Below are 230,686 nucleotides of genomic sequence, written 5' to 3'. Positions count from 1 at the left end.
TCTTTACCCAATCAAAATACAAAATTTCTTTTTCTTCTTCTGATAATTGCCATTGTATTGAAGAATTCCTGAGTTTTGTAGTCACATCTTGTAAAATAATTGCGGCAGCTACAGAAATATTTAGACTCTCTGTAAAACCTACCATTGGTATTTTCAAAAATCCATCTGCTTGTTGAATAACAGTTTCAGAAACGCCCTCTGCTTCTACCCCAAATACAAATGCAGATTTCTTACTGATGTCAAAATCTTGCAATAAACAAGAATCATTATGTGGAGTTGTTGCAATAATTTGATATCCCTTGTTTCTCAAATTATCTAAACAAATTTGGGTATTATTTCCATCTGATTTATAACGTGTAGAAGTAATCCATTTTTGTGAACCTTTGGCAACGTGCCTAGAAACTTTATTTATGTATTTATTTTCAATTGCATGAATATCTTGCACTCCAAATATATCGCAAGTTCTAACCACAGCACTTGCATTATGAGGCTGAAAAATATCTTCTAAAACCACACTAAAATGCCTTGTTCTTTGGTCTAACACCTTTTTAAAAGTATCTTTTCTTTTTTGGGTAAGATACCCTTCAAAATAGGCTAAAAGTTTTTTATCAATCATAAATACAAACTTATGATTTAATTCTTATTTTTAACATTCTTGATCTCTTTTTACAAGAATACTAAACTTTAATTTATGAAAAAACTCGTTATATTAACTGGTGCAGGAATTTCAGCAGAAAGTGGGATTAAAACCTTTAGAGATGCTGATGGTTTGTGGGAAGGACATGATGTGATGGAGGTTGCTTCTCCTCAAGGTTTTTCTGCAAACCCAGAATTGGTTTTTGATTTTTACAATCAACGTAGAAAACAATTGTTAGAAGTTTCTCCCAACAAAGCACATTATAATTTGGTAGAATTAGAAAAGTATTTTGATGTAGAAATCATCACTCAAAATGTGGATGATTTACATGAACGTGCTGCAAGTACAAATGTTACTCATTTACACGGAGAATTATTAAAAGTAAGAAGTACTGTTGATGAAAATTTGGTTTTAGACTGGAAAAAAGATTTAAACTTAGGTGATCTTTGTTCTAAAGGAAATCAATTAAGACCACATATTGTTTGGTTTGGAGAAATGGTTCCTATGCTTGATAAAGCTATCGAAATTACTGCTAAAGCAGATATTTTAGTAATTATAGGAACTTCTATGCAAGTCTATCCTGCTGCAAGTTTGGTAAACTTTATCAAACCAAATACACCTATTTATTTTATAGATCCAAAGCCTTCTGTTTCTAAAAATGATTTTAATAACTTAACCATTATTAATGATGTTGCCAGTTCTGGAACAAATACTTTATTGGAATTATTGAGTCATTCAGAAGAATAATGACGAAGTAATCCGCTTTTTTTTAAGATTGCTTCATTTCATTCTCAATGACCAGAAGTGAATAGCAATGATTATTCAGAAATTAACTGATTGAAATATTCGTAGATTTCTCCTTTAGAAATAGTACTTCCTTTTTCAATCAAATCAAAAATTTCTGTATTTCGTTCTGAATTGTATGACTTAGAACCTCTAAAGATCTCCACAGAATTGTCCATAGGATTTTTCATTAACCATTCAAAACCTTCCTGCTCTAATAAATTGATATCCCAATCTACTTTTACCACAATTCTATGTATTTCAGTTTCATCGCATTTAAAAAAATTTGCAGAAGTCTTAGAGAAATGCTCTACATAATTTGTTCTATTAAGAACATCATCCCAAACTACATCAGAAAAAACGTTCATTTCTTCTTCAGCTACATGTGGTTTCTCTTTTTTTAATTGATTCCATTCATTTACATCAATACTTTGACTTGCTAAAAAACGAGCAAATTCATGATGCAAACTTTCAAATTGTTCTTTGGTGAGTTGTCTGTATTTCATTTATTGATTGTTAGCTGATAGTCTATATTTATAAAAAACTGAAACAAGTTCAGTTTAAAAAAAAAGCTCGTTATTTCTAACGAGCTTTATATATGTTTTTAAGTAAAATTTACTCAGCAACTACATCAAAGGTAATATCTACTACTACAGCTCTGTGTAATCTTATAGATGCTTCATAAGTACCTAATCTTTTTACAGAACCTCCAACAACTTTAATAAATTTCTTGTCGATTTCTGTACCTGCTTTTGCTAATGCAGCAGCTAAATCTATATTGTTTACAGAACCAAATAATTTGTCTCCTGAACCAGTTTTAGCTGAAATTTTGATTTCATATCCTTTAATTGATTCAGCTATTTTGTTAGCGTCTTCAATTAATTTAGCTTCTTTATAAGCTCTTTGCTTTAAGTTCTCTTCTAATACTTTTTTAGCAGAAGAAGTAGCTAAAATTGCTTGTCCTGTAGGGATTAAAAAGTTTCTACCATATCCGTTTTTCACAGATACAACATCGTCTTTAAAACCTAAATTTTCTACGTCTTGTTTTAATATCAATTCCATGGTCTACCTCTTTATTATTTTAACATATCTCCAACGTAAGGCATTAACGCTAAATGACGCGCTCTTTTAATTGCTTGCGCAACTTTACGTTGATATTTTAATGATGTCCCTGTTAAACGTCTTGGTAAAATTTTACCTTGTTCGTTTACTAAATACATTAAGAAGTCTGCATCTTTATAATCGATATACTTGATACCTTTCTTCTTAAATCTACAGTATTTCGCTTCTTTTTTAGTTTCTATATCTAATGGCGTTAAGTATCTAACGTCAGCAGATTTACCACCTTTTGCTTGTTGTTCTATAGATGCCATTTCTTAGTTTTTTGCAGTTTTACGTTCTCTTCTTTTTTCAGCCCAAGCTGCAGCATGTTTGTCTAATTTAACAGTTAAATAACGCATAACGCTATCATCTCTCCTAAATTCTAACTCGAAAGAAGAAATCTCTTCTCCAGCTACTTTGTACTCAAGTAAGTGATAAAAACCACTTTTTTTCTTTTGAATTGGATACGCTAATTTTTTTAAGCCCCAATCCTCTTTAGAAATCATTTCGGCACCTTTAGAAACCAAATAGTCATTAAACTTTTGTACTGTTTCCTTTATCTGAGTATCAGATAAAACGGGATTCAAAATGAAAACAGTTTCGTAATGATTCATAATTAAATATTTATAATTTATTTTTAAGGCTGCAAATATACAAACTTTTAAATTATCTTATTTAAATTTACAAAACTATTTTTCAGCAATTTAATCTTGTTAAAATTACAAATCGAAAGCTTCGTTAATTTCTTCATAAACAACATCTCCTTTCACAATATTTAAGCCTTTGTGTAAAGTTTCATCAGAAGCACAAGCTTTTTCCCAACCTAGTTTTGCTAATTTTAAAATATAAGGCAAAGTTACATTAGTTAACGCCATCGTAGATGTGTATGGAACAGCACCTGGCATGTTGGCAACGCAATAATGTACAACATCATCTATGATATAGGTTGGATCTTCGTGTGTTGTTGCTTTTGTGGTTTCAAAACAACCACCTTGATCTACAGCAACATCAACAATTACTGTACCTGGATGCATCTCTTTTAACATGTCTCTAGTGATTAATTTTGGAGCTTTTCCTCCTTTAACCAATACTCCTCCAACAATTAAATCATGAGTTTTGATGTGTTTTCTAATACTATATTCACTCGAAAACTCTGTAACTACATGATTTGGTAAAACATCGTTTACATAACGCAAACGCTTCATATTGATATCCATAATGGTAACATGAGCACCTAAACCTGCAGCCATTTTTGCTGCTTGTACACCAACAACTCCAGCACCTAATATTAATACTTTTCCTGGTTTAACTCCTGGAACACCTCCTAATAAAATTCCTTTTCCTTTAATTGGCTTTTCTAAGTATTTTGCTCCTTGTTGTATAGACATTCTTCCTGCCACTTCAGACATTGGAGTTAATAAAGGTAAAGTACCATCAGCATCTTCTACAGTTTCGTAGGCAATACAAATGGCTTTGCTTTTTATCATTGCCTTTGTTAATGCTTCACTAGACGCAAAATGAAAATAGGTAAATACAATCTGGTTTTCTTGTATTAAAGGATATTCTTCTGCTATAGGTTCTTTTACTTTTACAATCATATCACTTTGATTGTAAACATCTTTAATTGTAGGTAAAATAGTTGCCCCTACTTCTAAATAATCATTGTCAAAAAAACCACTTCCTTCACCAGCAGTGGATTGTACATAAACAGTGTGTTTGTTTTTTGTGAGTTCAAAAACACCAGCAGGAGTCATACCTACTCTACTTTCATTGTTTTTAATTTCTTTGGGAATTCCAATTTTCATATTGCCTAAATTGAGTATTTAAGCACGTAAATGTAAAACCTTTTTGTTTAAAATTCAACAAAAAGGTTTTTACTTGTTATTTTTATTAATTATGTAAATTATTAACTATTTTGCTATAGTATTCTTCTTTTAAATATGATTCTGTATTAACTTCTAAAATTTGTTAATCTAAATCTAATCTAAGTCCCATAGAAATGTTTCTAATTTGTGTGTTTTTAAATAGTGGGTTCAAATCATATTTTACATAAAAGCTTGTAGATCTATATCCCAAATACGCACTAAGTCCATAATTAACAGTATTCATATTGAAATTATCAAACTGTACTTCTTCTACACTAGTTCCACTTCCATTTTCATATTCAAGGTATTGTCTTGTACCTAGTTTTACACCAACAAATCCTCCTATTCCAAAACGAACTGATTCATTGGTTCTATCTCTTACAAAACCACTATTAGAAGTTTTATTTTTTGAGAAATCCCATTCTAAATGTATAGGAAAATTCATTTGAACATGACGTAATCTACTTTCTGACAATTGATTTGCAAAAGGTTGAATTTCTGTCATATTACCATTTTTAATATGGGTTCTGTTGCCTTCTAAACGTAAGTTATTCCAAAGGAAAGAAACTCCGTATTTAAAATAGAAATTTGATGGTTTTCTGCTAAACCTAGTTTTCCAGGTCCATCCTAATTCGTAAAAACGAGATCGCCATAATTGATACTTAGAATCGTTTAATGAATTTAAATCGTCATTATTTAAAACATTATTAATACCCATTGCAAAGACAAATTGAGTTGTTGTACTTCTTTGTCTTTTATTTTTCACACTCCATCTTTTCTTTCTTCTTTCTTCATTGTAATTTCTATTATCATCAGAAATATTTAATCGAAAAGTTTTATTACCAATGGTAAATGTATTATCGTCTTCAAAAACCTCCTTTTCTTCTGAACTTGCTATTTTTCCATTGGTTTTATCTTGTACCAATAATTGTAGCATACGCTCTTGTTCTCCTACCAATTTTTCGATTCTTCTTGCATGATATGCAGCCACTTCTTTTTTTAATGTATCTGCTGTTGACTTTGTGATTTCACCTTTTTCTAGACGTTTATCAATAGTCAATACTTTGATTTTTAGAGAATCTTTTTGAGTTTTTGTTATTTTCTCAATTCTTTTTGAAATTTTAAGAACCTCTTTTTCAAATGTTCTTTCTTGTGACAAGGCAACAGTTGTGCTGAACAACACTAATATTAGTATTATTTTTTTCATTTTTTTATAAATTTAAATGTTATTTAATCGTTTCTACTTGCTATAACAGTAGCTATATTTGAAATTTTGTTTTTTAAGGTTTTCATAAAATTGTTTTGAAAATCTTCTTCGCCAATATTTCTTTCTACTTCTGCAAGAATTGTATTTGGGTTGATTTTTATATTCGATTTTTGGAGCTCACTTTTAATCGTATTTAAAACATCATCCCTAGTAAGATTGTGTTTTGCATAATATTCTTTCACCTCTGTTGATGAATGAGTTACAGCATACAATAAATCATCACTATTAATTTTAATTCTACTATTTGGATCTCTTTTTAGTATTGATATTTTAGATTCCTTTATTTCAGCAGGAATCGCACTTTTAATATTTTCTTTTTCAACTTTTGCAACTACTTGTTCTTCTTTAAAAGATGGAGTAATTTTGTTTTTTTTAGGGGTTGCTATTTTTTTTGTTATAACATCACTCTTTTTTGTTGTTGTCTTCTCTTCTATCTTATCAGTTTTTACAATGGCTTCTTCTACAGGAATTTCATTCACCAACTTATCAATATTACGATCAATTTCTATTTTATCTATTGGTGATTTTACTACTTTCTGATTTGGTTTAATTTCTTCTTGATTATTAGAAAGTAATTGAATTCCTATAGAAACCAATAACAAAATACTTGCTGCTATACTGATATAAAAAAACCAGCCTTTTCTTTTCTGAGCAGGTTGTTCATCTAATTGAACAGACAAACGTTCCCAAGCTGAATTAGAAGGCATAAAAGTTCTCTCTTGTAACTTTTCTCTAATATTTTTATCCATTTTATTTGTCTCCATGAATTGTTTTATTCATTTTGTTATAATTCTCTTGCAATAATTTACGAGCTTTAAATAATTGCGATTTTGACGTACTTTCAGAAATTTCGAGTTTTGCTGCTATTTCTGAATGTTTGTAACCTTCTATGGCGAATAAATTAAAAACCATTTTGTAACCTTCTGGTAATTGATCTATCAGTTTTTGAATGTCTTCCACAGAAGTATTTTCTAAACTTTCTGTAGCTGCATCATTAAAAACATAATCTTCATCAGATAAATCAACCACATTCTTTTTACGTAGGTAAGAGATACAAGTATTCACCATAATTCTGCGAATCCAACCTTCAAAACTACCTTCGTGTTTGAATTTATGTAAGTTTGTAAAAACCTTTAAAAAGCCTTGCAACATTAAATCTTCTGCATGATGCAAATCTTTTACATATTGCCTACAAACCCCCATCATTTTAGGAGAATGTTGCTCAAACAACTGCTGTTGTGCATCTCTGTTGTTATCTATCGCTCTTTTTATGAGTGATTTTTGATTATGCAAAGTGATAATTTTCAAGCCTCTTTATTTGGTTTTTATTGCCTTACAAATATATAGACTACATGAGTTTAAAAAAGGTTGCTTTTGTATTAAAAAAAATAAAAAACTTAATAAACATAAAATTTTATATTATTACATTTGAAAAGAATTATCTATCAAATTATGAAAAAGACGCCATTATTTACATTTTTACTAGTCTGTACTTTAAACCTTTTTTCTCAAACTTCTTTTGAAAAAGGATATTTTATAAACAATTCTGGAGAAAAAATAGAGTGTTTAATAAAAAACTTAGATTTACTTAATAATCCAAAAAGCTTTGTCTATAAACTAACTAAAGATAGTTCAGAAAATATTGCAACAATAAGCAATGTTAAAGAATTTGAAATTTATAAAATTTCTAAATACGAGAGACATACTGTTAAAATTGATAGATCTAGTGAAAATTCTAATGAGCTTAGTTTAACAAGAAAAGTTAAATTTACTGATGAACAATTATTTTTAAAAGTATTGCTAAAAGGGAAAGCAAGTCTTTATAAATATTCTGAACCAGGTCTACTTCGTTTTTTTTATGAAATAGACGATATAAAACAACTTGTTTTTAAAAGTTTTTTATCTTCAGATAGATTTACCATCAAAAAAAACGAAAGATACAAGCAACAAATACTTGACAATTTAAAATGTAGCGATATTAAAGAAAATCGCATAAAAAAATTAGAGTATAAAAGTAGCAAACTAGTTAAATTATTTGAAGATTATAATAATTGTGAAAATGCCAATTTTGTGAACTACATTAAGGAAAATACTAAAAAGTACAAGGCACAATTTAATTTAAGTTTAAATGCAAATGTTAATTTGTTAGGTTTTTCAATTTCAGAACTTGGGTTTAGTGCAAGTTTTAATAACAAATTAGCGCTTAGTTTAGGAGTTGAAGCAGAGTATGTATTGGGTTTTAATAACAATAAGTGGGCTATTGTAATAAATCCAAACTACCTTTCCTACTCATCTATGTATGATGATTTAACTGATAGGATAACCAAGGCTGATAACTCTGCCACAATTAATTACAGTACTATAGATGTACCAATTGGTATTAGACACTACATATATTTAAACGATAAATCTAAATTTTTTGTAAATACTTTTTTAGTTTCAAATTTTACAATGAAATCAGAAATTAGATCAATTGGCACTAACGTAAATAAACCATTAAATTATGATATAGAAACTGATATGAATTATGCTTTTGGAGTAGGTTACAAATATAACAACAAGTTTAGTATTGAATTAAGAACATACACTGCTAGAGATCTTTTAAATCAGTTTGCTTCTAAAGAAAGTAGTTTTAATTCTACTTCGGTAATTTTAGGTTATACTATTTTTTAAAATTTCATTTCTTAAAGTATTTTTTTATCAAAAATTAAAGTAATATTAATTAACATTTTTAGCCTAAATTTTTATTTTGATATAATTTGTATGTATTAATAAGCATCCACATCAATAATAAAACGAATTGGTCTAAAATCTTTAACAGTCTCAAACGTATTTTTAATTTTAGAAACTGTGTTTTTAGTATTTGCTAAACTTTGTTTTGGCCGAATTTTTATCAAAAGATTTTTAATTATATTAGCTTAATTGCATCAAAATCAGCCAAAAACATGTCTAATTCTAGAAGAAATTTTATTAAAAAAAGTTTATTATTTAGCGCAACTCTGCCAGTTTTGGGAAGTAGTTTTATAGCATGTAAAAACAAACCCGAAAAGAAAAACTTATCTATTTTAATTTTAGGAGGAACAAGTTTTCTAGGACCACATCAAATAAAATATGCTTTAGAAAGAGGACATAAAGTGTCAATTTTTACAAGAGGAAAAACAAAACCCAATGTAAACAGAGCTGTTTTTGATAAGGTTGAACATTTAGTTGGTGACAGAGAAAATAACTTATCTGCTTTAGAAAACAGAAAATGGGATATTGTTATTGACAACTCTGGACAAAAAGCAAGTTGGACAAAAGCAACCGCAAACTTACTGAAAGAGAATTGTGATTTATATGTGTACACTTCTTCTACTGGAGTTTATTTTCCTTATAAAACAGGAAATATTAAGGAAGATCAAGAACTATTATACAAAGAACCAGAGAACATTACTGATGAAAACCTAAAATTAGAATATTGGTATGGTGTAATGAAGGCGAACTCTGAACAAGAAACTATAAATGCTTTTGGTAAAGAGCGTTCAATTATTGTTAGACCTACATATATGTTTGGCCCTGGAGATAAAACAGATCGATTTATTCATTGGCCAATTCGTTTGGCTAAAGGTGGAGAAATATTAGTTCCAGTAAAGGCTGATGATCCTGTACAATATATTGATGTTAGAGATGTAGCTGAATTTATGATTCGTTTAGCAGAACAAAAAGCTACTGGAACTTACAATGCGGTAGGTCCTTTAAAAAAAGAAACTATATTCGATTTTGTAACCAATGCAAAAAAAGCTTTTAGTACAGATGCTAGCATTGTACAAATAGATGATTATGATTTTTTAAAAGAACATAAAATTTATTATTTAGTTCCTTGGATTCCTATTGATGAATATACATATGGATCCGCAAGGGTTAATAATGATTTTTCAATTAAAAAAGGACTAACTTTTAGAGATTTAAAGGCATCAATAAAAGAAACACATGATTGGTGGTATTCTGATAATTTAACTGATGAAAGACGCGATAAGTTTGAGAAAAAAAAGGATTCTATTTTGATGCAAGAAAAAGAGATCATTAACGCTTGGAAAAGTGTAAAAAAGAAAGTGTAATCGCATAAAAAAAGGAACTCAAATTTGAGTTCCTTTTTTAAATAATGATAATTAATTATTTATTAGTTGTCTTTTTTCTTATCATCTTTAGAAACTTTGTTCCATATTTTTATTTCATCTTCTTCTGTAACTCCTTCTATAACTTGTACATTAATTCCGTCTGAAGTTCCTAACTTTAAGGTTTGCTTTTTAAAAGTACCATCTTCTTGTTTTACCTCTACATAAGGTTCTTCTGTTTTTTTGTCGAATTTTAATAATGCTTCTTTAATAGAAAGTACGCTATCTTTTTTCTCTAAAACAATATCTGCATTTGCACTGTACCCTGCTCTAATAAAGAATTTATCATCTAAAGTAACATCTGCTTTGATAGTAAATTGAACCGCTCCATTTTCTTCTGTTCCTTTTGGTGCTATAAAATTTAATTTTGCAGGAAATTTTACTCCTTCAATAGCTCCTATAGAAACATCAATATCAGAACCTTTAACTAATTTACCTACTTCAGATTCATCAACTTTACCCTCAAAAATCATTTTGTTCATGTCTGCAATAGAGGCTATAGTTGTACCTGCATTAAAGTTGTTAGATTGTATTACTTGATCTCCTTCTTTTACAGGAATTTCTAAAATAGTTCCTGAAATTTGCGCCATAATGTTGGTGTTTGCAGATCCACCTGAACCAGCAGAACCTTTTTTGATGATTAAATAATCATTCTCAGCATTCTTTAAGTCTTGTTTGGTTTGATTGTACGTCAACTCAATTTGCTCAAATTCTTGTCTAGAAATTACACCTTTATCGTATAATTTTTTATTTCTATCATACTGAACTTTAGCGTTATTTAATCTAATTTTTGTGTTGTCTACTCTACCTTTAGCGCTAATTAATGACTGCTCATTAGGTACAACTCTAACAGTTGCTATTAAGTCACCTTTTTTTACTTTAGAACCTTCTAAAAGCATTATTTTATCAATAATACCAGTAATTTGAGGCTTGATTTCAATCTCTTCTAAAGGAGTAACTTTACCAGTTGCTACTGTTTTTTTTATGATTGTTGTTTTAAATGGAGTTTCTGTATCATATTCTACAATACTTTTTTGATTTTTCTTTCCGAACCAAATTAATGCAGCTACAAATAAAACTGCGATAATAATTAAAATAATTTTTGCTTTTTTGCTCATGATTTGTTGATTGGTTTATTCTTCTCTTAATGCTTCTATTGGTTTTACAACTGTTGCCATATGTGCAGGAATTAATCCTATTAGCGTACCTAGTACAATTAGTGTTGTAAATGCGATAAATATTATAGGTATGTTTACTGTTGGGTTTACTAATGGTATATCTTCATTAGAACTTGTTGCTAAGTCAATAAAAAATAGAATTGTACCACCAAAAATAATTCCCAGCATTCCTGCAACAGTAGTTAAAAAAACAGATTCTAAAATAATTTGTTGGCGAATACTTTTAGGAGTTGCTCCCAAGGCTCTTCTAATTCCTATTTCTTTTGTTCTTTCTTTTACTGTAATTAATAGGATGTTACCAATTGCAAAAACTCCCGCAATTAAAGTAGCTATACCTACAAACCAAGTTAAAAACTGCATTCCTATTAAGAAATCTGTAAATTTTGCAAATTCAACACCTAAATTAAAAGAACCAAATGCTCTATTATCCTCTGGATGAACTTTATGCAGACTTTTTAAGGTTAATTTCACATCACTCTCTAGCTGTTTGATATTGGTGTTTTCATCTGCTGTAATCACCATCCAGTCAATATTATTAGCAGTATTATATACTCTTTTAAAAGTTGAGAACGGAATGTAAGCTGTGTCTCCGTCTAAATCAATTCCTTGAGATGGCCCATAAACCCCAATTACTTTGTAATTTATGCTATTGATTTTTATGTATTCCCCTATAGGTATTACACCTTTGTCAAATAACTGTTTGTACATATCCTCAGAAATAACAGTTACTTTGGCATAAGATAATATGTCGTTTTGGTTGATAAATCTTCCGTAGATTAATTTCTTTTTTTGAATTTTATCTAACACAGGGTAATCTCCACTTACTTTAAAATCACCTGATTTAAAATTATGGACTAATAAGTTATTTGTTTGATTTCTGGGCGCTAAAAACTTTATTTTATCTCCATACTCAGATTTTAAAGCTTTGATATCATTCATATTCAGCTTAAACCTTCTACCTTCCTGAAAACCTTTAAATGGTGTATCTGTTCTTTGCGTCCATACAAACACACTGTTGGTAGCAAAGTTTCCAAATAGTTTTTTAAAGCCATTTTCCATACCTCTAGCAGCACCTAAAAGTACTACCAATAAGAAAATACCCCATAAAACTCCAATAATGGTAATTACGGTTCTTGCTTTATTTTTACGAATACTTCCGTAAATTTCTTGCCATGTATCTGAATCGAATAAAAACTTCATAATTAATCTGCTCTTAGGGCTTCTATTGGTTTAATATTTGCTGCTCTTTTAGCAGGAACATAACCTGCAATTAAACCTGAAATAATTAATGTTAAGGTTGCTCCAATAATAATTCCAGGACTAACACTTGGATCTTTGATAAAGTAATCTTCTAAAGAATCCCCTATTTGAGCTAAAACAAAAGTTCCTAAACTTAACCCTAAATATCCAGCAATTGTAGTTATTAAAACAGATTCTTGAACAACCATACCAACTATTGAAGCTGGTTTAGCTCCTAGAGCTTTTCTAATTCCGAATTCTTTGGTTCTTTCTTTAATTACAAAAATCATAATATTACTGATACCTATAATTCCAGCCACTAATGTACCAGAGCCTACAAAGAGTACTATAAGATACAATACAAACATAAATTGCCCAACACCTTTGTTTGCTTCTGCCATATTTCTAACTGAAAGTGCACTTTGATCATCTGGGTGAATATTCATTTTACTACGTAAATCCCTTTCCATTTTATTACCAAAGGCAATAGCAGCATCAAGGCTTAAATTTGGATTGTAGCCTAAAGCAATCTGACTTATATAATCGTTATTACCATACATCATTTGGGCAGTAGTTAACGGAATAAAAGCTTTTCTTTCTTCGTTATCTCCTCCTTCATCAGAAAAAATACCAATTACTAAATAAGAACTCCCATTTACGTTTACTCTTTTTGTTAAAGCAGGTCTCTCACCAAATAAATCTTCTTTAAGTAATCTACCAATTACAATTACTTTAGATTTTTCTCTTAAATCTCTTTCGTTTAGATACCTACCTTCATCTATAATTGTTTTTTCTAAAAACTGATGATCTGGGTTTACAGCCATTACACTGTAATTGCTTGCTTCATTTTTATACTTAATGGTAAAGTTTTTATAAATTCTAGCAGATTTATACTGTATTTTATTACCGTATTCATCTTGAATATATTCGTAATCTTTATTTTTTAATTGAACTCTTCTGCCAGTTTGTAATCCTTTGTATGGTTTAGAAGTTTTCCAAACTCTTACAAACATTGCATTTTGAGCATCATCTGCAAAAGCATCTTTAAAAGAGTTGCTTAAACCACTAACAATACCAAAAAGTAATGTAAATAATAGTATAGCAAAAGCCACCGTAAAACCTGAAAGTACTGAACGCAACCGGTTTTTGTTAATGCTTTGAAATATTTCTCTCCAACGATCTAAATCAAACATAATTAAACTGCTTTTGCTGCTTTTGTGTATTCGTCACTTATGATAACTCCATCTTTTAGACGAACTATTCTTTTGGTTTGTTCTGCAACTTCTTCTTCGTGTGTAATTACAAAAACAGTCATACCTTCATCATTAATGTCTTTCAACAAATCCATTACAGAGTCTGTTGTAGTAGAATCTAATGCTCCTGTAGGTTCATCAGCTAAAACTACTTTTGGTTTGGTAACTAGAGCTCTAGCAATGGCTACACGTTGTTTTTGTCCTCCAGAGAGTTCGTTAGGTAAATGATTTGCCCAATCTTTAAGTCCTACTTTTTCTAAATAATCTAATGCAATTTTTAACCTTTCTTTTCTATTCATACCTTTATAATACAAAGGAAGTGCAACATTTTCTAAAGCTGTCTTGTAAGAAATAAGGTTAAAAGACTGAAAAACAAAACCTAAGAACTTATTTCTTAGAATAGCTGCTTTTTTTTCGTTTAATTCTTTGATTAATTGTCCGTTTAAAAAGTAGTTTCCTTCATCATGAACATCTAATAAGCCAACAATATTTAATAAAGTTGATTTACCAGAACCAGAAGACCCCATAATTGAAACAAATTCGCCTTCTTTAATATGTAAATCTATTCCTTTTAAAACATGTAGAGAATCTTTACCTATTGGGTAAGATTTGTGAAGTTTTTCAATTTTAATCATCAGTTGGTTAATTTTAAACGAAAATACCTAAAGCAATTAGTTGGACTTATTAATTTTATGTTAAATCAAAAAACACCATTTACTCTAGTACAACCATAAGACGTGTGAATAAAAAAAATGTTACAAGAATTTTAAAAAAAAGTTGAAGTATCTTTGTATTAAACGCATATCTTTTTGTCTGTATGAATGAAATTCCAAAAAATAAAAAAATCATCTTGTTTGACGGGGTTTGCAACCTGTGCAATGATTCAGTATTAAAAGTGATTAAAAACGACACAAAAAATACTTTTTTATTTACAGCATTGCAATCTGATTCTGGACAAAAAATTATTAATCATTTAAAAATTGATATTTCTAAAATAGATTCTATTATTTTATATGAACCTGGAGTTTCTTATGAGATAAAATCTACTGCTGCTCTTAAAATAATGAATGATTTTGGTGGTTTTTGGAAAATCACTCAAATTTTTTGGGTACTTCCTGAGACTTTTAGAAATGTAATTTATGATTTTATCGCAAAAAACAGGTATAAATGGTTTGGAAAAAAAGAAAGTTGTATGATTCCAACACCAGAATTAAAAGCTAAATTTTTAGAGTAATATGAATTTTCCAAACAAAGTAAAATGTGTCATTTTTGACATGGATGGTGTGATTATAGATTCTGAAGAAATTCATAAAAAAGCCTATTACGAAACCTTTAACGCTATTGGTGTTAATGTTTCTGATAATTTATACAAAACACTTACAGGTTCATCTACCATAAATGCTTTTCAAAAATTAGTAAATCATTTTAATTTAGATCTAAATCCTGAAGATTTGGTTTTAGACAAAAGAAGACGTTATGTAAATTTCTTTGAAAATGACCCTACTTTACATTTGGTTAATGGAGTTGAAGAAATCATAAAATATTTTTACAATAAAGGATTAATTTTAATATTGGCATCTTCTTCTGCAATGGTTAATATAAACCGTGTTTTTAATCGATTTGATTTAAATCAATATTTTAAAGCAAAAATTAGTGGCGCAGATTTAACTGAATCTAAACCTCATCCAGAAATTTTTGAAAAAGCAGCACTTTTAGGAAATACTCCTAAAGAAAATTGTATAGTTATCGAAGATTCTGATAATGGTGTAAAAGCGGCAAATGATGCAAGTATTTTTGTTGTAGGATATCAAAACCCAATGGCAGAAGATCAAACATTAGAAAATGCTAATATGATAATTGATGATTTTTCTATGTTAAAAGAGTTAATATAGATTTAATCTCACCATAAATTCCCTAAAAAGTACTTTTGTTAAATTAGAATTATACATGTAATTAAAAAAATGTATATTTATTAAATTATTTTTATAAAACTCTGATTATGAGTATAAAAAATATTTTAAGACTACTATTCTAACCAAAACAAACTATCTATGGAATTACAAATTAGTAATTTGAATAAAACCTATTCAAATGGCGTTCAAGCTTTAAAAGATGTTTCTTTAACTATTCCGCAAGGAATGTTTGGTCTTTTAGGACCTAATGGAGCAGGTAAATCATCCTTAATGAGAACTTTGGCAACCTTACAAGAAGCAGATTCAGGTTCTATAACTTTAGGTGATATTGATATTTTAAAAAACAAGTCTAAAGTAAGAGAAATATTAGGCTATCTACCTCAAGAGTTTGGAGTCTATCCAAAAATTACTTCATACGATATGCTAAATCATATTGCTAAATTAAAAGGAATTTCCAATAAAGGAGAACGTAAAGATTTAGTAGAATCTTTGTTAAATAAAACGAATCTTTGGCATGTTCGTAATAAGAGTTTAGGCACATATTCTGGAGGAATGAAGCAACGTTTTGGTATTGCACAAGCCTTAATTGGTGATCCACGTCTAATTATTGTTGATGAACCAACAGCTGGTTTGGATCCTGCAGAACGTGTTCGTTTTCACAACCTATTGAGTGAAATTGGTGAGAACACCATTGTAATTCTTTCCACTCATATTGTAGAAGATATTTCAAATTTATGTCAAAATATGGCTATCATTTGCTTAGGTGAAGTGGTAGCACAAGGAAATCCAAACGATTTAACCAAAAATGTTGTAGGTAAGATTTGGACAAAAGCCATAGAAAAATCGGAATTAGATACTTATCAAAATGAAATGCAAGTTATTTCTACACATTTAAAAGCAGGACAAACTATTATTCATGTTTTAAGTGATGAAAAACCTCACAGTTCCTTTAAAAAAGGAGCTGCGAATTTAGAAGATGTATATTTTGCTGAAATAACAACTCGTATGGAGACTGTTTCTGCATAGTTGAATTATTAACTTAAAAAAATCAATTATGTTTAAAGAAATTTTTCTATTTGAAATTAAATATCGTTTTAAAAGACCCGCAACTTGGGCATACTTTGGAATTTTATTAGTGTTTGGTTTGTTTTTTTCTATTGGAGGAAATGGACCCGCTTCTGAAAAAGTATTTGTGAATTCACCTACTGCAATTGCAACTATGTTATCCGTCATTAGTATTTTCGGAATTATGCTTTCGAGCGCTATTATGGGAGTTCCTGTTTACAGAGATATAGAACACAAAACAGAGAATTATTACTTCTCTTATCCTATTACTGAAAAAGGATATTTAATGGGACGTTTTTTCGGTTCTATGTTTGTACTGTTATTAGTCAGTTTAGGCTTACATGCTGGGTTAATTATTGGTTTTCAAATTGGACCTTATGCAGGTTTTGTAGAACCAGAACGCTTTACTGATTTTAACTTATGGTGGTATTTACAGCCAACTTTGGCTTTATACTGGACAAACTTCTTCTTTGCTGGATGTATCTTTTTTACCCTTGTAAGTATGACAAAAAAAGTGATGTTAGCCTATGCAGGTGGTGCTATTTTATTTATTACCTACTTAGTAACTAACACATTAACCCAAGATATTGAAGCTAAAGATTTGGTAAGTTTATTAGATCCATTTGGATTAGGAACTTTCAACAATGTAACTAGATACTGGACACCAGAAGAACAAAACACCTTAACTGTTCCTTTTGATGGAATGATTATTTGGAATCGTCTTTTATGGGTTGGTTTAGGGGTTATTTTATTTCTTTATACTTTATTTCGTTTTGATTTTCAGCGCTTCTTAAACAAGAACTTTGGTAAAATAAAGAAGAAAAAAGAAGCGAAACAATCTCACTCTAATGCAGCTTTAATTAAAATTCCTTCTGTTACAAAGCATTTTTCTAGTGCCTTAAACATAAAGTTACTGTTTAGTCTAGCATTTCTAGAATTTAAGAATATTATCAGAGACAACTTCTTCAAAGCTATTTTAGCAGCTGGTGTAGCTTTCTTGTTTTTTGATGCTTGGTTTGGTTTTCCAAATTATGGAACTCCGTCTTTACCACTCACTTATTATATGCTAGAAGTAAAAGATTTTACCTATGTAATACTCATTTTTATTCTCATCGTTTTTATGACTGGAGAAGTATTACATAGAGAACGTGGTGTAAGATATGATCAAATATTTGGATCCATGCCATTACCAAACAGAATTGTTTATGGGTCTAAATTTTTAGCACTAGCACTAGTTGCTTTTGTTTTAGTAAATCTTGTTTTGGTAAGTGGTGTTTTTAATCAAATCATAAAAGGATATTACAATTTTGAATTTGGCAAATATTTCACAGACTTATATTTAATAGAATATCCAAGATATATCATTTTTATAATGATGGCATTTTTTGTGCATTCTATTGTGTCTAAAAAATTTATGGGGCATGTAATTGCTATTGCTATTTGGATTTTCTTATTCGGATTAAATAATTTTGCTGAAATTAACAACAACCTATACCTCTATGGATATTCAGCTGGATATACATTATCTGACATGAATGGTTTTGGTCATTTTGGTAAATCACTTTTTTGGTTTAGATTTTATTGGTTGACATGTGGTGCTTTTTTAACTTTTATTGGTTATCTATTTTGGAAAAGAGGAACAGACTCTGGAAGAAAAGCAAGATTTCAAATTGCAAAAAGAAGATTTAGAGGAGCAACATTGGTTAGTATTATAACTGCTTTAATTTTATGGATTGGTTCTGGTTTTTATATTAATTACAATACCAAAACCTTAAACTACTATGCCAATTCTGATGCTGGAACAATGAATGCAGTTGAATATGAAAAAACCTTGAGTAAATATGCAAAAATTCATCAACCTAAAATAATTGATGTAAAAGTCAACGCAGATTTATTACCTAAAGAAAGAAGTGCAACCATAACCACTAACTTTATAATGGTAAATAAATCTGATCAACCAATAGATTCTTTGCATTTAAATTGGGGAGGTAAGTCTAGTTTTAAGAAAAAAATGGACAAGTTCTTAATTGATAATCAAAAACCTGTCTTAGAAAAAGAATTTGAAAAATTTGGCTATCAGATTTACAAATTACCCAAAACGATGCAACCAAATGATACTGTTTCCATGGTATTAACAGTTTCACGTTATTTTGAGGGATTTCCTAATGAAGGTTCTGGTTCTCAAATTGTTTATAATGGTACTTTTTTGAATAATGGATATTTTCCTTCATTTGGTTATGATTCAGCAGGGGAAGTCTCAAGTGATCAAGATCGAAAAAAACACAATTTACCCATCAAAGATTATTCACTTCCAGAACAAAATGATGAATGGGGCACTAGCAACTTATTATTTAATAATGATGCAGATTATATAACTTTTGAAGGAACTGTAAGCACTGATTTAGATCAAATTGCGATTATGCCAGGAATTTTACAGAAAGAATGGGAAGAAAATGGACGTAAATATTATCATTATAAAATGACTGGTGAACTGGACTTCTTTTATAATATTTCTTCTGCGAGATATGATGTGTTAAGAGAAGTTTGGACAGGTGAGAATGGAGAAAAAGTAAATATCGAAATTTTTCATCACCCAACACATAAATACAACTTAGATAAATTTGTAAAAGGTGTAAAACATTCTTTGGATTATTTTTCTAAAAACTACAGTCCTTATCAATACAAGCAAATGCGAATTATCGAATTTCCAAGATACTCAACTTTTGCTCAGTCTTTTCCAAATACAGTTCCTTATGCAGAAAGCTTTGGTTGGGTTGGAGATTTTAGTGATCCTGAAGATTTAGATTATGTGTACATGGTTACTTCTCATGAGGTTGCACATCAATGGTGGGGACATCAAATTACACCTTCAGCTACTAGAGGTTCTAATCAAATTTCTGAATCTATGGCAGAATATTCTTCTTTAATGGTAATGAAAAAAGAATATGGAATAGATGCAATGCAAGATTTCTTAAAAAGAGAATTGGATAGTTATTTAAGAGGAAGAGCTAATGAAGGAAAGTTTGAAAAAACATTATTAGACAATGACAGCCAACAATATGTTTGGTACAGAAAAGGAGGATTAATTTTATATGGCTTGCAAGATTTAATTGGAGAAGACACTTTAAACAGTGGATTCAAAAAATTTATGGAGGATGCTAAATTTAGACAAAAAGCTCCATTTGCGACTTCAACTGAATGGTATAGTTATATGAAATCTGTAACTCCAGATTCTTTACAATACTATCTAGAAGATAGTTTTGAGAAAATTACTATTTATAACAATAAAGTGAAAAACGCAACTTACAAGAAAATTTCAGACACAGAGTATGAGGTTACCTTAGAAGTAGAAAGTGCAAAAAATTACTTTGGTGGAAATGGAAAACTTTTAGAAACAGGAGAAAAACCCAATGTGATTGAAATTGCTGTATTTGATCGTGATACTAAGAATGAAATGGGAATGACAACTAAAGTTCCTTTATTTTTAGAAAAACGTTGGATAAAGCCAGGAATTAGTACATTTACCTTTACTACTGATAAGATTCCTGTAAAAGCCGGAATTGATCCTTACAATAAATTAATAGATCGAATTCCGGATGATAACTTAAAAATTGTTGAACTCGAAGAATAATTAGATTTATAACCAAAAAAGCTCAAGAAGAAATTCTTGAGCTTTTATAATTGTTATAAAATTTAAACTATGGTCTAAAAGAAATTTTACGCATACGTAAACTCGCAGGTGTAACTTCTAAATATTCATCAGTTTTAATATACTCCATACATTCTTCTAAAGAGAAATCAATTTTTGGTGCAATCTTAACACTATCATCTGTTCCTGAAGAACGAACGTTTGTTAGTTTTTTACCTTTAATTAAATTTACCCCCATATCAGTATCTTTACTGTTTTCTCCAACAACTTGACCAATATAAATATCTTCATTTGGTTCTATAAAAAACCTTCCTCTATCTTGTAATCTATCAATTGCATATGCAGTTGCTTTACCTGCTGCAGAAGACACTATTGCACCTTTAATATCTTCAGAAAATTCTCCTTTAAAAGGGCCATATTCAGAAAAACGGTGATTTATAATTGCTGTTCCAGCTGTAGCTGTTAAAATTTTATTACGTAAACCAATTAAACCTCTAGAAGGAATGGTAAATTCTAGGTGTTGTAAATCTCCTTTTGGCTCCATTACTAGTAAATCTCCCTTTCTTAGAGAAACTAAGTTAATTGCTTTAGAAGCAACATCTTCAGGAACATCAATAGATAAGGTTTCATAAGGTTCTGATTTTACGCCATCAATCTCCTTAAGGATTACTTGTGGACGACCAACTTGTAACTCATAACCTTCTCTACGCATGGTCTCAATCAAAACAGATAAGTGTAAAACTCCACGTCCGAAAACATTAAATTTATCCTCAGAATCAGTAGTGTCAACTCTTAACGCTAAGTTTTTTTCCATTTCTTTAAACAATCTGTCACGTAAATGACGAGAAGTTACAAATTTACCCTCTTTACCAAAGAAAGGAGAATTGTTAATGGTAAACAACATACTCATTGTAGGTTGATCAACTTCTATTCTTGGTAAGGCCTCTGGATTTTCTAAATCTGCAATTGTATCACCAATTTCAAAACCTTCTATCCCAGTTATAGCACAAATATCTCCAGAACGAACTTTTTCTACTGAAGCTTTACCCATCCCCTCAAAAACATGTAATTCTTTGATTCTCACTTTTTTAGTAGAGCCATCAGCTTTCATTAACATATAATCTTTGGCAATTTCTAAATCTCCTCTAAAAACACGTCCAATTGCAATTCTACCTGTAAAAGCAGAAAAGTCTAAAGATGTAATTTGCATTTGAGGAGAACCTTCTCTATATGGTGCTTCTGGAATAGATTCTAAAACAGCGTCTAATAAATCTAATATATTTTCTTTTGGTTCTTGCCAATCTGTAGACATCCATCCATTTTTTGCAGAACCATAAATTGTAGTAAAGTCTAATTGCTCTTCTGATGCTTCTAAAGCAAACATTAAATCAAAAACTTTTTCATGTACTAAATCTGGTGTACAGTTTTCTTTGTCAACTTTATTTACAACTACAATTGGAGTTAAACCCAATTCAATAGCTTTACCTAATACAAAACGAGTTTGTGGCATAGGCCCTTCAAAAGCATCAACTAATAATAAAACACCATCAGCCATTTTTAAAACACGCTCTACTTCTCCTCCAAAATCGGCGTGACCAGGTGTGTCAATTACATTAATTTTTACACCTTTATAATTTACAGAAACGTTTTTAGATAGAATTGTAATTCCTCTTTCTCTTTCTAAATCGTTATTATCTAACAATAAATCTGTACGTTCTTTACGATCATCTAAGATTTTTGCTTGATCTATTATTTTGTCTACTAAGGTTGTTTTTCCGTGGTCAACGTGCGCAATAATTGCGATGTTTCTTATTGATTGCATATGTGCCTTCTTAAATTTCGTGCAAAAGTAGCCTTTTCTTAGTTATTAATAACAAATAATGAAAAATGAATTTTAAAAAGTTTAAAATAAACATGTTGAAAACAAAAAATTGTAGTTAATAAAACAAGTCTTACTCAACTTTTAATTATAATGAAGTACCATCATCTGAGTCTGGATCGTCTTGAAAAGCTGATGGCAAAATATCTGGAATTAATTTGATTAATAGCGGCAATAATAATGCGCCTCCAGGAAGTAGAAATACCGCTAAAGCTGGAATTGATTTACAGATATCTAATAACTGTATTTTAATTTTTTCTTTTTCTTCTGGCAATAAATGAGTGTGCATAGATTTACGGATAAGATGCATTGCTTCCTTACTTTGAGATAACTCTTGAATCAACCTCAATTTATTTTTGTGTAACAATACTTTAATTTCTTCTACGCTGTTCATTATAATTTTCTACGTTTACGTTCTGTTTTTAATAAATTTAACTCTCTACTTGTTTGTCCTGCTACAGACGTATTTTCTTCTGCTCTTCGAATTAAGTATGGCATTACATCTCTAACTGGTCCAAAAGGCAGGTACTTGGCTACATTATATCCTTGATTTGCTAAATTGTAACTAATATGGTCACTCATACCAAATAATTGACCAAACCAAAGTCTTTTGTCATCTTCTTTAATTTTGTGTTTTTTAGCTAAATCCATCAACAAATAAGAACTTTCTTCATTATGAGTACCTGCAAATAAAGCCATTTTTTTATGATCCATCATATACTTTATAGCTGCATCAAAATTAACATCTGTTGCTTCTTTGTTTTCACATATTGGAGATGGATACCCCATTTCTTCTGCTCTCTCGCGTTCTTTTTCCATATAGGCTCCTCTAACTACTTTTAACCCAATGTAAAAACCCTTTTGGTGGGCTTTAGCATGTAAATGTTTTAAATATTCTAACCGATCATGTCTGTACATTTGAAGCGTATTAAAAACAATCGCTTTTTTGGTGTTGTAGATTTCCATTAATTCTTCAATCAACTCATCTGCAGCTTTTTGCATCCAACTTTCTTCGGCATCTATCAACAACGGAACATCTTTTTTAATAGCTGCCTCACAAACTTTATGATAACGCGCCACTACTCTATTCCACTCCTCTTTTTCTTCTGTTGATAATTCTTTGCCCTCTGATTTTTTTTGATACAAAGCAAAACGTCCAAATCCAGAAGGTTTAAAAACCGCATAAGGAATTGCTTTTTTTTCTTCGCAAAAATTAATGATTTTTAAAATCTTTTCTAAAGCACCATCAAAACTAACTTCTTGATCTTTCCCCTCTACAGAATAATCTAATACACTATGCACATTACCATTTTTGTACATATTATCTATAATAGGCAAACAGTCTTCTTCAGTAACGCCGCCACAAAAATGATCGAAAACTGTAGAGCGAATTAAGCCCTCTACAGGCAAATGAACTTTTAAAGCAAAATTGGTTACAGCAGAACCAATTCGAACCATAGGTTCATTTTGTATCATTTTAAATAAAAAATAGGCACGCTCTAACTGTGAATCCGATTTTAAAGCAAATGCAACTTCTGTATTATCAAAAAGGTTCATAACTATATCGATTTAGTAAAACAAATATAGCTATTGAATGGTAATATTTGAATAATTTCTATTTAATTTGCAAGCATAATTATTTAATTGATGAAAACCATACAAGCAGTTACGTATCCTGTTCATTTTCAAGAAAAAGGCTACAAAGCACTTTCTAATTTAGTTAAAAAAAATAACTATTCTACCATTTTTATTTTGGTTGATGAGAATACTTTTGAGCATTGTTATCCTAAATTTATAAGAAATTTTAGTGCAGAAAACAGGATTGAAGTAATAGAAATTGAATCTGGAGAAATTAATAAAAACCTAGAAACTTGTATTGGTGTTTGGAACGCTATTACAGAATTAGGTGGTGATAGAAAAAGCCTTTTAATTACTTTAGGTGGTGGCGTAATTACTGATTTAGGTGGCTTTGTGGCTTCTTGTTTTAAACGTGGAATCGATTTTGTGAATGTACCAACCACTTTATTATCAATGGTGGATGCTTCTGTAGGTGGAAAAACTGGTGTAGATTTAGGGGTTTTGAAAAACCAAATTGGTTTGTTTGCAAATCCAGAAATGGTTATTGTTGATGATTTATATTTATCTACTGTTAAAGAAAGAGAAATAAAATCTGGAATGGCTGAAATTATTAAATATGGTGTTACTTACGATATTAACCTATTTAATGAAATTAAACAAAATAAAGGACTACATATTAAAGACTTAATATTTAGATCTATTGAAATTAAAAACGAAGTTGTTCTAGAAGACCCCAAAGAACAAAGTTTACGTAAGATTTTAAATTTTGGTCATACTTTAGGGCATGCAATAGAGTCTTTTTACTTAGAATCTGAAAACAAAGAAAACTTAACTCATGGTGAAGCTATTGCAATTGGTATGGTTTGCGAAAGTTATATGTCTTCTAAATTATTAGGTTTTCCCGCAGAAAAAGTTGCAGAAGTAAAAGATGTAGTTTTATCTATCTACGATAAAATAAATCTTTTAAAAGAAGATTTTGTTGCTATTATGGAATTACTGAAACATGATAAGAAAAACGTAAACGGACAAGTAAACTTTGTGCTTTTAAACGATTACGAAAATTTTAAATTAGACTGTAAAGTTTCTGAAGAATTGATTGTTGAAAGTATGGAGTTTTATAATTTGTAAAAATTAATACAAACTAAAATAATCTTCATGCATTTTTTCACCTACTAAAGATAAATCTTCTACTAATTTTTCGATATAATCTTTTAGATTTTCTTGTACATCTTCTATTGTTGTATACTGATGCTTACATTTTAATTTACCAATAAAGAATGCAGCTGTATCTTTAGGTGGTATTTCATCTTTTGATAAAAAACCAATATAGTGCTGAATATTATTTAGAGAATTCATAATTGAACGCGGACAATATGGATTTAAAATTAAGAAATCTAGCACATTATTGCTTGATGGTATTTTTCTATAGTACCTGCGCATCATATCATAAGTTTGCACGCATTTTAACAAGGTAGTCCACTCGTAACTTGTTGTAACAGATGCTCCAGAATTTACTTTTTCTACCAATGCATCATTGTATTTAGAGTTAACAATTCTAATAACTTGATTGGCTCTTTCAATATAAATACCCAACATTATAATTGCATAGACTTCATCATGTAAAAGTGTTCCTCTAATTTTTGTTCTTAAAGATGGAATGTTTGCAGTAATCATTGTTGTAAATTCAAACAATCCATTTTTTACAAATCGATCTTTATCGTAGTTTTTTACGGTTCTGTTTAAGGTGTTTATAGACTCATATAATTCCGTAGAAATTAAATCTCTTGCTCCGTTTGCGTTTTGTTGTGCATTTTGTATCGATGTTAAGATAGAAAACTGTTTGTCAGGGTTTAACCCAATATCAAACAGTACTTTTCTCTCATCCAACTCTTTACCTTCTTTTAACTCTTCTTCATCTGCTACAAATAACATAGAACGCAGCACAAACTGTCTAGATTGAGACAATTCTGTAGGTGCATCTAAAGATGAAAAGTAATTGACATTCATATATCTTGCGATATGTTCTGAGCGCTCTAAATAACGCCCCATCCAAAATAAATTATTGGCTACTCTTGCTAACATAAAACTGTTTTATTTTTTTAATACCCAAGTATCTTTAGATCCTCCTCCTTGTGATGAATTAACTACCAAATTCCCTCTTTTTAAAGCAACTCTTGTCAAACCTCCTTTTAATACAAAATCTTTATCTTTTCCTAATAAAGTAAAGGTTCTTAAATCTACATGTCTTGGTTCAAAAGATTGCTCTTCTTCAATATAAGTAGCATGTGTAGATAAAGACATTATAGGTTGTGCAATATATTTTCTTGGATCTTCTTTAACTGTGACTTTTACTTTTTCTATTTCTTCTTTGGTCAATTTGTTTCCTATAGAAATACCATAACCACCAGATTCATCCACAGGTTTAATTACCAATTTATCTACATTTTCTAAAACATATTTGAGCTCATCAGGTCTACTACAATGATACGTATACACATTGTTTAAAATAGGTTCTTCATCTAAATAATATTTGATAATTTGTGGCATGTAGGTATAAATGGCTTTGTCATCTGCAACTCCAGTTCCTGGTGCATTTACCAAACAAACTTTCCCTTTCATGTAGCTTTTAAACAATCCTGGTACACCTAACAAAGAATCCTTTTTAAACTCTAAAGGATCTATAAATAAATCGTCTACACGTCTGTAAATTACATCTACTCTTTCTAAACCCTTAATGGTTTTCATGTATACAAAATCATTTTCTATAAACAAATCTCGTCCTTCAACCAATTCTACTCCCATTTGCTTTGCTAAAAACGAATGTTCATAATAAGCTGAATTATAAACACCTGGCGTTAACACAACACATTTTGGAACATCTACTCCTTTTGGCTTAACAGATTCTATAATTTCTAATAAATTCTGTCCATAATCTGATACGTTATACGATTGATAATGGTTAAAAACTCCAAATAATGTTCTCTTTAAAGCATCTCTATTTCCAACCACATAACTTACACCAGAAGGACATCTAATATTGTCTTCTAATACATAATACTCGCCATCTGAATGTTTAATTAAATCTGTACCAGAAACATGGTTGTAAATTCCTCCAGGAGGATTAAAACCCTTCATTTGTTTCAAGTAATTTACAGATGAGTTTATTAATTCTATAGGAACAATACCGTCTTTAATTATTTTTTGATCATGATATAAATCCCATAAAAACTCATTTAAAGCCTTACTACGTTGCAAAGCTCCTGCTTCTATTTTACACCATTCTTTGTTTCCTATAATTCTTGGAAACAAATCAAAAGGAAATATTTTTTCTTTCGTTTCTTGATCTCCATACACTTGAAAAGTAATTCCCTGATTAAAAAAAGCATCTTTGGCTTTGTCATTTAAATTCACAAAATCATCAATAGAGTAACCATTAAATAAGTTAAATAAAGTTTCATACACTTTTCTTACTTCATTGTTATCCGTAAAAATTTCATCGTAAAACCTTGAATCAAATTCGTAAGAAGAAAAGATGGGTAAATTAGTAGGTGCTTTCAAATTGAATACTTTTTTGCGTAAATTTAATAAAATTATATTTAATAAACACGTCAATAATGGCAATATTGTTAAATTATTTTTACTAAATTTAACAAAACGATGATTTTTATTTTAAAAAAAATGATTTTCATTAAAAATACAATAATCATCGAAAATTGAAATTTATTTCGTAATATTTGTATTGCATTTAGTAATTTCACATTTACACACAACAACATAATTATAAAGAGGCATTTTATGGCATTAAAAATTGTAATTTCTCATAAAACAAAATACAAATACGATCGTTCAGTTAAACTTTCTCCACATATCTTTAGATTAAGGCCTGCACCACATTCTAGAACACCTATAGAGTCTTACTCTTTAAAAATAAAACCTGAAAATCACTTTTTTAATTGGCAGCAAGATCCTTTTGGAAATTATTTGGCAAGAGTAGTTTTTCCTGATAAAACCGAAGAACTTTCTATAGATGTTGAGATTATTGCAGATTTAAAAACCATAAATCCATTTGATTTTTTCGTTGAAGAATCTGCAGAGGAATTTCCTTTTGAATATAATGATACCATAAAAAAAGAGCTTTTACCCTACTTAGAAGTTACAGAAAAAGGCCCCTTATTAAAAGATTTTTTAGCGTCTATAGACATGACGCCTCGTAAAACCATTTATTTTTTAATTGATATCAACAGAAAAATATACGAATACTTGAATTATAACATTCGTATGGAACCTGGGGTACAAACTTGTGAAGAAACCTTAGGGCAGAAAAATGGTTCTTGTAGGGATTATGCATGGTTATTTGTACAGGCTTTGCGTCATTTAGGGTTTGGAGCGCGTTTTGTTTCTGGATATTTAGTACAATTAAAGTCTGATGAACAGTCTTTAGATGGACCTTCTGGACCTGCAGAAGATTTTACAGATTTACATGCTTGGGCAGAAGTGTATCTCCCAGGTGCTGGTTGGATTGGTTTTGATGCAACTTCTGGTTTATTGGCTGGTGAAGGACATATTCCTTTAGCTTGTACACCTTCTTTTGAAAGTGCTGCGCCTGTTTTTGGTTTGTCTGATGTTTGTGAAACTACTTTTGAATTTGAAAATTCTGTAAAGCGTATTTTAGAATCGCCTAGAGTTACAAAACCTTATACTGAAGATCAATGGAAAGCCATTGATAGATTAGGTAAAAAGGTAGAAAAAGAATTGCAAAAAAATGACGTTCGTTTAACCATGGGTGGTGAACCTACGTTTGTTTCTATTGATGATATGGAAAGCGAACAGTGGAATACTGCTGCTGATGGAGAACATAAACGTGCATTGGCCAAAGATTTATCAAAACGATTTTTAGATAAGTTTACCCAAGGTGGTTTTTTACATCATGCACAAGGAAAATGGTACCCAGGAGAACCTTTACCTAGATGGTCTATTGAATTATGTTGGAGAAAAGACGGAAGAAAAATCTGGTTCAATCCTGATTTGTTAGCTGCAATTGCACCTAAAACTGAACTGCCTGAAAATGCAGATATTTTATTTTTAGAAAAGTTAACTCAATATTTAGGTGTAACTCCAAATCACATTAAACCAACATTTGAAGATGCTTTTTTATTGATGTATGAACAAGGTAATTTGCCTGTTGATTATAATCCTAAGGATGATGAAGACGCTTCTTTAGCCACTCAAAAAATTACAGAAATTTTAGAAAATGGTACGTCAAAACCTGTGGGCTATGTGTTACCCTTAAATAAAACTGAAGGCAAATGGTTTAGTAGCGAATGGACATTTAGAAGAAATCACATTTATTTAACGCCAGGAAATTCTCCTTTAGGATTGCGTTTGCCATTAAACTCTTTACAACAAAAACCAGAACACGAACTTTTTCCTATTTATGAACCAGATTTGTTTTCTAAAAAGAAACGTTTGCCAAGTTTTAGACAAATAGTTTCTAAACGTCATAAAAACTTTTTAGAAAACGGAGTTCCGCAAAATATGCCAAATTATTTTGTAAGAACTGCATTATGTTCAGAAATTAGAGAGGGTAAATTACATTTATTTTTACCACCCTTAGAAGAAGCAGCCTTTTATTTAGATTTATTGGCATCCATAGAAGCCACAGCAAGAGAATTAGAAATCCCTGTGGTTTTAGAAGGATATGGACCACCACATGACAATCGTTTAGAGTCTATGAAAATTACGCCAGATCCAGGAGTAATTGAAGTAAATGTACATCCTTCTCATAGTTGGTCAGATTTAAAAGATACTACTTTTACCATTTATGAAGAAGCCAAAAAATCGAGATTAGGAACTGAAAAGTTTATGTTAGATGGCAAACATACAGGAACTGGTGGTGGAAATCATGTAACTTTAGGTGGTGTTTCTCCAAAAGATAGCCCTTTATTGCGCAAACCTAGTTTGTTACGTAGTTTATTAACGTTTTGGCAACATCATCCAGGATTGTCTTATTTATTTTCTGGTTCTTTTATTGGGCCTACAAGTCAAGCACCAAGAGTAGATGAAGCAAGACATGATAGTTTATACGAATTAGAAATTGCATTTAGTCAAATTCCTAAAGATGGTGAAGTTCCTTTTTGGTTAACAGACAGATTATTCCGTCATTTATTAACCGATTTAACAGGAAATACCCACAGAGCAGAATTTTGTATTGATAAATTATACTCACCAGATTCGTCATCAGGAAGATTGGGTATTTTAGAGTTAAGAGGTTTTGATATGCCACCTCATGCACAAATGAGTTTACTGCAAAACTTATTAGTTAGAACCTTAGTTTCTTGGTTTTGGAAAAAACCATATGAACACGATTTAGTAAGATGGGGCACAGAATTACACGATAAATTTCTGATAGAACATTTTGTAAGAGAAGACATTAAAGACATTGTAAATCAACTAAATAAAGCTGGTTATAAATTTAAAGAAGACTGGTTTGATCCATTTTTCGAATTTCGTTTTCCTTTATATGGTATGGTTGATATCAACAATATTCATTTAGAATTAAGAGCAGGAATTGAACCTTGGAATGTTTTAGGTGAAGAAATGAATGGTGGAGGAACTTCAAGATATGTAGATTCATCCTTAGAAAGATTACAAGTAAAGGTTTCTAATTTTACAGATGAAAGGTATATACTTACTTGTAATGGGGTTAAAGTTCAATTAAAAAGCGCTGGAGTTAATGGAGAGTTTGTAGCAGGAATACGCTACAAAGCTTGGAACCCCTACTCTGCTTTACACCCAACAATTGGTGTAGATACACCTTTGGTTTTTGATATTGTAGATACTTGGAACAAACGTTCTATAGGAGGCTGCACCTACTTTGTAGCACATCCTGGAGGTAGATCTTACGAAACGTACCCTGTAAATAGTTTCGAGGCAGAATCGCGAAGAATTAACAGATTCTGGGACTTTGGTCATTCACAAGGAGAAATATCAACCAAAAAAGAAAAGAAGAAAGAACGCGCTTTAAATAACAAAAATGATATTGGAAGATCTGTTGCAAAACAAGGAAGTTCAAAAAAATTCAGTTTTAAAGAGATTCCTGTGAACCCAGAATATCCAAATACCTTAGATTTGCGTCTCAAAAAATAAATTCAATTGACAAAAATACCGATAACCTCTTTTTTTAGTGATTATTTTAAAGATTTTGAAAATTATGATGAAGTTTTAAAATCTGATATGACCATTAACCCTAATTGGGAAAAATTATTAACTAATTTTTCTAAGTTAGGTATGGATGAGTTGAATAAAAAACAGGATGATTTAGATTGGCTATTGGCAGAAAATGGAGTTACCTACAACGTTTATAATGATCCAAATGGATTGAATAGACCTTGGAATTTAAATATAATTCCGTTTGTTATCGACCAAAAAGAATGGAAAACCATAGAGAAAGGTCTGCAACAAAGAGCACATCTTTTAGACTTGGTTTTAAAGGATATTTATGGAGATAAAAAATTGATTAAAGATGGAATTGTGCCATCAGAAATTATCTATGCACATCGTGGTTTTTTAAGACCTTGTCATCAAATTCAATACAACACAGCACAACAGTTAGTAATGCATTCTGCAGATTTGGCTAGAGGTCCAGATGGAAGAATGTGGGTGGTTAATGATAGAACTGAAGCACCGTCAGGAATGGGTTATGCTTTAGAAAACAGGTTTTCTGTTAGAGAAGTTGTGCCAGATTTTTTTAAAGAAATTAATGTAAAACAACCTTTTGGCTTTTTTAAAGATTTTAATGATTTACTAATTAATTCTGCTGCTACAAATAAGGAAAATCCAACCATTGTTATTTTAACTCCTGGGCCACATAATGAAACCTATTTTGAACATGCTTACTTATCATCATTTTTAGGATATCCTTTAGTAAAAGGAAATGATTTAGTGGTAAGAGACAACAAAGTTTGGATTAAGACCTTAAAAGGTTTAATTCAGGTTGATGTAATTTACAGACGTGTAGATGATGCCTACTCTGATCCTTTAGAATTAAAAGGAGATTCGTATTTGGGTGTTGCTGGTTTGTTAAATGTGGTAAGAGCAAAAAATGTATCAATCATCAATCCTATTGGAAGTGGTGTTTTAGAAAATCCAGGATTAATTCCTTTTATGAATTCCATTTGTAAATACTTTTTAAAAGAAGATTTACTATTACCTCAAATTGCTTCTTGGTGGTGTGGACAAGAAAAAGAACGCAAATATGTATTAGAAAATATTAGAAAATTGGTTGTAAAACCAATCGACAATACAAAAAGAGAACATATTTATTTTTGCGAATTTTTAAGTGATAAAGAGATTGAAGCTTTAAAAAAAGAAATTTTAGCAAAGCCTTATCGTTATGTAGCACAAGAAAAAATTTCATTTTCTACTGCTCCAAACCTTACAAAAGACAGTTTAGAACCCAGAAAAGTAATGTGTAGAACTTTTGCTGTTGCTAAAGAGAACTCCTACAGCATTATGCCTGGAGGCTTAGTAAGAGTGGCTGCAGAAAGAAAAAAATTGAGTGTTTCAAATCAAAAAGGAGGTACAAGTAAAGATTTTTGGGTAACAAATAATGCAAATAAATCTTTTAAAAAGCGTCAGCGTTTTCATTGGCATCACTCGAGTTCTAATATTTTTTCTGGCATCGAAAACTTACCAAGTAATACTGCTGAAAATTTATTTTGGTCTGGTAGATATTTAGCTAGAACTTTAGTTACTGCTAGATATATTAGAATGGTTTTAAATCAAATGACCAATTCTGAATTTAACAAACGAGAATCTGATACAGAGAGCTTACACATTTTATATCAATCTATAACTCATTTAACTTCAATTTTTCCAGGATTTACAGGTAAAAACAAAGAAAAAGCAATAGAAAATCCATTAGAAGAAATTGCCATTGTTTTGTTTGATAAAACTCAAATGGGAAGTTTAGCGCATGCACTTTCATCATTCAATAACTCCTATTATACCTTAAGAAATCTTTGGTCTAAAGATATATGGAGGGTATTTGATACGCTAAAAAAAGATTGGAATGGTTTTGATAAAAAAGATCATCATAATGTTCAAAAACTATCAAAATTATTAGACACTATAATTACCAAACTAATTGCTTTTATTGGTTTAATTGAAGAGAGTATTTTGGTAGATCAAGGTTTGCTACTCTATTTTATAGGTTTGCAAATGGAACAAGCTATTATGACAATTGATAAATCTAGAGCTTTATTAACCATTTCTTATAATGAGGATGTGGAATATGAAATTTTAGAATCATTGTTGAATAGTCATGAAAGTTTAAATATTTACAGATACAGTTTTAAATCTTATTTAGATATCGAAAATGTAATTAAACTAATTCTGCTAGATGATGCATATTCTAGATCTTTAAAATATCAACTCAATAGAATTCGTAGAGATGTTTTTAGACTGCCTAAAAGAACCAATGATGCTGAACTAACAACTTTAGAAACAACAATTCTAAAAGCTTGTGACATGATTGAAAATGCAAAATCGAGTACTTTAATTCAGGTTGATGAAAATGGCTTTACAAGAACTGAATTAGAGGAATTGTTAGCTTCTTTAAGTGATTTGATTCACAATACTTCAATGTCTTTAACGGATATGTATTTTAATCATTCTGATGAACAAATACAGTTAATTAATCAAAATTATACCAATTAATATGATTTTTTCTGTTATTCATAAAACAACTTACAATTACGCTAACAATGTTACCTATTGCCATAATTTAGCGAATCTAAAACCAAAAACGTTTGTTGGACAAGAACTACTTGAATATGAATTAGAAATAGAACCAAAACCAACTATTCTTAAAGAAAATATTGATTTTTTCGGAAATTCGGTTACTCATTTTTCTATAGAAAAACAGCATAAAAAACTTGTAGTAACTGCCAAAAGCAAAGTAAAACGTTCTTATGAAGCACAAAAAAATGCATCGATTTCAGATGAGTGTAAAAGCGTTACTTTAGAACAAGCTTTAGCCAAATTAAAAGTTCTATCACCAGAAATTATTGAAGCAAAACAATATGTTTTAGACTCGGCATTTATCAATAATATTTCTAAAACTATCCATAATTATGCAAAAAAATCGTTTCAAAAAGAGCGTTCTGTTTTTGAGGCTACAAACGAATTAATGCAACGTATTTTTAAGGAATTTAAATTTGATGCCAGTTTTAGTACGGTTGCCACACCAATTGATGAAGTAATAGAAGCTAAAAAAGGAGTTTGTCAAGATTTTGCGCAAGTTGCTATTGCTTGTATTCGTTCTATGGGTTTACCTGCAAGATATGTAAGTGGTTATATAGAAACTTTTCCTCCTCCAGGAAAAGAAAAGTTATTTGGTACAGATGCTTCTCATGCTTGGTTTTCTGTTTATATTCCAGGTTTTGGTTGGATAGATTTTGATCCGACCAATAATCAAATTCCTAAAAATCAACATATTATTGTTGCTTATGGAAGAGATTATTATGATGTACCACCATTAAAAGGCGTTATTTACGGTTCTGGAGAAAGTACTTTAGAGGTTGCTGTAGATATTAGACCTTTTAAAAGTGAAAATCAGCAACAGCAGCAACAACAGCAACAACAATAATTTGTTTTCTTAAATTATAATTTAAAATTCTCTTTTACCAAATTCACTATCAATAAACTTCGATTTATTTTTAGCAGCGTTAAACGTGTAAGATAAGTTTAGGGTAATCATGTCAACTTCATACACATAGTTTGTGGTGGTAAAAAACTGATTTGGTCTTGATGTAGTTATGCGTTGTTCATTAGTTTTAAATAACCCCATATCTATATTCTGCCATTGCAAAGTAGCTGTCAATCGATCTTCCATAAACTTTTTTCGAAACGTTAGGTTTGGTGAGTAAAATCGAGAATCTTCACCCATTGCTGTAACTCTATCAGACAAATAATTAAATGTGAATTGTACAGAAGCATTTTGCCCAAAATTATAGGTAGAATTTAGATTGATAGAATAAATTGTAGCATTGGTATCAATATCATAATTACGTTCAACACCATCTCTATGTCTAAAATTTAAAACGCCATCAATATCATAATTATAGACATTTACACCAATAAAGTTTGTCCAATTTTTTGAAGGTTTAATGGTAGCTCCTACTTCTAAACCTATTGAATTACTGTTCCCAACATTAGAATACACTCTATTAATAATGCTATCTATTACTGCTCCATTAGATTGATATGCTAAAGTATTTACCCTATTAATAACGTTCTTTACATGTCTAAAATATCCTGTTGCATAAATTGAATTTCCACCTTTTAATTTTTTAGTGATGCCTAGTTCAACCAAATCAATAAATTCTGGTTTTAAAGTATTATCACCTTGTTCAAAAACCTCTGAATGCTCACGTTCTGCAAAACTATTCATTTTAAAGGTTGTGGTTCTTTCTACTCTTTTGCTATATGCAGTTTTGATGTTTGTTTTATCATCAATTTTATATTGTAAAGATGCTGAAGGAAATAACTTTACAAAATCTAAATTGTAAACATTTTCTATTCCATCACTTCTTAAGGTTTCTTTATATTCTCTATCCATTGATTCTAAACGTACACCAGCATTATAGTCCCAATTATTTTTTGCTCCAGAAAGTTGTGCATATCCAGAATGAATTACTCTTTTTAGGCTTACATCACTAGAAAACTCAGGTACTAAATTTCCATCTCTTTCATACACAAATTTACCTGTATGATCTAAATTTCTAAATTGATATCCTGTTTCTAAAATACCGAATGAAAAGGGTTTCCATTGATAATCTAAGTTAAAACGAGTTCCATGTAAAGGATTATCATTAGTATTGAATTCTCTTTGATAGACAATTGAATTATCAGGAAAACCTAAGTTATCATTCTCTGTTGGCCCACCTAAAAAAGTATATTCATATAAAATAGAGGTTGATAATTTTGAGTCGTTATTAAATTTGTGACTGTAATCAAAACTACCCAAAGCAAAATCTCCTTTTCTAGTTCTTAAATTATGGTTGAAGTATGTAAAATTATACAATTGATTGTTGCTGCCTATTGGAGAAACTGCAGAATTTGTATATACAATATCCGCTAAACGATCTTTGGTTCTTTTTCCTGCAAAGAACCCTATTGAAAGGTTATTCTTATCATCTGGAGTATAATCGACATTAAAACGACCATTGTAGGTAATCTCATCAAAACTACGCTCTCCATCAGATGGCAAAAAAGTTGTTTTATTCTCTGGAGTATTAATGATAAACATATCTCCTTCTCTTCTACCCGTTTTGTCATTTCTTTGGTAACTCGCACCAAAAGACAGATTCCATTTACCTGTTCTTTTATTAATTGTTGCATCAATACCAAAACGCTTTGCAGCAACTTGCGTATCGTAATCTTCTATCGATGGAAATCCACCTCGTAAATTTATTTGAGCAAAAGTTCCATCTATAGCTCCTTTCTTTGTAATAATGTTTAAAATCCCTCCTTTTCCTTCTGGATCGTATTTTGCAGATGGTGCAGTGATTAACTCTACTGTTTCTAGAGCATTTGCTGGCAATTGTGCTAAAATAGTACTTGCATCACCTTGTGTAGGTTTTCCGTTTATTAACACTGTAAAACCTTTACTTCCTCTTACGCTAATTTCTCCTAAACCATCAATTGTTACTGATGGTAAATTGCGAACTACATCAACTGCATTTCCACCAACTGTGGTTTGGTATTTTTTGGCATCAAAAATTTGCCTATCAATTTTATGTAAAACTGTGTTTTTTTCACTTTTAATGACCACTTCATTCAATTGATTATTTGTACCTAAAGTCAATTTAACAATTCCAATATCTTTTTTTTCTCCTTTATTCTGAACAACGATTCCGTCTATTCTTTGGGCTTTATAACCTATAAAAGAAACTTCTATATAATACCTATCTGGTTTTATATTCGAAATTGAAAACTGTCCATTACTATCAGTAACTACTCCTGTAACTAAAACTTTGTTATTTGCTGTATACAATGCTACAGTAGCATATTCTAAAGGATTATTTTCGACAGCTTCAATAATTTTACCAGTAATTTGAGCTGAAATAAACTGACTTGAAATTAAAAAAAGAGTTATAATGAAATGTTTTAAAAACTTCATAATTATTATAGTTAATTGCTAATTTTATTTTGCAAAAATAGTGTAATAATTAGATTTTAACTTCAAATTTTTAGTCGAAGTTTTTACCAAAAAAAATCCCTCTTAAAAGAAGGATTTTACAAATTATGTAAATGGAACTTTAAATCTTTTTTACTTTCACAGCGTTCATTCCACGCATACCTTTTTCAAGTTCAAAAGAGACTTTATCGTTTTCAGAAATTTCATCAATCAAACCACTTACGTGAGTAAAATATTTTTCCCCATTATCAGCATCAATGATAAATCCAAATCCTTTAGAAGAATCAAAAAAGTTTACTTTTCCTTTTCTTACAGGATCTTCTTCTGGTAAGTCTTCTTTCTTAGTAGTAGAAATTTGAATATCTTCTAACTCATACTCAACCTTTAATTCTGGATCTGGAGGAGTATCTGTCAAGTTTCCATTATGATCTACATATGCAAACTGAATTCCTGAAGCACCACCAGCCTCTTTGGCTGCCTTTCTTGCTTCCATTTTCTTGCGTTTATCTTCACGCTTTTTTAAACGTTTCTTTTCTTTTTCACTTTTACTAAATGTCTGTTGAGATTTTGCCATTAAAAATATTAGAATATTAAATTATAATTGTATTTAAGACTATATAGCAGTATAAACAATTAAATTAGATAAGAAAAAAATTATAAAACGCTAAGTATATACTGTCTTAAATTGCAAATATACTATTTCTTTAAGAAAAATACTCGTTTTTAAAACAGCTATGTTAAAAAAACATTAAAAGTTTAAGAATATTTTTATTTAGTGATAGTAATACTATTATATTTGCAGACAAATGATAAAAGATGAAAGATTTATTATCTGTACTAAAAATATCAGTACCAAGTAAAATATATATTAAAGACCCAGAAACTTCAGATTTGGGTAAACGTATTGTTGAAAATAGTATTTTACTGATTAACGAAATAGGTTTTGAAAGTTTTACTTTTAAAAAATTAGGTACTAAAATAGGTTCTAATGAAAGTTCTATATACCGCTATTTTGAGAGTAAACATAAATTACTACAATATTTATCTTCTTGGTATTGGGCTTGGTTAGAGTACCAACTAGTGCTAGAAACGTTCAGCATATCTAACACTCAAGAAAAATTAGAAAAAGCTGTAAAAGTTATTACAAGAACAGTTGAAGAAGACTCTAATTTCTCTCATATCAATGAAACAATACTTTACAAAATTATTGTAAATGAAAGTTCTAAATCTTTTTTAACAAAAGAAGTTGATTCTGAAAACAAGGAAGGCTACTTCGAAATTTACAAAAGAGTAATTACAAGAATTAGCGAAATGATTCTTGCTGTAAATAAAAATTACCCTTTTGCCTTAAGTCTTGCAAGTACAATATTAGAGGGAGGCTTACATCAGCATTATTTAAAAGAACATTTTCCATCAATCACAAATTGTAAAAAAGGAAAAACGCCTACAGATTTCTTCATCCATTTGATAAACAACCTACTATAAAACTATGGAAAACAAAAATTTAACACCCTGGCAACGATTTATCAGTTTGGTGAAACTAGAAAAAAAAGATATTTTTCAAATATTCTACTACGCTATTTTTGGTGGAGTTGTAGCACTTACATTACCCCTTGGTATCCAAGCCATTATTAACCTTATTCAAGGAGCACAAGTTTCTACTTCTTGGATTGTTTTGGTAATTATGGTAACAATTGGAGTTATTTTCTCTGGAGGCTTACAATTAATGCAACTTAGGATTATAGAAACGATACAACAACGAATTTTCTTGCGTTCTGCTTTTGAGTTGAGTTATCGTTTTCCTAAGATAAAAATGACAGAATTAAGAAATTATTATCCACCAGAGCTAGCCAATCGTTTTTTTGATACATTGACCATTCAAAAAGGATTATCTAAAATATTGATTGATGTTCCTACAGCTCTTTTACAGATTGTATTTGCGTTAATTTTACTATCCTTCTATCATCCATTTTTTATCATTTTTGGTATACTTCTATTATTATTAATTTATATCGTTTTTAAATTTACAGCTCAAAAAGGATTAGAAACCAGTTTAATAGAATCAAAAAACAAATATAAAGTTGCTCACTGGATTCAAGAAGTTGCCAGAACAGTTGTTAGCTTTAAACTTTCTGGTAATACAAACTTGGCACTAAATAAAAATGATGCTTTAGTAAGCAAGTATCTTGAAGCAAGAGAAAATCATTTTAAAATACTACTACTCCAATTCACTCAAATGGTTGGTTTTAAGGTAGTTGTTACTGCTAGTTTATTGTTAATTGGTGGTGCTTTAGTTTTGAATCAAGAAATGAATATCGGACAGTTTGTTGCTGCAGAAATTATTATTCTATTAGTAATTGCATCTGTAGAAAAACTAATTGTTGGTCTTGAATCTTTTTATGATGTATTAACATCTATAGAAAAAATTGGTCAAGTTGTAGACAAAGATTTAGAGTCTCAAGAAGGAGAAAAACCAATCTTTAAAAATGGTTTAACAGTTGAGTTAGATGATGTTTCTTATGGTGTCGAAAATAGAGAAAAACATATTTTAAAAAACATCTCATTAACACTAAAACCTAATAGCAGAATATTAGTAATGGGTGAAAGTGGTGCTGGAAAATCTACTCTTCTACGTTTACTCTCTGGTGTAATTCAACCAACTGCTGGTAATGTGTATGTAAATAACTTATCATTAAATAGCTTACATTTAAATCATTATCGTTCTCAGTTAGGATTATCCTTATCAGATGAAACTCCGTTTGAAGGGACATTAAGAGACAATCTTGTTTTTGATAATAAAGAAGTTTCTGATGATGTTATTTATGAAACTTTAAATATTGTTGGATTAAATCAATTTATAAAAGAACAACCTAACGGATTAGAAACTATTCTACATCCAGAAGGAAAACAAATGTCTTATACAATTTCAAAAAAAATAATTCTAGCAAGAGCTATTGTTAAACAGCCTAAAATGATGATACTAGAAGATCCTTTAGACCAGTTTAACTTAGAAGAAACAGTCAGGATTATTCGTTACTTAACGAATCCTGATAGACCTTGGGCTTTAATTGTTGTTAGTAGCAAGAAAAGTTGGAGAACAGATTGTAGCCAAACTATTGTTTTGGAAAAAGGAAAAATTAAATCTATAAAATAATTCGCTATGTTAAATATTACAAAAAACCAAGTGAATAAAAAAGTGGATCTATCAACGTATAAAGCTGGTAAGAAAATCTTTAATAAAGAGTATTACAAATCATTTAATAAATTTTTGGCAGCTGCTGCAATTATAGGTTTTATAACCCTATTTCTACCATGGACTCAAAATATTTCTGGTAACGGATTGGTAACTACATTGTACCCAAACCAAAGACCTCAAACTATTCAATCTCAAATTCCAGGAAGAATTGAGCAATGGTTTGTTCAAGAAGGTGACTATGTAAAAAAAGGAGACACAATTCTTAGAATTTCTGAAGTAAAGAGTGATTATTTTGATGATAGGCTTATTGAAAGAACCAATCAACAAATTAACGCAAAATCCTTATCTGTAGGGGCATATAAGCAAAAAGTAAGTTGGATAAAAGGACAAATTTTATCTTTAAAAAAAGAGTTAAATCTAAAATTAAAGATGGCCGAAAACAAGTTACTACAATCTAAGTTAAAAGTAGAAAGTGACAGCATTGAATTTGAGGCAGCTAAAACAAATATCAAAATTGCAGAAAGGCAATATAACCGTGCTGTTACCTTGCAAAGTGAAGGAATCGCTGCCGTAAAAGATGTAGAAGAGAAAAACTTAAAACTCCAAAAAACTCAAGCAGAATTAATTGGTAAAGAAAACAAGTTACTCGAAAGCAAAAACAATGTCTTAAATGCAAAAATTGAATTTAATAGAATTAATGCAGAATATAGTAACAAAATTTCTAAAGCAGAAAGCGATATGTCAACAGCATTGTCTAGTGGATTTGATGCTGAAGTTCAAGTTTCTAAATTAGAAAACAGCAATAGCAATTATAGAGTTAGAAGAAATTTACTTTTTATTACAGCACCACAAAATGGAATTATTAATAAAGTCATAAAAGGTGGTATTGGAGGTACATTTAAAGAAGGCGAAGATATTGTGGGTATTATGCCAGCAAACTATGATTTGGCTGTTGAAACTTTTGTAAGACCAATAGATTTGCCTTTGCTTCATATTGGTGAAAAAGTAAGGGTTCAGTTTGATGGTTGGCCTGCTATTGTATTTAGTGGCTGGCCCAATGTATCTTATGGTACTTATGGTGCTAAAGTTGTAGCTATAGAAAACTTTACGAGTGATAGTGGTAAATATAGAGTTTTGTTAGCTCCAGATGAAACTGATCATGAATGGCCAGAAGCCATTAGAATTGGTTCTGGTGCAAGAACAATAGCATTATTAGAAGATGTTCCTATCTGGTTTGAATTGTGGAGACAGTTAAATAGTTTCCCTCCTAACTATTATCAACCAGAAGGTGACAAAAAAGGTAAAGCAGACAAAAAAAAGAAATAATATCAATTAGTTGATTAGAAATCTAATATGAAAAAATATATTTTAATAACATTTTTACTTTTTTCTACAGGGTATTTTTCTCAAGATAAAGTCGAATCTATTATGACCTTATCAGAATATCTTAGCTATGTCAAAAAATTTCACCCTATTGTAAAACAAGCAAATTTGGTGATTAATGAAGGAGAAGCTAAACTGCTAAAAGCAAGAGGTGCATTTGACCCAAAGATTGAAGTTGATTTTGATAAGAAAGAATTTAAAGACAAAGAATATTATAATAAATTAAATGCTGCTTTTAAAATTCCAACATATTATGGTATAGAATTTAAAGCTAATTTTGAGAATAATTCAGGTGATTTTTTAAGTCCTGAAGCCAATGTTCCTGATGATGGGTTGTATAGTGCAGGTATTTCTGCCTCTTTACTAAAAGATCTGTTAATTAACAAAAGAATGGCGTCATTAAAACAAGCTAAGTTGTTTTTAAATCAAAGAAGAGAAGATCAACAGATACTCGTAAATGAAATTTTGTACAATGCCTCAATTTCGTACTTTAAATGGTTAAAAACATACAACCAAAAAAAAGTTCACCAACAGTTTTTAAAAAATGCTGAAATACGTTTTAAAGCAACAAAAAGAGCTTTTTTTGAAGGTGAAAAACCTGCAATAGATACAACAGAAGCTGGCATAACACTTAACAATAGGCTACTAAATTTAGAAAAAGCTAGAATTAAATTGGTAAAATCATCCTTAGAATTATCTAATTTTTTATGGTTGAATGACAATACGCCTGTAGAATTGCAAGACAATATTATACCAGATATTAAAACATTTAACAATGTTGATACTACATTTAATATCGCGTTGTTTAATAATGAGAATTTTGACATCAATAATCACCCAAAAATTAAATCTTTAGAATATAAAATTAAAGGATTGAATATTGAGCGTAAATTAAAAATGAACAATCTTTTACCAAAACTAGATGTTCAATATAATTTTTTAACTGATAACAGAAATAGAATAAATACGCTAACCAATAGAAATTATAAGGCTGGTATTAACTTTAAATTGCCATTATTTTTAAGAAAAGAAAGAGGAGATTTAAAATTAGCAAAAATTAAACTGAATGACAAAAAATTTGAAAATCAAGTTGCTAAAGTTACCATTACTAATAAGATTGATGCAATTCAACAAGAACTAAAATCTTATATTAAACAAAGTGATTATCTTTCTAAAATTGTGGTTGATTATGGTACTTTATTAAAAGCTGAAGATCGTAAATTCTTTTTAGGTGAAAGCTCTTTGTTTTTAGTGAATTACCGTGAAGTAAAATTAATTGACTCAAAATTAAAAGCAATTGACTTAGAGAATATGTTTCTAAAAAAGAAAGCAGGATTATTTAAAGCTGCTGTGTTTACGATAAATGAATAACAAGTTCAATTATTAATTTGAAAAAGTAAGCAACAATAAAAATAAGTTTAATCATCATCTTCTAAAGTAAAAAAATCGTTTACAGAGATTTGAAAAACATCAGATAACTTTAAAGCTAAAACTGTTGAAGGCACATATCTATTTTTTTCAATAGAATTGATCGTTTGACGAGAAACCCCAATTTTTTTTGCCAAATCGTCTTGAGTTAAGTCTAAAATAGCACGTTGAACTTTTATAGTGTTTTTCATACTTATTGATTAAATCGTTTTAATTGCCAAAAAAATAGTAATTGTACAATAAGCATAAAAAATAATACTTGAAAATAGTTGAAACCTTTTAAAACTTCATTTTCATCAAACAAAATACCTACTCCATAATTCACTAGAGGTTGCAATAAAGAATACACAATAGCCAATAAAAAAGCCAATCGATAAGATTGTGAGCGTAATGTATCTATAAATTCATCTTCCTCATTATCTTTTGCTAAAGAAACCAGTAGCAAGCCAACCAATAGAATTGCCTGCAAAATAGGTCTAATCCACTCTGAATTATCTATGTATTTTCTCCCAATCATTAAAATAAAAGCCCCAATGGCAACTATGTAGCCAATTCTTTTAAATTGATGTGCCAATTGAAATTTATTCATCTTTTCTAATTTCCTTCTTTCTTTATCACAAAATGATTCTTTATTCATAATATATTTATTTTACAATTTGACAAGTTTATTTATAATAATGACAAATATATTTTACATTTTAATATTGAACAAATATTTTTGTATCTTTATTTTATAATCAACTTTTCAAAACTTTATTTTTATGACGAATTCTACAAAACCTTCATCATCATTTTGGGTAATAAGTATTATTGCCTTATTATGGAACTTAATGGGAGTAGTTGCATATCTAGGTCAGGCATTTTTAACTGATGACATGAAAGCAATGATACCTGAAGATCAACTCGCAATCATAGAAAACACTCCTGCTTGGGCAACTGCGGCTTTTGCTTTAGCTGTTTGGTTTGGTCTATTGGGAGCTATTTTATTATTGACAAAGAAAAAGATTGCAAAAACAGTTTTTCTCATATCGCTTATAGGTATTCTAGTACAATTAGTTTACAATTTTACAATGACAAACGCCCTAGAAGTTTATGGAACTAGCGGTTTAATTCAACCTATCCTTACTGTAGGAATTGGTATTTTCTTAGTTTGGTACTCTAAAAAGTGTGCAGATGATGGAATTTTATCCTAATAAGTCAACAAGATAAAAAAAGCTGCAAAATGCAGCTTTTTTTATTCATATAATACAGCAATAAATTCTGCCACACAAGCAGGTTTATCTTTTCCTTTAATCTCAATCAAACAATTAAAAGTTACTTTAATTCCGTTATTATCAATTTCTTCAATTTCTTCAATTTCATTAACTGATGAAATTAATCTTAAGTTACTATTCACTGGTACTGGGTTTGGAAAACGAACCTTATTCAACCCATAATTCAAGCCCATTTTTAAACTTTTAATGGCAAAAACTTCTTCTAACAATTTAGAAATCATAGCAACAGACATAAACCCATGAGCAATTGTAGATTGAAAAGGACTCTCCTTTTCAGCTCTTTTTTCATCAATATGAATCCATTGTTTGTCTAAAGTTGCATTTGCAAAATCATTTATCATTTCTTGAGTAATAGTATACCACTCTCCTACTGGTAAAGGTTTATTTACCATAGATTTAAATTCGTCAATATTTTCAAATTTTTTTTTATTCATTTTATGTTCGTTTTAACAGTTTACCAAATAACAAATAAGTTTAAAATAGTAAATTAGTCAAAATTTTAATTCAAATGAAAAAACTAACCTTATTCTTAACTTTATTGTCCGTTTCAATTTTCGGACAAAACAATCCTCAATGGATGAGACATTCCTCAATCTCACCAGATGGAACACAAATTGTATTTACCTACAAAGGCGATTTATACAAAGTAAATTCAAACGGTGGAAATGCACAACAATTAACATATCATAGTGCTTTTGACTACAAAGCAGTTTGGAACAAAGATGGCTCTAAAATTGCATTTGCATCGAATAGGTATGGTAATTTTGATGTATACGTAATGAATGCCAATGGTGGAAAAGCAACAAGATTAACATTTCATTCTAATGATGAAATTCCGTATTCTTTTTCAGCCAATGATAAAGATGTTGTATTTGGAGCATTAAGACAAGATGCTGTAAATCATCGTCAATACCCTCATCGTTCGCAATCAGAATTGTATAGTGTTCCTGTAAAAACAGGAAAAGTAAGTCAACTTTTAACGATACCAGCAGAAGATGTAAAGTTTACTAGTAATGGTAAAATCATGGTATATCAAGATAAAAAAGGTGGTGAAAATGAATTTAGAAAGCACCACACTTCTTCAATTACAAGAGATATTTGGTTATATGACACAAAAGCAAATACGCATAAAATGATTACCACTAATATCGCTGAAGACAGACAACCTGTTTTTACCAGTGATGAAAAAGGAATTTATTTTCTTAGTGAACGAAGTGGAACCTTTAATGTGCATAAATTATCTTTAGACAACCCTAGTCAATCTCAACAATTAACATCATTTAAATTACACCCAGTACGCTTTTTAAGTTACGGAAACGGAACTCTTTCTTTTGGTTACGATGGTGAATTGTACACCATGAGAGAAGGTCAAAAACCTAAAAAAGTAAACGTAAATATCATCACTCAAGATATAGATAACTCAGACAAGTTTATCTCTGTAAATGGTGGTATTAATGAGATGTCTGTTTCACCAAATGGTAAAGAAATTGCCTTTATTGCCAGAGGTGAAGTTTTTGTAACTTCTGTAGATAAATCTTTTACTAAAAGATTAACCAACACTCCAGAAAGAGAACGTTTTGTTTCTTGGGGACCAGATGGGAAATCTGTAATTTACAGTAGCGAAAGAAATGGAAAGTGGTCTGTATACAAAACAGAAAAAGTAAGAAGTGAAGAACCATTTTTCTATGCAGCTACTTTAGTAAAAGAAGAAACGCTTATCGATAATAAAAAAGATAACTATTTAGCAAGTTATTCACCTGATGGTAAAAAAGTTGCATTTATAGAAGGCAGAAGAACCTTGAAAATTAAAGATGTAAAAAGTAAAAAAGAAGTAACCCTATTAACTCCAAAAGACTTATATCACATGAGAGATGGTGATAAATACTTTACTTGGAGTCCAGATAGCAAATGGTTATTGGTAGATTGGAGCAAAACCTTAAGTAATAGCGAAGTCTTATTAATGGCTGCAGATGGATCTAAGAGAATGAACTTAAATCAAAGTGGTTATTATGATTCTAGTCCAAAATGGGTAAATGGTGGTAAACAAATGATTTGGTTTAGCAACAGAAATGGATTAAAATCATATGCTACAAGTGGTCGTTCTCAAAGTGATGTGTATAGCATGTATTTTACACAAGATGCTTGGGATGAAGCTAACTTAAGCGATGAAGACTACAAGCTAATGAAAGCCATTAAAGAAGAAGAAAAAAAGAACAAAGAGAAAAATAAAAAAGAAAACAAGAAGAAAGACACTAATAAAAAGAAAGACAAAAAAGAGGTAAAAGCCTTAACTTTTGATTGGGATAATATGAGAGATCGCAGCAAAAGATTAACAATCCATTCATCTAGATTAGGTGATGCTGTTTTATCAAAAAAAGGTGATTACTTATATTATCTAGCAAGTTTTGAAGGACGTTCTAACCTCTGGAGCACTAACTTAAGAACCAGAGAAACAAAAATGTTAATGAAGTTAAATGTTGGTTACGGAAGTTTAGAGTGGGATAAAGAAATGAAAAATCTTTACTTATTAAGTGGTGGAAGTATTTCAAAAATTAACCCTTCTTCAAAAAAGAGAACTTCAGTTAAAATTAAAGGAGAAATACAATTTGACGAGATTGCAGAAAGACAAGCAATGTTTGACCATGTTTGGATTAGAACCAATGCTATTTTTTACGAACCAAGTTTTCATGGAATTGATTGGAAAAAGATGAAAAAAGAATATCAAAAATATTTACCTCATATTGGTCATGAATTTGAATTTACAGAAATGTTATCTGAAATGTTAGGAGAATTAAATGTTTCTCACTCAGGAGCACGTTATACTGGCGGAAATATGTCTAATGTTGATGCTACTGCTTCTCTGGGTATTTTCATGAATTATGATCACAATGGTGATGGAATTCTAATTGATGAAATTATTAAAGGAGGACCTTTAGACAAGGCAAGTTTTAATATTTCATCAGGAATGATTATTACTAAAATTGATGGAGTAACTGTAGATAAAGATGTTGATTTTGCTAAATATTTAAATAGAAAATCAGGGAAGTTTACTCTTCTAGAGATTAGAGATCCAAAAACAAAGAAAAAGCAAACTATTACTGTTAAGCCAATTTCTTTGAGAGCAGAATTTGGTTTGTTGTACAAAAGATGGGTAGAAATTAATGAAAAAGAGGTTGACAAATTAAGTAATGGTCAATTAGGTTATGTTCACATTCCAGGTATGAGTGATGGTCCTTATAGAAGTATTTACCAAGATATAATGGGCAAATATGCTGAAAAGAAAGGAATAGTAGTTGACACTCGTTTTAATGGTGGTGGAGATTTAGTGGCAGATTTAGCAATGTTCTTTACTGGAGTTCCTTTTATTACGTATGCAACTGCTGCAAAAGTTGTTGGTGGTGAACCAACATCACGTTGGACAAAACCTACATTATCAATTTTTAACGAAAGTATGTATTCTGATGGTCATTGTTATGCACAAGGTTATACCGATTTAAAAATTGGAAAAACAGTTGGAATGCCAGTTCCTGGAACTTGTAGTTTTGCAGGCTGGGAACGTTTACCAAGTGGCTCTAGATGGGGTGTTGTACCTGTAAGTGCTAAAAATAAATCTGGTGAATGGATGGAAAACAACCAAACAGAACCAATGATTAAAGTAAAAAATATGCCTGGTCAAATAGACAATGGCATTGACCAACAACTAATTCGTTCTGTAAAAGAATTGATGAAAGATGTAAAGTAAAAAGAACTTTAAATAGATAAAAAAAGAGAAGCAATTTTGCTTCTCTTTTTTATTTACTAAATAAATCGTCTTTAATTTTTGGCAACTGTAAGTTAAAACGAACAGCCACAACTCTAATTACCACAATGACTGATGCAGAAATAATAAAAATAATGTTGTTATCTAAACCAAAGTAATTTAAACCTAAATAGGTTATTCCTCCCGCTAAACAAGCAGATGCATAAATTTCTTTTTCAAAAATTAAAGGAACTTTATTTGTTAACACATCACGTAAAACTCCTCCAAAAACAGCAGAAATCATTCCCATAATTAATGCCACAATTGGATGTAAATCAAACAATAACCCTTTTTGTAATCCTAATAACGTAAATACACCTAAACCAATAGTATCAAACAAAAAAAGGGTTTTACTAAGTGGTAAAATTTTACTCTTAAAGAGAAATGTAAGTACTACCGCTGCAAAAATGGTATATAAATAATTTAAATCTCCAATCCAATTAATAGGATGAGCGTCAATTAGAACATCACGTAACATCCCTCCTCCAACTGCAGTTACAAAGGCAATAATAAGTACACCAAACAAATCAAACTTTTTATCAGCAGCAACCAAAGCACCACTAATGGCAAAGGCAAAAGTTCCTAATATGTCTAATACGTAAATAAGTTCCATGTTACACAGTAACTTCTGTAAACTTAATATTTAATTCTTTTTGAATTTGATGTATTTTCTCAATTTCCGAAGGTAAAATAAATGCCAATGAAGTTCCTGTTTCTCCAGCTCTTGCAGTTCTTCCACTTCTATGCGTATAATATTCTAATTGTTCTGGTAATTGATGATGAATCACAAACTCTAAACCTTTAACATCAATTCCACGCGCAGAAACATCAGTAGAAATTAAGTATTGTAACGATTCATTTTTAAACGCACGCATTACTTTGTCACGTTCTTTTTGTTGCATATCACCTTCTAAAGCAGCAGTAGAAAATCCTTCTTCAATCAATTGTTTGGCTAAATTTTGTGCTCCAGCTTTGGTTCTACAAAAAATAATACCTCTATGAGCTTGTCTTTTTTCTAAGAAAGTAACAATATCATCCGTCTTTTCTTTTAAAGTAGTTCTAGCGTATTGATGTCTGATATTGGCATTTACCAAAGCATTTCTATCAATTTCAACTCTTGGTGCATTGGCATCCATATAGGTTTTTACAATACGTTTAATTTCATCTGGCATTGTTGCAGAAAACAACCATGTTTTACGATCAGACTTTGTGGTAAACTTTAAAATTCTATTTAAATCTTGTTTAAAACCCATGCTTAGCATTTCATCAGCTTCATCTAAAACAACTGTTTTTACATGACTGATATCCACTGAACCTCTTTCTATCAAATCGATTAATCTACCAGGAGTAGCTACAACAACATGAGTAGTTCTTTTAAGGTTATTTATTTGTCGATCAATCTTTTCACCACCAAAAACAGCTTCCACAAAAATTTTATTTTCACTATATTTTGTAAACTTAAATAGTTGCTTTTTAATTTGTTGCACCAATTCTCTTGTAGGCGATAAAATTAACGCTTGAATATTCTCGTTTTCAGCATCAATTTGGTGTAACACAGGCAAACCAAAAGCAGCAGTTTTTCCAGTACCAGTCTGAGCTAAACCAATAAAATCAGTTTTAGACTTTAATAAAATTGGTATTGTCTTTTCTTGAATTTCTGTAGGTGTAGAAATTCCTATTTCTTTAATTGATTTTATATATTCTTTTTGAATTCCTAATGCAGCAAATGTTGACATGGTATTTTAATTTTTTGCAAAGATACTTTTATTAAAGTTCTAGCAAACGAAATATGCAAATTGTAAATAAAAAAAGAAAATATAATTGTTATAATAAAAAAAGCTGTATGTTTGTGTCATAGTTTAATAGTACACTAATACAATAAACGTGATTTGTGCAAAAGAAATAACATTCAATTATAAAAACAAACCTTTATTTAAAGGTCTTAATCTTAATTTAGAATGTGGTAATATAATTGGTTTGTTTGGTAAAAATGGAGCTGGAAAAACTTCTTTACTAAAATTAATAACAGGTTTATTAAAACCAAATGCTGGAGATTTTCAGGTAGAAAACTATACGCCTTTTGATCGTTATCCGGATTTTTTAAGAGAAATATACTTTGTTTCGGAAGAAATGTATCAACCTAATTTAACCTTAAAAAAGTATATAAACTTATACGCTTCTTTTTACGCTAATTTTGACAAATCTAAAATGCAAAACATTTTAGAGGAATTTGAACTTAAAGATTCTTATAAACTTCAACAAATTTCTTTTGGGCAGAAGAAAAAATTTATGATTGCTTTTGCGCTTTCTACAAATTGCAAGTACTTATTTTTAGACGAACCAACCAATGGTTTAGATATTCCTTCAAAAAGTGTTTTTAGAAAAGTGTTGGTTAATTCTGTAGATGACGATCAATTGGTCATCATCTCTACACATCAAGTTAAGGACATTGAAAACTTAATTGATGATATTGTAATACTTAATGATGGCAAAATTGCACTTCATAAAGACATCAATAGTATTTCTGAAAAAATACAATTTAAAAGTGTTGCAAACACTACAAATTTCGATGATATTATTTATCAAGAAAAAAGTGTAGAAGGGTATAAAATAATGTTGCCTGCAAAAAATAATACAGAAACAAAAATAGATTTAGAACTCCTTTTTAATGCAGTAGTTAGCCATACAGAACTTAATTTTTAAATATGAATCTTCAACAATATTTTGATTTTAATCGGTTTTACAAACTTTTAAAATTTGACCTCTCTTTTAATAGTAAAAAATACCTCACATTTTTAGGAGTATTAATTATTGTTTTATTCATTTTAGATCTTATCCTCCTTGATTCTACGAGTAATTATAGAATATTAGAAAACAATAATAGAGCCTATTTTTATAGAAAGTCAGACTATCAAGTTTCATTATTCATCACTTTTTTAATTGCTTTGTTTTTAGTTGTTAGCTCTAGTTTTCCTGCATTTAGAAAAAAAGAAAGTACCAGTAATTTTTTATTGCTACCTGCTTCTACTTTCGAAAAATTTTTAATCCAATTTTTTATTAGAATTCTTATTTTCAGTCCTTTATTTATTCTTATTTTTTGGGTAGATTTTAAGTTGGCTTCAATTATTTACAACCTATTAGATTTTAAAAAAGATATTTTAATACCTGACTTTACTGTATGGGATGTATTCTCTTACAAAATGAAGCTTTCAGACAAAGTAGTAATACTACTTTCTATACTGTCTTTTGCCTCCTATTTATTGGTAAATGCAGTTCATTTTAAGAAAAACGCTGTACTTAAGACCATTGTTGTCTTTGGCATTTTTGCTTTTACCGTTTTTTTATTAAATGTTATTTTATCTCATCTTTTTTTACCAAATGAAGTAAATGGTTTTGATGTAAAAATATTTCATAGATATTTAGAAAACGGATTACGTTCAGACCAATTTTGTGTATATGTCATTGGTCTTTTTTCAAGCCTATTTTTACTTCCGCTTACCTATTTTAAATTAAAAGAAAAACAAGTATAAGATGGAGTTTGAATCTCATAAAAGCATTTATCTCCAAATTGCAGAAAACATCTGTAATCTAATTTTAAAAGGAGAATTAGAACAAGGAAAAAGAGCTCCTTCTGTAAGAAACTTGGCTGTAGAATTAGAAGTGAATAGAAATACAGTAATGAGAACTTTTACGTATTTACAAAACGAAAATATATTAATAAATAAAAGAGGTGTTGGCTTTTTTGTTGCTAATGATGCTATAAAAAGAATTTTAGAGAATGAAAAAAATGCTTTTTTCAGCAAAGAATTGCCTTACTTATTAGAAAGAATTGAATTGTTAAAATTGAATTCTTCAGATTTACAAAAACTAATTACTTCAATTAAAAACAACGATTAAAATGAAAAAGAGCACATATTTATTCATAGGTTTTTTAGTTTTTTTCTTTGGAGCCATTTTAACACTGCATATTGATTCTAAAAACTATGAAACTGAATATTTAGTGATAAGAGAAAAAAATAGGAAAATATCAGCAAATAGAACAGCATATTTTGCTGCTAGAAAACTGTATTACGAGAATAAATCTGCAGAAAATTGGGACAATCTTCTTAAAGAAGCCAAAAGCTATTTTTCAGGCATCGTAACAAATCCATCAGATTACAATACGATTGGTTGGGATGTTTTTATGTATTACAAAAAACATAATGATGTTTCTGCTTTAAAATTAGCGGAACAATGGACGCAAGTTGGTGTTAAAATACAACCTAAAAACGGACATATCAATGACACTTATGCTGCAATTGTTTTTGAATTGGGCTACACTAAAAAAGCCATAAAACACCAAACCATAGCAGTAGATTTCACAAAAACCGAAAACAACAATGACTGGAACAACCTTTATACCCAAAGGTTAGAAAGGTATAAAGAATATCTAGTTTTTGACAAAGTTGAAATTGGTGATAGCTATGTAGATGCTTTGCTAACTTCAACAAATGATAAACCAATTCAATTATCTCAACTTGTACAAAATAAAACAACATTATTGGTTTTTTGGAATCCAACAATCGGTACAAGTAAAGAAATTACAAGAAAACTAATTCCTATACATCAAAAATTTAAAGAAAAAGGATTGCAAATTATAGGTATTGCAAAATCCAACAGTCCTCGTAAATTATCACGAATAAAAGAAAATATTCAATTAGAAAATTTAGAATGGCTAACCCTTATAGATGTGAATTCTGATGAAAAAATTTGGGATAAATATGGTGTTATCAACTCAAATAACGCAAACGTTTTAATTGATAAAAACGGAAGGATTAGCTCGCTTAATATTAATGCTAATGAGTTAAAAACAAAATTAAAAACTCTTTTAGATAAATAAATAAGAATTGAATTATAAAAACAGTAGCTATCAAAAACAAAAACTAATGAAAAAATTGACTTTAATTTTAACTTTAATAATCGGAATAATACTAACCTCTTGTACTAACTCTGAATTTCAAGGAGAATGGAAAGGTACCTATACTGGAAAGGCTGATAAAGGATATTGGAGCGCTACTATTGATGAAAATGGTGTGATATCTGGAAAAGCAGAATCACCTTTTTCTAAATTAACATTTGAACTAACAGGAAAAGTAAATGATAATGGTATTTTTACAGCTGTTTATGGAAACCCAGCTCATAAAGGATATTATAATGGTAAATTTACTAAAGATACTGTAATTGGAACTTGGTCAAACCCGAAAATGAATTTTAGTGGAAAAATAAACGGAGCTAAAAAATAACTTTTGTAAAAACTGCTTATGATTGCTCTAATTTAGACTACCTATGAAAAAAATGATTTTTAAAACTAAGGGAATATATTTAATTCTAATAGGAATTATTTTCGTCATTATTTTTGGCCCTTTCAATAATTTTAAAACTAAAACTAAAATTGATATTCAAAATAAAATTAACGGTAAGAATATTAATGGTTCAAAAATAAAAATTGATTCTAATGTTAATGGAATTTCTTGGAATCAAAAGGAAATAAATTTAAAAAATGACAATAGAATAATTATTAACAATTTCTCACTATTGCATTTAGGAATTTATTCAAAAATAACTTTAAAGCTATCATTTGAAAGATTAGTTAATAATGAAATAATTAAGACTGATGTAAAAGTTGAAAGTGTGATTAATGGTATAGGGAATTTAAAGAATAAAAAAAATCATTTCAATAGTATAATCATTAAAAGAATAGATGAAATATATTCCAAACATAAACAAACTCAAAAAAATAATTTGTTAAATTAAAAACTATGAAAAATAAAATTATAACACTTTTACTATGCTTCTTTGCAACAACATATTTTGCTCAAAAAACAATAGAAAAACCTGCTTACGAAGTAAAAAGATCTAGCATTTATGATGTAGATAAAATAGAACTTACTGAAAAAGAAACTAGACTTCATGTTAGAGGTACAATTGTTCCTGGTTGGCATATGCGATTTAGAAAAAATGATTTCTTAAAAGACTGCAAAACAGGAAAAGAATACCCAATTATTAAAATTGAAGATCATAAGTTTAATGAAAGAATAATCATTCCAAAATCTGGTACAAGAACAGTTGTACTTGTTTTTCCTCCTTTAGATAAAGGTGTTAAAAAAATAGATTTTAAACATGCAATCTATGGAATATCCTTAAAAAAACAAAGAAATAACAAGCCAAAAGAAGTACCAAAATATGTAAATAAATGGATAGAAAAAGAACTCAATAAAGTTACAGAAAGCCCTATAAAAGATTTTAATTCAAAAGAATTTTTCAACCCCAAAAAAGCAAAACTAGTTGGTTACATAAAAGAGTATGATAAAAGGTTAAAATTTAATACAGGTATAGTATATCAAGGAAATAGTATTACAAGAGAAGATTATCCTATTGTTGTTCAAGTATATGAAGATGGACGTTTTGAAGCAGAAATACCTTTAATTCACCCTGAAACAAATTATATAAGTATCAATAAAGCTACAATTACTTATTATCTAGAACCTGGACAAACGCTTGCATTAATATTAGATACTGAAGATTTTAGAAATAATGCTATATCTAGATTTACTCGTTCTTATCGTTATAAATTTAAAAATACAATTTTTAAAGGTCCTTTAGCTGAAATCAATACCCATTTAATGAATTTTAAGGTTGAAGATTTTGATTATAGAGGTTTTAGAGAAAAAGTAAAAACTCTAACGCCAAACGAATTTAAAGCAGAACAAGATTCAACCTTAAAATCTCACAAAAAGTTACTAGGTAACTACACTAAAAACAATAATGTAAATTATAAAACAAAACAAGTATTAGAAAATATTTTAGTTACAGAATATGCAACACACTTATTCGATTTTGTAAGTAACCAAGAACGTGAGGCTAAAAAAAATGAATTATTTGCAAATTTACAAACACCTGTAACCAATGAGTATTATAGTTTTTTAAAAGATATTGACTTTAACAATAAGGCTTTACTAATACCTAATGGGTTTTCAATATTTGTAAATAGATTTGAATTTAGCAAACCCATAAAAATTTATGCTAAGCCTAAATCTATAAAAATTGATCCTGAAATAAGTTTACAACAATACTTAGAAAAAAATAAAATTGAACTCACTGAAAACGATAAAAAACTAAAAGAAGAATCCAAGAAAGTAAGATTCAAATCGTATAACGAATATAAAAAATTCCAAAAAAAATTTAGCAAACCATATACCAATGCACTTAAAGCCTATAATCTAAAATATATTCAACCTTTAGCAGATAAGCAAAACTTTGATATTACAGCATCAAAAATGGAAAAATGGCGTTTACGAGATTCAGTTTTAAAAAACATATATCATTTAGACAAAAACATTGTCCATGATATGACTAAAATTAGAGCTTTAAAGTTTGATATTGATAGAACTGATAGTGAAAATGCAAGAAAATATTGGAACGAATTAAAAAAAACCATCAAAGATCCTTTTTTGATAACACAAGGGGAAAGAATTGTAAATAAAAAATTTCCTGTAGTTGCAAAAATCACTAAAAATGATGCAGAAAAATTAAATTCTAAAAATATATCATTAAGAGCTAACACTACAAAGCTTCCAAAAGGAAAACCAACAGCTATTTTTAATAATATTATAAAATCGCATAAAGGCAAAATATTGTTTGTAGATTTCTGGGCAACAACTTGTGGCCCTTGTATAGGATCTATTAAAAAGATGAAAGAAATTAGAGCTGATTATAAAAACAACCCTGATATTGATTTTGTATTTATTACCCCTACTAATCAATCACCAGAAAGATCCTATTTAAGATTTATTAAAAGTCAAGAACTCGTTAATACCTACAGAATACCTGTTGATGATTTTAATTATTTGCGTCAGTTATTTAAATTTAATGGAATACCAAAATATGTAGTTATTGCAAAAAATGGAGAACTAATTGATGACGATTATAAAATGTATCGCTTTAATAACACTGTAGATGATATAATTAAAAATTATAAATAAAAAGTAATTAAATGCAATAAAGTTGAGAAACCTAATCATAAAAAGGGATTTCTCAACTTTTAGCTTAATGGCTTAAAAACAAAAATTATCAAACAAAAATTAGGTGAATGACGGATATTAACCACGGATTTAAAATAACTGTAAATAACAAAACAATTTGTAGAGCTGGTTTTGAAAACGAAAACTCAGTACTAACCTGTATTCTTACCAGTAGTTTATTAAAAAACCAGCAAAGAAATGATCTTGATTTTTATGTTAATGGATTAAATTCTGATACAAAACAACATGCACAATGGTTTAAAAGCAATTTAAAAAAGGGTGATAAAATTGAATTGGAAATAATTACTGATGATTTTGAACCTCCTAAAACTTATAAAAAACAACTTACAAAAGAAGACGTTATTCAAAAAAAATTAAAAACCTATCATAAATTAAAAGAAGAATTGCAAGAATACTTGTAGGTCAACTAATTAGTAACTAATAACTTAAAAATAAAAGTTTGTAATCAGATTTAATTCTAATTTGTATATCCAAACTAACACACGATTTAACCTTGAGTATAAATTTCATAAGGAGAAAGGTTTCTTTTAAAATTCAATATTCATTGCAATTTTATATTATTTTTCAGGTAATAATACTTTTAAAACATTTTCTCTAATTCTTGTAGGCTTATGAGTTTTGGCATCTAACATCACCCAAGTAGTTTTGGCTTTTACCAATAAAGTTTTATTTTTATAAAACTCCATAAAACGGACTGAAGTAATGCCTTTGGTCTCTCCTACCCAAGTTTTCACTGTAATCTCATCACCTAATGTAGCTTGTTTTAAATAATCGATTTCATGCCTCATTACTACCCAAACATATTGTGGTAAAGGGTTTTCTTTGGTTAAATAGGCCCAATGTGTGGTTGCAATTTTGTCCATCCACTTTACATAAACCAAATTATTTACATGGTCTAAAGTGTCAATATCTTCTGATGAAACTTTAATTTTTAGTTCAAAAATAGCACTCATTAAATTATACTTTCTCCATTTAAGTTGGTGGTTAAAATATCGCTAAACAAATTAAAAAACGGACGTAAAGCTTTATAACTCTCATCTACTTTATCAACAAAATTGGTAGCTAACACCTCTTCATCAGTAAAGTTTTTAACAGCTATAAATCCTTTTTTACGCAGTAAATCAACATCTGGATGTTCCTTATCAAAACCTCTTGGAGCTGTTTTTAACTCACCAAAACTTTCAAATTTTCCACCAAAATGTTTCTTGTAGTTTTGTTCTTCTAGAATTTCACGAATTTCAGTAGCATCCATTTCAATTTCTTTACGAATTCGAAACAAATCATCTTTATTTGGTTCCCAAAAACCACCTGCTAAAAAAGATTCTCCTGGTCTAATTCTTAAAAAATAGCCACCTCTAAGTTCTTTTCCTAATCTTGAATAGGAATTTGCAAAATGAGGCTTATAAGGTGTTTTATCTTTAGAGAAACGAACGTCTCTGTAGATGCGCATCATTTTAGATTTCTCTATTTCGTCATGCACTTGTAAATTATTGTGAATTTCAGCAAAAACTTCTTTGGCATTTTTAAGTGCTTTTTGATAGCGAGGTTTTTGGTCTGCAAACCAATCGCGATTATTATTCTTGTGTAAATCTTTTAAAAATTGAAAAGTACTTTCTGAAATCTGCATCATTCTAAATTTTGAATGTGAAATTACAAAATAGATTTGTAACTTCGATTTTATTATGCCTCAAAAAACAAAGCTACTTCAAAAAAGATACGAAGGCTTTTTACAAACTCCTTGTTTGTGGAAAGACCATACCGTATTTGATTTAGAGCAATTTAAAATTGATAAAAAGTCTACACAAATTAATATTGAAATTGATGAAAAGATTCGTTTAGGAAAATATATAGAACGATTGGTATCTTTTCAGTTAGCGCAAGAAAACGCAATTGATATTTTATGTGAGAACGTTCAAATTCAAAAAGAGAAAAGAACTTTAGGTGAATTGGATTGCATCTTAAAACAAGAAAATACTGTAATTCATTTAGAAATAATTTATAAGTTTTACCTCTATGATGCAGCTGTTGGGAATTCTGAAATTGAACATTTTATCGGTCCAAACAGAAAAGATTCTCTGCTCGAAAAATTAACAAAGCTCAAAGAAAAACAATTGCCTCTCCTCTATTCTGATGAATGCAAAACCTATTTGAGTTCCATCAATTTAGAATCGTCATCAATACAACAACAAGTCTATTTTAAAGCGCAGTTGTTTGTTCCGTTTTCGGATAGAAAAATTCAACTTAGACAATTAAATACTGATTGTATTTGCGGGTTTTATATCCATCAAAAAGAAATCCATCAATTTGTAGATAACAAATTTTACATACCCAATAAAAAAGATTGGATTGTTATTCCGCATGAAAATGTATATTGGATAAGTCACACTAATTTCCTGCCAATAGCAGAAGAATATGCACAAAAAAAATTCTCACCATTGTGCTGGATGAAACAGCAAAATGGTGAGATTTTAAAAATGTTTTTGGTTTGGTGGTAATATTAGTTTCTATCAATAATATCACCAGAACCTACAGACTTACTGTCTATATGAGTTGGTTTTCCTTTGTAATACACACTACCAGAACCAACTATTTTGGCTTTAATTTTATTCTTTACTGTGGTTTTAACACTTCCAGAACCTGCAATATTAGCTGATAATTCTTTGGTTTCTAAATCATAAGCCCTAATTCCTCCAGAACCTGCAATAGAACAAGTAAATTCCTCAGATTTTCCTGTCAAATTGATATTTCCAGAACCTCCAATTGAAGCTTTTACTTTGTCTGCATCAACTTTTAAAGTAATGTCTCCTGAGCCACCTAAATTTGCACTAAAATTACGAGTTTTAATGAGTGATTTACTAGAGATTTTTCCTGAACCTCCTAAACTTACACTTTCAATATCTTGAAATGGAACAGTAATAGTTAATCTTTTTGTAGTTCTGATATTGGTGTTTTTCTGATATTTAATTTTTAGGGTATTTCCAGAAACTTCAGTTTCGATATAAGGAATGATATTTTCTTCTCCTTCTATAGTAATTTTACCTTCTTTTCCTTTGACTAAAACTACATCAAAAGAACCTCCAACTGAAACTCCATCGTAATCTGATGTGGTTCTGTTTACAGTTACTACATTTCCATTTCCACGTATTTTCTTGCTATTTCCCCACCAGTTTTGAGCGTTTATAACAAAAGTTAAGGTTAATAATACACTTGTAAATAGTATTTTTTTATTCATGATGATTGTTTTTTGGTTGATGATTTTAGTTCTTTCTGATGCTTACGCCACCATATTGAGATCTTATTTTAATTTTAGAATTGGTATTTCCTTTGCCATATTTTCCTTCATAGTATTTTTTTGTTGTTTTAGAAATACTTTTAAAGAATTCAATATTATCATTATCTCTACTAAAACCTGCGTATTGTAAGTCAATTTCAAAATTAAAAACTGCACCTGGAGCAACACCTATTTTAATACCTGCATATTGCCCATTAATATCTACAGATTCAAAACCTTTGGCCAAGTTTTTCACAGAAATTGAGCCATAATCTGTATCTATTGTCAAGTTTTTTCTAATTTCTCCAAATCGCATACTTGCATAATCTGAGTTTCCGTTAACGTCATCAGCTTCATTAATAGTTATTGCCCCATAATCAGAATTAAAATCAACATTTCTAGTTTTTCCTAATTTAACTGTAGAATAATCTGCATTTACATTGACTTTTTCAGTTGCATCAACTGTAATTTTAGAATAATCGACATTTACATTGCCACTTTTCATGTAAGTAATTGAAGAAGATGAGCAATAATCTAAATTGATACTGTTTTCTCTTGCAGATAAATCTCCAACAGAAATTTTACCATAATCGCAATTGATGTCTGCTTTTCCATCCAAATCTGTTAAGTAAATACTTCCGTAGTCATTATCTAAATCCACTGAATTTGACTTTGGCATTTTAACCACATAATTAATTTGATAGTTCATGTTCTTACTCTTTTTCCACCAAGACCAACTACTTGTTCTCTTTTCGAAAATGGTTTCTGCTTCCACCAAAGATTTACTTGTATTAAATACTACATCAATGGTAGACAAACGTTCTACTACATCATCCATGTCATTTCCTTTTACAGTAATAGTAACTTCAATTTCTACCCTATTTTTACTCCAAGTAGTAATATTTAGGTTTCCATATCTGTTATTCAATGCAACTTTTGCATCAGAATTCACAGAGAATTCTTTTTTAATCACTCTACTTTTTTCGTATTTCTTTTTAATCGTATTTCCGCTTACCATAAAAGGCAATAAGAGTAATACCAAAATAATTTTATATAAATATTTCATCTTCTAAAAGGTTAGGGTTTTTAATTTGTTCTATTTGTTTTAGGGTATTTTCTAGAATATTTAAACGCTGTTGATAATTTTTAATCATGGCGTTGATTAATTTTCGTTGTTTCCCATTTTTGGTCAATTCTTTTACAAAATAATTGTAGTTATCTTCTAGTTCTTCTAATCGATCCAAGGCATTTTCAATGATTGATTCTGTGTCTAAACTTCTGTTTTTCTCTAACGTTTTTATTTCTTGATTAATGGTTGACACAAAATACGTTTGTACTTCTTTCATTTTTGGCGATAAATCTGCCAATTGAATTTGTTGTTTTTGATGGTTGCTGCCCAACCAAAATCCGAAGATTAACACTACAGATGCTGCAACAGACAACCATTTCCAAGAGGTTTTTACGTTTTTTTTTGGCTGATTTAATTTGCGCTCAAAGCGTTCTAAATGACCAGAATGTGGTTCTTGAAAGTCGAATTCTTTTTCAGAGAAAAATTGATGTAATTTATCTTCCATATGCTTGTGTTTGTATACTATCTGCAAGTAGTACTTGCTTTAATTTCTTTTTTGCTCTAGATACTGTTGTTCTCACATTTTCGTTAGTATAATCTAAAATCTGTGCAATTTCTTCGTAATCATACCCTTCTACCAAATGCAGGTTCAATACCATTCTATAATTGTCTTTTAAACTTTGTAAACAATCTAATACTTTACTGGCTTGTAAACCTGTGTAATCAATGCTTTCTTCAACTTCATCATCATTAGGAATCACTTCCATTTTTACTTCATTGTATCTATTATTTTTCTTTAACTGAGTTAAACTTTTATTGATTACTATGCGTTTTAACCACGCTCCAAATGTAACTTCACCTTTATAGGTATTCATTTTTGTAAATACCGTTAAGAACGCCTCTTGCATAATATCTTCGGCTTCAAAACCATCTTTTAAAATACGATAAGCAGTGTTATACATTGCCTTGTAATAAGCTTTGTATAAATCTAACTGCGCGTTTTTATCCGATTTTTTGCAGCGTTCTATAAGGTTGGTTATATGTGGTTGATTAGTTTCCAATAAAACGTTTCTATGCTAATGACAAATTAGGTTTTAATTTGTGACACTTTCTAGAAATAAAAGTAAACTTTTTTATTGGGAAGTTAGGTTGGGTTGTGTTTTTTTTGGGATTTCGCTAAAGTTATTGTCTATGATTTGATGCGTGTTTTTTAGTATTAAACTTAACAAATAAAATACAAGTAAAAAGTCCTCGTGTATTTTTATAAGTTGGCGTGAACTAGCAATTAATTATACACGTTCTTACCCAATTTAATTATTTTTTTTGTTGTTGTAGTTCCATTCACATATTTAATTTTAAGTAAATAAAGTCCATTATTATATTTAGAAATATTGATGGTCTTAGAATTAGTAAATATCTCTTTCAATTGACCTAGAGAATTATAAATTTCTATTTTTTCTATAGTTTCATAATTTCTTAAATATATTTTTTCAAAAGTTGGGTTAGGATAAATTACTTGTTCTGTTATATGATTTTTATAAATTCCAAGCGAGCTACCAAAACAGCCAAACTTAATTAAAAAATGCCAACTTCTAACATACCCATTGAAAAACTTACCATTTCCTAATTGACCATAATTATTTTTTCCAGCTGTCCAAACCTCTCCATAATTATCTATTAATACAGAGTTTGAATGTGATGCATTTATTTTTTTCCATAAGCTAAATAGCCCTATTTTTTTAGGTGTTTTAGTTGAAGAATTTGAACCATTTCCTAGTCTGCCTGATGCATCATCTCCCCAACTATAAACCTCTCCATTACTTTTTAATGCTAATGAATGATATAAACCAACTTTAATATCAATCCAATCTTTGTCGTTGCCTATTTTAATAGGCACAAAAGAGTCTGATGTTGTGCCGTTGCCAAATTGTCCATAAGTGTTTTTACCCCAAGCCCATAAACTATTATCTTCTTTTATGGCTAATACAAATTGTTGACCTGCTGATATTTTTTTCCAATCATTTGAAGTGCCTATTTGAATAGGTTCAGAACTTCCATAATCTTGAGTTGAATCTGAATGTGATGATTGATTCCCATTACCAAAAATACCATTATAATTCTTGCCCCAGGCCCAAAGTGTTCCATTAGAAGCGATAGCCAAAGAACTGTGACTACCTGATGATATATCTTGCCAAAAATTAAATTTTCCAACTTGTATAAGATTTTCTGAAGGGTCAAAAATATCATACCAAGACCAAATTGTCCCATCAACTTTTAATCCAATATATCCATCTGCATCAATTTTCTTCCATCCAACTTCACTTGAGTCAACAAATTTTATAGGCGTGTTACCTCTATATGCACCCCACAACCAAAGGCTGTTATCTTCTTTAGTAGCTACTGTATAAAATTCACGTGCATCTATATCAGTCCAGTCACTTTCATCATTCATTAGTTTTGGAGTGCTTGTGTCTCCATTTTCCCCATTACCTAATTGTCCATTAGCATTCCTTCCCCAAGACCAAATTGTCCCGTTATTTTTAAGAGCTATAGTATGTAAATCTGTTTGAACGACTTTTTTCCAACAATTTTGCGCATGATTTTTGAAAGAAATTAGTATAAGTAAAATTATTAAATTAAAAAGTTGGTTAAATTTCATTTTTTATTTTGGCAACTCATTTCGGATATGCCGAGTTTTAATTCGGTATATCTAGAGTTAGCGAAGTTAGTTTTTTTAACGCTAAAAGTCAACAAGTAAAAACACCTACATTCTCCTTTGGCACAAGAATTGTCTTATTAATATATGTACATCAATAATCAAAATTTAATTACTTGATTTACAATAAACTAAACATTTACCACTGATTTTGATTTTTTAAGATTTAAAAATCAATGTCAGTATGACAGATATATAAAACATGAGCAAACCAAAAGTGATGCATATAGACAATTTGTCGCTTCATAGTATGTTAAATGAAGATTCAGAATTGATTCCGTTAATGACGCCAGAAGATGAAGAAATTATCAACAAAGAAAGCGTACCAGAAGTATTACCAATTTTACCGCTAAGAAATACGGTGTTATTTCCTGGAGTGGTGATTCCGATAACTGCAGGTAGAGATAAATCTATCCAGTTAATTAAAGATGCCAACAAAGGCGATAAAATTTTAGGTGTTGTTGCACAGAAAAACGAAGAAGTTGAAGTACCAACGTTAAAAGATATTCACTCTACAGGAGTTGTCGCTCAAATTTTACGTGTGCTAAAAATGCCTGATGGTAATACAACAGTTATTATTCAAGGAAAAAAACGTTTTGAAATTGATACTATTGTACAAGACAAACCGTATTTAAAAGCGACTGTTAATGAGGCTTTTGAGGACAAACATGTTGATGATGTTAAGGAGTTTGACGCAATCATAGATTCGATTAAAGAGCAAGCGTTAGAAGTAATTAAGGAAAACCCAATGTTGCCTTCAGAAGCTTCTTTTGCGATTAAAAACATACAGTCTAACTCGTTTTTGGTAAACTTTATTTCCTCTAATATGGATTTAAGTGTTGATTTAAAACAAGAAGTTTTAGAAACAAACAATTTAAAAGAACGTGCATTATTAACGCTAAAAAACCTGAACAAAGAATTACAAAAATTAAAATTGCGTAATGATATTCAGTCAAAAACTCGTGAAGATTTAGACCAACAACAACGTGAATATTATTTACATCAACAGTTAAAAACCATTCAAGAAGAATTGGGTGGCGCTTCTAACGACCAAGAGTTGGAAGAAATGCGCAAAAAAGCCAAGACTAAAAAATGGACGAAAGAAGTTGCAGAAACCTTTGAGAAAGAGTTGGCGCGTTTAAAACGTATGAATCCTCAAATGGCAGAATATGGTGTACAAAGAAGCTATTTAGAATTGTTATTGCCTTGGGGAATTTATTCTGAAGATAAATTTGACTTAAAAAATGCACAAAAAGTATTAGATAGAGATCACTTTGGATTAGAAAAAGTAAAAGAACGCATCATAGAACATTTGGCAGTATTAAAGTTGAGAAACGATATGAAATCGCCAATTATCTGTTTATATGGACCTCCTGGAGTTGGGAAAACTTCGTTAGGAAAGTCTGTTGCAGAATCTTTAGGACGTAAATATGTACGTATGTCTTTGGGTGGTTTGCGTGATGAAGCTGAGATTCGTGGACATCGTAAAACGTATATTGGTGCAATGCCTGGGCGTTTGATTCAGAATTTGAAAAAAGCAGAAACATCAAACCCTGTTTTTGTATTGGATGAAATTGACAAGTTAGGTCAGAGTCATCAAGGAGATCCTTCTTCTGCAATGTTAGAAGTGTTAGATCCAGAACAAAATACTGCATTCTACGACAATTATTTAGAAGTTGGTTACGATTTATCAAAAGTATTATTCATTGCCACAGCAAACAACTTAGGGCAAATTCCTTGGGCGTTACGTGACAGAATGGAAATTATAAATGTTACTGGGTATACTATTGAAGAAAAGATAGAAATCGCTAAAAGACACTTGTTGCCAAAACAATTGAAAGAACATGGTTTAACCAACAAGCATTTAAAGTTAGGTAAAAAACAAATCGAAAAAATTGTTGAAGGGTATACTCGTGAATCAGGAGTTCGTGGATTGGAAAAACAGATTGCTAAAGTGGTTCGTTTTGCTGCAAAATCAATTGCTTTAGAAGAGGAATATGACATTACATTATCATCAGAAAAAGTAGAAGATATTCTAGGAACTCCAAGAAATAGAGACAAGTACGAAAATAACGGAGTTGCTGGTGTAGTTACGGGTTTAGCTTGGACTAGAGTTGGTGGTGATATTTTATTTATTGAATCTATTTTATCTAAAGGAAAAGGAAACCTTTCTATAACAGGTAATTTAGGAAATGTGATGAAAGAATCTGCTACAATTGCAATGAAATTCATCAAATCTAATGCAGAAGAATTTGGCATTAAACCAGAAATTTTAGAAAAATATGATGTACACATTCACGTTCCTGAAGGTGCTACTCCAAAAGATGGTCCAAGTGCAGGAATTACCATGTTAACTTCTTTAGTTTCATCATTTACTCAACGCAAAGTGAAGAATAAAATAGCCATGACAGGTGAAATTACCTTACGCGGAAAGGTATTACCAGTTGGCGGAATTAAAGAAAAAATATTAGCTGCTAAAAGAGCCAATATTAAAGAAATCATGTTGTGTGAAGACAATAGAAAAGACATTTTAGAAATCAAAGAAAGTTATCTAAAAGGGTTGACCTTTCATTATGTGACAGACATGAAAGAAGTTATTGAAATAGCGCTCACAAAACAAAAAGTAAAGAAAGCTAAGAAATTAGATTAAATAAAAAGCTTCTCAATATTGAGAGGCTTTTTTATTTCTAGTATCAGTGATAACTGTTTTTTATAAATGTTTTAAATTGGGTAAGGGTTCCATTAAAAATATCAGCATCATCTGTTCCGTTCACAATTTTGTAATCATCAGTTTTTTGCCAAATGAAATAATTTTTAGTTAACCAAATTTTTGGTAAGTCTGGTTGCTCTTTTCCATTGTAATCCGCAATCCAAAGTGGGTATTTATTAAAAACTGGATTCTTTAAGTATCTGTTTCCACAATTTAAACTGGTGTAAATTATTGGAGTTACATTCCCCTTATTTTCAATAATTTTTATAAAAGTTAAAAGGTTTGCTTCAAGTGTTTCTGTAGATTGTAACTTATCAATTCCTCCTTCTTCAAAATCAACAATTGGAGGAATATCATTTTTTTCTATGTTAACTATTGCTTTTAAAAAGTGATTAGCTTGTGTTATAGGATCATCTTGAGTTCTGTAAAAATGATAGGCTCCTCTAATAAAACCTCTTTCTTTTATTGCATTCCAATTCGATTTAAATTTGGGATCTATATATGATATTCCTTCTGTTGCTTTGCAAATTATAAACTGAATACTATCCTTACTCTTGCTCAATAAATCAACTTCATTGTTATTATAATGAGAAATATCAATTCCAAATACAAAAGGTTTTTCTGGTTTATCAATACTTACAGGATTTACTTTTTTTACTTCTTTATGAACTTCTTTGTGAACTTCTTTATGAACTTCTTTATGAACTTCTTTGTGAACTTCTTTATTTTTAGTTTGTTTACAACCAAAAATTAATATTGAACTTAAAAAAAGTAATAGTAGATGATGTTTTCTCATTTTTTTATTAATTTCATATTAAGTATTCATGTTTTTTTACGATAATACACAAAATTAGAACAGTTTTAATTTTGAAACAAGGGTGTAAATACCCAATTTCCAATAAATATTAACTACATGTTTACTCAATATTTATAAAGATAATAGAAATTTAGAACTTTGCTTTTTTGTGAAATTTGTAAGTATTTTTATGTAGTTTTGATTGTAATCTAAAAACAAAAATCAATTTATTTTATAGACGTCATATTGCCAATTCCACTTCAGAAAACGTTCACTTATATCGTTACTGAGGAAGAAGCCAATTTCTTACAAAAAGGAATGCGAGTTGCAGTTCCGTTTGGAAAAAGCAAAATTTATACAGCATTGGTTTTTGATATTCACACTACTGCTCCAACGTTGTATGAAGCCAAAGAAATTTTTCAGATTTTAGATGAGAAACCTTTGGTAAATAAAATTCAATTACAACACTGGCAATGGATTGCAAATTATTATATGTGTGCTCTAGGTGATGTTTACAGAGCATCTTTACCTTCTGCTTTTTTGTTAGAAAGCGAAACTATTATTTATAAAAACGAAACATTTATAGACGAATCTATTTTAGATAATGATGAGTTTTTAATTTTCGAAGCTTTACAACATCAATCGCAATTGACAATACATCAAGTTGCAGATATTTTAGGCAAGAAAAAAGTAATGCCAATTGTAAATGAATTGATCCATAAATCTGCCATTTACATTAAAGAAGAAATTTACGAACAGTACAAACCAAAACTGGTAAAATACGTTCGTTTGCATACAGATTATAATTCTGATGATGGATTGAATACGCTCTTAGAACAACTTTCTAGAGCAAAAAAACAACGAGAAGCTGTATTGACATTTTTTCAATTATCAACTTCAAAAAAACCAATAAAAGCAAAAGATTTAGAAGAAAAAGCCAATGTCTCATCAGCAATTTTAAAATCTTTAGTTGATAAAGAAATTTTTGAGTTTTATCACATTCAAACCGATAGAATAAATTTTAACGGAGAAACTAATTCGCTCAAAGAATTAAATGAATTTCAAGAAAAAGCTTTATCAGAAATAAAAAAATCTTTTCAAGAAAAAGACATCACTTTATTACATGGAATAACTAGTTCTGGAAAAACAGAAGTCTATACCAAGTTGATTCTTGAAGTCTTAAATATAGGCAAACAAGTCTTGTTTTTGTTGCCCGAAATTGCATTAACCACACAAATTATAACACGTTTACAGGCTTACTTTGGCGATCAAATTTCGGTATTTCATTCTAAATACTCAATGAACGAACGAGTTGAAGTTTGGAATAATGTCTTAGAAAATAAATCGAAAGCTCAAATTATTTTAGGCGCACGTTCCTCACTTTTTTTACCTTTTTCTAATTTAGGTTTGATTGTGGTTGATGAAGAACATGAAACCTCTTACAAACAATTTGAACCTTCACCAAGATACAATGCTAGAGATTCTGCTATTGTTTTGGCAAAAATGCACCAAGCAAAAATTTTGTTAGGTTCTGCTACTCCTTCTTTAGAAAGCTATTTTAACGCACAACAAAATAAATATGGTTTTGTTGAGTTGAACAGACGTTTTGGAAATGTGCAACTGCCAAAAATTGAATTAATAGACATAAAAGAAAAGCATAGAAAAAAGGAAATGACAGGTCATTTTTCTGATAGCATGTTGCGTTTAATTACTGATGCTTTAGAGGAAAAAGAGCAAGTTATTTTATTTCAAAATAGAAGAGGTTTTTCGCCTGTTGTAGAATGTAAAACTTGTGGTATTTCACCTCAATGTCCAAATTGCGATGTGAGTTTGACATATCATAAATTTAGACACGAATTGCGTTGTCATTATTGTAATTATCAACGTGCTATGCCCAATTCTTGTTCTGCTTGTGGAAGCAACACTTTAGACAGCAAGGGTTTTGGAACAGAGCAAATTGAGTTAGAACTGAAAGAGTTGTATCCAGATCATAAAATTGGACGAATGGACCTTGACACGACTCGTGGTAAATTTGGATATCAAAAAATAATTGGTGCTTTTGAAGCCAGAGAAATTGATGTATTAGTGGGAACACAAATGCTTTCTAAAGGATTGGATTTTGATAATGTTTCTTTGGTTGGGGTTTTAAATGCAGATACCATGCTAAACTTTCCTGATTTTAGAGCACATGAAAGAGCCTATCAATTAATGGTTCAAGTTTCTGGTAGAGCAGGAAGAAGTAAAAAACAAGGTAAAGTTGCCATACAAACTTACAATCCTTATCATCAAATTTTACAACAAGTATCTACTACAAATTATACAGAAATGTATAAAGAGCAATTACAAGATCGTTGGCAATACAAGTATCCTCCTTATTACAGGTTGATTAAAATCACTTTAAAACATAGAGATTATAATAAAGTTGACAGCGGAGTTAATTGGCTATTTAAAGCGCTTTATAATTCTTTTGGAGAACATGTACTAGGACCAACTGCACCTGCAGTTTCTCGTATTCGAAATCAGTATATTAAAAATGTAGTGATTAAAATTCCACCAAAACAATCTTTAGCCAACACAAAAAAACAGCTCCAAAAGATTAGAAATACTTTTGAAGCTGTAAAAGATTTTAGACCAATACGTTTTATTATTGATGTAGATGCGTATTAAAACGGTTGAATAAAACTAGTAATTTCTAAACTGCTTACTTTCTTCAAATACGTGTTCTAATATGCGTTGTTCTTTTTCATCAAAAAGAATATTTCTACGTTTCATGACTACATCAGCTACTTCAAATACTTTATTTAGTTTGTATTCTGAAAAACCAGATGCTCCTCCCCAACTAAAAGACGGTACAAAATTTCTTGGAAATCCACTACCAAAAATATTTGCAGAAACCCCCACAACTGTTCCTGTATTGAACATAGTGTTAATTCCACATTTAGAGTGGTCTCCCATCATTAAACCACAAAATTGTAACCCAGTTTTTGCAAAACGACCAGTTTGATAATCCCAAAGTCTAACTTCTGCATAATTATTTTTTAAATTCGAATTGTTAGTATCTGCACCTAAATTACACCATTCTCCCAATACAGAATTTCCTAAAAATCCATCATGACCTTTGTTAGAATATCCCATTAAAACTGAATTATTTACTTCTCCTCCAACTTTACAATAAGGTCCTAAAGTAGTTGCTCCATAAATTTTAGCACTCAATTTTAAAACAGAATGTTCACACATGGCTAAAGGCCCTCTAACAACACAACCTTCCATAATTTCTGCATCTTTACCAATGTAAATTGGTCCAGAAGATGCGTTTAAAGTAGCAAAAGTTAATTTTGCCCCTTCTTCTATAAAAATATTTTCTTTATTGACACATTGCACTCCATCAGGAATTGCTTGAGATTTCCTACCTTCTGTTAACAAATCAAAATCTTGTTGAATGGCTTTTCCGTTTAATGAAAATATATCCCATGTATTTTTTACTTGAATCAACTCTTCTTCAAACTCAATTTGCGTGTATTCATCAAAATTTACTTCTTCTTGAGTATCTGTAGTAAAGAAAGCTATTACATCATCACCTTTAAAAATTGCTTGTTTATTTGATAATTCTTTTACTCTTTCTACCAATGATTTCGTAGGACAAAAAGAAGCATTAATCATAATGTTTTCAGCCATTTCTACCATAGGATATTTTTCTTCTAAATATTCTTCGGTAATGGTAGTTGTGGTTAAACTTAGATATTTTTCCCATTTTTCTCTAATGGTTAAAATTCCAATTCTAATATCTGCTACTGGTCTTGTATAGGTAAATGGCAATAAAGCGTTTCTTACATCGCCATCGAATAAAATGTAGTTCATTTTCTTTTTTTTTGAAGAAGTACAAATTTACTTTAAAAAGAGCACAAAAAAAACCGATTGAGGTTTTATCAATCGGTTTATGAAATTATTTAAATTAATTTTTTAATTTTTTATAAATTTTTGACTTCCAATTTTATCATTTGACAAAACTTTTAAAATATAAACTCCAGAATTTAAGCTATTCACATTAATTTTATCATTAGAAGTAGAAATTGTTTTGGTTAAAGCTAGTCTGCCTATGTAGTCATAAAACTGAACTGTTGCTTTTTCTGAACCTGATGGTAACTGAATGGTAATATTATCTGAAGCAGGATTAGGGTACATTTCAAAATTCAACTTTCTTGACTCTGAAATGCCCAATACATTTACAGAAGTATTAGTGGTAACCACTTGATCTCCTCCTGTATTTCCATTACCGTTTGTAGCATTTACAGCTGCATAAAAGGTAACAACACCTTGATTAGTTGATGGAGACTTCCATGTAAAAGACCAATTTCCTGTATTTGATGGGGTACTTTGTGTAATTCTATTACTACCCACTCTTGTTCCTGATCCCGCAACTAGAGTTCCAATTTTAGCATTTGATGTATTTTCTGCAACCAATTGAAAACCTAATTTAGATGATGAGGAAGAAGAATTTACTGTTATGGTATAATCAGTATTTAATGCGTATCCTGATGCAGGAATGTTGGTTGTAATAGAAGGAGTTAAACCAAAATTACCTCCTGCATGACATGATGCACAAGTTACACCTCCATCTCCTGGAGAACCAGATCTAGCTTCTGTTCTTCCTCCAGAACTAGACATTAATAAAAATGCTGAAACTGGAATTAACAATAATAATGTTTTAAAAATGTAGTTTTTTTTCATGAAATAAATATTTAAAATAGTTGAATAAAAAAGTATAGTCGTTATATATTTGCTAAAATTACATTAAGATAGTTTATTATGTTTAACATTTATTGTTAAATGTTTAACAATTTAATTTTCTAAATTAATCTATGGTGTAAATAAAGAGGTAAATTTGTTATTTGTAATAAGCAAATTACTTAAAAAGGAAAAAACACACTTGAAAAGGAAAATATTAAGTTCAAATTATTTAATACAATTAAAATTATGAAAAAAATAATTGGAGTTCTCATTACAACTTTGTTAGTTTTATTTTTAATATACTATGCATTTATTTATTATGTTACTTACAGCACAGGTTTTAGATCTGGAGAATTAATTAAAATAAGTAAGAAAGGAGTTATTTCAAAAACATGGGAAGGAGAAATTAGTCAAGGAATTTCTGGTGCTCAAATTTTTGCTTTTTCTATTGAAGATAAACATAAAAAAGTAATCAATGATCTTAACAAACTAGAAGGCCGTTATGTAAAATTAACTTATATAGAACGATATACTACTTTTTTTTGGTTGGGTGATACCAAATACTTTATTACAAAAGTAGAAGAAGAGCAATCTCCACATATCAGAAAATAAGGCATTATGGTAAAAAAATTTAAAAACGTAAAGGAATCACAAATTACAATTACAGAATTAATGTTACCCTCAAACTCAAATTTTAGTGGTAAAATTCATGGGGGGTATATTTTAAATTTAATGGATCAAATTGCATTTGCATGTGCTTCTAAACACTCAGGCTACTATTGTGTAACTGCTTCTGTTAATAAAGTTGATTTTTTAAATCCTATTGAAGTTGGAGAGTTGGTTACTATGAAAGCCTCTATAAATTACACAGGAAGAACTTCTATGGTAGTTGGTTTACGCGTAATTTCAGAAAATATTAGAACTGGAGAAACCAAACACTGTAATTCTTCTTATTTTACGATGGTTGCAAAAGATGAAAACGGAAAAGGTGTAGCAGTTCCTGGACTTATTTTAACCTCTGAGAATGAAGTTAGAAGATATGCAAGAAGTATTGTAAGACAAAAACAAGGTAGAAACAGAAGTTCGCGCTTTAGAAGTGACACCTTTAATATTAATGAATATATTCATCTTCTAGAAGAAAGTAATTCTAAAATAGAGCTAAAAAAATAATAGAAAATAGGTGCTATTAGTTTTGAAAACTTAATAAGTTATTTTACTATACTGCATTTCCGTAACTAGACTTTTTGGTAAAGTACTTCCCTATTACTTTAGGTGGTGCTATTGTCTTCCATTTTGTGTAATCAAACCAAAAAAGTTCTCTTTTTACTACTGCACATAATTCATTTTTTTGATTATAAAAACAAATTTCAATATTCATTTTTTGCTCACACATCCCTAATGCTATAAAATTAAGCTTTACTGTAAAAACTTCTGTAAAAATAAGGTGTTTATATTGTTTAATGGTATCATTCTTTTTTTGTAAGCCTACTTTTAATGAATTCATTTTAAGTTTTGTAAAACCATTAACAAATAAGAAAGTCTCCACAAGTATAGAGGTGTATTTTAAATAAGCTGAATTTTCAATTAACATGAAATCATTTACATCCTCTCCTTTAACCGTATATTTTCTCTGAAACATTTTTATTTTTTTAATTATTAAAAGTAGGCTGTTATCATATTATTTATAACAACCTACTTATCCCCCATTATTAAAATGTTCTTGAAATATTGAATCCAAAATGAATATCGCCTCCAAAAAAGTTTCCTGTTGTTTCTGTAATAAAACTTTTCTCTATCATAGTAATGGCATTTGATAAAATTAACTGAAATACATGTCCGCCAGTTTCTATATCTACTCCAAAAGCTAGAGAGTTTCTAGCATTTATAGATGTAGATTCATTAAATGCTAAAAAATATTCACCATTTAAAGAAACCCTTTTACTTAATTTAAATCTAGTGCCTACTCCTAAAGCAAAAATACCATTAGGATCATCTGTTTGTCTTACAGTATTTCTGTGTACATAAGTTGGTGTTAATTGATAAGAAAATTCTGAACTCACTTTTCTTGCTATTAATACTTGCCCTACATAAGATAAATTTTCTACAAAACTTCTTTCTTTTATACCAAATGGTTCATCTTTAGTTTTAGCTGCAACACTACCAAAAAGAGAAATAGCAAAAGGAAAAGGTTTATCACCTCTCTTTTGTTTCACTAAACTATATTTTAAAAAAGAATCGAATGTTTTTTCAAAACTACTTCTACCAATACCAATAGTTAAATTATCATTTAAACCATATTCTAGAGAAAAACGTACATTGGTTTCATCTAAACCAAATAATTCTTTAAACCCTGAATTTATTCGGCCAAACCTATGAGAAATAATAAATTCTAATTCTTTATCCTTTCTGTTTTCTATAGAATGTCCATTTAAAATTCTTGTTCCTTTAAAGGTCGAAGTTACAATATCTTCTTTTCCATCTTTTGGAGTTTCTTCATCTAAAACATCTAATAAATCATCTTGAGAATAGGTAAAAATGGTTAAGAAAGACAATAATAATGTGAAAGTTAACTTTTTCATGAGTGATTATTTCTTATAAGGTTTATGATTAAATTTAAAACTTACTTTGATATTTTCTTGTATGTTTTTTGAAACAACAGCAGGTATTTTAATATTAAAATCAGCTAGGTTTACAATAAACTCTCCATCTACATTAATTGCTTCTTTTGATTTTGCAAAATTGGCTTCTATAGTAATTTCTTTAGAAATTCCATGAATTGTTAAAGTTCCTGTTACTTTTGCTTTACTTTTTGTTAATTCTATGGTATCAAAATCTAAAATACGTCCTTTAAAAGTAGCTTTTGGATACTTGTCTGACTCTACATAATTTTCATTAAAGTGCTCTTGCATTAATGCTTTTTTAAACATAAACGATTTCATTAAAATAGAAATTGCCATTTTGCCAGAAGAAGCATCAATAATACTTAATACTTGATTGTTATCTGCTTTAATATCTTCTATTGGCGTAGATGAGAAAAAAGTAATTGACCCGTTTTTTGTTAAATACCTTTCTTGAGCACAGATTAGACTCGTAAATAGAAAGTATATCAATACTGTGTAAATTGTTTTCATTTTATAGTTTTAGTTGATTATTTCGCACTTTACAAGTATCACATCCATTAAATATCCTGTACAGATTCCTTTTAATCTAACAGGTTTCCCCACTTTTAAAGTATTCATTTTTTGAGTTGAATTATCAGATAAATGACACAAAACGCTTCCAAAATCATCGTTGGTTTTTAGCGTTATAATTCCTTTTTTATTTTCAAGAGTCAATTCAGATATTTCTCCAGAAACTTCAATGATTTTTTCTAAATAATTTGAGTTCGCTAAATTTTCATTTGTAGAGAAATCGCTTTGGATTTTATCTGCAGAAATAACAATATCAGATTTAGAATCTGCAACATCTACGTGAGGTTTATTGTACATTTTATAAGCTACAAAAGCGCCAATGATTCCCAGAATTAAAATTACAAGTGTGATTCTTTTTTTTGTCATAATCAAGATTTTAATTATTTAAGGATCCTGCATCTACCCAAATACTAATTGCTTGAATTTCTTCATCAGTTAACGTGCCTCCAATTGGCATTCTTTTACTTTCTACTTCTGCTTTTATTCTTGCTGCATTAGCACTAACACCTGCATAAGTTTCAAGATTTGGTGATGTTCCTCCTGCTGTACTATGACATTGTGTACAATTATTATCTATAATTGGCTTTACATGCACATTAAAAGTTATTTCACTAACAGGCTCTTCGATAATAACCTCTTCATCTACATTACTTAAACAAGATGTAAAAAAGATTGCTGTTAGAACCAAAAAGAGTTGTTGTTTAAATAGGATGTTATTTTTCATAATTGTTGTTTTTATTGCTTTGTAAATTAACCATAATTATATGATTTACAAAGTATCAACTTATATGAAAGGGAAAAATTTAAAATAAATGAGGAAAAAAACTCCTTAAAATTCTAACTAAAAAACAAATGCTACTACATGTTTAGCCACTGCTTAAACTCAGCTGCTTTGTTTTTACTTATAATTATTTCTTCTGAAGTTTTAGATCTTAATAAAATCTTTAATTGACTTTTACCATATTTAATAATCTTATCAATTGCTGCAATACTGATGATAAATTGTCTATTTGCTCTAAAAAATAATGAAGCATCTAAATTGGTATACATATCATCTAAACTTGCATTAGTTGTAGATCTTTTTCCGTCAAAACAAACAACATATGTAATGGTATTTTCTGTATAGATATAGGCAATATCTTTTATTGGTGTGGGTACCAATTCATTTCTTAAATAGGTTAAAATTCTTTTTCTTTCTTTATCCGAAGTTTCTTCAATAGGCTTACTTTCTTTATTTTCCTCAACCTTTTTTTCTCTATAAGATACCAAATCTGTATTTAATTTTGATAAACTAATTACTTCTGTAGCTAAAGAATTGTTCTTTAATTCAAGTTGTTTTTCATACGCACTTCCAATAACTCTAACCGCTAAAAAAGAAAGTACAATTACTAAAACTCCCATAATTAGAAAAATGAGATAGAAGTTATTTTTCAATGCATTCATTTGATTTCGAATACTTTTAACATTCACATTTGCAGCAATTATTAGATCAGAATTTTTAATAGGTGATATATATATAACCTCAGAGGTTTTTTTAGTATTATTAGTTGAATTGCTTACTAAAACGTCGTACAAATCATCAGAAGAATTTTTCTCTTTTAGAGATGTTAGCAAAGATTCATTTGAGTTTATTTCTAAACCTAACTCAACAATATTAGGATGACAGACAATTTTACCTCCCCAATTAAACACACTTATAAACCAACTGTCTGTATTGGTTTTTGAAATAGTATTTTGTAAATTATTAATAACTTTTTCTTTCGAAATTCCTTGGGTTAATTGGTAATTTATAAAGTTTGCAACTTCATTAGCTTCTCTTTTAGTAGATTCTACCTGTACTTCTATTAGCTGATTTGCACTTACTTTGATAAAATATTCAGAAGCAATAGATGCTACAAATAGAAAAACCACTGTTATAGAAAGGAAGGTTAAAAAATATAATTTGTCTTTTTTCATAATTTTAAATACGCTCGAAATATAAGACTATTTTATTTTTTCAGTAATATCTTTTTTCGCTTTCAACTGCTATTTTTCGCTTTTAAGAAGTATTTTTTCTAAATACACGTCAAATTTGTTTACTTTGAAGTAGAATTCATGTTATGAATAAAAAGTCTACTTTCTTTTATGCTATTGCACTTTTACTAATTTTAGTAAATATCTACACTTATGTTATACCCTATTTTCAAAAAAGTGATATCAACCTTGAAAATGTGAATTTTGAAGCTCAAATTAATTCTGATGATTTAATTGCTTCTTATCTTTCTAATGAGAACAAAACAAACACAAATTTTAATGGAAAAATAATTGAAGTTACTGGTAATGTTAAAGAAGTTACTTTTTTAAACAATAGAAATACAGTAATATTGTATGGAGAAAATAAAGATTCTGGGATTATTTGTGATGTTCATCCAAGTCAAATCGAAAAGCTTAAATTACTAACAATACATCAAAAAATAGCTGTAAAAGGTATTTGTAAAGGATTTTTAAAAGACGTAATTCTATTAAATTGCATTATAGACAACCAACCTAATGAATAAATTTTTATTTTTTTTAATCATATGTATTATAAATATATATGATTTCACTGCACAAAACCAATTTATTGCACGTCAAGGTCAAATAACTTTTTTCTCATATGCATCTGTAGAAAATATTGAAGCCCAAAACAATCAAGTACTAAGTATACTTGATGTAAAAACCAAAAAAGTAGCTGTAAGCATGTTAATGAGAGCTTTTGTATTTAAAAAAGATTTGATGTACGAACATTTTAATGAAAGTTATATTGAGTCTGATATTTATCCAAAAGCAACTTTTGAAGGTGATATTCTCAACTTTGATAAAAATGCAACCCGTCAAACTAAATTAATTAATGGAGTTTTAAACATTCATGGAATTTCGAAAGAAACTAAGATTAAGTCAACAATAGAAAATAATAACGGAACCTACTCTATTTATGGAGAATGTAAAGTTTTAGTTAAAGATTTTGATATTAAAATTCCGCCAATATTATCTAGTAACATAGCAAAATCAATTACTATTAAGTTTAAATTTCAATACCAACCTTATGATGAATAGTAAACACTTTTTTCTGATATTGACCTGTATATTTTTTGTTGATTTTAACGCTAATGCTCAAGATTTATTAAAAAAACTAGACAAAGAATTCACAAACATACCTCTATATGAAATTGCAACTTTTAAAACTACTAGAATTGGTCTAGGACAATCTATAGAAACCAGAAAAAAAGGAGCTCTAGAAATCTCGCTATACAATAGATATTGGGATAAACCAAACACTCAAAGTCAAAGTTTTTTAGCAGATGAAGTAAATACAAGGTATGGTTTAGCTTTTTCTTTTTCAGACAACTTTACAATAGGTTTTGGATATTCTAATTTTGATAAAATCTCTGATGGATACCTAAAATACAGAATTATAAGACAACGTATTAACTCTAAAAAAATGCCAATTAGTATTACATTGGTTCAAAATTTCTCACATCGAAAATTTAAAAATACTAATGCAAATTTATATTCGCCAAATTCATCTGAAAACAGATATGCTTTTTCTACGCAAGCATTAATTGCAAGAAAATTTAGCCCTGAATTATCTTTACAGGTTGCTCCTACTTTTATTCATAGAGCCACACCTAATTCTAGTAATGATTCTAAAAGTCAGTTTGCTATTGGTTTTGGAGGAAGACAAAAAATAGGAGCACATACTTCTATTGTTTCAGAATATTTTTATGTTGCCAATACTATAAAATCTATGGGTACTTTCAATTCTTTTTTAGTGGGTATTAATTGGGAAGTTAGTGACTTAATGTTACAGTTTCATTTAACTAATGCGCGTAATTTTGCAGAAGACACTTTTATATCACAAACCACTAATAACTTTAATTTTAAAGATCCAAACTTACACTTTGGTTTTAATGCTACTTTTATATTACATACTAAAAAGAAGAAAATAAATAAAGATTAATATAAAATTTAAAAAAAATAATCTTCACACTAATGAAAAACCTCTAATTCAAAACAAGAATTAGAGGTTTTATATATCATAAATTTAAGAAAATTACTTACTCAAATACATTTTTCTACGAGAATATAAGTCATAAAAATCATCATCTTTTAAACTATCAATAAACAAGATACTTTCTCCTGTAGATTTCATTTCTGGTCCTAAACGTTTATCAACATTAGGAAATTTATTAAATGAGAATACAGGTTGCTTGATTGCATAACCATCTAATTGAGGCTTAAAATTAAAATCAGTTACTTTTTTCTCACCTAACATTACCTTTGTTGCATAATTTACATACGGTTCTTTGTATGCCTTAGCAATAAAAGGAACTGTTCTTGATGCTCTTGGATTGGCTTCTATAATGTAAACAGTGTCATCTTTAATAGCAAACTGAATGTTTATTAAACCAACTGTTTTTAATTCTGTGGCAATAACATTTGTATGATCTATAATTTGTTGCATTACTAAGTCACCTAAATTAAAGGCTGGTAATGTTGCATTTGAATCTCCAGAGTGAATTCCACAAGGTTCAATGTGCTCCATAATTCCAATAATGTAAACATTTCCATCAGCATCACAAATAGCATCTGCTTCTGCTTCTATCGCTCCATCTAAATAATGGTCTAATAACAATTTATTATTTGGAATCTTACGCAATAAATCAACAACATGTTCTACCAATTCTTCTTTATTGATGACAATTTTCATTCCTTGACCACCTAAAACATAAGAAGGTCTCACCAAAATTGGGAAGTTCAATTCGTCAGCTAAAGCCAGTGCTTCATCTGCAGTTTCTGCAACACCAAATTCTGGATAAGGAATATTATTGTCTTTTAATAATGTAGAGAATCTTCCTCTATCTTCTGCTATATCAAGAGCTTCAAAAGAAGTTCCAATAATTTTAATTCCATATTTAGTTAACTTTTCTGCTAGTTTTAAAGCAGTTTGCCCACCTAATTGCACAATAACACCTTCTGGTTTTTCATGTCTGATGATATCGTAAATATGTTCCCAGAAAACAGGCTCAAAATATAATTTATCAGCAGTATCAAAATCCGTAGAAACTGTTTCTGGGTTACAGTTGATCATTATCGTTTCATAACCACATTCTGCAGCTGCTAAAACACCATGAACACAACAGTAATCAAACTCAATTCCTTGTCCTATTCTATTAGGTCCAGAACCTAAAACCACTATTTTTTTCTTATCTGTAACTATACTTTCGTTTGCTACTACTCTTTCTCCTTGGGCAGTTTCTATCTCGCTTTCGAAAGTTGAGTAATAATAAGGAGTTTTCGCTTTAAATTCAGCTGCACAAGTATCAACTAACTTATAAACTCTCTGAATTTTTAATTCATCTCTTTTATTGTATACCTCACTTTCTAAACAATCTAACATATGGGCAATTTGTCTATCACCATATCCTTTTTGTTTCGCTTCTAATAATAAGTCTCTGTCTATATTATTAATGGTAAACGTTGAAATCTCTTTTTCTAATTGAAATAATTCTTCATATTGCTTTAAATACCACATGTCTATTTTTGTGATATCATAAATTTTGCTCAACGGAATCCCCATTGCAATAGCATCGTAAATAGCAAAAACTCTGTCCCAACTTGCGTTAGTTAGTTTATCTATGATTTCATTATAATTGGTATATCCTTTTCCGTCTGCACCTAAACCATTTCTTTTGATTTCTAAAGATTGAGTGGCTTTGTGTAATGCTTCTTGGAAAGAACGTCCAATTCCCATTACTTCTCCTACTGCTTTCATTTGCAAACCTAAAGTTCTGTCTGATCCTTCAAATTTATCAAAGTTCCAACGTGGAATTTTTACAATTACATAATCTAAAGTTGGCTCAAATAAAGCTGATGTAGATTTTGTAATTCCGTTTTCTAATTCATCTAAAGAATAACCAATAGCTAATTTTGTTGCCACTTTTGCAATAGGATAACCAGTTGCTTTAGAAGCTAATGCTGATGAACGAGAAACACGTGGATTGATTTCAATAGCGATAATGTCTTCCTTTTCATCTGGAGAAACTGCAAACTGAACATTACATCCACCTTCAAAATCACCAATAGAACGCATCATATGAATTGCCATATCACGCATTTTTTGATAGGTTTTGTCAGATAATGTCATTGCTGGTGCAACTGTAATAGAATCTCCAGTATGAATACCCATTGGGTCCATATTTTCAATAGAACAGATAATCACAACATTATCATTCTTATCACGCAACAATTCTAATTCATACTCTTTCCATCCCATCATTGCTTTATCAATCATCACCTCATGAATTGGTGATGCTTCTAAACCAACTCTTAACAAATCATCAAAATCTTCTGCTTTGTAAACAATTGATGCTCCTGCTCCACCTAAGGTATATGAAGAACGAATTACTAATGGAAAACCAAATTCTTGCGCAATTTCTTTACCTTTTAAGAAAGAAGTGGCTGTAGCTTGAGGTGCCATTGGCACACCAATTTCCCCCATCAATTCTCTAAACTGCTCTCTATCTTCTGTAACATTAATGGCATTAATATCAACACCTATCATTTTTACACCAAAATCACTCCAAATTCCTTTATCATCTGCTTCTATACATAAATTTAAAGCAGTTTGTCCTCCCATAGTTGGCAAAACAGCGTCTATTTGTGGATGCTCTTTTAAGATTTGTATGATAGATTTAGTTGTTAATGGCAATAGATATACATGATCTGCCATGGATGGATCTGTCATAATAGTTGCAGGATTGGAGTTGATTAAAATAGTTTCAATTCCATCCTCTCTTAAAGAACGTAAAGATTGTGATCCAGAATAATCAAATTCGCAGGCTTGTCCAATAACGATTGGTCCAGATCCGATAATTAAAATTGAATTAAGGTCTTGTCTTTTTGGCATTGTAAGTTGTTGTATTATTAAGTTTTACAAAAATAGTTAGTGCTTGGATATAAAAAAAGGTGTTACTTAAAAAAAGTAACACCTTATATTAACAATTGTTAATCATTTATCTTTTATGTCTTGTTTCAGATGAAACAGATAATTTCTTTCTTCCTTTTGCTCTTCTACGAGCTAATACCTTTCTACCGTTAGCAGAAGCCATTCTCTCTCTGAAACCGTGTTTGTTTCTTCTCTTTCTCTTTGATGGTTGATACGTTCTTTTTGGCATTACTCTATATTTTAAAAGTCTTCTTAATTTTTTATTGTGTTAACGATAAATATTACCTCGTTAAAAGCGTGGGCAAATATACAACTGTTTTTATATATCACAAAAACAAAATGTAAAAAAATTAAATTTATTTTATCCTTCTAAAAATTCTTTTAAAACACTTTTTTATCAATTGATTTTCACTTTTGTAAGTAGCTATTTTAAGGTTATCTTCATACTGATTTGTTTCAAAATTAAAGTTTGGATTATCGTAAACAGAACTTTTACAATTCAGTTCTAAAGCAATTGTGTTGTTTTTTACATCAAAAATCTTAAAAAAGACAACAGAACCAGCCAAAACGTTACTCTTATATCGTAAAGATTTATATTGCGGGTAATATTGATTGTTTATTTGGCTAGCTGTTAATGTTTTAGTGAGTACTATGTAATCTAAGTCTGTGGTTTTTTGTAAATTTTCTTTGTATTCTTTTGACAAATTATAATCAAGTGTAAAAGGAATAATTATTTTGCCATTAACATCCTTGTAATTTTCTTTAAAATAAATATTTCCTTTCAATTCTTCTTTAAAAAAAACTGCTAATTGCTCATTATAATCATCCGTACTTTTTGCAATGAAATGCAATTGTGTGGGATTTATTAAATATTTAACCTTTTTATTCTTATCTAATTTTGATGTAAACCAAAGATTTTGAACTGAAAAATTAGCTGGTTTACGTTCAAAATGCTTGGGAAATAAAAAAGAGCAACTACTAAATAAGCCAATACTGAGTAAAATAAATATTTTTTTCATGACTACAGTTTTATCAACAAGTATTCCAATTATGTCTCGAATTAATTATTTGTTTAGAATTATTCATCTTTTTATTTGCAATAAAACCTAGAGTTAGTACTTTTGCGCAAACCTAAAAGAACCATGAGTAATACTAAATACGTTTTTGTAACAGGAGGCGTAACATCATCACTTGGAAAAGGAATTATAGCAGCTTCTTTAGCGAAATTGCTTCAACAGAGAGGATTCTCTGTAACCATCCAAAAGTTAGACCCATATATAAATATTGATCCAGGAACATTAAACCCATATGAACATGGTGAATGCTATGTTACAGATGATGGCGCAGAAACCGACCTAGATTTAGGTCATTATGAGCGTTATTTAAACATTCCTACTTCGCAAGCTAATAATGTTACTACAGGTAGAATTTATCAATCTGTAATAGACAAAGAAAGAAGAGGAGATTTTTTAGGAAAAACGGTGCAAGTAATTCCCCATATTACAGATGAAATTAAACACAGAATTCAACTTTTAGGTGATACTGGTGAGTATGATATTGTAATCACTGAAATTGGAGGAACAGTTGGTGATATAGAATCACTACCTTATGTAGAATCTGTAAGACAAATGCTTTGGGAAAAAGGTGAAGATAACGCAATTGTTATTCATTTAACTTTAATCCCTTTTTTAGCAGCTGCAGGTGAGTTAAAAACAAAACCAACACAACACTCTGTAAAAAGTTTAATGCAAAGTGGTGTAAGTCCCGATATTTTGGTGTGTAGAACAGAGCATCAAATTTCTGATGATATTAAACGTAAATTAGCTTTGTTTTGTAATGTTAAAAAAGAAGATGTTATTCAATCTATCGATGCAGAAACCATTTATGATGTGCCTAACTTAATGTTAGAAGAAGGTTTAGATGAAGTGGTTTTGAAAAAATTAAAGCTAACATCAGAAAAAAAACCTGAACTTAAAGTTTGGAACGAATTTTTAAGAAAACATAAAAACCCTACCTCTGAAGTAGAAATTGCTTTAATTGGTAAATATATTGAGTTACAAGATTCTTATAAATCAATCACAGAAGCATTTATTCATGCTGGTTCTTCTAATGAAACCAAAGTAAAAGTTCGTTGGGTACATTCTGAAAGTTTAACTCCAAAGAATTATGAGAATAAATTAAAAGGAGTTGATGGTATTTTAGTTGCTCCTGGTTTTGGTGATCGAGGAATTGATGGTAAAATTAAAGCAGTACAATATGCCAGAGAAAATAAAATTCCGTTTTTCGGAATTTGTTTAGGAATGCAAATGGCTGTCATTGAATTCTCTAAAAATGTTTTAGGTTTGGTGGATGCATTTTCTACCGAGATGAAAAAGGATTGTAAAAATCCTGTCATCAATTTAATGGAAAGTCAAGAAGATGTTACTGATAAAGGCGGAACAATGCGTTTAGGTGCTTGGGATTGTAAATTAGAAAAAGATTCTAAAATTCATGGAGCTTATCAAAAAGAACTAATCAGCGAACGTCACAGACACAGATATGAATTCAATAGCGATTATAAAGATCAAATTGAGTTAAAAGGGATGAAAGCTACAGGTATTAACCCTAGAACAGGTTTGGTAGAAGTAGTAGAAATACCTTCTCATCCTTGGTTTGTTGGGGTACAATACCATCCAGAATATAAAAGTACCGTGTTAAACCCACATCCTTTATTTGTAGATTTTATCAAGGCTGCATTAAAATACTCAAAAAAATAAATTTTAAAACGGAACACATTTTGAACTATAAAGGTTCATAAAATATAAAGCCTTAAAATCATATTAAAAAGGGCTTTTTCACTACATTTGTCGCGTTTTTATCAGATAAAAATCTGATTTAATGACAAATTGACAACATAAAAAAATGGAACAAAAAAAATTTGATCTGAATTCCTTCATAGGAATGGTATTACTAGGTGGTATTTTGATTTGGTGGATGAATACCAGTCAAACAGAAGAACCTAAAGACACTTCTACTAAAACAGAACAAGTTGTAGATTCAACAAAAAATACAACCAATACTGTAACTGAAAAGAAACCAGTTTTCGAAAACGATTCACTCAAAAAAGTTGCTTTTACCAATCAATTAGGAGCATTTGCAAAAAGTGCTATTAGTGGTACTGACGGAACTTCTGTCTTAGAAAATGAAGTTGTTCGTTTGGTGATCAATAATAAAGGTGGACAAATCATAGAAGCACAAGTAAAGAATTACAAAACTTATGATTCTTTGCCTTTGTATTTAGTTAAAGACAAAAATGCCTCTTTTAATATCAATTTTGGTACAACTGACAATAGAATCTTAAATACCAAAGATTTATTTTTTGAACCTTCAATTACTAAAAACGGAGAGAATCAAATAGTTTCTATGAAACTAAAAGTTTCTGACAGCCAGTATTTGGAGTATAGATACGAAATGAAACCTAACGAATATATGGTGGATTTTGCAGTACGTTCTCAAGGTTTGTCTAATGTGATAAATTCTTCTAACCCTATCAACTTAGACTGGGCTTTAAATGGATATAGAAATGAAAAAAGTATGCGTACAGAAAATACCATGTACACAAACTACTACTATAAAGCAGAAGATGATGTTGATTACATTAATGCTGGTAAATCTGAAGTTTTAAATGATTTAGATTGGGTTGCTTATAAACAACACTTCTTTACTTCTAATTTATTATCTGATACACCATTTAACAATGCAACTATCACTTCTACAGATTTAGTTAAAAACGAAGAAATTGATACCGTTTTCACCAAACGTTTTGAGTTAAAAACTCCTTTAGCATTAACCAATGGTGAGTTGAATTATAATATGAAATGGTTTTACGGACCTAGTGATTACAACTTATTAAAAACATACGAAGGAACAGACTTAGGAGATAGTGCAGATTTAGGTTGGGGAATTTTCGGGTTCTTAAACAGAACTATATTCTATCCTGTATTTAATATGCTAAAAGGATTATTATCAAATTACGGGTTAATCATCATTTTAATGACGATTGTTGTACGTATTTTAATGTCTCCTTTGGTATATAAATCTTATGTATCAAGTGCAAAAATGAAGGTAATCCGTCCTGAATTGACTGCTTTGAACGAGAAATACCCTGGAAAAGAAAACGCAATGAAGCGTCAGCAAGAAACCATGGCAATTCAGCGAAAAGCTGGTGTAAGCATGATGTCTGGTTGTATTCCTGCATTATTACAAATGCCAATATTCTTTGCCTTATTTAAGTTTTTTCCAACAAATTTAGATTTACGTCAAGAAAGCTTTTTATGGGCTGGAGATTTATCTTCTTATGATACCATTTTTACATTACCGTTTAAGATTCCATTTTATGGAGATCACGTGAGTTTGTTTCCAATATTGGCTTCAATTGCTATTTTCTTTTACATGAAAATGAATCAGAGTCAGCAAGCTAATATGCAAGCGCCAACGCAAGAAGGAATGCCAGATATGAGTAAAATGATGAAGTACATGATTTACTTCTCTCCTATTATGATGTTGTTCTTCTTTAACAATTATGCAAGTTCTTTAAGTTTGTATTACTTTATTTCTAACTTACTAACTATTGCAATTATGTTAGTTATTAAGAATTATGTAATTGATGAAGATAAAATTCATGCTCAAATAGAAGAAAACAAAAAGAAACCTAAAAAAACAAGCAAGTTTAGACAACGTATTGATGCTGCTATGAAACAAGCACAAGAACAACAAGCTAAACAACAAAAGCGTAAGTAAGAAATATCTTTCTGATTAGTTTCAGAATCTAATGATAAAAAAACCGAAGCTTAATTGTTTCGGTTTTTTTTTATTGATGATGATTATCACAACTTAAACCAATAACAAATATTATTTTTGTAAAGTAAAATTGAATCCAAATGAAATCAAATCCTACGTTAACACTTTCTGAAGAAGAAATGAAAGCTTATGGTTATAAAGTTGTAGATACTATTGTAGAACACTTTAAAAATCAGCATAAAAAAGATCCTGTTTTTAATGCTAGTAGACAAGAAATGGATTCTATATTTTTAGAACAAGCCCCAGAGCAAGGTAAAGATAGCTCTGAAGTTTTGGATTTTGTTGTGGAAAATGTTTTAGAAGCCACTGATATTTTATCTCACCCAAAATCCTATTCTTTTGTTCCAGGCCCAAGCAATTACATTAGTGCTATGGCAGATACATTAGCCACAGGATTTAATATTTTTTCTGGAGGATGGGTCAATGCTCCTGCGGCTGCAGAACTAGAAATTGTAACGATTAATTGGTTGCTAAAGCTTTTTAAATTTCCAACAAAAAAAGGTGGAGGAATTTTTACCAGTGGTGGTTCTATGGCAAACTTAACAGCATTAGTAACTGCAAGAAGGCAAAAATGTGGTGATGATTTTTCGAAAGCTGTTATTTATCTATCAGATCAAACACATTCTTCAAATATCAAAGCCATTAGAACTATTGGTTTTAGAAAAGAACAGATAAGAATTATTCCAACAGATATTGAGTTTAAACTGTCTATTAATAAATTAAAGAATGTAATCGCTAAAGATAGATTAGAAGGCTTACAACCTTTTTGTTTGATAGGAACTGCTGGCGCTACAAATACTGGAACTGTAGATCCGTTAGTAGCAATGAGTAAAATTTGTAAAGAAGAAGATATTTGGTTTCATGTTGATGCTGCTTATGGTGGAGCTTCTATTTTGGCAAAAAACGGACATCAATTACTAAAAGGAATTCAAAAAGCAGATTCAATTACGGTAGATCCACATAAATGGTTTTTTCAACCTTATGAAATGGGGTGTTTGTTGGTAAGAAATCACAAATGGCTGAGTAAAACTTTTACTGAAAAACCAGAATATTTAAGAGATATCGAAGGTAATACTTCAGAAATTAACTTCTATGATCATGGAATTCAATTGACAAGACGTTTTAGAGCTTTAAAGTTTTACATGTCTATCAAAACTTTTGGATTACAATCGTTTAGAGAAGCCATTGATTACTCTATAAACCTTGCAGAAAAAACAGAAAGTTATTTAAGAAAAAGTTCGAATTGGGAAATTGTTTCTCCTGCAACTTTGGGGATTATTAACTTTAGATTTAATCCAATAACAAAGCAATTACCAGAAAAAGAATTGGATGAGTTGAATCAAAAAATATCTCAAGAAATCATCAATTCTAAAGAAGCCATGTTGGTTACAACTGTATTACAAAAACAAATTGTTTTGCGAATGTGTTTGATAAATCCAAGAACTACTTTTAAAGATGTAAAACAAACTTTAGAAAAATGTGTAGCATTTGGAAAAGAATTGACTAAATAATTTAGTTTTTTACTTCTACCTTTTTTAGCGTTTAATTTTTAAGTTGATAAAATACTGTTATGTGACTTTTGTCACATTTGCCTTGAAATGCTTATCGTAAGTTTGTGATAGGTAAGATAATAGAAGTATTCAACTAATAAAATATTATGACTAAAGTAATTAAAATTCTAGGAACAGGATGTTCAAAATGTCAAAGTATGACCAGTATTGTTCAAGATGTAATCAAAGAAAATAACATCAATGCTACCGTTGAAAAAGTAGAAGATATTATGGAGATTATGGAATACAATGTAATGAGTACTCCTGCTTTGGTAGTAGATGGTATCATTACAGTTAAAGGAAGAGTACCCAATAAAACTGAAGTTCTCGATATTTTAAAATCTAATAATTCTATAAAAGAAGACAATTCAAAAACTAGTTGTTGTTCTAAAAATTGTAATTGCTAATTTTTTTAAATGTTTGATTGGATACAAAATATAGCAGATTGGTTGGTCTATGATATTTTTAATCTAGAAAAAGGGCAACATTTAGCTGAAGCTTTAAACTTCTTTATTTACGACACAACAAAGATTTTAATACTGCTCTTCTTTGTTATTTTTTTAATGGGAATTGTAAATAGTTATTTCCCAATAGATAAAGTTAAAAACTACCTTTCAAGAAAAAAACTTTATGGACTAGAATACCTTATGGCTAGTCTTTTTGGAGTGGTAACTCCATTTTGTTCTTGCTCTTCAGTCCCTTTGTTCATTGGTTTTGTAAGAGGTGGTATTCCTTTAGGAGTAACCTTTGCTTTTTTAATTACTTCACCTTTGGTGAATGAAGTTGCAATCGGACTTTTTATTGGCTTGTTTGGAGTAAAAACAACAATCATTTATATAATTAGTGGAATTTTATTGGGTACAATTTCTGGAATTATCCTTCAAAAATTAAAATTGGAAAAATATCTAACTCCTTGGGTAAAGAAAGTATTGAAAAATGCTCAAAAAGAACAAGATATATTTCAAGCAGAAAAACAAACGTTTAACCAACGATTACCTATTATTTGGGCTGAAGTTCAAAAAATTCTAAAAGGTATCTTTCCCTATGTTATATTGGGTATAGCAATTGGCGGATTAATGCATGGTTATATTCCAGAGGGATTTTTTGAAAAATACATGGACAAAGACAATCTTTTTGCGGTTCCAGTTGCTACTATTTTAGCAATACCAATGTATTCAAATGCATCAGGTATTCTACCTGTTGTTCAGGTTTTAGTTGCTAAAGGAATTCCTTTAGGAACAGCTATTGCTTTTATGATGGGTGTAGTTGGACTTTCTCTTCCTGAAGCAATGCTTCTCAAAAAAGTGATGACCTTAAAACTGATCGCTATCTTTTTTGGAGTGGTAACACTTTGTATTATAATATCTGGATATCTTTTTAATCTGATATTATAAGAACCAAAAGAACAACTGAGATAAAGTAATAAAACTGAAATTTTACTTTAGATTACGTAAAATAAAATCAACAGTTTTGTTGGTGTTTTTATTTTCTGAGTATGAATCTGTAATATGTTTTGAACTTATTGCATACTTACTGCCTATCATGTATTGAATATCATCAACAAACTCTAAAGATACTTTACCAGTCAACAGTAAGCTTAAATCTTTACCTTGTTGATGATAATCATAAATCTTTTTTAATCCTGTTAAGTACAAATAATCTTTTGTAAAACCTCCTCCTCTATAAGCTCTAACTGCAATATAAAATGCTTCTTCTCGATCTAAATCATAGCCATTGTGCAACATTCTAAATGTTCTTGAAAAAGAATATCCTTTCGCCAAACCATCTACTGCCAAAACTCTATAGGCTAGTTCTTTTAAGCGTTTTATGGTAAGATTTCCAGACATATATTCACTAAAAACCGCTAAACCTTCTTGGGTTTCTTCATTATTAGGAAAACCATGAGAAAATATTTTTAACGGATGTAACATTCCATTCATAGTGGTTACCATATGAACGCCAATTTCATGATTTGTTAAAATATTAATCTGATTTTCTGAAAACATATGATTTTCATTCAACACCAAAGCCTGAATGCTATTAGAAACCATTGCTATGGCCCCCATTGCTGATGAGTTTTTTATGCTATAAGAAAAGTCATAGTTTTTAGAGTACTCTCTAAAAAAATGATGTGATTCTGTAACCGTATATTTTGGCTTGAACATTTCAGAATTTTCGTCTTCACTTTCAAAATGGAGAATAAATTTTGCATTTTCTACATCTTGTTCTGTAGGTGTTCCAAAAGAGCGTAAACTATTGTAATAAAAACGTTTACCCTTACCAATAGTTTCAATACATTGAATTAATCCTGAATAAAAGTAAATGATATCTTCATAAAAATCACGCAAACGTTCATCTTCAATATCATCAATTTTTAAAGCAAAAAATTCTTTATGTAATGAGAATTTATCAAAATCTCTTTTAGGATATTGAAACTGAGGTTCTGCTAAATATTTAGATTTGTAAAACTCTTTTTTTTGTTCCTCTATATTTATCGGATTGACATAATTGAGCATCTCAATCTTTTTGACTAAGGCATCAATTTTATGATCAATCTCAAAAAGTTTTTGGTTTTTTACAGAAACAGCATCCTTCATAATTCAATATCTAAAAGCAAACCGCAAAATTACAATTTATGTGCTTTATAAAAAGCGTCTGCATGTTTTTTTAATTCGGTTTTTAAATATTTTTCAACACTATCCACCACTTCTGGATACATAATTTGAGCCAATTCATCACAATATACTTTGGCTATTTCTGTAGCTAAAACTAACGTATTACTGAAGTTTTGTGTTATGTATTTTAAAAAATATCCATTACCTTTAAAGGTATCATTAATCAATGAAGTAGATTTGATGTTGTTAGGCAAACGCATTTTTTCTAGTGTAGCTCTCCAAGATTCAACTTCGTTTCCAAAACGTTCGTTATCAATATTTGATGTTCCTAAGTTCCATGTGGGCACTTCTCTTGTCCAACGTTTCCAGTTGTAAGAATGCATGTCATAAACAATACAAACACCAAATTTTTCTTCTAATTTAGAAATCAATGCATGTACTACTTTATAGAAATCACTATGTTTTCCTAGACTTTTATCATGCATTTCTTTTGGTAGTGGATTTTTCCAAAGTTGCTTTCCCCATGCATCATCATAAATAGCAGTTGCTGGTGCTCTATTTAAATCATACTCAAAACGCGAATCACAACCTGCAATTACAATAGGATGCGTTTTTACCATTTCTTTGGTCTCTGGGTCTTCTTCAAACCAACGTTCGTATTCTGTATGCAAACAATTGTCCCAAAGTTCTTTTCTAAATTGATGTCCATCATGTACAGCACCACAAGCATAATGCACATATTCATCAATTTTTATAGTAAATGAATAATCTTTTGAAACGGCTTCAAAAGTTTCTTCATTTTGTATTTTATCAATGATTTGATCTACAGAAAGACGTTGCATTTATCCGATAATTTTTTGTAAAATTTTAAAAACTTTTTTCTCCATAACATCTACATATCCATCTGCAAAAAAGACATTTTTAATTTCTCTAATTAAGTTTTCTTTATCTTCTTGACTCAATTTGTGTTCAGATACGTATTCTTGAATTTTATCTAAATTATTTTCATCAGAATCTATTACAACCTCTGTATGTATTTTGTTATACGTTTCTTTATCAACTACAGATAATATATAATTTTCTTCTTCTTTTGTTTCGAAATAATTACAATGAGCTGCATATAATAACACATATGCTAAGAACTCTTTTTTGGTCCAATTACTATTCATTTTTATTATTTTTAGATTTCGATTGGTAAACTTTCTGTACTTCCCCACTCTGTCCAAGAACCGTCATAAACTGCGTAATTTTTATTACCAGACACTTCTGCTGCTAATGCTAAAACTGATGCAGTTATACCTGAACCACAAGAGAAAATAAAATTTTTATTCTTTGGATTTATTGTATTGAAAACCAATTTTAATTCTTCTTTAGACTTAAACAAATCATCATCAATAATCGAACTGTAAGGTAAACTCACAGAATTTGGAATACGACCACTTTTCACCTCTTTTCTTGGTTCTGGTGATGTACCATAAAAACGACCTTTAGAACGCGCATCTGCAATTAAAATGTCTTTGTTTTCTATGGCAATAAGTACATCTTTGGTGTATTTTAGTTTATCAGGTTGATAATTCACTTTAAAATTCCCTTTTGATGATTGAGTTTTTTGAGGAAATTCTGTAGGTAAATCATACTCTTTCCATTTTGGTAAACCTCCATTTAAAACAGCAATATTATCAAAACCCATCAACTTGAAATTCCACCAAACTCTGGGACTCGAATACATCCCTAAATCATCATAACAGACAATTGCACTATCTGATTTGATTCCTAATTCTTGTGCTTTCTTTTCAAATTCTTCTGGAGTTAACACTGTGTTTGGAAATTTCGCAGTTTTATCAGAAAAAGTATTTTTAATATCAAAAAAAATAGCTCCTTTAATTTGGACTTTTATTTCTTCAATTTTATTACATGATTTTGCAGTGACTTTAGGTATCGTGCAATCTAACACAATTAAATTATCATTATTTAGATGGCCTTTTAACCAATCTACAGAAACCAAAGGATTATCTATTTTTAAAGACATTATTAACTTTATTCAAAATTAAAACTATGCTTCATCTACCAATTTCTTTAACGTCGATTTTCTTCTAAAAGCGGCATCACGTTCTAAAACTTTACTTTCAATAAAATTGATAACTTTTTCTTGAATTCGTGTTTTATAGACTTTATTCATATAAGTAATTCCTCCTGGAGACATTACATTTACCTCTACCAATTTTCCACCAATCACATCAATTCCAACAAAATACAAACCATCTTTTACTAATTTTGGTCCTATTTTTGCGCACAATTTCTTTTCTTCTGCAGTTAATTTGTGTTTTTGAACGCTACCACCAGCAGAAACATTAGAACGATGATCTTTTTCTCCAGGAACTCTTTTCATTGCACCAATAGGAACTCCGTTTAAAATTAAAATTCTAACATCACCTTTGTCTGCTCCTTCTATATATTCTTGTAGAATTACATAATCAGAACCTCCATCACTTTTACTAATGTAAAAATCTAACAATGAGTTGATATTCCCCATTGCCGATTTTTCTATTAAAATAACACCAGAACCTCCAAAACCATTTAGAGGTTTTAAAATCATTTTATCAGATGAGGATTCTTCAATCATCTGAATTAAATAATCCTTATTTTTTGATACATGCGTAACAGGAATTATTTCGTTGTTTGGATCTTCAAAAACAGCTGTATATAATTTATTATTCGCTTCTCGTAAACCCTGAACAGAATTTACAATAAAAACATCATCTTTTACCGAATCTAAAAAATTTAGCATTAACGGATCTAAAGGTGGTTCAGCTCTCATAAAAATAACATCAAATCCAGCCAAAGGGAGCATTTCTCCTCTAGTTGTTGTTTTGTTATAAAACGTTTTGATGTTGCTTGGTATCTTTTCGGATTTGTTTAAAATAGTACAAAAAGCATTAGTTACACTGTTTCTAATGGTTAAATTAGAAGGTGAACAAATGGCAACTCCATGACCACGTTTTACACATTCGTGAATTAAGGTTAAAGAAGTGTCATTCTCTGGTGATTTTATACTATCCCAAGGATACATTAAAAAACAAATATTCATATTCTTATTTTTTTTTAGTTGATACTTAAATTTAAGTATCAATATTATTTTACTTTATCGTAATTATCATCCCAATTTTTGGGTTTTGGTTCATGTAACTTGTCTAAAGATTTTGCAACAATCATAGAAACAGTTGCATCTCCAGTAACATTTACAGTAGTTCTGCACATGTCTAATGGCCTATCTACAGCAAAGATTAAAGCCAACCCAATAGGTAATAATTCTGATGGAAACCCTATAGATTCTAGAACAATTACCAACATTACCATACCAGCACTTGGTACAGCTGCAGAACCTATTGAGGCCAATAAAGCTGTTAAGATAATTACCAATTGATTGGAAAACGTTAACCCTTCTGGCCAAATTACTTGCATAATAAATACTGCTGCAATGGCTTGATATAAACTTGTTCCGTCCATATTAATGGTTGCTCCTACAGGTAAAACAAAACCTGAAACTTCTTTATCTACACCTATATGTTCTTCTACTCTTTCCATAGTTACAGGCAGTGTTGCTGCACTTGAACTTGTAGAAAAAGCTAATAATTGTGCTGGACTAATTTGCTTTAAAAACCAAATAGGCGATTTTTTTGTGTACACACTTACTAACATTAAATAGAAACAGATCATTAAAATTAAACCTCCAACTACACACAACGCATAGACTAAAAGCTTTAAGAGAATTTCTGTATCATCAAAAGCAATAATTACATTGGCCAACAATGCAAAAACAGCATAAGGAGCAAAAAGCATAATTAAATCTACCATTTTCATGACGACTTCGTTTAAAGAATCAAAAAAGTTCATTAAAGGAGCTGCTTTTTTCTCTGGTATTAACAGCAAAGAAATCCCTACAAATAAAGCAAAAAAGATAATTTGTAACATTTTTGCTTCTCCAAAAGCGTTAAAAATGTTACTAGGAAAAATATCTACTAAAGCTTGTAAAGGACCAGCATCTTTGGTGTTTTTTGCCTTATCCATTTTGTCTTTTACTCCATCTGATTTTTCATATTTCATTTTTATTTTTTCAATGGTTTCCTTAGACATTCCTGCCCCTGGTTTTACCACATTTACAATACCTAACCCTATGATAATGGCTACAACAGTGGTCATTACATAAATAGAAACGGTACGTAATCCCATTTTTTTTATTTTAGAAATATCTTTTAAATCTGATATTCCTTTTATTAATGAAGCCAATATTAATGGTACTGCAATTAATTTTAATAGGTTGATAAATATGGTTCCAAATGGTTTTATCCAATCTGTTACAAATCCTCTACCTCCATCAACAGAATTCATTATAAAACCAAAAACAATTCCAAGAACCATTCCTATTAAAATTTTCCAGTGTAGTGCTAATTTTTTCATTAAGAGTTAAAATTTATTAAGAATTTGAAAGATAAAAAAAATCTCAAAAAGTGGTGTGACTTTATTCGTATATTGTGTCATATTTTTAGAAAAAACAATTATTAATTATTAAAAATACAATATGGCAGGAATTTTAGACTTATTAAACAGCGACTTAGGACAACAAGTTATATCTGGTGTGTCTGGCGCTACAGGTAACGATTCTAACAAAACAAGTAGCGTTTTAACAATGGCTTTACCCGTTTTAATGAAAGCAATGGAAAGAAATGCATCAACTCCTCAAGGAGCAGAAGGATTAATGGGAGCTTTAGATAAAAAACATGATGGAAGTATCTTGAACAATCTTGGTGATTTATTTGGTGGCGGAGTAAATGATGATGTTGTTAATGATGGAAGTAAAATTTTAAGCCACGTTTTAGGAAATAAACAAAGAGGTGTTGAGCAAGTTATTGGTCAAAAATCTGGTTTAGATGCAGGTGCTGTTGGAAATATTTTAAAAGTTGCTGCTCCAATTTTAATGGGTATTTTAGGAAAACAAAAACGTGAGCAAAATGTTAGTAGCTCAAGTGATATTTCAGGTTTACTTGGTGGATTATTAGGAGGAAACGATGCAAAAAACGAACAAAGTTTTTTAGAGCAAATTTTAGATGCTGATGGTGATGGAAGTGTTGTTGATGATGTAGCAGGAATGTTGTTAGGAGGAAATAAGAAAGAATCAGGTGGTATTGGTGGTTTATTAGGTGGCCTTTTTGGTAAATAATAACTACTCTAATTAGAATAATAAAAAAAGCTCAAACAATTGTTTGAGCTTTTTTTATTATACCTTGGTTTTATAACACGATTTATAAATATCTTCATAAACAGGCAAAATATTTTCTAAAGAAAATCGTTTTGTATGCTCTCTAGCGTTTTCTTTAAATTTGGCTAAAATGGTATCGTCTTTTAAAATGGATATTGCATTTTTTGCCATGTCATCTACATCACCCAAATTACTCAAATATCCAGTTACTCCATTGATATTTACTTCAGGTAAACCTCCTGTATTCGTAGAGACTACAGCAGCTTTTGCAGCCATTGCTTCTAATGCAGCCAAACCAAAGCTCTCAGTTTGTGATGGCAACAAAAAGACATCTGTATAACATAAAATTTTAGAAACTTCTGAGGTGTTTCCCAAAAACAATACTCTTTCTGTTATCTTATATTTTTCGACTAATTTTTCAGCTTTTAATCTATCTGGACCTTCTCCTATCAATAATAATTTAGAAGGAATCTTTTTTTGAACTCTATAAAAAACCTCAATGACATCTTCTACTCTTTTTACAGGTCTAAAGTTACTAATATGAGTTAAAATCCTTTCTTCTGGTTCTGCAATAGCAATTCTATTACATTTTTGATTGTGTATTTTATCATACTTCGTAGAATCAATAAAGTTATAAATAACTTGTATATCATTCTTAATGTTGAAGAGTTTATTGGTTGTGTCTTTCAAATCGTTAGAAACAGCAGTAACTACATCAGAATTATTTATACTAAATTCTACAGCAGTTTTATAGGTTGGGTGGCTTCCTACTAAAGTAATGTCTGTACCATGCAAAGTGGTTACTACTTTTACAGAAATTCCCTTTTCTTTTAGCATTTGTTTTGCCATGTAAGCTGCATATGCATGTGGAATTGCATAATGTACATGTAAAACTTCTAATTGATGTTTTTGTACAACCTCTACCATTTTACTTGATAAAGCCAATTCATAAGGTTGATATTCAAAAAGCGGGTATTCTTCTATATCTACTTGATGAAAGTGCAAATGATGTGATAAAAAATCTAAACGAACAGGTAAATTATATGTAATAAAATGCACTTCGTGACCTTTATCTGCCAATGCCATTCCTAATTCTGTAGCGACTACTCCACTTCCTCCAAAAGTTGGATAACATACAATTCCGATTTTCATATTTGAATAGGTTGATTTTTGTATTTAGTGGTAAAGATAAAGGTATTCTTACAGTATAAATCAAAATAAAAACATAAAAAAAGCTTTTCAAATAAATAGAAAAGCTTTTTAATTTTTATAAATTCTGAAATAAATTTAGAATTAGTTCAACTTACGTTTTTAAATACGTTCTACGAACTTTTTAAATTTATTTTTATATGCTTTAAAATATCCCGATATAAAATCGGGATTAGTTCAACTTACGTTTTTAAATACGTTCTACGAACTTTTTAAAAACGAGTTTCACTAATAATCTCCTAAGGTTTCAGGGTTTTGCGCTAAAGCACTTTCTAATTGCTCATCATTTGGTGCTTTTCCATGCCATGCATGCGTGTGCATCATATAATCTACACCATTACCCATTTCTGTATACAACAAAATACACACTGGTTTTTGGTTTCCTTTTAATGCTTTTGCTTCAGCTAAACCTGCTAAAATAGCTTCGATATCATTTCCTTGTTTTACTTCTAAAACATCCCAACCAAACGCTTCAAATTTAGCTTTAATGCTTCCCATTGGTAAAACATCATCAGTAGCACCGTCAATTTGTTTTCCATTTAAATCGATAGTTGCAATTAAATTATCAACTTTTTTTGCTGATGCATACATAATTGCTTCCCAGTTTTGACCTTCTTGTAATTCACCATCACCATGTAAGGTATAGATTAACTTGTCATCACCATTTAGCTTTTTTGCTTCTGCAGCTCCTAAAGCTACTGATAACCCTTGACCTAAAGAACCTGATGCAATTCTTACTCCAGGTAAACCTTCGTGGGTAGTTGGATGACCTTGCAAACGTGAATCTATTAAACGAAACGTTGCCAATTCTTCTACAGGAAAAAAACCACTATGTGCCAAAACACTATAAAAAACAGGAGAAATATGTCCGTTAGAAAGAAAAAATAAATCTTCATTTTCACCATTCATGGTAAAATCTGTAGAATACTCCATAACTTCTTGGTACAGGCATGCAATAAATTCTGCACAACCTAAAGAACCTCCAGGATGTCCTGAATTTACTTTGTGTACCATTCTTAAAATATCTCTACGAACTTGTTGCGTAAAATCTTGTAATTGTTGTGTTGTTGGCATTTTTATATTTAATTTATGCTGACAAAAATACAAAAGTGAATGAATTATAAATCTAATAAATAATAAATTATTTATTAGATTTATGAACACTGGTATTTACATAAATACTATTCTTGTAATGATAATGTTTTGTAATTATATTCTGCAGGTTTCCCATTAAACGTAGTTACAAAATGATTTTTAGCAATTTGTAATTTCATTCTCATATTTAGAACATCATACATTGATAGCTCAGTTCCTCCTGTAGGGTCTAAAGCGCTTTGTGATATGATGCTTCCTTGAGCGATTTGTTGAAAACCATCTTTATTTGCTTTTTCATGATGTATATCTTTAATTGCTGGACCAACTTGGTAATCTGTTGCATTAAATGAATATCCTGGAAATATTCCGTTACTTCTTCCAGTAATATTTGTATCTGTTCCGTTGTTTTCGAGGTTAGATCCAATAACATCGTTTCCATAAGGTAATGTTCCATATGCATTATAATTATCAATTTGTTCTTGAGTTGGATTTCCGAAGTGTGTTGTTGTAAATGTTGTTGCATTCTCAAAACCTAGCGTAGTATTCATATCTTTTATTGTTTGAATAATAAAATCTCTGTTTGCAACGTCTGGAACATAAATATTTTCTCGTCCATGTAATAGTTCTGTATTTACTGCTAATAACTTGTATTGTTTAGCTTGTTCTGCAGTTACTTGATCTCCATTTGAATAAAATTGGATTGGAATTGTTGTGGTGTTGTAAAAATCAACCATTTCGCTAACTAAGTCTATTTTTGGAGTAATAAATACTCCAACAGTTTTTGTATAATGTCCATTTTTAGAAGTTCGTGTTAAATATTCTCCTTCTCCAGGAACATCTTCAAAAATAACCTCTCCTTGGGTATCACTTACTTGAGTGTTAATAACATTCCCAGTTGCTTTATCGATTAATTCGATGTTTACTCCAGGCTCAATTACTAAACTTTTGTAATCTCTTATTGTAAAAGTGATGTCTTGTTCATTTGGAATTTCATTTAAATTGATAATCTTAGTTTTATTAATTTCTCTTGCATTATCGTGATAAATGTCAACAGTTTGTTTTGTTTCTAAAAAAGTGGCATCTGCTCTGTTATCGACAATGGTTATTTCGTATTGGTCGGGGTTTGTTGCGTCTCGCACATAAATGTTTTTGAATAATTTTCCTGATTCTCCCAAATTTACAATTTTTGTATATGTGCTATCTGTAACTGATAAATTTGTGAGAGTAATTTTAACATTTTGGCGAAGTGATCCTCTTAACTCTGGAACTACTGCAACATCTCCAGTAAAATAAGAAATTGTTGTAACTGGGATGGTAATTTCGTTGTTAGTTCTATCTTCTAAGGTTATTGCTTTGTTTCCTGCTTGAGTTATAATAATTTGACCAGCAACATCTTGAGTTTGTTCGTTCCAAGAAATGTTATAATTAGCAGTGGTTGTTTTTGTTTTAGAAAACTGTTTTTTATTAATGCTATTTTTTGAGATTACTTGTCGGTTGGTTTTTAGTATTTTAAATGCGTTTACTCCTGTATTATTTTGCACTTTTACAATATAAACTCCGTTGTTTAAATCTGTTAAAGATGCCTTAATTTGAGTGTTGTTTTCTAAAAATGGTTGGGTCTCAAGCCTTTTTATTTGTTGTCCTTTGGTATTGTACAAAATTGCTTTGGCATTATTGCCTTTAACAATAGCGTGTAAAAGATTACTTCCATTGTTTAGAATCAAATGGTTTTTATGATTGTTAAAAAACGTTTCTAGACTTGCAGTTGCCTCTAATGAATAGTTTTCGAACGAAATGGCTTCATTTGTATTTCCAGAAATCTCGTATGTATGAGTTCCATTTGCAAAGAGACTTGTTGCTTTAGCTTGTATGGTGGTTTGTGGTGTGTTGGTTTCAAAGGTGATGTTACCTGATGCTTTTTGTGCAACAGCAACATTGCAAATCAAACAAAAAAGTAATAGATATTGATATTTAGAAAAAAGCAGTTTCATAATAAAGTCTTTTTCAATACCTAAAAATATAGAAAATGTTTTAGTTTTGGTTAGTAGGGTATTAAAAATATTTATAAAACTTCTTAATTACGTAGAAAGATTGACTGAGAAAATTTGTGTATGTCTGAAAATAAAGATTGCTTCGAAAACTCTCAATAACAAATAATTAAGTTTTCTGCTTTTTCTTTTTAGCAGCAGGAAACAATACATTGTTTAAAATTAAGCGATAACCAGGTGAAGTTGGATGCAAATCTAGTTCTGTTTTTGGGTCTCCTACTCTATGTGTATAATCTTCTGGATCATGACCTCCATAAAACGTAAACATTCCTTTCCCTTTTGTACCATGTATATAACGTGCTTCTCTATTGGTTTTATTTTCTCCTAAAACCAGCACATTGCTTTTTACAGTATTTCTATCAAAAGAAGTCGTTTGCCCCATAAAACCTTTTACCAAAATGGTATGATTTTGAGTTAACATAGTAGGTACAGGATCCCATTTTGCTGAAAATTCTATTAATGAAAAGTAATCTGAAGTTTTTGGAATTCTTCGTTTTCTTGTCATATCTATAGATGAAAACTCGTATGTTGTTGGGTTACGAATCAATTGAAAATTTGTAAACGCAAAAGTTTTGTTATAATTAATTTTAGATTGATAATTAGGTTCTGAGGCATCACCATCAAACATGGCTTCAGCAATATCTACTCCTTCTGCAGATAATGCAATATCAAAACTATCTGTAGCAGAACACATGGCAAACATAAATCCTCCACCAATTACGTAATCTCTAATTTTTTTGGCAACTGCTAATTTTTCTTGAGATACTTTAGAAAACCCCAATGCTGCAGCTTGTTTTTCTGCTCTTTGTTTGCCTTCTATATACCAAGGTGCCGTTCTAAATGCACCATAAAATCGTCCATATTGCCCAGTAAAATCTTCATGATGTAAATGCAACCATTCATATAACAATAATTTATCTTCTAAAACTTCTTTGTCATAGATTACATCAAAAGGAATTTCTGCATACGTTAACACCATAGTAACAGCATCATCCCAAGGCATTTTATCTTTAGGAGAATACACTGCAATTTTGGGTGCTTTTTCTAAAGTTACCGCTTCTTGATTGGAAGATGGCGAAGCTATTTCTTGTAATATTAATTGTGATTTCGCATCAGAAATTACTTGATAAGAAACACCTCTAATTTTACATTCGTTTTCTACAATTTTATTGTTTTCTATTAAAAAAGCGCCTCCATCATAGTTCAATAACCATTTGGATTTTAAACCAGCTTCTAATGAGAAATAAATAATTCCGTAAGCTTTTAAATGATTTTTCTGATTATCATGATTCATAGGAACATAAATAAATGATGCCCAAGTTGAAGTCGAGATCAAAACAAAAATCAAAGAAAACAGTATTTTTTTCATATTAAAAACTAAAATACACAATTACTTTTTAAGCAATTGTGTATTTCTATAATTTTATAAAATGTTTAGTATTTAAAAAGGTACATCTTCATTATCATCACCAAAAGCATCTTTAGGTTCTATTCTTTGGTCTGGAAAAACATCATCAGGGAAATTCGCATTCATAGAAGATTGAAACTCTGAACTAAAGCCTTCTTCTAAGTCTGAAAACTTAGCCAAATGTCCTGTAAATTTCAAACGAATGTTATCTAAACCACCATTTCTGTGTTTTGCCACGATAAATTCTCCTTGACCTTCACAAGGGGTATGTTCATCATCATCCCATTCTGTCATTCCGTAATATTCTGGACGGAAAATAAAACTTACAATATCTGCATCTTGCTCAATAGCTCCAGATTCACGTAAATCTGATAATAATGGCCTCTTACTTCCTCCACGTGTTTCTACAGCACGAGATAACTGAGAAAGTGCAATTACAGGTACAGATAATTCCTTGGCTAAAGCTTTTAAGTTTCTAGAAATGGTAGATATTTCTTGCTCACGATTTCCACCGCCTTTTCCATTTCCTCCAGCAGTCATCAACTGTAAATAGTCAATGACTATAATTCTTACATTATGTTGAGAAACCAAACGTCTTGCTTTTGCACGTAAATCGAAAATAGAAAGCGATGGTGTATCATCAATAAAAATAGGTGCATCAGACAAACGTTTTACTTTTACGTTTAGTTGCTCCCATTCATGAGGTTCTAAGTTTCCTTTTCTTAATTTTTCTGATGTTAATCCGGTTTCTGAAGAAATCATCCTTGTTATTAACTGAACAGAGGACATCTCTAAAGAAAAAACGGCTACTGCATGATTAAAATCAATGGCCATGTTTTTTGCCATCGATATCACAAATGCTGTTTTTCCCATACCAGGACGTGCTGCAATAATAATTAAATCTGAAGGTTGCCAACCAGAAGTCAAAGCATCTAACTTGGTAAAACCTGTAGCTAAACCAGACATCCCTTCTTGGTTCCCAATTTCTTGAATTTTCTTTAAGGCTTGTTTTACAAGTGACCCTGCATCCTCAGAACTCTTTTTTAAATTTCCTTGAGTAACTTCAAACAACTTCCCTTCTGCATCATCTAATAAATCAAAAACATCTGTACTTTCATCATAAGCATTTTCAATAATCTCTGATGAAATTGAAATTAATTTTCGTTGAATATATTTTTGAAGTATGATTCTAGCATGAAATTCGATATGTGCTGATGAGGCTACTTTTTGTGTCAAACGAATCAAATAGAAATCTCCACCAACCATTTCTAACTTTCCGTTCTTTTTCAACAAGTTAGAAACTGTTAATAAGTCAATTGGTTGTGAATTTTGGAATAGTTCATAGATAACTGCATAGATTTCTTGATGTTTTACATCATAAAAAGCATCTGAATGTAAAATATCAATTACATCATCAATTCCTTTTTTATCAATCATCATAGCACCTAGTACAGCTTCTTCTAATTCTACTGCCTGTGGGGGTATTTTGCCTTTTTCAAGACTAATAATTCTTGATTTATCTATTTTCTTTCCAGCTATCGTATTCGGTTTTTCCATGACCACAAATGTAATTTTTTAGGTTGATGTTTGCCTCAAAAATTAAACTTTAATTTGTACACAAATATTGTAAACAAAATTGTTATTATCTTGTTAATAACCAGTAAACTTCTAATTTGATTTGCTATTTTTACCAAAATGAAATGGAATAAATCACATATTTATTTAGCTATTTTTCTACCTATTCAAATGCTTTTAATGCAATTGGTAGAGAATAACCCTACTTTTATTGAGCGGTATTATTCCAATGGAGTTTATCCATACATTTCATCCTTTTTTAGAATACTTTTAGGTTGGGTTCCATTTTCTGTTGGTGATGTTTTACTAAGTATTGGATTATTGGTTTTTCTTCGTTTTATATATCTTTTAATAAAGAATAAATTCAGATATTTTCTACCAAAAATAGTTCGATTAATCGCTGTTTTTTCTGTAATATATTTCTGCTTTTATGTATTCTGGGGTTTAAATTATTATAGACAACCATTAGCTAAAAACCTAAACTATCCGCAACAAAAATACTCAACTGAGCAACTTCAAAAGGTTACAACAAAAATCATTAGTCAATTAAACAATTATCATATTAGTATCACAAAAAATGATACATTAAAAGTTGAGAATCCTTACACACAAGAAGAAATGTATGCAATTGCTGTTTCAGGATATAACAATTTAAGTAAAGATTTTCCTCAATTAAAATATCAATTTTCATCAGTAAAAAGCTCTTTAATGAGTTTGGTGCAAAGTTATAATGGAACATCAGGCTATTTGAATCCGTTAACAGGAGAGGCACAAGTAAATGATAGAATTCCTAAAACTAGCTACCCAACTACAACATGCCATGAAATGGCACATCAAATAGGTTTTGCTGCCGAAAACGAAGCTAATTTTGTTGGTTTTTTAGCAGCTAATTACAATAAGAACATCTATTTTAAATACGCTAGCTATAGAATGGCTTTTGGATATTGTATTTCAGAAGTAAGAAAAAGAGATAGAAAGCTCTCAAAAAAACTTTGGCAAAGCGTAAATAAAGGAATTATCAAAGATTTTAATGCCAGTTATGATTTTTGGCAGCAATATAAAAACCCTTTTGAGCCACTTGTAAAAAAAGGCTATAACGCCTATTTAAAAGCCAATAAACAAGAAAAAGGTGTTGAATCTTACAATTATGTGGTTGACTTATTTATTTCACACTTTGAAAAAAAACACAAATTTTAAAAACTTATTTTTTGTTAAAATATGTTAAATTCATAATGTTTTAACAAATTTCAAAAACCTTATCAATAAATTTAGGCACAATTCAAATTAATTTAACCTTACTTTATGAAAAAACTATTTCTATTGCTTTTCTTCTTGTCGCTTACTACGCTTCAGGCTCAAGAGTATTTCCCAACTAACACTGGTGTTAAGACCACCAAAAATACGCTTGTTGCATTTAAGAATGCTACAATTTACGTAACACCTACAAAAATTATTAAAAAAGGATCTTTAGTAGTTAAAGAAGGTAAAATAATTTCTGTAGGAAAAAGAGTTGATATACCTAAAGGTGCTAAAATTGTAGATTTATCAGGAAAAACAATTTATCCTTCGTTTATTGACATTTATTCTGATTTTGGAATAAAAAAACCTTCTCGATCTAGAGGTGATAGACGCCCGCAATACGATGCCAATAGAAAAGGCTATTACTGGAACGATCATATTAGACCAGAAACAAATCCTTTAAGTATGTTTAATTTTGATTCTAAAAAGGCTACCCAATTGGTTAATGCTGGTTTTGGAACCGTAAATACACATATGAGTGATGGTATTATTCGTGGAAATGGAATACTTGTTTCTTTGAATAAAAACTCTAGTAATGCTAAAAGAGTTATAAATGACAAATCTGCACAATATTTATCTTTTAGCAAAAGCTTACAATCCAGACAAAGCTATCCAACATCAAGAATGGGAGCTATGGCTTTATTAAGACAAGTATATTTAGATGCAGATTGGTATGCATCTGGAAATGCTAAAAATAAAGATATGTCTTTAGAGGCACTAAATAAAAACAAGAATTTAGTACAAATTTTTGATGCAGGAAGTCATCTAGATGTTGTAAGAGCTGATAAACTTGGAGATGAATTCGGAATTCAATACACAATTGTTGGTAATGGTCATGAATACGAGAGAATTAATGATATAAAGGCAACTAATGCAAATTTAATTATTCCAATAAACTTTAGAAAAGCTTATGATGTTAGTAATCCTTTATTAGCTAATCAAGTATCAATTAATGATATGAGAAGATGGAATCAAGAGCCTTCTAATCTTAAGGTATTGTCTGATAACGGAATAAACTTTGCTTTAACTACTCACGATTTAAAATCAGTAACATCTTTTCATAAGAATTTACAAAAAGCTATCAAATATGGTTTTGATAAAACCAAAGCATTAGAAGCTTTAACAACAGTTCCTGCAGGTATATTAGGTGAAACTACTATTGGAAATTTAAATATTGGTAGTCACGCCAACTTTTTAATAACTAATGGTGACATTTTTGATAAAAAAACAACACTTTATGAAAACTGGGTTCAGGGCACACAACACGTAATTTCTGATATGACTATAGCTGATATTACTGGTAAGTATACTTTTTCTGAAAATGGAAAATCTTACCAACTTACTGTTACCGGTAAAGGAGCAAAACAAAGTGGTAGTTTGAATGTTGATGGTAAAAAAATAAAATCTAAATTTTCTTTCAAAAATGATTGGGTACAACTGATTATTAACAATTCTGGTAACTTTACTCGAATTGTTGCTCAGGCAGATAATAATGGAATGTCTGGGATGTTATATGCCAATGACGGAAGTTCTTCTAAATGGTCTGCATCCAAAAGCGACACGAAGAAAACAAAGTCTAAAAAGAAAAAAAGTCCTAAGAATACTCCTCCAAAAGTTATGCCTGTTAGTTTTCCTAACTTAGGTTTAGGAAATTTTAATTTACCAAAACAAGAGACAATTTTAATAAAAAACACCACAGTTTGGACAAGTGAAAGTGATGGTATTTTAAAAAATACTGATGTCTTATTAAAAAATGGTAAAATTGCTAAAATTGGAAATAACTTATCTACAAGAGGTGCTAGAGTAATAGATGGCACAGGAAAACACCTTACTGCTGGTATTGTAGATGAGCACTCACATATAGCAACTTCTGCTGTTAATGAATCTGGTCATAACTCTACAGCAGAAGTAACAATCGAAGATGTTGTAAACCCTGATGATATTAATATTTACAGAAATTTAGCTGGTGGTGTTACATCAATTCAAATTTTACATGGTTCTGCAAATCCAATTGGGGGGCGTTCTGCAATCATCAAACTAAAGTGGGGAGAAAATGCAGACGAGTTGATTTATAAAAACTCACCAAAGTTTATCAAATTTGCTTTAGGAGAAAATGTAAAACAATCTAATTGGGGAGATACTCAAACTATTCGTTTTCCACAAACTAGAATGGGAGTTGAACAAGTTTTTAAAGATTATTTTCAGAGAGCAAAAGAATATGAAGCTTTAAAGAAAAGTGGATTACCTTACAGAAAAGATATCGAATTAGAAACCTTGTCAGAAATCATCAATAAAAAACGTTTTATTTCCTGTCACTCTTATGTACAAAGCGAAATAAATATGCTAATGAAAGTTGCAGAAAGTTTTAATTTTAACATCAATACATTTACTCATATTTTAGAAGGTTACAAAGTAGCAGACAAAATGGCGGCACATGGTGTTGGTGGTTCTACGTTCTCAGATTGGTGGGCTTACAAATACGAAGTAAATGATGCCATACCTTTTAATGCTGCAATTATGCACAATGCTGGTGTTACGGTTGCTATTAATTCTGATGATGCAGAAATGTCTCGTCGTTTAAATCAAGAAGCTGCTAAGACTATAAAGTATGGTGGAATGTCTGAGCTAGAAGCTTGGAAAATGGTAACTTTAAATCCTGCAAAATTATTGCATATTGATGATAGAGTTGGAAGTATAAAAGTAGGTAAAGATGCAGATGTTGTTCTTTGGAGTGATCATCCAATGTCTATATATAGTAAGGCTTTGTATACTATAATAGAAGGAAAAGTCTATTTTGATGTAAAATCTGATAAGAAAAAACGTGAAGCCATTAAGCAAGAAAAAGCTATACTAATTCAAATGATGTTAAATGAAAAAATGAATGGTGGTAAAGTTCAGGCTCCTAAGAAAAAGGTCTTGAAAAGATTTACTTGTGAAACCGAAGGAACACTTATAAATTAAAAAATCATGAAAAGAAACTTTATATATAATATACTATTTTTCTTCTTAGTAGGAAATAGTTTTGCACAACAAACTCCAGCAGATACTCAAAAAACTGCAATTTCTATAGAAGGTGCAACTGCGCATTTAGGAAATGGAAAAGTGATTGAAAATTCACTAATTATGTTCGACAATGGTAAAATTACTTTTGTAGGAAGTGCAATGATGAAAATTGCAAGACAAGGAACCGTAATTAATGCTAAAGGGAAACATATTTACCCCGGTTTTATTGCATTAAACGCCTCTTTAGGTTTATCTGAAATTGATGCGGTAAGAGCTACAAGAGATTTTGATGAAGTTGGTACAATGATTCCCCATATCCGCAGTTTAATTGCTTACAATGCAGAAAGCAAAGTTGTTGAATCTATGAGACCTAATGGTGTTTTACAATCAGAAATTGTTCCCAGAGGAGGTACTATTTCTGGTACAGCAACTGTAGTGCAACATGATGCTTGGAATTGGGAAGATGCTGCAGTAAAAGTAGATCATGCAATACACATGAATTGGCCTGGGGCTTTCAGCAACAGATGGTGGTTAGGAGAATCTTTAATGCCAAATAAAAATTATCCAAAAAGTTTAGCGTCGATAAAAGATTTCTTTACAAAAGCAAAACTTTACTTATCTGGTAATAAAACTTCTAAAAACATTCCATATGAAGCTACTAAAGGTTTATTTGACGGTTCTCAAAAACTATTTATTCATGTTAGTGGAGAAAAAGAAATAACAGATGCTGTAAATATTATTAAAGATTTAGGGATAAATAAAATTGTTATTGTACATGGAAGTGGCGCAGAAAACGTTGCTGATATGTTAGTTGAAAATAATATCCCTGTTGTAATTGATAGGTCACACAGAATACCAGACAATATAGATGATGATTACGATTTACCTTTTAGACAAGCTAAAATATTAATGGACAAAGGAATTATGGTTTCTATTGGTATGGAAGGTCAAATGGAACGTATGAACACAAGAAATTTACCTTTCTATGCTGGTACTTATGCAGCGTATGGAGTTGCTAAAGAAGATGCTGTAGCAATGATTACTGGGAATGCAGCAAAAATTTTAGGAATTAATTCTTTCACAGGAACCTTAGAAGTAGGTAAAGATGCTACTTTATTTATTTCTGAAGGTGATGCTTTAGATATGAGAAGCAATATTGTTTCTAAAGCTTTTATACAAGGTAGAGGTATTAGTTTAGAATCACATCAAACTAAACTTTGGAAAAGATATTCTAACAAATATAAATCTAAATAATATTGATTTTTTTAACTCAAAAAAGGCTCGCAAATTGCGAGCCTTTTTCATTTCATAACAATATGCAATAATCATTTACAAACAAAGTTTTTCTCTTTCATATCAACTTTTTCTTTTTCAAATAATTAATAAATAGTTGAAGAATTATTGCATTACAAATATTGATGAAATGGTTCTATTCTACAATACCTATATTTAGGTATATTTGTCTTGATGAAAGAAATTACTAGTTTTCAAAACCCATACATTAAGAACTTATTAAAGTTACAAGAAAAATCGCGTGAACGTCGAAAACAAGGTTTGTTTCTTATCGAAGGAAAACGTGAAGTTTCTTTAGCTTTAAAAGCTAATTATGAATTTGATACAGTTTTGTTTTTTCCTGAATTGATATCAGAAAATGAAGTTTTAGAACTTTTTCAAATAGAAGTTAGTAGAATACAAATTTCTAAAGAAGTCTATCAAAAAATAGCATACAGAGCATCAACTGAAGGAATTATTGCAGTTGTAAAATCAAAAAATACTGCTATCGAAAACATTGAATTTGAAACTGATAATCCTATAATTCTAGTTGCAGAAGGAATAGAAAAACCAGGAAATATTGGTGCTTTACTAAGAACTGCAGATGCTGCAAATATAGATGCTGTTTTTATCGCAAACCCCAAAAGCGATGTATACAATCCAAACATCATTCGTTCTAGTGTAGGTTGTGTATTTACGAATAAAGTAGCTGTAGGAACATCAGAAGAAATCATAAAATTCCTTCAAAAAAATAATATCAATATTTTTGCAGCAACACTTCAGAATTCAAACGAATATCATAAAGAAAATTACACTAACAGTGCTGCTATTGTTGTTGGTACAGAGGCTACAGGTTTAACAGAAGTTTGGAGACAAATTGCAACTCAAAACATAAACATACCTATGCAAGGACAAATAGACTCTATGAATGTTTCTGTTGCTGCAGCAATTGTTATCTTTGAAGCGAAAAGACAACGAAATTTTAAATAGATGGATGTATTAGGAATAGATATAGGAGGATCAGGTATTAAGGCAGCTATAGTAAATACTAAAACCGGACAATTAATTACAGAAAGGCACAGAATAGCAACTCCAAAACCTGCAACACCAGAAGCTATTGCAAAAACGGTTAAAGAAATTGTTCATCATTTTGATTGGAAAAGAGCTGTGGGTTGTAGTTTCCCTACAACTATAGTAGATGGTAAATGCATTCATTCTGGAAATTTAAGTTCAAAATGGCTTAATGTTCAAGTTGATAAACTTTTTAAGAAAGAATGTAATGTTCCTTTTTATGTGAGTAATGATGCTGATTTAGCTGGTCTTGCTGAAGTTAGTTTAGGTGCAGGTAAAGATGAAAAAGGAGTAACTATTGTTATTACTATTGGTACAGGAATTGGCTCTGGATTATTTTTCAATCAACAATTAATTCCGAATTTAGAGATCGGTAAAATGTTACATTCAGATGGAAAAATTATTGAACTCTTTACCGCTGATTCAGTAAGAAAAAGAGAAGATTTAACTTTAAAACAATGGGCTATTCGTTTTGATGCTTTGTTAGAATATACACGTATAGTTTTTTCTCCAAGTTTAATTATTTTAGGTGGTGGCATAAGCAAAAAATATGATAAATTCAAAGAACACCTTACCACTGAGGTAACTGTTAAAGTTGCTCAATTTAAAAATAACGCAGGTATTATTGGTGCTGCAATGTATGCTAAAAAACAAGACTAAATTCAAATGCAACCAACCACATTATTTTACATTATTATTGGTATTTTAATATTTAACTATATTTCTGAAAAGATTTTAGATTCATTAAACGAAAAGCATTTTGATGATGAAATCCCAAAGAAATTAGTGGATGTTTATGAAGAAGAAGAATACAAAAAATCACAACAATACAAAAAAACTAATGCAAGGTTTTCTAATTTCACGTCGTTCATTACAACAGCATTTACATTAGCTTTTTTCTTTTTAGACGGTTTTAAATATGTTGATGATTTTGCTAGAAGTTATACAGAACATCCTATTTTGGTTGCTTTGATTTTCTTTGGAATTATTATGTTAGCATCAGAAATTATTTCTACTCCTCTCTCCTACTATAGTACTTTTGTCATTGAAGAAAAATTTGGTTTTAACAAATCAACAAAAAAAACATTTTGGCTAGATAAGTTAAAAGGATTGTTTCTAAGCGTAATTTTAGGTGGTGGAATTTTATCTTTAATCATTTGTTTTTTCCAACTAACAGGACAGAATTTTTGGATTTATGCATGGGGTTTAGTGGCATTATTTTCATTGTTTATGAATATGTTTCATGCAAAATTAATAGTTCCTTTGTTTAACAAACAAAGTCCGTTAGAAAACGGAGAATTAAAAACTGCCATAGAAACTTATGCTAAAAAAGTAGGTTTTACCTTAAACAATATTTTTGTGATAGATGGCTCTAAACGCTCTACAAAAGCAAATGCGTATTTTTCTGGGTTTGGTTCTCAAAAAAGAATTACACTATATGATACTTTAATTAATGATTTAGATACTGATGAAATAGTTGCGGTTTTGGCACATGAAGTTGGGCACTATAAAAAACGTCATATCATTTTCAATTTAATTTCTTCTATTTTATTAACAGGATTTACACTTTATATCTTATCATTATTTGTGAATTCACCTATTCTATCAGAAGCTTTAGGTGTTTCTAAGCAGAGTTTTCATATTGGTTTAATCGCATTCGGAATTTTATATTCTCCCATATCAGAAATTACAGGATTATTTATGAATTACATGTCTAGAAAGTTTGAATATCAAGCTGATAACTATGCTAAAAAAACGTTTAATCCTAACGCTTTAATTTCTTCACTTAAAAAACTATCAAAGAATAGTTTAAGTAATTTAACACCTCACCCAGCTTATGTTTTTGTAAATTATTCTCATCCAACTTTATTAGAAAGAATCAAAAATTTAGAATCTTAAATACTTGCCGCTTCAAATACTTATTCTTATTTTCACTTATAATTTAAGATGATTTTTGTAAGTGTTATATGGAATATACTGCAACAATAGAAGAAGAAAATAAAGAGATAGCAAATCGATACAAAGACTTGCTAAAAGGAACTTATGAGGTTTTATCTAAAGAAGACAAAGACCTGATAAGAAAAGCTTTTGATATTGCTGTAGATGCACATTCAAAGCAACGAAGAAAAACTGGCGAACCTTATATTTTTCATCCAATTGCTGTAGCTAAAATTGTAGCTTATGAAATTGGTTTAGACGCAATTTCTATAGCTTCTGCGTTATTACATGATGTTGTTGAAGATACTGAATATACAATAGAAGACATGGAACACCTTTTTGGTGAAACCATTGCAAAAATTGTAAACGGATTAACTAAAATATCTCGCTTAAACAAAGAGCAAGACGCTTCTATACAAGCAGAGAATTTTAGAAAAATGCTACTTACATTAAATGACGATGTAAGAGTTATTTTAATAAAAATTGCAGATAGATTGCACAATATGCAAACTATGGATGCTATGCCTGCACACAAGCAACTTAAAATAGCATCTGAAACGCTTTATATTTATGCTCCTTTAGCACATAGATTAGGTTTATATAACATTAAGACTGAGTTAGAAGATTTAGGATTAAAATATACAGAACCAGAAGCTTATAATGGTATTTTAAGTAAGATAAAAGAAAGCAAAGAAGAGCAACAAGGATATTTAAATCAATTTACAAAAACACTTAAAGAAGGTTTAGATAAAGAGAATTTTGATTATGAAATAAAGGGGCGTTTTAAATCTATTTATTCGATTAGAAAAAAGATGCTCAATCAAAATGTAACTTTTGATGAAGTTTACGATAAATATGCCATCAGAATTATCTACAAACCAAACTCTAAAGATGATAAGTTTGATGCTTGGAAAATTTACACAATTGTTACAGACTACTTTAAGCCAAATCCATCAAGATTAAGAGATTGGATTTCACAACCAAAATCTACAGGTTATGAGGCCTTACACATTACGGTTGTGGGTCCTGATGCAAAATGGGTAGAAGTTCAAATTCGTTCTAGCAGAATGAATGAAATTGCAGAGAAAGGATATGCAGCACATTTTAAATACAAACAAGGGGCTGATGGTGATACTGGCTTAGAAAATTGGTTAAACAAATTAAAAGAAACACTAGAAACACAAACTTTAAATGCAGTAGATTTTGTTGAAAACTTCAAACTAAACCTTTATAGTAAAGAGATTTATGTTTTTACTCCAAAAGGAGATTTAAAATCATTACCAAAAGACGCTTCTGCATTAGACTTTGCTTTTACAATTCATACAGATGTGGGTTTAAAATGTAGAGGTGCAAAAGTTAACGGAAAATTAGTGCCTTTAAGTCATAAACTAAAAAGTGGAGATCAAATAGAAGTTATAACAAGTGCTTCTAATAAGCCAAATTCTAGATGGTTAGATTTTGTAATTACAGCAAGGGCTAAAGCTAAAATTAGAGCAGCCTTAAAAGAAGAAGAAAAATTAATTGCAGAAGAAGGAAAAGCAATATTGATGAGAAAAATGCGTCATTTAAAAATTCCTTTTAATGAAAAAACAGTTAATGAACTGGTTAATTATTTTAAGTTAAGAACCAGTTTTGATCTTTTTTATAGAATAGGAAATGGAGCCTTAGACAATACCCAACTTAAAGCTTTTGTATCTCAAAGAAATAGTAAGATTATAAACTTCTTTAAAACAAAACTTAGAAGAAATTCATCAGAAAAAATACATCATGAGCAAGATGATGAAGTTACAAGTAAATACGATGCGTTAGTTTTTGGTAAAGAAGAAGAAAAACTCGATTATAAGTTGTCTAAATGTTGTAACCCTATTCCTGGTGATAAAGTTTTTGGTTTTTTAACCATTAATGACGGAATTAAAGTACACAAAAACTCCTGCCCTAACGCTATTTCATTACAATCTAATTATGCTTACAGAATTATGTTGGCAAAATGGATTGATTCTACCAAACAAGATTTTAAAGTCATTTTAAAAATAAATGGTGTTGATAACCAAGGTCTAGCCAATGAAGTAACCAGAATTATTTCTAGTAATATGGGAGTTTTTATTCACAGTATAAATATTAAAGGTGATGAAGGTGTTTTTGAAGGAAAACTTTCTATAAGTGTTAAAAACAGTGCACAGTTAAATAAATTGATTGCAAAGCTAGATAAAATTGAAGGAGTCAAAAAAGTAGAGCGTGTTAATACTTTGTAAATATCAATTCAATAAAAGTGTAATTTAATTCAGAAATAACTGTAAATTTGCTTTTTTGTAAAAATAATCATAAATGAGTAACTCTCTTGAAAATCAAGAAATAGTAAAAAAAGTATTTACTACATATCTAGAAGAGAATAAGCATAGAAAAACTCCTGAACGCTATGCTATTCTGCAAGAAATTTATGATGCTGATGAACATTTTGATATAGAATCGCTCTATATTAAAATGAAAAACAAAAATTATAGGGTTAGTAGAGCTACTTTATACAATACCATCGATTTACTTTTAGATTGTGGTTTGGTTAGAAAACATCAGTTTGATGGACAATCTATGGCTCGCTATGAAAAGAGTTATTTTGATAAAAACCACGATCATGTAATCTTTACAGATTCTGGTGATGTTAAAGAATTTTGCGATCCTCGAATTCAAATCATCAAAAAAACTATTGAAGATATTTTTGAAATTGATATTCATAGTCACTCGCTTTATTTTTACGGAACACAAAAGAAAAAATCTTAATACAAAACAAACACAACAAACAACTAATTACACACTAATGGCTGTAGATTTATTACTGGGATTGCAATGGGGAGATGAAGGAAAAGGTAAAATCGTAGATGTTTTAACAAAAAACTACGACATCATTGCAAGGTTTCAAGGAGGTCCTAATGCTGGACATACTTTAATTTTTGATGGAAAAAAACACGTTTTACACACTATCCCTTCTGGGATATTTCACAAAACAGCTTTAAATGTAGTTGGTAATGGTGTTGTTATAGACCCTGTTATCTTTAAAAAAGAATTAGAAAATTTAGATAAACATAATATCGATTATACGTCTAAATTATTAATTTCTAGAAAAGCACATTTAATTTTACCTACTCATAGATTATTAGACGCAGCTTCAGAAACTTCTAAAGGAAAAGCCAAAATTGGTTCTACTTTAAAAGGTATTGGTCCAACTTATATGGACAAAACTGGTAGAAATGGAATGCGTGTTGGTGATTTAGAACTAGAAAACTGGAAAGAAAAGTATGATGCTTTAACAGAAAAGCATATTAAAATGTTAGAGTTTTTCGATGTTCAAATTGAGTACAACCTAAAAGAACTTGAAGCTGAATTCTGTAAAGGAATTGATAAATTAAAAACATTAGGTTTTATTGATAGTGAAGAGTTTTTAAATCAAGCTATCAAAGACAAAAAAACCATTTTAGCAGAAGGCGCTCAAGGTTCTTTATTAGATATTGATTTTGGTACCTATCCGTTTGTAACATCATCTAACACAACTGCAGCAGGAGCTTGTACTGGTTTAGGTGTGGCTCCAAATAGGATTGGTGAAGTTTTTGGTATTTTCAAAGCGTACACTACTAGAGTTGGTTCAGGACCTTTCCCTACAGAATTATTTGATGAAGATGGCGCAACAATGGCTAAAGTTGGTCATGAATTTGGTGCAACTACAGGACGTCCAAGGCGTTGCGGTTGGTTAGATTTAGTTGCTTTAAAATATGCGGTAGACGTAAATGGTGTTACGCAATTAATGATGATGAAAGGTGATGTTTTATCAGGTTTTGAAACACTAAAAGTTTGTACTTCATACAACTATAAAGGAGAAGAAATTTCTCACTTACCTTATAATATTGAGCCAGAAAATGTATCTGTTAATTATACTGAGTTTGATGGTTGGGAAGATGATTTAACTAAAATGACATCAGAAGATCAATTACCTCAAAAATTAATGGATTATGTGGCTTTTATAGAAAAAGAAACAGGTGTACCTGTTAAAATTGTGTCTGTTGGCCCAGATAGAAAACAAACGATATTGAGATAAAATATTAGTTACAAAACTAAAAAAGCATCTTTTCAATTGAAAAGATGCTTTTTTTTGTACTTATTTTAAACTGTCAATTTCATCTCCTATTAAAATTAGCTTGTGTTCTTCTAATTCTAAAGCGCTTAATATTGCTTGCTTTTGATTTACAAAAACTTCCTTTTTTTCTAAAAATAAATTAGTATAGTATGCTATTCCTTTTGCCAAATTATTTTTAAACTTAGATAAAGTTCTAATCTCTTTTTTATTAATAGACAGTTTCACTTCATTTACTTTTTCTTGTAAATGATTGATGTATAGAGATAATTCTTTGATAAATAAGTTTGGTCTATCTAATCTTGTAATCACATTATTTCTTCCGTAGATATGATTTGTAATACTTTGCAAACTCAATATTTTATCATAATAAGCCATATTAGGCCCTGGACATACAGAAACACCTTCTCCTGTTTTCTTTGTACTCATCTTGTTTAAAATAAGAGTTGAAGTACTTAACCCAACACAAATACAAGATTTTTCAGTAATTTGATTATATTTTTTCTTCTTATCCTCTAAAGATAAATCCAAAGTATCTAATTCTTTTATCTTTAAATGTTGATATTCTCTAGAAGCAACACATAAACCAGAATCTTTGAATTCTTTATTTAATTGTATAAATTTATTCGGACAAGAAGTACCTGGTCTACCTTTATCAATAAGTGCTTGTTTCTCAATATCTTTTGTATTATTTTTTAGCGTGTTAAATGGTACACCTAAAGGAGATGTATTGCTTAGATACAAGTCTTCTTCTTTAGCTTTAGCAAGTTGTTGCATTGTTTTTTCATCTACACTAGTTGCCTCAGGAACTAATAAAAAAGGACTTCCCCAACCTACAGAATCTAAATTATATTCATTCATTAAAAAATCATGTTCCTCACCTGTTCCTACTCCACCTTGACTTGTAATTTTAATATCTAAACTTTTAGGGATTACTCTTTTCATTTCAGTTAGAGCGTCAAATAATAAGGTCTGTGTTTGACTTTTTAAGATTTCTTTATTCTCTTTAAATTCTTTTAAAACTGGGCCTAATAAAAAACCATCAGTAGCAAAAGCGTGTCCTCCACAATTTAATCCAGATTCTATTCTAAATTCTGAAACCCACAAACCTTTTTTAGCTAAAAACTTACCTTGTATTAAAGCAGACCTGTAGTCGCTTACTTTTAAAATAATCTTCTTTTTAATATCACCATTTTCATCAGGGTAAAAATCATCAAACTCACTAATATAAGAGTATAATCGAGGATTCATCCCTGCAGAAAGTACCAAAGAAGAAGCTAGTTTACTTTTTGAAAAACCTCTTAAAGCTGCATGTGCATCATTGTATTCAATGGGTAATAACTCTTTATTTAGATAATTACCTTTATCAACCTTAGTCATAATATTAACATCAACGCTACCCATAGTAAGGTTTTTATTTGCCCAATCTTTAAGTATAGAGAAATCTACACCCTTATTTTTTAGCGCTATAAATTCTTTTTTTAATTCTGAATAATCTGGAAGCATTTGAATGTAATCTTTTAATGCTTTACTTTTTTCTGATGATATATTTTTTAGATTATTAAACTTTATTTCTGCTTGTTCTTGCAATAAGTTTAAATAGGATGTAATTCTCTTTGCTCTAAAATCGTCTATTTTGGTTGATATTTCTTTATATGGCAAATCAAATTTATCGCTATAAAACTTTCGCATTTTTTCAACTAAGTTATCGTCAACTAGAGAGATTACAGAATCTATACCATATTGTGCGACTTTTAAAGGTGAATCAATTGTAAATCCTATTCCCATAACAGGAATGTGAAATGAATGTGTACTTTTCATTATGTATTAAATATTTTCTTAATTTAATTAAAAACGCAATGTATCATTCTTTAAAAGAAGAAAACATGACTTATATCACTAAGGAAAAATGTAAATTAAATATTATTTATAAAAAAGTCTGTTTATTCATTTAATAACGATTTTTCACCCAAAATAAAAGAAATAAAGAAGTGAAAGTAGCGGTTCTTTGCAGTAATGATAAAAGTCATATTTTGATTCAAAAAAACAAGTCAAATTTGTATCAGAAATAAACTAGTGTTATGAAGCGTTTTGAAAATAAATTAATAGCAGACATTGTAATTGATAATATCAATACGTCTAAAGTTTTTAAAAAATACAATATTGATTATTGCATAGAAGGAAAAAAGAACTTCTTTACAGTATGCAAAAAGAAGAATATTGATATTAAAAAAATAACTAGTGATTTAAGTAATGTGAATACCAATATCTACTATTTACAAGACTATAATGCTTGGGAACTTAATTTTTTAATTCATTTTTTATCAGATATTCATCATGATTATAAAGAAGAAAACATTCTACTTTTAAAAGAATATGGAGTTAAAATTGCAAAAGATTATTCTGATGAATACAAAGAGCTTAAAGAAATAAACACTCTAATTCAAGACATTACCGAGGAGATTTTAGAACACATGAAAAACGAGGAAACTATTTTGTTTCCTTATTTAAAAAAGCTTTTAAAATTAAGAGAAGCTAACGTCAAAACAAAAAGTTCTGAACTACCAAAAGTAAAATCTATAGATGATTTTGAAGATGAACATTTTAAAATTAGAAAAGTATTTCGCAAAATAGCAGAACTTTCTAACAACTATACAATACCTAATAATGTTTGTGATTCTTTTAAATTGTTATACATCAAATTAAAAAAGTTTGATAATGAATTACAAGACCATATTCATATCGAAAATAATATTCTTTTTCCCAAAGCTAAAGAGTTAGAAAATAAAGTTTTATTACAAGATAAATCTGTATTGGCATAATTTCACTTTTCTTTAATAGATAGCGATATACTTTTCATTATTTTTGCTCAAAATCGTTCATTTTGAAAAGAATATTCTTGCTTATTTGTTTCTTACAAACCGCATTTGTTTTTTCACAAACAAAGAAAATTGTTATTGAAAATTCTGAAATTCAATATGTTGATGAAAAAAAATATGCTGGAGCTACAGTGCTCTTAGGGAATGTACAAATTTCTCATGACGGAATTCGATTAACTTGCCAAAAAGCATTTTATTTTAAAGAGAAAAATTTCTTTAAAGCCATTGGTAAAGTACTTATAAAACAAGGTGATACCATTACACAAACAAGTGATTATGCAGATTATGATGCCAATTCTAAACAAGCGCTTTCTTTTGGTAATGTTGTATTGAGAGACCCTACAATGACGCTAACTACAGATACACTTCATTTTGACAGATTAAATCAAAAATTGTATTACAGAAGTTATGCTACCATAAGAGATCAGACAAATACATTAAACAGTAAAAACGGAAATTACTACCTAGAAACAAAAAAATTTACAGCAACTACAAGAGTAACAGTTGTAAATCCAGAACACAATTTAGAGTCGAATCATTTAGATTATTATACCAACACTGGTCTTACCTATTTGTATGGTCCATCAACAATAACCAATACAGAGAATAAAAATAAAATTTATTGCGAAAGAGGTTTTTACAATACCAAAACCGATGTTTCTCATTTTGTGAAAAATGCTAAATTATTTCTAAAGGAAAGAACTATTGAAGGTGATAGTTTGTATTACGATAAAAAAAGAGGTTTTGCATCTGCCACAAATAACATAGAAGTTATAGACACCGTTCAAAATTTTGTAACAAGAGGAAATTATGCTGAAATTTTTGAGCTAAAAGATTCTTTATTTGTTGTTAAGCGAGCTGTAGCAATTTCTATTGTTGACAAAGATTCTATGTTTGTTCATGGAGATACCTTGTTAGTTACTGGAAAACCAGAAAAAAGAGTGATTAGAACTTATCATAATGTAAAGATTTTTAAATCTGATTTACAAGGAAAATGTGATTCTATTCATACAAATCAAGAAACAGGTTTAACTAGAATGTTTAAAAAACCGGTGTTATGGTCTGAGGGTAATCAAATTACAGGAGATACCATTCACTTAATCTCTAATGTAGAAACTGAGAAATTAGACTCTCTTAAAGTTTTAAATAATTCTTTTATTGTTTCTAAAGATTCTATTTCTAATGAAGATTTCAATCAAATAAAAGGTAGAAACATGTTTGGCAAGTTCGAAAAAAACAAATTGCGTACGCTTTTGGTAAAAGGAAATGCAGAATCTGTTTATTTTAATAGAAATGAAGAAACTTTAGAATTAGAAACCATTACTAAAGAAATTTCTAGTAACATTTTATTTACACTAGATAAAGGACAAATAGAAACTATTAAATACCTTAAAAAGTCTGATGGAAAAACATATCCACCTTCAATGTTGCCAGATGATGTAAAACGTTTAAAAGGTTTTATTTGGCGAGAAGATGAGCAACCAAAAACTAAAGAAGATATCTTTTTAAAAGATAATCCTATTGACAATCCATCAGAAAAAGATATTAAAGTTAAAAAACCAATTGCCATTATCGAAGAACAGAAGTCTTTAAAAAACTAACCATAATTTTGAAATCAGACTTTTTTAAATTTCAAGCACAAACCTCTCCTCACCCACTTGCATTAGAGATTTCTCATGCAGAAGGTGCTTATATTTTTGATACTGATGGTAATAAATATTTAGACTTTGTTGCAGGAGTTTCTGCAAATAGTTTAGGTCACAATCATCCAAAAGTTACTGAAGCCATTAAACATCAATTGGATAAATATACTCATGTAATGGTTTATGGTGAGTTTATACAGCAACCACAAGTTGACTTATGCAAGTTATTGGTTAAAAACTCTCCCGAAAACTTAAACTCCGTTTACATTACAAATTCTGGAACAGAGGCAACTGAAGGTGCCATAAAATTGGCAAAAAGGGTTACAAACCGATTCGAAATTATTTCAGCAAAAAACTCCTATCATGGAAATACAATGGGCGCAATGAGTGTCTCTGGAGTTGAAAAACAGCATTCTGCTTTTAGGCCTTTAATTCCAGGAACTAAATTTATCAACTTTAATTCTAATGCTGATTTACAAAAGATAACAAAAAAAACTGCTGCTGTAATATTAGAAACGATACAAGGTGGAGCTGGATTTATAGTACCAAAAGATAATTACTTGCATAATGTAAAAAAACGTTGCAAAGAAGTAGGAGCTTTACTAATTTTAGATGAAATTCAAACAGGAATTGGTAGAACAGGCACTTTTTGGGGATTTGAAAACTACAATGTTTCTCCAGATATTGTAATTACAGGTAAAGGTTTAGGTGGGGGAATGCCAATTGGAGCATTTATTGCCTCTAATAAAATGATGCAGCTTTTGCAAGATAATCCTAAATTAGGTCATATTTCTACGTTTGCTGGCCATCCTGTTATCGCTGCTGCAGGAGTTGCTACCGTTACTGAAATCATCAATAAAAATTTACTGTCTGAAAGCTTACGAAAAGAAAAACTAATTAGAAGATACTTAAATCACTCTAAAATAATTGAAATTAGAGGAAAAGGTTTAATGTTAGCAGCAATTACTAAATCTCCAGGATTGGCTGCAAAGATTATTCATCAATGTTTACACAATGGATTAATTTTATTCTTTTTATTATTCGAAGGGAGAGCCATGAGAATTACTCCACCACTTACAATTTCTGATGAAGAAATAAAAAAGGGTTGTGATATTATTCTAAAATCTATTAATGAGGTAATTTCACAATCTAATTAAAACCTTCATAAATAACTTTTTTTCAGTTAGTTATTTACAAATATTCTAAGAATTCTTAATTTCAGTTAAAAAAGTTAATATTCTATTAAAGTGATATAAAAACTGTAACTCATTTTAAGATAGGTCGTCTTTCAAATATAATAACAACCTAAAACATCTTATCATGAAAAATTTAAAAACAATTATTACGGTTATAGCAATTAGTCTAGCCACAACTTTTACAACTTCTGCATTAGGTAAAAATCCTTCAAAAGATAAAAAGACATTAAGAACAGAAATCGTTTCTCTTTTAGGAAATAAAATTCCATTAGATATTAAAGAATCTAGTTTAGCTGAAATTTCATTTATGATAAACAACACTAATGAAGTAATAGTAATATCTGTGGATAGTAAAAATTCTGATTTCCAATCTTATGTAAAAAACAAATTGAATTATAAAAAAATAAAACTTAAAAACATAAAAAAAGGAGAGGTTTATAGAATGCCTATAAAACTAAATAAAATATAAAAATACAACTGGTTGGTTAGTTGGTACCCGATATTTACTTTTGTAGTAGTATTGGGTATTTTTTACAGAAAAGGGTAATCTTAAAAAGATTACCCTTTTTTAATCTACCATTAACATTAAATAGAAGATTATATTTTCTGTTATCTGCTTACAGAGCCAGATAAAACTGCTATAGGTCCTGTACCCATATTTATTACTGTGTGATCTAAAGCATCTGCAGGAACAACATGAGCAAGAGGTTTTAAAGTAAATGGAGCTGGACTATTATCTGGATATGGTTCTACAGAAACTACCACAGTAGCTCCTTTTAAATCTGTTGGAAAGTTTATTCCAGCAGCAGAACCATTTAAGTAATCTTCTCCAGGAAAACCAGGTCCATTACTGGTTGTTCCTTTGTAAGGTGATGTTGCAGCATTGTCATCTGCTCCATTTGGAGTTAAAAAAGTTCCTGTGCTTACAGGTGTTCCGTTTAAAACAACCCATCCTTCATATTTCCATCCTGCAGATAAAGTAGGTAAAGACAAACCTGATACAGCTGGTGGTGCATTAGAATTGTCTAAAAACCATACTCCACTAGACTCATTGGTATTATCTGTATCTGTAGGTGTTGCTAAAATGTATTTACCCCAAGAATTACTAAAATCTCCAACAATACCATTTGAGCTTACTGCTGCAGATTTTCCACTAAAATCACCAGCTAAAATTTTTGTATCTGCTGGTGTTAATGCTGCTGTTCCAGTTTCTCCAGCAGGTTCAATAGATAGTACAAATGTTGTTGCAGAATTTAAATCAGTTAAATCTACATCAAAAGATTGAGGAAATGTAACACTTGAAAATACACCTGTACTTACTGGGTTTCCGTTTACAATTAACCACCCTTCGTATACATAGTCTGTACCTAATTCCTCTAGACCATCTAAGTTAAGGGTTAAACTGCCTACTGTTGGTGTGTTGTCGTCTTCGCTACAAGCCACAAAAAAAACTGCGATAATAATTGCAATTGCTAAATTTAAAACTTTTTTCATCTTATTAATATTTATATGTTAATGTTGATGACAAAATTATGTCCTAAAAAAGTCTTGAAATGTTAGCTAGCGAACACTTATGCAATTTTTTGAAGAATTCTTAATTCTTTTCTGTTAAAACTAATTTTATTTTCTTCTTTTAATTCGTTCATTAATACATTTAAATTAGATCTTGATGTACCAATTAAAGAAGCTATGTCTTTTTGAGTGTATGGATGAACAATTATTTTATCACCAGTTTTATCACAATCATAACCATATTCTTCACACAATTCTTTCATAAATTCTAAAAAACGAGTTTTTGTATCTTTAAATAAAATCAATTGTAATCTACGCTCTAGTTTTTTAAAACGAAGTCCTAGAAATTTGTAAATTTTTAAACTAAAGGTTTTATTGTCACGCATTAAATCATGCATAGTTTCAACTCCTATTGGACAAATTGATGTGGTAGAATCTATAGACTGTGCAAATTCATTTCTTTTTTCTTCTCCTAAAATAGCTTTTTCACCAAACAACTCTCCTTTAGTTAAAATAGCCTTTACAACTTCATCACCTTCTTCTGTGTAATAGCCTATTTTTACTTTTCCTTTTTCTATTAAAAAAATTTTGTTTGCAGAATCTGCCTCAAAATAAATGTAATCACTTTTTTTATAGATATCAAAATCATGACATTTTTTATAATCTTTAAATTTATGAGGACAAAGTAGGTTGAATAAGTTTACGTTTTCAAAAAACCATACGTTTTTCATGAGAATTATTTTAAAATTGATTATTATAAAAGTCTATACACTCCTAAAAAACTTACATAAAATAAATTTTCATTTTATATTTTTATTAAAATATTTAAATTTTGAAAATTTTCTTTATTCAATTCTAAATTAATTTGAGTTACAACTGTTGACTAATCACCAAAATCAACTTGTATGTAAGTTTCTCTGTCTAAAACTGCTAAAGCTTTGGTATTTTTAGAAATTGATTGATCTATTTCAAATACCTCTTTTTTAAGTAATTACTCTTAAAGTTCAATAAATTTCTTTGTTTTATTATTTGTAAATAAAAAAGCTCTCGAATTTCATCGAGAGCTTCATTTTAAATTATAATCTATTATGCGTTCTGTTTTTTAATTAAGTTCAGTGCAGAACCTTCATTATACCATTTTATTTGTGCATCATTATACGTATGATTTAACTTAATGGTATCTTTACTTCCATCAACATGAACAACTTCTAAGGTTAGCTGTTTGTCTGGAGCAAATTCATTTAAATCTAAGAAATTAAAGGTATCATCTTCTTGAATTAGATCATAATCTACTTCATTATCAAAAGTTAAACCTAACATTCCTTGCTTTTTCAAGTTTGTTTCATGTATTCTTGCAAAAGATTTTACAATTACTGCAGCAACCCCCAAGTGTCTAGGCTGCATTGCAGCATGTTCTCTTGAAGAACCTTCCCCATAATTATGGTCTCCTACAACAATTGTTTTAATTCCTGCTTTTTTGTACGCTCTTTGTGTTGCAGGTACTGCATCATACTCACCTGTTAACTGACTTTTCACAAAGTTTGTCTTTTTATTAAAGGCATTTACAGCTCCTATAAGTGTGTTATTGGCAATATTATCTAAATGTCCTCTAAAACGTAACCATGGTCCAGCCATAGAAATATGATCTGTTGTACATTTACCAAAAGCTTTGATTAATAATTTTGCTCCAGAAATATTACCCCCTAAAGGCTCAAAAGGAGTTAATAATTGTAATCTTTCAGAATCTGAAGCTACTTTTACTTCCACTCCACTTCCATCTGCCATTGGTGCCAGATATCCATTCTCTTTTACTTCGAAACCTTTTGGAGGTAATTCCCATCCAGTTGGTTCATCTAGCATTACTTCTTCTCCATTTTCGTTGATTAAAGTATCCTTTAAAGGATTAAAATCTAAACGACCTGCAATTGCAATTGCTGCAGTTAGCTCTGGTGAAGCTACAAAAGCGTGCGTATTAGGGTTTCCGTCTGCACGTTTTGCAAAATTTCTATTAAATGAATGTACTATACTATTTTTTGGTGCATTTTTAGGATCTGAATATCTTGCCCATTGACCAATACAAGGTCCACAAGCATTGGTGAAAATTGTAGCATCTAGTTTTTCGAAAATTCCTAAAATACCATCTCTTTCTGCTGTATAACGCACTTGTTCAGAACCTGGGTTAATTCCGAATTCTGCTTTTGTTTTTAATCCTTTGTCTATGGCTTGTTGTGCAATAGAAGAAGCTCTAGATAAATCTTCGTAAGAAGAGTTTGTACAAGAACCAATTAATCCCCATTCTACTTTTAATGGCCAATCATTAGTATTTGCTTTTTCTGTCATTGAAGCTCCAACTTCTGTAGATAAATCTGGAGTAAAAGGTCCGTTTAATAAAGGCCCTAATTCAGATAGGTTTATTTCTATAACTTGATCAAAGTAGTTTTCTGGATTTTCATATACTTCAGTGTCAGCTGTTAAATATTCTTTCACTGTATTTGCTGCATCTGCGACATCTTCTCTATCTGTAGCACGTAAATAACGCTCCATAGATTCATCATAACCAAAAGTAGAAGTGGTTGCTCCTATTTCAGCTCCCATATTACAAATTGTCCCTTTACCTGTACAAGACATAGAAGTTGCTCCAGGTCCAAAATATTCTACAATTGCACCTGTACCTCCTTTTACGGTTAAAATTTCTGCTACTTTTAGGATCACATCTTTTGGCGCAGTCCAACCCGAAAGTTTTCCAGTTAATTTTACACCTATTAATTTAGGGAATTTTAATTCCCAAGCCATACCTGCCATTACGTCTACAGCATCAGCACCACCAACTCCAATAGCAACCATACCTAATCCTCCTGCATTTACAGTATGAGAATCAGTACCAATCATCATTCCTCCAGGAAAAGCATAATTTTCTAATACTACTTGATGAATAATTCCTGCTCCTGGTTTCCAAAAACCAATTCCATATTTGTTAGAAACAGATTCTAGAAAATTAAAAACTTCACTACTTACATTATTAGCGTGTTTTAAATCTGTTGCAGCTCCATCTTTTGCCTGAATTAAGTGATCACAGTGAACTGTAGTAGGTACAGCAACTTTTTGCTTACCTGCTTGCATAAACTGTAATAAAGCCATTTGTGCAGTTGCATCTTGACAAGCAATTCTATCAGGTGCAAAATCTACATAATCCTTACCTCTGGTGAATGCTTTTGATGGAGTTCCATCCCATAGGTGAGAATACAAGATTTTTTCTGCCAAAGTCATTGGTTTTCCAGTAATCTCACGTGCAGCATCTACCCGTTCTTTCATACTTGAATAAACCTTTTTTATCATATCAATATCAAAAGCCATATAGTTTCAATTTTTAAATTATTCTTATTCTACTAAATTAAAAAAATTAGATTACTTAACAATCTCTCTTTTTAATTTTATTTCTATAATGCCATTTCTATTTTCTATTAAATTTATTAAAGTTCAATTTTTTAAATAAAAAAAGCTCAAGTAACAACTTGAGCTTTAAAATATCTTTAAAATTGATTTTTAGATAACCAATTGTTTTTGAGATGGTTTAAACTTAGTTAAAACGATACCTTCTACCGCTTTTTCATATTCTTCCATGGTTGGTGTTCTTCCTAAAATTGTAGATAAAACTACTACTGGTGTTGAAGACAATAACGACTCTCCTTTTTTCTCACCTGTATCTTTTACAACTCTTCCTTGAAATAAACGTGTAGATGTTGCCATTACAGTATCACCTGGTTCTGCCTTCTCTTGATTACCCATACATAAGTTACATCCAGGACGCTCTAAATACAACATATTTTTATACTTAGTACGTGCTAAACCTTTAGGTAAACTATCATCAAACTCAAAACCTGAATACTTTTGTAATACTTCCCAGTCTCCTTCTGCTTTTAATTCATCAACAATGTTATATGTTGGTGGAGCAACAACTAAAGGAGCTTTAAACTCTATTTCTCCTTGTTGGGCTTCGATATTTTTTAACATTTGAGCTAAAATCTGCATATCTCCTTTGTGAATCATACAAGAACCAATAAAACCTAGGTCTACTTTTTTAGTTCCTCCATAAAAAGATAATGGACGAATAGTATCATGCGTATAACGCTTAGAAACATCTTCATTATTAACATCTGGATCAGCAATCATTGGTTCAGCAATTTCATCTAAATCAATAACAACATCAGCATAATAATTAGCATCAGCATCTGGTTTTAAAGCAGGCTTGATTCCTGTTTTCAATTCTTGAATTCTATTATTCGCTTTATCAACTAAACCTTGTAACATTTGTTTTTCGTTATCCATACCCTTATCAATCATGATTTGGATACGATCTCTTGCTATTTCTAAAGATTCAATTAATGTTTCTTCTTCTGAAATACAGATAGACGCTTTGGCTTTCATTTCTGCTGTCCAATCTGTAAAGGTAAATGCTTGATCAGAAGTTAATGTTCCAATATGAACTTCGATGATTCTTCCTTGAAATACATTTTCTCCTCCAAATTGCTTTAACATTTGTTGTTGAGTTGCATGCACTACATCACGAAAATCCATAAAACTTTTCATTTCACCTTTAAAGGTAACTTTAACTGACTCAGGAATTGGCATAGTAGCTTCACCAGTTGCTAAAGCAAGAGCTACAGTACCAGAATCTGCACCAAAAGCAACACCTTTAGACATACGTGTATGAGAATCACCACCAATAATAATATCCCAATCATCAACAGTAATATCATTTAAAACTTTATGAATTACATCTGTCATTGCATGATATTGTCCTTTAGGGTCACGTGCAGTGATTAAACCAAAATCATTCATAAATTTCATTAATCTAGGAATGTTCGCTTTTGATTTATCATCCCATACAGAAGCTGTATGACATCCTGATTGATAACCAGCATCTACGATTGGAGATACAATAGTTGCTGCCATCATTTCTAATTCTTGAGACGTCATTAAACCAGTAGTATCTTGAGAACCTACAATATTTACTTCTACACGAACATTTGAACCTGCATGTAATGTTTTTCCAGGTGTTGTTCCTACTGCATTTTTATTGAAAATTTTCTCAACAGCAGTTAAACCTTGACCTTCAATAGACACCTCTTTAGAAGGGGCATAAACTTGAGGTACATCTATACCTAATATATTACATGATAACGTTTGTAATTTTTTACCAAAAACTACTGCATAAGAACCTCCTGCTTTAATAAATTCCATTTTTGGAGGTGTAAGAGCTGTAGAGATGTCTTTTAATTCTACATTACCACTATATAATTTCTTTTCTTTAGTATTTATTGTTAAAACTGTTCCTGTTTCAACTGAATACATTTGTTTTAAGATTGGTTCTCCTTCTTCATTAACAATTGTATTACCATCTGCATCTTTTTGCTGTACCCAATTTTTTAAATCGATACCTATTCCACCTGTAACTCCAACAGTTGTTAAGAAAATTGGTGCTATCCCATTAGTACCAGCAATTACTGGAGCTATATTGATAAATGGTACATAAGGACTTGAAGAAATTCCTGTCCATAGTGCAACATTATTTACACCAGACATTCTTGAAGATCCTACCCCCATAGTTCCTTTTTCAGCGATTAACATAACACGCTTGTCAGGATGCTGCTCTTTTAAATCTAACAATTCTTGTTGCATTTCTTTATTATGCTCAAACATACATTGCCCATGTAACTCACGATCTGATCTAGAGTGTGCATCGGCACCTGGAGATAATAAATCTGTAGAGATATCACCAACACCTGCGATATAGGTAACTACTTCAATTTCTTCTTCTACTTCTGGAAGTTTTGTAAAAAATTCTGCTTGGGCATAACTTTCTAATAATTCTTTAGAAATAGGACAACCCTTTTTATATGCATCTTCTAATCTTTCTACATCTGCTTCATATAAAAACACTTGCGTTTTTAATACCTCTGCTGCTTTTTTAGCAATTTCAATGTCTTTGCCTAGTAAAACTAAATCTAACAAAACAGTAATTGATGGACCACCTTTCATATGAGATAATAACTCAAATGCAAATTCAGTTGTAATTTCTTCAACTTTAGATTCACCCAAAATGATTTCTTTTAAGAATTGGGATTTTACACTTGCTGCACTTGTAGTACCGGGTAATACATTGTATATAAAAAAGTTTAGAGAATCTGCTCTATACTCATTATTTACATCTTTAATTTGCGCAATAATTTCGCTTAATAATTCCTGACCATCAATAGGTTTTGGTTGAAGACCTTGTGCTTTACGTTCTTCTATTTCAATAAGGTAATCCTTGTAAGTTTGCATGAAAAAAATCTTTTTTCTAAAAGTTTTACACCCTAATTTTAGTTAAAGTATACTGCTTTTTTTTCGGTTAATTTTAGTAGGACAAACATACATTTTTTATATTAATTTTAAAGTATAATTAATAAAATGCAACAATTAATGAATAAAAAAAGAATATTTAAACAAACACTGAATTTAATTTAGAAAAAAGGATTTTTTTTTACATTTATTTGATAAGTCTGTAAAAAATTAATAAAAAAAGCAGACTAATAAGCCGAATTCTGTATCCTTATTAAAAGGTTCTTATCATTTATCTAGTTCTAAAATTACTCTTAGAATCTATCTGCCTACCCTTTAGAATCGAGCGAGTAGCTCTCAAGCTCTAATATACATGGCATTGCACCGTATAGAGTTTACCTGGTTTCACTACAGCCTAACTGTACATTCTTTCTGTTGCACTTGTCCTCAACTTACGTTGGACGGATGTTATCCGCTATACTTACTCTTTGGTGTCCGGACTTTCCTTCCCAAACAAATTTGGGACGATAAGATAAGTCTGCTATTTTTTATAATTAATCTCATTCATAAAAAAACCCACTCAAAATTTGAGTGGGAAAAATTGCTATGAAAAAGAAAAAGTGTTGCTGATAAATCAACAACACTGCAAATATATATTATTTTTTTTTACTAAAAAACATTTTCCAGAAAAAAAACAATTGTTTTTTACGAATCTTATATTCTTAAGAGAACATATCCTTTACTTTTTCAAAAAATGATTTATCAGATTTATTTGGGCTTGGTATAAAGTTTTCATCATCCGACATTTTTTCAAAGAACAGTCTTTGTTCTTTATTTAATTCTTGAGGTGTCCAAACATTAATATGGATTAAGAAATCACCTGAACCATAACTTTCAATACTAGGTAAACCTTTGCCTTTTAATCTTAATATTTTTCCTGACTGAGTTCCTGCTTCAATTTTAATTTTAACTTTACCTGTAACAGTTTCAACCTCTTTACTTGTTCCTAAAACTGCTTCGGAGAAATTGACATACAAATCATAATGAATATTTGTACCTTCTCTTTTTAATGTATTGTGAGGAATTTCTTCAATCAACACTAATAAATCACCAGCTATTGAGTTTTTACCAGGTGCTTCATTACCCTTTCCTCCTACTTTTAATTGAACTCCTTCAGTTACACCAGCAGGTATATTAATAGAAACCGTTTCTTCTTCAACAATTAAACCTTGAGCATCTGCTCCATTTGGTTTCTTATCCATTATCTCTCCAGCTCCAGAACAAGTTCCACAGGTAGTAGCAGTTTGCATTCTACCTAAAATAGTATTGGTAACTCGCATTTGCTGACCAGAACCATTACATGTTGTACATGTCTTATAAGTAACTCCTGATGCTTGAACTTTTCTGCGAACTTTTACTTTTTTTTCTATGCCTTTTGCAATTTCTTCTAAAGTAAGTTTTACACGAATACGCATATTACTTCCTTTTACTCTTGCTTGACGTTGGCCTCCACCACCGCCAAAACCTCCAAAGCCGCCACCAAAGCCTCCTCCAAAGATATCTCCAAATTGGCTGAATATGTCATCCATATCCATACCTCCGCCACCAAAACCGCCACCACCTTGTGGGCCATCAAAAGCAGCATGACCGTATTGATCATAACGTGCTTTTTTGTTTTCATCACTTAAAACTTCATATGCTTCTGCAGCCTTTTTAAAGTTTTCTTCGGCAGTTTTATCTCCAGGATTTTTATCTGGATGATATTTAATTGCCATTTTTCTGTAGGCTTTTTTAATTTCAGCTTGAGTTGCTGATTTTGATATTCCTAATACCTCGTAAAAGTCTTGTTTTGCCATTTTATTTTTTTTTTTAGTCATTGAGAACTTAATGAAGTAATCTGGTTCAATAGACTACTTGGTTTTTCTTCATCGTAATGACAAAAATTTACTGTCCGATAACCACTTTTGGGTAACGAATAATTTTATCTCCTAACTTATATCCTTTTTCCACACAGTCAATAACTTTTCCTTTTAAATCTTCAGAAGGAGCTGGAATTTGTGTAATTGCTTCATGAATTTCGGCATCAAAAGTATCTCCTGCTTTTACTTCTATAGCTGTTAATCCTTTTTGGGTTAGTGTATTATTTAATTTATCATTAATCAACTGCATCCCTTTTAACAACTCTTTATCCTTTGCTTTTTTTATTTCTGCCAGACCTCTGTCAAAATCGTCCATAATTGGCAATAAGGCTGTCATTAATTCTTGACCTGCAGTTTTAAATAATTCTATTCTTTCTCGAGAAGTTCTCTTTTTATAGTTTTCAAACTCTGCAAATAAGCGTAAAAACTTGTCTTTTTCTGCTTGGATTAACTCTTCTGCTGTTGGTTCTTCTTTTACAACTTCTTCTTCAACAGTTTGATTTTCTTCAACTTGTGCAGGTTCTTGCTCGTTCTTTATTTCTTCTTGTATATTTTCTTCTTTACTCATTTCTTTGTAATCATTAAATTGTACACAATTTATTGGCAAAAATGCTGCCAATAAAAAAATAGTGTCAACTTGACACTATTTTGTTAAATTTTAACATGAGACCAATTTTCACCAGACTTAATTCTATGAATTTGCATATCTGAAACACCAAAGCGTTTTGCTATCATAGTGATTCTTGTTCTGTTATTTTTTAATTGGCGTTTAATAATTTTAACTTTTCCTTCTGTTAATTTACCAATATTTCTACTTCTTTTTTTTACTACAGATTCCCAATTTGGATTATTAAATTGATGCAATTCTTTTTCTCTTTTTGTAGCCCATTTTAAGTTATTGACGGTATTATCTTTTTTATCATAATTAAGATGAATTACATAAACCTGATCTTCATTTTCTTTTTCTAAAAAATGTTGAGCTACTAATTTATGTACATATCTACTTGTAGTTTTATGATTTAATTTTTGTCTCAAAGAAATGGTTTCATATCCATTTATGTAGGTTTTTTTCTTTAGAACTTGTTTATCTTTAGAATATTTTATTATTCTACCATAATTAGAAATTCTAAATTTTACTTTTTCGGATATTTTTTCATCAAATTGAATATCTTTCCAATCTTCATTCCATAAGTTTCTAATCATAATTATAAAAGTTATATTAATTAATAATAAAACTTTTTCTCTTTCTAATTTTTTAATTTTACTCTAATGGCAATATTATTGCAAAACTTAATCTTCTATTCTTTCAATTTTAGCACCAATAGATTTTAAACGAGCTTCAATGTTTTCGTAACCTCTATCTATTTGTTCTATATTGTTTATGATACTTGTTCCGCTTGCAGAAAGTGCTGCTATTAATAGAGAAATTCCTGCTCTAATATCTGGAGAAGTCATTTTTGTTGCTTTTAATTGCGACTGGAAATCATGACCTATAACTGTTGCTCTATGTGGGTCACACAGAATTACTTTTGCGCCCATATCAATTAATTTATCGACAAAGAACAAGCGACTTTCGAACATTTTTTGATGAATTAAAACGGTTCCTTTTGCTTGTGTAGCAATGACCAAAATAATACTTAGTAAATCTGGAGTAAATCCGGGCCATGGTGCATCTGCGACTGTTAAAACAGAACCATCTATATAGTTTTGGATTTCATACGATTCTTGTTCTGGAATATAAATATCGTCTCCTTTTTTCTCTAATTGAATTCCTAATTTTCTAAACACGTTTGGAATCTGACCTAGATTCTCCCAACTCACATTTTTAATAGTTAGTTCTGATTGTGTCATTACTGCAACACCAATCCAAGAACCAATTTCAATCATATCTGGTAATACCGTATGTTCACAACCAACCAAAGAATCAACTCCTGTAATTGTTAATAAATTTGAACCTACACCTTCGATTTTTGCACCCATTGAATTCAACATTTTACACAATTGTTGAATGTATGGTTCGCAAGCAGCATTGTAAATTCTTGTTGTTCCACTTGCTAAAACTGCTGCCATAATGATGTTTGCAGTTCCTGTAACTGAGGCTTCATCTAACAACATATCCGTACCAAAAAGTTCATCAGCTTCTACACCATAAAACTTTTCTTCTTTATTATATCTAAATTTTGCACCTAATCTGATAAATCCTTCAAAGTGAGTATCTAAACGTCTACGACCAATTTTATCTCCTCCAGGACGTGGAATGTAGCCTTTACCAAAACGAGCTAATAACGGTCCAACAATCATAATAGATCCACGTAAAGAACTACCATCTCGTTTAAAATTATCTGACTCTAAATAAGGCAAATCAACTTCATCTGCTTGAAATGCATAAGAATTTGCGTTTAATTTTTCAACTTTTACACCCAATTCTCCTAAGATAAATATCAACTTATTAACATCAATAATATCTGGAACATTATTTACAACTACCCTTTCTGGAGTTAATAATACTGCACAAAGAATTTGTAATACTTCGTTTTTTGCTCCTTGTGGTGTGATGGTTCCGTTTAATTTATGTCCACCTTCAATTTTAAATGATGCCATTAATTAGTATCTTTTTCTATTCTTATTATTGTTATGGTGCTTCTTATGATTGTTTTTTGAATGATTTTGACCTTGAGAGTTTCTTTTTCTTAACAAGTTTTTACTATCTGTCAATTCTTCATCAGTATTTCTAAGATCTAATTTTCCGTCAGATAAATCATATAAATGATTAAAAATTACTGCATCATCAACAGTGTCTTTGTTCCAATTTAGGTAACATTTTTTCATATGATTCGCAATTGTAAACACTAAGGCTTCTTTTTTATCATCATCTTCCCAACTTAATGCTACATCAATCATTGTTTGAATGTTATTACCATAATAACGGTATCTTGATGCTGATTTTGGATATGCTAAAGGTTCTGGCTTCTCTTGTAATTCTTCTTTAGAGGGTTGTGGATATGGAGAGTCTACATCAAGCTCAAACTTAGACATGATAAAAAGTTGATCCCATAATTTGTGTTTAAAATCGGGAACATCACGTAAATGCGGTTGTAAATTCCCCATTACATCTACAATGGCTTTAGCCATTTTATTACGTTCTTCTTTGGTTTCTAGTGCAACACAATGATTCACTAATTTTTGAATATGTCTACCATATTCTGGAATAATCATTAATGTTCTTTCTGAATTATATTCTAAATCGAATGTCATTTATTTAATTTTGTGAAGTTTATTAGTTTCTAAACAATAATTTTAGAAATTTTATTAGTTCTGGACTCTGCTAGAACTAAAAACTTATAATTTGTAGTTTTTTAACGCTGCAAAATAACGATTTATTTTTAGTTTTTAGGATTATTTTATCCAATCACTTTTAATTTAGCAAATTGTAGTAACAATTTCTTTTTACCAACTGTACCAAACTTAATTTCTGCTTTTTTATTAGGTCCATTTCCTTCTAAAGCTATTACCTCTCCACTGCCAAATCTATTGTGTTCAACGATGTTACCTACTGCAATTTTACCATCAAATAGATTGGCTTTTGAATTTGCTTGAGATACTTTTTTTAAGTTTTTAGGAATGATAATTTCTTTCTTTTTTAATAAATCTCGTTCCATTTTTTTACGCTGAATTGGTTTTTGAAAACGAATTCCTTTAGGAGCATCATCAAATAAACTCTTATCTACAAAACGGTTTGCAGATGATTCTGGAACTTTTGGTGTAATGTAGTGTAAAAATTGGTCATCAATCTCTTCTAAAAAACGACTTGGTTCTGCATCAACCAATTTCCCCCATCTATAACGTGTTTGTGCATAACTTAAATAGGCTACTTTTTCTGCTCTAGTTAATGCTACATAAAACAATCTACGCTCCTCCTCTAACTCGCTTCTAGTGTTCATGCTCATTGCAGAAGGAAATAAATTCTCTTCTAAACCAACAATATATATGTACTGATATTCTAATCCTTTAGACTGATGAATGGTCATTAGAGACACTGTTGGTTTGTCATCATCTTTATTGTTATCAAAATCGGTTGCTAAAGCTACATCCTCTAAGAAAGCTGTTAAAGAAGCATCTTCTCCTTGTTCTATTTTATCTGTGATAAAATCTTTAATTCCGTTTAATAGTTCTTGAACATTTTCAACTTTACTAACCGCTTCTGGGGTTCCGTCTTTCTCTAAATCTTTGATTAATCGTGTTAATTTTACAACTTCTTCTGCAATTTCAAAAGCATTTTTAGTTTGTGCTTCAATTTGCAAACGCAAAATCATATTCATAAAATTCTGCAACTTGTTCTTGGTTCCAGAATTAATTTTGATATCAATCTTATCAATATATTTTATGATTTCAAAAATTGATTTTTTATAATGATTTGCAGCAATGGTTAATCGATCTATAGTTGTTGCCCCAATTCCACGTGCAGGATAATTGATAATTCTTTTTAAGGCTTCTTCATCATTAGGATTGATTAAAATACGTAAATAAGACAAAATATCTTTGATTTCTTTTCGCTGATAGAATGACATTCCGCCATAAATTTTATAATCGATATTTTTCTTTCTTAACGCATCTTCAATGGCTCTTGATTGTGAATTTGTTCTGTACAGCACACAAAAATCATCAGGTTTTAATTGATGATTCATCATGTTTTCCCAAATGGATTGTGCTACAAAACGACCTTCTTCTCCATCTGAAATGGTACGCATTACATTGATTGAATCTCCTGCATCATTACTTGTCCAGACTTCTTTATCTAATTTAGTCTTATTTCTTGCTATAACTGAATTAGCAGCATTTACAATATTTTTAGTAGAACGATAATTCTGTTCTAACTTAAATGTTTTTACATCGGGATAATCTTTCTGAAAATTTAAAATATTCTGAATATTTGCACCTCTAAAACTATAAATACTTTGCGAATCATCACCTACTACACAGATGTTTTGAAAACGATCTGCCAACGCTTTTACAATTAAATATTGAGAATGGTTTGTATCTTGATACTCATCTACCATAATGTACCGAAAACGGTCTTGATATTTTGCCAAAACATCAGGAAAACGCGCTAACAATTCATTAGTTCTTAACAACAAATCATCAAAATCCATTGCTCCTGCCTTAAAGCATCTATCTACATATTCTCTATAAATATCACCAACTTTTGGTCTGCTAGCATGCAGGTCTGCTTCTTGCAAGTCAGAATTATTAAAATAGGCTTTAACTGTAATTAAACTGTTTTTAAATGATGATATTCTATGCTGAATTTGTTTTGCTTTGTATCGCTCTTTATCCAAATTCATTTCTTTAATAATCGAAGTTAAGAGACGAGTAGCATCTTGAGTATCGTAAATGGTGAAATTTGATGGAAATCCTAATTTATCAGCCTCAGAACGTAAAATTCTTGCAAAAACCGAGTGGAATGTTCCCATCCACAAATTTTTAGCCTCACTTTGTCCTACAACTCCAGCAATTCTGTCTTTCATTTCTCTTGCTGCTTTGTTGGTAAATGTGAGTGATAATATGTTAAATGAATCTACACCTTGCTGCATTAGATGTGCAATTCTGTAGGTTAATACACGAGTTTTTCCAGAACCTGCACCAGCGATAATAATCATTGGTCCATCTTTTTGTAAAACAGCCTGTTTTTGTGCTTCGTTTAAAGAATTTAGATAAGTACTCAATTATTTATTTTGAAAAGATTTGAAAGTGTGAAATTAAGAAATGTTCATCAATATTAATTATTAGTTTTATAAAATTATAAATACATTTACAAGATTAATATTATTCTCATGAAAAATTACTTCTTTTTAGTATTATTCATTACATTTTCAAGTCTTATTTCTAGTCAAAACAATAGGATAAAAGGAAAGATTATTAAAAACTTTGGCGAAACCTTTGATGTGAAAAATGTAGATATAAAAACAGACATCACTAAAGAATTTAAGGTGATTTTTGATGTTTCTACAAGTTCTAAAAAGACAAATATAATTAACAAAAATATTGTTACAGCTGCAAGGTTTTTAAACATGCATGCAAATGCAGGTATGAAACCTGAACAGTTAAAAGTAGCTATTACTATTCATGGTGGAGCATGGAAAGATGTCTTAAATGATGATGCTTATTTTAAGAGATATGGCGTTAAAAATCCAAATTCTCTACTCATCAAAGAATTAAAAAATGCAGGTGTAGATATTATTATTTGTGGACAGACTGCTTCATATAGAGAAATTGATAAAAAAGTTATTTTACCAGAAGTAAAGTTTGCGCTTTCTGCAATGACTGCATTATTACAATATCAAAACATTGGTTATACATTTATAAAGTTTTAGTTGAATGGAAGATAAATTATTAGAAAGTATCGCTTACATTTTACCTGCTGCAGTTACAGGTTTTGTAGCGTATTATATGTTTAACGGTTTTATTTCTCAGCAAAATGCAGAAAAGAAACTAGGATTGCTAGCTGAAAAGAAAAAAGAAGCTTTACCTATAAAATTACAATCTTATGAACGCATGTTATTATTTTGTGAGCGTATTAATCCTGTAAAGATTGTAGTAAGAATTAAACCTATTTCTGACAAAGCTGATGATTATTTACAGCTACTATTATCTAATATCGAACAAGAGTTTGAGCATAATTTAGTGCAGCAAATTTACATTTCAGACAAAACTTGGACAGCCATTTTAGGTGCCAAAAATGCAACTATTAATAAATTAAAACAAGTTGCAGAAACTTCTAATTCTGCAAATGATTTACGCCAAAACCTACTGATAGACTACTCTAAAACCCTACCTCCTACTGACATAGCCATCGATTTTATTAAAAGTGAAGTAAAGAAACTATTATAAAAAAAGGCTCCAAAAATGGAGCCTTTCTACGTTGTATAATTTAGCTTTTTATTATAAATTTATTTTTACTCCTAGATTATAATTTCTACCTCTTGAAGTGAAACCAGCAATTTCTTGAAAATCCTCATTAAAAATATTAGTAACTGCTCCATAAAAAGTAACCTTACCTTCTAACAAACTGTGATTTATAAAGAAATCAATTACATTGTAAGATGATAAATCTATGTTTCCAAAATCTTTTGTCTCATCAACAAATCTATAATTTAATGAGGTAAAAGTTGATGCTAGTAATTGATAATTTACTTTTGCAAAAAACTTGTTTTGAGGTATTTTTAGCAACAAGCTCTCATCTCTATCTATGTATGTATAATTAGCAAGTAAACTCAATTTTTCTGAAGCTTTATATGTAACTTCTGCTTCTACTCCTTTTGCTAAAAAGGTTCCAAAATCATTAATTGTTTGAAAGGTATTAGGATCAAAACCAATCTTATTAGTTTCCTCTCTGTAGAAATAAGTTGCATTAAAAGAAAAATCATCTGTATTAAAACTAAAACCACCTTCAATTGTACTATCTTCTTCTGGTAATAGTTCATTGATTGTAGGTAGTTTTGTGAAAATTTCTGATAAAGTTGGTGTCACAAAAGCAGTACTATACGAAGCAAATATTTTTACATCATTATCATTAATTTTAAAATTATATGATGGATTTATATTATAAACCACATTGCTACCATATTCGCTATGAATATTTACACGAGTTCCTAAATTTACATTCAACCCAAAGTTAGAAACATAGTTAAATGATAAATAGGGATCATAAAAATGCTGTTTACCTTTCCCTTCTTCTATTGTTCTGTAAGTAGTTCTTTGTTCCATATCTTGAAACTGAGAAGTAAAACCTAGTAAAAAAGAAAAATTGGGATTGAACTTATAATGATTAAAAATATCGAATCCGTAAACTTCTCCTCTAAAAAAGTCATTTGAAGGCGTTTCATTTCTTTCAATATCAGTTAAAAAAGTCCTTACTTTTAGGGTTCCTTTTTGATATTTATAATCAAGATTTACCCCTAATCTTTTTTGAGAACTATTCAGGTTATTATTCTTATCAGCAGGTATACTTGCAAAAGTTACTGGATCATAATCAAACCCATCAAAATCAGTAGAAAACTCATCTATACTTGTAAAAACTCCAACCTTAATATTTTTGTTGATATGGTAATTTAACTTTAATAAAACATTTTCTCTTGAAAATTTATCCTCTTCAAATTGAGTATTTGTAGTACTTTCTGCTGCAGACAAACCAGCAGAACCATTTGCATTTAGAGCCAATAAATAATCTACTTTTCCTAAAGTTCCATTAAAATTAAAATTGGTAGCAAATTCTTTAGCTGAAAAACTATTATTTTCACTTGATGAATTTGTTCCTACAGAAGAAGTAAAAGTTCCAGAAAAACTATCTTTTGATGATTTTTTTAAGATGATGTTAATAACACCTGTTGCAGCTCCTGTTCCATATAACGTAGAGGATGCTCCCTTTAAAACCTCAATGCTTTCTATTTGATTAATGTCTATCTGACGTAAGTCAAAATCTCCATTAAAGGATGATGGATCATTTACGTTAACGCCATCAATTAAAATGGCAACCTGTCTATTTCTTCCTCCTCTAATGTAATACCCTAAATTTTGTCCTTTAGTGCTAAAATTACCATTAATTTCAATACCAGGAACGTCATTTAATAAATCTACAACTGTTCTTCCTTGACTATTTTTAATAGTCTCTTGATTAATTTTGTAAACTACTTTACCAATATTTTTTTTACTGGTTTTAAACTTTGTTGCAGTTATTACAACTTCGTCTAAGCTTTCTACTTTTTCTTTTTGCGTTTGTTTTTTTTGTGCAAAAAGATTTGTGCTGGCAAAACTAAATGCCAAAGCACTAACAATTACAAATTGTTTGTTCATTTTTTAATGATTTAATTGATACAATAAATCAGGTAAATTTTGTGTACGAATAGAGATTAGTACATAAACTTTTATCCCGAAAGTTTTTAACTCGTGAAAATGGCAGGTCTCCTGACTCGTTTTTATGTTATTTGCCTTCCCAACTTTTTTAAGGTCAGTGACATAAGAATAATAACATCCTCTAATGAGGTGCTGAAACTAGTTCAGCATAAACTTACAGTTGCGGGAACAGTTCTGGTTTTTCACCAGATTCCCTTTTAATTCCGATAAAAAATCGGAAACCAAATTCAAAACAAAAGTAGATGTATTCTTTTTAAGATTCTAATAAAATCGAACACAAATTTTATACCTTTAGCTTTTAAATGTTTTATGACTTATGAGAATTGAAAATGACTTAAAATTAGGATTTAAAGATGTAATGATTCGTCCAAAACGATCAACTTTAAAATCACGATCGCAAGTAACATTAGAAAGAGAATTTACTTTTCTTCATAGTGATGTTGTATGGAAAGGCATTCCTATAATGGCTGCAAATATGGATACTGTAGGTACTTTTGAAATGGCAAAAGCATTATCAAAACATAATTTATTTACGGCAATTCATAAACACTACGCTATTGAAGAATGGAGAGATTTTGCCACAAACACTACTGATAAAACATTAAATAATATTGCAGTTAGCACAGGAACAGGAAAGGAAGACTTTGAGAAAGTGAAAACTATTTTAAATGAGTTTCCTCAGATTAATTTTATCTGCATAGATGTTGCAAATGGATATTCAGAACATTTTGTAAACTTTGTTCAAAAAATGCGAAAAAATCATCCTAATAAAGTCATTATTGCAGGTAATGTTGTTACTGGAGAAATGGTTGAAGAATTATTATTGGCTGGTGCAGATATTATAAAAGTTGGTATTGGTCCAGGTTCTGTTTGTACTACTCGCGTAAAAACAGGAGTTGGATATCCTCAGTTATCAGCAATTATAGAATGTGCAGATGCAGCTCACGGAATGGGAGGCCATATTATTTCTGATGGTGGCTGCAAAATCCCTGGTGATTTGTCTAAAGCTTTTGGTGGTAGTGCAGATTTTGTAATGTTGGGTGGAATGTTGGCAGGTCACAAAGAAAGTGGTGGTGAATTTATTGATAAAAACGGAGAACAATTCAAAGTTTTTTATGGTATGAGTTCTGAAACTGCAATGAATAAACATGCTGGTGGGGTTGCCAATTACAGAGCATCAGAAGGTAAAACAGTAGAAGTTCCTTTTAGAGGTGATATTGAAGATACCATTATAGATATTTTAGGTGGAATTCGTTCAACATGTACTTATGTTGGTGCAAAAAGATTAAAAGAACTGACAAAAAGAACCACATTTATCAGAGTTCAAGAACAAGAAAATCAAGTATATTCATGATTAAAAAGTTTTTCATTTTTAGTTGTTCGTTTTTAGTTTTTTTTTCCTGTAAAAAAGAACCTATAAAAAATGCTATCAAACCAATTGAGAAAAGCATCATAAAATATGCAAAAGGTTTTGATATTATTGATAAAAACGGAACTAAAAAACTAATTATAAAATCAGCTTATCAAAATTCTAATGAAGTTTTTGAATATGAAATTCAACATAAAAACTCAACAAAAAATAAAAATTCATCAAATTTAAATATTGAAGTTCCAATTGAGAAAATTGTGGTAACCTCAACTACTCATATTCCTATGGTAGAATATTTAAATGAGGAAACATCAATTATTGGGTTTCCGTATTCAAAGTATGTTTCTTCAAAAAAAACAAGAGCTTTAATAGATGCTGGTAACATCAAAGAAATTGGTAAAGAAAGCTCATTAAACACTGAAATTTTATTGGATTTACAACCTGACTTGGTAGTTGGCTACAGTGTTTCTTCTGCAGATAAATCCTTAACTACAATACAAAAAGCAGGAATAAATGTAATTTATAACGGAGATTGGTTAGAAGAAACTCCTTTAGGAAGAGCAGAATGGATTAAATTTTTTGGGATTTTATTTGATAAAGAACAACAAGCTGATAGTATTTTTAATGTCATAGAAACTAATTATTTGACTGCTAAAAAAATCGCTTTAAAAAATGTAAAAAAACCAACTGTTTTATCTGGTGCTATTATGAGTAAAGATATTTGGAACTTACCAGCTGGTGAGAGTTTTGTAGCGCAGTTTCTAAAAGATGCTAACTTGAATTATTTGTGGCAAGACTCTAATGGAAAAGGAAGTTTATCATTAAGTTTTGAAAGTGTTTTTGATAAAGCTCAAAATGCTGATTTTTGGATTGCTCCTGGTTATTTTTCATCAAAAGAACAATTATTAAATAGCAACCAATTGTATGCTAAATTCAAAGCTTTTGAAAATGATAAAATTTATACTCCATCCACTAAAAAAGGGAAAACAGGTGGCGTTATTTATTATGAATTGGCACCAACAAGACCAGATTTAGTATTAAAGGATATGATTAAAATTACTAATTCTGAACTACTACCCAATTACAGAATGACATTCTTTGAGAAAATGCAATAATTGTTACATTTTAAATTTTAATACTAAAAAGCCTTTAGTATTAAAATACTAAAGGCTATATATGAATTGGGGGATTAATTGTCCTTAAGACTTTTCAAATTTAAAGATAATAAAGCTATATTGAGTTAAAACTACGGGTAGTTTATGGGTAGTTTATTAGTTTTTTCTAACTAAACACTAGTATAAACACTAAATTACATTAAAAGTTAATGCTTCTTTTCTACTTTTTATGTTTAGCTTATCATAAACGTTTTTCAAATGAAATTTTACGGTGTTTATAGAAATATTTAATTCTAAGGCAATTTCTTTATTTGTTTTTCCTGATACAATTAAATTAAATATTTGTCTTTCTCTATGACTTAAATTATTAATATTAGATTTTTCATCTTGGTGTTGAGATTCTTCTAAATTTGATAATTGCATTGAATAAGTAATAATCTCATTTCGCATCAATTTGTTTTCATGTTTCAAAGTGTTCATCCTATATATAACACCAATAGAAAGCACTATCATTTCTATATAAGATCCAATTTTTATAGTAGTAGCATTAATATCTATTAATGAAACACCTAAAAACTTCAGTATAAAAAAATCAATTCCAGAAAATAAAAGAATTACATATGCAAATACTAAAATTTTAGTGTAAAAATTTTTATTGAATAATAAAAGTGAGCAAATCCAATATATAATTAGTAATGAAAAAACTAATATATTTATTAAAAGTAAATAGTAATAATTTTCAATAATCAAATAAATTCCTCCTAAAAAAACAATAAAAACACCAATAGCATAACTAAATCTTTTTAGTTTTGGATAATACATCTCTAAAAACAAATAACTGTTAGTAAATTTAGATGAAAAAAAAGCCAAAAAGATATAGTTTGATATCATTAGTATATTTTTCATTTTGTCACTTAACTCGAAAAAATTTAGCATTCCATCCATCGTAAAAACACCAAAAATCAAACTACTTAAAAACAATGAATAATATAAAAAAGCATCATCTTTAAATAAAAGGTAATAAAACAAATTATAGATGATTACTAAAAAAGCAAATCCGTAATAGAAGCCATTAAACAATAAAAAGTTCTGCTCTTTTTTTATTGATTCTTCCTTTACTTCAAAATCAATTGGAATATAAGAGTGTAATTTTGGAGTTACTTTTACAAAAACATCATATTTTCTTGAAAATTGATAGCTTAAAAAACGTTGATGAGCTAGCTTTTCAATGCTTTGAGAGTTTTGATAAACATTAGCCTTATTTATTCTTTCATATAAAATTCTAAAAATATACTCTGAATCTGTTGGATAAGCTGGAATTTTGAACCAATGAGAAGCGTTAGAATAGGTCTCTAATACCTGTTCTTCTAAAAGGGTAAATTCATTATTTGAAACCTCTTCTAATGTTAAAGAATTAGAAGTATCTTTAAAATAATAAATCTCAGATTGCGAAAAAACACAAATAGAAATGAAAAAGAAAAAAAATAGTAGTTTAAACTTCATTCAATGTCTTTTCAATAGTATTTGCCCTAATATATAAAAATAGGGGAAAAGTAAACGCAATAGCGATTAGAAATGTTAACGGAATTAAAATCCACCAATATTTAATTTTTAACCGAATTGATTCAGGAATCATAAAAACAAAGAAAGTCAAACAGACAACTGTTAAATCTGCTCCAAAAGATTTTCCTGCAAAATTTTGTTGTGCATCTTGAAAGAAATTTAAAAAAGCAGGATTTTCAACAGATTGAAACCACTGAATATTATAATACCAAGTATAACAAATTCCTAGAACAGATAGTAATAAATATAAATGTTTTAGCTTCATTATTTAAAACAAAGATTGTTGAGTATCATCTGTATTCTCTTTCTTTTTTTGAATTGCCTTTTTAAGTAAATCTTTCTTTTTATCTTCTTTACTCTGAACAGAACTTGTTTTAGAATCTTTTTTTTCTACCACAGGGACCTCAATTGGCAACTTATCTTCAATCACTTCTTCATCTACCACTTCCATTTCTTTAGATGTTGGAGGTTCTGGTTCGTCAAAAGGTAATGCATCTAACAAGTTTACATTCTTAATCTTATCAGTTGTTAATTGATTGCCAAGTGCTTTAATTCCTTTTACAGCAATAAACTCTTCAAAATTGACTTCAATATTTTCTAAACTTCGTTTCGAAAACTGAACTTCTGCCATTGGCCTGTAATCTGTTGCCACGATTTCTAATTGACTCTTGGGATGATCAGAAATAAACTCTTCTTCTTTCTCTGGAGTTTCTATTAAAAAGCGTTTTACATAATACTTTTCCTTTTCTCCATCAAAATAAATGGCAGAAATTGGTTTGTTAGGTTTCCATTTTTCTAAAACTATCATATCATCATCAAAGTGCATTGCCAAATCTGGTTTTACCGCTTTTGCTTTTCCACTTTGAGTGATAATAAGTAACTTATCTTCGGCTCTAAACTCTCCTAACAACTCCCCTCTATCATCAACATTTAAGCGCTGTACAGCATCATCAAACCAAATTTTACGAGGTTTTAAAGTTGATACTCCTGCCTCTTTAAACTCGATACTTTTTATAGCGAATTTGGTTATGGTATTTCCACGAACACCACGTCCTTTAATGGCTAAATCAGCGAAATCAATATCCCATTTTAGCTTTTTAATACTACCAACTGCTCGTAAATTAATGGTAACCACTTCAGCTTCTCCATTAGGGTTTGCCGTAAAGTATAAAACTTTTGAGCCTTTACTTCCATTGGTTAAATCATATTCTTTATCACGCGTTACAGAGGTTACATTAAAACGTTTCATATAACTTGGCCCTTTAGTACCATCTTTGTACATCATGTTATACACAGTACGTTTGTCTTTCTTTTTAAATACAGCCACATGAATGATATCTTTACCAACAAAAGTTTTGGAATCGATTTTAGTCACCATCATTTTACCATCTTTTCTAAAGATAATAATGTCATCAATATCAGAACAATCACATACAAATTCATCTCTACGCAAAGATGTTCCAATAAACCCTTCTGCCCTATTTACATACAATTTTGCATTGTTCATCGCTACTTTTGATGCCACAATATCATCAAAAATTCGAATTTCTGTTTTACGTTCTTTTCCTTTTCCGTATTTGTCTTTTAGATTTTTAAAATAATCAATTGCAAAATCTATTAAATTATCTAAATGATTTTTAACTGCTGCAATTTTATCTTCTAAACTTTCAATGTATTGTTTGGCCTTATCGATATCAAATTTTGATATTTTTTTGATACGAATTTCTGTTAAACGAACAATATCTTCTTCTGTTACGGCTCTTTTTAAGTGTTTGATGTGAGGTTGTAACCCTTTATCTATTGCTTCAATTACACCTTCCCAAGTTTCTTCTTCTTCAATATCACGATAAATTCTGTTCTCAATAAAAATACGTTCTAAAGAGGCGAAATGCCATTGTTCTTCTAATTCGTTTAACTGAATTTCTAATTCACGTTTTAACAATTCTACAGTTAAATCTGTGGAGTGTTTTAACAATTCGGAAATTCCTAAAAACACTGGTGTATTGTCTTGAATTGTACAGCACAAAGGTGATATAGAAGTTTCACAATTGGTAAAAGCATATAAAGCATCAATAGATTTATCTGGAGAAACATTTGGTGGTAAATGGACTAAAATTTCAACTTCTGCAGCTGTGTTATCTTCAATTTTTTTAATCTTAATTTTACCTTTGTCATTGGCTTTTAAAATGCTATCAATTAAAGAAGATGTTGTAGTTGAAAACGGGATCTCATTAATCACTAGAGTCTTCTTATCCAATTGAGATATTTTTGCACGAATACGCACCTTACCTCCTCTTTTGCCATCATTGTAATTGGAAAAATCTGCAATTCCTCCTGTTAAAAAGTCAGGTACAATTTTAAAACTTCTTCCTTTTAAATATTTTATAGAAGCGTCTATTAATTCTACAAAATTGTGTGGTAATATTTTTGTAGATAATCCTACAGCAATTCCTTCTGCACCTTGTGCCAATAATAATGGGAATTTTACAGGTAAATCTATTGGTTCTTTTCTACGACCATCATAAGACAATTTCCATTCCGTTGTCTTTGGATTAAAAACTACATCTAAAGCGAACTTTGATAAACGTGCTTCAATATATCTTGATGCTGCAGCTCTATCACCAGTTAAAATATTACCCCAGTTTCCTTGCATATCAATCAGCAATTCTTTCTGACCAATTTGCACCATAGCATCAGCAATTGAAGCATCTCCATGTGGATGATACTGCATGGTATGTCCAACAATATTAGCTACTTTGTTGTAACGTCCATCGTCCAAATCTTTCATAGAATGCATAATTCTACGCTGCACAGGTTTTAATCCGTCTTCTAAAGATGGAACTGCTCTTTCTAAAATTACATAACTAGCGTAGTCTAAAAACCACTCTTTGTACATTCCTGTAACTTTGGTAATAGTTTCCTCTTGAGGATTTTCTCCTTGATTTGTTAATTCTTCTTCGTGTTCGTTCTCGTTTATTTCTTCACTCATCTGAAAAACGTTTATTCGTTTAAGAGTTTAATTGTTTATTCTTTGGGCGTTTTAACAGGCTTTACGTTATATCTTTTTATGAAAAATAAAAAGGATGCCACTTCAATCCCTAACGCAAGCTTGTTTAACAACTTTTATCTTATTCTTTATCTTTTTTATAACCTATTTGTGTTCTTTCTTTTTTCTCTTCTTTTCGCTCAACTAATTCATCCAAATAAGAAAATACGAGTTCTATATTTTTATCGTGATTATTCATTTTCTTTTTAATCTCTTCAATTTCTAATCGTAAACTTAAATTATCACTCAGTAAATCTCTCATTTTTGTAAATATTCTAATAATTTTAATATTTACAGCAATGGCTCTATCACTTCTCAGCACACTTGACAACATTGCCACTCCTTGTTCTGTAAATGCCATTGGTGCATAACGTAAACCCATTTTATCAGAATTGGAGGTCACAAATTGTGACCTCCAATTTTCAAATTCAATTTTTGTCAACTCAAACATAAAATCATCTGGAAAACGATTTATATTTCTTTTTACTGCTTGCTTTAAAACTCTTGTTTCTACTTGATACAATTCTGCCAAATCTCTATCTAGCATTAGTTTTTGATTACGAATCAAATAGATTTTATTAGATATTATTTCATCTGGAATTATTAATTTTTCTTCTTCTTTCATTTTTCTAATCTTGAGGTTGCAAATAGCGAACTCTAATTTTATCCTAAAGACCTCACAGGTTTTAAAAACCTGTGAGGTCTGAATCTAATCTTCTACATAATCCAACTCAACCTTTAAATTATTAATAATAAATTTTTGTCTGTCAGGTGTGTTTTTACCCATATAGAACTGTAACATTTGTTCAATAGACATTTCCTTATCTAACATTACAGGATCTAAACGAATATCATCACCAATAAAATGTACAAACTCATTTGGCGAAATTTCCCCCAAACCTTTAAATCGGGTAATTTCTGGTTTGCCTCTTAGTTTTTCAATGGCTTCTCTTTTCTCATCATCAGAATAACAATAATAAGTTTCTTTTTTATTTCTAACTCTAAATAAAGGTGTTTCTAAAATATACAAATGTCCTTCTTTGATCAACTCAGGAAAAAACTGCAAGAAAAAAGTAATTAATAATAACCTGATATGCATACCATCAACATCAGCATCTGTTGCAATTACAATATTATTGTAGCGTAAATCTTCTAAACCATCTTCAATATTTAAAGCAGCTTGCAACAAATTAAATTCCTCATTTTCGTATACAATTTTCTTACTTAATCCGTAAGAATTTAAAGGTTTTCCTTTTAAACTAAAAACCGCTTGAGTGTTTACATTTCTTGATTTTGTGATGGAACCCGAAGCAGAGTCTCCCTCTGTAATAAACAAGGTTGTTTCTAAATGTGCTTCTTTTTTTGTGTCTCCTAAATGGATTCTACAATCACGTAGTTTTTTGTTGTGTAAACTAGCCTTTTTAGCTCTATCTCTTGCTAATTTTCGAATTCCAGAAAGTTCTTTACGCTCCTTCTCTGCTTGTAAAATCTTCTTTTGCAATTTATCTGCAACATCTGTATTCCTATGCAAATAATTATCCAGTTTTGTTTTTACAAAATCGTTGATATAAGTTCTAACTGTAGGCAAATCTCCCCCCATTTCTGTAGAACCCAATTTTGTTTTGGTCTGACTCTCAAAAACAGGTTCCATTACTTTGATAGCAATAGCAGAAATAATCGATTTTCTTACATCAGAAGCTTCAAAAGTCTTTCCGAAAAAGTCACGTATGGTTTTTACAATAGCTTCTCTAAATGCAGATTGATGTGTTCCGCCTTGTGTAGTATGTTGCCCGTTAACAAAAGAATGATATTCTTCTGAATATTGTGTTTTACTATGCGTAATTGCAACCTCAATATCATCTCCTTTTAAGTGAATAATAGGATATAACATATCATCTTGATTGTTGTTATCTTCCAATAAATCCTTTAAACCATTTTCGGAAAAAAACTTTTCTCCATTAAAAATGATGGTCAAACCAGGATTTAAATACACGTAGTTTTTCAACATTTTAGCTACATATTCATTTCTGAATTTGTAGTTTTTAAAAATAGTTTCATCAGGAATAAACTGGACTTTAGTACCTTTTCTACGAGAAGTTTCTTCTAAAAATTCTTGTTCTCCTAGGTTTCCTTGAGAAAATTCTGCAGAAGCAGATTTTCCTTCTCGTGTAGACTCTACTCTAAAATAAGACGAAAGTGCATTTACAGCTTTGGTACCAACCCCATTTAAACCTACAGATTTTTTAAAGGCTTTGGAGTCGTATTTTCCACCAGTATTCATTTTAGAAACCACATCAACTACTTTACCTAAAGGAATTCCACGTCCATAATCACGTACGGTAACTTTACTACCTTGAATAGAAATTTCGATGGTTTTTCCTGCACCCATCACATATTCATCAATAGAATTGTCTAAAACTTCTTTTACCAAAATATAAATTCCGTCGTCAGCAGAAGAACCATCACCCAATTTACCAATGTACATTCCTGGTCGCATTCTAATGTGTTCTTTCCAGTCTAAAGAGCGGATATTATCTTCTGTATATTTCGTTTCTTTACTCATAAAAAATCGGTACTGTGGTTAGGTTTGAAGTACTTGCTAATATAGCATTAACGCATATAAAATGAAACGTCAAGACCAATTAGTTATCAACAGGATTTCAACGATTAAAAACTATTATTTTGGGTATAAAAAACACAAAAAAAAACAATATGTTATATTTTTAAACAAACTATTTACCAACTAAACATTTTGACTATTTTTGAAGTCTCAAAATAAATCATTTACCCGTGGAAAGAACACAACTTTTAGAAATCGCAAACAAGTACGGAAGTCCTTTATATGTTTACAATACAGATAAAATAGAATCACAATATAACAGATTAACCTCTGCTTTTAGTGATGTAAAAAACTTAAAATTAAATTATGCAGTTAAAGCGTTATCCAACATCAATATTTTAAAGTTTTTCAAAAATTTAGGTGCTGGTTTAGACACTGTATCTCATCAAGAAGTACAATTAGGATTAACCACAGGAATAGACCCTAAAAATATCATTTTTACACCAAATGGTGTGTCTTTACAAGAAATTGAAGAAGTTGCAAATTTAGGTGTACAAATCAATATTGATAACTTATCCATTTTGGAACAATTTGGACAAAAACATCCTGAAATTCCAGTCTGTGTGCGTATCAATCCACATATTATGGCAGGTGGAAATTCAAAAATCTCTGTAGGTCATATCGATTCTAAATTCGGAATTTCAATCCACCAAGTACCTCACATTAAACGTGTAGTAGAAAATACAGGTATGAACATCAATGGTATTCATATGCATACAGGGTCTGATATTTTAGATATTGATACGTTTCTACGTGCAACAGAAATTTTATTTGACGTTGCTAAACAATTTGAAAACATCGATTTTATAGATTTTGGAAGCGGTTTTAAAGTACCTTATAAAGAAGGTGATATTTCTACAGATATTGAACAATTAGGGGTGCAACTTTCTGCAAGATTTAATCAATTTTGTGAAGAATATGGAAAAGATATTACCCTAATGTTTGAACCCGGAAAATTTCTAGTGTCAGAAGCTGGCGTATTCTTAGCGAAAGTTAATGTTGTAAAACAAACCACATCAACAGTTTTTGCTCATGTAGATTCAGGTTTTAATCACTTGGTAAGACCAATGATGTACGATTCATATCACAACATTACCAATATTTCTAATCCAGAAGGAAGAGACAGATATTACAGTGTTGTGGGGTATATTTGTGAAACTGATACTTTTGGTTCAAATAGAAGAATTTCAGAAATTTCTGAAGAAGATATATTATGTTTCCACAATGCAGGAGCGTATTGTTATTCAATGGCTTCTAACTACAATTCTCGCTATTTACCTGCAGAAGTAATGTTAGTAAATGGTCAAGATTATTTAATTAGAAAAAGACAGACCATTCAAGATATTTTACACAATCAAGAAGTAGTTGAATTACCAACCAAATCTAAAGTAAAAGAAGAAGCAACAGCTTAAAAAACAAGCAACTCAATGATAAAAATCCATCAAAAAATTTCGATTTTTTGGTGGATATTTTTTTACTTTTACATTACAAAACAAACAGAAATGAAAGTATTAGGAATTGGCAGTAATTATGTTACTGATGTAAAAGATATAAAAGAAAAAAAGAAAGCTAAAAAGTTCATTTTTTCAAAACCAGAAACAGCTTTGGCTGTAAACTGTGATGTTATATACCCAAGTAGTATTACTAACGAATTGATTTACGAAGTTGAGTTAGTCATCAAAATTGGAAAAGCAGGAAAAAACATTACAAAAAGAGAAGCAAATTCTTATATTTCTGAAATTGCAATTGGTATTGATTATACAGCTACTGATATTCTAAAAGATGCTAGAGAAACCAAACATCCTTGGGAGTTTGCCAAGGGTTTTGACGGTGCTGCACCCATATCTAGTTTTAAGTCAATTACAGCATTTCCTAATTTGGCTGATATCAACTTTAGTTTAATTATTAATGGTGAAGAAAAACAAAAAAGCAATACAGCTTATATGATAAATGATTTTGCTGATATTATTGTTTTTATTTCGAAATATATGACTTTACAACCTGGTGATCTAATTTTCACAGGAACACCTGCTTTAGGTAAAGGAGAAATTTTTAAAGGTGATCATTTACAATGTTATATCGAAGATGAATTATTACTCGATTTTAAAATGATTTAATTTTATGATAATTCGACTTTCTACCCTAAACGATGTTTCAAGAATCATAGAAATCATTGATGATGCTAAAGACCTACTAAAATCATTAGGCATAGATCAATGGCAAAATGGATATCCGAATGCAGAACAAGTAGAAAATGACATCAAAAATGAAGAAAGTTATGTAATTGTGGATGATAAAAACACAATTATGGGAACCACAATGTTTACGACTAGACCAGAACCTACTTATAAAAAAGTTATTGACGGCAATTGGATTATTGATGAATCTTTACCTTATGGAGTAATTCACAGATTAGCCATGGCAAAAGAATTTCGTGGTTTAGGTATTGCCAAATTTGTGTTTGAGGAATTGCATCAAAAACTACAAAACCAATGCATCAAAAGTTTAAAAATTGATACGCATGAAAAAAATTTAGGGATGCAATCCTTAATCAAAAAAATGGGCTATCAATACTGTGGAATTATCTACACCAGTTACAACGCAAAACGATTGGCTTTTGAAAAAGTAATCTGTTAAATTATCAATTTTAAAAGTATATTCGCAACCTCATAAAGTCAGTTTTATGAGGTTTTTTATTTCGTTAAATTCAGAAAGCAAATGCAAATTCATCAGTATATAATCCAACAAACAAAGATTTCAGAAAAGTCTATAAAAAACACGCTTTCATTATTAAATGAAGACGCTACCATCCCTTTTATTTCTAGATATAGAAAGGAAATGACTGGGAATTTAGATGAAATTCAAATTGGTGAAATTGTAAAATTTAAAGAGCTTTTTCAGACCTTAGAAAAACGAAAAAAAGCAATCGTAAAAGCTTTAGAAGAACAAAGTGCTTTAACTCCAGAATTAACTTCTAAAATCAACAATACAAAGGATATTACTACTTTGGAAGATTTGTATTTGCCGTTTAAAAAGAAACGAAAAACCAAAGCAGAAACAGCACGTTTATATGGTTTAGAACCGTTGGCAAAAATGATGATGAGTCAACGTGTAAATGATTTGGAATATACTGCTTCTAAATATACTTCCAACGAAGTTGAAACAGTTGACAATGCTCTAGAAGGCGCACGTTTTATTATTGCAGAATGGATTAATGAACGTACAGATATCAGGAATAGTATCAGACATCAATTAGAGCGTTTTGCATCCATTTCATCAAAAGTGATCAAAAAAGAAATTGATGCTGAAAAGGCTCAAAAATTTAAAGATTATTTTGATTGGAATGAAGCCTTAAACCGAATTCCATCACACAGATTATTAGCTATTTTAAGAGCAGAAAAAGAGGGTTTTATTCGTGTTAAAATTGAGATTGATTTAGAACGTACCTTACAAAAAATAGAAGACAGAATCATTCGTTCTCATAACGAATGTGCATCACAAATTCAACTAGCTATTCAAGATGCTTTTAAGCGGTTGTTATTTCCTTCTTTATCAAATGAAGCATTATCAAAAGCCAAAGAAAAAGCAGATGATGAAGCTATTGTTGTGTTTTCTAAAAACCTAAAACAGTTATTATTAGGCGCGCCTTTGGGCGAAAAAAGAGTGTTGGCTATTGACCCTGGTTTTAGATCTGGTTGTAAAGTGGTTTGTTTGAATGCACAAGGTGAGTTAAAACACAACGAAACTGTTTTTCCTCACGCTCCTCAAAATCAATCTTTTGATGCGATTAAGAAAATTAGTACTCTAGCTGAAGCTCATAAAATTGAAGCCATTGCTATTGGAAATGGAACTGCTTCTAGAGAAACAGAACAGTTGATTAAAAAAATTCAATTTAAAAACCCTGTAGATGTTTTTGTAGTGAGTGAAGCTGGTGCTTCTATTTATTCCGCTTCTAAAATTGCCAGAGACGAGTTTCCAAATTACGATGTTACAGTTCGTGGAGCAGTTTCTATTGGTAGACGTTTGCAAGATCCTTTGGCTGAATTGGTTAAGATTGATGCAAAATCGATTGGAGTTGGTCAATATCAGCATGATGTTGATCAAACCAAGCTAAAAAAATCTTTGGATACAGTTGTAGAAAGTTGCGTAAACACAGTTGGTGTAAACATCAACACTGCAAGTGAATCTTTATTGAGTTATGTATCTGGAATTGGCCCAAAACTAGCAGAAAATATTGTACAATATAGAAACGAAAATGGTGCTTTTACCTCAAGGACTGCAATAAAAAAAGTGCCACGTTTAGGAGGAAAAGCATACGAACAAGCTGCAGGATTTTTACGAATTAAGAATGGAAAAAATCCTTTAGATGATTCTGGCGTACATCCCGAAAGTTATGCTTTGGTTGATAAAATAACGAAAGATTTAAATACCAAAGTAGCTGAAATTATTGGTAATAAAGAGTTGCTTCAAAAAATCAATCTTAACAATTATATCTCAGATACAGTTGGTTTACCTACGTTGCAAGACATCATCAAAGAATTAGAAAAACCAGGGGTTGACCCAAGAGCGAAAGCTAAAGTGTTTTCATTTGATAAGAATATAAAAACGATGGCTGATTTAAGAATTGGACAACTCTTGCCAGGAATTGTAAATAACATTACCAATTTTGGCTGTTTTGTAGATATTGGTATCAAGGAAAGTGGCTTAATCCACGTTTCTAATTTATCAGATACTTTTGTAAAAGATGTCAATGCCATTGTTTCTCTACAACAACAAATTGTGGTAAAAGTTTTGGCGGTTGATGTAAGTAGAAAACGAATTCAATTGGCTTTGGTGAAGTAATAAATTATTTATTTACAATATCATAAATTACATAAAAAATAAATATTATAAAAATTAAAAAAGTTAATAAAATATTGTAGACAATTTGTTTAAAACCTTCTGAAAAAGACCATATGTTTTTTATTTTATTACCTAAAACAAATGAAATCAATGAAAAGAATACGTATCTAATGAACATACCAACAAAGGTAAAAACTAAAATTAAAAACGGATTTCTTTGGTGGTTTTCGAGCATAAATATTAGCAAATAAAAGAAATATTTTTCATTTAAAAAATTCATGAATTGTAAGAAAACTTAAGTATTATTTTTCCTATTTTCGAATTTCCAAAAATTAATCAATAATTGAAAGTCTGTATCGCCGAAAAACCAAGTGTAGCAAGAGAAATTGCTAACATCTTAGGAGCCAACACAAAACGTGATGGTTATTTTGAAGGTAATGGCTATGCTGTAACCTATACTTTCGGACATTTATGTACCCTTTTAGAACCTAAAGATTACAAGCCACATTGGAAAAGTTGGGATTTAAATAACCTACCCATGCTTCCTGAACGTTTTGATACCAAAGTTACAGGCGATTCAGGTGTTAAAAAACAGTTTAATATTGTAAAATCTTTGTTCGAAAAAGCTGATGTAATCATCAATTGTGGGGATGCAGGAACAGAAGGAGAACTCATTCAACGTTGGGTAATTAACCAATGTAAGTATAAAGGAAAAGTACAACGTTTATGGATTTCATCATTAACAGAAGAAGCCATCAAAGACGGATTTAACAACTTAAAACCTGCAGAAAATTACGATAATTTATATTATGCAGGTTATTCTAGAGCTATTGGAGATTGGCTTTTAGGTTTAAATGCAACACGTTTATATACGGTAAAATTTGGTGGTTACAAACAAGTTTTGTCTGTGGGTAGAGTACAAACTCCTACTCTAGCCATGTTAGTGAACAGGTATTTTGAAATCAAAAATTTTAAACCACAGCCTTACTGGGAATTACAAACGACCTATAGAGATACACTTTTTAATTACGAAGATGGACGTTTTTTAAAGAAAGAAGATGGACAAGTTTTAGCTGATAAAGTAGCGCAATCTGATTTTGAAATTGTTTCTGTTACCAAAAAGAAAGGAAAAGAATACGCTCCAAAACTCTTTGACTTAACAGGGTTGCAAGTGTATTGTAATAATAAATTCGGATTTTCTGCAGATGATACTCTAAAAATTGTTCAGAAATTGTATGAAATGAAAGTAGTTACCTACCCAAGAGTTGATACTACTTTTTTACCTAATGATTTGTATCCTAAAATTCACGGTATTTTATCGAAACTAACCAATTATAGTGAACTAACGCAACCGCTTTTAGGTAAAAAAATAAAGAAAACCAAACGTGTTTTTGATGATAAAAAAGTAACAGATCACCATGCCATTATTCCTACTGGAATTCAAGGGAATTTGCAATACAATCAGCAACAAGTTTATGATATAATTACCAAAAGATTTATTGCTGTTTTTTATCCAGATTCTGATGTTTCTAACACTGCTGTTATGGGAAAAGCCGCTGACGTTCCGTTTAAAACAACAGGAAAAGAAATTCTAACCAAAGGTTGGAGAATTGTTTTTAAAACTGAAGAAAGTAAGGTTAAAAAAGAAATCAATTCCAAAGCTACTTTACCTTCTTTTTTAAAAGGAGAAATAGGCAAACACGAACTATCATTTTTAGAAAAAGAAACCAAACCACCAAGAAATTATACTGAGGCTTCTCTTTTACGTGCTATGGAAACTGCAGGAAAACAAGTAGATGATGATGAAATGCGCGATTTGATGAAAGAAAACGGAATTGGAAGACCATCAACAAGGGCAAGTATTATTGAAACTTTATTTAGAAGAAAATACATAGAACGTAAAAAGAAATTGGTAGTACCAACACAAACTGGTATTGACTTAATTAACATTATTGATAACGAACTTTTAAAATCAGCTGAATTGACAGGACGTTGGGAAAAGCGTTTAAAAGAAATTGAACGAGGAGAATTCAATGCAGGAAGGTTTATCAATAACATGAAAAAAATGGTAGATCAGTTGGTTTATGAAGTACGTTCTAATACTTCTAAAAAAAGAATTTCTTCTAATGTCACTTCGAATGCAATCGAAAATTCTCAAAAGATTTCTCCACAAGGTCGAAGTGATAAAAAATCTAAAAAACAAGTAGAAGGTAAAACTTGTCCGAAATGTAAGAAAGGAACATTGTTAAAAGGCTCATCAGCTTTTGGTTGTTCTGAATATAAAAATAATTGCGATTTAAAAATTCCATTTTCTTTTTTAGACAAGAAAATTTCTGAAAATCAAATAATTAGATTAATTGATAAAGGTTGCACAACCAATTTAAAAGGTTTTGTTTTAGAGAGTGAAAAAGCAGAAGGTTTAATTCGTTTTGATGATGGTTTTGATTTAAAATTTGAACCTAAAAACAAGATTTCTGCACAAGGTCGAAATGACAAGAACAATATAGAGAAATCATCAGAAAAAATTAGTTGTCCTAAGTGTAAAAAAGGAACAATCCTAAAAGGAAAAACAGCTTATGGGTGTTCTGATTATAAAAAGGGTTGTGATTTTGTGTTTACTTTCGAAAATATCAAAAAAATTGCCAACGGAAAGCCATTGACAAAAGAACTGGTATTGGAGATTATTAGTCAATAAAAATCTTTTATATATAGGCTTTATTAAAATTAAAGTATAAATAATCTATATTCTTTGTTATTCCATCATTTTAGGTTAGTTTTAGCAAAAACTAACAATTAATAATGAATTTTACAAACCCATTAGTGTATGGTGTACCTTGCTTTTTAGGTTTAATTTTATTAGAATTAACGTATAGTAAACATCACAAAAAAGAAGAGACAAAAGAACTATACAAATGGAAAGATTTACTAGCTAGCCTTTCAATGGGCATTGGCTCAGTAATATTAGCTCCTTTAACCAAAACAATAGCTGCTATAGTTTTATTTAACTTTGTCTATGATTTTTTTAATCCTATTGTAGATGGTGTACGCACAAATGTTTTGGGTTATGAATCTTTTGGATACGCTTGGTATATTTGGCTTCTTTGTCAGTTGCTAGACGACTTTAGTTATTATTGGTTTCATAGACAAAATCATAATATTCGTTTGCTTTGGGCAGCACACATTGTGCATCATTCTTCTTCAAATTTTAATTTAGGAACAGCTGTTAGAAATGGCTGGTTTACCATATTTTACAAACCTTTTTTTTACATGTGGATTCCTGCAATCGGTTTTCCTCCAGAAATGTTAGTGGTTTGTTTGGGGATTGAGGCTTTGTGGCAATTTCAATTGCACTCTGTATTTATACCTAAATTAGGTTTTATTGAAAAATTTATGAATACCCACACCATGCATCAAGTACATCATTCTCAAAATTTTGAGTATATGGATAAAAATCATGGTGGATTTTTAAATATTTTCGATAGAATGTTTGGCACGTTTAAAGAATTGGATGAAAATATCGATATTAAATATGGAGTTACTCATCCACCAAACTCATACAATCCTCTTGTTATTTTAACGCATGAATATGTAGATATCTGGAATGACATGAAGAAATCTAAAAATTGGTATCACAAATTCATGTATGCTTTTGCTGCACCTGGTTGGAGTCATGATGGGAGTTCTTTAACAATTAAACAGCAAAGAAAGTTGTTAAAAAAACAAGAAAAAATATGACTCTCTTAAAATAGCAAACAAGTCTAGCCCAGATTGAAGTGGCATCCTTTTTAATTGTCAGTTCGAGTAAATTTTTGAAGAATGAACAAACTTGTATCGAGAACAAAATTAAAAAGATATAACGAAAAGCTGGAAATAGCTTCAAAAAAACTAATCAATCATATTTTTTAAATAAAATTTTTCTACTTTTTCTCGTGCCCAAGGTGTAGTTCTTAAAAATTTAAGAGAAGATTTATAAGTAGGATTATTTTTAAACGCGTTTATATTTAAAGAATACCCTAATTCTTCCCAACCATATTCTAAATACAATTCTTCTAAAATTGTGGCTAATTTTATTCCATGTAATGGATTATTGGGTTGCTCTTTACTCATCTAAATCAGGTAAAATAAATTATTTTAAAATAGACTTTTTGCCATCATTTTCAATAGCGTTTGTAGTTCTTGGTGCTTCTATAGAAAGGTTAATAGGGTCTCCTTTTGTAACTCAAGTATCATCTTCTATTCTTGATAGCAATTAGAAACAATAAAAATAAGAAAGTTTTGATAAACTTCATGTTAATTCGATTCTGATTTTACTAAATGTACTATTATTATTTTTTTATATTCAAAATATTAACAGAATTTTAATGCCTAACAATTGCGGAATTTTCAATAATTTAGCGGAAATTTTTAGAAATCTATACATGAAAAATATTGCATTACACGATGTTCACACAGCTTTAGGTGCTAAAATGGTTCCTTTTGCTGGTTTTAATATGCCTGTATCTTATGAAGGGATAAATATAGAACACGAAACTGTTAGAAGCGCTGTGGGTGTTTTTGATGTGAGCCACATGGGTGAATTTTTAGTTGAGGGTGAAAATGCTTTGGCATTGATTCAAAAAGTGACTACTAATGACGCTTCTAAATTAGAAATTGGTGATGCACAATACAGTTGTTTTCCTAACGAAAACATGGGAATTGTTGATGATTTAATTTGTTATAGAATTAAAGAAAACACGTATTTATTAGTGGTAAATGCATCAAATATTGAAAAAGATTGGAACTGGATTAACAAATACAATAAAGAATTTGGAGCCGATTTAAGAGATTTATCTGATGATTATTCGCTGTTAGCCATTCAAGGTCCAAAAGCGGTTGAGGCAATGCAATCTCTATCTTCTTTAGATTTGGCAGAAATTCCTTTTTATAAATTTAACGTAGGTGATTTTGCGGGTATAGAACACGTCATTATTTCTGCAACTGGGTATACTGGTTCTGGTGGATTTGAAATCTACTGTAAAAACTCGGAAGTTGAACAAATTTGGAACAAAGTTTTTGAAGCTGGGGCTGATTTCGGAATCAAACCAATTGGTTTAGCGGCAAGAGATACTTTACGTTTAGAAATGGGCTATTGTTTATATGGAAATGATATTGACGATACAACTTCTCCTATTGAAGCAGGTTTAGCTTGGATAACAAAATTTACCAAAGACTTTGTAAATGCTGATGCATTAGCCAAACAAAAAGAAGAAAAACCAAATAGACGTTTAGTTGCTTTTGAATTGAACGAAAGAGGAATTCCAAGACAAGGTTATGATATTGTGGATGAAAATGGAAATAGCATAGGAAAAGTAACTTCAGGAACCATGAGTCCGAGTTTAGGAAAAGGAATTGGTTTGGGTTATGTTCCAAGAGAATTGATGAAATCTGGTTCTCAAATTTTTATTCAGGTACGTAAAAAAGCAATTCCTGCAGCTGTTGTAAAATTGCCTTTTTATAAACGATAATTACACAACTTTATACAAAACTGTTAAAACCTCACGCTTTGTGAGGTTTCTTTATTTTAATAAAGTAATTTCGCTATTAGAAAACTTAGGTAAAATATCACTATGAATTGTTTATTAACAGGCGGAACAGGTATTGTTGGAAGTCATATTATGTTTGAATGGCTTCACAAAGCTATTGTTGATGAAACCGTAAATCATTTGTATGTAATTACAAGAGATAATCATAAAACTGCTGAACAACGAATTACTGATATTTTACTAGATAAATCTCGTCCAGATTTTTTAAACAACTTTAGTTTAGCAGCGTGTTTGGAAAAAATAACGATAATTTCTCACGATTTAACAAGCATAACAAAAGACACTTTAGCACAATACAATTTCGATACTGTTATTCATTGTGCTGGTTCTACGAGTTTATTACAAACCAACGATTCTAAAGCTAAAGTTCACACACAAAATTATTTGGTTACCAAACAACTTTTAGAACAATTGCCGCAGTTTGTAACACGTTTTATTTATATAAGTACAGCATACTCCTTTGGTATACAGGATGAAAAAGTAACTGATACCATTGAAAACTATGAGGTTAGCAGTTTTAGAAATCCGTATGAAAAATCGAAATACGAAAGTGAGCATTTTGTAAAAGAAACGTGTAAAACTAAAAATATACAGTCTCAGGTTTTAAGACCAAGTATTATTTGCGGACGCTTATTAGACAAACCGTTTTTTGAAACTCCTAAATATGATGTATTTTACTCATGGCCTATGTTTTTGGCGAAATATGCGAATAAATCTATAGAGAATTTTAGAATATGGATTGACAAAAAAAGCGGACTAAATATTGTTCCTGTTGATTTTGTTTCGAAAGCAATTTTATATGGATATTTAAATCCGGAGATTAAAGAATTAAACATTGTAAACCCCAAACAAATTCTACACAAAGATTATGTTGGTGAAGTTTTAGAGTCTTTTAACATCAATTCTTATGAATATGTTGCAAACAAACCAGAGCAATTAAACGCTTTTGAGCAATTGTATTATAAAACTTTGGGCGGACTTTTTGAAAAATATGTTTCTATACCAGATTTGCAATTTAAACCAGATTTAATTTTAAAATTGATTGATCAATTACAGCTTGATATAACTTTAGGCGTTCATGAAAATTTTATGAATTTAATTAATTTCTCCGTCGAAAAACAGTTCAAAAACACTTACTAACTAACGAATAATAAAAATGGATTCATTAACACAAATCGTTTTAGGTGCTGCTGTTGGAGAAGCCGTTTTAGGTAGAGAAATTGGCAATAAAGCTTTATTATATGGCGCTATTGCAGGTACTATTCCAGATTTAGATGTATTGGCTTCTCATTTTACAGACACCGTAACTGCCTTAGAAATTCATCGGGGTTTTACACATTCTGTTTTATTTTCAGTACTCTTTGCACCTATTTTTGGGTTTATTGTTACTAAATATGAAAAATACAAAAGTTTTAAAAGTTGGACTTTATTTTTCTTTTTAGCATTAGTAACTCACCCTATCTTAGATGCACAAACCACTTGGGGAACACAATTATTTTGGCCTTTAGATATTCGGTTGGCTTTTAAAAATGTATTTGTCATAGATCCTTTATATACACTTCCTTTTTTAGTGTTTTTGATGTTAACCATGTTTCAAAAAAGAAACTCTACAAAAAGACGGCTTTACAACAATTTAGGATTAATTATTAGCACTTCATATTTAGGATTAACATTGATTTTAAAAGGAATTTCTTACCAAACGTTTACTAAAGAATTAGCAGTACAACAGATTAAATATACAGAAATTGAGACAAAACCAGCTCCACTAAATACTATTTTATGGACTGCAAATGTGGAAACTGAGGATGCCTTTTTAATAGGGAATTCATCATTTTTTGATAAGAATCCTATTGTGTTTTCATCCTATCCTAAAAATCATCATTTGTTAGGAGATTTAGCCAATCATCCAAAAACAAAACGAATGATCGCCATTTCTAAAGGTTGGTATACCATTAACAAAAAAGGCAATACTCTTTATTTTAACGATTTACGTTTTGGTACTTTAAGTATACAGCCGAATGCACAAAACTTTGTATTTAAATACAAAATTGATGTTGATGCAAACGGAACACCTTTTTTTATAGAAGAACCCAAAGGAAAAAGAGATGCTAAAAAATTGATAAAAGACTTGTGGCAAAGAATACAAGGAAACTAAAAAAGTCTTTTTACAGTTGATTTTGTGGTTTAAAAAAAGTTAGCTTAACTAAATCTGGGTATAACTGATTAAAACTAGTCATATCCTAAATGAGTTGGTTATTTATTTTTTTTATATCAAAAACAGGTGTTTCTACTTGAATAAAAATACGCAACTTAAAAAACGGTTTTTTTTACTCTATAAATAGATCAAAAATCTAAATAAATTTGAAGTATTACTAATCAAATTTTTAAAATACTATGTCTCAAAATTTATTTACAATTAAAGAAGTTGAGTTAAAAAATCAAAACCAAACAACTGGAAGTCCATTATTATATGCAGCTAATATGGATAATAGTTTTGAATGGGGTGCGCTTTGCTCTAATACTAATACACCTGTTGCCAATTTTCCAATTCTTTATTACCCTAATCCAATTCCACAAATTACTTTTTTACAATTAGCCACTTTAAAGGGGCAGTATCAATTATATTGGAATGATAGTAGCACAGCTGGACAAGGTGTAATTATGGCTCAATGTTTAACTACTGAAATTAATTACCCGAAAAATCAAATTAATTTATGGAGTGGTTCAACAGCAGCAGCGAAATCTTTTAAATTAATTATTGATTTAAGTGCTACTTCAAATATGGAAGGTATTAGTCTTCAACCTTTATAAACCTTTATTGGTTATAAAAAATAGAAATACCTTTAAATTAATAATTTAAAGGTATTTTTTTTGATTTCTTTTTACTATTTAAACATTAAATCTAAAGTGCATGACATCTCCATCTTTTACAACATACTCCTTACCTTCTACTCTCATTTTACCAGCTTCTTTTACTTTGGCTTCAGAGCCATAAGTAACATAGTCTTCATAAGAAATAGTTTCTGCTCTAATAAAACCTTTTTCAAAATCAGTATGGATTACACCAGCAGCTTGAGGTGCAGTTGCACCAATAGAAATGGTCCAAGCTCTTACTTCTTTAACTCCTGCAGTAAAATAGGTTTGTAAGTTTAATAATTTATACGCAGAACGTATTAAACGAGAAACACCAGCTTCTTCTAAACCAATATCTTCCAAAAATAATTGACGTTCTTCATAATCATCTAATTCAGTAATATCTGCTTCTGTACCAACAGCCAAAACAATTACCTCAGCATTTTCATGAGCTACTGCTTCTTTTACTCTATCTACATAATCATTTCCAGATACTGCTGAATTTTCATCAACATTACAAACATATAAAACAGGCTTAGAGGTAATGAATTGTAATGGAGCTACAAACTCTTCTTCTTTCTCTGAAAACGCTAAAGAACGTACAGATTTTCCTTCTAACAAGGTACTTTCAACTTTTAATAGCACAACTAATTCTGCTTGTGCTTCTTTATTTCCAGTTTTTGCTGTTCTTTTTACACGCTCTAATCGTTTTTGAACAGTTTCTAAATCTTTTAATTGTAATTCAATATCAATGGTTTCTTTGTCTCTAACAGGATCAATAGAATTATCAACATGAACAATATTATCATTGTCAAAACAACGCAAAACATGTAAAATAGCGTCTGTTTCTCTAATATTTGCTAAAAACTGATTTCCTAAACCTTCTCCTTTACTTGCTCCTTTTACCAAACCAGCAATATCTACAATCTCTACAGTTGCAGGCAATACTCTTTCTGGATTTACCAATTCTTCTAACTTCTCTAAACGTGTATCAGGAACATTCACTACACCAATGTTCGGTTCTATAGTACAAAAAGGAAAGTTTGCACTTTGTGCTTTTGCATTTGATAAACAATTGAATAAAGTTGATTTTCCTACGTTTGGTAATCCTACAATTCCAGCTTTCATTTTTATAAATTTAATCCTAAAGAAGTAATTTAACCTAAATTTGGTTAAAATTCTTAAAATTTTGAGACTGCAAAGATAATACTTTGTTAAACTTATTTAAGTATTAATTTAGGAATTTAAAAATGCATTATTTTTCCAAAAATAAATCTAATAAGTATGCTTAAAAAATTACTAGTCATAGGATATTTTCTTCAACTCACCCAAGCTCTTTCATCACAAGTAATTACAGGAAAAATAATTGATACAGCCTTACAAAAAGGAATTGAAAATGTAGCCATACAAACCAGCAAAGACCAAGGAAATGTGTCTGATAAAAATGGAAACTATAGAATATCTACTAAAAACGTTAGCTACATTACTTTTTCTAAATTAGGTTTTGAAACCAAAACCATTTCTTTGAACGAACTTAAAAAGCTAAATTTTACAATCGCTTTAAAAGAAAAAAGTACACTGTTAAAAGGGTTTCAACTAACTATTGCTAAAATAACTTTAGATTCTTTATTATTTAAAACAGAAAGAAGTATGCAAAAAAACTTTGTTAGATACCCTATAAAATCCAATTTTTATGTGAGTGAAAATCAGATTTTTGATTTTAAAAAATTGGACTTAAAATTCAAATCTAGTTCTTTATTAGATCGTAAAAAAGAAAAATTAGCCAAAGTAGATTTACAAAATTTTGCAGATGCAATCAAAAAAAGTAATCCTGATATACCTAGAGTATTTTTAGGAACTTTAGAAACTAAAAATTATTATTCAGAAAAATTAAAAAAGAATTTTTTACAAAAGAAAACAGATAGTATTTTAGGATTTAAACCTTTAGATTCTAATAAAATCTTCTCTTTAGACAAGCTCCAAAACCAAACCAAACAGCTAATTTTAAAATATTTAGACAAAAACAAAACCTATAAAGTTAAAACAGGCATTTTTAAAGTAGAAGATTCTGTGGCATTTGGTAAATCAAAAATGATAAAAGATTCTTCTAAAATTAAAAATAGTTTTACAGCTTATAAAACCAATGGTTATGTGGATACTGTTTTAAAAAGAGCTGTTTTTTTTAAAAATAATGATGAAACCAATTTTTTGAATACAAAATATTATAAACATCAATTATTAACCAATGAGTTTTTAAAAGATGGAAATCATTATATTATTCATTTTAAACCCAGAAAATCAAAAGCAAAATATGAAGGTAAAATATATATCAACCCAGAAGATTTTACCATCTCTAAAGTAAATTATGAATTTTCAAAAGGAAAAAAAGGAGAATCTTTAAACTTAAAATTTTTATTGGGTGTTAAGTACTCGGAAAATAAACACACTGGAATTTTATTATATCAAAAAAACCGAAATAACGAGTACTATGTGGCTTATAGCAAAGAAGCCATTAGCAGATATACTTACGCAAATAGACCTTTTAAATTTATAGAAAATTCTACAGAAAAAAATAAAATAAAGTTTTCTGTTAAATTAGAATTTAACACGAATGAAATTACGGAGGTCTTCTTTTCTGACCATCAATTAAAAAATGAAAACTCATTTTCTGTACCTATAGAAAAAGGGTATTACATGAAAAAACTGTATTATAAAGATGATTTAAAATCTAAACAGACTTTACAAAAAGGGCAGCAAGAATTAGCTGATTTTTTAAATGAATATCAATAAAAAAATCCTGAGTTTAACACTCGGGATTTTTATAATATACTTTTTTGATTTTAGAAATCAAGCATTAATCATTATGCATAAACTTTTGTTTTGCTAATAATTCTTCTTCAGTTTCTACGATATCTTCATCTGGCACACAACAATCTACAGGACAAACTGCAGCACATTGTGGCTCTTCATGGAAGCCCATACATTCTGTACATTTATCTGGAGCTATGTAATACACTTCATCAGAAATTGGTTCCTGATCTTCATCTGCATTTACAGATTTACCATTTGGTAAAACCACATTTCCAGTTAAATCTGTACCATCTGCATATTTCCAATCGTCTGCACCTTCGTAAATTGCAGTGTTTGGACATTCAGGTTCACAAGCCCCACAATTTATACATTCATCTGTTATTATAATTGCCATAATTTTCTTTTCTAATTTGTACCTTTGCGTTTGCAAAAATAAAGCCAAAATTATAGACAACCAAAATAAATGAATAGTATTCAGAATAGAATTAACGCTTTCGTAAAATTAGGTACTTTTTTGAGTCAATTTTCTGTTGATATAATAAAAAAAGCCGATCATATTAAATATAATGAAATCTTTTTTGATGGATTTTTACATCAGATAAAATTAGCACAAGAAAACAATTCTTGGTTTACCAAAGACAATATTTTATTTAGTTTACAAATCTGGTCTAACTCACTAACTGAAAACAATTTAAATAAATTTATAAGTAGTGTTACTTTAAACAATAAAGAATCTAAAAAAGTAGCCATTGTTATGGCAGGTAACATTCCTTTGGTTGGATTTCATGACTTTTTATCTGTATTACTTTCTGGTCATTCTGTTTTGGTAAAACAATCCTCTAATGATAAACATTTATTACCTTTTTTAGCTAAGTATTTAGAGTATGTAGAAAAAGATTTTAAAGGAAAAATTACGTTTACAGAAGAAAAGTTGTCAGACTTCGATGCTGTAATTGCTACAGGAAGTGACAATACTGCGCGTTATTTTGAATATTACTTTAAAAACAAACCCAATATTATCAGAAAAAGTAGAAATTCTGTTGCTGTTATTACAGGGAAAGAAACAGCAAATGATTTCGAAAAATTATCTGATGATGTATTTCAATATTTTGGTTTAGGATGTAGAAGTGTTTCAAAACTTTATGTCCCTAATAACTATAATTTTGATGCTTTTTTTACAGGAATGTATGCTAAAAAAGACATCATTAATAATGCAAAATACGCTAATAATTACGACTATAATAAGGCTGTCTATTTGATGAGTGAGTTTGATTTGTTAGAAAATGGTTTTTTAATGATTAAGGAAGATGAAAGCTACTCCTCTCCTATTGCTACTGTGTTTTATGAGTATTATGACAATGAAATTGATTTAAAAATAAAATTACATCAAGATAGAGAAAAAATTCAATGTATTGTTGCCAAAGACTTTATAGAAAATGAAGTTGCTTTTGGAGAAACTCAACATCCAAAATTAACTGACTATGCTGATGGCGTAAATACCTTAGAATTTTTATCGAAAATATAAATTAGTTTTTGGTTGATGGTTGCTAGTTTTTGGCAAAAAACTTTGAAACTTTGAAACTTTTAAACTTTGAAACTCCAAATAATGAAAAAACATAATTTTAGTGCAGGTCCTTGTATTCTGCCAGAAGAAGTACTAAAAAAAGCATCAGAAGCCATCATTAATTTTAACAATGATAACTTATCATTGATTGAAATATCACACAGAAGTAAACCTTTTGTTGCTGTAATGGAAAAAGCGCGTGCCTTAGCTTTAGAATTATTAGGCTTAGAAAACAAAGGCTACAAAGCGTTATTTTTACAAGGTGGTGCAAGTATGGAATTCTTAATGGTAGCATTTAACTTATTGAACAAAAAAGCTGCATATTTAAATTCAGGAACTTGGTCTGATAAAGCCATTAAAGAAGCAAAAGCTTTTGGAGAACTAGTTGAAGTAGCGTCTTCTAAAGACAAAGGGTACTCATATATTCCTAAAGTATATTCAATTCCTGAAGATGCAGATTATTTTCATTACACAAGTAACAATACAGTTGCAGGAACGCAAATAAAAGAAATTCCTGAAACAAATGTTCCTTTGGTTTGTGATATGAGTTCAGATATTTTTTCACGTCAATTAAACTTTGAAAAATTCGATTTAATTTACGCTGGTGCACAAAAAAACATGGGTCCTGCAGGCACCACTTTAGTAATTATTAAGGAAGATATTTTAGGAAAAGTAGAAAGACACATTCCTTCTATGTTAAACTATCAAGTACATATTGATAAAGACAGTATGTTTAACACTCCTTCAGTTTTTGCAGTATATGTTTCTATGTTAACTTTAGAATGGTTGAAAGATTTAGGCGGAATTCCGTTTATTGAAGAAGTAAACAATAAAAAGGCAGCTCTTTTATATGATGAAATTGACAGAAACCCTTTATTTAAAGGAATTGTAGCCCAAGAAGACAGAAGTACTATGAATGCAACTTTTTCTTTAGTTGATGATTCTCACAAAACAACTTTTGATGCCATGTGGCAAGATGCTGGTATTAATGGATTAAATGGCCATAGAAGTGTTGGCGGTTACAGAGCAAGCATGTATAATGCTTTACCTTTATACAGTGTACAAGCTCTGGTTGATGTAATGCAAGAATTTGAAAGAAAAGTAGCAGCAAAATAAAAAAAACGAATGAAGATATTAGCAAACGATGGAATTTCTAAAAGTGGAATTGACGCTTTAGAAAAAGGAGGATTTGAAGTACTAAATATAAAAGTTGCTCAAAATCAACTAGAAAATTATATCAACGAAAATAACATTGATGCGATTTTAGTACGAAGTGCAACTCAAGTGCAACAAGAGTTAATTGATGCTTGCCCTTCTTTAAAATTGATTGGACGTGGTGGAGTTGGAATGGACAATATTGATGTAGATTACGCTATAGACAATGGTTTACATGTAATTAATACACCTGCAGCTTCTTCTAGTTCTGTAGCAGAATTGGTATTTGCTCATTTGTTTGGAATGGTTCGTTTTCTGCATTCATCTAACAGAGAAATGCCTTTAGAAGGTGATTCTCGCTTTGCAGCATTAAAAAAAGCATATTCTCAAGGAACTGAACTACGAGGTAAAACTTTAGGTATTATTGGTTTTGGTAAAATTGGTCAAGAAGTAGCAAAAATTGCAATTGGTCTTGGAATGAAAGTCTTGGCAACTGATGAAGAAACTGTTTCAGAAACCATTACATTAGACTTTTACAACGGTCAGAACATTACTTTTACAATTGATACCATTGACAAAGATGAATTGTTAAAAGAAGCAGATTTTGTTACCTTACACACTCCAGCTCAGGAGGATTATATCATTACTGCCTCAGAAATTGAAAAAATGAAAGATGGTGCTGGTATCATTAACACAGCAAGAGGTGGTATTTTAAATGAGGTTGATTTAATTAATGCCATAGAAAGCGGAAAAGTACAATTTGCTGGTTTAGATGTTTTTGAGAATGAGCCAAATCCAGAAATCCAGCTATTAATGAATCCTGAGTTGTCTTTAACACCTCATATTGGTGCAGCAACTTTAGAAGCACAAGACAGAATTGGATTAGAATTGGCGAAACAAATTATTACTTTGTTGAAAAATTAGTATTTACTGATGATGAAAAGACTTCGACAAGCTCAGTCTGACACTCGTTAAAAATATCAACTCTGAACTTTGAACTTTGAAACATAACATGATAAAAGAAAATTTACAAAAAATAAAAAATTCCATTCCAGACAATGTAACACTAGTTGCGGTTTCTAAAACCAAACCTGTAGCTGATTTGCAAGAAGCTTATGATGCAGGTCAACGAATTTTTGGTGAGAACAGAATTCAGGAAATGGCAGAGAAATATGAGGTTTTACCCAAAGACATCAAATGGCATATGATTGGTCACTTACAAAGTAATAAGGTAAAATACATGGCACATTTTGTAGATTTAATTCACGGAGTTGACAAGTTTAAAACACTAAAAGAAATTAACAAACAAGCCAAAAAACACAATAGAGTTATCAATTGTTTATTACAAGCTAAAATTGCTAAAGAAGACACAAAGTTTGGATTATCATTTCAAGAAATAGAAGCCATTTTAACATCAGATGAAACAGCTGAATTAAAAAATATAAACATTGTTGGCTTTATGGGAATGGCAACATTTACAGACAATACAACACAATTACAAGAAGAGTTTTCTTCTTTAAAGAAACTTTTTGACCAACTCAAAACTCAACACTCATCACTCGAAATTCTCTCTATGGGTATGAGTGGAGATTATCCACTAGCAATTTCTGAAGGAAGTACAATGATTCGAGTAGGAAGTTCTATATTTGGTAAAAGGAATTATAATTAGTAATTTTACTTGCAAGAAACAGAATTTGTACGCAATACTAGACATTGAAACTACTGGAGGAAAATTTAACGAAGAAGGGATTACAGAAATCGCTATCTATAAATTTGACGGTCAAGATATTGTAGACCAGTTCATTAGTTTGATAAATCCTGAAAAACCTATTCAGGAATTTGTAGTAAAACTCACAGGAATTAATAATAAAATGCTTAGGAACGCACCTAAGTTTTACGAGGTTGCCAAAAGAATTATAGAAATTACTTCAGATTGTATTTTAGTTGCCCACAACACTTCTTTCGATTATAGAATTCTAAGCACAGAGTTTGATAGATTAGGTTATGACTTTAATAGAAATACGTTATGTACTGTAGAATTGAGTCAAGCCTTAATTTTAGATCAACCTTCTTACAGTTTAGGAAAATTAACAAAGTCTTTAGGAATACCAATTACAGATAGACACAGAGCTTCTGGAGATGCTTTAGCAACTGTACAACTGTTTAAATTATTATTAGAAAAAGACGTCAAAAAATCAATCATTCAAAGTTCTGTTAAATATTTTGATAGAAGATTAGAGAAACAAAGGTTACGTAGATTGATTGATGAAATTCCTTCTGAACAAGGTGTTTTCTACATTCATGACACAGAAGGAAAAGTAATTTACTTAGGTCGAGGCAAAAACATGAAGGACGAAGTAAATAGACTTTTCTTGAAATCTACCAAAAGAGCTGTAAAAATTCAAGACAGATCACAATCTATATCAATCGAAAAAACAGGAAATGAACTATTTACAAGATTAAAATACAGTTTAGAACTCGAAACTTTATCACCAAAATTCAATTTTAGAAAGAAAAGAAAAATTACAGAACATGTTTTTAATAATGATGATTTTATTGTTTTTGATAAAGGAAGAGAAATAGAAGAACATGCTGTAATTCTTGTTGAAAAAAATGAAGTTTTTGGTTATGGATACACCAATCTAGGATATCAAGAAAACCAATTAGACATCTTAAAATCTGTATTGACTCCCATTGAAAATAAAGAGCTATCTAAGTCTATCATTAAAAACTATTTAAACAAAAATAAGGTTCAAAAGATTGTTAGATTATAACTTTAAAGTCAACTATCAACAAAAAAATAAACACTTATACAACTAAAAAATAAATAATTACATGTTGTTTGTTAGTCAAAATTATAAAAATACGTCAAATGACGTATTTTTTTTTTATATATTTAGTGAGACTTTTGTTAAGTAACTCTAAATCAACAAAAATGAAAAAATTATCGTTTTTATTAGTTTGCTTGTTTTCTTTTAGCATTCTAATAGCACAAGAAGCAGACGAATTCGGAACGGGACTTAAATTTGATGAAACGCTCTATAATGAAATTCCGCAATCTGTACCTTTAGTAACAAGAAGCTTTTCAGCTTTACCAAAATATTATAGTTTAAAAGGATATGCTCCTACTCCTGGTAATCAAGGCAGACAAGGATCTTGTGTAGGTTGGGCAAGTGCTTACGGTGCAAGAACAATTGCAAATGCTGTAAAAAATGGATGGAAATACAATACAGCAAAAATCAATCAAAATACATTTTCTCCTGCTTTTGTCTACAATCAAATTAGATACAATGCAAAATGTGAAGGTGCGTATATTGAAAATGCAATGAAGGTAATGAATACCAATGGAGCTGCAAAACTATCTGACTTTTCTTACGATTATAGAACCTGCCTTAGAACACCATCTAGCTATGTGTATTCTAAAGCAAAAAAACATAAAATTTTAACTTTCGAAAGACTTGCAAAATGGAACAGTCCATACAATTTGGTTGGTAAAGTTAAGAAAGCAATTTCTCAAAAAAACCCAGTAGTTATTGGTTTATTTCGTTTTTCTTCTTTAAAAACAGATTATAATAATGTTTGGATACCAAGTTCTGGTAAATCTGGACATGCAATGGTTGTTGTTGGTTATGATGACAATAAATCTGGTGGTGCTTTTGAAGTAATGAACTCTTGGGGAACTCGTTTTGGTAAAAATGGTTTCTTTTGGATTAAATATTCAGATTTTCAAAGACAAGTAAAAACTGCTTATGTATTGGTAGACAAAAGAGACAGCAACAATAATAATAATAATAATAATAATAATAACAACAATAATAACAACAATAATAACAATAATAACTTTTTTACTAGCAACAAGTTAGGTGGTGAACTAACATTAAAACTGAGTAGTGGTAACAACATGCCAATTAAACTAGCAGATGGCGCAACAAGAAATTTTAATATTGTTAAGGCAACCAAAACAACTTATAAAGTAAACAATACGTATACTTCTGGAACTCAGTTTAGAATTTACCTTAAAAGTAAGCAAAGAGGTTATGTATATTTAATTGGTTATGGCTCTTCAGACAAATCTGTTAATAAGCTATATCCTTTTGGAGGTTTTAGTGACTTCTTTAACTATACCAATAGTGAAATTGCAATTCCTAACGAAGATTATTTTATTGAGTTTGATAATAATCCTGGTAGAGATATATTGTGTGTGTTATACAGTAAAGAAAAATTAAATATAAACGATATTGTTAATAAAGCAAAATACGGTTCTGGAGACTTTGTTTCTCGTGTAAAAAAAGCATTGAGTTACAAAATGTTTAAGGGTTCTGATGTATCTTTTAGTAGTAATAAAATTTCATTCAATGCAACTTCTAAAAGTTCTTCAGCTAAAGTTGTTCCAATCTTTATCGAAATGAATCATCAATAATACAATCATGAAATTATTTAAAAATATACTATTCTTATTATTTTTTATTACCTATGGTGTATTTAGTCAAACTAGCAGTGATAGGTATGTTTATCAAGAAAATTTTAATAGCAAGGGCAATTGGCCTTCAGGAAACAATGAATACAGAGAACTAAATGTTTTTAATGGTCGCTACTATTTTGAGCATAAACGAACTAAAAAATCATGGAGAGTTACCACATCTACATATAGTTTAAATTCTTCTAAAGATTTTGAAATTGAAACATCCATTCAAAAAGTATCAGGAGTAGATAACTCAGGAATTTCTTTTCTCTATGATTTTAAAGACGGAAACAACTACAAGGAATTTGGCTACACTTCAAGTGGCTTTTTTAGAGTTGCTAAGTCTGAAAATGGTACGTATTCTAACCAAAAAAAATGGACAAAATCTGATAAAATTAAAACAGGAAATTATGGTGTTAACACCTTAAAAGTATCAAAAACAGGCAATACCATTACTTTTTACATTAATGGTTCTAATGTATATAGTGAAACCTTTAACAATTATCAAGGTAATAAAGCTGCTATTGCTCTATATAGCAATCAAAAAATTTCTATAGATTATATAAAAGTTAAAGAAAAAGCTTCTTCGATTAATGATGATGATGATAAAAAAAAGTACGTAGGCTCAAAGACAATTATATACGATAGTTTTTATTCTAACAGAAACAATTGGGCAATTTCTGATGGCAGCGAAGCTAAACTAGAAATAAAAAGTAGTAAGTATTATTTTGAATACAATGGTAATAAGGGTTGGACCACAACAAAATCTTTTGACTTTGACAGTTCTAGAGATTTTAAAGTAGAAGCATCATTTCAAAAGATTTCAGGTGTTAAAAACAATGGTTTTGGATTGGTTTTTGCCCGTGAAGACAGCAAAAATCAACATCAATTTTTAATCAATGCATTAGGAAGTTACTCAATTGATAAATATGAGGATGGAAAATTAAACACTTTGGTTAATTGGACAGCTTCTTCATCAATTAAAAAAGAAAACTATTCTGTAAATGTTTTAAAAATTGAAAAAAGAGGTAATAAATTACATTATTATGTAAATAATTCTCTAGTACATACAGCTTCTTACATGAAGATTTATGGTAAAAGATATGGATTCTCAATCTTTGATCCACAAAAAATAGCCATAGATTACATCAATATTTCTTATCTAGGTGATGGTCCAAACAATAACAATATCATCAAAAATGACACAAAATCGAGAGGCGATTTATTATTCAGTGATAATTTTGATAGTAACAATCCTAATCAATGGTTAGAAAGAAATGATGAAAACACAAACTTTAGAATTGCTAACGGTAAATACTACATAAGACATAAAAGAAAAGAAAAAGGATGGTCTTCTAATATCTCTAAATATTTTGATAGCTCTAAAGATTTTGAAATAGAAACAAAAATCGATAAAATCAGTGGAGTTAACAACCATGCTTATGGGTTAATGTGGGGGTTAAAAGATGGTAATAGTTTTCGATTTTACATTGCTTCTACTGGTTATTACAAAATTGTAAGAACTATAAACAGTAAAGAAGAAGTTATTGTAAAATGGACAAAATCTTCTACTGTAAATCAAAACAATGGTGCTTCTAACATTTTAAAAGTAAAAAGAGAAGGTGATTATTACAAATATTACATCAATAATAGGTATGTTACTAAAACAGATTTTGAAGCATTTCATGGAGATAGAATTGGTTATGTAGTGTATAATGATCAAGAAATTGCAATCGATTATTTAAAGGTTTACAGACTTAAAAGCTCTAACTACAATTATAATTATGTGCACTCTAAAAAGCTAAGCTTACCTGTTTCTGATGATTTTAATGGAAACACAAATGGTTGGAATTTAGAAGATTCAGATGATTATTCTGCAGCTATTGTCAATGGTAAATTTAGACTTCACAAGAAGAAAAAAGGAGGGATTTTTATCAGCAAAAGTGTAGATATAAATACTGTTAAAGACTTTATCATTGAAACGTCAATGGCAAAAACGGCAAATTCAGAAAACGGATTGTATGGATTTACTTTTGGAAGAAAAAACTCATCTAATGAATATTCTTTTTTACTTTCTGGTAACGGAAGTTATTTATACAGAAAGTTTGACAATGATGTTTACAAAAAGATTATTCCGTTTACGCAAACCTCAGCGATAAGAACAGGAATTAATGAATACAACAAAATTAAAGTTGTAAAATCTGGAAGTTTATTACGTTTCTACATCAATGATCAATACGTAAATGAAGCTCCTTTTGAAGGTTTTTTTGGTGATAAGTTTGGATACACAATGTATTATGATAAAAAAATTGCTGTTGACTACTTAAACATTAAATATCAATCAGAGAGTTTTAACAACCCTCCTGTTGTGGTAATTACCTCTCCTAATGTAGAAGTAAAAAGAGGTTTTAAAATTGTAGAAGCTAAGAGAATTCAAGTTACGGGTAGAGCCACAGATGCTGATGGTATTTTTGAAATAACTGTTAATGGAATTGAAGCAAACGTTACAGAAAACGGAAACTTTACAGCTAATGTTCCTTTAAAATATGGTAAAAATGATTTGATTGTAAAGGCAACAGACATGAAGCAATCATCATCTACCAAAACATTTACCATTAAAAGAAAATCGGCAAACAATAACAATACAATTCTTGTAAATAATCCTAAAGATAAAATTGATGTTGGCTTTGGTAAATATTATGCCTTAATTATTGGTGTTAGCGATTATGTTGATAAAAGTATTGTAGACTTAAATGGTGAACCTACTAAAGATGCACAAGCTTTAGCTGATGTATTGATTTCAAAATATGGATTTAGTGCAGCAAACGTTACCGTTTTAAAAAATCCTACAGATAGTCAAATTAACAGAAGCTTTTATCAATTGAGAAAAAAAGTAGGTCAAAGCGATAATTTATTAGTCTTTTATGCAGGCCATGGAAACTATGATGAAGCTAGTGAACGTGGTTACTGGATGCCTTCTAATGCTAACATGGAGTTTGAAGATAACATCATCTTAAACACCACTATTGTATCTCACATCAAAGCCATCAACTCAAAACATACTTTATTAATTGCAGATGCTTGCTTTAGCGGAAGTATTTTTAAATCAAGATCTTATGTACAAGAAGAGAAAAATGCAAAAAGAAAGTACTCATTAACCAGCAGAAAAGCAATTACTAGTGGAACCCTAAAAACAGTACCGAACAAAAGTGTTTTTATTAAATACTTATTAAAACGATTGCATGAAAACAAAGATCCTTACCTATCAACAAGAAAATTATTTGATAGAATTGAGGAACCTGTAATGAACAACAGCGCTAATACTCCACAAAGAGGGGTAATTCATGGTTCTGGTGATGAAGGTGGAGATTTTATTTTTATAAAGAAGATGTAAAAAGAATTTTTATTTCAATTAATTTTAATAATTTAGCTCTAGATCATTTATGGATTTAGAGCTTTTAATTTTACAATTTCAAAAAAAGGACGTCAAAGCCTATGAGAAACTATACAATATGTATTGTGATAGTATTTCTGGTATTGTCTATTCTATTGTAAAAGATAATGATGTTGCACAAGAAATTACGCAAGATGTTTTTATAAAAGCTTGGAACAATTCTGATTCTTACTCATCTAAAAAAGGACGTTTTTTTACGTGGATACTTAATATTGCTAGAAATGCAGCTATTGATTACACCCGTTCTAAAAAATTTAAACAGTCTAAACAAAACCTTAACTCAGATTTTTTCGTAGATATATTAGAAACGCATCAAAGTTTAGATGCAACTACAAATACAATTGGTTTAAAAGAATTTGTAACCAAGTTGGGTGATAAATGTAAATCAGTAATTGAGTTGTTGTATTTTAAAGGGTTTACCCAAAAAGAAGCGTCAGAAGAATTAGAAATGCCAATTGGCACCATTAAAACAAGAAATAGATCTTGTATAGGCGAATTACGTACTATGCTTGGAGTATAAAATGAATATAAAAGAATACATAGCATCTGGAATTTTAGAACTGTATGTTGCAGGTTCGCTCTCTGAAAAAGAGAATGAAGAAGTGCATGCTACAATTCAAAAATATCCTGAGTTATTAGAAGAAGTAGCCTCTATTGAAAAAGCAATAGTGATTTTATCTGCTGCTGCTAAAAAAGATGACTCCTACTCTTTTGCTGATATCCAAAACAAACTTCAAGACAAAGCACCAAAAGTAATTCCGATATCAAAACCTAAAACCAATTGGTCTCAATTGTCTGGTTGGGCAGCTGCGTTTATCATTGGTAGTGTATTGATCTATACAGTAATTCAGAATAACAATTTAAAAACTCAAATTGCTACAGAAAAACAGCAATTAGAAGAACAAATAGACAAAGCCTCTAACAGTTTAGCTGAAGCAGAAAAACTAATAGAAGTCTTTAGAGACAAAGAAATTATTTCTGTACCATTAGCAGGACAAAAAGTATCTCCAAATTCGTACGCAAAAGTATATTGGGATAAAAAGACAAACGCTATTTATTTAGATGCCAAAGGTTTACCAGATCCACCAAAAGGAAAAGTATATCAGCTTTGGTCTTTAAAACTATCTCCGTTAACTCCAACAAGTTTAGGTACAATAGATACCTTTACAGCGGATGCTAACAAGATATTTACCATAGAAAACCCTAATGAATCTGAAGCTTTTGGTATTACACTAGAACCAGAAGGTGGTAGTGAGTCTCCAACTTTAGAGCAACTGTATACATTAGGTGCTGTAAGTGCTAGTCCATAAAAATTCCAAACAAGTAATTTTACGAGTTTAATTTCTTAGCTTTATAAACTATTTAAGTTAACACTGTTATAATTCACTAAAATGATTTTATATTCGGATTAAGCTATCAAAAAATAAAAAATAAATGGGAAAGAAATTAACTGTCTATATGATTGACGGAACTGCATATGGACCAAGATTAAGTGAAATCGGAAACTGGGTTGGTAAAGCAGTATACAGTCCTAGAGCATCTATTAATAAAATAATGTCTAGAAGTGAATTTGACAATCCTGGAATTTATTGTCTAAAAGGAGATCCAACTGATGATGCTTTTGATGAGAAAATATATATTGGTGAAGCCGAAAATATAAAGACTAGATTAAAACAACACTTAAGCGATCAAAATAAAGATTTTAAAGAGTTAATATTTTTTGTAAGCAAGGATGAATTATTAACAAAAACACAGATTAGGTATTTAGAATCTAGATTAGTACAATTAGCAATTGAAGCTAAAACTGCACAAATTGATAATGGAAACTCTCCAAGTTTGCCAACACTTCATGAAGCAGATATTTCTGATATGGAATATTTCCTTGAACAAATAAAACTTATTCTTCCTGTAATGGGTTTTAAGTTTTTAATCTCCTCTACCGTCAAACAAACAATTGAAAATCAATTTCAAAATAATAAATCAATACACGAAACTTATTTTATCAAAACAAAAACCTTTAAAGCCTCAATGAAAGAAACTGACCAAGGTTATATTGTTATTAATGGTAGTGAAGCAAAAAAAGGGCTTTCTAAATCCTGCACTGAAACTTATAGAAATATGAGAAGAAAGTTAGTTGAAACAAAAATAATGATTGAACACAATGACAAACTAATATTTGCTGAAGACACCGTTTTTAATAGTCCAAGTGCTGCTTCAAATATGATTTTAGGTAGAAATTCAAATGGGTTTACTGAATGGGTAAATAAAAAAGGGCAAACATTTAAAGAAATACAAGAAATAACTAATGCTAACACAAAATAAGTCTAACTTTTAGTTCTAGCCTTCTAAATAATCATTACACTATTTTAATTTATTATTAAACCTTAAACAAAAGAAACCTGCTACATTGCTGCAGCAGGAATCTCATCCAACTAAAACTAACCAAATCATGGTTAACTCTTATAGAGTTTTAATTTTTAATACTAAAACCTGTAGGTCAAAGTTGCTTTTGCAAAAAATGGTGTTCCTGATGTAAAGTGAATCTCTTCTATAGGAGCTGTTTCATTTTGCAATCTACTTTCTGTTGCAAACTGAGTTTCATTCCAAGCTACATCAAAAATATTTTCTACAGCAACTCCTAAAGTTACGTTGTTGCTCATTTTATAGTTTAGATTAAAATCAGTTACAAAATAACCTTCTGCAACAATAGAATTGTCTTCATTAGCAGCTCTATCTGCTAAATATCGGTAACGAATTCCTCCTGAAAACTTTCCTAAGTTGGTCAATGACAAACCCCCTGCAAGAGTAACTTGTGGTGCTAACGGAATGTAATCTTGACCTGCAACGTTTTCTAAACTTCTTGCTTTGGTAAAAGTGGCATCCGTATCTAATAATAACCATTCCCTAATTTGATAACGGATGCCAACATCCAACCCAAATCTTCTAGATTTTCCTGAAGGTTCTACAATACCTGCATCACCTACATAAACAAATTCTTCTTCTGAAAATAAATACCATAAAGCTGTATTTAAAACTATGTTTTTAGAGGGTTTCCAAATGTTCCCAAAATCTAAACCATAAGCTCTTGGCAACACTTTGTCTGCATTTTGTTGCAACACTACTCTTGTATCGTTTGAATGAAAACCAATTCCTGATTTTAAAAACCATTGTAAATTGTCATTTTGTGTATATAAAAAGTTCAATTTAGGATTTACAATTGCTTTGGTTTTTGACAAAGTTTCATATGTAGGATTTAACGCATCATTGTATAAAAACTTAAAATAGTCTAAACGAACAGATGGTGAAATTTTAAACTTTCCGATTTCAAATTCTGAGTTGAAAAATGCATACATATTGGTCTGTTTTACATCTCCTAACTGAATTTGTTGTAAAGTTTCTTTTCTATTTTTAGTATGAGACAATTCTACATCATCTACCAAATCATAACGCAACCCTGCTCCTTTTGTAAACTTTGCTTCTATATTACCAAACTTTTTCTCAGTAATAATTTGTGCATTCACTCCAAAAATATCTCTTGTTTCAAACTGACGGATTTGGTCTCCGTTTACAGGATCATCCAAGAAAAAAGTAAAGTTTGAGAACAACTCAAAGTTGTAATTCGAGTAAAACACATTGGTTTTTAATCTTGAGTTATCTGATAAAAATTTATCAAACTGAACATTAAAATTGGTTCTAGAAGTAAAACCTCCTTCTGTATCATCTATGGCTCCAAATCTTGTAATACTTCCGTTTTGAACTGCTCTTTCTGGTATCTGTCCTGAGGCATCCCAACTACTTGTAAAATGTGATGCTGTTAATGTTAATCTGTCTGTACCTTTTAAAAAGGTGCTGAATTTTCCAAAAACATTTAGTCTATTAAAGTTTTGTGGCGATTCAAAAGCTCCATCTGTAGCAATATGTTCTATAGCTACATAAGCATTTTCATTCTTTTTATTTTCTAAAAGATTAAACATCCCTAATGTTCTTACTGAGTTAAAATCTCCATATCCTAAAGAAATTACATTGTCTTTAATGGCATTTTTTGTTGAGAAATTAACGTATCCAGCAGTGTTAAAATCACCTTGGTTGGCATAATAAGGTCCTTTACCAAAGTCTATTTTCTGAATAGTTTCTGGAATCATAAAATGCAAATCACTATATCCTTGACCATGAGCATGAGAAACCATGTTTATTGGCATTCCATCTACAGACAATGTAATATCTGTACCATGATCAATATCAAAACCTCTTAAAAAGATTTGTTCTGCTTTACCACCTCCTGCATGCTGACCAATAAACAAACCAGGAACTTTACGTAAAATTTCTTGAGAGTTGTTGACTGGATTTACTTTTAAATCAATTTTAGAAATGGTTTGCATTGCATTGATTTCTTTACGCAACACCAACTCTTCTAATTGAAAGGTTTTAGTGGTTAATACAATTGTAATTCCGTTTTCTAAATCTTGTTTAGATATGATAATTTTTCTTTTTTTATAGCCTAGAATGCTAATCTGTAAAATATCATTTGCAGTTGCGTTTTCTAAAATAAAATTTCCATTTTCATTGGTATGTGTGTGATTGTTGTTGGTGTTATTTACCACATAAGCATTTTCTAAAGGTTGATTAAAATGATCTAAAATTCTACCTTTTAAAGATTGTCCGAAAATTGATATGCTGCTAAGTACTACAACAAAAAGTATGGTAAAGCGTTTCATATTATTGAGTTTACGTTTTTTAAATATTTTTGATTTCAGATGCTGCATTAGGACCTAATTCATAAATTGCTCCTAACAATTCTTCTTTTAATTCATTTGCTATATTTTGCTTTCCATTTGCTTTTAAAATGTAAGCAGAATGCAATAAAGCTTCTGGTTCAAAAGTATTATCTAAAACGTATTGTTCAGTAAGTTTTAACGCTTCTTTATAATTTCCATTTTTGTAATATGCCCACGCCAATAAATCGTAAGATTGTGCTGTTGGTCTCTCTGCTACTTCTTGTTTTGCAAGATGAATTGCTTCTTTTTTATTATCTTCAGAAAACAATAAAACACTGTATTTATGATACATTACACCATAATCTTTATTGCTTACCTTTGATAAATAGCTGTTGATTTGATTTTCTTTTTCTTCAATATTTCCCACATAATCTGCTATTTCTGCTTTTAACAAATGATAATCTGGTGATGCATTTTCTTTAGTAACTGTATTTAAAATGCGTAATGCTTCTTCTGGATTTCTCTCATGAGAAAAAACAATCCAAGCAATACCCTTTTTTGCATAACTGTTATTAGGATTTATTGCCAAAGCTTTTAAATAAGCATTGTATGAATCTTCAATTCTACCAGCATGACCATAATAGTCTGCTAAATTTGTATAATTCCATTGGATTAAATCTTGATTTTTAGAAGCTTTTGCAATAATTAAAGCATCTTCTAAATATTGAATAGCATTGTCTAAATTACCAAAGTGATCGTTGTATTTTGACAATCTAATTAAATAATCAAAGTCTTTAAAGTTTTTCACTTTAGATAGATATTGAGTTACTTTTTGATGATTTCCTAATTCTAAATGAACATCAATTAGCATAAAATGAGTTCTCTTTAAATTTTCACCATTAGATTCTGCTTTTTTTAGAAATGTTAATGCTTCTTTAAAACGATGTTGAGAAATATAGTTTCTTGCCAAACTTCTTAAGTAAGATGCATTATTATAACTTGTTTTTTCATTGGCTTTAATTAGGTTTTGTTCTGCATTTTTTAAATGTGAAATTGTACCTGTAAGCTGAAAAATTTTTGAATTAGCAGCCGCTAATTTTACGTTATAGGGAAACTGATTTGGAGTTTCTGATAATTTATTCTTCCAGAAATTGTAATCAGATTTTATCGCTGATAATCTTGAGTTTGAAGATAAATCTAAATATTGATTATAATCTTTAGAGTTCGTAACCTGTTTGTCTGTATGTCTATTGCAACTAATTGATATTGAAAAAGTTACAAATAATAAAATTAGTTGGATGTATTTCATAATTTGTGAGTTTTAATTAGAAGTTGGGGCTATAAATAAAGGTTTTATGAGTATTTTATAAGTAATAATACTGGAAATACTGGCGTACTATTCCCCAAACGTACGCCAGATTTAAACTCCCTACCAGGGAGAAGCTAAGTATGGGAATGATGTTAAGAATGTTTTGTCATTCGCATCAACATTGTCATTAGAAAGAGATGGATTTTCAGAAAAATCTTCACCTCCAAAAATCAACAACAATTCTACTGTAATCACATCATCTGCTAAGGCTCTTCCTGTTAGTACATTTGTACCATCATAAAAAGTAGTTTTACCATCTAAAGAAACATTTAGAACATCTGTTGCTAACAAACCTGTAAAAGTTGCTGCATCTAAACCTAATGCGTTTTTATCTCCAGCATTAGCATAAGCAGGACTTAAAGCAGTTAAGTTTGTTTCGAACATAGATTGAAATTTTGCACCTTGCTGAGAAGGTACTGTTACGTTAAACTCGTCTTTACTTGCTGCTGATACAAAAACTGTATTTACAGCTGGTCTACCCATTTGATCTTTTTGCATAAAGGTTCCTGAAAAATCTGGTCCCATTGGTAAATCGTTATTATCATTATTGTTACTACATCCTACTAAAATGAATGTTAAAGAAAATATGAATGTGATGTATTTTATATATGTATATTTCATAATATTATTTTTAAAATTGATTAGATTAATTTATTGTTTAGCTTTTGCTTCAACCCAAGTATTGATAGTTCCTGATGAACCAATCATAGATTTAGGCACTTCAACTACAACAGATAGTACATTTGTTCCTGCAAAAGTATCTGAACCTGGACTATTAAATCCTGAGGCGTTTCCAGCAATAATTTCTCCATATCTTGCAAAGTCCATAAAGAAAGGATCATCTCTTGGTCCTGCAAAAAACTTCATTCCTGCTGAGTTTGTACTAGTAATAGCAATAGCATCATAAGGAGTAATCATTACTTCACCAATAATAGCACTTTCATTAACAGTACTGTTTAATCCTGTTGATGTTGGAGTAAATGGTCCGAAAAAATACATTTTTCCATCTCTTGGTAAAGCCTGAATTACGAAGTCTTCAACATTGTCATCATTAGTATCAATATTAAATTCTACCAATACGTTTTCATCAAAAGATGCAGATGCTGTAGCAGACGGACTTAGTAAACCTTGTAAGTTTGCGACAAAAACAAGATTGCTTGTATCTTCTCCTTGAAAAGCATAAAAGTCAGTTATGTCTGCAGTTGTACCTTGAGCAGCTGGAGCATCTATATGATCTGCTGCAATTGTAATTAAACCAATAATCGCTGCGAAAATGGTTGCTAAATAAATTTTGTTTTTCTTCATTGTGTGATTTTTAAGTTAATATTTAATTGAATCTCACTAACACTTACGAGATAATGTGAAGTACGGTTTTAAAAAAGTGTGATTTTTTTCAATTTTTTTTTAAAACCCTTGTAAACAAAGAGAAAAACAAGTGAAAAAAAATTAAAAACTCATTAAATATTTGTAGTATTGTAGTAGATAATCGCTTAAAATTTGGAAAAACCAATCAAAAAATCATCTTGGAAACATAAACTTCATGAAATTATTTATGAGGCAGATACTCAAGAAGGTAAACTTTTTGATGTAATTCTACTAATTGCCATCATCGCTAGTATTGTTTTGGTAATGTTAGAAAGTGTAGTTAGTATTGACATCAAGTATCATGATTTATTAAACCTTGGTGAATGGATTATTACAGTACTTTTTTCTATTGAATACATTTTAAGAATCATTTCAATAAAAAAACCTTTTAAATATATTTTTAGTTTTTTTGGTATTATTGACCTTTTATCGACCATCCCAAAATACTTATCTTTCATATTAGTAGGTTCTCATAGTTTAGTAGCTTTAAGAGCTCTACGTTTATTGAGGGTTTTTAGAATTTTAAAACTAGCTAGATACATTGGTGCTTCTAACAAATTAATGTTAGCATTAAAAGCAAGTAGAGCAAAAATTGCTGTTTTTCTATTCTTTGTGGTAATTGTTTGTGTAATTTTAGGAACCGTAATGTATATGGTAGAAGGTGCTGAGAATGGATTTACCAACATTCCTAAAAGCATCTATTGGGCAATTGTAACCTTAACAACAGTTGGTTTTGGTGATATTGCACCTCAAACTCCTTTAGGTCAATTAATAGCAAGTGTTATTATGATTTTAGGATATTCTATTATTGCAATTCCTACAGGAATTGTAAGTTCTGAAATGACAAAAAGAGACCATGAAGAAGGTACAAATACACAATCTTGCCCTAATTGTTTAAAAGAAAAACATAAAGACAAAGCTACTTTTTGCTACAACTGTGGTAGTATTTTAAATCCGTAATTATTAGATGAAAAATACCTTAATTACTATTGTTGGTCCAACAGCAATTGGCAAAACTGCATTAAGTATACAATTAGCAAATCATTTTAAAAGTGATATTATTTCTTGTGATTCTAGACAGTTTTATAAAGAAATGACCATTGGTACTGCTGTACCAGAACCAGAGGAATTAGCTGCTGCAAAACATCACTTTATACAAAACAGAAGTATTTTTGAGGATTACAATGTTGGTCAGTTTGAAAAAGATGCTTTAGTAAAATTGGATGAATTGTTTCTTAAAAATCCTATTCAAATTATGGTTGGTGGTAGCGGTTTGTATGTTGATGCTGTTTTAAAAGGCTTGGATTATTTTCCTAAAGTTGATACTTCTATTAGGGAAATATTAAATATTGAATTGAAAGAAAAAGGATTAGATTTTCTTCAAAATAAACTCAAAAAGTTAGATTTAAAAACTTACAAAACAATTGCCATTGAAAATCCTCAGAGAGTTGTTAGAGCTTTAGAAATTTGTATTGGTACAAATACACCTTATTCTACTTTTAAAAATAAACCAAAAGCTGAAAGAAATTTTAATTCTATAAAAGTTGGATTAAATGCTGATAGAACAATTATTTATGATAGAATAAACCTGCGAGTTGATTTAATGATTAAAAATGGTTTGTTAGAAGAAGCTCAAAAATTACATCGACATAAACATTTAAATGCCCTACAAACTGTAGGATATCGTGAATTGTTTGCTCATTTTGATGGAGATTTCACCAAAGAATTTGCCATTTCTGAAATAAAAAAAAATACAAGAAGATTTGCAAAAAGGCAACTTACTTGGTTTAAAAAAGATACTGAAACCCTTTGGTTTGATTACGAAACTGCTGTAAATACAATTATCAAAGAAATTTCTGAAAATATTAACGCAAATAAAAGTTAATCCATTTTTGTAATTCATTCACTTTTATATCTTTGCTGCACCAAAAACTAAAACATGAAATCAAAAATTATATTCTTATTTGCTATTGTATTAGCATCTGTTACATCTGCGCAAAATAAAGTAGGTACTGTAGATAGCGATTATATTGTAAACCTAATGCCAGAAGCGCAGGTTGTTGTAAAAAGGTCTCAAGCCTATGGATCTAAATTAGATTCTTCATTTCAAATTAAATTAAAGGTGTATCAAGATAAAATAGAAGCCTACAAAAAAAATGAAAAAACACTAGGTCCTTTAGCAAAAAAAACTGCTGTAAAAGAAATTACCGATTTAGAAGCAGATATAAAAAAGTACCAAAGCAATGGTCAAAAACTAATGCAATTTAAGCAAGATGAATTAATGCGTCCTCTATATAAAAAATTGAGAGATGTCATTGCAGAAATTGCAAAAGCAAATGGGTATTCTCAAATACTTACCATAACAGGAAATCAATTTGCTTACATCGATAAAAAGTTTGACATAACTGATTTAGTGATCAAAAAATTAGGAATTAAAAAACCAGAAACTAAAAAGTAATATTCAAAAAAATAATAAAAAACCTCGCCAGTTGGCGAGGTTTTTTATTTTGATCTAATAGATAACTATATTGATTTTCTTAGATTTAAAACATTACTTTATTTAGTTAAAAATAAAAAAAACTCAAGAATTTCTTCTTGAGTTTTTTTTAACTTATTATTTTATAAAACTTATCTCCTACTATAATTTGGAGATTCTTTAGTTATAGCAACATCATGTGGATGACTTTCGTTAATTCCGCTAGCGGTAATTCTAACAAACTGACCTGTTTCTTTTAAGGTTGCAACATCTTTAGCTCCACAATACCCCATTCCTGCACGTAAACCACCAATAAATTGGTGAATACTTTCTGCCAATTCACCTTTATAAGGAACTCTACCTACAATACCTTCTGGTACTAACTTTTTAATATCATCTTCTACATCTTGAAAATATCTATCTTTAGAACCTTGTTTCATGGCTTCTACAGAACCCATTCCACGATAAGACTTAAACTTTCTTCCTTCGTAAATAATAGTTTCCCCAGGAGATTCTTTTGTACCTGCCAATAAAGAACCTAACATTACAGAATCTGCTCCAGCAGCAATTGCTTTTGGAATGTCTCCTGTATAACGAATTCCACCATCTGCAATTACAGGAACTCCACTTCCTTTAATAGCTGCAGCAACTTCTAGAACTGCAGAAAACTGCGGAAAACCAACACCAGCAACAACTCTTGTTGTACAGATAGAACCAGGTCCAATTCCTACTTTTACAGCATCAGCGCCAGCTTCTACTAAATATTTTGCAGCAGTACCTGTTGCTATATTTCCAACCACAACATCTAACTGCGGAAATTTTGCTTTTACTTCTTTTAACACAGATACCACACCTTTTGTATGTCCGTGAGCAGTATCAATAATTACAGCATCTACACCAGCATTTACTAAAGCTTCTGCTCTATCAACAGCATCACCTGTTACACCTAAAGCTGCAGCAACTCGTAATCTTCCGTAAGTATCTTTATTTGCAATTGGTTTTTGAGTAACTTTTGTAATGTCTCTAAACGTAATTAATCCTTTTAATTTATATCCTTCGTCAACAATTAAAAGCTTTTCAATTTTATGATTTTGTAGGATTAATTCAGCATCTTTTAAGGACGTTCCAACACCTGCAGTAACTAAGTTTTCACTTGTCATCACTTCTACAATTGGTCTGTCGTTTTTATGCTCAAAACGTAAATCTCTGTTGGTAACAATTCCTTTTAGGATACCATTGTTGTCGACCACAGGAATTCCACCAATTTTATGCTCTCTCATATTGGCTTTAGCATCAAATACAGTTGCAGTTAATGGCAACGTAACTGGGTCTAAAATCATACCACTTTCAGCACGCTTTACACGTCTTACTTCTTGAGCTTGCTGCTCAATGGTCATGTTTTTATGTAAAACTCCAATACCTCCTTCCCTGGCAATAGCAATTGCTAAGGCAGATTCAGTAACTGTATCCATAGCTGCAGACGCAATAGGAACGTTAATGGTAATATTTCGAGTAAACTTGGTTTGTATACTAACTTCTCTAGGAAGAACTTCTGAGAAAGCTGGAACTAAAAGTACGTCGTCGTAAGTTAGACCTTCTCCTAAAATTTTGTTTTCGTGTGCTGTCATGTTGCAATTAAGATATAATTGCGTGCAAATTTACAATTAATTATTGAGATTTAAAGTAAATTAAACTTTAAGAAATTTTATTATATCGACTAAGCCAGCAATATTCACTAAAATTCTTTCCAGAAGATACTCCAAACAAGAAAATAAAACCCATTATCCCTTTAACATAAAATAGAAATAACATAAAAACATATCCAAAGTTAATCTCATTTTTAAAAAAGAAATCTTTTGTAAATAAAGTCATTAAGATGCTAAAAATAAAAATTGCTACACCAAGGTTTTCTACGTTTTTAATTGCCCAATATTTTACTTTTCTTAATGGATGCATATCCTTACCCCACTTATGTATCAAGTAATAATAACCATTTCCCATAGGTGCAAATAATAAAGGATCATCTGCCTCATTTAATTCAAACAACTTTGACGGTGCAATTATTTTAAAACCATCTAAAGTTGTATTGTGTTCTTTTTCTAAAGCCTTAATTTTAGAAATAACTTCTTGTGGATAATCAGCTTTAAAATATCTTGTATCTAAAAAACGAAGTCTAAAATCAATACAAATTTTTCTTATTTGACTGATGTGAAAAATGGCGTTTGCATCTACCCTATCTATGTTAAAAGTATTAGTGGTTTTATTTATAGGCGATTGTGCTAATCTTTCTAAAACATCCTTCTGCAATACATTAATATCTTCAAAAACTTCCTTAACCCACTCTAAAACATCAATAGATTGCTGTTTTTTATTCCTTTCTTTAATTAGTTGTTGTTGAATATCAATAGTTTGTATCATAAAAATTTTAATTTTCACTAAATTAATAATTCAATTTAAATTTTAAAAATCGAATAAAACATCTAGATTATTTAAAATGAATACAAATAAAATAAAATTATAAGACTATTAGTATTCTTTTTTTCCAGCTAATGGGATTCATTAACTCGATAAGAATAATATCATAAAAAATTATTATCTCTAACAATCTTAGTATCATAAAATTACAAAATTTATTTTTATTTATTCTAAATAAACTTTGAAAAATGTATTTATGAGGCTTATATTTGCAGCAAAAATCAAACTATTCATATTTAATCTAAATAAAATGAAGAAAGGTATAATTGCATTATCAACTTTATTTACTCTTGTATTAACAGCACAAGAAAAAAAGAAAGGAACATTAGATTCCATTCAAAAATTAGATGAGGTTATTATTTCAACATCTACAATTTTTGGAAACAAGTACGTGGCAAAACACAGAACAGGTTCTGCGTATTATTTATCACCAAAAGAATTGGAAAAATTTAGTTTTACAGATGTAAATAGAGCTTTAAGAAGTGTGCCAGGAGTAACAATTTACGAAGAAGATGGTTTTGGTTTGCGACCAAATATCAGTTTACGAGGTACATCCCCAGAAAGAAGTTCTAAAATAACTTTAATGGAAGATGGTGTTTTGATTGCTCCTGCTCCATATAGTGCTTCATCTGCTTATTATTTTCCAACAATTGCAAGAATGGAAGCTGTAGAAGTTTTAAAAGGAAGTAGTCAAGTGCAATATGGACCTTTTACAACTGGTGGAGCTATAAATATGATTTCTGCTCAAATTCCGACTGAATTTGGTGGAAAAGTAAGAGCAAGTTATGGTAGCTTTAATTCTAACCAATTATATGCAAAAATTGGTGGAGGAAATAAAAATTTTGGTTATGTATTAGAGTATTTAAATTACGGTTCAGACGGATTTAAAACCTTACCAAGTGGAAAAAACACTGGTTTTAACAAAAACGATGTTGTCGCTAAAATTGGGGTAAACTTATTTCCTAAAGCAAGTATTCAACAATCTTTAGAATTCAAATTTCAATATTCAGATGAAGATGGTAACGAAACTTATTTAGGATTGTCTGAACAAGATTTTAATACCAATCCTTTTTCTAGATACGCTTCTTCAAATGAAGATAGAATGGTTACAGACCATACTCAATATATGATTACACATCGTTTAGATTTCTCTAAAAATATTAGAGTTACTACCACTGCTTATCAAAACAATTTTGCCAGAAACTGGTATAAACTAAATGATGTTACTTTTAATGGAACAAAAAAAGGAATTGCAGACATCTTAGAAGATCCATCAACCTATGCTAACCATTATAGCATTGTAAATGGTTCTGTAAATTCTGCTGCTGATGCTATTGGCGTAAAAGCAAATAATAGAAAATACTACTCAACAGGAATTCAAACAAAACTAGATTACCATTGGTATAAAGGAGATGCTTTTCACGATTTAGAAATTGGTTTACGTTATCATTATGATGAAGAAGACAGGTTTCAATGGGTAGATAAGTATAGTATTTCTAATACAGGTGTTATGGCTTTAACCACTGATGCTATTGAGGGTACAGATGCCAATAGAATTAGTAGCGCAAACGCATTTGCATCTTACATTACTTACAAATTAAAATATAATAATTGGACCTTTACACCTGGTGTGCGTTATGAAAACATCACTTTACAAAGAGAAGATTTTGGTAAAAATGATGTAGATAGAACTGGTGTAAATTTAGCAACTAGAGAAAATTCAGTTGGCGTTTTTATACCAGGAATGGGTGCAAATTATAAATTTAATAACGATTTTTCTTTATTTGGTGGTGTTCACAAAGGATTTTCGCCTCCTGGAAATCAAGATGGTCAAGCACCAGAAGAAAGCATCAATTACGAATTAGGAACACGTTTTAACCTTGGAAAACTAAAAGGAGAATTTGTTGGGTTTTTTAACGATTATTCAAATCTTTTAGGAAGTGATTTAGCAGCAACTGGAGGAACAGGTTCTTTAGATCAATTTAATGCAGGAGAGGTAAATGTAAACGGAATTGAATTATTATTGAATTATAATTTTACTAATTCAGATTCAAAATTTTCTTTGCCTATTTCTTTTGGATATACATTTACAAATACAGAATTTCAAAATAGTTTTAATGGAGCAGATAGTTTTTGGGGGGCAGTAACTGCAGGTGACGAATTACCTTACATACCACAACATCAGTTTAATACCACTTTTTCTATAGAACATAAAGATTTTGAGATCAATGTAAATGGACGATATAATGGAGAGTTTAGAACTTTAGCAGGAACAGGAAATATTCCTGATAACGAAAGAGTTGATGCTAATTTTATAGTGGATTTATCTGGTAAATATTTTATCACAAAACGTTTAAGTACAACCTTAAATGTAATTAATTTATTAGACAATACCTATGCAGCTTCTAGAGTTCCTGCAGGATTAAGACCTGGTCATCCATTTGGAATTTATGGTGGATTAGAGTTTAGGTTTTAATCAAAAAAAACTCTAAAAATTAAGATGTCAAACTAAGCTTGTCGAAGTTTACAAACTATTATAAGATAGTTTTCGACAAGCTCAGACTGACATATTCTACTTAAAAAATACTTTTACTTTAAAGATTTTTGTTTTAAATAAGCAATAACTGCTTTTCGAATATCAAACCCTAATTCTGTTTCTTTTGGGTGATATACAGAGTATACTTCTTTATTTTTATCTGATAAAAAAGGAATATCAAATCCTTTTAATAAATAGTCAGAAAAAGCAATAGTATAGGTTTTATTTAGGTTGATTTTTTCTCCACCAACAAACCAATCTTTTTCTTGTAAAGCTATCTTGTGTCTGTGTAAATAGGCTCCTGTACCTGCTGCGAGTTTTCCATAATCTAAAACACGTTTTAACAATCTTCCTTTAATTGCCACTTTTACAATATCTCCTCCATAAGGCAATACTCTAAAAATATCAATAGATGTAATATTGCCTCTCAACTGGTCATCGATTCTAATAGAACCTCCATTTACTAAAGCAGCATCCACTTTATCATCAAAGGCAAAAGACATGGCTGCTGTAATAACTTTACCCAAATTGGTTTGTTGACTTCTTATAGGTGTATCTCTTCCGTCTAAAGGAGTTTTTGCACTAAATATTATTTCATCAGGATTTGGAATAATATCCTTGATTTTAGCTGTTAAAATAGTCTGCCATTTATCAACAATAATAGCAATCTTTTTGTCTGGTTGTATAGATGAATTAATTTCTTTTAATTGTGATGTTACTTTAGTCTTCTTCGTTTTTTTATCATAAGAAATTCTATGGATATATGCCGTTTTTGCATTGGCATCTGCCTTTGCAATTAACACATTTCCAACAGTATCTAAAGAGTTTGTATGTTCATGACCTCCCATTATTAGTGGCAAATCTGGAATTAATTTGGCAATTCTTTTATCGTTTGTAATTTTAACGTGTGTCAAGCCAAAAACAACATCTACAGCATCTTTAATGGCTGCATAAGAAGCTCTTGCTCTTACAAACATATTTCCATATTCTACATATTCTTTTGGGTTTGATGGTAAAGTAACACTGATAAAACCTATTTTAATTTTAGTTCCGTCTTTATCAGAAATTTCTTTAATAAAGGTCTCTCCTAACGCTTCTTTTTGATTGTTTTTTTCTTTGTAAAAAGGAATAGAAGTATTCTTTGTTTTTAGATTTACATTTGCAGAAATCCAAGGGAATTTACTTTCGTTTAAGCGTTTTTGTAAATCATTTTGAGATAGGTCAAATTCATGATTTCCAAAAGCTACCAAATCAAAATTCATAGCATTCATTACCTCTACCATTTGTTTTCCACGAACTCTTTCTCCATCAACTTTTATGGTTCCTAACAAAGACGGATTTAAAAAATCGCCAGCCAAAAACAGCATTGTATTAGGGTTTTCTTGTAATAATTCTTGATGTACAGTTTCTACTCTTGCCATTCCTCCAAATTCACCTCCTTGAATGGGTGCAATTTCATACACATCATTTATTTGTAGAAGTGTAAAATCGATTTTATCATCGTCCTTTTTACAAGAAGAAAAAGAGATTAATAAAGTTAATATGGAAAGTTTTAAGTAAAGCTTCATGATGATAATTTAAATATCAAAAGTAACAACATAAAACAAAAAAACCCATCAAAAAATGATGGGTTTTAGAATTATTGAATTAATTATCTAATTATTCGTTAGAACCAATGTTTCCTTGGGCAACAATAGTAGATAATTGTGTTGCACTTAAGTGAACGTTAATGTAACCATCAAAGGTTAAGATTTCATCATACGTAATTGCTGTACCATTATCTAAAGCTTCTACTTGAGTCATGCTCATTCCTGTATCTCCATTCACTGGTGCAAAACTAAATGCAATTGGTCCACCTGTTGCAGCATCATTTTCATGAATATGAGAAGGATGCATACCACCTGCAGGAGTATTTATAACATTTAATACTGCTAATGCAGAACCATCTAACCTTTTATAAAATGTTGCTGTACCTGAGATACCTACTACATCTTTTTCAGCTAATGTGTAAACTTTACTTTCTCCTGTTAAATCGTTTTTACCTATATCTCCTTGCGCTACAATAGTTGATAATTGTGCTCCTGCACCTAAATGAACATTAATATATCCGTCTAAACCTGAAATATCAGCATACATGAATGAAGATCCGTCATCTAAAGCAGCTACATTTGTCATACTCATTCCTGTATCTCCATTTACTGGAGTAAATGAAAATAATATTCCACCACCTTCTACTGCTGTGTTTGTATGAATATGTGCTGGGTGTACACCTCCTGCTGGAGTATTCATTATATTTAATGTTGCTAAAGCTTCTCCATTAATTCTTTCTGCAAAAGTTGCTGTACCAGAAATTCCTGCCACGTCTTTTTCTCCTAAATCGTATTCAATTGTAGTTCCTGTTAAATCGTTCTGACCAATATCACCTTGTGCTACAATAGTTGATAATTGTGCTCCTGCACCTAAATGAACATTAATATATCCGTCTAAACCTGAAATATCAGCATACATTAATGGAGATCCATCATCTAAAGCAGCTACATTTGTCATACTCATTCCTGTATCTCCATTTACTGGAGTAAATGAAAATAATATTCCACCACCTTCTACTGCTGTGTTTGCATGAATATGTGCTGGGTGTACACCTCCTGCTGGAGTATTCATTATATTTAATGTTGCTAAAGCTTCTCCATTAATTCTCTCTGCAAAAGTTGCTGTACCAGAAATTCCTGCTACATCTTTTTCTCCTAAATCGTATTCAATTGTAGCTCCTGTTAAATCGTTCTCACCTATATCACCTTGCGCTACAATAGTGCTTAATTGAGTTCCTGCACCTAAATGAACATTAATATATCCGTCTAAACCTGAAATATCAGCATACATCAATGAAGATCCATCATCTAAAGCAGCTACATTTGTCATACTCATTCCTGTATCTCCATTTACTGGAGTAAATGAAAATAATATTCCACCACCTTCTACTGCTGTGTTTGCATGAATATGTGCTGGGTGTACACCTCCTGCTGGAGTATTCATTATATTTAATGTGGCTAAGGCTTCTCCATTAATTCTTTCTGCAAAAGTTGCTGTACCTGAAATTCCTGCTACGTCTTTTTCTCCTAAATCGTATTCTATTGTAGTTCCTGTTAAATCGTTCTCACCTATATCACCTTGCGCTACAATAGTGCTTAATTGAGTTCCTGCACCTAAATGTACATTTATGTAAGCATCCAAACCTTCAATGTCTGAAAAACTTAATGCTGTACCATCATCAAATGCAGTAAAGTTTGTAAAACTTTTACCAGTATCTCCATTTACAGGATTAAAAGACAATAATATTCCACCACTTTCAGCTGCTGTATTTGCATGAATGTGAGCTGGATGTTCTCCTCCTGCTGGAGTATTATTAATGTCTAATTCTGCTAAAATGCTTCCATCTTCTCTTTCGAAAAAAGTAGCTGTTCCAGAAATTCCTGCAACATCTTTTTCTCCTAAATCATAGGTAATAGAGTTAGGTTTTAATGCATTCTGCCCTATATCACCCTGTGCAACTATAGTACCTAATTCATCAGCACTTAAGTGGACATTTATATATCCATCAAATGCTAAAAGTTCATTGTAAGATATTGGTGTTCCATCATCTAAAGCAGTAACGTTGATTGTACTCGATCCTGAACTTCCATCAACAACACCTAGAGTAAAAGCAATATCGCCTCCTTCAGCAGCTGTATTAAAATGAATGTGTGCAGGATGTTTACCCCCTGTTGGTGTACCAGATAAATTAAGTGTTATATTTGTAGAACCATCTACATTCTCTACAAACTTTGCTGTACCTGATATACCATTAACATCTTTAGTGTTCAAGTTGAATGTTACGTTATTACCAGTAGGGGTGTAAAATTTGTAATCAAATTCTTCTTCATTACAACTTGTAAAAGCTATAACAACAAAAGCAAAAAGTAATAAATTTTTAAATGTTCTCATATTTTTTTGTTTAATTAATTTTCATCTAAACTAAACAAAAAAGACATCAACAACTAACAAAAAACTGTTAATTAAGACTTTTTTATACTATTTTAAGAAACTTTTAAGACTATTGTTGTTCAATGAATAAAACAAATAATTAAACACATTAAAATACCTCCAAAGCCTTGTTATAAGCACTTTCAAAGCTCATTGGTCTAATATTAGTATCAGCTTTTTGAGCAGTAAAATAACTCACTAACTTTTCAGTTGGCATATTTCCAGTAAGCTCATCTTTTGCCATTGGACAACCTCCATATCCTTTAATGGCTCCATCGAAACGATTACACCCTGCTTTGTAAGCGGCATCAACCTTTTCGTGCCATTTGTCTGGTGTAGTGTGCAAATGTGCACCAAATTCTATTTCAGGATATTTTGGAATTAAATTAGAAAATAAATACTCAATTACTTTAGGAGTAGAGCTACCAATGGTATCTGATAATGATAAAATCTTTACTCCCATTTTAGAGAGTTTCTCTGTCCAATTTCCAACGATTTCCACATTCCATGGATCTCCATAAGGGTTTCCAAATCCCATAGAAAGGTATGCAACAACTTCTTTTTTGTTTTTATCAGCGAGATTCAGAATTCCTTCTAAAGTAACTATAGATTCGTCTATTGTTTTATGGGTATTTCGCATTTGAAAATTCTCTGAGATAGAGAAGGGATATCCTAAATAATCAATTTCTTCAAACTGAACTGCGTCATTTGCGCCTCTTAAATTAGCAATAATTGCCAATAATTTACTTTTAGTTTTCGATAAATCCAATTGTGATAAAACTGCTGCAGTATCTCGCATTTGCGGAATTGCTTTTGGTGATACAAAGCTGCCAAAATCAATGGTATCAAAACCAACTTTAAGTAAAGAATTGATATACAATGCCTTTTTGTCTGTTGGAATAAAATGCGATTTTATTCCTTGCATTGCATCTCTTGGACATTCTATGATTTTTACTTTTCTCATCAGTTTCAAAGATAGCCAAACAATTGCAGTTGCAAAACATTTTAAATTGATTATACAATGGTTTTTGGTACTTTCGCTTTTAAATGAAAATACCCAAACACATCCTTCCTGTCATTATCATCTCTCAATTTTGTTGTACTTCTTTGTGGTTTGCAGGAAATGGGATTATTGCTGATTTAGTGAAAGCTTTTGATTTAAATTCTGGTGCCCTAGGTCACTTAACTTCTGCTGTTCAATTTGGCTTTATTATAGGAACTTTATTTTTTGCATTGTTAACGATTGCTGATCGTTTTGCTCCTTCAAAAGTATTTTTTATTAGTGCTGTTTTAGGTTCATTTTTTAACTTGGGACTAATTTTTGATAATCAGACATTATTTACGTTATTGAGTTTACGTTTTTTAACTGGATTTTTTTTAGCCGGAATTTATCCTGTAGGAATGAAGATTGCCACAGATTATTACAACAAAGGATTGGGTAAATCTCTTGGTTTTTTAGTAGGTGCTTTGGTTTTAGGAACTGCATTACCCCATTTATTAAAAGATATTTTAGAACCATATTCTTGGAAAAGTGTACTGATATGTACTTCTTCTTTGGCTGTATTTGGAGGGGTTTTAATCTTACTTCTTGTACCTAATGGACCATTTAGAAAAGCTGCAATAAAAATAGATTTACGCATTTGTTTTACAGTCTTTAAACAGCAACAATTTAAGAAAGCAGCTTTTGGTTATTTTGGCCATATGTGGGAATTGTATGCCTTTTGGGCTTTTGTACCTGTACTCTTAAGAATCTATTCTGATATACACAATAACACTACATTTAACATACCCTTGCTTGCTTTTTTAATAATTGGTATAGGTAGTCTTTCTTGTGTTTTTGGAGGTTATATCTCAGAAAAAATCAGCTCAAAAAAAGTAGCGTTTTATAGTTTATTATTCTCTGGTATTTGTTGTTTATTATTTCCCTTTTTAGTTATGCAAACTTCTGAAACTGTATTTATTATATTTTTAATTTTCTGGGGAATGGTAGTTATTTCAGATTCTCCTCAATTTTCAACTTTAGTTGCTCAAAATACCAAAGCAAGAGAAAAAGGAACAGCTTTAACCATCGTAAACTCTATAGGCTTTGCAATAACTATTATAAGTATTCAACTCCTTACCTATTTATTTTCTAACTTTAATAGTTATTGGGTATTTACAATTTTAGCTATTGGTCCTATTTTTGGATTAATTTCTTTAAAAAGCAATACTACTCATCTCAATAATTAGTTACGAAATAGTATTTTTGCCACTATGGAAAATTTAAAACAAGTTACAAAAAAATTGCAAAAAGCAGTTGCTGAAGCCATCCAGCAATATACGATGATTGAAGATGGAGATAAAATTATGGTTTGTCTTTCTGGTGGAAAAGATAGTTATACACTGCTAAATTTGTTATTATATTTTCAAAAAGTAGCACCCATTTCTTTTGATTTGATTGCAGTGAACTTAGATCAAAAACAACCTAATTTTCCAGAAGAAGTTTTACCTAGTTATTTAGAGAATTTAGGAGTAGATTATAAAATTATTGAAAAGAATACCTACAAAATTGTGATGGAGAAAACTCCAGAAGGTAAAACAACATGTAGTCTTTGTTCACGCTTAAGAAGGGGAACTTTATACGAAGCTGCAAAAGATTTAGGATGCAATAAAATTGCTTTAGGTCATCATAGAAATGATATTTTAGAAACCTTTTTCTTGAACTTCTTTTTTGCAGGAAAACTAGAGACTATGCCTCCAAAATTTAAAAATGATGCAGGTGATTTGGAAGTATTAAGACCATTGTCTTTTTGTAAAGAAAGTGATATTGAAATGTATTCTAATTTTATGGATTTCCCTATAATTCCTTGTAATTTATGCGGTTCTCAAGAAAATTTACAACGTAAAAAAGTAAAACAAATGATAACCAATTGGGAAACTGATTTTCCTGATAGAAATTCTATTATGATGAATGCTTTACAAAATGTATTCCCTTCTCATCTATTAGATAAAGATTTGTATGATTTTGATAATTTAGAAAGTAAAATTAAGGAAACAACTATGGTTGATTAAATGATAGTGTTTTTACTATCTTTTTTTGAAAAATAAAAAACTAACTTTGTTATTCCTATATTTAAAAAAATTACGCTAGACGAGTTTTAGAAGAAAAAAATCAATATTTTATAAAAAAATACAAAATATAAAATAGAAACCTAAACTATGGGAAATACAACATACAAGAAAATATCTAATTGGTATCTAAAATTCCAAATTAGTAAATCGCCTCAAATGAACTTAGTTTGGGGTTTCTTTTTATATACACTAATTGGATTTATTCTACTGTCAATTCCTTTATTTCACAAAACTGACATTTCCTTTTTAGATAATTTATTTATTTCAACTTCCGCTATTTCAACTACAGGTCTTGTTACGATAAGCGTTTTTGATTCCTATAACTTTTTTGGTCAATTTGTTATTATGGCATTGATACAAATTGGCGGAATTGGATACATGACACTAACAACCTACTATTTAATTTTTACCACAAAAAATATAACGCATTGGCATAGTAAACTAATAGGTGCAGAATTTACTTTACCAAACACAATTCGAATAAAAGATTTTATTCAAAGCGTTATTGTTTTTACCCTAATAATGGAAACTGTTGGAGCTATCTTATTGTACTTTGCCTTTACCAATTCTGGAATGGAAAGTTTAAAAGCCATTTGGTTTTCAATGTTTCATAGCATTTCATCTTTTTGTACAGCAGGATTTGGATTATTTAATGATGGATTTGAAGATTACCAAGACAATTCTTTTATAAATACAATTATATCTATACTGGCCATTTCTGGTTCTTTAGGTTTTATAGTTATTACAGATTTATGGTATCGAATAAGAGGTAAATCTAAAGAAATTTCGTTTACTACTAAAATCATTATTTATGGGTTTTTGTTTTTACTTTTTTTAGGTACTTTAATCATTTACACAACAGAATCATCATCTATTCTCGGTAAAAACAGTTCACTAATGACCTCTTTCTTTCAAGCAATGTCTGCTATGACAACAGTGGGATTTAACACTATACCAATAGGTGAATTGTCTTTACCAATATTATTGTTTGTAACCTTTCTAATGTATATTGGAGCTTCACCCTCAGGAACTGCTGGAGGAATGAAAATAACTACTTTAACTGCAATGCTATCTATATTGAAAAGCAGATTGTTTGGACAGAAAAAAATTACATTTTTAAACAGACGTATACCATTTGAAAGAATTTATGTAGCTACGTCTACTTTTATACTTTATACGAGTTTAATTTTTATATTTTCATTTTTGCTTTCTTATTTTGAAAACTTTTCTTTCGAGAGCATATTATTTGAAGTAGCGTCAGCTTTGGGAACTGTTGGACTCAGTACAGGTATTACTGCAGATTTATCTAATATTGGTAAAACGTTGATTATTATTTTAATGTTTATTGGTCGTGTTGGAGTTCTAACTTTTGGATTTGCTTTGTTGCAACAAAAAGAAAAAAAAATAAAAAATATAAAAACGGATGATTTAGCAGTTTAACTGAAGTATGGTAAAATAAAAGCTACATGCTAGTAGATTTAATTAGATAATATTAGACCAATAGATTTTCGGTAAGATCAAAGTTGGCATGATGTAATAAGGTTTTAAATAAATACTCTTAATTTTTTTAGATAACCAAAATAGATTGGAAAAATAGATTAAATTCACAAAAAAAACCGAGCAAATTGCTCGGTTTTTTTAGTATATATAAGTTTAGAAAAAACTACATCATTGCAGCTGCAATTTTTTTGTAAGTACCGTTTTCTAGATTTTCTCTAATTGCAGAAAATGCTGTAATTGTTTCATCAATATCTTCTTGTGTATGTGTTGCTGTAGGTATTAATCTTAAAATAATTAATCCTTTAGGTATTACAGGATATACAACAATAGAGCAGAAAATTCCATGATTTTCACGTAAATCGTTAACCATAGCCATTGCTTCAGGAATATCACCTTTTAAATATACAGGTGTAATACACGTTTGTGTAGTTCCTAAATCAAAACCAGCCTCACGTAAACCAGATTGTAAAGCATTAGTATTTTCCCAAAGTTTCTCTTTTAATTCTGGCATTGTACGTATCATATCCAAACGTTTTAATGCTCCTTTAACCATGGCCATTGGTAACGATTTTGCAAACATTTGAGAACGCATGTTATATTGTAGAAATTGAATTACATCTTTATTTCCTGCTAAAAACGCACCAATTCCTGCCATAGATTTTGCAAATGTGGCAAAATATACATCAATTTGATCTTGAACTCCTTGTTCAAAACCTGTACCTCTACCTCCTTCTCCAAGTGTTCCAAATCCATGAGCATCATCAACCAATAAACGGAAATTGTACTTTTCTTTTAATGCACAAATTTCTTTTAATCGTCCTTGTTCTCCTCGCATTCCAAAAACACCTTCAGAAATTGCTAAAATTCCTCCGCCTGTTTTTTCAGCCATCTTAACAGCACGTTTCATATTTTTTTCAAAGCTTTCCATGTCATTGTGTTTGTACACAAATCGCTTGCCCTGATGTAAACGAACACCATCTATAATACATGCATGAGTATCTACGTCATACACAATAACATCATTTTTTGAAACCAAAGCATCTATTGCAGACATAATTCCTTGGTAACCGAAGTTTAATAAATATGCTTTTTCTTTATCTACAAATTCCGCACATTCTTTCTCTAGTTGTTCATGGTAAGGTGTATGGCCAGACATCATTCTTGCTCCCATAGGGTAAGCCATTCCATGCTCATTAGCAGCGGCACCATCTACTTTTAAAACCTCAGGATGATTTGCCAATCCTAAATAATCATTAATACTCCAAGTAACTACTTTTTTGCCATTAAAAGACATTCTATTAGAGATTGGTCCTTCTAATTTAGGAAACACATAATAGCCTTCAGCTTTATCTGCCCAGTTTCCTAGAGGACCTTTATCAGCAACAATTTTTTCAAATAAATCTTTCGTCATTTTCTCTGTTTTTTGTTTTTCTTAGAAAGTGCAAAGTAACCGCTTTTTTTACAGTTTATCAAATTGTAGTAAAGGTAATTGGCGCCTATAAAAAACCATTTTCTCTCATCCAATGATCACTATAAATTTTATTCATATAACGTGATCCATGGTCTGGAAAAATAAGCACAACAACACTTTTGTCAGAAAACATACCTTTTGCTGCATATTGTTTTGTGGCTTGCATAACCGCTCCACTTGTGTAACCAGGGAACATGCCTTCTTTTTTAACAATATTTCTAGCTTCTAAAGCAGCATCTTTATCAGATACTTTTTCGTAAATATCAACTACATCAAAATCTGTAGCTGTTGGGATTAGGTTTTTTCCTAAACCTTCAATTTTATAAGGACTAACCTCATTAAGGTCTAACTCTCTTGTCTCGTGATATTTTTTAATAACAGAACCAATAGCATCAACTCCTAATACTTTAACATTCGAATTTTTCTCTTTCAAATATTTTCCTGAGCCAGAAATTGTACCTCCTGTTCCACTTGCTACAACCAAATGAGTGATTTTACCATCAGTTTGTTGCCAAAGTTCAGGGCCTGTAGATCTGTAATGTGCTTCAATATTTAATTCGTTAAAATACTGATTGATGTAAACTGAGTTTTTTGTTTTTTTATGAATTGTTTTAGCAACCTCATAATACGACCTTGGATCTTCTGGCGGAACATTTGCTGGACAAACATGCACTTCTGCTCCCATAGATTTTAACAAATCTATTTTATCTCGAGAAGATTTATCACTCACTGCTAAAATACATTTATAGCCTTTAACAATACTAATCATTGCCAAACTAAAGCCTGTATTTCCAGAAGTAGTTTCTACGATTGTAGCTCCTTTTTTTAGAATTCCTTTTTTTTCTGCGTTTTGAACAATGTGAAGTGCTATTCTATCTTTGGCAGAATGACCTGGATTAAATGCCTCAAACTTTGCATAATAAGTACCTGGTAGATTTTTAGTAATCTTATGAAGTTTGATTAGTGGTGTTTCTCCAACTAATTCTAAAATCGAATTTGTGATTCCTTGATTTCTGGTCATCCTAACTATTTATCGATAATAACACCAAAATATTGTGTATCTCGATTTCGGATGCAAAAGTACATTTATTAATGAAATCTGAAAAGAGATTCCACTATTTTATAGGTACTAATTTATTTTCAAGACTCAATAAAAACGTATAATCTCTTGCTGTTTCTTTAAGAGAATCGAATCTACCAGAAGCACCTCCATGACCTGTTTCCATATTTGTATGCAACAATAACAAATTAGCATCAGTTTTTAATTCTCTCAATTTAGCCACCCATTTTGCTGGTTCCCAATATTGTACTTGAGAATCGTGAAAACCTGTTGTCACTAATAAAGTTGGATAATCTTGTTGAGTAACATTATCATAAGGTGAATAGGATTTTATGTATTCGTAAAATATTTTATCGTTTGGATTTCCCCATTCATCATATTCTCCTGTGGTTAATGGTATACTTTCATCAATCATCGTAGAAACTACATCTACAAAAGGAACAGCCGCAATAATTCCGTTATACAATTCAGGATTCATATTTACAATAGCTCCCATTAATAAACCACCTGCAGAACCACCCATGGCATACAAATGCTTTGATGATGTATAATTGTTTTCAATCAAGAACTTAGAACAATCAATAAAATCGTAAAACGTATTTTTTTTATTCAACATCTTACCATCCTCATACCAATTTCTTCCTAAATATTCGCTTCCACGAATGTGTGCTAAAGCATAAACAAAACCCCTGTCTAATAGACTTAAACGTGTTGTAGAAAAACTATCTGGAATTGTATATCCGTAAGAACCATATGAATATTGTAACACTGGAGTTTCACCATTTAACTCAGTATTTTTATGATACACCAAAGAAATTGGTACTTTTTTACCATCTCTTGCTGTTGCCCAAATTCGCTTGCTGATATAATTCTTTTTATCAAACTTACCTCCTAACACTTCTTGCTCTTTTTTGATGTCTTTTTCTTTTGATTTCATATTAAAATCTATCACAGAACTTGGTGTTGTAAATGAGTTGTAGACATAACGAATAATCTGAGTATTAAACTCAGGATTTGCATACACACTTACAGAGTAAGTTTCTTCATCAAAAGGTAAATAATAATCTTCTGTGTCATCCCAACTTTTAAATCGTATTTTACTCAAGCCATTATTACGCTCTTCTAAAACCAAGTAGTCTTTAAAAATTAAAAAATCTTCTAGTAAAGTGTCTTCTCTATGCGGAATTACATCTGTCCAATTTTCTTTTTCAGTTGCAGAAACCGGAGTTTTCATCAACTTAAAATTGGTTGCCTTGTCTTTATTGGTAAGGATGTAAAAAGAGTCTCCATAATGGGATACATTGTATTCTAAATCTCTTTCTCTTGGTTGTAAGAGTTTAAATTTTCCTGTTGGGTTATCAGCTTCTAAAAATTGTGCCTCTGTAGAAACAGTGCTGTAAGAACCAATAATAATGTACTTTTTAGATTTAGATTTAGTAACATAAGTTCCAAATGTTTCATCTTTTTCATGATATACTTCTACATCTTCTGATGCTGGTGTGCCTAAAACATGTCTAAAGATTTTTACACTTCGTAAAGTAACTGGGTCTTTTTTAGTATAAAAAATGGTTTTATTGTCATTAGCCCAAACTGAACCTCCTGTTGTATTTTCGATAATATCTTTGTAAATCTCACCCGTTTCTAAGTTTTTGATTCGTAAAAAATATTGTCTCCTACTCACTGTATCTGTAGCAAAAACAGCCAATTTATTATCAGGAGAAACATTTAAACCTCCTAGTTGATAATAATCAAAGCCTTTTGCCATTGTATTGACATCAAACAAAACTTCTTCTTTGGCTTCTAAATGCTCTTTTTTTCTACTATAAATAGGATATTGCTTTCCTTTTTCATAACGCGTGATGTAAAAATAACCATTGCTCTTATAAGGTACTGATGCATCATCCTCTTTAATTCTTCCTTTCATTTCCTCAAATAAATTGTCTTGAAAGTTTTTTGTAGGATTGGTTATTGCATCAAAATACGCATTTTCTTCCTCTAAATAATTAACAACTTTTTGAGTTTGTGTGTCTTTTACTTCTGATAATTTTTGTTCATCAGACAAACGCATCCAAAAATAATTATCAGTTCTAACATCTCCGTGTTTTTCTATTTCAAAAGGAATTTTATCCGCTACAGGTACTTTGGCATCCATCATTGTTATCGTTCTATTTTTATTGAGCGATTGCAAATGTAGTATTTCTACAAGAAAATATATCACTTAATTAAAGTTTCATTTTTAGTGATGAAAACAGTAATTTTGTGTTTCATAAACTTAAAATTTAAAGATATGTTTGGAGATTTAGGAGGAATGATGAGCAAATTAAAAGAAGCGCAACAAAAAGTTGAAGAAACAAAAACAAGATTAAACACTGTTTTGGTTGATGAAAATTCTTCTGATGATAAAATTAAAGTTACGCTAACTGCAAATAGAGAAATAAAATCGATTTCTATTGATGAATCTTTACTTGCTGATGCAGAAGAATTGGAAGATTATTTGGTAATTACACTAAACAAAGCTATTGAAAAAGCTACACAAATTAATGAAACTGAAATGGCTGCTGCAGCAAAAAGCGGAATGCCAAACATACCAGGAATGGGGTTCTAAATAAAAACAATGTTTGCTACTATTAATGATTATTTACTACCATGCTTAAACAAAAGTTTATTTGGTATTGATTGTCCTGGATGTGGCTTACAAAGAGCATTAATATCTATTTTTAAAGGAGAATTTAAAGAAGCTTTTTTCTTTTTTCCTGCAGTCTACACACTGTTAATACTACTTATTTTTTTTCTCATCAATTTAAAATATAAGTATATCAACGGACAAAAAATTATAATTAAATTAGCAGCTATTAACGTATTAATTATTGTAGTAAACTACATCATTAAAATAAAACCTTTATTTATAAATTAAACACATGGAAAGACAAAATTTACCCAATGCAACAACTGCTTTAGTTTTAGGAATTTTATCAATTGTAACTTGTTTATGTTACGGAGTTATAGGTTTGCCTCTTGGTATTATCGCTGTTGTTTTAGGAAACAAAGCCTTGAAAGAGTATCAAGAAGCCCCAGAAAATTTTAAAGGAGAAGGAAATGCAAAAGCGGGTAAGATAACTGGTATTATAGGTATTATTTTAAACACATTGTATTTATTAGCTATTTTATGGTTATTAAATAAATTGGGGTGGGATGCTTTACAAGATCCAGAATTAATGCAACAAAGAGCAAATGAAATATTTGGTCAATAAAAAAACTCTTAAAATGTGATTCTTTTGAGTTACATTTAACATCATATAAACAAAGATACTTTAACCATTAAAGTATCTTTGTTTTGTTTAAAACCTATCTATTTAAATTTATGTCTAAGAAGAAAAAGAAGCAATCTATTGGTAAGAAAATCCTAAAATGGTTTTCAATAACATGTCTAGTTTTATTGATAGCACTAATTGCTATTCCTTATTTATTTAAGGATAAAATTGTTGCTATGGTTACCAAAACAATTAACAATAACATAAACGCTACTGTTGCATTTAAAAATAGCGATTTAAGCCTGATTAAACATTTTCCGTTAGCTAGTTTAACTGTTGACGATGTCTCAGTTGCAAACAAAGCACCATTTCTAGGTGATACTTTATACAATGCTAAAAAACTGAGTTTGGACATGAAAATTACCGAGCTTTTTAAAAAACCAGATGAAAGTATAGAGATTAAAAATGTTACTTCAGAAAACGGAACAATTAATATCATTTTTAATACAGATGGTAAGGGAAATTTTGACATCGCAAAGAAAGAAACAACTACTGTAAATAGTGCTCCCAATAGTTCTTTTTCTTTTAATATTAATGAATATCAATTAGGTAATATTGATTTCAATTATATAGATAGAGCTACTAAAATGAACCTTAGTGTAGACAGTATTTATCATTCTGGAAAAGGAAATTTTAAAGAAGATATCTTTAATTTAGACACAAAATCTATAGGTTTTTTATCATTTTCATCAGACCAAACCAACTTTATAAACAATGTAAAAGTCTCTTTGGATGCCATTTTAGAAATCAACCTTAAAAAATCTAAATATACTTTTAAAGAAAATACAGGTTATATCAATCAATTGCCATTGGCTTTTGATGGTTTTATACAATTGGTTGAAGAAAATCAGTTGTATGACATCCATTTTAAAACACCAACTTCATCCTTTAAAAATGCCTTAGCATTAATACCAACTCAATATTCTGGAAACTTAAAAACGATTCAAACCAAAGGAAATTTTGATTTAGAAGGCACTGTAAAAGGAACTTTGTCTGAAACTACAATTCCGAAGTTTAATATCAATATTTCTTCTAAAAATGCGATGTTCAAATATGCAGACTTACCAAAATCTGTTCAAAACATCAATATCAATTCACAAATTATAAACGCAACAGGATATACCAAAGACACCTATGTTGCTATAAATACGTTGAATTTTAAAGTTGACGAAGATGAATTCTCTGCAAACGGGAATATCAAAAAAATTACCACGAATCCACAAATTGATTTTAATGCGAAAGGAACCATCAATTTGGCAAATATTAGTAAGGTTTATCCAATATCTTTAGAAAATGAACTCTCAGGAGTTTTAACAGCAAATGTTGCCACTAATTTTGATATGAATGCAATTGAAAAGAAAAATTATCAGAAAATTAAAAACTCAGGAACTATTGGTGTAAACAATTTTAAATATGATAGTAAAGATATTGCAAATCCTTTTTATATTGATGAAACTAAGATCTCGTTCAACACAAAATCAATTCAATTAAAAGAGTTTAAAGCTAAAACAGGAGTTTCAGACCTTGCAATTAAAGGGCAAATTGATAATTTCTATGGTTTTATTTTTAAAGATGAAGTCTTAAAAGGAAATTTCAATTTAAATTCCAACAACTTTAAAGTGTCCGATTTTTTAACTCAAAGTGAAAAAACAGATGAAAAAGATACTTCATTAAATTTAAAAATCCCTGTATTTTTAGATTGCAAGTTTTCAGCAAATGCAAAGAATGTAGTGTATGACAATATGAACATGAAAAATGTTTCTGGAGATTTATACATTCATGATGAAACTGTTGATTTAAAAAATTTAAAATCAGATGTTTTTGGAGGTAATATTGCGTTTAGCGGTAACGTTTCTACGAAAGAGAAAACACCAAAATTTGAGATGAGCTTAGATTTGAATAAACTTAATATTTCTGAATCTTTTGGAACTTTAGAAATGTTGAAATCAATTGCTCCTATTGCAGAAACTATTGGTGGTAAAATAAACTCAAAAATTAATCTTTCAGGGGTTTTAAAAGATGATTTTACTCCAAACTTAAGTTCTATTTCAGGTGATTTATTTGGTAAATTATTAGATCCTAAATTAAATAGTAAAAACTCTAAAGTTTTAAATATTTTAGGTGATAAAGTTGATTTTATTGATGTTAATAAATTAAATTTAGATGGAATTAACGCTTATTTTTCTTTTAAAAACGGACAAGTTACTGTAAAACCAATTCCTTTCAATTATAAGGATATAAACATTGAAGTTGGAGGAACCCACAACTTTGAAAATACGATGAATTATGATATTGTATTTGATGTTCCTGTAAAATATTTGGGTACTGATGTCACTAATCTAATATCAAAACTTACACCAAAAGATGCTGCAGACATTAAAAACATTCCAGTAAAAGCTAGTTTAACAGGTAGTTTTGGAAGTCCTAAGTTTTCATCAAATATAAAAGACGCTACATCCAATTTAATGAAAAATTTGATTGAAAAACAAAAACAAAGCTTAATTAATCAAGGTAAAGACAAAGTAAAAGACGTTTTGGGTGGTCTTTTTGGAAAGAAGAAAAAGGATACTGTTCAGAAAAAAAATTAAATACTAAAGAACTAATTTCTTTCTTTTATGCCAAAGCTCCCATTGTTGTGAAAATTATTAGTAGGATATACAATGAAATTGTAATAATGGTAAATACTCCTAAAAACTTATAATGCGATTTTAGCATCTCAAAAGAACCTGTCAAGGTTTCATCATTCTTAGTAGCGATTGCTTTTTTCATTTTGTTGGCAAACTGCATTAAATAGTAAACTGGAAAGAAATAAATGACAGCTAGTACTAAATAGGTAATTGTCATAATCATTCCTATATTCTCAGGAATTCCTGGTTGCATTGCTACCATGCTAAAAATTGTGTTGGCAAAAACGGCCAATATCAGCATTAGAAAAATCAATAGAAATCCAATAATAGACAAGAAAAACGCCCATTTAGCAGTTTCTTTTAAAAATTGTTTTGAAGCACTTGTTAATGTTAATTGTTCTAATTGTGTAATTGGACTCTGCATAAGACTTGATTATATTCTATATCCAAATGTAAAAAAAAGAAGCCACAAATTCGTAATTAAATAGTACTGAATTTGTGGCTTACACTATTATTAAAATTACTTTTATTTATCGAATTCGATAATCGTCTTTTTTATAATTGCAATACAATCTCTTAATTGCTCTTCATTCATTACCAAAGGTGGTGCAAAACGAATGATATTTCCATGGGTTGGTTTTGCTAATAAACCATTATCTCTTAGCTTCATACATATATTCCAAGCTGTATTACTATGCTCATCATCATTCACAACAATAGCATTTAGCAAACCTTTACCTCTTACTAATTTTACAAGTTTAGTACTATTAGCTAGTTCTGATAATTCTTCTCTAAAAATAATACCTAGTCTGTCTGCATTTTCAGCAAGATTTTCATCTCTAACAACTTCTAATGCAGCAATAGCTACAGCAGCAGCAACAGGATTTCCTCCAAAAGTAGAACCATGATTTCCTGGTTTAATCACATTCATAATGTCATCATTGGCTAAAACTGCAGAAACAGGATATGCTCCACCACTCAATGCTTTTCCTAAAATTAAAACATCAGGTTTTACATTTGGTTCGTTAGAGCAGTTTTTATCTTCACAAGAACAATTTCCACAAGTGGCTAATAAACGTCCAGTTCTTGCAATTCCTGTTTGTACTTCATCCGCAATAAATAAGACGTTATAGTCTTCACAAAGTTGTTTTGCAGCTGCTAAATATCCTTCAGAAGGCACATAAACACCAGCTTCACCCTGAATAGGTTCTACCAGAAATGCAGCCACATTAGGATTATTTTCTAAAGCTTCTTGTAATTCTTGCAAGTTATCATACTCTATTTTGATAAATCCCTTGGTATAAGGACCAAAATTTTTACGGGCTACAGGATCATTTGAAAATGAAATAATTGTGGTTGTTCTTCCGTGAAAGTTATTTTCACAAACAATAATTTCTGCTTTGTTTTCGTCAATTCCCTTTACTTCATAAGCCCATTTTCTTGCTAACTTTAAAGCCGTTTCTACAGCTTCTGCACCAGTATTCATTGGTAAAAGCTTATCAAAATCGAAAAACTCACTGGCAAACTTTTCATACTTTCCTAACATATCGTTGTAAAAAGCACGAGAAGTTAAGGTTAATGTTTTTGCCTGATTTACCATTGCATCCACAATTTTAGGATGACAATGCCCTTGATTTACAGCAGAATATGCTGATAAGAAATCGTAATACTTTTTTCCTTCTACATCCCAAACATAGACACCTTCTCCTCTACTCAATACCACTGGAAGTGGATGATAGTTGTGTGCTCCATATTTGTTCTCTAATTCAATCGCTTGTTGCGATGTTAATTGGTCTAAAACAGCCATTTTTAATAATTTTTAAAATTAATAATAACCATTCCTTGTCTACCTTTATCCTTCTGATGAGTTTTCAGAAATTCAGCGTGGGAAAGAAATCATCCCCGAAGTTGTGCAAAAATAGGAATTTATTTATTTAAATCATCATCAATAACAAATCCTGCAATAATATTTCTAATTTTGCAATCCAATAAATTTTAAGGATGCCACGTAGAGAACGCAATAAGTTTGTAAAAAGAAACCAAGTTTTAGAGTTAAAAATTGAAGATTATGCCTTTGGTGGAAAAGGAATTGCAAGAATCCATTCTGATGAAGGAAGTTTTGTAGTTTTTGTACCTAATACCTTACCTGGACAATTGGTAAAAGCTCAAATTAAAAAATCGAGCAAAAAATACGCTGAAGCAAAATTGATGGACGTTTTACAAGCTTCTCCTGATGAAGTAGAAGTTCCTTTTCAAGATATTCCAGGAGCTCCTTACATTCAGTTGCCTGTTGAATTACAACATCAATATAAAAAAGAAAGTACCTTATCGCTCTTTAAAAGAATTGGAAAAGTAGAAAATATCGAAGATTTATTTGATGAATTTATTACTTCTCCAAACGTGTTTCACTACAGAAATAAAATGGAATATGGTTTCTCTGCTATTGGTTATGATAGAGTGAATAAAACTGATAAAGATGAGTTTACCTTAGGTTTTAAAAGACGTGGTGTTTGGTGGATGGGAGATAATCTCGATAAAGATTCAGGTTTATTTGACAAACAACTAGAAGATAATTTAAAAAATATTAGAGCCTATTGTCAAGATACTGGTCTTGCTCCTTGGCATGGACCTAAAAAAGAAGGTTTTTTTAGATATTTTGTAGTTCGTAAATCCTATAAAACTGACGAATTGTTATTCAATTTAGTTACCACATCTTATGATTTACCAAAATTTGATTTAAAGAAATTTGCCAATTATTTAGTAGAATTATTTGGTGATAGAGTTGCTGGTTTGTTGCATACTATTAATGATGAAGTTGGAGATAGAACTATTGCTACTTCAGGAAGTATCAATTTAATTTACGGAAAAGATAAAATTGTAGAAGAACTCTTAGGTTTAAATTTTGAAATTAGCATGAAAAGCTTTTTTCAGACCAATCCTAAATCTGCAGAAAAACTCTATTCTAAAGTAGTTGACTACGTCTTAGAAGATAAATCTAAAGTAGACAATACCGTAGTTATGGATTTATTTTGTGGTACAGGAACTATAGGGCAAATTGTGGCTTCTAAAAGCGAAAATGCAAAAATAATTGGAGTTGATATAGTTGCTTCAGCTATTGAAGATGCTAAGAAAAATGCAAAAAGAAATGGTATTAATGGCTTAGAATTTTATGCTGCAGATGTGGGTAAGTTTTTAGCGCAACATCCTCAGTATCAAAATAAAATAAAGACCATAATTTTAGACCCTGCAAGAGCAGGAATTGTACCAAAAACGTTACAGAAAATCATCAACTTAAATGCAGATAGAATGGTGTATGTTTCTTGTAATCCTGCAACACAAGCTAGAGATACAGAGTTATTACGAGAAGCTGGATATCAGATCAAAAAAATTAGTTTGGTTGATCAATTTCCACATACAAGTCACATAGAAACTGTAGTTTTGTTTGAAAAGATTTAGAGTTTATTTTTTACTATCGTGTTTAAAAGGTTTATTCGTTTATTTGTAAAAAATAAATGTTATGAAAATATATTCATTCGAAAAATTAGTAGTTTGGCAAGAATCAGTAGAATTAGTCAAAGACGTTTACAGAATTACTAAAAATTTTCCTTCTGAAGAAAAATTTGGGTTGATTAGTCAATTAAGAAAAGCAACTGTTTCAATCTCTTCAAACTTAGCAGAGGGAACATCAAGAAAAACAAATAAAGATAAAGCCCATTTTACTACAGTTTCTTATAGTTCTGCTATGGAAGTATTAAATCAGTTAATTATTTCTAAAGAATTAGGCTTTATTTCTGAAAATGAAACTATTTTAGCAAGACAAAAAATTGAGAAAATTACAAATATGTTAAATGCGTTACGAAACTCACAACTAAACGTATAAACTATTTACCAAATAAACATTTTTTAAAATGAAAAAACTTTCAGAATTCGAAATTCAAAAAAAATTAGAAAACTTACCAGATTGGGATTTCTATGATGATGCTTTACATACAGATTTTGAGTTTGACAACTTTAAAGATTGTATGTCTGCCATGAATAGAATTGCTTTTGAGTGTGAGGCTTTAAATCATCATCCAGAGTGGACAAATGTTTATAATTCATTGGATATTACTTTGACCACTCATGATGCAGATGGAGTTACAGAATTAGACTTTAAATTAGCAGAAACCATCAATAAAATAGTAGAGGTTGAAGAATAATATGAGAAAAATTATATTTCTTTTAGGCTTTGTTCTACTCATTAATACTTCTTGCGAAAAAGATGATTTTTGTTTACAAAATCCTATAACACCAAATTTAATCATCACTTTTTATGATGAAGTTAATAGAGAAACCCCTAAAAATGTAAGAAGATTTTCTATTATAGCGCAAGGTAAAACAGATAGTTTATTTACAAATTCAACTTCAGACAGTATCGCAATTCCTTTAAATTCAATAGATACTAAAACGGTTTATACCTTAAAAAAGAATGATTCAGATGGCACAATAGCTAATAATCAAATTGCAACATTTACCATAGAATACACTCCTCAAGACGAATATGTTTCTCGTTCTTGTGGATATAGAGTAATATTTAACAATATTACTTTTTCAAAAGACACCAATTCTTGGATAAAAGATTTTACTCCAAATGTATCAACAACAATCGACAATCAAAATGCAGCACATGTACAAATTTATCATTAGCATCTGTCTACTATTTGTTTTTGTTGATGGATTTTCTCAACAAAAAAAAGACACCATTATTGATTCTAAAAAAGATACCATAATTTATAAATCTCCATATGGGTTAAGAGTTGGTGTAGATATCAGTAAACCTATAAAAGCACAATTTGATGGTTCTTATAGTGGGTTTGAAATTGTAGGTGACTATAGATTATCAAAACGTTTTTATGCAGCAGTTGAGTTAGGTTTTGAAGAAGAAACAACTCAAGAAGACTTCACCAATTCAACAGCTAAAGGAAGCTATATTAGAGCAGGTTTTAACTTTAATGCTTATAAGAATTGGTTGGATATGAACAACGAAATTTACGTAGGCTATCGTTACGGATTAAGTATTTTTGAACAGACATTAAATAGCTATACACCAAATGTAAACAATCAGTATTTCCCTGCAAATACAGTTTCAACTCCCATTACAACAGCAGGATTAAACGCACATTGGTCAGAAATTGTTCTAGGTTTTAGAGCAGAAGCTTTTGAAAATTTCTACATCACTTTTAGTGGTTCATATAAAATATTGATGAGTGTTAAAGACCCAGACAATTTTAAGACATTATTTGCACCTGGATTTAATAGAGTTTTTGAAAGCGGAACAGGTTTTGGCTTCAATTATACGCTTACCTACTTAATTCCTTTTCAAAAAAAGTAATATCATTTATTTTTTTTAGTAAATTTAACCAGCCTTATTTAAAATTACATTGTATGAATAAAATTCCTAGCGTAGATTTATCAGATTTTCTTTCTGATGATAAAGATAAAAAACAGAAGTTTATTGATGAAATTGGTCACGCTTACGAAAACATAGGTTTTGTAGCTCTAAAAGGTCATTTTTTAGATGATAAATTAGTTGACAATTTATATAATGAAGTTAAGAATTTCTTTGATTTACCTTTAGAAGTAAAAGAGAAATATGAGATTCCTGGAATTGGAGGACAAAGAGGTTATGTTTCTTTTGGAAAAGAATCTGCAAAAGGAAAAAAAGAAGGAGATTTAAAAGAATTTTGGCATTTTGGACAATATGTAGACAAAGATTCTAAATACGCAAATGAATATCCAGAAAACGTAATTGTTGATGAGTTGCCAAAATTTAATGAAGTAGGTAAAACCACTTATCAAATGCTAGAGAAAACAGCTAAATATGTATTACGCTCTCTGGCATTACATTTAGGTTTAGAAGAAACATATTTTGATGAATACATAAAAAACGGAAACAGTATTTTACGTCCAATTCATTATCCACCAATAGAAACAGAACCTAAAGGAGCTGAAAGAGCTGCTGCTCATGGAGACATCAATTTAATTACACTTTTAATGGGCGCGCAAGGTAAAGGCCTGCAAGTTCAAAACCATAATGGAGATTGGATTGATGCTATGGCTGCACCAGATGAACTGGTGATTAATGTTGGTGATATGTTATCGCGTCATAGCAATAATAAACTTAAATCTACCATTCATAGAGTTGTTAATCCACCAAAAGAACTATGGGGAACTTCTCGTTATTCAATTCCGTTTTTTATGCATCCTATATCTGATATGAAGCTAGATGTTTTGGAAAACTGTATTGATGACGAAAACCCAAAACAATTTGATGATATCACTGCTGGAGAATTTTTAGATGAACGTTTAAAAGAATTAGGATTAAAGAAATAATGGACTTAAAAGATCAACTAAAAAATTTATTCCCAGATCACGAAGAAACTCCTGAACCAGTTCAGGAAAAGTCAAATATTTGGTTGCAAGACAACCCTATTATTTGTAAATATGAAAAAAGGAAAGGAAAACCAATTACAATTTTAGAAGGCTATACAGGTGCTACTTCTGACTTTAAAATTTTAGCTAAAGAAATAAAAAAGAAACTTTCTGTTGGGGGAAGTTTTAAAGATGACAAAATCATTATTCAAGGAGATTTTAGAGATCAAATAATGACAATGTTAAAAGAAAAAGGATTTAAAGTAAAACGTGTTGGTGGCTAGTTATCAACATTATACAATAAACTTAGACAAATAACGTTTTTTATAAATTATGAGTGCTGCTATATTACACATTACTAACGGAGATAGTACAACCAATTACCTAAAAAAACTCAAGTTTTCTGGAGATTTTATTACTTGGAGAGAAATGTTGTGTGAAGGAAAAACTACTACAGATGTTGGTAGCGAAACCTTTTGGAAAAACAGGTTTGATTTCTTTAAAACCTCATACAATGTTAGTAAAAAGAAATTTATAGATTTTACCTTAAAAGAATACAGAAACCTTTGTAATAAAAAAGAAAGCAAAGAAATAGTTTTATGGTTTGAGCACGATTTATTTTGTCAAATAAATATGTTGGCTGTAATTAGTTGGTTAAAAACCTATAGAAAAGGATATCATATTTCACTAGTTTGCAGTGGTAAAATTAAAAAGTCAAAAAAACGAAAAGCTTTGGGTGAATTGACCGAAAATCAAATTCATCAACACTATAAAAATAGAATAGATTTAACAGAAGATGATATTGAATATGCAGATTATATTTGGCAGTTGTATTGTTCAGATTCTCCATTAAGATTAGAAACTGTATATCAATTTAATCCAATGTCTCCGTTTCAATATTTAGCGTCTGCCATTGAAGCACATTTAATACGTTTTCCTTCTATTAATAACGGATTAAATAAAATCGAAAACACAATTTTAGAAACTGCAAATTCGTATAAATTAAAATCAAAACACCAATTAGTGGGTAAATTACTTCAAAATCAAGATGTTTATGGTTTTGGTGATTTACAATACGAGCACAGCATAAATCAACTTAAAAAATTATTTACTTCTTTTAATCCTGTAAAACTTTCAAAGAAAGGGCAAGATGTCTTAAAGAATCAAACCAATTTTTATAGTGAACTTCGCAGCGAAAATTCGTATCTTGGAGGAGCAAAAAAATATAGTTTTTTATTCAATACACAATCTGAAAAGCTATTACAAATTACTTCTTAAATGTCTATAAAACAGTCTGAACTCATCTTAAATCCTGATGGTAGTGTATATCATTTAAATTTAAGACCAGAACATATTGCTAAAAATATCATCTTTGTAGGTGATCAAGATCGAGTTGATAAAATCACCAAACATTTTGATACAATAGAATTTACTACTCAAAAACGTGAATTCAAAACTACAACAGGCACATACAACAACAAGCGTTTTTCGGTAATGTCTACAGGTATAGGACCTGATAATATAGACATTGTCATGAATGAGTTAGATGCTTTAGTAAATATCGATTTAGAAACAAGAAAACCCAAGAAAAATTTAACATCGTTAAATATTGTAAGAATTGGTACTTCTGGTTCTTTACAAGCTGATATTCCTGTGGATTCTTTTGTAGTAAGTTCTCATGGATTGGATTTAAACGGAATGTTACACTCGTATCAAATTGATGAAATATCGAATACTGATATCGAAAATGCTTTTGTAGCTCACACCAATTGGAGTTCAAAAAAAGCACATCCTATTATCATTTCAAATAGTAAAGTTTTAGAAGATAAGTTAGCCTCAGAAAAAACATTTACGGGCATTACAGCAACTGCAGGCGGATTTTACGGTCCACAAGGAAGAATCTTACGATTAGCCATTCAAGATGGAAATTTAAATCATAAAATTGATAGTTTTAGTTTTGATAATCATAGAATTACCAATTTAGAAATGGAAACTTCTGCTATTTACGGATTATCAAAACTATTAAGTCATCATTCATGTTCTATAAATGCAATTATCGCTAACAGAGCTAATGAAACTTTTAGTAAAAATCCTGGAAAAGTAGTATCCGATTTAATTGAATATGCTTTAGAAAAATTAGTTTCATAAATGATAAACTTAAAAATTGGTGGTGTTCCAGAGCACTTTAACTATCCTTGGTATCTCACCTTAAAAAATAAAGAATACAACAAACACAACATCAATTTACGTTGGAAAGATTACCCAGGAGGAACTGGACAAATGTGTAAAGCACTAAGAGAAGGTACTGTAGACATCGCCATTGTTTTAACAGAAGGAATCATTAAAGATATTGCTGATGGTAATCCTTCTAAAATTATACAAACTTTTGTAAAATCTCCATTAATATGGGGAATTCATGTAGGTACAAAATCAAAATTTCAAAAAATTAAAGATTTAGAACATGCAACTATTGCCATTAGCAGATATGGTTCTGGTTCGCATTTAATGGCCATTGTAAATGCCTATAATCAAGGTTGGGATATTTCTAAATTAAAATTTAAAGTAATCAAAGACTTACAGGGCGGAATTGATGCGCTTACCAATGGTGAAGCAGATTATTTTATGTGGGAACATTTTACCACAAAACCATTAGTAGATAATGGAACTTTTAGAAGAATTGACGACTGCCCTACTCCATGGCCTTGCTTTGTAATAGCTGTGAGAAATGAAGTTTTAGAACAAAATTCTGTGGAGGTAAAAAAAATATTAGATGTCATTAATGCTAAAACTAAAGATTTTAAAAAAATTGATAATATCGATAGTACTTTAGCCAAAAGATATGGACAGGAATTAAATGATATTCAAGAGTGGTTAAAAATCACTAAATGGAACTCTGGTAAACCTTTAACAAAAAATTTATTAACTCGAATACAAAATAAAATGATTAAATTTAACGTTATAAAAGAGAAAAAAAACTCAGAATTGTTCATAAAAAACATGTACATTTAACTTCATAAAACCCTTAAAAAATGAGAAAAATAGTATTTATTGCAATTTGTATTTTAGGAATTACTTGTATTTCTTCTTGTAGAAGCACATCTTCACCTTGTGGTTTAGCAGAAAATACTACAACTATTCAAACACCATTACAACAGGCTGATTTATTATAAATTAACTTGTTTCTTAGTTTCAAATTCGATAAATCCGCTTTTTTTAGCGGATTTTTTTTTATGGACTTCTTGACAATTATTTAACTTAAACAAAACTTTTTTATAAAGTTTTCCTTACTCTTTTTTCACTTTTAGTTAACGATAACACTACATACTACTTTTATGTTTGATTAAACATAGAATATAGATTGTTGTTTGTATACAAAAAAAACTATTTGGTCATTTTCTTCAGCTTGTTTCATTTTACAAGAAACACATCTTTTTCTCTCATAATTTTAAAAAATGAAAAAACAAAAAAAACGCAAGTTAGATATTGTTGTAATTTCTGATGTACACCTAGGTACTTATGGTTGTAGAGCTGAAGAATTATTAAATTACCTCAAAACAATTCAACCTAAAAAATTAATACTTAATGGAGATATCATAGACATTTGGCAGTTTAACAAACGATACTTTCCTAAATCACACATGAGTGTTATCAAACACATTACATCGCTTTTATCTAAAGGAACAGAAGTGTATTATATTACAGGTAATCATGATGAGATGTTAAGAAAATTTAAAGGATTTCAATTAGGGAATTTCAAAATAGTAAACAAATTGATTTTACCTTTAAATGATAAAAAAGCATGGATTTTTCACGGTGATGTTTTTGATGTAACCATGCAACACTCTAAATGGTTAGCAAAATTGGGTGGCAAAGGTTATGATGCTTTAATAGTGCTCAACACCTTTGTAAATTGGATCTGTAAACGATTAGGTTACCGAAAATTATCATTGTCTAAGAAAATTAAAAATAGCGTTAAAAGTGCGATAAAATTCATTAACGATTTTGAAAAAACGGCTTCAGATATTGCCATAGAAAATAATTACGATTATGTGATTTGTGGACATATTCATCAACCAGAAATAAGAGAAATACAAACACAAAAAGGCAAAACAACCTATTTAAATTCTGGTGATTGGATAGAAAACTTAACTGCTTTAGAATACAAAAAAAATAACTGGTCTTTATACTCATATACAAATGATAAAATTGCCATGAATTACGAGAAAAAGTCAAATAAAAAGAAAGAAAAAAAAGCAGAACACAATTTACTTTTTAATGAACTTCTTAAAGAATTTGATATTCAAAAAAATACTAAATAAATTTATGAAAATCTTATATGCACTTCAAGGAACTGGCAATGGTCACATAACAAGAGCAAAAGAAATAATACCCATTCTTCAAGAAAAAGGAGAAGTTGATATTTTAGTTAGCGGCAATGAAAACAATCTTAATTTAGGGTTTACAATAACATACCAATTAAAAGGGCTAAATTTTACATTTGGTAAAAAAGGAGGTATCGATTTTTGGGAAAGTTATAAAAAAATGAAAATCTCCAGATTTTATAAAGAAATTAAAAACCTCCCTGTACAAAAATATGACATCATTATAAATGATTTTGAACCCGTTTCTGCTTGGGCTGCAAGAATAAAAAATGTAAATATAATCTCATTAAGTCATCAAAATGCTGTGCTAGATGTAGCCTCTCCAAAATATGGAAAATACAAATTTGAACGCTTAATTTTAAAATATTATGCACCTTCAAACACCCGTTTTGGATTTCACTTTAAACCCTATAGTTCAGCCACTTTTACTCCAATTATTAGAAAAAAAATAAGAACCTCAAAAATTAGAAACAAAGGTCATTTTACAGTGTATCTGCCCTCTTATAAAACCGATAAAATCATCAAAGTTTTAAACCAAATTCCAATTGTAAAATGGCACATTTTTACTAAAGAAGTAACTAGTTTAGTATTTAAAAAAAACATCACTATTTATCCAATTAACGAATTTGATTTTATAAAAAGTATGACTTCTGCAGCTGGAGTTTTATGTGGTGCAGGTTTTGAAACACCTTCTGAAGCTTTATTTTTAAAGAAAAAACTGATGGTAATTCCTATGAAAAATCAATACGAACAACAATGCAATGCATTAGCTTTGAAAGAAATGGGTGTAGCAACATTAAAAAAATTGAATAAAAAAAGAATTCTAAAAATTGCTAAATGGATTCAGTCTAATCAAACTATTGAAGTAGATTACCCAGATACAACAGAAGATATTTTAGAAGCATTGTTGTTGCCTTATTACAAAGAAACAATTCTCCCTACCATTCTATCTTAGGTTGCCCTAATTTTTGTAAAATAGCATTGGTTTTTGAGAAATGCTTATTTCCAAACCAATAACCTCTATTAGCACTTAAAGGTGATGGATGACCAGACTCTAAGATATGATGCTTGTTTTTATCAATTAACTTAGATTTTTTCTTTGCAAATCCACCCCACAGTAAAAAAATAACGTTTTCTTTTTCTTTAGATATTTGCTGAATAACTTCATCTGTAAACGTTTCCCATCCTTTTTTCTGATGACTTCCAGCCTCATGCGCTCTCACTGTTAAAGTAGCATTTAGCAATAAAACACCTTGTTTTGCCCACTTTTCTAAATTTCCACTTTGTGGGTAAGGCTTATTTAAATCAGTTTCAATTTCTTTAAAAATATTGATTAAAGAAGGTGGATGTTTAACATCATCTTTTACTGAAAAACATAATCCGTTTGCTTGATTGGGACCATGATAAGGATCTTGACCAATAATTACTACCTTTAAATTATCGAATGCACAATAATCAAAAGCTGCAAAAATATCATTCCCTTTAGGATAACAAGTTTTATTTTGATATTCAGATTTCACAAAACTTGCTAGTTCATTAAAATAGTCTTTCTCAAATTCGGACTGTAAAATATTTTTCCAACTATCGGCTATTTTTACCTGCATTCTTTGTTATTTTTGTGAAGATTTCAAAGATAACATTTTGAGTAAAAATATATCCCAAAAAACATTACAAGATTTAGAATTTTTAACGGTTTTACAGCACGTTTCAGAATACTGTATCTCTGGTTTAGGGAAAAAAAGTGTTTTAGAAATTCAGCCTTTTCAGAGTAGAAAAGCCTTATTTAAAGAACTACATTTAGTTGATGAATATTTAACCTCTTTTGAGAGCGAAAATAGAATTCCGAATCATGGCTTTGACAATATTACTGAAAGTGTAAAACGGTTAGCTATAGAAAACAGCTACTTAGAAACAGATGCTTTTCTAAAAATTGCATCAACCTCACTAACTGTAAATGAACTCATTAAATTTTTTAAAAAATTTAAAGAACAATTTCCTACTTTTTTTGAGGTTACTCAAAACATAGAGTTTACCACTTATGTAGACGATGAAATTAAAAAAATTATTGACATTTCTGGGGAAGTAAAAAACAATGCATCACCCGTTTTAAAACAGATTAGAAAAGATATCAATCATGTTCGTGGAAAAATTGGAGCTAGTTTTTCTTCTGCCTTATCCAAATCAATATCAGCAGGTTATTTAGATGATATAAAAGAAACTGTTATTGATAATCAACGTGTTTTAGCGGTTCTAGCAATGCATAGAAAAAAAGTGGCTGGTAGTTTATTAGGCTCATCAAAATCTGGTAATATTGTCTACATTGCTCCGCAAGCAACACTTTCTTATTCAAGAGAATATCAAAATTTAATTTATGATGAAAAGCAAGAAATTATTAAAATTCTACGCAATTTATCATCTACAGTTCGTCCTTTAGTTTCGCTTTTAGAAGAGTATATTTATTTTTTAACGCATCTAGATGTTGTGGGTGCTAAAGCAAAATATGCGCAAGATATCAATGCTATTTTGCCAAAGATTTCTAAAGAGAAAACAATATTTTTCAAGAATGCATATCATCCTATTTTATGGAAAAAGAATAAAGAACAAAAGATTCATACAGTACCACAAACAATCACGCTTAATAAGAAGCAACAAATTATTGTAATTTCTGGTCCAAATGCAGGTGGAAAAAGCATCACTTTAAAAACAATTGGCTTACTACAGTTAATGATTCAAAGTGGGATTTTAATCCCTGTGGATGAACGTAGTCAAACTTATATTTTTGATACTATTCTAACAGATATTGGGGACAATCAATCTATTGAAAATCAACTAAGCACATACAGCTACCGATTAAAAAACATGCGTTACTTTTTACGCAAATGTAATGAGAATACCCTATTTTTAATTGATGAATTTGGTACAGGTTCTGACCCAGAATTAGGGGGTGCTTTAGCTGAAATTTTCTTGGAGGAGTTTTATCATAAAAAAGCATTCGGAATTATTACAACCCACTACTCTAACCTTAAAGTGTTGGCAAATGAATTAGAAAATGTCACCAATGCCAATATGCAATTTGATGAACGTTCTTTAGAACCACTATATAAATTATTTGTAGGACAAGCAGGTAGTTCTTTTACCTTTGAAGTAGCTCAGAAAAACGGAATTCCTTTTAGTTTAATCAACAAAGCAAAAAAACGTGTTGAAACAGAAAAGGTGCGTTTAGACAAAACAATTTCTAAGTTGCAAAAAGAACGCAACAGACTCCAAAAGAATTCAGATAATTTAGAAAAACAAAAAACAAAAGGTCAAGAACATTTAGAAAACCTTCAAGAAAAAGAACAACGTATTCAAGACAAATTAGCAGGTTTTCAAGAACTCTATGATCAAAATCAAAGGATGCTTTCTTTAGGAAGAAAAACCAATGAGTTATTGAATAAGTATTTTCAAACCAATAATAAAAAGGAATTAAATACTAATTTTAACAAATGGGTTGCTGATGAGAAAGTAAAACATATCAAAAAAAATCCTGTAAAACCAAAAACAAAATCTCAAAAGCAAAAAGCTAAAATTGTTGCTAAACAGATAAAAGAAACTATTGAGAAAGTTGAAAAAGAAGTTTTAGAAAAGGTTGTTGAAGTTCGTAAAGAAAAGAAAAAGGAAGCTGCTAAAATTGCCAAAGAAAGATCTGAATATGTTTTTAAAATCAATGATAGGGTAAGAATTATAGATTCTAATTCTGTGGGTACTATTGATAAAATAGATAGAAAAAGTGTAACAATTAACTACGGAATCTTCACCACAAAAACTTCTGTTGATAAATTAGAATTGGTAGAAAAAGCAAAAAAATAAGCTACAAAGTACTTGCAATTTTTTCTAAAAACATTGCTGATGTAAATGGTTTAGAAATTATTCCTGAAAAACCAATTTCTAAATATCTTTTTACATCTTCTTCTGTAGAATTGGCTGTTAATGCTAAAACTGGAGTGTTTTTATTAAATTCAGTGAAATCATTTACTTTTAATATCAACTCTTCGCCAGTTAAATTAGGCATGTAAATATCTAATAAAATAACATCAAAATGTTCTTTTTTAATTTTAGATAAAGCTTCTAATCCGTCTTTTACTAATGTTATTTTTGCCTTTTCTTTGGTTAAAAAATGCTGAACAATAGTTAGGTTTAATACATCATCATCGGCAACTAAAATCTTCCTATCTTTTAAATTAATTATAGTTTTTTTTGTTTCTTGTTCTGAACAAAATTTTTTATTTTTAATTGGTTTTAAAAACGGAATTTTAACAAAAAAAGTAGTTCCAAAATCTAGTTTACTTTCAACAGAAATATTTCCATTCATAGCGTTTATCAAACGATTTACAATTGCCAAACCTAAACCTGCTCCTCCTTTAATTCTGTTGTCAGAAATTTTATTTTGCTGATATTCTTCAAATATTTTTTGTGTTTGTTCTTTAGACATGCCTCTCCCTGAATCTGCAACTGTAAATTGAATTGAAACCGTTTTATCATCTTCAGAAATTACATCTACTTTGGTTGTTACACTTCCTTTTTCAGTAAATTTAATGGCATTGCTAATTAGGTTAGATAAAATTTGATAAATTCGAACAGTATCTCCTAGTACTATTTTAGGAACATTTTCTGTAACCTTAAAAACAAGTGATACTCCATTATTTTTCTGTTGATGTTGAAAATCATTTTCGCAGTTTTTAATAATTTCATTTATCGAAACCTCTTCTGAAACTAATGCTAATTTACCAGCTTCTATTCTTGATAAATCTAAAATATCATCAACAATAACTTTTAAGTTTTTTCCTGCTGATGATAAATTTTTGATGTATTGTGCTACATTTTTACTGAGTTTTTCTGATGAAATCATTTCAGCATATCCCAAAATAGAGTTTAACGGATTGCGGATTTCATGACTCATGATTGCTAAAAAACGAGATTTTTCTTCATTTGCTTTATCAGCTATTTTTCGAAGTCTATCTAACTCTTTGTTCTTTTTTACAATTTCTCTTTTAATAAAGAAGATATCGTTTCTATTTTGATTGAGTTGATCTACATATTTATAAACATTGGTTCTATTATGAATTAAAATAACAATATTATCATCATTTTTAAAAATCTCAATGTCAACATTAAATTCATTATTATCAGAAGCTATTACCATTCCTTCTAATAAAAAGGATTGGTTCTTTTCAATTGCCTCTAAAGTTCCTTCTAAAAAAGGGCATGTGGTATAAATAAGTTGGTTGACTTCAAACTCTTTTTTAACAAAGTTACCTGCGTCTATAGTTTTTATAATTCCAGAAAAATCAGTGGTAATTTGAACAAAAACATCTTCTATTTTAGCAGGTATCAATCGTAATTATTTTAAAGTTTGAGCAGTTAATTTCATAAAGGCATCTTCTACATTACTACCTTCTTTAGCACTGGTAATTAAATCGATACCTATAGAAACTTCTTTAACTACCGTTTCAAGTTCTTCTTTAGAAAGTAAATCCTTTTTGTTACCAACTATGGTAATTTTTTCTAAGCCAGATAAATCTTTTACCATTTGTAAGTTTTGATCTATGTTCAAGTAGGTTTCTTCTCTACTAACATCAAAAACAAACATGGCTGCATGAGCGCCTAAGAAATATGCTTTGGGTATTTTCTCATCTCCGTTTGTACCTGCAACATCCCAAATCATAAGTTTTATGGTTTCATTTTGGTATTCTACCACTTTTTTACTTACTCTTACTCCTATTGTACTAATGTAATCTTCAGAAAATTCGTTTAAAACAAACCTTCTAATTAATGATGTTTTTCCTACACCAAAATTACCAACAAGAAGTACTTTTTTTGCAATCATAAAATAAGATTGATTTTATGCTTCTATTAATAGTTGAAATATTACTTCATTAAGACGCTCTTCATCAGACAAATACGAACGGTCTCTTAAAATAATTTCTGCTAAATTGTTAATTCTATCAGCTAAATCTTCTTTAAAAGTAGCATTTAAAACTCCAGAACAAGCAATGGCTATATAAATACTTTTAAAATTTTGGATGGAAAGCTGAAAAGTTTCAAACTTAATATCTTCTAAATCTTGTCCTTCTTTAGAAAAAGCATCTTCTGCAAAAGATTTAATTGCTGTTAACATTCCAGACACCATATCTTTATCGGCAATGTTACCTCTTGAGTAACTTCCAGAGAGTAAACCAGATTCTTTTTCAATAATAAAAACCTCTTCTATAATGGGTTCAAAAACTTCTTGTAATACAACATCTGCATCGTTTTTCTTTCCTTTAAAGAATCGTTTCAAAATTTCTTGGATAGAGAATTTTTCTTTAACTGTTTTGTTTACGCTCTCCGTTAACTTTGTTATTTCGCTGATAATAGCCTTCTTTACCAACTTACCCATAATTGGGTATAAGGCTTCTACAACTTCGTCTTGAGAATCTCTAATTTGAACTTTTATAGTTTCTGTAATAGTATCTCCAAAATACTCTGGAAATTTTTCACGAAGATCTAAGATTTTTTCATCAACAAGAGGTGATACTCTTTTTGCAAATTTTTCTCTAAGAATAATCTCTTGACTAAGAGTATCAAACTTTTCTCTGTCTTCTGCTAATAAAAGTTCTCTGAGTAACTCAAAACGATTGTCTTTTGTGTTATCTGCAGGCGTTTTTTTCATTTATTCTTGCAACATCAATGCAATTTTCTCTAAAGCTTTTCCTAATTTTCTTCTATCCGCCTTTTCATCATCTAAATCTGCTAACCTTTTGTCTAAATCATCATTTAAATCTTGAAATTTATGATCCATTAAACTCTCTAAATCAGCTAATTTATTTTCTAAATTAGTAACAGCTTCTTGTAAATCCTTGTCTGTCGCATCTTTTAGTGATTGTATTTTGTTATATACATCAGCAAACTCGCTGTTGTATTCTTTCATGTTTTCACCAAAGATGAGTTCTCTTACGGCTGCAATTCTATCAATTTCTTTTTGACTTTCTGCAGCTACATTTTTTTCTTTATTGTCTGCCATTATTTTAAGTAGATTATGTTGTAATTGTTCTTTATAAGTTTCATTAAAAGCCTTAAAACTAAAGCCCAATAAACAAATATACATTAAAAAACAAACTGTAAAAATCTAAACCTCAATTTTTAAACCATCATATGCTAAAAACACGTTATCAGGTAGTTGTTTAGAAACTTCTTCATGGAAGCCTAACTTGTGACTAATATGTGTAAAATATGCTTTTTTAGGTTGCAGTTCTTTCACAAAGTCTAAAGCTTCTTTTAAATTGAAATGAGTAGTGTGTGGTTCTATTCTTAAGGCATCAACCACTAAAACATCTAAGTTTTTTAATTTTTCTTTTTCAGAATCTTCAACAAATTTAACATCGGTTAAATAAGCAAAATCTTGAAAACGATATGCTGTTATGGGTAGTTTTCCATGAAAAACTTCAATAGGAATCACTTCTAGACCATCTACCTCGAACTTAGTTTTATAAATAATTTCTGGTTTCAAAGTTGGAGCTCCTGGGTATTTATATTTCGGATTAAATATATATTCAAATCGTTTTTCTAAACTATTTAAAGTTCTTTTATTTAAATAAATAGGCATCACTCCTATTTGATAACAAAAAGGGCGTAAATCATCTAAGCCTCCTATATGATCTGCATGTTCGTGAGTAAAAAATACCCCGTTTAAGGATTTTACATCTTCTCTTAGCATTTGTTGTCTAAAATCTGGACCACAATCTATTGTGTATGAAACATCATCCCAAGAAATTAAAATCGAAGAACGCAAACGCTTGTCTTTGGGGTTATTTGATTTACAAACTGGATCATCATTTGCAATCATTGGTATTCCTTGAGAGGTCCCTGTTCCTAAAAAGGTAATATTTAACAGTTTTTTGGTAATTTTCATCATAACAAAAATACTATAAAAATTGACTGATAGCTGTGTATTTTAGTACATTTGTTTGAACCTTAAAATACTTATGTATGGCAATTTCTTTAAAAGGAGATCAAAAGATTAGTAGTGTACCCACTACCAAGAGTAAAGCATTAAGAATTAACTTAAACACTGATATTTACGGTACATTTTCAGAAATTGGAGCAGGACAAGAAACTGCTCGTAATTTCTTTAGATCTGGTGCAGCTTCTGGAACTATTGCAAAAGCAATGAGTGCGTACGATAAAGATTTCTCTGATGCTATTTATGGTGTAGAAGATGATAGACGTTATGTAACGCAACCTCGTTTAAAGAAAATGTTAGGTCATGAAATTGATTTGATTGAAGATAGATTAAGTAGATCTAAACATCCTGATAAATTATTTTTTAGTTATGCAAATACAGTAACTACAATAGATTTTGCAAAACAATTTAAAGGTCATGGTTGGGTAGGAATCCGTTTTCAACTAGACCCTTTAGAAGGTTATAATGAGATTATTTTGCACTTACGTTTTAAAGAGACTGATGCACGATTGCAACAAGAAACCTTAGGAGTTTTAGGGGTAAATCTAATTTATGGTGCTTTTTATTTGAATGACAACCCTAAAGAATTGGTAAAATCATTTTACGATAATTTGAGTAATGATCAATTAGAAATTGATATGATTAACTTTTCTGGTCCACGTTTTATGTATGTAGATAATCGTTTAATGAGTTTGCAATTGTTGAAAAACGGAATGACAAATGCAGTAATGTTTGGGCCTGATGGAAATAACTTATTACCAGCGCAAGTATTGTATAAGAAGAATATTTTAGCTCTAAGAGGTAGTTTTAGGCCAGTTACTAAGGTGAATATGGATATGTTTGAAAAATCTAAAAAACTATTTTTTGCTGAAAATAAAGTTAAAGAAGATAAAACTCAAATCATTTTTGAAATTACATTGAGTAATCTTACTGCTGAAGGAAAAATAAATGAAAGAGACTTTTTAGATAGAGCAGAGTTATTATGTTCTTTAGGACAAAACGTAATGATTACTAGCTTTCAACAATACTTTAAATTGGTAGAGTATTTTAGTGAATTTACAAAAGAGAGAATGGGGCTTACAATGGGAGTTCAAAATTTAATCCAAATTTTTGACGAGAAATATTATCGTAATTTAAGTGGTGGAATTTTAGAAGCTTTTGGTAAACTTTTCTACAGAGACTTAAAAGTATATATGTACCCTTATCACGATCAAGCTTCAGGAGCTTATATCAATAGCGAAAATCTTAAGGTACATCCAAGAATGAAAGAATTGTACAAATTCTTTAAACACAATGGAAAACTTGTAAATATTGATGATTTTGACAAAGAAATTTTAGATATTTTCTCAAGAACAGTTCTAAATATGATTAGAGAAGGTGAAACTGGATGGGAAGAAATGTTACCTGAAGGAATTGCAGATCTTATCAAACAAAAAAGATTATTTGGCTATTCTAGATCAAGAGTTAGAAAATAGATTAAACCTTTTTGTACTTTTAAAGTCTCAATTCTATATAGTACAAAATTGACAGATGAAATCCTTTTAGTAGAGCAGTTAAAAAACGTTCAAACAAAAGAAAAAGCGTTTAGAGAATTAATAAAACTCTATAAAGAACGTTTGTATTGGCATATACGTAAGATTGTAGTTTCTCACGATGATGCTGATGATGTACTGCAAAATACTTTTATTAAAATTTTTAAAAATATCGATAAATTTAATCAAAAAAGTAAACTGTATTCTTGGATGTATAGAATTGCTACAAATGAATCGATTACATTTATCAATAAAAGAGCAAAACTAAGAAATGTAGACATTACTGATTATCAGAAAGAATTAGCTTCAAATTTAGCAGATGATGATTTCTTCTCTGGTGAAGAAATTCAGCTAATCTTACAAAAGGCTATTGCTACTTTACCTCAGAAACAGCAGTTGGTATTTAACATGAAATATTTTGATGAATTGAAATATGATGAAATCTCTGAAATTTTAGAAACTTCTGTAGGTGCATTAAAAGCTTCCTATTTTCATGCAGTAAAAAAAATAGAACATTATATAAAAAAGGAAACAGATTAAACCTTTTTAGAGTTTAAAGGTCTAAAAGACAGTATGGAAAACAAAATAAAAAATAGTGAAACGTATTTAAAATCAGTTCTTGGTAAAGAAAGTGGGTTTTCTCTACCTAAAAACTATTTTGAAAATTTAGATAAACAAATTGATTTAATACTAGCTGAAGAAAACCTTTCTAAAGAAAACAGTTTTTCTACACCAGATAATTATTTTAATGCCCTAGAAGATAAAATCATTTCTAGAGTTACATCACAAGAAAAAGAAACCAAAGTTATTTCTTTTCGCGATAAAATGTTAAAGGTTGTTCCTGCAGCCATTGCTGCATCTATTGCACTTTTTATTGGTCTTAATTATTTTAACACATTTAATAGTACAGAAATTAATTTTGATAATATAGCGCAAAGTGATATTGAAACTTGGTTTTTAGAGAGTTCATCAAATTTAACAACAGAAGATATTGCTAGTTTTATTCCTCTAGAGGATTTAGAAGTAAATGATTTTACATACACAAATATTGATGATAAAGTTATAGAAGATTATATAATGACTAATGAAAATAGTACATTTTTTAATGAAATTAAATAGAATGAAAAAAATAGTTACACTACTTATAGTTTTATTATTTGTTAGCTTAAATTTATTAGCGCAAAAAACCAAAAATAGAGAGAAAATAAAAGCTTTAAAAGTTGCTTTTTTAACAGAAAAGCTAAATTTAGATACACAAACTGCTCAGAAATTTTGGCCCGTTTATAATGAACATGAAGAAAACTTAAATGCTATTAGAAAAAAAGGAATGTCTGCTATCAAAGACAAACTTAATAAATCTGGCGGGTTTGAAGGTCTTAATGAAAAGGAAGCTAAACTTTTTGTAAAAAACAAAATAGATTTTGATGAAAAAGAATTGATAGAAAAAAAAGACTTCTTAGCTAAAGTTTCTAAAATTTTATCTTACAAGCAAATTTTAAAACTACATTTATCTGAAAGAGAGTTTACAAGACAACTTATGCGTAAATACAGAAAAAGAAGAGATCATAAATAAAAAAAGAAGCCTTTAGGTAGTCATGGTCGGAAGATTTTTCTTCCGACTTTTTTGTTTTATAAATTACTATTTAAGAAACTAAAAATCAACTATTTAGCTTGTTTATTTGATAATATTTACGTATCTTTTTATCTGATAATCAGCTATTTATGTCAGTTTTTAAAGATCATAAAATTTCAGTAAATCAATTATTGAGAGTTATACCAGAAGCTCTTTTATCCAACTTATCAGTAACTACTAAAGTAGATTATTATGCCAAAGTACTTCATGGTAAAAAGATGTTCT

200 protein-coding genes, 1 other RNA gene, 1 pseudogene and 1 riboswitch (1 of these 203 cut by a window edge) are annotated in these 230,686 nt (G+C 30.0%); of the genes and pseudogenes, 106 read left to right on the top strand and 96 right to left on the bottom strand.

Features of this window, described 5'->3' with window-relative positions:
* On the bottom strand, nt 1-616 hold the 5' portion of the coding sequence (locus tag FP421_RS03135) for a TrmH family RNA methyltransferase (protein WP_159947521.1). It extends 59 nt beyond the left edge of the window; the window shows 616 of its 675 coding nt (coding positions 1-616); its start codon is at nt 614-616; its stop codon lies off the left edge, out of view.
* 75 nt (nt 617-691) lie between these two features.
* Here FP421_RS03135 and FP421_RS03130 point away from each other — a divergent pair, with 75 nt between their 5' ends.
* On the top strand, nt 692-1,384 hold the full coding sequence (locus FP421_RS03130) for an SIR2 family NAD-dependent protein deacylase (RefSeq protein WP_159947520.1): 693 nt from the start codon (nt 692-694) through the stop codon (nt 1,382-1,384).
* A gap of 71 nt (nt 1,385-1,455) precedes the next feature.
* Here FP421_RS03130 and FP421_RS03125 read toward each other — a convergent pair whose 3' ends face one another.
* The 8 genes from FP421_RS03125 to FP421_RS03090 all read right to left on the bottom strand — a co-directional run bounded on the left by FP421_RS03125 (nt 1,456) and on the right by FP421_RS03090 (nt 6,961).
* Entirely contained in the window at nt 1,456-1,926 is a 471-nt protein-coding gene (locus FP421_RS03125; protein ID WP_159947519.1) for a DUF6495 family protein, read from the bottom strand.
* A 109-nt stretch (nt 1,927-2,035) separates the two neighbouring features.
* Nucleotides 2,036-2,482, bottom strand: coding sequence for a 50S ribosomal protein L9 (rplI, locus tag FP421_RS03120; protein ID WP_159947517.1), 447 nt, complete (start codon nt 2,480-2,482; stop codon nt 2,036-2,038).
* A gap of 14 nt (nt 2,483-2,496) precedes the next feature.
* A complete protein-coding gene (gene rpsR / locus FP421_RS03115) occupies nt 2,497-2,793 on the bottom strand; it encodes a 30S ribosomal protein S18 (RefSeq protein WP_015480245.1) in 297 nt (98 codons plus the stop codon).
* Between the two features lie 3 nt (nt 2,794-2,796).
* A complete protein-coding gene (rpsF, locus tag FP421_RS03110) occupies nt 2,797-3,135 on the bottom strand; it encodes a 30S ribosomal protein S6 (RefSeq protein ID WP_159947515.1) in 339 nt (112 codons plus the stop codon).
* 105 nt (nt 3,136-3,240) lie between these two features.
* On the bottom strand, nt 3,241-4,326 hold the full coding sequence (gene ald, locus FP421_RS03105) for an alanine dehydrogenase (protein ID WP_159947513.1): 1,086 nt from the start codon (nt 4,324-4,326) through the stop codon (nt 3,241-3,243).
* A 163-nt stretch (nt 4,327-4,489) separates the two neighbouring features.
* Nucleotides 4,490-5,593, bottom strand: coding sequence for a hypothetical protein (locus FP421_RS03100; protein ID WP_159947511.1), 1,104 nt, complete (start codon nt 5,591-5,593; stop codon nt 4,490-4,492).
* A gap of 23 nt (nt 5,594-5,616) precedes the next feature.
* Nucleotides 5,617-6,417, bottom strand: coding sequence for a hypothetical protein (locus tag FP421_RS03095; protein ID WP_159947509.1), 801 nt, complete (start codon nt 6,415-6,417; stop codon nt 5,617-5,619).
* Nucleotides 6,404-6,961 (bottom strand): RNA polymerase sigma factor, encoded by a 558-nt coding sequence (locus FP421_RS03090; RefSeq protein ID WP_159947507.1) that lies wholly within the window; start codon nt 6,959-6,961, stop codon nt 6,404-6,406. The genes FP421_RS03095 and FP421_RS03090 overlap by 14 nt, the downstream gene beginning before the upstream one ends.
* 144 nt (nt 6,962-7,105) lie before the next feature.
* Between FP421_RS03090 and FP421_RS03085 the strand changes: the two genes are divergently transcribed.
* A complete protein-coding gene (locus FP421_RS03085; protein WP_159947505.1) occupies nt 7,106-8,326 on the top strand; it encodes a porin family protein in 1,221 nt (406 codons plus the stop codon).
* 95 nt (nt 8,327-8,421) lie between these two features.
* Here FP421_RS03085 and FP421_RS15255 read toward each other — a convergent pair whose 3' ends face one another.
* A complete protein-coding gene (locus tag FP421_RS15255; RefSeq protein WP_262885934.1) occupies nt 8,422-8,550 on the bottom strand; it encodes a hypothetical protein in 129 nt (42 codons plus the stop codon).
* A gap of 48 nt (nt 8,551-8,598) precedes the next feature.
* On the opposite strand from FP421_RS15255, the gene FP421_RS03080 reads away from it, so the two are divergent.
* Nucleotides 8,599-9,750 carry an NAD-dependent epimerase/dehydratase family protein gene (locus FP421_RS03080; RefSeq protein WP_159947503.1) on the top strand — a complete coding sequence of 384 codons (1,152 nt, stop codon included), beginning with the start codon at nt 8,599-8,601 and terminating at the stop codon, nt 9,748-9,750.
* 62 nt (nt 9,751-9,812) lie between these two features.
* Here the strand turns inward: FP421_RS03080 and FP421_RS03075 are convergent, their stop codons facing one another.
* The 4 genes from FP421_RS03075 to FP421_RS03060 are packed head-to-tail and all read right to left on the bottom strand — an operon-like array spanning nt 9,813 to nt 14,112.
* Nucleotides 9,813-10,925: an efflux RND transporter periplasmic adaptor subunit gene (locus FP421_RS03075; protein ID WP_159947501.1), complete on the bottom strand. Its 1,113-nt coding sequence runs from the start codon at nt 10,923-10,925 to the stop codon at nt 9,813-9,815.
* A gap of 15 nt (nt 10,926-10,940) precedes the next feature.
* The gene (locus tag FP421_RS03070; RefSeq protein ID WP_159947499.1) at nt 10,941-12,185 is read right to left on the bottom strand and encodes an ABC transporter permease; all 1,245 of its coding nucleotides are present in this window, start codon (nt 12,183-12,185) and stop codon (nt 10,941-10,943) included.
* Nucleotides 12,186-12,187: 2 nt separating this feature from the next.
* Entirely contained in the window at nt 12,188-13,417 is a 1,230-nt protein-coding gene (locus FP421_RS03065; RefSeq protein ID WP_159947497.1) for an ABC transporter permease, read from the bottom strand.
* Nucleotides 13,418-13,419: 2 nt separating this feature from the next.
* Nucleotides 13,420-14,112 (bottom strand): ABC transporter ATP-binding protein, encoded by a 693-nt coding sequence (locus FP421_RS03060; protein ID WP_159947495.1) that lies wholly within the window; start codon nt 14,110-14,112, stop codon nt 13,420-13,422.
* A gap of 182 nt (nt 14,113-14,294) precedes the next feature.
* Here FP421_RS03060 and FP421_RS03055 point away from each other — a divergent pair, with 182 nt between their 5' ends.
* From FP421_RS03055 to FP421_RS03040, 4 genes are all read left to right on the top strand, one after another.
* The gene (locus tag FP421_RS03055) at nt 14,295-14,711 is read left to right on the top strand and encodes a thiol-disulfide oxidoreductase DCC family protein (RefSeq protein WP_159947493.1); all 417 of its coding nucleotides are present in this window, start codon (nt 14,295-14,297) and stop codon (nt 14,709-14,711) included.
* Between the two features lies 1 nt (nt 14,712).
* Nucleotides 14,713-15,369 (top strand): HAD family hydrolase, encoded by a 657-nt coding sequence (locus FP421_RS03050; RefSeq protein WP_159947491.1) that lies wholly within the window; start codon nt 14,713-14,715, stop codon nt 15,367-15,369.
* A gap of 159 nt (nt 15,370-15,528) precedes the next feature.
* The gene (locus FP421_RS03045) at nt 15,529-16,416 is read left to right on the top strand and encodes an ABC transporter ATP-binding protein (protein WP_159947489.1); all 888 of its coding nucleotides are present in this window, start codon (nt 15,529-15,531) and stop codon (nt 16,414-16,416) included.
* A gap of 28 nt (nt 16,417-16,444) precedes the next feature.
* On the top strand, nt 16,445-20,086 hold the full coding sequence (locus tag FP421_RS03040; RefSeq protein WP_159947487.1) for an ABC transporter permease/M1 family aminopeptidase: 3,642 nt from the start codon (nt 16,445-16,447) through the stop codon (nt 20,084-20,086).
* Between the two features lie 67 nt (nt 20,087-20,153).
* On the opposite strand, the gene typA is transcribed toward FP421_RS03040, so the two are convergent.
* The 3 genes from typA to FP421_RS03025 all read right to left on the bottom strand — a co-directional run bounded on the left by typA (nt 20,154) and on the right by FP421_RS03025 (nt 23,540).
* Complete coding sequence (typA, locus tag FP421_RS03035; RefSeq protein WP_159947485.1) at nt 20,154-21,926, bottom strand: translational GTPase TypA; 1,773 nt, start codon at nt 21,924-21,926, stop codon at nt 20,154-20,156.
* Between the two features lie 145 nt (nt 21,927-22,071).
* On the bottom strand, nt 22,072-22,377 hold the full coding sequence (locus FP421_RS03030) for an LETM1 domain-containing protein (RefSeq protein WP_159947483.1): 306 nt from the start codon (nt 22,375-22,377) through the stop codon (nt 22,072-22,074).
* A complete protein-coding gene (locus FP421_RS03025) occupies nt 22,377-23,540 on the bottom strand; it encodes a proline dehydrogenase family protein (RefSeq protein ID WP_159947481.1) in 1,164 nt (387 codons plus the stop codon). The genes FP421_RS03030 and FP421_RS03025 overlap by 1 nt, the downstream gene beginning before the upstream one ends.
* A 90-nt stretch (nt 23,541-23,630) precedes the next feature.
* On the opposite strand from FP421_RS03025, the gene aroB reads away from it, so the two are divergent.
* The gene (gene aroB, locus FP421_RS03020; protein ID WP_159947479.1) at nt 23,631-24,689 is read left to right on the top strand and encodes a 3-dehydroquinate synthase; all 1,059 of its coding nucleotides are present in this window, start codon (nt 23,631-23,633) and stop codon (nt 24,687-24,689) included.
* A gap of 3 nt (nt 24,690-24,692) precedes the next feature.
* On the opposite strand, the gene FP421_RS03015 is transcribed toward aroB, so the two are convergent.
* Together FP421_RS03015 and FP421_RS03010 are read right to left on the bottom strand one after the other, a co-directional pair.
* A complete protein-coding gene (locus FP421_RS03015) occupies nt 24,693-25,643 on the bottom strand; it encodes an alpha-E domain-containing protein (protein WP_159947477.1) in 951 nt (316 codons plus the stop codon).
* 9 nt (nt 25,644-25,652) lie between these two features.
* The gene (locus FP421_RS03010) at nt 25,653-27,119 is read right to left on the bottom strand and encodes a circularly permuted type 2 ATP-grasp protein (protein WP_159947475.1); all 1,467 of its coding nucleotides are present in this window, start codon (nt 27,117-27,119) and stop codon (nt 25,653-25,655) included.
* Between the two features lie 237 nt (nt 27,120-27,356).
* Between FP421_RS03010 and FP421_RS03005 the strand changes: the two genes are divergently transcribed.
* Genes FP421_RS03005 through FP421_RS02995 form a run of 3 tightly spaced genes read left to right on the top strand, consistent with a single transcriptional unit; the run spans nt 27,357 to nt 34,209 of the window.
* Complete coding sequence (locus FP421_RS03005) at nt 27,357-30,707, top strand: transglutaminase family protein (protein ID WP_159947473.1); 3,351 nt, start codon at nt 27,357-27,359, stop codon at nt 30,705-30,707.
* A 6-nt stretch (nt 30,708-30,713) separates the two neighbouring features.
* The gene (locus FP421_RS03000; RefSeq protein ID WP_236548009.1) at nt 30,714-33,278 is read left to right on the top strand and encodes a circularly permuted type 2 ATP-grasp protein; all 2,565 of its coding nucleotides are present in this window, start codon (nt 30,714-30,716) and stop codon (nt 33,276-33,278) included.
* Between the two features lies 1 nt (nt 33,279).
* On the top strand, nt 33,280-34,209 hold the full coding sequence (locus FP421_RS02995; protein WP_159947471.1) for a transglutaminase family protein: 930 nt from the start codon (nt 33,280-33,282) through the stop codon (nt 34,207-34,209).
* A gap of 21 nt (nt 34,210-34,230) precedes the next feature.
* Here the strand turns inward: FP421_RS02995 and FP421_RS02990 are convergent, their stop codons facing one another.
* Nucleotides 34,231-36,744, bottom strand: a complete 2,514-nt coding sequence (locus FP421_RS02990; protein ID WP_201288778.1) for an outer membrane beta-barrel protein — start codon at nt 36,742-36,744, stop codon at nt 34,231-34,233.
* A gap of 139 nt (nt 36,745-36,883) precedes the next feature.
* Entirely contained in the window at nt 36,884-37,336 is a 453-nt protein-coding gene (locus FP421_RS02985) for a cold-shock protein (RefSeq protein ID WP_159947469.1), read from the bottom strand.
* A 242-nt stretch (nt 37,337-37,578) separates the two neighbouring features.
* On the opposite strand from FP421_RS02985, the gene FP421_RS02980 reads away from it, so the two are divergent.
* From FP421_RS02980 to FP421_RS02965, 4 genes are read left to right on the top strand one after another with little or no spacing between them, the layout of a single operon-like run.
* Nucleotides 37,579-38,247: a TetR/AcrR family transcriptional regulator gene (locus FP421_RS02980; protein ID WP_159947467.1), complete on the top strand. Its 669-nt coding sequence runs from the start codon at nt 37,579-37,581 to the stop codon at nt 38,245-38,247.
* Between the two features lie 4 nt (nt 38,248-38,251).
* Nucleotides 38,252-39,916 (top strand): peptidase domain-containing ABC transporter, encoded by a 1,665-nt coding sequence (locus FP421_RS02975; RefSeq protein WP_159947465.1) that lies wholly within the window; start codon nt 38,252-38,254, stop codon nt 39,914-39,916.
* 6 nt (nt 39,917-39,922) lie between these two features.
* Entirely contained in the window at nt 39,923-41,284 is a 1,362-nt protein-coding gene (locus FP421_RS02970) for an HlyD family secretion protein (RefSeq protein WP_159947463.1), read from the top strand.
* Between the two features lie 27 nt (nt 41,285-41,311).
* Nucleotides 41,312-42,712: a TolC family protein gene (locus FP421_RS02965; RefSeq protein ID WP_159947461.1), complete on the top strand. Its 1,401-nt coding sequence runs from the start codon at nt 41,312-41,314 to the stop codon at nt 42,710-42,712.
* A gap of 47 nt (nt 42,713-42,759) precedes the next feature.
* On the opposite strand, the gene FP421_RS02960 is transcribed toward FP421_RS02965, so the two are convergent.
* Nucleotides 42,760-42,960 carry a helix-turn-helix transcriptional regulator gene (locus FP421_RS02960; protein ID WP_159947459.1) on the bottom strand — a complete coding sequence of 67 codons (201 nt, stop codon included), beginning with the start codon at nt 42,958-42,960 and terminating at the stop codon, nt 42,760-42,762.
* A gap of 2 nt (nt 42,961-42,962) precedes the next feature.
* Nucleotides 42,963-43,406 carry a hypothetical protein gene (locus FP421_RS02955; RefSeq protein WP_159947457.1) on the bottom strand — a complete coding sequence of 148 codons (444 nt, stop codon included), beginning with the start codon at nt 43,404-43,406 and terminating at the stop codon, nt 42,963-42,965.
* 124 nt (nt 43,407-43,530) lie between these two features.
* On the opposite strand from FP421_RS02955, the gene FP421_RS02950 reads away from it, so the two are divergent.
* Nucleotides 43,531-43,962, top strand: coding sequence for a hypothetical protein (locus tag FP421_RS02950; RefSeq protein ID WP_159947455.1), 432 nt, complete (start codon nt 43,531-43,533; stop codon nt 43,960-43,962).
* Nucleotides 43,963-44,003: 41 nt separating this feature from the next.
* On the opposite strand, the gene FP421_RS02945 is transcribed toward FP421_RS02950, so the two are convergent.
* The gene (locus FP421_RS02945) at nt 44,004-44,477 is read right to left on the bottom strand and encodes a MaoC family dehydratase (protein ID WP_159947453.1); all 474 of its coding nucleotides are present in this window, start codon (nt 44,475-44,477) and stop codon (nt 44,004-44,006) included.
* A gap of 74 nt (nt 44,478-44,551) precedes the next feature.
* Between FP421_RS02945 and FP421_RS02940 the strand changes: the two genes are divergently transcribed.
* Complete coding sequence (locus FP421_RS02940) at nt 44,552-47,785, top strand: S41 family peptidase (protein WP_159947451.1); 3,234 nt, start codon at nt 44,552-44,554, stop codon at nt 47,783-47,785.
* A gap of 49 nt (nt 47,786-47,834) precedes the next feature.
* Here the strand turns inward: FP421_RS02940 and FP421_RS02935 are convergent, their stop codons facing one another.
* Together FP421_RS02935 and FP421_RS02930 are read right to left on the bottom strand one after the other, a co-directional pair.
* A complete protein-coding gene (locus FP421_RS02935) occupies nt 47,835-48,455 on the bottom strand; it encodes a trimeric intracellular cation channel family protein (RefSeq protein WP_159947449.1) in 621 nt (206 codons plus the stop codon).
* Nucleotide 48,456: 1 nt separating this feature from the next.
* Nucleotides 48,457-49,578 carry a DEAD/DEAH box helicase gene (locus FP421_RS02930; protein WP_159947447.1) on the bottom strand — a complete coding sequence of 374 codons (1,122 nt, stop codon included), beginning with the start codon at nt 49,576-49,578 and terminating at the stop codon, nt 48,457-48,459.
* Nucleotides 49,579-49,726: 148 nt separating this feature from the next.
* On the opposite strand from FP421_RS02930, the gene FP421_RS02925 reads away from it, so the two are divergent.
* The 8 genes from FP421_RS02925 to FP421_RS02890 all read left to right on the top strand — a co-directional run bounded on the left by FP421_RS02925 (nt 49,727) and on the right by FP421_RS02890 (nt 56,324).
* Complete coding sequence (locus FP421_RS02925; protein ID WP_201288777.1) at nt 49,727-50,545, top strand: ABC transporter ATP-binding protein; 819 nt, start codon at nt 49,727-49,729, stop codon at nt 50,543-50,545.
* Nucleotides 50,546-50,547: 2 nt separating this feature from the next.
* On the top strand, nt 50,548-51,372 hold the full coding sequence (locus FP421_RS02920; RefSeq protein WP_159947445.1) for a hypothetical protein: 825 nt from the start codon (nt 50,548-50,550) through the stop codon (nt 51,370-51,372).
* 1 nt (nt 51,373) lies between these two features.
* Nucleotides 51,374-51,739 carry a GntR family transcriptional regulator gene (locus FP421_RS02915; protein WP_159947443.1) on the top strand — a complete coding sequence of 122 codons (366 nt, stop codon included), beginning with the start codon at nt 51,374-51,376 and terminating at the stop codon, nt 51,737-51,739.
* Between the two features lies 1 nt (nt 51,740).
* Entirely contained in the window at nt 51,741-52,721 is a 981-nt protein-coding gene (locus FP421_RS02910; RefSeq protein WP_159947441.1) for a peroxiredoxin family protein, read from the top strand.
* Nucleotides 52,722-52,767: 46 nt separating this feature from the next.
* On the top strand, nt 52,768-53,124 hold the full coding sequence (locus tag FP421_RS02905; RefSeq protein ID WP_159947439.1) for a hypothetical protein: 357 nt from the start codon (nt 52,768-52,770) through the stop codon (nt 53,122-53,124).
* 43 nt (nt 53,125-53,167) lie between these two features.
* Nucleotides 53,168-53,635 carry a hypothetical protein gene (locus FP421_RS02900; RefSeq protein WP_159947437.1) on the top strand — a complete coding sequence of 156 codons (468 nt, stop codon included), beginning with the start codon at nt 53,168-53,170 and terminating at the stop codon, nt 53,633-53,635.
* A 5-nt stretch (nt 53,636-53,640) separates the two neighbouring features.
* Nucleotides 53,641-55,863, top strand: a complete 2,223-nt coding sequence (locus FP421_RS02895) for a TlpA family protein disulfide reductase (RefSeq protein ID WP_159947435.1) — start codon at nt 53,641-53,643, stop codon at nt 55,861-55,863.
* A 107-nt stretch (nt 55,864-55,970) separates the two neighbouring features.
* Nucleotides 55,971-56,324: a hypothetical protein gene (locus FP421_RS02890; protein ID WP_159947433.1), complete on the top strand. Its 354-nt coding sequence runs from the start codon at nt 55,971-55,973 to the stop codon at nt 56,322-56,324.
* Nucleotides 56,325-56,480: 156 nt separating this feature from the next.
* Here FP421_RS02890 and FP421_RS02885 read toward each other — a convergent pair whose 3' ends face one another.
* Both FP421_RS02885 and FP421_RS02880 read right to left on the bottom strand, forming a co-directional pair.
* On the bottom strand, nt 56,481-56,876 hold the full coding sequence (locus tag FP421_RS02885; protein ID WP_159947431.1) for an acyl-CoA thioesterase: 396 nt from the start codon (nt 56,874-56,876) through the stop codon (nt 56,481-56,483).
* Nucleotides 56,876-57,550 carry a DUF2461 domain-containing protein gene (locus FP421_RS02880; protein WP_159947871.1) on the bottom strand — a complete coding sequence of 225 codons (675 nt, stop codon included), beginning with the start codon at nt 57,548-57,550 and terminating at the stop codon, nt 56,876-56,878. The genes FP421_RS02885 and FP421_RS02880 overlap by 1 nt, the downstream gene beginning before the upstream one ends.
* Before the next feature lie 55 nt (nt 57,551-57,605).
* Between FP421_RS02880 and FP421_RS02875 the strand changes: the two genes are divergently transcribed.
* Complete coding sequence (locus FP421_RS02875) at nt 57,606-58,418, top strand: DUF1853 family protein (protein ID WP_159947430.1); 813 nt, start codon at nt 57,606-57,608, stop codon at nt 58,416-58,418.
* 2 nt (nt 58,419-58,420) lie between these two features.
* Here the strand turns inward: FP421_RS02875 and FP421_RS02870 are convergent, their stop codons facing one another.
* The 5 genes from FP421_RS02870 to FP421_RS02850 form a co-directional block, all read right to left on the bottom strand.
* Nucleotides 58,421-59,155, bottom strand: coding sequence for a head GIN domain-containing protein (locus FP421_RS02870; protein ID WP_159947429.1), 735 nt, complete (start codon nt 59,153-59,155; stop codon nt 58,421-58,423).
* 25 nt (nt 59,156-59,180) lie between these two features.
* Nucleotides 59,181-60,260: a hypothetical protein gene (locus FP421_RS02865; RefSeq protein ID WP_159947428.1), complete on the bottom strand. Its 1,080-nt coding sequence runs from the start codon at nt 60,258-60,260 to the stop codon at nt 59,181-59,183.
* Nucleotides 60,244-60,768, bottom strand: coding sequence for a hypothetical protein (locus tag FP421_RS02860; protein WP_159947427.1), 525 nt, complete (start codon nt 60,766-60,768; stop codon nt 60,244-60,246). The genes FP421_RS02865 and FP421_RS02860 overlap by 17 nt, the downstream gene beginning before the upstream one ends.
* Complete coding sequence (locus tag FP421_RS02855) at nt 60,758-61,324, bottom strand: RNA polymerase sigma factor (protein ID WP_159947426.1); 567 nt, start codon at nt 61,322-61,324, stop codon at nt 60,758-60,760. The genes FP421_RS02860 and FP421_RS02855 overlap by 11 nt, the downstream gene beginning before the upstream one ends.
* Before the next feature lie 224 nt (nt 61,325-61,548).
* On the bottom strand, nt 61,549-62,922 hold the full coding sequence (locus FP421_RS02850) for a T9SS type A sorting domain-containing protein (protein WP_159947425.1): 1,374 nt from the start codon (nt 62,920-62,922) through the stop codon (nt 61,549-61,551).
* A 259-nt stretch (nt 62,923-63,181) separates the two neighbouring features.
* On the opposite strand from FP421_RS02850, the gene lon reads away from it, so the two are divergent.
* Entirely contained in the window at nt 63,182-65,629 is a 2,448-nt protein-coding gene (gene lon / locus FP421_RS02845; protein ID WP_159947424.1) for an endopeptidase La, read from the top strand.
* 43 nt (nt 65,630-65,672) lie between these two features.
* Here the strand turns inward: lon and FP421_RS02840 are convergent, their stop codons facing one another.
* The gene (locus FP421_RS02840; RefSeq protein WP_159947423.1) at nt 65,673-66,485 is read right to left on the bottom strand and encodes a glycoside hydrolase family 25 protein; all 813 of its coding nucleotides are present in this window, start codon (nt 66,483-66,485) and stop codon (nt 65,673-65,675) included.
* Between the two features lie 246 nt (nt 66,486-66,731).
* Here FP421_RS02840 and priA point away from each other — a divergent pair, with 246 nt between their 5' ends.
* Nucleotides 66,732-69,152 (top strand): replication restart helicase PriA, encoded by a 2,421-nt coding sequence (gene priA, locus FP421_RS02835; RefSeq protein WP_159947421.1) that lies wholly within the window; start codon nt 66,732-66,734, stop codon nt 69,150-69,152.
* A 15-nt stretch (nt 69,153-69,167) separates the two neighbouring features.
* On the opposite strand, the gene FP421_RS02830 is transcribed toward priA, so the two are convergent.
* Together FP421_RS02830 and FP421_RS02825 are read right to left on the bottom strand one after the other, a co-directional pair.
* Nucleotides 69,168-70,343, bottom strand: a complete 1,176-nt coding sequence (locus FP421_RS02830) for a GlmU family protein (protein WP_159947419.1) — start codon at nt 70,341-70,343, stop codon at nt 69,168-69,170.
* 102 nt (nt 70,344-70,445) lie between these two features.
* Nucleotides 70,446-71,213, bottom strand: a complete 768-nt coding sequence (locus FP421_RS02825) for a choice-of-anchor V domain-containing protein (protein ID WP_159947417.1) — start codon at nt 71,211-71,213, stop codon at nt 70,446-70,448.
* Between the two features lie 246 nt (nt 71,214-71,459).
* Here FP421_RS02825 and FP421_RS02820 point away from each other — a divergent pair, with 246 nt between their 5' ends.
* Together FP421_RS02820 and FP421_RS02815 are read left to right on the top strand one after the other, a co-directional pair.
* Nucleotides 71,460-71,825, top strand: coding sequence for a 6-phosphogluconate dehydrogenase (locus tag FP421_RS02820; RefSeq protein WP_159947407.1), 366 nt, complete (start codon nt 71,460-71,462; stop codon nt 71,823-71,825).
* Between the two features lie 6 nt (nt 71,826-71,831).
* Nucleotides 71,832-72,383: an acyl-CoA thioesterase gene (locus tag FP421_RS02815; protein WP_159947405.1), complete on the top strand. Its 552-nt coding sequence runs from the start codon at nt 71,832-71,834 to the stop codon at nt 72,381-72,383.
* 46 nt (nt 72,384-72,429) lie between these two features.
* On the opposite strand, the gene FP421_RS02810 is transcribed toward FP421_RS02815, so the two are convergent.
* The 6 genes from FP421_RS02810 to FP421_RS02785 all read right to left on the bottom strand — a co-directional run bounded on the left by FP421_RS02810 (nt 72,430) and on the right by FP421_RS02785 (nt 76,360).
* A complete protein-coding gene (locus FP421_RS02810; protein ID WP_159947403.1) occupies nt 72,430-72,852 on the bottom strand; it encodes a thioesterase family protein in 423 nt (140 codons plus the stop codon).
* 70 nt (nt 72,853-72,922) lie between these two features.
* Entirely contained in the window at nt 72,923-73,792 is an 870-nt protein-coding gene (locus FP421_RS02805; RefSeq protein WP_159947401.1) for a DUF5777 family beta-barrel protein, read from the bottom strand.
* Nucleotides 73,793-73,798: 6 nt separating this feature from the next.
* The gene (locus tag FP421_RS02800; protein ID WP_159947399.1) at nt 73,799-74,344 is read right to left on the bottom strand and encodes a YceI family protein; all 546 of its coding nucleotides are present in this window, start codon (nt 74,342-74,344) and stop codon (nt 73,799-73,801) included.
* Nucleotides 74,345-74,353: 9 nt separating this feature from the next.
* Nucleotides 74,354-74,770: an OB-fold protein gene (locus FP421_RS02795; RefSeq protein WP_159947397.1), complete on the bottom strand. Its 417-nt coding sequence runs from the start codon at nt 74,768-74,770 to the stop codon at nt 74,354-74,356.
* Between the two features lie 10 nt (nt 74,771-74,780).
* Nucleotides 74,781-75,128, bottom strand: coding sequence for a c-type cytochrome (locus FP421_RS02790; RefSeq protein ID WP_159947395.1), 348 nt, complete (start codon nt 75,126-75,128; stop codon nt 74,781-74,783).
* A gap of 134 nt (nt 75,129-75,262) precedes the next feature.
* Nucleotides 75,263-76,360 carry a LytR/AlgR family response regulator transcription factor gene (locus FP421_RS02785; RefSeq protein WP_159947393.1) on the bottom strand — a complete coding sequence of 366 codons (1,098 nt, stop codon included), beginning with the start codon at nt 76,358-76,360 and terminating at the stop codon, nt 75,263-75,265.
* A 143-nt stretch (nt 76,361-76,503) separates the two neighbouring features.
* On the opposite strand from FP421_RS02785, the gene FP421_RS02780 reads away from it, so the two are divergent.
* Genes FP421_RS02780 through FP421_RS02770 form a run of 3 tightly spaced genes read left to right on the top strand, consistent with a single transcriptional unit; the run spans nt 76,504 to nt 78,383 of the window.
* Nucleotides 76,504-76,941, top strand: coding sequence for an OB-fold protein (locus FP421_RS02780; RefSeq protein WP_159947391.1), 438 nt, complete (start codon nt 76,504-76,506; stop codon nt 76,939-76,941).
* Nucleotides 76,934-77,479 (top strand): YceI family protein, encoded by a 546-nt coding sequence (locus FP421_RS02775; RefSeq protein WP_159947389.1) that lies wholly within the window; start codon nt 76,934-76,936, stop codon nt 77,477-77,479. The genes FP421_RS02780 and FP421_RS02775 overlap by 8 nt, the downstream gene beginning before the upstream one ends.
* Nucleotides 77,469-78,383: a DUF5777 family beta-barrel protein gene (locus FP421_RS02770; RefSeq protein WP_236548007.1), complete on the top strand. Its 915-nt coding sequence runs from the start codon at nt 77,469-77,471 to the stop codon at nt 78,381-78,383. The genes FP421_RS02775 and FP421_RS02770 overlap by 11 nt, the downstream gene beginning before the upstream one ends.
* A 93-nt stretch (nt 78,384-78,476) precedes the next feature.
* Here FP421_RS02770 and carB read toward each other — a convergent pair whose 3' ends face one another.
* From carB to FP421_RS02755, 3 genes are all read right to left on the bottom strand, one after another.
* Nucleotides 78,477-81,332 carry a carbamoyl-phosphate synthase large subunit gene (carB, locus tag FP421_RS02765; RefSeq protein WP_159947387.1) on the bottom strand — a complete coding sequence of 952 codons (2,856 nt, stop codon included), beginning with the start codon at nt 81,330-81,332 and terminating at the stop codon, nt 78,477-78,479.
* A 106-nt stretch (nt 81,333-81,438) separates the two neighbouring features.
* A complete protein-coding gene (gene rpmH, locus FP421_RS02760) occupies nt 81,439-81,600 on the bottom strand; it encodes a 50S ribosomal protein L34 (RefSeq protein WP_086030875.1) in 162 nt (53 codons plus the stop codon).
* 127 nt (nt 81,601-81,727) lie between these two features.
* Nucleotides 81,728-82,390 (bottom strand): hypothetical protein, encoded by a 663-nt coding sequence (locus tag FP421_RS02755; RefSeq protein ID WP_159947378.1) that lies wholly within the window; start codon nt 82,388-82,390, stop codon nt 81,728-81,730.
* A 123-nt stretch (nt 82,391-82,513) separates the two neighbouring features.
* Between FP421_RS02755 and FP421_RS02750 the strand changes: the two genes are divergently transcribed.
* From FP421_RS02750 to FP421_RS02730, 5 genes are all read left to right on the top strand, one after another.
* Complete coding sequence (locus FP421_RS02750; protein WP_159947376.1) at nt 82,514-84,127, top strand: CTP synthase; 1,614 nt, start codon at nt 82,514-82,516, stop codon at nt 84,125-84,127.
* Nucleotides 84,128-84,272: 145 nt separating this feature from the next.
* Nucleotides 84,273-86,150, top strand: coding sequence for a membrane protein insertase YidC (yidC, locus tag FP421_RS02745; protein ID WP_159947374.1), 1,878 nt, complete (start codon nt 84,273-84,275; stop codon nt 86,148-86,150).
* Between the two features lie 140 nt (nt 86,151-86,290).
* Nucleotides 86,291-87,721 carry a pyridoxal phosphate-dependent decarboxylase family protein gene (locus tag FP421_RS02740; RefSeq protein ID WP_159947372.1) on the top strand — a complete coding sequence of 477 codons (1,431 nt, stop codon included), beginning with the start codon at nt 86,291-86,293 and terminating at the stop codon, nt 87,719-87,721.
* Nucleotides 87,722-87,867: 146 nt separating this feature from the next.
* The gene (locus tag FP421_RS02735; RefSeq protein WP_159947370.1) at nt 87,868-88,167 is read left to right on the top strand and encodes a thioredoxin family protein; all 300 of its coding nucleotides are present in this window, start codon (nt 87,868-87,870) and stop codon (nt 88,165-88,167) included.
* Nucleotides 88,168-88,176: 9 nt separating this feature from the next.
* Complete coding sequence (locus tag FP421_RS02730; protein WP_159947368.1) at nt 88,177-89,154, top strand: permease; 978 nt, start codon at nt 88,177-88,179, stop codon at nt 89,152-89,154.
* A 42-nt stretch (nt 89,155-89,196) separates the two neighbouring features.
* On the opposite strand, the gene FP421_RS02725 is transcribed toward FP421_RS02730, so the two are convergent.
* Genes FP421_RS02725 through FP421_RS02700 form a run of 6 tightly spaced genes read right to left on the bottom strand, consistent with a single transcriptional unit; the run spans nt 89,197 to nt 94,833 of the window.
* Nucleotides 89,197-90,357: a flavohemoglobin expression-modulating QEGLA motif protein gene (locus FP421_RS02725; protein ID WP_159947366.1), complete on the bottom strand. Its 1,161-nt coding sequence runs from the start codon at nt 90,355-90,357 to the stop codon at nt 89,197-89,199.
* A gap of 29 nt (nt 90,358-90,386) precedes the next feature.
* Nucleotides 90,387-91,217, bottom strand: coding sequence for an N-formylglutamate amidohydrolase (locus FP421_RS02720; protein ID WP_159947364.1), 831 nt, complete (start codon nt 91,215-91,217; stop codon nt 90,387-90,389).
* Complete coding sequence (locus tag FP421_RS02715) at nt 91,218-91,544, bottom strand: hypothetical protein (protein WP_159947362.1); 327 nt, start codon at nt 91,542-91,544, stop codon at nt 91,218-91,220. It lies immediately after the preceding gene.
* 11 nt (nt 91,545-91,555) lie between these two features.
* Nucleotides 91,556-92,404 (bottom strand): sulfurtransferase, encoded by an 849-nt coding sequence (locus FP421_RS02710; protein ID WP_159947360.1) that lies wholly within the window; start codon nt 92,402-92,404, stop codon nt 91,556-91,558.
* Nucleotides 92,405-92,428: 24 nt separating this feature from the next.
* Nucleotides 92,429-93,463: a glutathione synthase gene (gshB, locus tag FP421_RS02705; protein ID WP_159947358.1), complete on the bottom strand. Its 1,035-nt coding sequence runs from the start codon at nt 93,461-93,463 to the stop codon at nt 92,429-92,431.
* Nucleotides 93,464-93,507: 44 nt separating this feature from the next.
* Nucleotides 93,508-94,833: a dicarboxylate/amino acid:cation symporter gene (locus FP421_RS02700; RefSeq protein WP_159947356.1), complete on the bottom strand. Its 1,326-nt coding sequence runs from the start codon at nt 94,831-94,833 to the stop codon at nt 93,508-93,510.
* Between the two features lie 121 nt (nt 94,834-94,954).
* On the opposite strand from FP421_RS02700, the gene FP421_RS02695 reads away from it, so the two are divergent.
* Nucleotides 94,955-95,593 (top strand): DUF937 domain-containing protein, encoded by a 639-nt coding sequence (locus tag FP421_RS02695; protein WP_159947354.1) that lies wholly within the window; start codon nt 94,955-94,957, stop codon nt 95,591-95,593.
* 57 nt (nt 95,594-95,650) lie between these two features.
* On the opposite strand, the gene bshA is transcribed toward FP421_RS02695, so the two are convergent.
* The 5 genes from bshA to dnaB all read right to left on the bottom strand — a co-directional run bounded on the left by bshA (nt 95,651) and on the right by dnaB (nt 102,949).
* Nucleotides 95,651-96,784: an N-acetyl-alpha-D-glucosaminyl L-malate synthase BshA gene (bshA, locus tag FP421_RS02690; protein WP_159947352.1), complete on the bottom strand. Its 1,134-nt coding sequence runs from the start codon at nt 96,782-96,784 to the stop codon at nt 95,651-95,653.
* A 285-nt stretch (nt 96,785-97,069) separates the two neighbouring features.
* Entirely contained in the window at nt 97,070-97,915 is an 846-nt protein-coding gene (locus tag FP421_RS02685; RefSeq protein ID WP_159947350.1) for a transketolase, read from the bottom strand.
* A 107-nt stretch (nt 97,916-98,022) separates the two neighbouring features.
* Nucleotides 98,023-99,927, bottom strand: a complete 1,905-nt coding sequence (locus FP421_RS02680) for a T9SS type A sorting domain-containing protein (RefSeq protein ID WP_159947348.1) — start codon at nt 99,925-99,927, stop codon at nt 98,023-98,025.
* A gap of 166 nt (nt 99,928-100,093) precedes the next feature.
* On the bottom strand, nt 100,094-101,278 hold the full coding sequence (locus tag FP421_RS02675; protein WP_159947867.1) for an asparagine synthetase B: 1,185 nt from the start codon (nt 101,276-101,278) through the stop codon (nt 100,094-100,096).
* 147 nt (nt 101,279-101,425) lie between these two features.
* Nucleotides 101,426-102,949 carry a replicative DNA helicase gene (dnaB, locus tag FP421_RS02670; protein ID WP_159947346.1) on the bottom strand — a complete coding sequence of 508 codons (1,524 nt, stop codon included), beginning with the start codon at nt 102,947-102,949 and terminating at the stop codon, nt 101,426-101,428.
* A 138-nt stretch (nt 102,950-103,087) separates the two neighbouring features.
* Here dnaB and FP421_RS02665 point away from each other — a divergent pair, with 138 nt between their 5' ends.
* The 9 genes from FP421_RS02665 (at nt 103,088) to FP421_RS02625 (ending at nt 115,634) form a co-directional block, all read left to right on the top strand.
* Nucleotides 103,088-104,164 (top strand): DUF3810 domain-containing protein, encoded by a 1,077-nt coding sequence (locus tag FP421_RS02665; RefSeq protein WP_159947344.1) that lies wholly within the window; start codon nt 103,088-103,090, stop codon nt 104,162-104,164.
* Nucleotides 104,165-104,269: 105 nt separating this feature from the next.
* A complete protein-coding gene (locus FP421_RS02660) occupies nt 104,270-107,227 on the top strand; it encodes an amidohydrolase family protein (protein WP_159947342.1) in 2,958 nt (985 codons plus the stop codon).
* 6 nt (nt 107,228-107,233) lie between these two features.
* Nucleotides 107,234-108,523: an amidohydrolase family protein gene (locus FP421_RS02655; RefSeq protein WP_159947340.1), complete on the top strand. Its 1,290-nt coding sequence runs from the start codon at nt 107,234-107,236 to the stop codon at nt 108,521-108,523.
* A gap of 213 nt (nt 108,524-108,736) precedes the next feature.
* Nucleotides 108,737-109,531, top strand: coding sequence for a TrmH family RNA methyltransferase (locus FP421_RS02650; RefSeq protein ID WP_159947338.1), 795 nt, complete (start codon nt 108,737-108,739; stop codon nt 109,529-109,531).
* Nucleotides 109,532-110,272, top strand: coding sequence for a polyphosphate--glucose phosphotransferase (gene ppgK, locus FP421_RS02645; RefSeq protein ID WP_159947336.1), 741 nt, complete (start codon nt 109,532-109,534; stop codon nt 110,270-110,272). It begins immediately after the preceding gene.
* A 6-nt stretch (nt 110,273-110,278) separates the two neighbouring features.
* A complete protein-coding gene (locus tag FP421_RS02640; RefSeq protein ID WP_159947334.1) occupies nt 110,279-111,511 on the top strand; it encodes a M48 family metallopeptidase in 1,233 nt (410 codons plus the stop codon).
* 68 nt (nt 111,512-111,579) lie between these two features.
* Nucleotides 111,580-113,802 (top strand): RelA/SpoT family protein, encoded by a 2,223-nt coding sequence (locus FP421_RS02635; RefSeq protein WP_159947332.1) that lies wholly within the window; start codon nt 111,580-111,582, stop codon nt 113,800-113,802.
* Nucleotides 113,803-113,875: 73 nt separating this feature from the next.
* Nucleotides 113,876-114,325 carry a Fur family transcriptional regulator gene (locus FP421_RS02630; protein WP_159947330.1) on the top strand — a complete coding sequence of 150 codons (450 nt, stop codon included), beginning with the start codon at nt 113,876-113,878 and terminating at the stop codon, nt 114,323-114,325.
* A gap of 37 nt (nt 114,326-114,362) precedes the next feature.
* Nucleotides 114,363-115,634: an adenylosuccinate synthase gene (locus tag FP421_RS02625; protein WP_159947328.1), complete on the top strand. Its 1,272-nt coding sequence runs from the start codon at nt 114,363-114,365 to the stop codon at nt 115,632-115,634.
* A 60-nt stretch (nt 115,635-115,694) separates the two neighbouring features.
* Here the strand turns inward: FP421_RS02625 and FP421_RS02620 are convergent, their stop codons facing one another.
* On the bottom strand, nt 115,695-117,491 hold the full coding sequence (locus FP421_RS02620; protein ID WP_159947326.1) for a hypothetical protein: 1,797 nt from the start codon (nt 117,489-117,491) through the stop codon (nt 115,695-115,697).
* 260 nt (nt 117,492-117,751) lie between these two features.
* On the opposite strand from FP421_RS02620, the gene FP421_RS02615 reads away from it, so the two are divergent.
* From FP421_RS02615 to FP421_RS02600, 4 genes are all read left to right on the top strand, one after another.
* Nucleotides 117,752-118,492, top strand: a complete 741-nt coding sequence (locus FP421_RS02615) for a DUF542 domain-containing protein (RefSeq protein WP_159947324.1) — start codon at nt 117,752-117,754, stop codon at nt 118,490-118,492.
* A gap of 62 nt (nt 118,493-118,554) precedes the next feature.
* Complete coding sequence (locus FP421_RS02610; RefSeq protein WP_159947322.1) at nt 118,555-120,150, top strand: OstA-like protein; 1,596 nt, start codon at nt 118,555-118,557, stop codon at nt 120,148-120,150.
* A gap of 8 nt (nt 120,151-120,158) precedes the next feature.
* Nucleotides 120,159-121,349 carry an aspartate aminotransferase family protein gene (locus FP421_RS02605; RefSeq protein WP_159947320.1) on the top strand — a complete coding sequence of 397 codons (1,191 nt, stop codon included), beginning with the start codon at nt 120,159-120,161 and terminating at the stop codon, nt 121,347-121,349.
* 163 nt (nt 121,350-121,512) lie between these two features.
* The gene (locus FP421_RS02600) at nt 121,513-121,857 is read left to right on the top strand and encodes a hypothetical protein (RefSeq protein ID WP_159947318.1); all 345 of its coding nucleotides are present in this window, start codon (nt 121,513-121,515) and stop codon (nt 121,855-121,857) included.
* 140 nt (nt 121,858-121,997) lie between these two features.
* On the opposite strand, the gene FP421_RS02595 is transcribed toward FP421_RS02600, so the two are convergent.
* The 11 genes from FP421_RS02595 to FP421_RS02545 form a co-directional block, all read right to left on the bottom strand.
* On the bottom strand, nt 121,998-122,882 hold the full coding sequence (locus tag FP421_RS02595) for an anti-sigma factor (RefSeq protein WP_159947316.1): 885 nt from the start codon (nt 122,880-122,882) through the stop codon (nt 121,998-122,000).
* Between the two features lie 77 nt (nt 122,883-122,959).
* Nucleotides 122,960-123,631 carry a Crp/Fnr family transcriptional regulator gene (locus FP421_RS02590; RefSeq protein ID WP_159947314.1) on the bottom strand — a complete coding sequence of 224 codons (672 nt, stop codon included), beginning with the start codon at nt 123,629-123,631 and terminating at the stop codon, nt 122,960-122,962.
* A 355-nt stretch (nt 123,632-123,986) separates the two neighbouring features.
* Nucleotides 123,987-126,254: an aconitate hydratase gene (locus tag FP421_RS02585; RefSeq protein WP_159947312.1), complete on the bottom strand. Its 2,268-nt coding sequence runs from the start codon at nt 126,252-126,254 to the stop codon at nt 123,987-123,989.
* A 189-nt stretch (nt 126,255-126,443) separates the two neighbouring features.
* Nucleotides 126,444-129,224: a bifunctional aconitate hydratase 2/2-methylisocitrate dehydratase gene (locus tag FP421_RS02580; protein WP_159947310.1), complete on the bottom strand. Its 2,781-nt coding sequence runs from the start codon at nt 129,222-129,224 to the stop codon at nt 126,444-126,446.
* Between the two features lie 233 nt (nt 129,225-129,457).
* Nucleotides 129,458-129,766, bottom strand: an RNA gene (gene rnpB, locus FP421_RS02575) — RNase P RNA component class A.
* 177 nt (nt 129,767-129,943) lie between these two features.
* Nucleotides 129,944-131,077, bottom strand: a complete 1,134-nt coding sequence (dnaJ, locus tag FP421_RS02570) for a molecular chaperone DnaJ (RefSeq protein WP_159947308.1) — start codon at nt 131,075-131,077, stop codon at nt 129,944-129,946.
* Nucleotides 131,078-131,165: 88 nt separating this feature from the next.
* Complete coding sequence (locus FP421_RS02565) at nt 131,166-131,708, bottom strand: nucleotide exchange factor GrpE (protein WP_159947306.1); 543 nt, start codon at nt 131,706-131,708, stop codon at nt 131,166-131,168.
* Between the two features lie 83 nt (nt 131,709-131,791).
* Entirely contained in the window at nt 131,792-132,343 is a 552-nt protein-coding gene (locus tag FP421_RS02560) for an NUMOD4 domain-containing protein (protein WP_159947304.1), read from the bottom strand.
* A gap of 87 nt (nt 132,344-132,430) precedes the next feature.
* Nucleotides 132,431-133,741 carry a UDP-N-acetylglucosamine 1-carboxyvinyltransferase gene (murA, locus tag FP421_RS02555; protein WP_159947302.1) on the bottom strand — a complete coding sequence of 437 codons (1,311 nt, stop codon included), beginning with the start codon at nt 133,739-133,741 and terminating at the stop codon, nt 132,431-132,433.
* Between the two features lie 3 nt (nt 133,742-133,744).
* On the bottom strand, nt 133,745-134,395 hold the full coding sequence (locus FP421_RS02550) for a DUF4290 domain-containing protein (protein ID WP_159947300.1): 651 nt from the start codon (nt 134,393-134,395) through the stop codon (nt 133,745-133,747).
* Between the two features lie 146 nt (nt 134,396-134,541).
* Nucleotides 134,542-136,863, bottom strand: coding sequence for an ATP-dependent helicase (locus tag FP421_RS02545; RefSeq protein WP_159947298.1), 2,322 nt, complete (start codon nt 136,861-136,863; stop codon nt 134,542-134,544).
* A 108-nt stretch (nt 136,864-136,971) separates the two neighbouring features.
* On the opposite strand from FP421_RS02545, the gene FP421_RS02540 reads away from it, so the two are divergent.
* Both FP421_RS02540 and FP421_RS02535 read left to right on the top strand, forming a co-directional pair.
* On the top strand, nt 136,972-137,511 hold the full coding sequence (locus tag FP421_RS02540) for a DsrE family protein (protein WP_159947296.1): 540 nt from the start codon (nt 136,972-136,974) through the stop codon (nt 137,509-137,511).
* Nucleotides 137,512-137,515: 4 nt separating this feature from the next.
* The gene (locus tag FP421_RS02535) at nt 137,516-138,028 is read left to right on the top strand and encodes a DUF7935 family protein (protein ID WP_159947294.1); all 513 of its coding nucleotides are present in this window, start codon (nt 137,516-137,518) and stop codon (nt 138,026-138,028) included.
* A 51-nt stretch (nt 138,029-138,079) separates the two neighbouring features.
* Here the strand turns inward: FP421_RS02535 and FP421_RS02530 are convergent, their stop codons facing one another.
* Nucleotides 138,080-139,990, bottom strand: a complete 1,911-nt coding sequence (locus tag FP421_RS02530; RefSeq protein ID WP_159947292.1) for a TonB-dependent receptor plug domain-containing protein — start codon at nt 139,988-139,990, stop codon at nt 138,080-138,082.
* An 84-nt stretch (nt 139,991-140,074) separates the two neighbouring features.
* Nucleotides 140,075-140,291, bottom strand: a riboswitch (cobalamin riboswitch).
* Nucleotides 140,292-140,366: 75 nt separating this feature from the next.
* Here FP421_RS02530 and FP421_RS02525 point away from each other — a divergent pair.
* Together FP421_RS02525 and FP421_RS02520 are read left to right on the top strand one after the other, a co-directional pair.
* Nucleotides 140,367-141,404 (top strand): GMP reductase, encoded by a 1,038-nt coding sequence (locus FP421_RS02525; RefSeq protein WP_159947290.1) that lies wholly within the window; start codon nt 140,367-140,369, stop codon nt 141,402-141,404.
* Complete coding sequence (locus FP421_RS02520; protein WP_159947288.1) at nt 141,401-142,534, top strand: ABC transporter substrate-binding protein; 1,134 nt, start codon at nt 141,401-141,403, stop codon at nt 142,532-142,534. The genes FP421_RS02525 and FP421_RS02520 overlap by 4 nt, the downstream gene beginning before the upstream one ends.
* A gap of 189 nt (nt 142,535-142,723) precedes the next feature.
* Here the strand turns inward: FP421_RS02520 and FP421_RS02515 are convergent, their stop codons facing one another.
* From FP421_RS02515 to FP421_RS02495, 5 genes are all read right to left on the bottom strand, one after another.
* Entirely contained in the window at nt 142,724-144,037 is a 1,314-nt protein-coding gene (locus FP421_RS02515) for a LuxR C-terminal-related transcriptional regulator (RefSeq protein ID WP_159947286.1), read from the bottom strand.
* Complete coding sequence (locus tag FP421_RS02510) at nt 144,027-144,362, bottom strand: DUF2834 domain-containing protein (RefSeq protein WP_159947284.1); 336 nt, start codon at nt 144,360-144,362, stop codon at nt 144,027-144,029. The genes FP421_RS02515 and FP421_RS02510 overlap by 11 nt, the downstream gene beginning before the upstream one ends.
* Nucleotides 144,363-144,365: 3 nt before the next feature.
* The gene (locus tag FP421_RS02505) at nt 144,366-147,086 is read right to left on the bottom strand and encodes a DNA gyrase/topoisomerase IV subunit A (protein ID WP_159947282.1); all 2,721 of its coding nucleotides are present in this window, start codon (nt 147,084-147,086) and stop codon (nt 144,366-144,368) included.
* Nucleotides 147,087-147,225: 139 nt separating this feature from the next.
* Entirely contained in the window at nt 147,226-147,768 is a 543-nt protein-coding gene (locus tag FP421_RS02500) for an ORF6N domain-containing protein (protein WP_159947280.1), read from the bottom strand.
* Nucleotides 147,769-147,852: 84 nt separating this feature from the next.
* Nucleotides 147,853-149,706: a DNA topoisomerase IV subunit B gene (locus tag FP421_RS02495; protein WP_159947278.1), complete on the bottom strand. Its 1,854-nt coding sequence runs from the start codon at nt 149,704-149,706 to the stop codon at nt 147,853-147,855.
* A 227-nt stretch (nt 149,707-149,933) separates the two neighbouring features.
* On the opposite strand from FP421_RS02495, the gene lysA reads away from it, so the two are divergent.
* The 6 genes from lysA (at nt 149,934) to FP421_RS02465 (ending at nt 158,340) form a co-directional block, all read left to right on the top strand.
* On the top strand, nt 149,934-151,175 hold the full coding sequence (lysA, locus tag FP421_RS02490; protein ID WP_159947276.1) for a diaminopimelate decarboxylase: 1,242 nt from the start codon (nt 149,934-149,936) through the stop codon (nt 151,173-151,175).
* A 90-nt stretch (nt 151,176-151,265) separates the two neighbouring features.
* Complete coding sequence (locus FP421_RS02485; RefSeq protein WP_159947274.1) at nt 151,266-151,880, top strand: fumarylacetoacetate hydrolase family protein; 615 nt, start codon at nt 151,266-151,268, stop codon at nt 151,878-151,880.
* A gap of 4 nt (nt 151,881-151,884) precedes the next feature.
* Complete coding sequence (locus FP421_RS02480) at nt 151,885-152,400, top strand: GNAT family N-acetyltransferase (RefSeq protein ID WP_159947272.1); 516 nt, start codon at nt 151,885-151,887, stop codon at nt 152,398-152,400.
* 81 nt (nt 152,401-152,481) lie between these two features.
* Nucleotides 152,482-154,605: a Tex family protein gene (locus FP421_RS02475; protein ID WP_159947270.1), complete on the top strand. Its 2,124-nt coding sequence runs from the start codon at nt 152,482-152,484 to the stop codon at nt 154,603-154,605.
* 343 nt (nt 154,606-154,948) lie between these two features.
* A complete protein-coding gene (locus tag FP421_RS02470; RefSeq protein ID WP_159947268.1) occupies nt 154,949-157,300 on the top strand; it encodes a type IA DNA topoisomerase in 2,352 nt (783 codons plus the stop codon).
* Between the two features lie 104 nt (nt 157,301-157,404).
* Nucleotides 157,405-158,340, top strand: a complete 936-nt coding sequence (locus FP421_RS02465; RefSeq protein WP_159947266.1) for a sterol desaturase family protein — start codon at nt 157,405-157,407, stop codon at nt 158,338-158,340.
* Between the two features lie 150 nt (nt 158,341-158,490).
* Here the strand turns inward: FP421_RS02465 and FP421_RS02460 are convergent, their stop codons facing one another.
* Nucleotides 158,491-158,712, bottom strand: coding sequence for a VF530 family protein (locus tag FP421_RS02460; RefSeq protein WP_114426442.1), 222 nt, complete (start codon nt 158,710-158,712; stop codon nt 158,491-158,493).
* A gap of 311 nt (nt 158,713-159,023) precedes the next feature.
* Here FP421_RS02460 and gcvT point away from each other — a divergent pair, with 311 nt between their 5' ends.
* From gcvT to FP421_RS02440, 4 genes are all read left to right on the top strand, one after another.
* Nucleotides 159,024-160,109 (top strand): glycine cleavage system aminomethyltransferase GcvT, encoded by a 1,086-nt coding sequence (gene gcvT, locus FP421_RS02455; protein ID WP_159947264.1) that lies wholly within the window; start codon nt 159,024-159,026, stop codon nt 160,107-160,109.
* Nucleotides 160,110-160,211: 102 nt separating this feature from the next.
* The gene (locus FP421_RS02450; RefSeq protein WP_159947262.1) at nt 160,212-161,327 is read left to right on the top strand and encodes an SDR family oxidoreductase; all 1,116 of its coding nucleotides are present in this window, start codon (nt 160,212-160,214) and stop codon (nt 161,325-161,327) included.
* 16 nt (nt 161,328-161,343) lie between these two features.
* Nucleotides 161,344-162,342, top strand: a complete 999-nt coding sequence (locus FP421_RS02445) for a metal-dependent hydrolase (RefSeq protein WP_159947260.1) — start codon at nt 161,344-161,346, stop codon at nt 162,340-162,342.
* A gap of 239 nt (nt 162,343-162,581) precedes the next feature.
* Nucleotides 162,582-162,998 (top strand): hypothetical protein, encoded by a 417-nt coding sequence (locus tag FP421_RS02440; protein ID WP_159947258.1) that lies wholly within the window; start codon nt 162,582-162,584, stop codon nt 162,996-162,998.
* 78 nt (nt 162,999-163,076) lie between these two features.
* On the opposite strand, the gene ychF is transcribed toward FP421_RS02440, so the two are convergent.
* Nucleotides 163,077-164,168, bottom strand: a complete 1,092-nt coding sequence (ychF, locus tag FP421_RS02435; RefSeq protein ID WP_159947256.1) for a redox-regulated ATPase YchF — start codon at nt 164,166-164,168, stop codon at nt 163,077-163,079.
* Between the two features lie 156 nt (nt 164,169-164,324).
* Here ychF and FP421_RS02430 point away from each other — a divergent pair, with 156 nt between their 5' ends.
* The gene (locus FP421_RS02430; RefSeq protein WP_159947254.1) at nt 164,325-165,830 is read left to right on the top strand and encodes a carboxypeptidase-like regulatory domain-containing protein; all 1,506 of its coding nucleotides are present in this window, start codon (nt 164,325-164,327) and stop codon (nt 165,828-165,830) included.
* Between the two features lie 64 nt (nt 165,831-165,894).
* On the opposite strand, the gene FP421_RS02425 is transcribed toward FP421_RS02430, so the two are convergent.
* Nucleotides 165,895-166,245: a 4Fe-4S dicluster domain-containing protein gene (locus tag FP421_RS02425; protein WP_159947252.1), complete on the bottom strand. Its 351-nt coding sequence runs from the start codon at nt 166,243-166,245 to the stop codon at nt 165,895-165,897.
* A gap of 69 nt (nt 166,246-166,314) precedes the next feature.
* Here FP421_RS02425 and FP421_RS02420 point away from each other — a divergent pair, with 69 nt between their 5' ends.
* From FP421_RS02420 to FP421_RS02375, 10 genes are all read left to right on the top strand, one after another.
* Nucleotides 166,315-167,376 carry an acyl-CoA reductase gene (locus FP421_RS02420; protein WP_159947250.1) on the top strand — a complete coding sequence of 354 codons (1,062 nt, stop codon included), beginning with the start codon at nt 166,315-166,317 and terminating at the stop codon, nt 167,374-167,376.
* Between the two features lie 81 nt (nt 167,377-167,457).
* Nucleotides 167,458-168,531: a 3-phosphoserine/phosphohydroxythreonine transaminase gene (gene serC, locus FP421_RS02415; protein WP_159947248.1), complete on the top strand. Its 1,074-nt coding sequence runs from the start codon at nt 167,458-167,460 to the stop codon at nt 168,529-168,531.
* A 9-nt stretch (nt 168,532-168,540) separates the two neighbouring features.
* Entirely contained in the window at nt 168,541-169,494 is a 954-nt protein-coding gene (locus FP421_RS02410) for a D-2-hydroxyacid dehydrogenase (protein ID WP_159947247.1), read from the top strand.
* A gap of 88 nt (nt 169,495-169,582) precedes the next feature.
* A complete protein-coding gene (locus tag FP421_RS02405) occupies nt 169,583-170,239 on the top strand; it encodes a YggS family pyridoxal phosphate-dependent enzyme (protein WP_159947246.1) in 657 nt (218 codons plus the stop codon).
* A gap of 25 nt (nt 170,240-170,264) precedes the next feature.
* The gene (locus FP421_RS02400; RefSeq protein ID WP_159947245.1) at nt 170,265-171,344 is read left to right on the top strand and encodes an exonuclease domain-containing protein; all 1,080 of its coding nucleotides are present in this window, start codon (nt 170,265-170,267) and stop codon (nt 171,342-171,344) included.
* A 161-nt stretch (nt 171,345-171,505) separates the two neighbouring features.
* Nucleotides 171,506-172,990 (top strand): C1 family peptidase, encoded by a 1,485-nt coding sequence (locus FP421_RS02395; RefSeq protein WP_159947244.1) that lies wholly within the window; start codon nt 171,506-171,508, stop codon nt 172,988-172,990.
* A 7-nt stretch (nt 172,991-172,997) separates the two neighbouring features.
* Entirely contained in the window at nt 172,998-176,426 is a 3,429-nt protein-coding gene (locus tag FP421_RS02390) for a caspase family protein (protein ID WP_159947243.1), read from the top strand.
* 49 nt (nt 176,427-176,475) lie between these two features.
* Complete coding sequence (locus tag FP421_RS02385; RefSeq protein WP_159947242.1) at nt 176,476-177,006, top strand: RNA polymerase sigma factor; 531 nt, start codon at nt 176,476-176,478, stop codon at nt 177,004-177,006.
* A gap of 1 nt (nt 177,007) precedes the next feature.
* A complete protein-coding gene (locus FP421_RS02380) occupies nt 177,008-177,796 on the top strand; it encodes an anti-sigma factor (protein WP_159947241.1) in 789 nt (262 codons plus the stop codon).
* 124 nt (nt 177,797-177,920) lie between these two features.
* The gene (locus tag FP421_RS02375; protein ID WP_159947240.1) at nt 177,921-178,808 is read left to right on the top strand and encodes a GIY-YIG nuclease family protein; all 888 of its coding nucleotides are present in this window, start codon (nt 177,921-177,923) and stop codon (nt 178,806-178,808) included.
* 161 nt (nt 178,809-178,969) lie between these two features.
* On the opposite strand, the gene FP421_RS02370 is transcribed toward FP421_RS02375, so the two are convergent.
* From FP421_RS02370 to FP421_RS15165, 3 genes and pseudogenes are all read right to left on the bottom strand, one after another.
* Nucleotides 178,970-181,201, bottom strand: coding sequence for a TonB-dependent receptor (locus tag FP421_RS02370; RefSeq protein WP_159947239.1), 2,232 nt, complete (start codon nt 181,199-181,201; stop codon nt 178,970-178,972).
* Between the two features lie 19 nt (nt 181,202-181,220).
* Nucleotides 181,221-182,510: a tetratricopeptide repeat protein gene (locus FP421_RS02365; RefSeq protein ID WP_159947237.1), complete on the bottom strand. Its 1,290-nt coding sequence runs from the start codon at nt 182,508-182,510 to the stop codon at nt 181,221-181,223.
* 120 nt (nt 182,511-182,630) lie between these two features.
* Nucleotides 182,631-183,875: pseudogene (locus tag FP421_RS15165) on the bottom strand (DUF4331 family protein).
* Between the two features lie 192 nt (nt 183,876-184,067).
* Here FP421_RS15165 and FP421_RS02350 point away from each other — a divergent pair.
* The 3 genes from FP421_RS02350 to FP421_RS02340 are packed head-to-tail and all read left to right on the top strand — an operon-like array spanning nt 184,068 to nt 186,393.
* Entirely contained in the window at nt 184,068-184,895 is an 828-nt protein-coding gene (locus FP421_RS02350; RefSeq protein WP_159947231.1) for an ion transporter, read from the top strand.
* A 7-nt stretch (nt 184,896-184,902) separates the two neighbouring features.
* Complete coding sequence (gene miaA / locus FP421_RS02345; protein WP_159947229.1) at nt 184,903-185,820, top strand: tRNA (adenosine(37)-N6)-dimethylallyltransferase MiaA; 918 nt, start codon at nt 184,903-184,905, stop codon at nt 185,818-185,820.
* A 54-nt stretch (nt 185,821-185,874) separates the two neighbouring features.
* A complete protein-coding gene (locus FP421_RS02340; RefSeq protein WP_159947227.1) occupies nt 185,875-186,393 on the top strand; it encodes an OmpH family outer membrane protein in 519 nt (172 codons plus the stop codon).
* A gap of 170 nt (nt 186,394-186,563) precedes the next feature.
* On the opposite strand, the gene guaB is transcribed toward FP421_RS02340, so the two are convergent.
* Together guaB and FP421_RS02330 are read right to left on the bottom strand one after the other, a co-directional pair.
* Nucleotides 186,564-188,039, bottom strand: coding sequence for an IMP dehydrogenase (guaB, locus tag FP421_RS02335; protein ID WP_159947225.1), 1,476 nt, complete (start codon nt 188,037-188,039; stop codon nt 186,564-186,566).
* Between the two features lie 67 nt (nt 188,040-188,106).
* Nucleotides 188,107-188,829, bottom strand: a complete 723-nt coding sequence (locus FP421_RS02330; RefSeq protein WP_159947223.1) for a hypothetical protein — start codon at nt 188,827-188,829, stop codon at nt 188,107-188,109.
* A gap of 307 nt (nt 188,830-189,136) precedes the next feature.
* On the opposite strand from FP421_RS02330, the gene FP421_RS02325 reads away from it, so the two are divergent.
* Nucleotides 189,137-191,362, top strand: a complete 2,226-nt coding sequence (locus FP421_RS02325) for a TonB-dependent receptor family protein (RefSeq protein ID WP_159947221.1) — start codon at nt 189,137-189,139, stop codon at nt 191,360-191,362.
* Between the two features lie 113 nt (nt 191,363-191,475).
* Here FP421_RS02325 and FP421_RS02320 read toward each other — a convergent pair whose 3' ends face one another.
* The 3 genes from FP421_RS02320 to FP421_RS02310 all read right to left on the bottom strand — a co-directional run bounded on the left by FP421_RS02320 (nt 191,476) and on the right by FP421_RS02310 (nt 196,406).
* A complete protein-coding gene (locus FP421_RS02320; RefSeq protein WP_159947219.1) occupies nt 191,476-192,990 on the bottom strand; it encodes a bifunctional metallophosphatase/5'-nucleotidase in 1,515 nt (504 codons plus the stop codon).
* 91 nt (nt 192,991-193,081) lie between these two features.
* Complete coding sequence (locus FP421_RS15160) at nt 193,082-195,403, bottom strand: CHRD domain-containing protein (protein ID WP_236548005.1); 2,322 nt, start codon at nt 195,401-195,403, stop codon at nt 193,082-193,084.
* A 148-nt stretch (nt 195,404-195,551) separates the two neighbouring features.
* Nucleotides 195,552-196,406 (bottom strand): hydroxymethylglutaryl-CoA lyase, encoded by an 855-nt coding sequence (locus FP421_RS02310; protein WP_159947217.1) that lies wholly within the window; start codon nt 196,404-196,406, stop codon nt 195,552-195,554.
* Between the two features lie 83 nt (nt 196,407-196,489).
* On the opposite strand from FP421_RS02310, the gene FP421_RS02305 reads away from it, so the two are divergent.
* The 3 genes from FP421_RS02305 (at nt 196,490) to FP421_RS02295 (ending at nt 199,993) form a co-directional block, all read left to right on the top strand.
* Complete coding sequence (locus FP421_RS02305; protein ID WP_159947215.1) at nt 196,490-197,671, top strand: MFS transporter; 1,182 nt, start codon at nt 196,490-196,492, stop codon at nt 197,669-197,671.
* A gap of 24 nt (nt 197,672-197,695) precedes the next feature.
* Nucleotides 197,696-198,493: a tRNA 2-thiocytidine(32) synthetase TtcA gene (gene ttcA / locus FP421_RS02300; RefSeq protein ID WP_159947213.1), complete on the top strand. Its 798-nt coding sequence runs from the start codon at nt 197,696-197,698 to the stop codon at nt 198,491-198,493.
* A gap of 147 nt (nt 198,494-198,640) precedes the next feature.
* Entirely contained in the window at nt 198,641-199,993 is a 1,353-nt protein-coding gene (locus tag FP421_RS02295) for a TrkH family potassium uptake protein (protein WP_159947211.1), read from the top strand.
* A gap of 223 nt (nt 199,994-200,216) precedes the next feature.
* Here the strand turns inward: FP421_RS02295 and FP421_RS02290 are convergent, their stop codons facing one another.
* From FP421_RS02290 to FP421_RS02280, 3 genes are all read right to left on the bottom strand, one after another.
* A complete protein-coding gene (locus FP421_RS02290) occupies nt 200,217-201,464 on the bottom strand; it encodes an aminotransferase class I/II-fold pyridoxal phosphate-dependent enzyme (RefSeq protein WP_159947209.1) in 1,248 nt (415 codons plus the stop codon).
* Nucleotides 201,465-201,549: 85 nt separating this feature from the next.
* A complete protein-coding gene (locus FP421_RS02285) occupies nt 201,550-202,545 on the bottom strand; it encodes a PLP-dependent cysteine synthase family protein (RefSeq protein ID WP_159947207.1) in 996 nt (331 codons plus the stop codon).
* 94 nt (nt 202,546-202,639) lie between these two features.
* Entirely contained in the window at nt 202,640-204,739 is a 2,100-nt protein-coding gene (locus tag FP421_RS02280) for a S9 family peptidase (RefSeq protein WP_201288785.1), read from the bottom strand.
* A 132-nt stretch (nt 204,740-204,871) separates the two neighbouring features.
* On the opposite strand from FP421_RS02280, the gene FP421_RS02275 reads away from it, so the two are divergent.
* The 4 genes from FP421_RS02275 to FP421_RS02260 all read left to right on the top strand — a co-directional run bounded on the left by FP421_RS02275 (nt 204,872) and on the right by FP421_RS02260 (nt 208,483).
* Nucleotides 204,872-205,189, top strand: coding sequence for a YbaB/EbfC family nucleoid-associated protein (locus FP421_RS02275; protein WP_159947863.1), 318 nt, complete (start codon nt 204,872-204,874; stop codon nt 205,187-205,189).
* Nucleotides 205,190-205,198: 9 nt separating this feature from the next.
* The gene (locus FP421_RS02270; protein WP_159947205.1) at nt 205,199-205,498 is read left to right on the top strand and encodes a DUF2752 domain-containing protein; all 300 of its coding nucleotides are present in this window, start codon (nt 205,199-205,201) and stop codon (nt 205,496-205,498) included.
* Nucleotides 205,499-205,502: 4 nt separating this feature from the next.
* Nucleotides 205,503-205,835, top strand: coding sequence for a CCC motif membrane protein (locus tag FP421_RS02265; protein ID WP_159947203.1), 333 nt, complete (start codon nt 205,503-205,505; stop codon nt 205,833-205,835).
* Nucleotides 205,836-205,945: 110 nt separating this feature from the next.
* Nucleotides 205,946-208,483: an AsmA-like C-terminal region-containing protein gene (locus FP421_RS02260; protein WP_159947201.1), complete on the top strand. Its 2,538-nt coding sequence runs from the start codon at nt 205,946-205,948 to the stop codon at nt 208,481-208,483.
* Between the two features lie 25 nt (nt 208,484-208,508).
* Here the strand turns inward: FP421_RS02260 and FP421_RS02255 are convergent, their stop codons facing one another.
* Together FP421_RS02255 and rocD are read right to left on the bottom strand one after the other, a co-directional pair.
* Nucleotides 208,509-208,946 carry a DUF5362 family protein gene (locus FP421_RS02255; protein ID WP_159947199.1) on the bottom strand — a complete coding sequence of 146 codons (438 nt, stop codon included), beginning with the start codon at nt 208,944-208,946 and terminating at the stop codon, nt 208,509-208,511.
* A gap of 102 nt (nt 208,947-209,048) precedes the next feature.
* Entirely contained in the window at nt 209,049-210,329 is a 1,281-nt protein-coding gene (rocD, locus tag FP421_RS02250; RefSeq protein WP_159947197.1) for an ornithine--oxo-acid transaminase, read from the bottom strand.
* Between the two features lie 194 nt (nt 210,330-210,523).
* Here rocD and rlmD point away from each other — a divergent pair, with 194 nt between their 5' ends.
* The 13 genes from rlmD to FP421_RS02185 all read left to right on the top strand — a co-directional run bounded on the left by rlmD (nt 210,524) and on the right by FP421_RS02185 (nt 220,270).
* Nucleotides 210,524-211,978 (top strand): 23S rRNA (uracil(1939)-C(5))-methyltransferase RlmD, encoded by a 1,455-nt coding sequence (gene rlmD / locus FP421_RS02245; RefSeq protein ID WP_159947195.1) that lies wholly within the window; start codon nt 210,524-210,526, stop codon nt 211,976-211,978.
* Between the two features lie 61 nt (nt 211,979-212,039).
* Entirely contained in the window at nt 212,040-212,402 is a 363-nt protein-coding gene (locus FP421_RS02240; RefSeq protein ID WP_159947193.1) for a four helix bundle protein, read from the top strand.
* A 28-nt stretch (nt 212,403-212,430) separates the two neighbouring features.
* On the top strand, nt 212,431-212,721 hold the full coding sequence (locus FP421_RS02235; RefSeq protein WP_159947191.1) for a 4a-hydroxytetrahydrobiopterin dehydratase: 291 nt from the start codon (nt 212,431-212,433) through the stop codon (nt 212,719-212,721).
* Between the two features lies 1 nt (nt 212,722).
* The gene (locus FP421_RS02230) at nt 212,723-213,208 is read left to right on the top strand and encodes a DUF6452 family protein (RefSeq protein ID WP_159947190.1); all 486 of its coding nucleotides are present in this window, start codon (nt 212,723-212,725) and stop codon (nt 213,206-213,208) included.
* Nucleotides 213,189-213,893 (top strand): DUF6048 family protein, encoded by a 705-nt coding sequence (locus tag FP421_RS02225; RefSeq protein ID WP_159947189.1) that lies wholly within the window; start codon nt 213,189-213,191, stop codon nt 213,891-213,893. The genes FP421_RS02230 and FP421_RS02225 overlap by 20 nt, the downstream gene beginning before the upstream one ends.
* 53 nt (nt 213,894-213,946) lie before the next feature.
* A complete protein-coding gene (locus FP421_RS02220) occupies nt 213,947-214,894 on the top strand; it encodes an isopenicillin N synthase family dioxygenase (protein ID WP_159947188.1) in 948 nt (315 codons plus the stop codon).
* Nucleotides 214,894-215,217, top strand: coding sequence for a translation initiation factor (locus tag FP421_RS02215; RefSeq protein ID WP_159947187.1), 324 nt, complete (start codon nt 214,894-214,896; stop codon nt 215,215-215,217). The genes FP421_RS02220 and FP421_RS02215 overlap by 1 nt, the downstream gene beginning before the upstream one ends.
* A 49-nt stretch (nt 215,218-215,266) precedes the next feature.
* Complete coding sequence (locus FP421_RS02210; protein WP_159947186.1) at nt 215,267-216,211, top strand: DUF1835 domain-containing protein; 945 nt, start codon at nt 215,267-215,269, stop codon at nt 216,209-216,211.
* Nucleotides 216,212-217,081: a nucleoside phosphorylase gene (locus tag FP421_RS02205; protein WP_159947185.1), complete on the top strand. Its 870-nt coding sequence runs from the start codon at nt 216,212-216,214 to the stop codon at nt 217,079-217,081.
* Nucleotides 217,082-217,942 carry a substrate-binding domain-containing protein gene (locus FP421_RS02200; protein ID WP_159947184.1) on the top strand — a complete coding sequence of 287 codons (861 nt, stop codon included), beginning with the start codon at nt 217,082-217,084 and terminating at the stop codon, nt 217,940-217,942.
* A 20-nt stretch (nt 217,943-217,962) separates the two neighbouring features.
* Nucleotides 217,963-218,103 carry a hypothetical protein gene (locus tag FP421_RS02195; RefSeq protein WP_159947183.1) on the top strand — a complete coding sequence of 47 codons (141 nt, stop codon included), beginning with the start codon at nt 217,963-217,965 and terminating at the stop codon, nt 218,101-218,103.
* A gap of 282 nt (nt 218,104-218,385) precedes the next feature.
* Nucleotides 218,386-219,252 carry a UDP-2,3-diacylglucosamine diphosphatase gene (locus tag FP421_RS02190; RefSeq protein ID WP_159947182.1) on the top strand — a complete coding sequence of 289 codons (867 nt, stop codon included), beginning with the start codon at nt 218,386-218,388 and terminating at the stop codon, nt 219,250-219,252.
* 4 nt (nt 219,253-219,256) lie between these two features.
* Complete coding sequence (locus FP421_RS02185) at nt 219,257-220,270, top strand: glycosyltransferase family protein (RefSeq protein WP_159947180.1); 1,014 nt, start codon at nt 219,257-219,259, stop codon at nt 220,268-220,270.
* Here the strand turns inward: FP421_RS02185 and FP421_RS02180 are convergent.
* Nucleotides 220,254-220,919: a uracil-DNA glycosylase gene (locus FP421_RS02180; protein WP_159947178.1), complete on the bottom strand. Its 666-nt coding sequence runs from the start codon at nt 220,917-220,919 to the stop codon at nt 220,254-220,256. The two genes, FP421_RS02185 and FP421_RS02180, sit on opposite strands and share 17 nt — an antisense overlap.
* A 37-nt stretch (nt 220,920-220,956) precedes the next feature.
* On the opposite strand from FP421_RS02180, the gene FP421_RS02175 reads away from it, so the two are divergent.
* A complete protein-coding gene (locus tag FP421_RS02175; RefSeq protein WP_159947176.1) occupies nt 220,957-223,164 on the top strand; it encodes an endonuclease MutS2 in 2,208 nt (735 codons plus the stop codon).
* A gap of 1 nt (nt 223,165) precedes the next feature.
* On the opposite strand, the gene FP421_RS02170 is transcribed toward FP421_RS02175, so the two are convergent.
* From FP421_RS02170 to FP421_RS02150, 5 genes are all read right to left on the bottom strand, one after another.
* A complete protein-coding gene (locus tag FP421_RS02170; RefSeq protein ID WP_159947174.1) occupies nt 223,166-224,689 on the bottom strand; it encodes an ATP-binding response regulator in 1,524 nt (507 codons plus the stop codon).
* 6 nt (nt 224,690-224,695) lie between these two features.
* Nucleotides 224,696-225,181 (bottom strand): Rab family GTPase, encoded by a 486-nt coding sequence (locus tag FP421_RS02165; RefSeq protein ID WP_159947172.1) that lies wholly within the window; start codon nt 225,179-225,181, stop codon nt 224,696-224,698.
* Nucleotides 225,182-225,196: 15 nt separating this feature from the next.
* Nucleotides 225,197-226,006: a cell envelope biogenesis protein OmpA gene (locus tag FP421_RS02160; RefSeq protein WP_159947170.1), complete on the bottom strand. Its 810-nt coding sequence runs from the start codon at nt 226,004-226,006 to the stop codon at nt 225,197-225,199.
* Entirely contained in the window at nt 226,007-226,357 is a 351-nt protein-coding gene (locus FP421_RS02155; RefSeq protein WP_159947168.1) for a hypothetical protein, read from the bottom strand.
* 105 nt (nt 226,358-226,462) lie between these two features.
* The gene (locus FP421_RS02150; RefSeq protein ID WP_159947861.1) at nt 226,463-227,245 is read right to left on the bottom strand and encodes an MBL fold metallo-hydrolase; all 783 of its coding nucleotides are present in this window, start codon (nt 227,243-227,245) and stop codon (nt 226,463-226,465) included.
* 77 nt (nt 227,246-227,322) lie between these two features.
* On the opposite strand from FP421_RS02150, the gene FP421_RS02145 reads away from it, so the two are divergent.
* From FP421_RS02145 to FP421_RS02130, 4 genes are read left to right on the top strand one after another with little or no spacing between them, the layout of a single operon-like run.
* The gene (locus tag FP421_RS02145) at nt 227,323-228,771 is read left to right on the top strand and encodes a TonB-dependent receptor (RefSeq protein ID WP_159947166.1); all 1,449 of its coding nucleotides are present in this window, start codon (nt 227,323-227,325) and stop codon (nt 228,769-228,771) included.
* 48 nt (nt 228,772-228,819) lie between these two features.
* Nucleotides 228,820-229,368, top strand: a complete 549-nt coding sequence (locus tag FP421_RS02140; RefSeq protein WP_159947164.1) for an RNA polymerase sigma factor — start codon at nt 228,820-228,822, stop codon at nt 229,366-229,368.
* A gap of 33 nt (nt 229,369-229,401) precedes the next feature.
* A complete protein-coding gene (locus tag FP421_RS02135; protein ID WP_159947162.1) occupies nt 229,402-229,947 on the top strand; it encodes a hypothetical protein in 546 nt (181 codons plus the stop codon).
* A gap of 1 nt (nt 229,948) precedes the next feature.
* Nucleotides 229,949-230,401, top strand: coding sequence for a hypothetical protein (locus FP421_RS02130; protein WP_159947160.1), 453 nt, complete (start codon nt 229,949-229,951; stop codon nt 230,399-230,401).
* Nucleotides 230,402-230,686: the final 285 nt, after the last annotated feature.

The organism is Polaribacter septentrionalilitoris, assembly GCF_009832745.1.
Lineage (GTDB): Bacteria > Bacteroidota > Bacteroidia > Flavobacteriales > Flavobacteriaceae > Polaribacter > Polaribacter septentrionalilitoris.
This window is presented reverse-complemented; position numbering and strand designations above follow the sequence as displayed.

What these genes read in the sequence shown, in the direction of transcription:
- FP421_RS02510 (WP_159947284.1), bottom strand. Translation starts at nt 144,362, where the DNA reads ATGAAGCTAAAACATTTATATTTATTACTATCTGTTCTAGGAATTTGT.
- FP421_RS02805 (WP_159947401.1), bottom strand. Translation starts at nt 73,792, where the DNA reads ATGAAAAAGTTAACTTTCACATTATTATTGTCTTTCTTAACCATTTTT.
- FP421_RS03125 (WP_159947519.1), bottom strand. Translation starts at nt 1,926, where the DNA reads ATGAAATACAGACAACTCACCAAAGAACAATTTGAAAGTTTGCATCAT.
- FP421_RS02465 (WP_159947266.1), top strand. Translation starts at nt 157,405, where the DNA reads ATGAATTTTACAAACCCATTAGTGTATGGTGTACCTTGCTTTTTAGGT.
- FP421_RS02625 (WP_159947328.1), top strand. Translation starts at nt 114,363, where the DNA reads ATGGCTGTAGATTTATTACTGGGATTGCAATGGGGAGATGAAGGAAAA.
- FP421_RS02915 (WP_159947443.1), top strand. Translation starts at nt 51,374, where the DNA reads ATGGAGTTTGAATCTCATAAAAGCATTTATCTCCAAATTGCAGAAAAC.
- FP421_RS03130 (WP_159947520.1), top strand. Translation starts at nt 692, where the DNA reads ATGAAAAAACTCGTTATATTAACTGGTGCAGGAATTTCAGCAGAAAGT.
- FP421_RS03095 (WP_159947509.1), bottom strand. Translation starts at nt 6,417, where the DNA reads ATGGAGACAAATAAAATGGATAAAAATATTAGAGAAAAGTTACAAGAG.
- FP421_RS02260 (WP_159947201.1), top strand. Translation starts at nt 205,946, where the DNA reads ATGTCTAAGAAGAAAAAGAAGCAATCTATTGGTAAGAAAATCCTAAAA.
- FP421_RS03055 (WP_159947493.1), top strand. Translation starts at nt 14,295, where the DNA reads ATGAATGAAATTCCAAAAAATAAAAAAATCATCTTGTTTGACGGGGTT.
- FP421_RS02185 (WP_159947180.1), top strand. Translation starts at nt 219,257, where the DNA reads ATGAAAATCTTATATGCACTTCAAGGAACTGGCAATGGTCACATAACA.
- FP421_RS02160 (WP_159947170.1), bottom strand. Translation starts at nt 226,006, where the DNA reads ATGAAAAAAACGCCTGCAGATAACACAAAAGACAATCGTTTTGAGTTA.
- lon (WP_159947424.1), top strand. Translation starts at nt 63,182, where the DNA reads ATGAGCAAACCAAAAGTGATGCATATAGACAATTTGTCGCTTCATAGT.
- FP421_RS02985 (WP_159947469.1), bottom strand. Translation starts at nt 37,336, where the DNA reads ATGGCAAAATCTCAACAGACATTTAGTAAAAGTGAAAAAGAAAAGAAA.
- FP421_RS02525 (WP_159947290.1), top strand. Translation starts at nt 140,367, where the DNA reads ATGAGAATTGAAAATGACTTAAAATTAGGATTTAAAGATGTAATGATT.
- FP421_RS02450 (WP_159947262.1), top strand. Translation starts at nt 160,212, where the DNA reads ATGAATTGTTTATTAACAGGCGGAACAGGTATTGTTGGAAGTCATATT.
- FP421_RS02505 (WP_159947282.1), bottom strand. Translation starts at nt 147,086, where the DNA reads ATGAGTGAAGAAATAAACGAGAACGAACACGAAGAAGAATTAACAAAT.
- FP421_RS02380 (WP_159947241.1), top strand. Translation starts at nt 177,008, where the DNA reads ATGAATATAAAAGAATACATAGCATCTGGAATTTTAGAACTGTATGTT.
- FP421_RS02680 (WP_159947348.1), bottom strand. Translation starts at nt 99,927, where the DNA reads ATGAAACTGCTTTTTTCTAAATATCAATATCTATTACTTTTTTGTTTG.
- FP421_RS02900 (WP_159947437.1), top strand. Translation starts at nt 53,168, where the DNA reads ATGAAAAAAATGATTTTTAAAACTAAGGGAATATATTTAATTCTAATA.
- FP421_RS02685 (WP_159947350.1), bottom strand. Translation starts at nt 97,915, where the DNA reads ATGCCAACAACACAACAATTACAAGATTTTACGCAACAAGTTCGTAGA.
- FP421_RS02535 (WP_159947294.1), top strand. Translation starts at nt 137,516, where the DNA reads ATGGAAGATAAATTATTAGAAAGTATCGCTTACATTTTACCTGCTGCA.
- FP421_RS02945 (WP_159947453.1), bottom strand. Translation starts at nt 44,477, where the DNA reads ATGAATAAAAAAAAATTTGAAAATATTGACGAATTTAAATCTATGGTA.
- FP421_RS02730 (WP_159947368.1), top strand. Translation starts at nt 88,177, where the DNA reads ATGTTTGATTGGATACAAAATATAGCAGATTGGTTGGTCTATGATATT.
- FP421_RS02270 (WP_159947205.1), top strand. Translation starts at nt 205,199, where the DNA reads ATGTTTGCTACTATTAATGATTATTTACTACCATGCTTAAACAAAAGT.
- FP421_RS03080 (WP_159947503.1), top strand. Translation starts at nt 8,599, where the DNA reads ATGTCTAATTCTAGAAGAAATTTTATTAAAAAAAGTTTATTATTTAGC.
- FP421_RS02720 (WP_159947364.1), bottom strand. Translation starts at nt 91,217, where the DNA reads ATGCAACGTCTTTCTGTAGATCAAATCATTGATAAAATACAAAATGAA.
- FP421_RS02460 (WP_114426442.1), bottom strand. Translation starts at nt 158,712, where the DNA reads ATGAGTAAAGAGCAACCCAATAATCCATTACATGGAATAAAATTAGCC.
- FP421_RS02885 (WP_159947431.1), bottom strand. Translation starts at nt 56,876, where the DNA reads ATGAGTGCTATTTTTGAACTAAAAATTAAAGTTTCATCAGAAGATATT.
- rlmD (WP_159947195.1), top strand. Translation starts at nt 210,524, where the DNA reads ATGCCACGTAGAGAACGCAATAAGTTTGTAAAAAGAAACCAAGTTTTA.
- FP421_RS02840 (WP_159947423.1), bottom strand. Translation starts at nt 66,485, where the DNA reads ATGAGAAAACATCATCTACTATTACTTTTTTTAAGTTCAATATTAATT.
- FP421_RS02795 (WP_159947397.1), bottom strand. Translation starts at nt 74,770, where the DNA reads ATGACAAAAAAAAGAATCACACTTGTAATTTTAATTCTGGGAATCATT.
- FP421_RS02370 (WP_159947239.1), bottom strand. Translation starts at nt 181,201, where the DNA reads ATGAAACGCTTTACCATACTTTTTGTTGTAGTACTTAGCAGCATATCA.
- FP421_RS02585 (WP_159947312.1), bottom strand. Translation starts at nt 126,254, where the DNA reads ATGGCTTTTGATATTGATATGATAAAAAAGGTTTATTCAAGTATGAAA.
- FP421_RS02205 (WP_159947185.1), top strand. Translation starts at nt 216,212, where the DNA reads ATGTCTATAAAACAGTCTGAACTCATCTTAAATCCTGATGGTAGTGTA.
- FP421_RS02975 (WP_159947465.1), top strand. Translation starts at nt 38,252, where the DNA reads ATGGAAAACAAAAATTTAACACCCTGGCAACGATTTATCAGTTTGGTG.
- FP421_RS03050 (WP_159947491.1), top strand. Translation starts at nt 14,713, where the DNA reads ATGAATTTTCCAAACAAAGTAAAATGTGTCATTTTTGACATGGATGGT.
- rpmH (WP_086030875.1), bottom strand. Translation starts at nt 81,600, where the DNA reads ATGCCAAAAAGAACGTATCAACCATCAAAGAGAAAGAGAAGAAACAAA.
- FP421_RS02220 (WP_159947188.1), top strand. Translation starts at nt 213,947, where the DNA reads ATGAATAAAATTCCTAGCGTAGATTTATCAGATTTTCTTTCTGATGAT.
- FP421_RS02750 (WP_159947376.1), top strand. Translation starts at nt 82,514, where the DNA reads ATGAGTAATACTAAATACGTTTTTGTAACAGGAGGCGTAACATCATCA.
- FP421_RS02965 (WP_159947461.1), top strand. Translation starts at nt 41,312, where the DNA reads ATGAAAAAATATATTTTAATAACATTTTTACTTTTTTCTACAGGGTAT.
- FP421_RS02195 (WP_159947183.1), top strand. Translation starts at nt 217,963, where the DNA reads ATGAGAAAAATAGTATTTATTGCAATTTGTATTTTAGGAATTACTTGT.
- FP421_RS02365 (WP_159947237.1), bottom strand. Translation starts at nt 182,510, where the DNA reads ATGAAATACATCCAACTAATTTTATTATTTGTAACTTTTTCAATATCA.
- FP421_RS02770 (WP_236548007.1), top strand. Translation starts at nt 77,469, where the DNA reads ATGATGAATAGTAAACACTTTTTTCTGATATTGACCTGTATATTTTTT.
- FP421_RS02635 (WP_159947332.1), top strand. Translation starts at nt 111,580, where the DNA reads ATGGAATATACTGCAACAATAGAAGAAGAAAATAAAGAGATAGCAAAT.
- FP421_RS02520 (WP_159947288.1), top strand. Translation starts at nt 141,401, where the DNA reads ATGATTAAAAAGTTTTTCATTTTTAGTTGTTCGTTTTTAGTTTTTTTT.
- FP421_RS02325 (WP_159947221.1), top strand. Translation starts at nt 189,137, where the DNA reads ATGAAGAAAGGTATAATTGCATTATCAACTTTATTTACTCTTGTATTA.
- FP421_RS02180 (WP_159947178.1), bottom strand. Translation starts at nt 220,919, where the DNA reads ATGCAGGTAAAAATAGCCGATAGTTGGAAAAATATTTTACAGTCCGAA.
- FP421_RS02285 (WP_159947207.1), bottom strand. Translation starts at nt 202,545, where the DNA reads ATGACCAGAAATCAAGGAATCACAAATTCGATTTTAGAATTAGTTGGA.
- FP421_RS02935 (WP_159947449.1), bottom strand. Translation starts at nt 48,455, where the DNA reads ATGGAACTTATTTACGTATTAGACATATTAGGAACTTTTGCCTTTGCC.
- FP421_RS02990 (WP_201288778.1), bottom strand. Translation starts at nt 36,744, where the DNA reads ATGAAGTTTTTAAAACATTTCATTATAACTCTTTTTTTAATTTCAAGT.
- FP421_RS02475 (WP_159947270.1), top strand. Translation starts at nt 152,482, where the DNA reads ATGCAAATTCATCAGTATATAATCCAACAAACAAAGATTTCAGAAAAG.
- FP421_RS02440 (WP_159947258.1), top strand. Translation starts at nt 162,582, where the DNA reads ATGTCTCAAAATTTATTTACAATTAAAGAAGTTGAGTTAAAAAATCAA.
- FP421_RS03075 (WP_159947501.1), bottom strand. Translation starts at nt 10,925, where the DNA reads ATGAGCAAAAAAGCAAAAATTATTTTAATTATTATCGCAGTTTTATTT.
- FP421_RS02395 (WP_159947244.1), top strand. Translation starts at nt 171,506, where the DNA reads ATGAAAAAATTATCGTTTTTATTAGTTTGCTTGTTTTCTTTTAGCATT.
- FP421_RS03070 (WP_159947499.1), bottom strand. Translation starts at nt 12,185, where the DNA reads ATGAAGTTTTTATTCGATTCAGATACATGGCAAGAAATTTACGGAAGT.
- FP421_RS02700 (WP_159947356.1), bottom strand. Translation starts at nt 94,833, where the DNA reads ATGAAAAAATTAGCACTACACTGGAAAATTTTAATAGGAATGGTTCTT.
- FP421_RS02870 (WP_159947429.1), bottom strand. Translation starts at nt 59,155, where the DNA reads ATGAATAAAAAAATACTATTTACAAGTGTATTATTAACCTTAACTTTT.
- FP421_RS02725 (WP_159947366.1), bottom strand. Translation starts at nt 90,357, where the DNA reads ATGAAGGATGCTGTTTCTGTAAAAAACCAAAAACTTTTTGAGATTGAT.
- FP421_RS02660 (WP_159947342.1), top strand. Translation starts at nt 104,270, where the DNA reads ATGAAAAAACTATTTCTATTGCTTTTCTTCTTGTCGCTTACTACGCTT.
- FP421_RS03025 (WP_159947481.1), bottom strand. Translation starts at nt 23,540, where the DNA reads ATGAACCTTTTTGATAATACAGAAGTTGCATTTGCTTTAAAATCGGAT.
- FP421_RS02530 (WP_159947292.1), bottom strand. Translation starts at nt 139,990, where the DNA reads ATGAACAAACAATTTGTAATTGTTAGTGCTTTGGCATTTAGTTTTGCC.
- FP421_RS02920 (WP_159947445.1), top strand. Translation starts at nt 50,548, where the DNA reads ATGAATCTTCAACAATATTTTGATTTTAATCGGTTTTACAAACTTTTA.
- FP421_RS02710 (WP_159947360.1), bottom strand. Translation starts at nt 92,404, where the DNA reads ATGTCTTTAAAAATAGATAATCCTTTGGTTTCTGTAGATTGGTTAAAA.
- FP421_RS02495 (WP_159947278.1), bottom strand. Translation starts at nt 149,706, where the DNA reads ATGAGTAAAGAAACGAAATATACAGAAGATAATATCCGCTCTTTAGAC.
- FP421_RS02210 (WP_159947186.1), top strand. Translation starts at nt 215,267, where the DNA reads ATGAGTGCTGCTATATTACACATTACTAACGGAGATAGTACAACCAAT.
- FP421_RS02865 (WP_159947428.1), bottom strand. Translation starts at nt 60,260, where the DNA reads ATGAAATATTTATATAAAATTATTTTGGTATTACTCTTATTGCCTTTT.
- FP421_RS02320 (WP_159947219.1), bottom strand. Translation starts at nt 192,990, where the DNA reads ATGAAGCTTTACTTAAAACTTTCCATATTAACTTTATTAATCTCTTTT.
- FP421_RS03060 (WP_159947495.1), bottom strand. Translation starts at nt 14,112, where the DNA reads ATGATTAAAATTGAAAAACTTCACAAATCTTACCCAATAGGTAAAGAT.
- FP421_RS02890 (WP_159947433.1), top strand. Translation starts at nt 55,971, where the DNA reads ATGACGGATATTAACCACGGATTTAAAATAACTGTAAATAACAAAACA.
- FP421_RS02515 (WP_159947286.1), bottom strand. Translation starts at nt 144,037, where the DNA reads ATGAAGTTTAAACTACTATTTTTTTTCTTTTTCATTTCTATTTGTGTT.
- FP421_RS02590 (WP_159947314.1), bottom strand. Translation starts at nt 123,631, where the DNA reads ATGAAAAACGTATGGTTTTTTGAAAACGTAAACTTATTCAACCTACTT.
- FP421_RS02970 (WP_159947463.1), top strand. Translation starts at nt 39,923, where the DNA reads ATGTTAAATATTACAAAAAACCAAGTGAATAAAAAAGTGGATCTATCA.
- FP421_RS02600 (WP_159947318.1), top strand. Translation starts at nt 121,513, where the DNA reads ATGAAAAATTTAAAAACAATTATTACGGTTATAGCAATTAGTCTAGCC.
- FP421_RS02135 (WP_159947162.1), top strand. Translation starts at nt 229,402, where the DNA reads ATGGAAAACAAAATAAAAAATAGTGAAACGTATTTAAAATCAGTTCTT.
- FP421_RS02930 (WP_159947447.1), bottom strand. Translation starts at nt 49,578, where the DNA reads ATGTCAACATTTGCTGCATTAGGAATTCAAAAAGAATATATAAAATCA.
- FP421_RS02655 (WP_159947340.1), top strand. Translation starts at nt 107,234, where the DNA reads ATGAAAAGAAACTTTATATATAATATACTATTTTTCTTCTTAGTAGGA.
- FP421_RS02740 (WP_159947372.1), top strand. Translation starts at nt 86,291, where the DNA reads ATGAAATCAAATCCTACGTTAACACTTTCTGAAGAAGAAATGAAAGCT.
- FP421_RS02860 (WP_159947427.1), bottom strand. Translation starts at nt 60,768, where the DNA reads ATGGAAGATAAATTACATCAATTTTTCTCTGAAAAAGAATTCGACTTT.
- FP421_RS02790 (WP_159947395.1), bottom strand. Translation starts at nt 75,128, where the DNA reads ATGAAAAATAACATCCTATTTAAACAACAACTCTTTTTGGTTCTAACA.
- FP421_RS02905 (WP_159947439.1), top strand. Translation starts at nt 52,768, where the DNA reads ATGAAAAAATTGACTTTAATTTTAACTTTAATAATCGGAATAATACTA.
- FP421_RS02715 (WP_159947362.1), bottom strand. Translation starts at nt 91,544, where the DNA reads ATGAATAGTAATTGGACCAAAAAAGAGTTCTTAGCATATGTGTTATTA.
- FP421_RS02640 (WP_159947334.1), top strand. Translation starts at nt 110,279, where the DNA reads ATGCAACCAACCACATTATTTTACATTATTATTGGTATTTTAATATTT.
- FP421_RS02340 (WP_159947227.1), top strand. Translation starts at nt 185,875, where the DNA reads ATGAAATCAAAAATTATATTCTTATTTGCTATTGTATTAGCATCTGTT.
- murA (WP_159947302.1), bottom strand. Translation starts at nt 133,741, where the DNA reads ATGGCATCATTTAAAATTGAAGGTGGACATAAATTAAACGGAACCATC.
- ychF (WP_159947256.1), bottom strand. Translation starts at nt 164,168, where the DNA reads ATGAAAGCTGGAATTGTAGGATTACCAAACGTAGGAAAATCAACTTTA.
- miaA (WP_159947229.1), top strand. Translation starts at nt 184,903, where the DNA reads ATGAAAAATACCTTAATTACTATTGTTGGTCCAACAGCAATTGGCAAA.
- FP421_RS02675 (WP_159947867.1), bottom strand. Translation starts at nt 101,278, where the DNA reads ATGAATCATGATAATCAGAAAAATCATTTAAAAGCTTACGGAATTATT.
- FP421_RS02215 (WP_159947187.1), top strand. Translation starts at nt 214,894, where the DNA reads ATGGACTTAAAAGATCAACTAAAAAATTTATTCCCAGATCACGAAGAA.
- FP421_RS02420 (WP_159947250.1), top strand. Translation starts at nt 166,315, where the DNA reads ATGAATAGTATTCAGAATAGAATTAACGCTTTCGTAAAATTAGGTACT.
- gcvT (WP_159947264.1), top strand. Translation starts at nt 159,024, where the DNA reads ATGAAAAATATTGCATTACACGATGTTCACACAGCTTTAGGTGCTAAA.
- FP421_RS02850 (WP_159947425.1), bottom strand. Translation starts at nt 62,922, where the DNA reads ATGAAATTTAACCAACTTTTTAATTTAATAATTTTACTTATACTAATT.
- serC (WP_159947248.1), top strand. Translation starts at nt 167,458, where the DNA reads ATGAAAAAACATAATTTTAGTGCAGGTCCTTGTATTCTGCCAGAAGAA.
- FP421_RS02230 (WP_159947190.1), top strand. Translation starts at nt 212,723, where the DNA reads ATGAGAAAAATTATATTTCTTTTAGGCTTTGTTCTACTCATTAATACT.
- FP421_RS03065 (WP_159947497.1), bottom strand. Translation starts at nt 13,417, where the DNA reads ATGTTTGATTTAGATCGTTGGAGAGAAATATTTCAAAGCATTAACAAA.
- typA (WP_159947485.1), bottom strand. Translation starts at nt 21,926, where the DNA reads ATGCAATCAATAAGAAACATCGCAATTATTGCGCACGTTGACCACGGA.
- FP421_RS02910 (WP_159947441.1), top strand. Translation starts at nt 51,741, where the DNA reads ATGAAAAAGAGCACATATTTATTCATAGGTTTTTTAGTTTTTTTCTTT.
- FP421_RS02595 (WP_159947316.1), bottom strand. Translation starts at nt 122,882, where the DNA reads ATGAAAAAAGTTTTAAATTTAGCAATTGCAATTATTATCGCAGTTTTT.
- dnaJ (WP_159947308.1), bottom strand. Translation starts at nt 131,077, where the DNA reads ATGGCAAAACAAGACTTTTACGAGGTATTAGGAATATCAAAATCAGCA.
- FP421_RS02560 (WP_159947304.1), bottom strand. Translation starts at nt 132,343, where the DNA reads ATGATTAGAAACTTATGGAATGAAGATTGGAAAGATATTCAATTTGAT.
- FP421_RS03005 (WP_159947473.1), top strand. Translation starts at nt 27,357, where the DNA reads ATGGCATTAAAAATTGTAATTTCTCATAAAACAAAATACAAATACGAT.
- FP421_RS02800 (WP_159947399.1), bottom strand. Translation starts at nt 74,344, where the DNA reads ATGAAAACAATTTACACAGTATTGATATACTTTCTATTTACGAGTCTA.
- FP421_RS02425 (WP_159947252.1), bottom strand. Translation starts at nt 166,245, where the DNA reads ATGGCAATTATAATAACAGATGAATGTATAAATTGTGGGGCTTGTGAA.
- ppgK (WP_159947336.1), top strand. Translation starts at nt 109,532, where the DNA reads ATGGATGTATTAGGAATAGATATAGGAGGATCAGGTATTAAGGCAGCT.
- FP421_RS02880 (WP_159947871.1), bottom strand. Translation starts at nt 57,550, where the DNA reads ATGCAGATTTCAGAAAGTACTTTTCAATTTTTAAAAGATTTACACAAG.
- FP421_RS02735 (WP_159947370.1), top strand. Translation starts at nt 87,868, where the DNA reads ATGACTAAAGTAATTAAAATTCTAGGAACAGGATGTTCAAAATGTCAA.
- FP421_RS02130 (WP_159947160.1), top strand. Translation starts at nt 229,949, where the DNA reads ATGAAAAAAATAGTTACACTACTTATAGTTTTATTATTTGTTAGCTTA.
- FP421_RS02275 (WP_159947863.1), top strand. Translation starts at nt 204,872, where the DNA reads ATGTTTGGAGATTTAGGAGGAATGATGAGCAAATTAAAAGAAGCGCAA.
- FP421_RS02810 (WP_159947403.1), bottom strand. Translation starts at nt 72,852, where the DNA reads ATGTTTCAGAGAAAATATACGGTTAAAGGAGAGGATGTAAATGATTTC.
- FP421_RS03030 (WP_159947483.1), bottom strand. Translation starts at nt 22,377, where the DNA reads ATGAACAGCGTAGAAGAAATTAAAGTATTGTTACACAAAAATAAATTG.
- FP421_RS02500 (WP_159947280.1), bottom strand. Translation starts at nt 147,768, where the DNA reads ATGAAAGAAGAAGAAAAATTAATAATTCCAGATGAAATAATATCTAAT.
- FP421_RS02830 (WP_159947419.1), bottom strand. Translation starts at nt 70,343, where the DNA reads ATGAACTACATTTTATTCGATGGCGATGTAAGAAACGCTTTATTGCCA.
- FP421_RS02785 (WP_159947393.1), bottom strand. Translation starts at nt 76,360, where the DNA reads ATGAAAAAAGACAAATTATATTTTTTAACCTTCCTTTCTATAACAGTG.
- FP421_RS02825 (WP_159947417.1), bottom strand. Translation starts at nt 71,213, where the DNA reads ATGAAAAAAAACTACATTTTTAAAACATTATTATTGTTAATTCCAGTT.
- FP421_RS02225 (WP_159947189.1), top strand. Translation starts at nt 213,189, where the DNA reads ATGTACAAATTTATCATTAGCATCTGTCTACTATTTGTTTTTGTTGAT.
- FP421_RS02980 (WP_159947467.1), top strand. Translation starts at nt 37,579, where the DNA reads ATGAAAGATTTATTATCTGTACTAAAAATATCAGTACCAAGTAAAATA.
- yidC (WP_159947374.1), top strand. Translation starts at nt 84,273, where the DNA reads ATGGAACAAAAAAAATTTGATCTGAATTCCTTCATAGGAATGGTATTA.
- FP421_RS02145 (WP_159947166.1), top strand. Translation starts at nt 227,323, where the DNA reads ATGGCAATTTCTTTAAAAGGAGATCAAAAGATTAGTAGTGTACCCACT.
- FP421_RS02615 (WP_159947324.1), top strand. Translation starts at nt 117,752, where the DNA reads ATGAAGCGTTTTGAAAATAAATTAATAGCAGACATTGTAATTGATAAT.
- FP421_RS02485 (WP_159947274.1), top strand. Translation starts at nt 151,266, where the DNA reads ATGAAAGTATTAGGAATTGGCAGTAATTATGTTACTGATGTAAAAGAT.
- FP421_RS02165 (WP_159947172.1), bottom strand. Translation starts at nt 225,181, where the DNA reads ATGATTGCAAAAAAAGTACTTCTTGTTGGTAATTTTGGTGTAGGAAAA.
- FP421_RS03085 (WP_159947505.1), top strand. Translation starts at nt 7,106, where the DNA reads ATGAAAAAGACGCCATTATTTACATTTTTACTAGTCTGTACTTTAAAC.
- FP421_RS02265 (WP_159947203.1), top strand. Translation starts at nt 205,503, where the DNA reads ATGGAAAGACAAAATTTACCCAATGCAACAACTGCTTTAGTTTTAGGA.
- FP421_RS02405 (WP_159947246.1), top strand. Translation starts at nt 169,583, where the DNA reads ATGATAAAAGAAAATTTACAAAAAATAAAAAATTCCATTCCAGACAAT.
- FP421_RS02200 (WP_159947184.1), top strand. Translation starts at nt 217,082, where the DNA reads ATGATAAACTTAAAAATTGGTGGTGTTCCAGAGCACTTTAACTATCCT.
- FP421_RS03045 (WP_159947489.1), top strand. Translation starts at nt 15,529, where the DNA reads ATGGAATTACAAATTAGTAATTTGAATAAAACCTATTCAAATGGCGTT.
- FP421_RS02310 (WP_159947217.1), bottom strand. Translation starts at nt 196,406, where the DNA reads ATGAGAAAAGTAAAAATCATAGAATGTCCAAGAGATGCAATGCAAGGA.
- FP421_RS02950 (WP_159947455.1), top strand. Translation starts at nt 43,531, where the DNA reads ATGACGAATTCTACAAAACCTTCATCATCATTTTGGGTAATAAGTATT.
- FP421_RS02895 (WP_159947435.1), top strand. Translation starts at nt 53,641, where the DNA reads ATGAAAAATAAAATTATAACACTTTTACTATGCTTCTTTGCAACAACA.
- FP421_RS02955 (WP_159947457.1), bottom strand. Translation starts at nt 43,406, where the DNA reads ATGAATAAAGAATCATTTTGTGATAAAGAAAGAAGGAAATTAGAAAAG.
- dnaB (WP_159947346.1), bottom strand. Translation starts at nt 102,949, where the DNA reads ATGGAAAAACCGAATACGATAGCTGGAAAGAAAATAGATAAATCAAGA.
- rpsR (WP_015480245.1), bottom strand. Translation starts at nt 2,793, where the DNA reads ATGGCATCTATAGAACAACAAGCAAAAGGTGGTAAATCTGCTGACGTT.
- FP421_RS02550 (WP_159947300.1), bottom strand. Translation starts at nt 134,395, where the DNA reads ATGACATTCGATTTAGAATATAATTCAGAAAGAACATTAATGATTATT.
- FP421_RS02375 (WP_159947240.1), top strand. Translation starts at nt 177,921, where the DNA reads ATGGGAAAGAAATTAACTGTCTATATGATTGACGGAACTGCATATGGA.
- FP421_RS15160 (WP_236548005.1), bottom strand. Translation starts at nt 195,403, where the DNA reads ATGAGAACATTTAAAAATTTATTACTTTTTGCTTTTGTTGTTATAGCT.
- carB (WP_159947387.1), bottom strand. Translation starts at nt 81,332, where the DNA reads ATGCCAAAAAGACAAGACCTTAATTCAATTTTAATTATCGGATCTGGA.
- FP421_RS02445 (WP_159947260.1), top strand. Translation starts at nt 161,344, where the DNA reads ATGGATTCATTAACACAAATCGTTTTAGGTGCTGCTGTTGGAGAAGCC.
- FP421_RS02775 (WP_159947389.1), top strand. Translation starts at nt 76,934, where the DNA reads ATGAATAAATTTTTATTTTTTTTAATCATATGTATTATAAATATATAT.
- FP421_RS02155 (WP_159947168.1), bottom strand. Translation starts at nt 226,357, where the DNA reads ATGGCAGACAATAAAGAAAAAAATGTAGCTGCAGAAAGTCAAAAAGAA.
- FP421_RS02755 (WP_159947378.1), bottom strand. Translation starts at nt 82,390, where the DNA reads ATGAAAAAAATATTTATTTTACTCAGTATTGGCTTATTTAGTAGTTGC.
- FP421_RS03100 (WP_159947511.1), bottom strand. Translation starts at nt 5,593, where the DNA reads ATGAAAAAAATAATACTAATATTAGTGTTGTTCAGCACAACTGTTGCC.
- FP421_RS03015 (WP_159947477.1), bottom strand. Translation starts at nt 25,643, where the DNA reads ATGTTAGCAAGAGTAGCCAATAATTTATTTTGGATGGGGCGTTATTTA.
- bshA (WP_159947352.1), bottom strand. Translation starts at nt 96,784, where the DNA reads ATGAAAATCGGAATTGTATGTTATCCAACTTTTGGAGGAAGTGGAGTA.
- FP421_RS02695 (WP_159947354.1), top strand. Translation starts at nt 94,955, where the DNA reads ATGGCAGGAATTTTAGACTTATTAAACAGCGACTTAGGACAACAAGTT.
- FP421_RS02780 (WP_159947391.1), top strand. Translation starts at nt 76,504, where the DNA reads ATGAATAAAAAGTCTACTTTCTTTTATGCTATTGCACTTTTACTAATT.
- guaB (WP_159947225.1), bottom strand. Translation starts at nt 188,039, where the DNA reads ATGACAGCACACGAAAACAAAATTTTAGGAGAAGGTCTAACTTACGAC.
- FP421_RS02540 (WP_159947296.1), top strand. Translation starts at nt 136,972, where the DNA reads ATGAAAAATTACTTCTTTTTAGTATTATTCATTACATTTTCAAGTCTT.
- rpsF (WP_159947515.1), bottom strand. Translation starts at nt 3,135, where the DNA reads ATGAATCATTACGAAACTGTTTTCATTTTGAATCCCGTTTTATCTGAT.
- FP421_RS02280 (WP_201288785.1), bottom strand. Translation starts at nt 204,739, where the DNA reads ATGATGGATGCCAAAGTACCTGTAGCGGATAAAATTCCTTTTGAAATA.
- FP421_RS02240 (WP_159947193.1), top strand. Translation starts at nt 212,040, where the DNA reads ATGAAAATATATTCATTCGAAAAATTAGTAGTTTGGCAAGAATCAGTA.
- FP421_RS02940 (WP_159947451.1), top strand. Translation starts at nt 44,552, where the DNA reads ATGAAAAAACTAACCTTATTCTTAACTTTATTGTCCGTTTCAATTTTC.
- FP421_RS02235 (WP_159947191.1), top strand. Translation starts at nt 212,431, where the DNA reads ATGAAAAAACTTTCAGAATTCGAAATTCAAAAAAAATTAGAAAACTTA.
- gshB (WP_159947358.1), bottom strand. Translation starts at nt 93,463, where the DNA reads ATGAATATTTGTTTTTTAATGTATCCTTGGGATAGTATAAAATCACCA.
- FP421_RS02665 (WP_159947344.1), top strand. Translation starts at nt 103,088, where the DNA reads ATGAAATGGAATAAATCACATATTTATTTAGCTATTTTTCTACCTATT.
- rplI (WP_159947517.1), bottom strand. Translation starts at nt 2,482, where the DNA reads ATGGAATTGATATTAAAACAAGACGTAGAAAATTTAGGTTTTAAAGAC.
- FP421_RS02960 (WP_159947459.1), bottom strand. Translation starts at nt 42,960, where the DNA reads ATGAAAAACACTATAAAAGTTCAACGTGCTATTTTAGACTTAACTCAA.
- FP421_RS02385 (WP_159947242.1), top strand. Translation starts at nt 176,476, where the DNA reads ATGGATTTAGAGCTTTTAATTTTACAATTTCAAAAAAAGGACGTCAAA.
- FP421_RS02995 (WP_159947471.1), top strand. Translation starts at nt 33,280, where the DNA reads ATGATTTTTTCTGTTATTCATAAAACAACTTACAATTACGCTAACAAT.
- ald (WP_159947513.1), bottom strand. Translation starts at nt 4,326, where the DNA reads ATGAAAATTGGAATTCCCAAAGAAATTAAAAACAATGAAAGTAGAGTA.
- FP421_RS02430 (WP_159947254.1), top strand. Translation starts at nt 164,325, where the DNA reads ATGCTTAAAAAATTACTAGTCATAGGATATTTTCTTCAACTCACCCAA.
- FP421_RS02815 (WP_159947405.1), top strand. Translation starts at nt 71,832, where the DNA reads ATGGTAAAAAAATTTAAAAACGTAAAGGAATCACAAATTACAATTACA.
- FP421_RS02620 (WP_159947326.1), bottom strand. Translation starts at nt 117,491, where the DNA reads ATGAAAAGTACACATTCATTTCACATTCCTGTTATGGGAATAGGATTT.
- FP421_RS03040 (WP_159947487.1), top strand. Translation starts at nt 16,445, where the DNA reads ATGTTTAAAGAAATTTTTCTATTTGAAATTAAATATCGTTTTAAAAGA.
- FP421_RS02255 (WP_159947199.1), bottom strand. Translation starts at nt 208,946, where the DNA reads ATGCAGAGTCCAATTACACAATTAGAACAATTAACATTAACAAGTGCT.
- FP421_RS02290 (WP_159947209.1), bottom strand. Translation starts at nt 201,464, where the DNA reads ATGACGAAAGATTTATTTGAAAAAATTGTTGCTGATAAAGGTCCTCTA.
- FP421_RS02410 (WP_159947247.1), top strand. Translation starts at nt 168,541, where the DNA reads ATGAAGATATTAGCAAACGATGGAATTTCTAAAAGTGGAATTGACGCT.
- FP421_RS02330 (WP_159947223.1), bottom strand. Translation starts at nt 188,829, where the DNA reads ATGATACAAACTATTGATATTCAACAACAACTAATTAAAGAAAGGAAT.
- FP421_RS02480 (WP_159947272.1), top strand. Translation starts at nt 151,885, where the DNA reads ATGATAATTCGACTTTCTACCCTAAACGATGTTTCAAGAATCATAGAA.
- FP421_RS02150 (WP_159947861.1), bottom strand. Translation starts at nt 227,245, where the DNA reads ATGAAAATTACCAAAAAACTGTTAAATATTACCTTTTTAGGAACAGGG.
- FP421_RS02305 (WP_159947215.1), top strand. Translation starts at nt 196,490, where the DNA reads ATGAAAATACCCAAACACATCCTTCCTGTCATTATCATCTCTCAATTT.
- FP421_RS02565 (WP_159947306.1), bottom strand. Translation starts at nt 131,708, where the DNA reads ATGAGTAAAGAAGAAAATATACAAGAAGAAATAAAGAACGAGCAAGAA.
- FP421_RS02295 (WP_159947211.1), top strand. Translation starts at nt 198,641, where the DNA reads ATGGGAAATACAACATACAAGAAAATATCTAATTGGTATCTAAAATTC.
- rocD (WP_159947197.1), bottom strand. Translation starts at nt 210,329, where the DNA reads ATGGCTGTTTTAGACCAATTAACATCGCAACAAGCGATTGAATTAGAG.
- FP421_RS02390 (WP_159947243.1), top strand. Translation starts at nt 172,998, where the DNA reads ATGAAATTATTTAAAAATATACTATTCTTATTATTTTTTATTACCTAT.
- FP421_RS02650 (WP_159947338.1), top strand. Translation starts at nt 108,737, where the DNA reads ATGAAAGAAATTACTAGTTTTCAAAACCCATACATTAAGAACTTATTA.
- FP421_RS02580 (WP_159947310.1), bottom strand. Translation starts at nt 129,224, where the DNA reads ATGCAAACTTACAAGGATTACCTTATTGAAATAGAAGAACGTAAAGCA.
- FP421_RS02630 (WP_159947330.1), top strand. Translation starts at nt 113,876, where the DNA reads ATGAGTAACTCTCTTGAAAATCAAGAAATAGTAAAAAAAGTATTTACT.
- FP421_RS02190 (WP_159947182.1), top strand. Translation starts at nt 218,386, where the DNA reads ATGAAAAAACAAAAAAAACGCAAGTTAGATATTGTTGTAATTTCTGAT.
- ttcA (WP_159947213.1), top strand. Translation starts at nt 197,696, where the DNA reads ATGGAAAATTTAAAACAAGTTACAAAAAAATTGCAAAAAGCAGTTGCT.
- FP421_RS02875 (WP_159947430.1), top strand. Translation starts at nt 57,606, where the DNA reads ATGCCTCAAAAAACAAAGCTACTTCAAAAAAGATACGAAGGCTTTTTA.
- aroB (WP_159947479.1), top strand. Translation starts at nt 23,631, where the DNA reads ATGAAAACCATACAAGCAGTTACGTATCCTGTTCATTTTCAAGAAAAA.
- FP421_RS02820 (WP_159947407.1), top strand. Translation starts at nt 71,460, where the DNA reads ATGAAAAAAATAATTGGAGTTCTCATTACAACTTTGTTAGTTTTATTT.